This is a genomic window from Microbacterium sulfonylureivorans, from assembly GCF_003999995.1.
GTDB lineage: Bacteria > Actinomycetota > Actinomycetes > Actinomycetales > Microbacteriaceae > Microbacterium > Microbacterium sulfonylureivorans.
In genome coordinates this window covers 337,621-565,355 of sequence record NZ_RJAD01000002.1, presented here as the reverse complement: position 1 = coordinate 565,355, position 227,735 = coordinate 337,621, and the positions used below count along the sequence as shown (strand labels likewise).

Genomic DNA, 227,735 nt, shown 5'->3' with positions numbered 1-227,735 from the left:
GCGAAGTCGTCGTGGATGTGGAAGAGCGCGATCTTCATGATGTCAGCCGCGCTCCCCTGGATCGGGGCGTTGAGAGCCGCGCGCTCCGCGTTCTCGCGCAGCACGCGGTTGGGGCTGGCGAGATCGGGGAACGGGCGTCGCCGGCCGAAGATCGTCTCGGTGTACCCGTCGATGCGGGCCTGCTCCACCGAAGATCGCAGGTAGTCCCGGACCGCGCCGAATCGGGCGAAGTACTCCATCATGAGCTGCTTCGCCTCGGTCTGCTCGATGCGCAGCTGCTTCGACAGCCCGAACGCCGACAGGCCGTAGACCAGGCCGTACGACATCGCCTTCACCTTCGTCCGCATGGCGGGCGTGACGTCGGCGGGATCGACGGCGAACACGCGGGCTCCGACGAATCGGTGGAGGTCTTCGCCGGAGTTGAACGCCTCGACGAGGCCCGGGTCTTCCGAGAGATGCGCCATGATGCGCATCTCGATCTGCGAGTAGTCGGCGGTGAGCAGCGTCTCGTAGCCTTCACCGACCTCGAAGGCCGAGCGGATTCGCCGGCTCTCCTCCGTGCGGACAGGGATGTTCTGGAGGTTCGGGTCTGTGCTCGACAGGCGCCCGGTCTGGCTCCCGGTCTGCACGTAGGTGGTGCGGATCCGGCCGTCCGCCGCGATCGCGGTGTCGAGCGACTCGATGATCTGGCGGAGCTTCGTCGCCTCGCGATGCTGGAGCAGCAGGTCGAGGAAGGGGTGGGGGTGGGATTCCTGCAGGTCGGCGAGGACCGCGGCATCCGTCGAGTAGCCCGTCTTGGTCTTGCGTGTCTTGGGAAGCTGCAGCTCGTCGAACAGCACCTCCTGCAGCTGCTTCGGCGACCCGAGGTTGACCTCTCGACCGATGGCAAGGAACGCCTGCTGCGCGATCGCGTCGGCGCGCTCGGCGAGCTCGGCCGAGAACGACGAGAGCTTGTCGTGCGAGACCGCCACGCCCGCGAGCTCCATGTCGGCGAGCGTCAGCAGCGTGGGGAGCTCGATGTCGGTGAGCACGGTCGTCACGCTCTCGGCCAGCTCGCCGCGCAGAGCCGCGGTCACGCGCATCGCGAACCATGACAGCTGGCCGGGCGTGGCGCCCTCCGTCTCGGGAACGAGCTGCGTCGGATCGGCCTCGGGAAGCTTCTCGTCGAGGTAGCGGTCGACGAGGTCGGCGAGCGTCTTGTCGGGGAAGCTCGGGCGCAGGAGCCAGCCGGCCACGATCGCGTCGAATGCGAGTCCGCCGACGCGCTGCCCGGCGCGTCGAAGTGCCTTGACCTGCGGCTTCGCGTCGCTGAACACCTTCGGCGCGTCGGAGGCGAGCCACTCCTCGAGGGCGTCCGCCACGTCGGGCGTCCAGGATGCCTCGGCCGCGGCATCCGCCGTCGCGAAGCCGATCCGCGCGGGAGTGCCGCCCTCGATGACGACCGTGACCCCGACCTCGCCGGGAGCGCCATCGAGCCAGGCGCGCAGGTCGGCGGGCGTCGGCTCGACCGGAACGGGCATCGGGACGGCCGCGGCGGACGTCACCGCTGCCATCTGCTGCTCGATGCCGGCCAGCTCGGCGACGCGCGGGATGAGCGTCTTGAACTCGAGACGGGCGAAGATATCGCGCACGGCCTGGGCGTCCATCGGCTGGACCTCGAGGTCCGCGATCGTCGCGGGCAGCTCGACGTCGGTCATCAGACGGTTGAGCGTGCGGTTGCGCCGCACGTCGTCGAGGTGCTCGCGCAGGTTGCCGCCGACGACACCGGACACCTTGTCGGCGTTCTCGAGCAGCTCGTCGAGGGACCCGAACTGGGTGAGCCACTTGACGGCGGTCTTCTCCCCCACCTTCGGCACGCCGGGCAGGTTGTCGCTCGTCTCGCCGACGAGCGCGGCGATGTCGGGGTACTGCTCGGGCGGGACTCCGTAGCGGTCGATGACCGCCTGCCGGTCGTACCGCTTGAGCTGCGAGACACCCTGCACATTGGGGTACAGCAGCGTGACGTCTTCGGTGACGAGCTGGATGGTGTCGCGGTCGCCCGAGCACACGAGGACGTCGTAGCCCTGCTCGGCGCCCTGCGTCGCGAGGGTCGCCAGGATGTCGTCGGCCTCGATGTCCTCCTTCTGGAGCACGGTGATGCTCATCGCGGCGAGGCAGTCCTGGAGGATGGGGATCTGACCCTTGAACTCGGACGGCGTCTCGGACCGGTTCGCCTTGTACTCCGGGTATTCCCGGGTGCGGAAGGACTGCCGCGAGGTGTCGAAGGCGACCGCCATATGCGTCGGCTTCTCAGCCTTGATCAGGTTGATGAGCATCGCCAGGAAGCCGTAGATCCCGTTGGTGTGCTGCCCGTCCTTCGTCGAGAAATTGTCGACGGGGAGCGCGTAGAACGCCCGATATGCCAGCGAATGGCCGTCCACGACGAGAAGGGTAGGCTTTGCGGAGTCCGTCACCCTGCAAGCCTAGTCAGGGCCGAGGACACCTCCCGGCGCACCCGATCCGAAGGCGAGCGATGATCGAACCGTCCCCTGCAGACGTCACCGGACTCGAGTGGGCGGCGACCCGCGGCATGGGGGCCCTCGCCGAGAAGATGGGGATCGAGTTCACCGAATTCTCGGTGGAGCGCTGCGTCGCGACGATGCCCGTCGAGGGCAACACCCAGCCGGTGGGGCTGCTCCACGGCGGCGCCTACGTCGTGCTCGGCGAGTCGCTCGGGTCCATGGCGGCGAACCTGCACGCCGGCCCCGGCCGCCTCGCCGTGGGCGTCGACATCAACGCGACCCACACCCGCTCGGCCACGTCGGGGACGGTCACCGGCGTCTGCACGCCCGTTCACCTCGGACGCAGCATCACGGTGCACGAGATCGTCGTCACCGACGATCAGGGGCGGCGCTGCTCGACGATCCGCATCACGAACCACGTCAAGGACCTGCCGCAGACATGACGAGAGCGGATGCCTCTTCCGAGGCATCCGCTCCGTCGTGAAGTCTTCAGCCCTTCTTGGGCGCGAGCTGCTCGATGATCGCCTTCGCGACGTCCTGCATGGTGAGGCGACGATCCATCGACGCCTTCTGGATCCAGCGGAAGGCCTCGGGCTCGGACAGGCCCATCTTCTCGTTGAGGAGGCCCTTCGCTCGGTCGACGAGCTTGCGGGTCTCGAAGCGCTCGACCATGTCGGCAACCTCCGCCTCGAGCGTGATGATCTGCTCGTAGCGAGCCAGGGCGATCTCGATCGCCGGCAGGAGGTCGTTGGGGGTGAACGGCTTCACCACGTAGGCCAGCGCACCGGCCTCGCTCGCGCGCTCGACGAGCTCCTTCTGGCTGAACGCCGTCAGGAGGACCACGGGCGCGATGTGGTTCTTGCTGAGCTTCTCGGCGGCGGAGATGCCGTCGAGGATCGGCATCTTCACGTCCATGATCACCAGGTCGGGACGAAGATCGGTGGCGAGCTGCACGGCTGTCTCACCGTCACCCGCCTCGCCGACGACGTCGAAGCCGTTGTCGCGGAGGATCTCGACGATGTCGAGTCGGATCAGCGACTCATCCTCCGCCACCACGACACGACGGGGGGTGGAGGCCTGTGCTCCGGGGGTCAGCTCCTGCTCAGTCACCTTTGAATCCTACGGTATGGTCAATCGCGGACGCGCGGCATGGCCGCGCGGGCCGGTGTGGCGGAATGGCAGACGCGACCGACTCAAACTCGGTTGCCCGCGAGGGCGTGTGGGTTCGACTCCCACCACCGGCACCGTGGACGGCGCCGGCGGCGGCCCTCCCGTGCCTCCTGCGGCGGATGCCTCCGCCTCAGAGGCGGTCGGCGACGGTCGCGGCGACCGTCAGCCAGGCGTCACGAGTCTCCGGCGACAGCGCGTCGAAGTCGATGGGCCCGCCGTCGACGAGCGACGGGTCGAACGGGGCGATGACCACCCCCGACGTCACCTGCTGGAAGTGCCGCGACAGCCGGGCCTCGAGGCGCCGGTCCGGGCGCGACGACGGCGCCGTCAGCACCGTGACGGCCGTGTCGACCTTGTCGCCGAAGCCCTTCTCGCGCAGCCCGTCCAGCAGCCAGGCGGCGCTGGCGGCGGTGTCCTCCCTCACGGTGGAGACGATGACGAGCTGATCGGCGGCGGCGACGGCAGCAACCCAGTTGGAGGCGCGCATGTTGTTGCCGGTGTCGACGATCATCAGGCGGTAGTAACGGCGCAGCAGGGAGTGGAGGCGATCGAACGCCGCGGCGTCGATCGTGGAGGAGGCGGCGGCGTCCTCATCCGACGCGAGCACGTCGAACCGGGCATCGACCTGCGTGCGCACGTAGGTGTCGAGTGCGGCCAGACCCGACCCGTCGGCGTTCGAAAAGCGGTCGAGGTCTTCGAGGAGGTCGACGGCCGTCCGGTGATGGGGAGCGTTCTGCGCACGCCAGCCGAGCGTTCCGCGTGTCTCGTTGTTGTCCCACGCCAGGGTGGCGCCGCCACGCAGGGTGCCGAATGTCGCCGCGAGCAGGAGCGTGCTCGTGGTCTTGTGCGCTCCGCCCTTCGGATTCAGCACGACGATCGTGCGGGGCGCGTCCAGCCGCCGCTGGACCCGCTTCTCGCGATCGAGACGCGACCGCTCGGCGCGTCCGGGAGCCGGTGAGATCGCGCCGCCGGTCGCGCGGCGCACGGCGCTCTGCCAGCCCGACATCGCCCGAGGACGGTCGCCGTCGCTGCGCGAGTCGAGCAGATCCTGCACGGTCGGCTTCCCGGTCCCCCGCGCGGCGGGTGCCGCGCTCCGGGTCGGTGCGGAAGCGGCGGGCACGGGCTTCGTCGTCGGGACGGATGCCGCGGCCACCGGCGCGGCAGCGGATACCGCCGGCGCGACGGGTGGTGCGGGCTCGAGCGATTCGGCGTAGGTCCCGTCGGGGTTCACGACCAGCGGCCACCGCGAGGAGCCCTCGACCAGCATCGCGTGGGCCGGCTCCCCCGCAGACGCCGCCAGCAGGCGGATCTCCTCGACGACCCTGTCGCGCAGCGCCCTGCTGTCGGCCGCCACGACCTCTTCCACCTCGGTGCCGACATGGAGTTCCGCGACCGTGCTCGACAGGATGTGCACGGTGGCTTCAGGCATGCGAGCGGTCATCGGGTTCTCCTCCAGAGGGCGAGGTGCAGTGGCCGGCGCCGGCGCATCCGTCGTGGACGCTCCTCGCGAGCGCCGCATCTACGTTAACCGACGGCACCGGCCCGCCAGCCCAGCCATGCCGCGGCGGGTGCGTCCGAGCGCGACTGCGCGGTACGCGCAGAAGAGCGGATGCCTCGGCTGTGGGCCCACGCGCCCCGAGGCTCCGCGCAGCGCGAAGCGGTTCGTGGAGAGGGCGTGGGGAGCATCCGCTCTTCTGCCGCCCTGTCGGCTAGGCGCCGAAGTACTGGTTGCCGAGAGCCTTGCTCTTGAGCGCATCGAACTCGCCCTGCGAGATCGTCCCCGCGTCGAGCAGCGCCTTGGCCTTCGCGATGTCTTCGGCGGGGCTGGCGGACGCGGACGGCTTGTAGTCGTCGGCCTCCGGCACGCCTGCGTACCGGGCACGCGCGCGCTCGGCCATCCCGGAGCCGCGCGCGATGACGTACACCAGCGCAGTGAGGAACGGTACGAAGACGAGCGCGATGATCCAGATGGCCTTGAGCCAGCCGTTCAGCTTCTCGTCACGGAACAGGTCGGTGATGATCAGGATGACCACGTAGATGTAGGCCGTGAAATAGAAGATCCACAGCAGCCACCAGAAGAAGTCCATGCGAGGTACCCCCGAGTCGGAGAAAAGAGAACGGTCGCGCTCAGCATAGTGAGCGCGACCGTTCTCTCGGTCGAGTACGGCTTACAACTCGCCGGACTTGTAGATGGGCGCCTTGCCGTGGACGGCGTCGCCGATCTTGTGGATGCGGATGTCGTTGGTCGAGCCGATGATTCCGGGAGGGGAACCCGAGATCACGACGACCTTGTCGCCGACCTTCGCGAGGTCGTTGGCGAGGAAGTAGTCGTCGACCTGGATGAACATGCGGTCGGTGTGCGCGACGTGCTCGACGAGGTGCGACTGAACGCCCCACGTGAGGGCCATGCGGCGACGGATCGCCGGCTCGGGAGTGAAGCCGATCATGGGGATGCGCGGACGCAGGCGCGACATGCGACGGGCGGTGTCGCCGGACTCGGTGAAGATGCAGAGGAACTTCGCGTCGACGAACTCCGCGACCTCGAGCGCTGCGAGGGTGATCGCGCCACCCTGGGTGCGGGGCTTCGTGTTGAGCGGCTGGATGCGCTCCAGTCCGTGCTCCTCGGTCGAGTCGACGATGCGCGCCATCGTCTCGACCACGCCGACCGGGTACTTGCCCACGCTGGTCTCGCCCGAGAGCATGACCGCGTCGGCGCCGTCGAGGACGGCGTTGGCGACGTCGCTCGTCTCGGCGCGCGTGGGGACCGGGTTCTCGATCATCGACTCGAGCATCTGCGTCGCGACGATGACGGGCTTGGCCATGCGGCGGCACAGCTCGACCGCGCGCTTCTGCACGATCGGCACGGCCTCGAGCGGAAGCTCGACGCCGAGGTCGCCACGGGCGACCATGATGCCGTCGAAGGCGTCGATGATCTCCTCGAGGTTGTCGACGGCCTGAGGCTTCTCGATCTTCGCGATGACGGGGATGTGACGCCCCTCCTCGGCCATGATCACGTGGACGCGCTGGACATCCTTCGCGCTGCGGACGAACGAGAGGGCGATGATGTCGGCGCCGGCGCGGAGGCCCCAGCGGAGGTCGGCCTCGTCCTTGTCGGACAGCGCGGGCACGTTGACCGCGACGCCGGGCAGGTTGATGCCCTTGTTGTTCGACACCGGCCCGCCGACGATGACCTTCGTGGTGACGACGGTGCCGTCGGTCTCGACGACCTCGACGCGCACCTTGCCGTCGTCGATCAGGAGGAAGTCGCCCGGCTTGACGTCCTGCGGAAGGCCCTTGAAGGTCGTCGAGACGATCTCCTTCGTGCCGAGGATGTCGTCGACGGTGATCTTGAAGATGTCGCCGACAGCGAGATCATGGGGTCCGTTCTCGAACTTTCCGAGTCGGATCTTCGGCCCCTGGAGGTCGACGAGGACGGCGACGGGCTTGCCCGCGTCGTCGGCTGCCTTGCGCACGTTGGCGAAGTTGTTGTCGTGGACCGAGTAGTCGCCGTGGCTCAGATTGAACCGGGCGACGTCCACGCCGGCCTCGATGATCGCGCGGACGCTCTCATAGGTCGACGTGGCGGGGCCAAGGGTTGCGACGATTTTGGCGCGTCTCATCCGTGTGTGTTCTCCGGGTGGTTTTCGAGGGCGAAATGCCGTGGCCAGCCTACGCGGGCTGCAGGCCGATCGCGACATCGGTGGGGCGGACGGGGGCGGGCAGTTGCGTCTCCCCCATGAGGTAGGCATCGACGCTCGCGGCGGCCGCACGGCCCTCCGCGATCGCCCACACGATCAGGGACTGCCCGCGACCGGCGTCGCCGGCGACGAACACGCCGGGGGCGGTGGTCTGGTAGTCGTCCTCGCGGCGAACGTTGCCGCGGTCGGTGAACTGGGCGCCGAGCTGCTCCTCGAGCGACGCGCGCTCGGGGCCGGTGAAGCCCATCGCGATGAGGACGAGGTCGGCGGGGATCTCGCGCTCGGTACCGCTCTTGGGCACGCGGCGGCCGTCCACGAACTCCGTCTCGGCCACGCGAAGGGCTCGCACCTCGCCCGCGTCATTCGCGAGGAACTCGACCGTCGAGGCGAGGTAGGAGCGTTCGCCGCCCTCCTCGTGCGCCGAGGAGACCTCGAACACGGTCGGCGACATCGGCCACGGCTGGTGTTCGGGGCGCTCGCCCGGAGGACGGCGACCGATCGCGAGGTTCGTGACGCTCAGCGCACCGTGACGGTGGGCGGTGCCGATGCAGTCCGCGCCGGTGTCGCCACCGCCGATCACCACGACGTGCTTGCCCTCCGCCGTGATCTGGTTGGGCACGGCGTCGCCGGCCGTCGCCTTGTTCGACTCGATCAGGTACTCCATGGCGAAGTGCACGCCGGCCAGGTCGCGCCCGGGGATCGCGAGCTCGCGCGGCAGGGTCGCTCCCGTCGCGATGACCACCGCGTCGTAGCGCGCGCGAAGGTCGCTCCACGAGATGTCCTTGCCGATCTCGACCCCGGCGCGGAAGCGGGTGCCCTCATCGCGCATCTGGCGAAGACGCGACTCGAGGTGCTTCTTCTCCATCTTGAAGTCCGGGATGCCGTAGCGGAGGAGGCCGCCGATGCGGTCGTCGCGCTCGAAGACCGCCACGGTGTGGCCGGCGCGGGTCAGCTGCTGCGCGGCGGCCAGGCCCGCAGGGCCTGAGCCGACCACGGCGACCGTCTTGCCGGTCAGGCGTCCTGGCGGCTCGGCTTCGACCCAGCCGTTCGCGAACGCCTCGTCGATGATCGAGACCTCGATCTGCTTGATCGTGACTGCCGGCTGGTTGATCCCCAGCACGCACGAGCTCTCGCACGGTGCCGGGCACAGGCGTCCGGTGAACTCGGGGAAGTTGTTCGTCGAGTGAAGCCGCTCGATCGCGGAGCGACCCTCGCCGCGCCATGTCAGGTCGTTCCACTCGGGGATCAGGTTGCCCAGCGGGCACCCCTTGTGACAGAACGGGACGCCGCAGTCCATGCAGCGCCCGGCCTGCCGGCGCAGCACGGCGGTGTCGCCCGGCTCATAGACCTCTTTCCAGTCCATGATGCGCACCGGCACGGGCCGCCGCGGCGGCAGCTCGCGCTCGGTGACCTTCAGAAAGCCTTTCGGGTCAGCCACCCGTCACCTCCAGGATGCGGTTCCAGACGACGTCGCCGTCGGGGTCGAGCCCCTCGGCCACGGCGTTCTGACGTGTCTGCAGCACCGCGGCGTAGTCGCGGGGCAGGACGCGGACGAAGTTCTCGAGCTCTGCCTCGAAGTCGGCGAGCATCGCCGCGGCCAGAGTCGAGTCGGTCTCTGCGACGTGCTGCTCGAGCAGGTCGCGCAGGATCTCGGCGTCGCCGGACCCCAGTTCGCCGAGCTCGAGCTCTCCGGCGGCCAGGGCCTCGCGGTTGACGAGCTTGCGGTCGAGGCGGTACACGTAGGCGGTGCCACCGGACATGCCGGCACCGAGGTTGCGGCCGGTCGAGCCGAGGATGACCGCCAGGCCGCCCGTCATGTATTCGAGCGCGTGGTCGCCCACGCCTTCGACGACGGCGGTCGCACCGGAGTTGCGCACGAAGAACCGCTCCCCCACGACGCCGCGCAGGAACAGCGTCCCCTGCGTCGCGCCGTACCCGATCACGTTGCCGGCGATGACGTTCTGCGAGGCGTCGAAGGTCGCGTCGCGGGGCGGGCGCACCACGATCTGTCCTCCGGACAGGCCCTTGCCGACGTAGTCGTTCGAGTCGCCCTCGAGGCGGAGGGTGATGCCGGCCGGCATGAACGCCCCGAACGACTGGCCCGCCGAGCCGGTGAGGTTGACCACGATGCTTCCCGACGGAAGGCCGTTCTCGCCCCGCGCGCGGGTGACGTGGTGGCCCAGGAGCGTGCCGACGGCGCGCTCGGTGTTGCGGATGGGGAGATCGACGGTCAGGGCGCCGCCGTTCACGATCACGTCCTGTGCGAGCTCGATGAGCGGCACATCGAAGTGCTGCTCGAGCTCGTGGTTCTGGCCGGTGAAGTTGCGGCGCGGCTCGTCGTCGGCGAACGAAGGGCCTTCGAGCACGGGCGCGAGGTTCAGCCCGCTCGCCTTCCAGTGCTCGACGGCGCCATCGACATCGAGGAGCTCGCTGTGGCCGATCGCCTCGTCGAGCGAGCGGAAGCCGAGCTCGGAGAGGTACTCGCGCACCTCTTGGGCGATGAACTCCATGAAGTTGACGACGAACTCGGGCTTGCCGTTGAAGCGCTGACGCAGCACGGGGTTCTGGGTTGCCACGCCCACCGGGCACGTGTCGAGGTGGCAGACCCGCATCATGATGCAGCCCGAGACGACGAGCGGCGCCGTGGCGAAGCCGAACTCCTCTGCGCCGAGCAGCGCGCCGATGATGACGTCGCGGCCGGTCTTGAGCTGGCCGTCCACCTGCACCACGACGCGGTCGCGCATGCCGTTGAGCATCAGCGTCTGCTGCGTCTCGGCGAGGCCGAGCTCCCACGGCGTGCCCGCGTGCTTGAGGGAGTTGAGCGGGCTCGCGCCGGTGCCGCCGTCGTGACCCGACACCAGGATGACGTCGGCCAGGGCCTTGGCCGTGCCGGCCGCGACCGCGCCGATGCCGGACTGGCTCACGAGCTTGACGTGCACTCGGGCGGACGGATTGGCGCGCTTGAGGTCGAAGATCAGCTGCTTGAGGTCCTCGATCGAGTAGATGTCGTGGTGCGGCGGCGGCGAGATGAGGCCGACGCCCGCGGTCGCGTGGCGCGTCCGCGCGACCCACGGATACACCTTCGTGGGAGGCAGCTGACCCCCCTCGCCCGGCTTGGCGCCCTGGGCGAGCTTGATCTGGATGTCCTCGGCCTCGGTGAGGTAGAGGCTCGTCACGCCGAACCGGCCGGAGGCGACCTGCTTGATCGCGCTGCGCCGCTCCGGGTCGAGCAGGCGGTCGACGTCTTCACCGCCTTCGCCGGTGTTGGACTTGCCCCCGAGACGGTTCATCGCGATCGCGAGAGTCTCGTGGGCTTCCTTGGAGATCGAGCCGTAGCTCATCGCGCCGGTGGAGAACCGCTTGACGATCGACGACACCGACTCGACCTCGTCGATCGGCACGGGGTGACGGCCCTCGGTCTTGAGCTTGAACAGACCGCGGAGCGTCTTCAGCTCGTTCGCCTGGTCGTCGACGAGCTTCGTGTACTCGCGGAAGATGTCGTACCGGCGCGTGCGTGTCGCGTGCTGGAGACGGAACACGGTGTCGGGGTTGAACAGGTGCGGCGATCCGTCGCGGCGCCACTGGTACTCGCCGCCGGTCCACAGCCGCTCGTGCGCGCGCACCGCGGCGTCCTCCGGATAGGCGTAGGCGTGACGCGCGGAGTTCTCGGCGGCGATCACGTCGATCCCGATGCCGCCGAGCTTGGACTCGGTGCCGGTGAAGTACTTCGCGACGAGGTCCTCCGACAGCCCGACGGCCTCGAAGACCTGGGCGCCCGCGTAGGACGACACCGTGGAGATTCCCATCTTCGACATGATCTTAAGGACGCCCTTGCCGAGCGCGTAGATCAGGTTCCTGACGGCCTTCTCCGGGGTGATGCCCGTGATGTACCCCGCACGGACGAGATACTCGACCGTCTCCATCGCGAGATACGGGTTGACCGCGGATGCCCCGTACCCGATGAGCGTCGCGACGTGGTGCACCTCGCGCACGTCGCCGGCCTCGACCACGAGACCGCACTTCATGCGGGTCTCCTTGCGGATGAGGTGGTGGTGCACGGCGGCGAGCATCAGCAGCGACGGGATGGGCGCGAGATCCTTGTTGGAGTCGCGGTCGGACAGCACGATGAACTCGGCGCCGTCCTCGATCGCCTGGTCGACCTCGTCGCACATCTGGGCGAGACGCTTCTGCATGCCCTTGTGGCCGGCCTCGACGCGGTAGAGGCCGCGGATCGTGACCGACGTGCGACCCGGGAGCGCCGTGTCGATGTGCTGGATCTTCGCCAGTTCGTCGTTGTCGATCACGGGGAAGTCGAGCGTCACGACGCGCGTGTGGTCGGCACCCCACTCGAGGAGGTTGCGCTCCGGGCCGAGGCCCAGCGACAGCGACGTGACGACCTCTTCTCGGATCGAGTCCAGCGGCGGGTTCGTCACCTGCGCGAACTGCTGCGTGAAGTAGTCGAAGAGCAGGCGCGGGCGCTCGCTGAGCACGGCGACGGGAGTGTCGCTGCCCATGGCGCCGAGCGGCTCCGCGCCGTTCTGGCCCATCGGGGTGAGGAGGATCCGCACCTCTTCCTCGGTGTAGCCGAACGTGCGCTGGCGACGGGTGATCGAGGCGATCGGGTGCACGATGTGCTCGCGTTCGGGGAGGTCGGCGAGGCGCACGCGGCCCGCGTCCAGCCAGTCCTGCCAGGGCTCGAGATCGGCGAGCTGGCTCTTGATCTCATCGTCCTCGACGATGCGGCCCTGAGCCGTGTCGACCAGGAACATGCGTCCGGGGCGCAGCCGACCGCGGCGCTTGATGCGCTCGGGCTCGAAGTCGAGCACACCGGTCTCGCTGCCGATCACGACGAGGCCGTCGGTCGTCTCGGTCCAGCGCCCGGGGCGCAGCCCGTTGCGGTCGAGGGTGGCGCCGACGAGCGTGCCGTCCGTGAAGATGAGGGCGGCCGGGCCGTCCCAGGGCTCCATCTGCATGGAGTGGAACTCGTAGAACGACCGCAGCTTCGGGTCGATGTCCGCCTGCTTCTCGTAGGCCTCGGGGACCATCATCATGATGGCGTGCGGCAGGCTCCGGCCGGTGAGGGTCAGGAGCTCGAGGACCTCGTCGAACGACGCGGAGTCGCTCGCGCCCTCGGTGCAGATCGGCAGCAGCGGGCGGATGTCGCCGAGCAGCTCGGACTCCAGCTGCGACTGACGGGCGCGCATCCAGTTGCGGTTGCCGTTGACCGTGTTGATCTCGCCGTTGTGCGCGAGCATCCGCAGCGGCTGTGCGAGCGGCCACGACGGGAAGGTGTTGGTCGAGTACCGCGAGTGCACGACGGCGAGCTCGGAGGCGAAGCGCTCGTCCTGGAGGTCGGGATAGAACGGCTCGAGCTGGAGCGTGGTGACCATGCCCTTATAGCCGAGGGTGCGCGCGGACAGCGAGACGAAGTAGGCGTCGAGCTCCGTGCGCGCCCGCTTGCGCAGACGGAAGGTGCGGCGGTCGAGCGCGATACCCGAGAGCGCGGGCGTCCCGCCGGTGCCGGGGTGCGACACGAAGATCTGCTCGAACACGGGGCGGGCGGCGAAGGCCAGCTTGCCCAGGTTGTCGTCGGCGGTGGGGACCTCGCGCCATCCGAGCACCTTGAGGTTCTCGGATGCCGCGATCCGCTCGATCCCCGCCTTCTGGGCCGCTCGTGCCTCGTCGTCGCGCGGAAGGAAGACCATTCCCGCTGCGTACTCCCCCACGACCGGGAGCGTGAAGTCGACCACGGCGCGCAGGAACGCGTCGGGCATCTGCGTGAGGATGCCCGCGCCGTCGCCCGTGCCGGCGTCCGAGCCGATCGCACCGCGGTGCTCGAGGTTCCGCAGCGCCGTCAGCGCCAGGTCGATGATGTCGTGGCCGGCCTCGCCGCGGAGCGTGGCGACCATGGCCAGACCGCAGGCGTCCTTCTCGAAGGCAGGGTTGTACATGCCCTGCTTCGCCGGGAAGCCGTTCAGGTCGTTCTTCGGGGTGCGCGTCTGCGGGGAGACGTCGCGACGGGGGCTCGAAGCCATACCTACCGTCCTCACGTTGATGCTCAAGATGGGACGACGTCGGCCCTGTGCTAGTCGAACTGCATGTGCTAGCTGATCTGCATGCGTTACTTCGTGGCGGGAGTGCTTGTGGCGGTGCCCTCGACGGACTCGGACGTCGGGGGTTCGCTGACGTCGACGAAGTCGTCGGTGTTCTGCGATTGTACAGCCCCTTCGGGCTTCCACTCGCGGCCCGGCACGTACGGCGAGGGCTCGTAGCCGGGATGACGCCGCTTCTGCACGAAGAAGATGACGAGACCGAGGACCACGCCGAAGATCGCCGCCCACACGTTGGTGCGCACGCCGAGGAAGATGTCGCTCGGATCGATGCGGATCGACTCCCAGACGATGCGCCCGCCGCTGTACCAGACGAGGTACAGGCCGAACAGGCGCCCCCACTGCAGACGGAACTTCCGGCCGGCCCACAGCAGCACGAGCACGCCCAGGGTGTTCCAGACGACCTCGTACAGGAACGTGGGGTGGAACAGCGTTCCCTCGGGGAGGCCCACCGGCCAGGCCGGGTTCGGGTAGGCGATCTCCAGGCCCCACGGCAGGTCGGTGGGCAGGCCGAACAGCTCCTGGTTGAACCAGTTGCCGAAGCGCCCCATCGCCTGCGCGAGCAGGAGGCCGGGCGCGAGCGCGTCCGCGAACGTCCAGAAGCGGATGCCGGTCCACCGGCAGCCGAGCCACGCACCCACTGCGCCGCCGATGAGAGCGCCGTAGATCGCGATGCCGCCCTCCCAGATGTAGAGGGCCGAGAGCGGGTTCGCGCCCTCGCCGAAGTAGAAGCTCCAGTGGGTGACCACGTGATAGATCCGCGCGGCGATGATCGCCAGCGGAACCGCCAGGAGCGCGATGTCGATGACGACCCAGGGCTCGGCACCGCGCTTGGTCAGCCGGTGGTTCGTCAGGAGCACGGCGGCGATGATCCCCGCGATGATGCACAGCGCGTAGAAGTGGATCGTGAGCGGCCCGAGCGGGAAGGAGCTCACCGAGGGGCTCGGGATGCTGGCGACGACGCCCTGGGCGAGGCTCTGTGCGGCGTTGATCATGGGAGACGAGAATCCTTGCTGGTGGGGACGACGGCGGCGGGCCGACGTCAGAAGTCTAATTCCCGACGCGTGCGGTGCCGTCGGCGAGGGCGCGGGTCGCCCGAGCGAGGCCGTCGAGCCCGCCGTCGCGCAGCGCGCGGACGAGTGCGGTGCCCACGATCGCGCCGTCGGCATAGTCCAGCACCCCCGACACCTGGTCGGCGTTCGAGATCCCGATGCCGACGCAGGCGTGCGCGGCGCCGTGGGCGCGAAGCCGCGCGACGAGGGTGCGGGCCGCGGCATCCAGCTGCGCCCTCTCCCCCGTGATGCCCATCGTCGAGACGGTGTACACGAAGCCCGTCGAGTTCTGCACGATCAGGTCGAGGCGGTCGTCGGTGGAGGTCGGGGCCGCGAGGAAGACCCGATCCAGCCCGGTGCGCTCGCTGGCCGCGATCCATTCCGCGGCGGCGTCGGGCGTGATGTCGGGTGTGATGAGCCCGGCTCCCCCCGCGGCGAGGAGGTCGTCGGCGTAGCGGTCGACTCCGTACTGCAGCACGGGGTTCCAGTAGGTCATGACCAGCACCGGCACGTCCACGCGGCGCGTGATCTCGGCGACGGCGGTGAACGTGTCACGCAGCCGGAATCCGCCGGCGAGCGCTGCCTGGGTGGCCTCCTGGATGACGGTGCCGTCCATGACCGGGTCGGAGTAGGGAGGACCGAGCTCGAGGATGTCGGCGCCGTTCTCTGCGAGCGTGACGGCGGCGTCGATGCTGGTCTGCAGGTCCGGGAAGCCCAGCGGCAGGTAACCGATCAGGGCGCCGCGCCCGTCGGCGTGTGCGGCGTCGATCGCGGCGGCGACGCGAGAGGTCACAGCTTCTCCCCCTCGCCCTTGGCGGACTCGTCGTGCGGAGCGGTCGCGGCGGCCGCGGCATTCGCTCCCTCGTCGTACAGGTCGAAATACCTCGCCGCGGTGTCCATGTCCTTGTCGCCGCGGCCGGAGAGGCACACGGCGAGGATCGCGTCGGGGCCGAGCTCGCGACCGATGCGCAGTGCGCCGGCGAGGGCGTGCGCGGATTCGATCGCCGGGATGATGCCCTCGGTCTCGGACAGCAGCCGGAGCGCCTGCATCGCCTCGTCGTCGGTGGCGGGGATGTACTCCGCGCGTCCGATGGAGGCGAGCCACGCGTGCTCCGGCCCGACACCCGGGTAGTCCAGGCCTGCCGAGATGGAGTGCGACTCGATGGTCTGGCCGTCCTCGTCCTGGAGGACGAACGTCTTGGCGCCGTGCAGCACGCCGGGGCGGCCGCGCTCGATGGATGCGGCGTGCCGGGGCGTGTCGACGCCGTCGCCGGCCGCCTCGACCCCGTAGAGCCTGACGCCCTCGTCGTCGAGGAACGCGTCGAACATGCCGATCGCGTTGGAACCGCCGCCGACGCACGCGATGACGGCATCCGGGAGCCGGCCCGCCTCGTCGAGCAGCTGAGCGCGCGCCTCCTCGCTGATGACCTTCTGGAAGTCGCGCACCATCGCCGGGAACGGGTGGGGTCCCGCGGCCGTGCCGAAGATGTAGTTCGTCGTCTCGACGGTCGCGACCCAGTCGCGGTAGGCGTCGTTGATGGCGTCTTTTAGGGTGCGCGAGCCGGTCTTCACCGGCACGACCTCGGCCCCCAGGAGCCGCATGCGGGCGACGTTGAGCGCCTGGCGCTCCGTGTCGACCTCGCCCATGTAGATCGTGCACTCGAGTCCGAAGAGGGCCGCCGCGGTCGCGGTGGCGACGCCGTGCTGCCCTGCCCCGGTCTCGGCGATCACGCGGGTCTTGCCGAGACGCTGGGTGAGCAGCGCCTGGCCGAGCACGTTGTTGATCTTGTGCGAGCCGGTGTGGTTGAGATCCTCGCGCTTGAGGAACACCCGCGCCCCGCCGGCGTGCGCCGCGAAGCGCTGCACCTCGGTGATGGGCGACGGGCGTCCCGCGTACGTGTGGAGCAGGCGCACGAACTCCGCTTGGAATGCGGGGTCGACCTTCGCCGCCTCGTACTCGGCGGTCAGCTCGTCGATCGCGGCGATGAGCGACTCGGGCATGTAGCGCCCGCCGAACTCGCCGAAGAAGGGACCGGATGCCTCGCGAAGACTCATGAGCCGGCCTCCAGGAACGCGTGCAGGGTCGTGACCGGGTCGTTCGTGACGAGTGCCTCGCCCACGAGCACCACGTCGGCGCCCGCGGCGCGGTAGTGCGCGACGTCCGCCGGGGCGAGCACCGCGGATTCGGCGATCTTGACGGCATCGGCCGGAATGCGGTCGACGAGGCGGCCGAACAGGTCGCGATCGAGCTCGAACGTGGAGAGATTGCGCGCGTTCACGCCGATGAGGCGTGCGCCGATCTCTGCGGCACGCGCGACCTCATCGGCGGAGTGCGTCTCGACGAGGGGGGTCATGCCGAGCTCCTTCGTGAAGGCGTGGAGTCGGGCGAGGTCGTCCTGCTCGAGGGCGGCGACGATTAGCAGCACGAGGTCGGCGCCGGAAGCGCGTGCCTCGAGCACCTGGTACTCGTTCGCGATGAAGTCCTTGCGCAGCACCGGGAGCCGGACGGCGCCCTTGACCGCTTCGAGGTCGGCGAGGCTGCCCTTGAAGCGGCGTCCCTCGGTCAGCACGGAGATCGCCGAGGCTCCTCCCCGCTCGTAGAGGAGCGCCTGGTGAGCGGGGTCGGGGATCGAGGCAAGGTCACCGCGCGAAGGACTCGCACGCTTCACCTCGGCGATGATCTTGACGCGTGCGGCGGGCGACAGTGCGGCGAGGGCGTCGATCGCGGACGGCTGAGCCAGCGCCGCTGCCTCGACGACTGCGAGGGGGCGCTCCGAGGCGCGGGCCTCGGCATCCTGAACCGCGCCGGCCGTGAGGTCGGCGAGCACGTCAGTGCTCTTTCGTGCTGTACTTCGCGCCGTTGACGCCGTACCCGGCCTTGGCCATGATCCAGCCGACGATGAGGCCGACGACGAGCAGCGCAGCGGACGCCCACACCAGCACGGGCAGGTCGAACCAGTAGAACACCGTGCCGAGCGTGACCGCCACGAGCATGATCACCACCGCCGTCCAGGCGGCGGGCGAGTGTCCGTGGCCGGGGTCGCCGATGTGGTTGCTCATGGATCTTCCTCCAGTTAGGCGCGGGATGCCGTCAGTCTAGCGGGCGGTCGGTCGGATCATCGCCACGCGACAGGTCGTCCCACGAGTCGATCGCGTCGTGCGGGCGGGAGCCCGCGGCGGCGGTGGTGCGAGGCGTGTCGTCGGTCCGGTAGCGGCGACCGCTGCCCCTCCAGCGGTGCGCGGTCGCCAGCGTGACGACTCCCGCCGCGAGCAGGACGATCCAGCCGGCGAGCGTCACAACCGGCCACGGGGTCGCCGAGATGGAGGCCACCATGGCTTCCACCGCGGTCTCGCCGGTGATGCCCGTCGCCTCGGTCACCGTCGAGGAGACCGAGGACGTCGGATGCGTGAAGGCGACCTGGGTGGTCAGCCAGGCCAGCAGAGCGGCGATGAGGAGCGTCAGGCCCCCGAAGAGGTACCGCAGAACCACGCCAACGATCGACAGCGCCCCTCCGAGGGCGAGGACGGCCAGGCTGAGCGGGGCGAGGACCGGGATCGCCGACGCGCCCGGCACGTCGAGCGTGCGCCCCGCACCGTCGTCCAGCACCACGGTGAGCCACGTCTGGGTCGACGAGAGGACTCCGAGCGCTCCGCACGCGAGGATCGCGGCGACGCAGAGCAGACGGGCGCGGCGGGTCACTCCGGGCGCTCCGGCCCCGCGACGGGATCGAGATCGTCGGCGTCGAAGCAGGTCCTCGTGCCGGTGTGGCACGCGGGGCCGACCTGGTCGACCTCGAGGAGGATCGCGTCGCCGTCGCAGTCGAGCCGCGCCCCCCGCACGAGCTGGATGTTGCCGGAGGTGTCGCCCTTGCGCCAGTACTCCTGGCGCGAACGCGACCAGAATGTGACGCGGCCCTCGGTGAGCGTGCGACGGAGGGCCTCGGCATCCATCCACCCCAACATGAGGACCTCGCGCGTGTCCCACTGCTGGACGATGGCGGCGACCAGGCCGTCGGGGGTGAACGCGACGCGGTCGATCCGGTCCTGCACGGTCTCGGTCATGCCGCCACCTCTCTCACGGCGATGCCGTCCGCGGTCATCGCCGCCTTCACGTCGCCGACGGTGAGCTGTCCGGAGTGGAAGACGGATGCCGCGAGCACCGCGTCGGCTCCCGCCTCGACGGCCGGGCCGAAGTCCTCGGCGCGCCCGGCGCCCCCCGATGCGATGACCGGCACGCTCGAGACTTCGCGCATGAGGGCGACGAGCTCGAGGTCGAACCCCTGCTTCGTGCCGTCGGCGTCGATCGAGTTGACCAGGAGCTCGCCCGCACCGCGCTCGATCGCCTCGCGCGCCCAGAGGAGGGCGTCGAGCGTCGTCTCGGTGCGTCCGCCGTGGGTCGTGACGACGAAGCCCGATTCGGTGCCGGGCGATCGCTTGACGTCGAGCGACAGGACGAGCACCTGCGCACCGAAGCGGTCCGCGATCTCGTCGAGGAGGCCGGGGCGGGCGATCGCTGCGGAGTTCACGCCGATCTTGTCGGCGCCGACCGAGAGCAGGCGCGCGACATCGTCGGTCGAGCGCACTCCCCCGCCGACGGTGAGCGGGATGAAGACCTCCTCGGCCGTCCGCCGGACGACGTCGTAGGTCGTCGAGCGCTCATCGACGGTCGCCGTCACATCGAGGAAGGTGAGCTCGTCGGCGCCTTGGCGGAAGTACTCCCGCGCGAGTTCGACCGGATCGCCCATGTCGCGCAGGTTCTCGAAGTTGACACCCTTCACGACGCGGCCGGCGGCGACGTCGAGACACGGGATGACGCGGCAGACCAGGGCCATCAGAGCCTCGCGTTGTGAATCGCCGTGACGAGGATCGCGCGCGCGCCGAGGGCGTAGAGCGCGTCCATGACCTGATTCGCGCTCTGGCGGGGGGTCATCACGCGCACCGCGACCCACGCGGGGTCGCGAAGCGGTGAGATCGTGGGCGACTCGATCCCGGGGGCGAGTGCGACCGCCTCATCGATGAGAGCCGCAGGCAGGTCGTAGTCGATGAGCACGTAGCGGCGGGCCACCATGACCCCGCGGAGACGGCGCAGCAGCGTCTGGGTGCCGTCTGCCTCGTCGGGCGCGCCGATCAGCACGGCCTCCGACTCGAGGATCACCGGGCCGAAGATCTCCAGCCCCGCCTGGCGGAGGGTGGTGCCGGTCGACACGACGTCGGCCACCGCATCCGCCACTCCCAGGCGCACCGCCGACTCGACCGCGCCGTCCAGCGGCACCAGGTCGACCGCCACGCCGTGGTCGTCGAGGAAGCCGTCGACAAGGCCCGGGTAGGCGGTGGCTACCCGGACGCCCTCCAGGTCGGCCACGGACGAGAAGCGGCCGGGGGGCCCGGCGAAGCGGAACGTCGAGTCGCCGAAGCCGAGCGCCTCGATCTCGCGTGCGCCCGGCATGCGGGCGTCCAGGAGCAGGTCGCGGCCGGTGATGCCGACGTCGAGCGCGCCGGATCCGACGTAGGTCGCGATGTCCTTGGGGCGCAGGTAGAAGAACTCGACCTCGTTCTGAGGGTCGATGACGTGCAGGTCCTTCGGGTCGCGTCGGCCGGTGTAGCCCGCCTCGGAGAGCATCTCGGAGGCGGTCTCGGCGAGCGAGCCCTTGTTCGGCACGGCGATTCGCAGCATGGCAGCGGGGCTTTCGGTTCGAGGGCGGAGGAGAGGCGCGCGCTCAGAGATGTCGGTACACGTCCTCGAGGGAGATGCCCTTCGCGAGCATCATCACCTGGAGGTGGTACAGCAGCTGCGAGATCTCCTCGGCCGCGGCATCCGTCGACTCGTACTCGGAGGCCATCCACACCTCGGCGGCCTCTTCGACGATCTTCTTGCCGATCGCATGGACGCCCGCGTCGAGCTGCGCCACGGTGCCCGATCCGTCGGGGCGCTCGGCCGCTTTCGCGGCGAGCTCGGCGTACAGCGCATCGAACGTCTTCACCATGCCAGGTTAGCGAACGACCGGGATGCCGCGGCCCCGCGTGACGCGACGGACCGCGTCAGTGCGCATGGCGGGCGGCGGACGCGCGCAGACCGGCGATCGCCGCTTCCGGGTCTGCCGCTCCGAACACGGCCGACCCGGCCACGAAGGTGTCGGCGCCGGCCTCTGCCGCCTGGGCGATCGTTGCCTCCCCGATCCCGCCGTCGACCTGAAGCCACACCGACGACCCGCGCCGCTTCGCCTCATCGGCGAGTCGGCGCAGCTTCGGCATGGTCTCGGGCATGAACGACTGGCCGCCGAAGCCGGGCTCGACGGTCATGACGAGGATCTGATCGAAGTCGTCGAGCAGGTCGAAGAGACCCTCGATCGGGGTCGCGGGCTTCACGGCGACGCCGGCACGGGCGCCGATCGCGCGCAGCCGGCGTGCGAGCGCCAGAGGCTCGGTCGCGGCCTCGAGATGGAACGTGACCGACGCCGCACCGATCTCGGCGTACTCGGGCGCCCACCGATCGGGGTCGGAGATCATGAGGTGAACGTCGAGGGGCACCGGACTTGTCGCCTGGACGCGCTCCACCATCTGCGGCCCGAACGTGAGATTCGGCACGAAGTGGTTGTCCATCACGTCGACATGGACGAAGTCCGCCGTCGCGATGCGGGCGAGCTCGGCCTGCATGTTGACGAAGTCCGCCGCCAGGATGCTCGGGTTGATGCGGATGCCGCCGTCGCGGCCGATCTCGTCACGGAGGGGCACGGGGTCCATTATGGTCGAGCCGTGGACTCCATCACGGCGCTGCTCAGCGGCGCGCTCGAAGAGGTCAGGCCTCTCGCAGAGGGCGCTCCGGCGTCCTACATCCCCGAACTCGCCGGCGTCGATCCCGAGGCACTCGCCCTCGCCGTGGTCGGGCCACGGGGACGCGTGTGGTCGGCGGGCGACGCGGACCACGAGTTCACGATCCAGTCGATGTCGAAGCCGTTCGTGCTCGCGCTGGCCCTCGTCGAGCACGGCCGCGAGGCGGTCATGGCCAGGGTCGGCGCCGAGCCCAGCGGCGAGCCGTTCAACGCGATCAGCCTCGAGGCGGGCACCGGCCGCCCGGCCAACCCGATGATCAACGCCGGGGCGATCGCCACGACCGCGCTCGTCCCGGGCGGCTCGATCGCGGAGCGGACGGAACGCATCGTCGACCTGTTCTCCCGCTTCGCCGGCCGTGAGCTCCGCGTGGACGAGTCCGTGTACGCCTCGGAGTCCGCGACCGGCGACCGCAACCGCGCGCTCGCGCACCTGCTGCGGTCGTACGACGTGATCGAGGCACCGGTCGATCTCGCCGTGGAGTCCTACTTCCGGCAGTGCTCGGTGCTCGTCACGGTGAGAGACCTGGCCGAGATGGCCGCGACGCTCGCCTTCGGCGGCTTCAACCCGACCACCCGGGAGCGTGTGGTCGACGAGCACATCGCCCGCGACGTGCTCTCGCTGATGGCGAGCTGCGGGATGTACGACTTCTCCGGCGAGTGGCTGCTGCGCGTCGGACTCCCGGCGAAGAGCGGCGTCAGCGGCGGCCTGCTCGCCGTCGCGCCGTCGCAGTTCGGCGTCGCGGCGTTCAGCCCTCGCCTCGATGGTCACGGCAACAGCGTGCGCGCCGTCGCGGTGGTCGAGAAGCTCGCCGAGAGGCTCGGGATGCATCTGCTCGAGCCGCACGAGAGCGTCGCCGTGCCCGCGGTCTCGGTGCACTCCGGCGAGACGGGTCCTGTCGTCCGGCTCAGCGGCGAACTGGGCTTCGCCGGCACGGAGCGCGTGTTCGCCGTGCTGCGCGAGCTCGCCACCGGGCTTCCCGAGGGTTCGACGGTCACGCTCGATGCGCGCGAGATCGGACGGATGCACCCTGCTGCCCTCGTCGCGCTGCAGACGGAGTTCGAAGGGCTGCCGCTCGGGTTCCGCCTGGAGCAGTGAACGCCGGTCAGACCCGCCGCAGGAGCGTGATCGACATCGCGTCGGTGTTGTGCCGGTGCGGCCAGAGCTGAGCGCGCCCTGAGCCGTCGGCCTGCGGTGACAGGCCGGGATCGGCATCCGAGATCGCGGTCACCACATCGCGCGCGGACAGCTCCTCGAGAGCCGCGCCCCACTCTCGGCGCACGTCGGCGACCACACCTGAGGTCTCTGCGAGATGCGGCGAGCAGGTGACGTACGCGACCACGCCACCGGGCTTGAGCGCGACGACGGCCGCGTGGAGAAGCTCGCGCTGGAGTTCGGTCAGCTCGGGCACGTCGCCGGGCGCCTTCCGCCAGCGGGCCTCCGGACGACGGCGGAGCGCACCGAGCCCGGTGCACGGCGCGTCCACGAGGATCCGGTCGTAGGTGCCGGGCGCCTCGGCGGCCCGCGTGCGTCCGTCCTGCTCCGAGACCGGGACGTCGAGCGGCACGCCTTCGAGTGCGCGGCGCACCAGGCCCGCGCGCGACGGCGAGATCTCGTTCGCCTCGAGGGCGGCCCCGTGGGCGAGCGCCTCGGCCGCGAGCAGGGCGGTCTTGCCGCCCGGCCCGGCGCACAGGTCGAGCCAGCGCTCCCCCGGGCGCACCGGAAGCGCGCGGGTGAGCGCGAGGGCGGCGAGCTGCGAGCCCTCGTCCTGCACCCGCACGCGCCCGTCGGACTCGCGGATGACCGATTCGGGATCGCCCCCGCCCAGGCGGAATCCGACCGGCGAGAACGGCGTCGCACGCGAGTCCTCGGGCACATCGGCGAGGCCGGGAAGCGCGACCATCGTCACGCGAGGGGCGGCGTTGTCGGCGGTGAGGAGCGCTTCCAGCTCGTCGGCGCGTCCTTCGGCGGCCAGAGCGCGACGGAACGCGCGGACGATCCAGACCGGGTGGGAGAACAGGAGGCCGAGCTTCTCGTCGTCGGAGCGTGCATTCTCCGCGATGCGCGTCATCCAGTCGCCGGGCGTGTCGCGCGACACGCGCCGGAGGACGGCGTTCGAGAAGCCCGCGGCTCCTCTCCCGCCCGCGGAGCGCGCCAGCTCGACGGATTCGTTCACCGCGGCGTGGGACGCGACGCGGGTCGACAGCAGCTGGTGGACGCCGAGGCGGAGCGCGTCGAGCACGGCGGGATCGATCTCGGGGATGCCGCGATCCGCCGCGATCGAGATGACGGCGTCGTACGTGCCCTGGCGACGCAGGGTGCCGTACGTGAGCTCGGTCGCCAGCGCTGCGTCGGAGGTCGACAGCCCGGCCCGGCCGATCGAGGTGGGCAGCAGGAGGTTGGCGTACGCGTCGGACTCGTGGACGGCTCGGATCGTGTCGTACGCGACCTGACGGGCTCCGGCGACGGTGCTCACGAACCCGCCTTCGGGTCGGTGGTGCGCAGTCCGCGCCACCAGTCGGAGGCGCGCATCGCGCCCTTGCCGGCCGGCTGCACCGTCTCGACGACGACGGGGTCGGTGGCCGTGCCGACGAGGACGTCACGCCCATGAAGGGACATCGCGCCCGGAGCGAGGGCGGGCATGCCGGGTTCGGCGCGGCGCACCGCGAGGACCTTGAGGCGGGCGCCGTCGATCGTGGTGTGGGCGCCGGGCTCGGGTGTCACGCCCCGGATCCGTCCGAGCACGGCGTCGGCCGATTCGCTCCATCGCACGGCGCCGTCGGCGTCTCCGAGCTTCGGCGCGTACGTTCCCTCCCCTGACTGCGGGCGGGCGACGGCGGTGCCCGCGGCGATCGCGTCGATCACGTCGAGCAGCAGGTCGGCTCCGGTCTCCGCAAGCTCCGCGAGGAGCTCTCCGGCCGTCGCACCGTCGGGGATCGGGTGAGGACGTTCGGCGAACACCGCTCCGGCGTCGAGTTCGGGGACGAGCTGGAAGACGCTCGCTCCCGTCTCGGCATCCCCCGCGATGAGTGCGTGCTGCACGGGCGCCGCGCCCCGCCAGCGTGGGAGCAGCGAGAAGTGCAGGTTGATCCAGCCGTGCGCGGGTGTCGACAGCAGGGGCTCGCGAACCAGTCCGCCGTAGGCGACGATCACCCCCAGGTCGGGTCGCAGGGCCGCGATCCGCTCGGTGGCGTCCGCGTCTAGGCGATCCGCGCGGAGGGCATGGAGCCCGAGCTCGTCGGCCGCCGCAGCAACGGGAGACGGCGTGAGCACGCGCTTGCGCCCGAGAGGCGCGTCGTGGCGCGTGACGACTGCCGCGATGTCGTGATCGGATGCCGCGAGCCGCCGCAGCGATGGCACCGCCGGTTCGGGGGTTCCGGCGAAGACGAGACGCATGGGGTTCCTCACAGGTCGAGATCGGGCACATCGACCCGAACTCTGAGTGTATTGCGGGCGGTGGGTGCGCGCCCCTTCGCGGGCCGCCGCGAGGTGATCGCCCGGCTCACGACCGATGCCCGCAGACTCTCGGCGACGCGGGCGCCGAGGGCGTAGTCGAACCGGACGAGTGCGCGCACGGACTCGTCGTGCGGAAGCGGGCCGAGGACGGATTCGGCGTCGAGCTCGGGAACGGCGGCACGCAGAGCCGCGAGAGCGGAGTCGACGGCCGGACGGGCGCCGTCGATGGAGGCGACGCGCACGGTCGGCGGCATGCGCAGCGGTGCACGGTCGGCGAGCTCCGCGCGGGCGTAGGCGGCCTGCGTCCACGTCGCAAGAGCACGGGCGACCGGTCCGGCGACCCCGACGAGGTGGACGGGCGCCCCGGGAGCGGCCAGGGCGGCGGCGTTCGACCACCATCGCAGGCAGGACTCGCCGATTCGCAGATCGTCGGCCAGCAGCATCCGATCTCCGTCCAGGAGGACGACCGCCCGGTACCCGCCCGCGGCGAGCGGCTCGGCGCCGCGCGTGGCGACGACCAGGGCGGGACGGGCGTCGACGTGCGTCACGGGGTGGTCGCCGTCGGCGACGATGACCCGCACGCCCGGGAACGCGCGGCCCAGCTCGTCGGCGGTGCGCTCGCTGCCCGACGACGCCATGCGCACCCGGGTGGACGAGCAGTCCGGGCAGGTCCATCCTGTCGCGGTCCGGCCGCACCAGCTGCACGACGGCACCGCGCCCTGCCGCGCCGCGTGCAGTGGGCCGCCGCAGTGGGCGCAGCGGGCCGGATGCCGGCACTCCGCGCAGACGAGCACCGGGGCGTACCCCGGCCGGGACACCTGCACCAGCACGGGTCCGTGCGCGAGGGCCTCGCGGGCCGCGGCGAACGCTGCCGACGGCACGCGCGACCCGCGAGACTCTCCCTCGCGCGTCGCGCTGAGCACCACGCGGGGGCTCGTACGGCGGCTCGCCGGCAGATCGCGCACCCAGCCGACGGCGACGAGACGCTCCACATCGGTGGTGCGGGTGTGCCCTGCGAACACGAGCGCTCCGCCGTCGAGCTCCTGCCGGAGCAGGGCGGCGTCGCGCGCGTGCACCCCCGGACTCAACGGCTCCGAGAGCAACGGGTCGCCGTCGTCCCACAGCGCGACCAGCCCGAGCCGGTGCACAGGCGAGTACACGGCCGAGCGGTTGCCGATCACGATGCAAGGAGCGTCGGCGAGGGTGCGGAGGAAGGCGGAGTATCGCAGCGGCGAGCTCTGCTTGGCGTCGTCGCGCACGACGGCTTCGGCGACGACGTACTGCGCGAGCACGGCTTCGAGCTGTGCGCGGTCGCGATGGTCGGGGACGACCAGGATCGCGCTCCGCCCGAGAGACAGCGTGCGTACCGCCGCCGCCGCGAGGAGCATCGCCCACGACCCGACCGCTGAACCGTCGTTGAGCAGACCGGGCGCAGGCGGGGCATCGAGGGCGAGACGCTCCGCGCCGTCCAGCGCCTGCCCGAGGCCCGGGAACGCGCCCAGCACGGACTCGGCCCATTCACGCGCTTCGTCGACGACGAGCGGCGTACGAGGAGCGTCGGCCGCGAGCCAGGCCTTCTCGGCGCGCACCATCCGCTTGGGGATCGCGAGGCGCAGGATGTCGCTGGCCGACCCCGCCGCGCGGTCGGCGCAGCGCCGGGCCAGCGCATACAGGCCCGTCGTCAGGACGGGAATGGGCGAGACGACGGACTCGAGCTCCGAGAGCGGGCGGTCGGAGGCATCCGGCTCGCCGACGGCGACGAGGTAGCCGTCGACCATGCGGCCCGCGGTGCGCAGCGGCACACGGACGCGCACGCCGGGAGCGGCGGCGTCGGACAGGTGCTCGGGGATCGCGTAGTCGAACAGGCGGTCCAGCTGCGGAAGCGGAGAGTCGATCAGCACACGGGCGACCCGCCGCTCGGTCATGCCGCGCCTCTGCCGCGTCCGGCGCACTCGTCTCCTGGGACGTGCGGGGCGCCTGCCCGGGAGGCGCGGCTCCGGGTCACAGGCCTGCGGCGGTGCGCAGGTCGTCTGCGCGGTCGGTGCGCTCCCACGTGAACTCGGGCAGCTCTCGGCCGAAGTGGCCGTAGGCGGCGGTCTTCGCGTAGATGGGGCGCAGCAGGTCGAGGTGGTCGATGATCGCCTTGGGGCGGAGGTCGAACACGTCGAGGATCGCCCGGGTGATCCTCTCGTCGGAGACGCGGCCGGTGCCGAACGTCTCGACGTAGAGACCGACGGGCTTGGCCTTGCCGATCGCGTAGGCCACCTGCACCTCGAGCCGGTCGGCGAGACCGGCTGCGACCGCGTTCTTCGCCACCCAGCGCATCGCGTAGGCGGCGGAGCGGTCGACCTTCGACGGGTCCTTGCCGCTGAACGCGCCGCCGCCGTGACGGGATGCGCCGCCGTAGGTGTCGATGATGATCTTTCGGCCGGTCAGACCGGCGTCGCCCTTCGGGCCGCCCGTCACGAACGGTCCTGCCGGGTTGATGTAGAACTTCACGTCGGGCAGCTCGAGTCCGGTCTCCTCGAGCACGGGGTCGATGACTTCGGCGCGCACGGCCGCGCGGAGCGCCTTCTGCGAGATGTCGGGCTGGTGCTGCGTGGAGAGGACGACCGATTCGACTGTTCGCGGGACCTGTCCGTCGTAGCCGAGGGTGACCTGGGTCTTGCCGTCGGGACGCAGGAACGGCAGCTCGCCGGAGCGGCGCACCTCGGCGAGGCGCTCGGCCATGCGGTGAGCCGTCCATGCCGCCATGGGCATGAGCTGGGGAGTCTCGGTCGTGGCGTACCCGAACATGATGCCCTGGTCGCCCGCGCCCTGAAGGTCCTTCGGGTCTTCGGAGCCGTCCTCGCGGCGCTCGAACGCCTTGTCGACGCCGGCCGCGATGTCGGACGACTGCGCGCCGATCGACACGCTCACGCCGCACGAATCCCCGTCGAAGCCGGTGTCGCTGGACGTGTAGCCGATGCGGTTCACCACCGAACGCACGATCGCGGGGATCTCGACGTACGCGGAGGTCGAGACCTCGCCCGCGACGTGGACGAGCCCTGTCGTCACCAGCGTCTCGACGGCGACGCGGCCGTGCGGGTCGGCGGTGAGGATCGCGTCGAGGATGCTGTCGGAGATCTGGTCGCAGATCTTGTCGGGATGCCCCTCGGTGACGGACTCGGACGTGAACAGGCGAAGGTCGCTCATCGATGCTCCAGTTCGAAAGAGTGCAGGCACCAGTATGCCCCCGAAGGCGGACGGAGCCGCCCCGGGGGCATCAGGACGTAACGGTCTTACTCGATGGGACGAAGGCGGAGCTTGTCCTCGTGGATCTCGTGCATCGCGATCGTCAGCGGCTTGTCCTCGACCGTCGAGTCGACGAGCGGACCGACGTTGTCGAAGAGGTTGCCCTCGTGCAGGTCGGAGTAGTAGTCGTTGATCTGCCGCGCGCGCTTGGAGGCGAAGATCACCAGCTGGTACTTCGAGTCGACCTTCTCGAGAAGGCTGTCGATGGGGGGCTCGATGATGCCCTGGTTCGTTCCGGCCATGGGAATCCTCCTGGATCGGATGACGGGTGGAGAGGTCTGCGGGCCTCGGACGTACCGAGGCATCCCACCATTCTACGCCAGCGGCCGCGGATCAGCGCGCAAGGCGTGCCACCTCGCCCGCGGCGCGGGCGACGTCGTCGTTCACGACCCGGAAGTCGAACTCGCCCTGCGAGGCGAGTTCGGTCTTCGCCGTGCGCAGGCGCCGGGCGCGCTCCTCATCGCCCTCGGTGCCGCGGCCGACGAGCCGCTGGACGAGTTCGTCCCAGCTCGGCGGGAGGAGGAACACCAGAGTCGCCGCGGGATCGGCCGCCCGTACCTGCCGGGCGCCCTGCAGATCGATCTCGAGCAGCGCGGTGCGCCCGTCGGCCAGCACGCGCTCGATCGGCGCGCGCGGCGTGCCGTAGCGGTGCGCGTTGTGCACGGTCGCATGCTCGAGGAGTTCGCCCGCGGCGATGAGGCGGTCGAACTCGGCGTCGTCGACGAAGTAGTAGTGCTCACCGTCGATCTCGCCCGGTCGAGGCGCCCGCGTGGTCGCGGACACCGACAGGTGGATCTCGGGGTGGTGCTCCTTGATGTGGGCCGCCACCGTACCCTTGCCGACCGCCGTCGGACCGGCGAGCACGACGAGCCGGCTGCGCCCGCCGCGAGGTGCCATCTCGGGCCAGCGTTCGTCGAGGAATCGACGGAGCGCCTCGCGCTGGCGCGTCCCGAGTCCGCCCAGGCGCTTCACCGGAGAGATCTCGAGGTCCTTGAGGATGCGGTCGCGCTTTCCCTCGCCGATCGCCGGGATGGCGGTGAGGAACTCGGTCACGCGCATCGCCCCGGCCGGCGCCTCCGGCTGGGCGAGGGCCCGCCGGAGGAGCTCCTGCGGCGTGATGACGCGCATCGCGACGTCCTTCTTGAGCGCGGCGCGCTCACGGCGTGCCGCGACCGCGCGACGCGACGCCGCTGCTCGGTCGACGTCGGGCGGTCGCATCACCGGGGCGGAGGTCGATTCCGGCGAACCGGCGGGCGTGGCGGCCGCCGCGTCGTCGTCGATCGTGCGTGAGTCAGCCACGTGCGGCCTCCCGGTACAGCGCGGAGCGCTCCTCGATGCGGGCCGCGATGCGGTCGGGGCCGGCGGAGAGGATGCTGCGGCTCTCGGACGCGATGACGTTCGGCGCGATGGCGCCGAACAGCGCGCCGAGGTCGGCGGGCTCGGCGCCCTGGGCGCCGAAGCCGGGGGCGAGGATCGGTGCGCCGCGAAGCGCCTCGTCGGTGAGTCCGAAGGCGGCGCGGTCGACGGTGGCGCCGACGACGAGGCCGACGGGACCGAGCTCTCCCCCGAATGCGGAGGATCCGTTGATCCACCCGATGTCGCGCGCGACGCGGGCGGCGACGGTCTGTCCGTCGGCGGCCTCGACGTCGACGACCTGCGCGGTCTGGACGGAGAATGCCTCGGGGTTGCTGGTCGCGGCGAGCACGAAGGCGCCCTTGCCGTGCCGGATCGCCGTCGTGAGCGTCGCCCGCAGGGAATCTGCGCCGAGGTACGGGCTGAGGGTGACGGCGTCGGCCTCGAGCGGAGACCCGGGCGTGAGCCACGCCCCCGCATAGCCGTCCATGGTCGAGCCGATGTCGCCCCGCTTGGCATCGGCGATGACGAGCAGGCCCGCGTCGCGTGCGGCGGCGAGTACGACCTCGAGGGCGGCGAAGCCGGCCGAGCCGAAGCGTTCGAAGAACGCCACCTGCGGCTTGACGACGCCGACGCGCCCGGCAGCGGCCTCGACGACGCGCAGTCCGAACTCGCGGACGCCGGCGGCCGAGGCATCCAGCTCCCACTCTGTCAGGAGATGCTCGTGCGGATCGATCCCGACGCAGAGCGAGCCGTGGGCGTCCAGCGCGGCGCGCACGCGCGCCCCGAACGAGTTCACGAGCGCACCGCCCTGTCTGCGGCGTACTCCTGCAGGCTCTTGACCTTGAAGCCCTCGCGCAGCACCGGCAGCGCGCTCACGGCGGCGCCCAGGACAGCCATCGTCGTGAAGAGCGCCTTGTCGCCGGCCACGGCCGCGGCGCGGATCTCGTAGCCGTCGGCGCGGGCGCTGCCGCCGCTCGGCGTGTTCACGATGATGTCGATCTCGCCCGCATTGATGAGGTCGACGATGTTGGTCGCCCCCGAGCCCTGCGTCTCGGAGTACTTGCTCACCACGCGCACCGCGATGCCGTTGCGCGCGAGGATCTCGGCGGTGCCCTCGGTCGCGACGAGGTCGAAGCCGAGCTCCTGCAGGCGGTGGGCCGGGAGGATCACCGCGCGCTTGTCGCTGTCGGCGACCGAGATGAACACGGTGCCCGACAGCGGCATGCCGCCGTAGGCGGCCTCCTGCGACTTCGCGAACGCGGTCGGGAAGTCGCGGTCGATGCCCATGACCTCGCCGGTGGAGCGCATCTCCGGACCGAGCACCGAGTCGACCGTCTGGCCGTCGGCCGTCCGGAAGCGCTTGAAGGGCAGCACGGCCTCCTTGACCGCGACGGGAGCGTCGAGCGGCACGCGCGACCCGTCCTGCGCGGGCAGCAGGCCCTCGTCCTTCAGCTCGGCGATGGTGGAGCCGGCCATGATCCGCGAGGCGGCCTTCGCGAGCGGGATGCCGAGCGCCTTCGACACGAACGGCACGGTGCGGCTCGCGCGGGGATTGGCCTCGATGACGTAGAGCACGCCGGCCGAGATGGCGAACTGCACGTTGAGGAGTCCCCGCACGCCGACGCCCTCGGCGATGGCGCGGGTCGCGACGCGGACGCGGTCGATGTCGGTGCGCCCGAGGCTCACCGGCGGCAGTGTGCAGCTGGAGTCGCCCGAGTGGATGCCGGCCTCTTCGAGGTGCTCCATGACGCCCCCGATGTACAGCTCGTGGCCGTCGAACAGCGCGTCGACGTCGATCTCGATCGCATCGTCGAGGAAGCGGTCGACCAGCAGCGGCTTGCCCTGCTCGACGATCACCTCGCCGGCCGTGCGGACGAAGTACTCGCGGAGCGCCTCGGTGGAGTACACGATCTCCATCCCTCGGCCGCCGAGCACGAAGCTCGGGCGGACGAGCACCGGGTAGCCGATCTCCTCCGCGATCACCACGGCGCCGTCGGCGTCGATCGCCGTGCCGTGACGCGGGGCGACGAGGCCGGCGTCGTCGAGCAGGCGCGAGAACAGCTCGCGCTCCTCGGCGAGGTCGATCGCGGCGGGCTTGGTGCCGAGGATGTTGTATCCGGCCTCCTCGATCCCCTTGGCGAGCCCCAGCGGGGTCTGTCCGCCGAGCTGGCAGATGACGCCGAGGATCTCGCCCGAGCGCGACTCGGCGTGCAGCACCTCCAGCACGTCCTCGAGCGTCAGCGGCTCGAAGTAGAGGCGGTCGGAGGTGTCGTAGTCGGTCGAGACCGTCTCCGGGTTGCAGTTGACCATGACGGTCTCGTAGCCGGCCGCCGACAGGGCGAACGACGCGTGCACGCACGAGTAGTCGAACTCGACGCCCTGGCCGATGCGGTTGGGGCCCGAGCCGATGATGACGATCTTGGTGCGCTCGGACGGCGTGACCTCGGTCTCGAAGTCGTAGCTCGAGTAGTGGTACGGCGTGAGCGCGGGGAACTCCCCCGCGCAGGTGTCGACGGTCTTGTAGACGGGGCGCAGGCCCAGACCGTGACGGATGCCGCGCACCGCCGCCTCGTCGTCGCCGCGAAGCTGGGCGATCTGGGCGTCGCTGAAACCGTGCTCCTTCGCCAGGCGCAGGGTCGCGGCATCCAGTTCCGTCGCCTGCCGGACGTGCTCGGCGACCTCGTTGATCAGAACGATCTGGTCGAGGAACCAGGGATCGATCTTGGTGGCCTCGAAAGCCTGCTCGAGCGTCGCGCCCTTGCGCAGCGCCTGCTGCAGCACCACGATGCGCCCGTCGGTCGGGGTCTTCGCGATCTCGAGCAGCTCGTCCGCCGACCGCGCCTCGTCGCCCCAGTGGAAGCTGGAGCCGCGCTTCTCGAGCGACCGCAGCGCCTTCTGGAGGGCCGTCGCGTAGTTGCGGCCGATCGCCATCGCCTCGCCCACGGACTTCATGGTGGTGGTGAGCGTGGTGTCGGCGGCCGGGAACTTCTCGAAGTTGAAGCGCGGAACCTTCACGACGACGTAGTCGAGCGTCGGCTCGAAGCTCGCCGGCGTGACCTTGGTGATGTCGTTGGGGATCTCGTCGAGCCGGTAGCCGATCGCGAGCTTCGCGGCGATCTTGGCGATCGGGAAGCCGGTGGCCTTCGACGCCAGCGCAGAGGAGCGCGAGACGCGCGGATTCATCTCGATCACGATGATGCGCCCGTTGGACGGATCGACGGCGAACTGGATGTTGCAGCCGCCCGTGTCGACGCCGACCGCGCGGATGATGTCGATGCCGATGTCGCGCAGCTTCTGGTACTCGCGGTCGGTGAGCGTGAGAGCCGGAGCGACCGTGATCGAGTCGCCGGTGTGCACGCCGACCGGGTCGACGTTCTCGATGGAGCAGACGACGACCGTGTTGTCGGCGGTGTCGCGCATGAGTTCGAGCTCGTACTCCTTCCAGCCGAGGATCGACTCCTCGAGCAGAACCTCGGTCGTCGGCGAGTCACGCAGGCCGGCGCCGGCGATCCGCCGGAGGTCCTTCTCGTCGTACGCGAAGCCGGATCCGAGGCCGCCCATCGTGAACGACGGGCGCACGACGAGCGGGTAGCCGAGCTCGCCGGCGGCGGCGAGCACCTCGTCCATGGTGTGCGCGATGCGGGATGCCGCGACATCCGCTCCGGCGTCCAGCACGAGCTGCTTGAAGATCTGACGGTCCTCGCCCTTGTTGATCGCCTCGAAATTGGCGCCGATGAGCTCGACGTCGTACTTCTCGAGGATCCCGTTGTTGTGCAGGTCGATCGCGGCGTTGAGGGCCGTCTGGCCGCCGAGCGTCGGCAGGATCGCGTCGGGCTTCTCCTTGGCGATGATCGTCTCGATCACCTGCCATGTGATCGGCTCGATGTAGGTCGCATCGGCGAAGTCGGGGTCGGTCATGATCGTGGCCGGGTTGGAGTTGACGAGGATGACGCGCACGCCCTCCTCGCGCAGCACGCGGCAGGCCTGCGTGCCCGAGTAGTCGAACTCGCACGCCTGACCGATCACGATCGGGCCGGACCCGATCACGAGGACCGAGTTGATGTCGTCGCGCTTAGGCATCAGTTGCTTTCTCCGTGTCCCGAATTGCCTGCGTCGTGTCCCGCTTCGCCCCGCTCTGGGGCCCCGATTCCGGGTGAATGTGGGACATGGGCGGCCCGGGTCGCGACGACGAGGTCGCGGAAGCGGTCGAAGAGGTAGTTGGCGTCGTGCGGGCCGGCGGCCGCCTCGGGGTGGTACTGCACCGAGAACGCCGGGATGTCGAGAGCCCGCAGCCCTTCCACGACGTTGTCGTTCAGGCCGACGTGGCTGACTTCGACACGGCCGTAGCCGTTCGGACTGTCGAACTCGCCGTCGACGGGTGCGTCGACCGCGAAGCCGTGGTTGTGCGCCGTGATCTCGACGCGCCCGGTCGACTTGTCGAGCACGGGCTGGTTGATCCCGCGGTGGCCGAAGGGCAGCTTGTAGGTGCCGAGGCCGAGTGCGCGCCCGAGCAGCTGATTGCCGAAGCAGATGCCGAAGAACGGCAGGCCGTCGTCGAGGACACCCCGCAGCAGCTCGACGTGGTCGCCCGACGCGGCAGGGTCGCCGGGCCCGTTCGAGTAGAAGACCGCGACCGGGTCGATGGCGCGGATGCCGTCGAGGGTGACGTCCTGCGGAAGGACGTGCACGTCGAAGCCGCGCGCGGCGAGGTTGTCGATCGTCGCCTGCTTGACGCCGAGGTCGAGCACGGCCAGGTTGCCGATCCGCTCCCCCGTCGCGGGTGTCACCTCGGCAGCGGCCACCGAGACAGCGGCGGACAGGTTGAGGCCCGCCATCTGGGGTGCCTCCTGCACCAGTCGCACCTGCTCTGCGGCGGACAGCGATGCCGCCTCCCCCGAGAAGATCCCGCCGCGCATGCTGCCCGCGGACCGGATGTGGCGCGTCACGGCGCGCGTGTCGATCCCGCTGATGCCGATCACGCCGTCGTTCACGAGCGCGTCGTCGAGCGACTCGTCTGCGCGCCAGTTCGACACCACGCGGGAGGGATCGCGCACGATGTAGCCCGAGACCCAGATGCGCCGGGACTCGGGGTCCTCGTCGTTCATTCCGGTGTTGCCGATGTGGGGTGCGGTCTGCAGCACGATCTGGCCGGCGTACGACGGGTCGGTGAGCGTCTCCTGGTAGCCGGTCATGCCGGTGGAGAAGACGACTTCGCCGAGCGTCGTGCCGAGTGCGCCGTAGGCGCGGCCGACGTGCCGGGTGCCGTCCTCGAGGACGAGCACGGCCGGATCGGACTGGAACAGGGAGGTCATGCGTCGGTTCCCGTCTGGGTGGAGGTGAGGATGCCCGACACCGCGTCGGTGAGAGCGCGTGCCGAGGCATCCTGCGGGCGGAGATAGGAGTCGACGACGGTGCCGTCGTCGAGGCGCCAGGCGAGGCGCACGAGGCCGTCGCGCTCGACCACGCGATCGATCGCGACGGTCGCCTGCCTGACTTCGGAGATGCGGTCGGCGGCCAGGAACACGCGGGGCTGTCCGGTCAGATCGAGCGCGACGCCCGCATCCGTCACGGTCACGTCGGCGCGCGATCGGAATGAGAGGCCCTTCATCGCGAGACGCTCGAGGGGCTCGTCGTGTCGCGTGGTCGCGACGTACAGCGTCGGGTACTCCCCGATCGTCGTGGCGCCGATCGGAACCTCGGCGACGGGCGCGGCGAGGCCGCTGTCGCGGCGGGCGCGGCGCCGCCAGGCCCACACGCCGAGGACGATCAGCACGATCGCGAACAGGACGATGACGAGCAGCGCGAGCTCGCGGGTCATGCGCGCACCCCCGGGGCGTCGAGCAGAGCGCCGTCGACGACGGTCGCGGTGCCGGCGTGGAGGGTCCAGCGCACCTCTCCGGGCAGCTCGCGGCCGAGGTAGGGCGAGTTTCGGCTCCGCCCGCGCAGGTCGTCGGTCGAGAAGGTGCGCACCGGCGCGGCGTCGTAGAACATGAGCGACGCGGGCTGGCCCTCCGTGAGCGGCGTGCCGTGGCCGGCCAGACGTCCGATGCGCGCCGGCTCGCGCGACATGACCCGCGCCACGTCGCCCCAGGTCAGCAGACCGGTGTCGACCATGGACTGCTGCACCACCCGCAGCGCGCTCTCGAGCCCGACCATCCCGTTCGCGGCGGCGTGCCACTCGCATGCCTTCGCCTCGGCCGGATGCGGGGCGTGGTCGGTGGCGACGATGTCGATCGTGCCGTCGGCGAGCCCTTCACGGACCGCGAGGACGTCCTCCTCGCGGCGCAGCGGCGGGTTCACCTTGAACCGCGCGTCGTAGTCCCGCACGAGCTCGTCGGTGAGGAGCAGGTGGTGGGGAGTGACCTCGGCCGTGACATTCACGCCGCGGCGCTTCGCCCAGCGGATGATGTCGACCGAGCCCGCGGTCGAGAGGTGGCAGACGTGGAGCCGCGAGCCGACGTGCTCCGCGAGGAGCACATCGCGGGCGATGATCGACTCCTCTGCGACGGCCGGCCAGCCTGCGAGGCCGAGCTCGGCCGAGACGGCGCCCTCGTTCATCTGGGCGCCCTCGGTCAGGCGCGGATCCTGCGCGTGCTGGGCGATCACCCCGTCGAACGCCTTCACGTATTCGAGCGCGCGGCGCATGATGAGCGGATCCCACACGCAGAACCCGTCGTCGCTGAAGACACGGACGCGGGCGCGCGAGTCTGCCATCGCGCCGAGCTCGGCAAGCCGCTCGCCCTTCTGCCCGACGGTCACCGCGCCGATCGGCTGCACCGTCACGAAGCCGGCGGCCTCGCCGAGCGCAAGCTCCTGCTCGACCACTCCGGCGGTGTCGGCGACGGGCGACGTGTTCGGCATGGCGAAGACTGCCGTGTAGCCGCCGGCGGCCGCGGCCCGCGAGCCGGTGAGGATCGTCTCGGATGCCTCGTACCCGGGCTCGCGGAGGTGCGTGTGGAGGTCGACCAGTCCGGGCAGGAGGACGAGACCGTCGACGTCGACGACGGTCGCGCCCGCGCGGCTGACACCGGTGCCGATCTCGGCGATCACGCCGCCCGCGACGAGGATGTCGGCGGCACCGGAGCCTTCGAGCAGTGCACCGCGGAAGAGAAGGACCTCGGTCATCGTGCGTTCTCCTTCTCTGTGCCCGCTCGGGGATCGTCGCCGTGCTCCGCACCCGCGAGGAGCAGGTACAGCGCGGCCATGCGCACCGAGACGCCGTTCGCGACCTGCTCGAGCACGGTCGAACGGGGCGAGTCTGCGGCTTCCGCGGAGATCTCGAGACCCCGGTTCATCGGTCCGGGGTGCATCACAATGCTATCGGCACCGAGCGCCCCCAGACGTCGCGCGTCGAGGCCCCAACGGCGGGAATACTCCCGTTCAGTGGGGAAATATGCGGCATTCATACGCTCCAGCTGGATGCGGAGCATCATGAGTGCGTCGGGTCCGCCGGCGATCGCCTCGTCGAGGTCGTAGACGATCCGCGCCGGCCAGGCGGAGACATCCTGCGGGATCAGGGTCGGCGGCGCGACGAGGGTCACCTGGGCGCCGAGGGTGGCGAGCAGCCACACGTTCGAACGGGCGACCCGCGAGTGCAGGATGTCGCCCACGATGGTCACCTTCACGCCGGCGAGGTCTCGGCCGCGGCTGTCGTCGCCGAAGCGGCGCTTGCGGATCGTGTAGGCGTCGAGGAGCGCCTGGGTGGGGTGCTCGTGCGTGCCGTCGCCGGCGTTGACGACACCGGCGGTGATCCACCCGCTCGTGGCGAGGGTGCGCGGGGCGCCCGAGGCGCCGTGGCGGATCACGACCGCGTCGGCCCCCATCGCCTGGAGCGTCTGTGCGGTGTCCTGCAGGGACTCCCCCTTGGAGACGCTGGAGCCCTTCGCGGAGAAGTTGATGACGTCCGCCGACAGTCGCTTCGCGGCCGCCTCGAAGGAGATTCGGGTGCGCGTCGAGTCCTCGAAGAACAGGTTCACGACCGTCTTGCCCCGGAGCGTCGGGAGCTTCTTCACCTCGCGCCGCTGCGTGTCGGCCATGTCCTCGGCGACATCGAGGATGCGCAGCGCGTCCTCGCGCGACAGGGTCTTGGTATCGAGCAGGTGCCTCATGACTCGATCGTCACCTCCTCGCGGCCGTCGGTCTCGTCGAGCCGCACGTTGACCCGCTCGTCGCGCGAGCTGGGCAGGTTCTTGCCGACGAAGTCGGGGCGGATCGGCAGTTCGCGGTGGCCGCGGTCGACGAGCGTCGCCAGTCTCACGGCGGTCGGACGGCCGATGTCCTGGAGGGCGTCGAGGGCCGCGCGGATGCTGCGCCCGGAGAAGAGCACGTCGTCGACGAGGACGACGACTCGACCGTCGATGCCCCCCGGCGGGATCTGCGTCGGCTGAGGCGCCCGGGTGGGATTGCGGTGGAGGTCGTCACGGTACATCGTCACGTCGAGCGCCCCCACGGGCACCGGCGCTCCGCCGAACTCCTCGACGAGCGCCGCGATGCGGTGGGCGAGCGTGACGCCTCGAGTGGGGATGCCCAGGAGGACGAGATTCTCGGGGCCCCTGTTGGACTCGAGGATCTCATGGGAGATCCGAGTCAGGGCCCGGGCGATGTCGGCCTGGTGAAGCACGGTGCGCGTGCTCATCCGCCGCTCCCTTCTCCGCCTCACGGGACGGTGTTAAAGGTTGCTGTGGTTCCGCGACAGTCTAACAGCGACCTCGGCCCGCATCGGTGACGGACGCGTGGGGCGAGAGTCCTTCGTCGAGCTGGGCGAACCGGGCCCGATGCCGGTGTGACCGGGCTCAGGCCGCCGGTGCCGCGGCCGCCGTGTGCAGATCGTCCTCGACCTGGCTCGCGCGGATGGGGTGGCCCTGTGTCGTCAGGCATTTGCCCGACGTGAGGTCCCACTTCCAGTCGTGGAGGCTGCAGGTGAGCACGCCGTCCTCGATCTTTCCCGTCTTCGACAGGTCTGCGCGCAGGTGCGGGCAGCGGCGCTGCACGACCCAGTCCTGCAGCTGGATGTCCTCCGAGACGTCCGACTGCTCGGCGTACCAGTTCTCGACGTACTCGATCCGGTCGCGAGAGAGGCACTTCATGAAGGTGTAGATGAACTCGTTGAATTTGCCGACGCGACCGGCGGCGAACTGCATCGACAGGAAGATCGAGTTCGACCAGTCGATCTCATGGTCGCGGATGTTCGTCGACACGAGCTCCGGCGGGATCGTGAACCAGTAGCTGGTCTCCTCTCCCGCGTACTCGCGCACCTTGGCCCTCGGGAAGTCGACGACCATGTCGAGGTCGCCGATCGTGTAGCGCACCGGCCCGCCGACGCCTTCGCGGAAGATGCGGCCTCGCCGCAGCAGCGGCTCCCACCACTCCTTGATCGCCGCGAGCATCTCGTCGGGCGGGAGGACCGGAGCCCGGCTCGCCTCCTCCTCGCGCAGCTCGCTCTGGCGGTTCGCGCGCTGCTCTTCGAGGTAGCCCCATTTGTCGGTGAACATCCGCTCGATCTCGGCGTCGCTGTAGAGCGTCTGCTCGACGGTCTGCTTCCCGTGCTCGATCGTCACGACCGTGCCCGGGATGAACATGTGACCGGCGTACTGCGGCGCCTCCTTCTCCAGCCGCGCGAGGAACTGTGCCTGGTCGGTGAAGATCGAGTCGTTCTCGGCGCCGAGCCCGTTGTATCGGAAGAGCTCGTCGCGCAGGAACATCGGAGGACCCGCCATCGGGAAGACGTGCGGGGCGTCCACCTTCTCGATGTAGTACATCGCGCGCTTGTGCTGTGCCTCGCGCTTCAGGTGCGCGAAGTTCTGCTTCGCGTCGTGCGGGAGGTCGTAGACCATCGGCCACCAGATGGCGCCGGAGAACTGGGTGAAGTACGCCTCGGGCTTGCCGAAGGAGAGCAGCTTCTCGAGGTCGAGCGGGTGGGAGTCGTTCTGATTGAGGATCGACGCGGTGCCGTCGTCGACCGACAGACTGGAGTCGCCGATCGGGCCGTCGGAGGGGGCCCGCAGCGGGGTGATCATGAGTCGCAGCGAGCCTCGCTCGATGACCTCACCGGCGTGCGTGTAGGTGATGTTGTGGTAGCCGAGCTTGCGCAGATCGGTCTCGAGATCGTCCGTCGGATACTCCGGCAGCAGCACCTCGATGTCTTTGCGGACGTAGGTCTCGAGCAGCCACGGGTCGAAGTGATCGCGGTGGCGGTGCGAGATGTAGAGGAAGTCGGCGGCGCCGATCCGCTCCCAGTCGAGCGCCCGGTTGTCGGGGAAGACGAACCACGATCCGTAGAACGAAGGCTTGACGACGGGATCGCAGAGGATGCTTCCTCCCGTCGTCTCGATGAACATTCCGGCGTGGCCGAGGCCCGTGATGCGCATGCTCGCTCCTTCCTCCGCAAGTCTACGAGAGGCCCTCGCCGGCACACGGCCACCTCCGCCGTGTCAAACACGCCGGGAGGCCGTTCAGCCGTCGAACAGTCCGCGGATGTCCTCTGCCGTGAGCGCCTGACCGAACAGCGCGTCATCGTCCATGACGGCGCGGAACAGCTTCGCCTTGCGCTCCTGGAGCGCCATCACCTTCTCCTCGATGGTGCCGTTCGCGATCAGCCGGTAGACCATCACGCTCCGGGTCTGGCCGATGCGATGCGCGCGGTCGACCGCCTGCGCCTCGGCGGCGGGGTTCCACCACGGATCGAGCAGGAACACGTAGTCGGCCTCGGTGAGCGTCAGGCCGAACCCGCCGGCCTTCAGGCTGATGAGGAAGACGGGAGCCTCTCCCCCACGGAACGCGGCGATCGCGGCGTCCCGATCCCGCGTCGATCCGTCGAGGTACGCATACGGGATGCCGCGCTCCTCGAGTCGAGCGGAGACCAGGCCGAGGAACGACGTGAACTGGCTGAACACGAGGGTGCGGTGCCCTTCGGCGAGGATCTCGTCCAGCTGCTCGAAGAGCGCTGTGAGCTTGCTCGGGGCGATGTGCGCGTGCGCGGGGTCGACGAGCTCCGGGGCGAGGCTCAGCATGCGCAGCAGCGTGAGCGAGCGGAACACGATGAACCGGTTGCGGTCGAGGTCGTCGAGAAGACCGAGCACCTTCTGCCGCTCGCGCTGCAGCACCGTGTCGTAGAGCGCGCGGTGGGCGGCCGACAGCTCGATGCGGACGTGCTGCTCCTGCTTCGCAGGGAGGTCGGCGGCGACGAGCTCCTTCGTGCGCCGCAGGACGAGGGGCCGGATGCGGCGGCGCAGGCGGGCGAGGCGCCGAGCGCGGTACTCGCCGCCGACCTGGTTCTCGGGGACCTTGCCCTGCTCGATCGGGCCGAGGTACTCGTCGCGGAAGCGGCGGGCGGACGGGAACAGCCCGGGTGCGGCGAGCGAGAGCAGCGACCACAGCTCGGTGAGGCTGTTCTCCAGCGGAGTGCCGGTGATCGCGAAGGTCACCTCTGCGGTCAGGTCGCGCGCCGCCCGGTGCGCCTTGGTCTGGCTGTTCTTGACGAACTGGGCTTCGTCGAGCACGAGTCCCGCCCAGGCCACCGCCGAGAACTCGCGCTCGTCGAGCCGGAGCAGGGTGTACGACGTGATGACGACGTCGACGGAGGCCGCGGCATCCGCCACCGCCGCCTCGCGCTTCGCGCGTGTCGCGTCGACCACCGCCACGCGAAGGTCGGGGGTGAATCGCGCGGCCTCTTCGCGCCACGTCGACAGGACGGACGTGGGCGCGACGACGAGGAACGGCCGCGTCTCGCCGGCGGCCCGCGTGTGGGCGATGAGGGCGAGCATCTGCAGCGTCTTGCCGAGACCCATGTCGTCCGCGAGGATCCCGCCCAGCCGGTGCTGCCACAGGAACGCGAGCCATTCGAAGCCCTCGCGCTGGTACGGACGGAGCTGCGCCCTCAGGCCGACGGGCGGCGAGAGGGACGGGATGCCGGATGCACCGCGGAGCCCCTCGGCCGTCGCGCGCCAGCTCACGGCCGGCTCCGCCTCGTCTGCGACGTCCTCGAAGTCGGCCCAGAGATCGGTCTGGTAGCGGCTGATGCGCGGGCCGGTCTCCCACTCGGCGAGATCGCCTGCCTCTTCGATGAGGTCGCGCAGCCGTTGCAGCGATGGATGGGCGAGCGAGAAGTACTGGCCGTCGCTCAGCAGCAGCTTGCGCCGACCGCGGGTGAGCGCGGTGAACAGCGGCGCGAACGGGATGGTCCGGCCGTCGATCGTGACGATGATCCCGAGATCGAACCAATCCGGATCGCTGCTCTCCACGGTCGAGATCGAGACGTGCGGATCGCCGGTGAGCTCGCGGTAGCGCGGACGCTCGCCGATGAGCTCGACCTCGACGTCGTCGAGCCCCTCGAGGGCGGGGAGCACCCGGGCGGCGAACTCGGCGGCCTCCAGGCCCGACAGCGCGCCTTCGGCGGCGAAGGCGCCGGGCGCCGTCTCGGCCCAGACCGTTTCGACCCGGCGCCGTACGGCGTCCTCGGCAGCGGCGTCACGGTCGGCGGAGCCGCTGGCCGGGTACGGCAGCGGCGCTGCACGGCCGTACCGCCACGCGAAGACGTACTCGAGCCGATGGGAGGGTGAGAACCGCACGGCGAGCACGAGCCGCGGCCGTTCGGCCGGCGGGATGTCGATTCCCACGGCCTCGACCGCGACGCGCCGGACGAGGCGCGGCAGATGATCGCGCACGAACTCCGTCTCGTCGGCGTGGGGCACCGTCACCGGCTCGCGCGCCGAAAGGAGGGCCGGAACGGGGTCGGGGAGCGCAACCGGTGCCAGCGTGATCTCGAGCCGCTCGCGCCGTACCTCGAACCGGTATACGCCGGAGTGGCCGATCGGCCGGAGCGTCGCGGCGTCGGCGGCCGAGCCGTCGATGGTCACCCGCGGCTCGAGCCGCAGTCCGGCGGTGCCTCGCTCGGCTCGCACGACGAGCTCGGCCGAGTCCGCCAGAGCGACCGTCATCTGCCGCTTCGTCGGCACGAGAGGCACGCCGAGCGGGTGGCCGCCACGCAGGTGCGGCCACAGCAGGCTCGACTCGATGTCATCGAGGGTCAGCCATTCGGAGGCGTCCGAGAAGGTGCCGAACAGCCGCAGGTCGCGGCCGATGCTGTGCAGCTCGGCGAACCACCGTGCGTGAGCGGGGTCGTAGCCGTGTCCGGGCCGGCGCAGCGCGTCCCACGTCACCGCGCCCTTGATCCACGCGTCGGTGCGCGCGCTGCGTTCCAGCGGACGCAGTCCCAGGAGCACGTCGGCGCCGAATCTGTGGAGTCCACGCGGCGTCGCGGTCTCGACGCGCACGGCCGCCCACGCAGATGCTCCGCGCCGCACCCGCTGACGCAGCTCGACCCCGAGGGCGAGGGCGGTCGGCGGATGCCGCGACGACGGGTCACCCGGTGGATCGAGCAGCGCGCGCCACGCGGGCGGCGTGGCCGGGACGGGCGCGGCTTCGCGGGCGACCCGGTTGCTCTCGAGGAGCGTGGCCACCACGTGCTTGCAGTCGGCGTGGACGGGACAGGTGCACGTCGTCGACAGGATGGGGTCTTCGGTGCGCGACGACGCCAGGTGGATCCGGCACCGATACGTCGCTCCCCCACTGCCGTCGACGGTGGCGTCGATCGACTCGGTGCGAGGATCCCACGTGACGGTGCGGACCGCGCCATCGCGGAAGTACGCCTCTCCGCGGCGATAGCCGCCCTCGTCGGAGCGCCGCCTGATGTGCTCGGCGTCGACGAAGGGAGGTGTCACGGCATCCATCCTCGCAAGGCCCGCCGACGACGCGGCGACTCCCGGGTCAGGACGAGCGCGCGATGCGCCCGAGCACGCCGTGGACGAACGAGCCCGAGTCGTCGGTCGAGAACTCCTTTGCGAGCTCCACCGCCTCGTCGATCGCGACCGCCGCCGGAACCTCCTCGTTGTAGAGGATCTCCCAGACGCCGATCCGCAGCACCGCGCGGTCGACCGCGGGCATTCGCGCCAGCGACCAGTCCTTCGCGAACGTGGTGATCTGCTCGTCGATCGCGTCGCGGTTGTCGATCACCCCGTCGACGATCTCGCGGGCGTACAGCCACGAGGCCTCGCGGGCGGGCTCGTTGGCTGCTCGCTTGGCCTCTGCCGCGAGGATCGACGGAAGGTCGTCACCGCGAACGTCGGCCTGGAAGAGGATGTCGAGGGCGCGCTTGCGCGCCTTGCTGCGGGCGCTCAAGGTCAGGAGATGCGGCCGAGGTAGTCGCCCGTGCGGGTGTCGACCTTGACCTTCGTGCCGGCCTCGACGAACAGCGGCACCTGCATCTCGTAACCGGTCTCGACGGTCGCGGGCTTGGTGCCGGCCGACGAGCGGTCGCCCTGGAGACCCGGCTCGGTGTACGTGATCTCGAGCACGACCGACGCGGGAAGGTCGACGTACAGCGGGTTGCCGTTGTTGGTCGCGATCGTCACCTGCTGGTTCTCGAGCAGGAAGTTCGCCGCGTCGCCGACGGTGGCCGCGGGGACGTTGATCTGGTCGTAGTCGGCCATGTCCATGAAGACGAAGTTGTCGCCGTCGTTGTACAGGTACGTGAAGTCGCGGCGGTCGACGTTCTCGATGTCGATCTTCGTGCCGGCGTTGTACGTCTTGTCGACGACCTTGCCCGTGAGGACGTTCTTGAGCTTGGTGCGGACGAACGCGCCGCCCTTGCCGGGCTTCACGTGCTGGAACTCCACGACGCTCCAGAGCTGCCCGTCGATGTTCAGGACGACGCCGTTCTTGATGTCTGCGGTGGATGCCATGGGGATGGAGATTCCGTTCGTGAGGAGAGTTGGCCGATGACGGCCCGACAGTGCATTCTACGGGATGCCGCGGCCGAGACCCTCGGCGCGGCATCCGGTCATCCCTCGGCTTGCCCGGCGATCACCGCGATCAGCCGGTCCACGGCGGTCGCATAGCCGGCGACGCCTTCGCCGACGACGTGGACCACGGCGACGTCGGCGACGTACGAGTGGTGTCGGAACGGCTCGCGCTGGAGGATGTCCGTGATGTGGACCTCGGCGACGGGGAGCGCCACGCCCGAGAGCGCATCGCGCAGCACCACGGAGGTGTGCGACAGTCCGCCCGGGTTGATCACGATGCCTGCGCAGTCGTTCCGCGCATCGTGGATCGCGTCGAGCAGCACACCCTCGTGGTTGCTCTGGACGGCGCGGATCTCGAAGCCGCGTGCGGCGGCGGCCGCCGCTGCGATGGACTCGACGTCGCTCAGCGTGGCGGTGCCGTACATCTCCGGCTCGCGCGTGCCGAGGAGGTTCAGGTTCGGCCCGTTGACGAGCAGGAGTCGGCGGGGTGCGGTCACCCGGCCACGCTACCAGCGGGCGGATCCGCCGGCTTCGCGGCGACGGGCTCGGTCTGCACCGCGGGCGGGACGATCTGGAACGCCGGCATGCGCGACACGAGGAGCCACGCGGGGAGGACGATGATGCACAGCATCGGCAGCAGGCTGATGTCGTTCGGGATGGCGACGCCGAGGAAGATCGCGAGCCAGCCGTCGCGTGCGATGACCACGATCACGCCCACGATTCCGCAGGCGACCGCGAGCCCCAGTGGCAATCCGGGGATCAGCACATGTCCGAGCATGCCGAGCGCGACTCCGATGAACGTTGCCGGGAAGATGCGGCCACCGCGGAACAGCGCACTCGCAGCCACGAGGAGCGCGAGGATCTTGATCCCCGCGATCCCCGCCAGCTGGGCCGCGTCGTAGGCGCCGGGGTCCTGCAGCAGATCGCCGATCTGCGTGAGGCCCTTGAACATCGTGATCGGGCCGCCGATGAAACCGAGGATCCCGAGCAGGAAGCCGCCGACGAGCGGAATGAGGATCGGATGCCGGAGTGCGTGGAGCGTTCGCCAGAAGATCGGGAACAGGAAGAGAGCGATGAGGGCGATTCCCACGGCGGCGCACGCGACCACGGCGCCGGTGAGCAGATCGATCGCCTGCGGGCTGCCGTAGGCCGGGATGTCGAACGACAGCGGCGGCGCACCGAGGAGGTGCATCGTGACCGCGCCCGCGCCCGCAGCCGCCACAGGCAGGAAGAGCTTGTCCCAGAGCGAGCCGCCCTTCGCGGTCGCCACGATCCCGGTGAACAGCAGCGCTGCCGCCACGGGTGTGCCGAAAAGTGCTCCGACGGTCGCCGCGCTCGCGATCAGGACAGCGATCTGGGTCGGGATCTTCGGGATGAATCGAGCGAACACGGCAACGACGATCGCGACGTTGATCGCGATGATGGGGTTCTCGGGGCCGAGGCTGACGCCGCCGGCGAGGCTCAGCACCGTGACCACCGCGAGCCCGGGGAGCACGCGCAGCTTCAGCGGCGGCGAGATCAGCTCGGTCGTGGCGGAGTCGGGACCACCGTGCCCGGGGAGGTACCGCAGTCCGATGCCGACGGCGAGGCCCGTCAGCGTCAGGATCAGGATGATCCACCACCCGCTCGGGTCGACGCCGAGCGCCCCGGGCAGCGTCGTCCACAGCACGCCGCTGAGCAGGTCGGCCAGCTGCTCCAGCGCCCACAGCAGGAGCGCGGCGAACGCACCGAGGAGGATCGCGGGGATCGCGAGCACCAGCAGCTGCTGCGGCGACGCGCCGCCTTCGTCCGGAGTTCTCGCAAGGCTCATCCGAGGCACTCCTCTCGCTGCCGTGAACCCGGGTGCGGCGCGACCCGGTGCCCCTCATCCTGCCGGATGGCCCCTCCCACTGGAGGGGTGATTTTCGGGATGCCTCAGCCGGCGACCTCTTGGTACGCGGCGAACAGGAGCGATTCGTCGGGTGCCTGCAGGACGGTGGGCCTGGCGATGTCATCCAGCACGATGAAGCGGAGCATGCCGCCGCGGCTCTTCTTGTCGCGCTGCATCGACGCCTGCAGCGTCGGCCAGGCGCCGGCACGGTACGTGGTCGGCAGGCCGAGGGACGTCAGGATGTCGCGATGGCGCTGGGCCGCGGCATCCGGCAGCCGTCCCGCGAGACGGGACAGCTCTGCCGCGAACATCATGCCCACCGATATCGCCGCACCGTGGCGCCAGCGGTAGCGCTCGGCATGCTCGATCGCGTGACCGAGCGTGTGGCCGTAGTTGAGGATCTCGCGGAGCCCCGCCTCGCGGAGATCCTGTCCGACGACGCGCGCCTTCATGTCGATGGAGAGCTCGATCGCGCGGCGGAACGCATCGCTGCGCGGGTCGGTCGCGACCTCGGGGTCGGCCTCGACGAGATCGAGGATCTCGGGCGCCCAGATGAACCCTGCCTTGACCACTTCGGCGTAGCCGGCGACGAGCTCGTTGCGTGAGAGCGAGTCGAGCAGGTCGAGGTCGCACAGCACGGCACGCGGCGCCCAGAACGCGCCGACCAGGTTCTTCCCCTCGGCGGTGTTGACCCCCGTCTTGCCACCCACCGCGGCGTCGACCATGCCGAGCACGGTCGTGGGCACCTGGACGATCTCGACTCCCCGCAGCCACGTCGCGGCGACGAATCCGGCGAGGTCGGTCACGGCGCCGCCTCCGAAGCCGACGACGGCGTCGGTACGGGTGAAGTCGGCCTTGCCCATGACCTGCCAGCAGAAGGCGGCGACCTCGATGCGCTTGCCCTGCTCTGCATCGGGGATCTCCGCGAGGAGCACCTCGCGATCGCCGCGGAGTGCGTCGCGAAGCCCCTCGGCCTGCGCCGCGAGCGTCGGCGGGTGGATCACCAGCACCTTCCGGGCGGCCGGCGGCAGCGCGTCGCCGAGAGTGGACAGGATGCCGCGCCCCACCGTGATCGGGTAGCTCGCGTCGCCGCTCACCGTGATCGTCGTCACGTCGCTCATGCTTCTCCTCCATCGTCGTCGCTGTTCGCCCACGCCACGATGCCGTCGACGACGTTCTGCAGCGGTCCGTTCGACGTGTCGAACGTCACGTCGGCGAGCTCTTCGTAGATCGGCCGGCGCTCCTCGTAGATCGCCGACCATCGGGCCATGGCGTCGTCGCCCGCCAGCAGGGGCCGGCTCGATCCGCGCACGCGAAGCGCGACGACTCGCGGGGCCACCGTGAGGAGCACGACGCGGTGCCGGGCGAGGTCGGCACGGGTGTCGGGGTCGACCACGGCTCCGCCACCGAGCGACACGACTCCGCCGGTGGCGAGCCCCTCGATCACCGCCGCCCGCTCGAGTGCGCGGAAGTGCGCCTCGCCGTGCTCGGCGAACAGCTGCTCGATCGGTCCGTGCACCCGGGACACCGCGGCATCCGTGTCGAAGAAGGCGAGGTCGAGGGCTCGCGCGACGCGCTTGCCGACGCTCGTCTTGCCCGCCCCCATCGGGCCGATCAGGACGAGGGCGTCAGAGGGCGACGTCATGCTCGGCGAGGCCCGCGTCGCTGGCCGCCGCGGTGCGAAGCCCGGCGGGGATCGCCGCAAGGTATCCCTCGAGGTTGCGCCGGGTCTCGGCGACGCTGTCGCCGCCGAACTTCTCGAGCACGACCTCGGCGAGGACGATGGCGACCATCGCCTCGGCCACGACCCCGGCAGCGGGAACCGCGCACACGTCGGACCGCTGATGGTGCGCCGAGGCGGTGTCGCCCGTCGCGACGTCGATCGTCCGCAGGGCCTTGGGCACGGTCGCGATGGGCTTCATGCCCGCACGGACGCGGAGCACGGTGCCCGTGGACATGCCGCCCTCGGTGCCGCCGGCCTTGTCGCTCGCTCGCGTGATGCCGCTGTCGGTCGCATACAGCTCGTCGTGCGCCTGCGATCCGCGGCGCGTCGTCGTGAGGAAGCCGTCTCCGACCTCGACGCCCTTGATGGCCTGGATGCTCATGAGCGCCTGGGCGAGCTTGCCGTCGAGGCGGCGATCCCAGTGCACGTGCGATCCGAGCCCCGGCGGCAGTCCGTAGGCGAGGACCTCGACGATGCCGCCGAGCGTGTCGCCGTCCTTGCGGGCGTCGTCCACCTCGGCCACCATGCGGGCGCTGGTCGCGGGGTCGAAGCACCGCAGCGGATCGGCGTCGAGCGCGTCGACGTCGTCGGGGGCGGGCAGCGCGGCGTCGTCGGGAACCCGCACGGGTCCGATCGACAGGGTGTGGCTCACGAGACGGATGCCGAGCTCGGAGAGGAACGCGCGGGCCACAGCGCCGAGCGCCACGCGCGCCGCCGTCTCGCGCGCGCTCGCGCGCTCGAGGATCGGGCGGGCCTCGTCGAAGTCGTACTTCTGCATGCCGACCAGATCGGCGTGTCCCGGACGGGGCCGCGTCAGCGCGGCGCCGCGCCCGCGCGACTTGTCGGTGAGCTCGACGGGGTCGGGACTCATGACCTCGACCCACTTCGGCCACTCCGTGTTGCCGATGCGCAGCGCGATCGGGCTGCCGAGCGAGCGGCCGTGGACGACGCCGGAGGAGATCGTGAGCTCGTCCTCCTCGAACTTCATCCGTGAGCCGCGGCCATAGCCGAGCTTCCGGCGGGCGAGATCGGCCTGGATCGCGTCACGCGTGACGGCGACGCCCGAGGGCAGACCTTCCATGACGGCGATGAGTTCGGGGCCGTGGGATTCGCCGGCCGTGAGCACGCGGAGCATTGGTCCAGTCTCCCACGTGCGCGTCGTCGGTTACGTCAGCCTGCGGCGACGAGCGCGCGCCGCATCGCTGCGACCACACGCGGCTCGTCGTCGAGCGGTGCGTCGGCATCGCCGGTCGTGAAGACCCTCACCTGCCGGACGGCCTGGTGCAGCAGCATCCCGAGCCCCGACACCGCCGGATGGCCCGCGCGCTCCCACGCTGCCGACAGCCGGGTCGGCCAGTGCCCGTAGACGACGTCGAGGAGGAGCCCCCCGGAGGCCGCCAGTGCCGAGGCCGCGGCATCGGAGACCGGCGCGTCGCCGGGAAGCGCGGCGATCGTGACGGCCACACCGTGAGCGGATGCCTCGAACGGCGTCGTCGTCACGTCCATGCCGAGGCGCCCACCCAGCACGGCCAGCGGCTCGACCGCCGCCGGTCGGCGTGCCACGACGTCGACGTGCCGTGCGCCGAGCTCGGCCAGCGCCGCCAGCGCGGAGGTGGCCGTCGCTCCGGCCCCGACGATCCTCGCGGACCCGATCGACGTGAGGCCCTCGTCCGCCAGCGCGTCGACGATGCCGCCGACGTCGGTGTTGAACCCGCGGGGTCCGTCCGGGCCGAGCAGGAGGGTGTTGACGGCGCCGGTCAGCTCGGCCCGGCGATCGCGCGTGCGAGCAGCAGCGAACGCGACCCCCTTGAGCGGCATGGTCAGCGACAGGCCGCGCCACGTGTCGTCGAGGCCTGCGAGCTCGCGCGCGAACGAGGCCTCATCGACGCGCCGGCGGCCGTAGCTCCAGTCGAGGCCGAGCAGCTCGTACGCCGCCGCATGGAGGTGCGGCGACCGGCTGTGTGCGATCGGGTCGCCCCATACCTCGAGGCGATGGGCGTCGTTCGTCAGCACCCGGAGTCCGGATGTGCCGAGCACCATTCCTGCCATTGCGCGACGGCCCGGTTGTGGTCGCTCAGGTTGGTCGTGAACACCGTCTCGCCGGTGTCGAGGTTCACGGTGACGAAGTACATCCAATCGCCGCCGGACGGGTTCATCACCGCCTTGATTGCCGCGTCGCCCGGGTTGGAGATCGGACCGACGGGGAGTCCCGCGTGGACGTAGGTGTTCCACGGATTGGGGTCGTTCAGCGCCTCCTCGGAGGAGCTCACCGTGCCGTCGTGCATCTCGCCGTAGCCGTACTGCGCGGTCGAGTCCATCTGCAGGAGACCGAACGTCTCCTGGTTGTCCGGGTCGAGCCGGTTCTCGATCACCGTGGCGACCTTCTGCATGTCGGCCTCGTAGCGAGCCTCGCGCTGGATGATCGACGCCACCGTCAGGACGCGCTGGCGATTATCGGCGGGGACGGCGGCCTCGTCGAGCGACTGCACCGTGCGGTCCACCAGTGTCTGGATCACCTGGGGGGCGGTCACACCGGGATTGAAGGTGTACGTCGCAGGGAAGAGCCAGCCTTCGAGCGAGTCGGCCTCCACACCGTAGTCGGACGGATCCGCCACAGCCGCCTGGAGATCCTCGAGCGGGATGCCGGTCGCCTCGGCGAGCAGCGGGAGCGACTGCTCCACGGTCAGCCCCTCGCGCAGCTGAGCTGTGTCCTCCATCTTGTTCGCCGGGTCGAGCAGCGCGGCCAGCGCGGCCTCCGACGTCATCTGCTTCTGCAGCTTGAACACGCCCGGCACGAACGGCGGGTTCTCCCCCGCCTCGATGAGGTAGTCGTAGAACGCGTCGGGGGTCTTGGTGACGCCGGCCTCGTGGAGGCTCTGGGAGATCGGCGATCCGGTGTCGCCCGGGGCGATCGTGATGTACGTCTCGCCATTCGCGAGACCCGCTTCGTAGTCCTTCGGCTCTTCCCAGCCCATGACCTCGCGGATCTGCTCCTCGTAGGTCGTCCAGACGTACCAGCCGCCGGCGGCGATCCCGCCGATGATCGCGAGCACCACGCCGAGCGCGATCCAGCCCCCGATGCGGCGCTTGCGCTTGTTCTTCGGCGGCGGCGGGGCGCCCAGGTCGTCGGTCGAGCTGGCGCCGGTGAAGAGGTCTTCGAGGGTCGCGGTCGCGGCGGGGCGTGCGCCGCCTTCTGCGCCGGCCGTCGCCGCCGGCGCGACCTGCGGGGTCGAGCCGGTCCGGCTGTACGGCAGGGCGGGTGCGGCGCCGTCGGTGAAGATCCAGGCTTCCTCGGCGTCAGGCTCGCCGGGCGCCGGGCGCGAGGCGGAGACCCGCGGCTGAGCGAGCAGCCCGGAGTCGTCGAGCGCGGGCAGAGCGACGGTCGGCGTCGGGCGCGGCGGCTCTCCGTCGGCAGCGGGGGCCGCGGCGGGCGTCGCCGGGGCGGCGGGGGTGCTTCCGGTGGCCACGCGCGCGGCCGCTTCGCGCGCCGCGCGACGCGACAGGGGTGCCCCGTCGGCGCTCACAGGGCCGGTGCCCGGAGCGGCGTCCTTCGGCGGGCCGTACGCGGCATCTTCACCGGTCGACCTCAGCTGGCGCTCCCGCGGGTCGGGTAGCTTGCCGAACAGATCCGCGAACGGATCGTCAGACGGTGATTCGGGCATGTCAGGCGGGCTCCTGGGAGACGGGGGTTCCGGGCGGGCGGCCGGTGCTCTTCTCGACGTCGAGTGCTTGCTGGAGCAGAACGACCGCGGCGACCTGGTCCACAATGCTACGAGATGATCGCTGTGATCTGCCCGAATTGCGCAGTGCGGCATGCGCGGACACGGTCGAGAGGCGCTCGTCGACGAGCCTGACGGGCACAGCGGATGCCTCGGCCACCGCCGCGGCGAACTCCCGTGCATCGGTGGTCGAGGGGGTGTCCTCGCCGCGCATGTTCAGAGGCAGCCCGACGAGGATCTCCACCGCGTCGTGCTCGTCGGCCAGTGCGACGACGCGCGCGACGGATCCGTCGTCGCGGGTCACCGTCTCGACCGGGGTCGCGAGCAGGCCGTCCGGGTCGCACCGCGCGACGCCGACGCGAGCCCGGCCCACGTCGATGCCGAGTCGCACTCCGCGACGGAAGCCGCTCACGCTCCGAGCGCGTCCTTCACGGCCGACAGCGCCGCCGGCAGGGCCGAGGCATCCGTCCCGCCCCCCTGCGCGACATCGTCGCGGCCGCCTCCGCCGCCGCCGAGCGCCGCGGCAGCGGCCTTGGCGAGGACGCCTGCCTTCGCGCCGGCCGCGCGGGCGGCGTCGTTCGTGGCGACGATCACCACCGGCCGGCCGCCGACCTCCGCGCCGAGAGCGACGACGGATGCCTGCGAGCCGAGACGTTCGCGCACCTGCAGGGCGAGCGAGCGCACGTCGTCGGCCGAGGCGGCTGCGCCGAGCGATTCGGCAACCACGAGGTGACCGCCCACCGCCGTCGCCGTGGCGGCGAGGGCCGGGAGCCGGTCGCCGAGAGCCTTCGCCTCGAACGAGGCGATCTTCTTCTCAGCGGCCTTGAGGCTCGCGGTGAGCTCGGCGATGCGCGCGGGCAGCTGGTCGCGCGGCGTCTTGAGGGTCGACGTCAGCTGCGACACGATCGCGCGCTCGGCCGCGAGCGAGCGGAACGCGTCGAGCCCGACGAGCGCTTCGACGCGACGGTTCGACGCGCCGACGGAGGATTCGCCGACGAGGCTGACGAGACCGACCTCGGCGCTCGTCGAGACGTGCGTGCCCGCGCAGAGCTCGCGGGACCAGGGGCCGCCGATGTCGACCATGCGCACGGTCTCGCCGTACTTCTCGCCGAACAGCGCCATCGCCCCGAGGGCCTTCGCCTCGTCGAGCTTGAGGACGCGGGTGGTCACCACGAGATTGTCGCGGACCGCGTTGTTCGCGATCTCCTCGATCTCGGACTTGGTCGCGTCGGACAGCGACTGGCCCCAGGTGAAGTCGAAGCGCATGTAGCCTGCGCGGTTCAGGGAGCCGGCCTGCGTCGCCGTCTTGCCGAGCGTGTCGCGGAGCGCGGCGTGCACGAGATGGGTGGCGGAATGGGCTTGGCGTGCGGCGCGCCGGTTGACGGCATCCACCACCGTTGTCGCCGGCTGATCGACCGCGACCTCGCCGGTCGTGACCTCGACCGTGTGACTGATCAGCCCCGCGACGGGCTTCTGGACGTCGATGACCTCGAGCTCGTAGCCCGGGCCGACGATGACGCCCTTGTCGGCGACCTGTCCGCCGGACTCGGCGTAGAGGGCTGTCTCGGCGACGATGACCTCGGCGATCTGCCCGGCCGCGGCGCGGTTCACCGACACGCCGTCGACGAGGATGCCGAGCACGCGGGACTCGGTCTCGAGATCGGTGTAGCCCGTGAAGACGGTCTCGCCCTGGGCGCGGAAGTCGCGGTACACGCTGGTGTCGGCGAGCTGGCGCTTGCGCGACTTGGCGTCGGCCTTGGCACGCGCGCGCTGCTCCTGCATGAGTGTGTCGAACGCGGCACGGTCGACGGTGAGGCCGGCTTCCTCCGCGATCTCGAGAGTGAGGTCGATCGGGAAGCCGTAGGTGTCGTGGAGGAGGAACGCCTCAGCGCCCGCCAGCGCGGTTCCGCCGGACATCTTGGTCGCCGCGACGGAGTCGTCGAGGATGTTCGAGCCCGCGGCGAGGGTGCGCAGGAAGGTCTCCTCCTCGGCCAGCGCGTACTGCGAGATGCGCGCCCAGTCGGCCTCCACCTCGGGATAGGCGTCCTTCATCGCGTCGCGCGACGCGGCGAACAGATCGGCGAACGTCGGACCGTCGACGCCCAGCAGGCGCATCGAGCGGATGGCGCGACGCATCAGGCGCCGCAGGATGTAGCCGCGCCCGTCGTTGGCGGGCGTGACGCCGTCGGAGAGCAGCATGAGGGACGAGCGGATGTGGTCGGCGACGACGCGGAAGCGCACGTCGTCCTCGTGGACGGCGCCGTACGTCTTGCCCGAGAGGGCGACGGCGCGATCGAGGACCGGGCGCACCTGGTCGGTCTCGTACATGTTGTCGACGCCCTGCTTGATGAACGCGATGCGCTCCAGGCCCATGCCGGTGTCGATGTTCTTCGCGGGGAGCTCTCCCACGATGTCGAAGTCGTACTTCGACTGCACGTTCGTGATCTCGTACTGCATGAACACGAGGTTCCAGATCTCGACATAGCGGTCGTCGTCGGTCGCGGGACCGCCGTCGATGCCGTACTCCGGACCGCGGTCGAAGAAGATCTCGGAGCACGGGCCGGCGGGGCCGGGAAGCCCGGTGCTCCAGTAGTTCGTGTCCTTGCCGAGGCGCTGGATGCGCTCCTCCGGGAACCCGGCGATCTGCTGCCAGAGCCCGAACGCCTCGTCGTCCTCCTCGTAGACCGTGACCCACAGGTCCTTCGGGTCGAAGCCCAGTCCGCCGACGTCCTCCGACGAGGTCAAGAGCTCCCATGCGAAGCGGATCGCGCCCTCTTTGAAGTAGTCGCCGAACGACCAGTTGCCCAGCATCTGGAAGAAGGTGCCGTGGCGCGGCGTCTTGCCGACCTCTTCGATGTCGTTCGTGCGCAGGCACTTCTGCACGTCGGCCGCGCGCTGGTACGGCGCCGGGACGTCGCCGCTCAGGTACGGGATGAACGGGACCATGCCGGCGACGGTGAACAGCAGGGCGGGGTCATCGGTCACCAGCGATGCCGAGGGGACGATGACGTGGTCGTTCTTCTCGAAGTAGTCGAGGTAGCGCTGAGCGATCTCGGCGGTCTTCATTCGGGTCCTCGCAAAATGCGCGCGGTCCACTCCCCCGGAATCGGGGCAGAGGGGCCGCTGGTCAGTCGGTGAGCTTCTTGGCCGCGTCTGCCGCCGTGTCGACGGCGTCCGATGCGGCGGACCGTGCCGCGTCGGCGGCACCGGCGGCGGCATCCTTCACGTCGTCGACCAGGCCCGAGATGAGGGCCTCCTGCTCGCGGTAGGCGTCGCCGATGCGGTCGGTGAACTCGGAGATGCGGGCGTCGACCTCGGCGAGGATCTCGTGACCCCGCGGGTCCTTGTTCATGAGGTGTGCGACGACGAACCCGCCGGCGATGCCGAACAGGAACCACAGCACGTTCTTCATGTCACCACTTCCTCGCGGGGCCGCCGGGCGCGGCATCCCCCCATCGTAGGCGGAAACGACGAAGGGCGTCGGGTCTCCCCGACGCCCTTCGTGCGAAACGCGTTCGCGAGCCGTTAGCGGGCTGCGTAGTACTCGACGACGAGCTGGACGTCGCAGACCACGGGGACCTCGGCGCGCTTGGGGCGACGCACGAGGCGGGCCTGGAGCTTGTCGAGCTCGACCTCGACGTAGGCCGGGACCGGGGGCAGGACGTCGGCGTGACCGCCGGCGGCTGCGACCTGGAAGGGCTCGGTGCCCTCGCTCTTGGCCTTGACGTGGATGAGCTGACCCGGCTTCACGCGGAAGGACGGGCGGTCGACGAGCTGGCCGTCGACGAGGATGTGGCGGTGCACGACGAGCTGGCGCGCCTGTGCGGTGGTGCGGGCGAAGCCGGCACGGAGCACGAGGGCGTCGAGACGCATCTCGAGGAGCTCGACGAGGTTCTCACCCGTCAGGCCCTGGGTGCGGCGCGCCTCGTTGAACGTGTTGCGCATCTGCTTCTCGCGGATGCCGTACTGCTCGCGCAGACGCTGCTTCTCGCGGAGACGGACGGCGTAGTCGCTGTCCTGCTTGCGCTTGGTGCGGCCGTGCTCGCCCGGAGCGTAGGGACGCTTCTCGAGGTAGCGGGCGGCCTTGGGGGTCAGCGCGACGCCGAGGGCGCGCGAGAGGCGGACCTTGCGGCGGTCCTGGGACTTCGTAGCCACGAAGTGTTCCTTCCGATGACGCGGCCGTGTCTTTCACGGCTCGCGGACGTATCTCGATCTCTTCGCCCTGTCCGGACTGCACGCCGGGGCATGCCGGAAGGTTGGTGAAAGAAGAGAGGGGATGCCCGAAAACTGCGTTTCGAGCCGGTCAAGTCTACCAGACGCGCCGTCGCGCCCGCGTCGAGCGGATGCCGTGCGTCAGCGCTCCCCCGCGAGGATCCGCCGGATCTTCTCCAGGCGCGCCTGGACATCGCGCTCCTGACCGTGGTTGGTGGGCTCGTAGTAGCGACGGCCATGGAGCTCGTCGGGCAGATACTGCTGCGCCGAGACGCCGATCTCGGAGTCGTGGGGGTAGACGTAGCCCTTGCCGTGGCCGAGGCGCTTCGCGCCCGGGTAGTGGGCGTCGCGAAGATGGAGGGGAACGCGCCCGAAACCGCCGGATCGGACGTCCGCGATGGCGGCGTCGATGGCGAGGTACGCGGCGTTCGACTTGGCCGTCGTGGCGAGGTAGGCGGTCGCCTCGGCCAGCGGGATGCGCCCTTCCGGCATGCCGATCAGCTGGACCGCATCGGCCGCCGCGACCGCGAGCGGCAGCGCCTGAGGGTCGGCCAGTCCGATGTCTTCGGCGGCCGAGATGATGAGGCGCCGGGCGATGAACCGCGGGTCTTCTCCGGCTTCGATCATGCGTGCCAGGTAGTGCATCGCCGCGTCGACGTCGGACCCGCGGATCGACTTGATGAATGCGCTGATCACGTCGTAGTGCTCGTCGCCCTGGCGGTCGTAGCGCAGCAGTGCGCGGTCGACGGCCTGCGCGACGTGCTCGGCGGTGATCTCGGGCGGGTCGCCATCGGTCTCGGGTGGCTCCGAGAAGGATGCCGCGGCCTCGAGTGCCGTCAGCGCGCGTCGGGCATCTCCCGACGACAGACGCACCAGTGCGTCGCGGGCCTCGTCGCCGAGCGTGACGGCGCCGGCAAGACCGCGCGCATCGCCGACGGCGCGATCGATGAGCAGACGCAGGTCGTCGTCGGTGAGGGCCTTGAGCGTCAGGAGGAGAGATCGCGAGAGGAGCGGCGAGATGACCGAGAAGGACGGGTTCTCGGTGGTCGCGGCGATCAGCACGACCCAGCCGTTCTCGACTCCGGGGAGGAGTGCGTCCTGCTGCGCCTTGGTGAAGCGGTGGATCTCGTCGAGGAACAGGATCGTCGACTGCCCGTAGAGGTCGCGCTGGGTGAGCGCCTCCTGCATGACCTCACGTACGTCCTTCACGCCGGCGGTGACGGCGGAGAGCTCGACGAAGCGGCGGCCGGACGAGCGCGCGATCGCCTGGGCGAGCGTGGTCTTGCCGGTGCCCGGCGGCCCCCACAGGATCACCGAGGTCGCCGCGCGGGCCGCGGCCTCCGGATTGGCGAGCGTGACCAGTGGTGAGCCCGGCCGCAGCAGGTGGCCCTGACCGGCGACCTCGTCGAGCGAGGTGGGTCGCATCCGCACGGCGAGGGGCGTCTGCCCCTGGAAGAGCGCGGTCGGACTGGTCACCGTTCCAGGCTAGTCCGCGTGCCCGACGCCCGGCGCGACGCGTTTTGCCGCCGGTGATCACGGCCCGTAGGATCAACCCGGCCCGGGCAGCGACCCGGAGCGGAGGAGGATCCGTGGCGAACGGTGGCAAGGATCGCGGAGCACGCGAGTCGCGAGAGCGAGCTCGGGTCTATCAGGCGCGTCAGGAGTTCCACCGCGGGCAGGCGAAGCGACGCACCCGGGACAACCTCATCGCGGGGATCGCCGGTGGCCTGCTCGTCGTCGGCGTGCTGGCCGCGCAGACCGCGTACTTCGTCACCGGTCCCGGTGCGCCGGTGCCGACCCCGACGGTGACATCGACGCCCACGCCCACGACCTCGACGACGCCGACTCCCACCACGAGCGCGACGCCGACCCCCACGCCCTGAGCGCCGTCATCTTCGGCATCTGAGCGGACCGCTCCGCCGTACTAGGCTTGGGAGCCGTCCATCCCCCACAGGCGGCGTGAGCCGCGATGAGGTGCATCCCGTGACTGCCGCAGCAGAGTCCACTCCCGAATCCACCGGTCCCGACAGCGAATCCGTCGAGCCCGACACCGAAACCACCGAGGCCGTGACCGAGGCGTCCGAGTCCGCTTCGGAGTCCCCGGCCGCCGATCCTGCTGCGGACGACGTCGTCGCGCCAGCGGTCGAGCCGGAGCCCGAGGCGGTCGTCGAAGCTGTCGAGGCGGATGAAGAGCCCGTCGCCGACGCAACCGAGCGCCAGGCTGAAGCTGCCGAGCCCGTCGCCGAAGCCGCCGGGCCTGAGACTGCTGCGCTCGAGGCTGCTGAGCCCGAGACTGCTGAGCCCGAGACTGCTGAGCCCGAGGTTGCCGAGCCCGAGGCTGCCGAGCCCGAGGTCGCTGAGCCCGAAGCCGCTGAGCCCGAAGGTTCACAGGCGCCGGCACCGTCGCCGGTCGCAGCACCGCGCCCCGCACCCCGCCCGCGTCCCGGCGCCACCGCTGCCCCGCGCGACGCGTCGCCGACCGAGCCGTGGGGCCGCGTCGAGGAAGACGGCACCGTCTCGGTGCGAGAGGCGTCCGGATGGCGCGTCGTCGGCCAGTATCCCGACGGCTCGCCCGAGGAGGCCCTCGCGTACTTCGAGCGCAAGTACGCCGATCTGGCGAGCGAGGTCACGCTCCTCGAAGTCCGTCACCGTCGGGCCGGGGCTTCCGCATCCGATCTGCGGGGCGCCGCACGCACCGTCTCGGCGAAGCTCGAGGGCGCGGCCGCCGTCGGCGACCTCGCGAGTCTCGAGGCCCGCGTGGCCGCGCTCACGCAGACGCTGGCTGCAGCATCCGCCACCGAGGCCGCCGCGGCGCGAGAGGCCGTCGACGAGGCCGTCCGCGACCGCACCGCACTCGTCGAGAAGGCCGAGGCTCTCGCGGCGCGCGACCCGCGCTCCGTGCAGTGGAAGCAGGCCACCACCGAGCTGAACGAGCTCTTCGAGCAGTGGCAGTCGCAGCAGCAGAACGGACCGCGTCTCCCGAAGGCCGCCGCGCAGCAGCTGTGGAAGAGGTTCCGCGACGCGCGTTCGACGGTCGACAAGCACCGCCGCGAGTTCTACGCCGAGCTCGACGAGGCCCACAAGGGCGTCCGCGAGCGCAAGACGAAGCTGGTCGAGAAGGCAGAGGCCCTCGCGCCCAAGGGCGAGGACGGCATCCCCGCGTACCGCGACCTCCTCGATGAGTGGAAGATGGCGGGCCGCGCGGGCAAGAAGGTCGACGACGCACTCTGGGCGCGGTTCAAGGCCGCGGGCGATGCGCTCTACTCCGCGCGGATCGAGCGTGAGACCGCTGACGCCGAGGCATCGCGAGAGAAGATCGAGCAGAAGCGGGCCCTCCTCGACGAGGCGAAGGCGGTCGCGGACGAGCGGGAGATCGCCAAGGCACGGTCGCTCCTGACCGGCATCCAGCGGCGCTGGGACGAGATCGGCCGCATCTTCCCCCGCGACGCCGAGCGTGCCCTCGACGACGACCTGCGCAAGATCGAGCAGGCCCTCCGCACGCGCGAGGACTCCGACTGGAAGCGCAACAACCCCGAGACCAAGGCGCGCGCGAACGACATGACGCGTCAGCTGACGGATGCGATCGAGAAGCTCGAGGACGAACTCGCGGCGGCGAAGAAGTCGGGTGACAAGAAGGCGATCGCGAACGCCAGCGACGCCCTCGAGGCGCGCAAGTCCTGGCTCAAGGCGCTGGGCGGCTGACCCGCCCTCCGCGGCAAGAGGCTGGTCGCGCGGGTTGTCCACAGGGCGGCGGATGAGGCGTCCGCCGCCCTGTGACCGTGCGGCACACTCCCCCTATGGCGTCTCCGTTCCTGTACTTCGTCGATGACCGGCTGTCACTCGCGGAGCTCTCTGCAGCGCGACTCGACGGCGATGTGGTGGAGCTCGGTGAGGCGTACATCCCCGCGGATGCCGTCGAGACGCGCGCGCTGCGCGCCGGATCGCTGACCGGTCTGCTCGGCGACACCCTCGCCGCCACCCATCTCACGGCGGCCTGGGTGCACGGCGCGCTCCCCGATCCGCCTGCTCTCCACACCGTGCAGCGAGCGGTGCCACGACGGCTGCATCGGGTTCCGGTCCGCCACCTCGTCTATCGCGACCTCGCCGTGGCAGACGCCGACCTCGAGGTCGTGGGCGGCGTGCGGGTGACGACGCCGGTGCGAACACTGGTCGACCTGTGCCGGGTGGCCGACGACGCCCACACCCGAGCGGCGAGGCTGATGGCGGCAGAGCGCGCAGAGCTCGTGGATGAGGCGATCGCCCGACTGCACGGCGGTGCACTCCCCCACAAGCGCGCCGCGCTCGCGCCGCTGCGCCGACTCGCCGCGGCCGAGGCGGCGACTACGACGACGTGACGCGGTAGACGTCGTAGACGGCGTCGATGCGCCGCACGGCATTCAGCACCCGGTCGAGGTGGACGATGTCGCCCATCTCGAAGACGAAGCGGCTCAGAGCGAGGCGATCGCTGGATGTCGAGACCGACGCCGAGAGGATGTTGACGTGATGCTCGCTGAGCACCCGGGTGACGTCGCTGAGCAGGCCCGACCGATCGAGTGCCTCGACCTGGATCTGCACGAGGAAGACGCTCTTGGTGGTGGGGGCCCACTCGACGTCGATGAGCCGTTCGGGATCGTCCATCAGGCTCTTGACGTTCGTGCAGTCGGCGCGGTGCACGGACACCCCGCTGCCGCGCGTGACGAAGCCCATGATCTGGTCGCCCGGGACCGGCGTGCAGCACTTGGCGAGCTTCACCAGGATGTCGGGGGCCCCGCGCACGAGGATGCCCGAGTCGCCGTTGCGGGACTGCCGTGCGCGACCGACGCTCGGCAGGTCGATCGGACCCGTCGCGGTGTCGTTGGCGCTCACGATCGCCGTGACCTTCTCGATCACCGACTGGGTCGACACGTGACCTTCGCCGACCGCGGCATAGAGGGCGGACACGTCTTCGTAGCGAAGCTGGTGCGCGACCTCGGTGAAGGAATCCTGGCTCATCAGGCGCTGGAGGGGAAGGTTCTGCCGGCGCATGGCGCGGGCGATCGCCTCCTTGCCCTGCTCGATGGCCTCCTCGCGTCGCTCCTTCGTGAACCAGCCGCGGATCTTGTTCCTCGCGCGGGTGCTCTTGACGAAGCCGAGCCAGTCCTGGCTGGGGCCGGCATCCGGGTTCTTCGACGTGAAGACCTCGACGACGTCGCCGCTCTTGAGCTCGGACTCGAGCGGAACGAGGCGGCCGTTGACCTTGGCGCCCATCGTGCGGTGCCCGACCTCGGTGTGAACGGCATACCCGAAGTCGACCGGCGTTGCTCCTGCGGGGAGACCGATCACGCGGCCCTTCGGCGTGAAGACGTAGACCTCTTTCGCGCCGATCTCGAAGCGCAGCGAGTCGAGGAACTCGCCGGGGTCGGCCGTCTCGGCCTGCCAGTCCGAGATGTGCGCGAGCCACGCCATGTCGGTGTCGAGCGACTTGGAGTCGGTCTTGCCCCCGTTCATGCGCTCTTTGTACTTCCAGTGCGCGGCGACGCCGTACTCCGCCTGCTGGTGCATCTCGTTCGTGCGGATCTGAATCTCGACCGTGCGCCCGCCGGGGCCGATCACCGTCGTGTGCAGCGACTGGTAGAGATTGAATTTCGGGGTGGCGATGTAGTCCTTGAAGCGGCCGGGAAGCGGCGTCCACCGGGCATGGATCGCACCGAGCACCGCATAGCAGTCGCGCACGCTCCCGACGAGGATTCGGATGCCGATCAGGTCGTAGATGTCGTCGAACTCGCGACCGCGGACGACCATCTTCTGGTACACCGAGTACAGCTGCTTCGGGCGACCCATGACACGCCCGCGGATGCGCAGCTCACGCAGATCGGTGTCGACCGCGTCGATCACGTTCTGCACGTACTGCTCGCGCTGCGGGGTGCGCTGCTTGACCAGGCTCTCGATCTCGGCGTAGAGCTTCGGATGGAGGACGGCGAACGACAGGTCCTCGAGCTCTGACTTGATCGCCTGGATACCGAGTCGGTGCGCGAGCGGCGAGTAGATCTCGAGAGTCTCGGTGGCCTTCTTGCGCGCCTTCTCGGGCGGGACGAAGCCCCACGTGCGGGCGTTGTGGAGGCGGTCGGCGAGCTTGATGAGGAGGACACGGATGTCGCGCGACATCGCGACGATCATCTTGCGGACCGTCTCGGCCTGCGCGCTCTCGCCGTACTTGACCTTGTCGAGCTTCGTGACGCCGTCGACGAGCATCGCGACCTCGTCGCCGAACTCGGCCGTCAGCGTGTCGAGTGCGTACCCGGTGTCTTCGACGGTGTCGTGGAGCAGCGCCGCCGCGATCGCCTTCGGACCGAGGCCGAGGTCGGCGAGGATCTGCGCGACCGCGAGCGGATGCGTGATGTACGGCTCGCCGCTCTGCCGCGTCTGCCCGGAGTGTGCCTGGTCGGCGACCGCATACGCGCGCTCGATGATCGACAGGTCGCCCTTGGGGTGGTGCGTGCGCACCGTTCGGAGAAGCTGCTCGACGTCGTCGCGTCGAGCCGACCGCGAGAAGATCCGCGGGACGAGGCGCCGGAGGGACGAGGTCTGGGCGGGGGGGACGGTCTCGGTCATCCGATACCCTCCCCTCCGCTGGACCTCACAATCCTACGCCCGCGTCGGACGGCCTCAGGCCGGGGTGCCCGCGAGCTCACGGGCTGTCAGCACCCGCTCGTCGCGCGCCTTGATCGCCGGCTCGTTCTCACGCAGCAGTGAGTACAGCGGTGCCGCGACGAAGATCGTGGAGTACGCCGCGACGATCGTGCCGACGAAGATCGACAGCGACAGGTCGGTCAGCGTCTGAGCACCGGTCCACAGCAGTCCGATGAACAGGATGGCGCCGGTGGGCAGGATGGCCACCACGGTGGTGTTGATCGACCGCACGAGCGTCTGGTTCACCGCGAGGTTCACCGACTCGCCGAACGTCCTGCCCGACACCTCGCCGTCCTCGCTCGTATTCTCTCTGATCTTGTCGAACACGACCGTCGTGTCGTACAAGGCGTACGACAGGATCGTGAGGAATCCGATCACGGCTGCGGGCGAGATCTCGAAGCCGAACAGCGCGTACACGCCGACCGTGATGACGAGCACGTCGACGAGGCCGATGATGGCCGAGACGGACATCTTCCACGTGCGGAAGTACAGCCCGAGGATCAGGAACGTCAGCGCGAGGAAGATCGCGAGACCCCAGAGGGACTGACGCGTGACGTCGGCTCCCCAGCTGGGGCCGATGAACGAATAGCTCACCTCGGAGATCGGCACGTCGTAGGCGGTCGCGAGGGCCTCGGATACCTCGCGGCTCTCGGCATCCGTCATCTGACCGGTCTGAACCCGGACCGAGTCCTCGCCGACGGTCACGACCTTCGTCGTCGCGTCGGGGACGACCGACTGCACGGCTTCGGTCGCGAGGGCCTGGTCGGCCTCGGCGACGTTGCTCACGGTGAACTGCGACCCGCCGGTGAACTCGATGGAGAACTGGATGGGGCGGAACACCGGCACCAGTGCGGAGCCGATCACGAGGATGGCGGCGATGAGGAACCACAGTCGACGCCGCCCGATGAACGGGAAGGACGTCTTGCCGGTGTAGAGGTCGTTGCCGAACTGACTCATGGAGCGCATCAGTCGTCTCCCTCCTTGGCGGTCGTGCCGGGTTTCGACTTGTCGCCGGCCGCGGACGCGGCGAGCTCGGCCTGCTTGCGCTCGGCGATGGTCTGGCGTCGTGCGGCTTCGCCGCGGGACTTGACGGCGCGGCGACCGGCGGCCGTGGTGGACGTGGCAGGAACGGGCTCACGGAACTGCGCACGACCGCGGTACACGGCGCCGAGTGCAGTGGGGTCGAGCCCCGACAGCGGGTGTCCGCCGCCGAAGAACCTCGTGCGTGCCAGGAGCTGCATCACCGGGTGGGTGAAGAGGATGAAGATCAGCACGTCGATCGCGGTCGTGAGACCGAGGGTGAACGCGAAGCCCTTCACCGTGGCGTCGGCCAGGATGTACAGCACGACGGCGGCCACGATGTTGATCGACTTCGAGATGTAGATCGTGCGCTTCGCGCGGTCCCAGCCGTCCTCGACGGCGCTGGTGATCGACTTGCCGTCGCGCAGCTCGTCTCGGATCCGCTCGAAGTACACGATGAACGAGTCCGCCGTGAAGCCGATCGTGACGATCAGGCCCGCGACTCCGGCGAGCGACAGGCGGAAGCCCATGCGCCATGCCAGGATGCACAGCGTCAGGTACGTGAGCACCGCCATGACCGCGAGCGACGCGATGATCACGAACCCGAGGGCTCGGTAGACGATCAGCGAGTAGATCGCGACGAGTGCGAGACCGATCAGACCGGCGATGAGGCCGATCTGCAGCTGCTGCGAGCCGAGGGTGGCGGAGATCGAGTTCGAGCTCTCGACGGTGAAGCTCAGCGGCAGCGCGCCGTACTTGAGCTGGTCGGCCAGGACCTTCGACGACTCCTGCGTGAAGTTGCCTGTGATGCTCGGGTCTCCGCCGAGGATGACCGCGTTCATCGAGGGCGCGGACAGCACGTAGCCGTCGAGCACGAAGGCGAACTGGTTCAGCGGAGGCTCGGCGCCGTAGAGACGCTGGCTGATCTCGCCGAAGGTCTTCGTGCCCTCGTCGTCGAACTTCAGGTTGACGGCCCAGAGTCCGTTGTTCTGCTGGAGGCCGAAGGTGGCGTCGTCGATGGACGAGCCGTCCATCTCCACCGGTCCGAGGATGTACTTGTACGTCCCGTCGGGGTCGCATGTGATGAGCGGCTGATCCGCAGGTGCGTCGGCGGGGTCGTTCGTCGGGTTCGCGCAGTCGTAGGCGAGGAACTCGGCCTGCAGCTTGGGCGTGATCCACGCGACGTCGCTGCCGTCGGTCGGCTCGGCGGTCGGCGTCGCCTGCAGCGTCGGGTCGGGCGTCGGGAACGGCGTCTCCTTGCCGTCGTCGCCCACGAACGACGTCACCGGCGAGCCCGTGTAGAGCACGGCGCGCAGCTGCAGCTGCGCGGACGCCTCGATGCGGTTGCGCGTCTCCTCGTCGGCCTGGCCGGGGATCTGCACGACGATCTGGTTGCCGGCCTGCGTCGTCACATCGGCCTCGCCGACGCCCGAGGCGTCGACGCGCTGGCGGATGATCGTGACGGCCTGGTTCATCTGCTCGTCCGAGGGGGCCGCGCCGTCCTCGGTCTGCGCCTCGAGGACGATCTGCGTGCCGCCCTGCAGGTCGAGTGCGAGCGAGGGAGCCCAGGAGCTCTGCTGGAAGACGTAGACGCCGAGCGCGTTGATCCCGGCCAGAAGTGCCGTGATCACGAGGAGACCGGTCAGCGCGCGCCACGCATGCCGGACGGGAGTGGAAGTCGCCACTGATTCCGCTTTCTGGAAGGCCCCCGAGGGAGCCGGTGGGTCAGGCCTGGGGCTTGGTGCCGGGCTCGGCGTCCGGGTCGACGACGTCGGTCGTCGCGGCGGCATCGGTCTTGTCGTCGATCACAGGCGCCGCGGCGTCCACCGCAGAGTCCTCGACCCGGGCGGAAGCCTCCGGGAGGAAGTCGTCCTCGGTCTGCTGCGGCGCGGTCGGCTCGACGATGCGCAGGATGGCCTGGCTGTGGACCTTGATGTCGACGCCGGGGGCGATCTCTACGACTGCCGGCTGGTCGAGGTTCTCGGGGTCGTACGAGACGATCGTGCCGTAGAGCCCACCCTGAAGGAGCACCTCCGCGCCGGGCACGGTCTGACGCGCGCGCGCCTCCTGCTCCAGCTTCTGCTTCGCCATCCGACGACGCGAGCTCCAGAACATGAAGACCAGGAGCACGACCAGCAGGATGATGAGGCCGTAGTTGGTGAAGAACTCGTTCATGAAGGTGAGGTGACCTTTCGGGTCAGGCGCGCACCATGGCGGCGCTGCCTGTGAGAAGGGGGGTAGGCGAGAGCCTCCAGTGATTATAGGTCATCGAACCCGAGCACCGATTCGACGGGTCGGGCGCCCAGGTGCGCATAAGCCTCGGGTGTCGCCACGCGTCCGCGGGGGGTTCTCCCCATGAATCCGATTCGCACGAGGTAGGGCTCCACGACCGACTCGACGGTCTCGGCCTCCTCGCCGACGGCCACGGAGAGCGTGCCGAGGCCGACGGGACCGCCGCGGAATCGGCGGACCAGGGCGTCGAGCACCGCGCGGTCGAGCCGGTCGAGCCCGATCGCGTCGACGTCGTAGAGATCGAGCGCGGCATCGACGATCGCACCGTCCGCTGCCTGGCCGTCGCCGTAGACGATCAGATAGTCGCGCACGCGCCGCAGCAGCCGGTTCGCGATGCGCGGCGTCCCGCGCGACCGGCGGGCGATCTCGGCTCGGGGCTCGAGCGGTACGGACACGCCGAGCATGAGCGCCGAGCGCTCGATGACCCGCTCGAGCTCCTCCGGCTCGTAGTACTCGAGGTGGGCGGTGAATCCGAAGCGGTCGCGCAGCGGGTTGGGGAGCAGTCCCGACCGTGTCGTCGCGCCGACCAGGGTGAACGGCGCGAGATCGAGCGGGATGCTGGTGGCCCCGGCGCCCTTCCCGACCATGATGTCGATGCGGAAATCCTCCATCGCGAGGTAGAGCATCTCCTCCGCGGAGCGTGCCATGCGATGGATCTCGTCGATGAACAGCACCTCGCCCGGTGTGAGGCTCGAGAGCAGCGCCGCGAGGTCGCCCGCGTGCTGGATGGCCGGTCCGCTCGACATGCGGAGCGGGCGGCCGCTCTCGTGGGCGACGATCATCGCCAGCGTCGTCTTGCCGAGGCCGGGTGGGCCCGACAGCAGGATGTGGTCCGGCGGCCGCTGCTGGATCCGCGCGGCGTCGAGCAGGAGCTGGAGCTGACCGCGGACCTTCTGCTGACCGACGAACTCGGCCAGCGACGTAGGCCGGAGGGCCCCCTCGATCGCGAGCTCCGTCTCGTCTTCGGGCTCGGTGGCATCGCGGAACTCATCCACCGACCGGCTCCTTCCTCGTGGGGCCGAGCACCGAGAGCGTCAGGCGCAGAAGCGACGACACGGAGGCGAGCTCGGCGTCCGTCGCGTCCGCGCCGACGGACTCGACGGCCTCGGCCGCGACGCGCTCCGACCAGCCCAGTCCGATGAGAGCCTGCACGACCTGCGCCGGTACGGCGGGCGAGGCATCCGCCCGCCGGCCGGCCGAGGGGGCCGTGGCGATGATCTTTCCCGCGAGCTGGACCACGATCAGCTTGGCGGTCTTGGGCCCGATGCCGGAGACGCGGCGGAACGGCGCGTCGTCGTCGGCGGACACCGCGTCGGCGATCTGCGAGACGGTGAGGGTCGCGAGCACGCCCAGCGCGGACTTCGGCCCCACCCCCGTGACGCCGAGGAGCTGTGTGAACACGACCAGCTCGTCGCGGTCCTCGAATCCGAACAGCGACAGCGCGTCTTCGCGCACGATGAGGTTCGTGTGGAGCAGGAGCGTCTCGCCCAGGTGGGCCGCGTGCGCCACCTGCGGGGTCACGGCGACCGAGAGCCCGACTCCCCCGACCTCGACCACGACGGAATCCTGCTCGACGTGCACGACAGTGCCCCGGACTGAGGAGATCATGCTTCGAGCCTACGGGCGCGTTCGGACGTTTGTTCGAGCGACACGCTCAGCGTCGGGCGAGTCGCTCGGCGTCGGCCCAGGCCCGCTGCGCAGGAGTCGGTGGAGCGGATGCGGCGACCGCCGCTCCCCCGCGCCATGCGTGGCACAGTGCGATCGCGAGGGCGTCGGCGGCATCCGCGGGCTGCGGCAGCGCGTCGAGCCGCAGCACGCGCGCGACCATGGCCTGCACCTGCCGCTTGTCGGCCGCGCCGTACCCGGTGATCGCGGCCTTCACCTCGGAGGGAGTGTGCGTGGCCGCGGGCAGCCCGCGCTCCCCCGCGACGAGCAGCGCGATGCCGCTCGCCTGGGCGGTGCCCATCACGGTGTGACGGTTGTGCTGGGCGAAGACGCGCTCCACAGCGACGACGTGCGGACCGTGCTCGTCGATGACCGCGCGGAGCCCTGCGGCGATGATCGCGAGACGCTGCTCGATCGGCACGCCGGGATCGGACCGGACCACACCGACGTGCACGAGCCGCGCAGACCGGTCGGACGCGACATCCACCACGCCCACGCCGCATCGCGTCAGACCCGGGTCGATGCCCAGGACTCGGAGCGCGCCGCGCGCGGAACGGGATGCCACACCCCCACGCTAGGCGAGCGGACCATCCGCCCGTCCCAGGCGCGCCCGTGTCGGCGGCGGGGGCTACTCGTCGCTCTCGAGCTCGGCCTGGACGTCGGCGCTGAGGTCGAAGTTGCTGAAGACGTTCTGCACGTCGTCGCTGTCTTCGAGCGCGTCGATGAGACGGAAGATCTTGCGAGCGGTGTCGGCGTCGATCTCGACCTTGAGGTTCGGCACGAACTCCACGTCGGCCGACTCGTAGTCGATTCCGGCGTCCTGGAGCGCGGTGCGGACGGTCACCAGGTCGTGCGCCTCGGTGATGACCTCGAAGCCCTCGGCGTGCGGCTCGACCTCCTCGGCGCCCGCCTCGAGCACGGCCATCATGACGTCGTCCTCGGTCGTGCCCTCGCCCGAGACGACGATGACGCCCTTGCGCGTGAAGTTGTAGGCCACGCTGCCGGGGTCGGCGAGGCTGCCCCCGTTGCGGCTCAGTGCGGTGCGCACTTCCGCAGCGGCGCGGTTCTTGTTGTCGGTGAGGCACTCGATCATGAGCGCGACGCCGTTCGGGCCGTAGCCCTCGTACATGATCGAGGTGTACTCGACCGCTTCGCCGCCGATGCCCGCGCCGCGCTTGATCGCGCGGTCGATGTTGTCGTTGGGGACTGACGTCTTCTTCGCCTTCTGCACGGCGTCGTACAGAGTCGGATTGCCGGCGAGGTCGGCGCCGCCGATCTTCGCGGCCACCTCGATGTTCTTGATCAGCTTCGCGAACGACTTCGCGCGGCGCGAATCGATGATGGCCTTCTTGTGCTTCGTGGTGGCCCACTTGGAATGCCCGGACATACTTCTCCTGATCAGCTCGTCGGCGGGTCGCCCGCCCGACGGCGGTGGAGCGCGTCGGGGTGTGACCACCGGCTGACCATTCTAAACCTGCCCCGCCCGCGTGACACGGCGTCGAGATCGAGAGGGTCAGCCGATCACCTTCCGCAGTGTGCGCAGGTTGCGGTTCGTCGTGCGCGGCTTGTACGCCGCCCTGCCGAGAAGCTTCCCGAACGGGGTGTCGACGGTCGTGCCCTTGACGGGATTCCAGTAGACGACGCCCGGCCCCGCCGCGATGGGGTCGGCGGAGGCATCCATCGTCCTGGCCGCGGTCACGAGTTCATCGCGGGTCTCGTCGTCGACGCAGAAGACGACCCACGGCTGGCGCGACGCGTCGCTCTCGTCGAACGGGAAGCCGTCGGCCGCGGCTAGGAGCTCGCTCGCCGTCACGAGCACGATCCACGCGTCGTAGCCGAATCGGCTCCGCAGCGCCTTCTCGATCGAGGTCTTGAGCTGCGCTCGAGCGGATGCCGCGGCATCCGTGTCGAACGCCACATTGCCGCTGGCCAGCACGGTGCGCACCTCGGCGAAGCCCAGATCGACGAAGACGGCGGCGAGGTCGGCATTGCGGATCGTGATCCCGCCGACGTTCACCCCGCGCAGGAGTGCGATCCAGGCGGTCATGCTCAGAGCGCGAACTCGAAGCCGAACCGCGAAGACAGCAGTGCCACGAGATCGCGCGGGACCTTCGTGAGGTACGCCGGCGCCGGGGCGAGCGTCTCGGGCGAGCCGATGAACGGGAAGTACACGGGGCCATCCGTGAGGGCCTCGATCTCGTTGCGCACGGCGACGATCTCGCCGCCGATGCGACGGAGGGCCGTGAGCGTGATCGGGCTCGCGAGTCGAAGGGTGTCGCTGACGGGCATGCGCCAGTGAGGGAGCTCGTCGCCGCGCCGTGTGCGCGTCTCCTCACCGAGCGGACCGAGGACGCGCCCCCAGGCGGCGATTCCCGGCACGGAGAGCGTGCGATCCCACACGAACAGCGTGTCACCCGGTTCGGTGAAGCCGACGAGCTCGTGGGACCACTCGAACCGGCGATCGTCCGACGACTTCGGGGCGGAGAGCGCGTCCGCGACGATCCCCTTCGACGGCGCGATCATCCAGTAGCGCTCCTCGGGATGCTCGCGCCACCAGTCGTTGATCGTCATGCCACAGAATCTAACCGGTGCGCGAGACCGGACGTCAGATCGAACGCACGGTATCGAGGAACAGGCGGTGGAATCGATGCTCGCCCGTGACCTCGGGGTGGAATGCGGTCGCCAGCAGCGCCCCCTGCCGCACGGCGACGATCCTTCCGTCGTCGAGCTGGGCGAGGCGCTCGACCTCATCGCCCGCCTGCTCGACGAGCGGCGCACGGATGAAGACGGCGTGCACGCTGTCGCCACCGAGGACCGGCACGTCCAGATCGGTCTCGAACGAGTCGACCTGACTGCCGAACGCGTTGCGTCGGACGGTCACGTCGAGTCCGCCGAAGGTCTGCTGGCCCTCGATCCCATCGATGATGCGGTCGGCGAGCAGGATCATGCCCGCACAGGTGCCGTAGACCGGCATCCCGGCGGCGATCGCGTCGCGGACGGGCTCGCGCATCCCGAAGGCGCGCGAGAGCTTGTCGATCACGCTGGACTCGCCGCCGGGGATGACGAGACCGTCGACGGACGCGAGCTCGGCGGGGCGGCGGACCAGTTCCACGTCGGCGCCCAGCTCGGTCAGGACGCGCGCGTGCTCGCGCACGTCGCCCTGGAGAGCGAGGACGCCGACGCGGGGACGGGATGTCGTCATGCGGCGGCGCCGGTCACCAGCCGCGCTCGGACAGGCGATGCGGCGCGGGGAGGTCGGAGACGTTGATGCCGACCATGGCCTCGCCGAGGCCGCGCGACACGTCGGCGATGACCTTGGCGTCGTCGTAGAACGTCGTCGCCTTGACGATCGCCGCCGCGCGCTGCGCGGGGTTGCCCGACTTGAAGATGCCCGAGCCGACGAAGACGCCGTCGGCGCCCATCTGCATCATCATCGCGGCGTCGGCGGGCGTCGCGACCCCGCCGGCCACGAAGAGCACGACCGGGAGCTGGCCCGTCTCGGCGATCTCGGCCACGAGGTCGTACGGCGCCTGGAGCTCCTTGGCGGCCACGTAGAGCTCGTCCTTCGTCATCGACGTGAGGACGTTGATCTCGCTGGTGATCTTGCGGATGTGCTTGGTCGCCTCGGAGACGTCGCCGGTGCCTGCCTCGCCCTTGGACCGGATCATCGCCGCGCCCTCGTTGATGCGGCGGAGGGCCTCGCCGAGGTTGGTCGCACCGCAGACGAAGGGAACCGTGAAGCCCCACTTGTCGATGTGGTTGACGTAGTCCGCCGGCGAGAGCACCTCGGACTCGTCGATGTAGTCGACGCCGAGCTCCTGCAGCACCTGGGCCTCGACGAAGTGACCGATGCGGGCCTTCGCCATCACCGGGATCGAGACGGCCTCGATGATGCCGTCGATCATGTCGGGGTCGCTCATCCGCGACACGCCGCCTTGGGCGCGAATGTCGGCGGGGACGCGCTCGAGCGCCATGACGGCGACGGCGCCGGCATCCTCCGCGATCTTCGCCTGCTCTACCGTGACGACGTCCATGATGACGCCGCCCTTGAGCATCTCGGCGAGGCCGCGCTTGACCCGGCCGGTGCCGGTGTCGACTGTGCTCACGAGGGTTCCCTTCGACGGGTCGCGCAGCGGAGCGCGACGAAGAATACAGGTCGGGTATTGACCTAGGCCAAAAGATAGCATGTACCGCGCCCTACACTCGGGACAGCGAAGGACGGTGACATGGACCTCGAGATCAGCGGCAGCTCCGCGTCGGAGATCGCCGACAGTCTGCGGGCGCTGCTCGAGCGCGGGACGCTTCGTCCGGGAGACGCCCTGCCCCCGGTGCGCGTCCTCGCCGAGTCGCTCGGAGTGAATCGGAACACCGCGGTCGCCGCCTACCGACAGCTCACGCAGGCCGGCGTGGTCGTGACCCGCGGTCGTGGCGGCACCCATGTCGCGGATCGCTCCCCCGTCGCGCAGGAGGGCTTCGCCGCAGACAGCGTGCTGCGTGACGTCGGCACCGGCAATCCCGACCCGGAGCTCATCCCCGACCTGTCGCGCGCGCTCACGAGCATGGCGGGGCGCCCGGTGCTCTACGGCGAGCCCGTGATCGATCCCGACCTGGAACGGTGGGCGAAGGAGTGGATGAAGGAGGATCTCGCTCCCGGTGCCGCGCTGCGCCTCACGATCACCAGCGGGGCCGCCGACGCGGTCGAGCGACTGCTCACCGGCGTGCTCACCCGCGACGACGCCGTCGCCCTCGAGGATCCGTGCTTCCTGACGAGCATCCACACGGTGCGCATCGGCGGCTACCGCCCTGTTCCCGTTCCCGTCGACGACGAGGGGATGACCGTCGAGGGCCTGCGGGCCGCACTCGAGCAGGGCGTCCGCGCGGTCGTCTGCACCCCTCGCGCGCAGAACCCCACCGGAGCCAGCCTGTCCGAGCGGCGGGCGGCAGACCTGCGAGCGCTCCTCCGGGAGCACCCCTACGTCCTCGTCATCGAGGACGACCACTTCTCGCTGCTGTCGCAGCAGCCGTTCCACTCGCTGATCGGAGCCGAGCATCGACGCTGGGCGTTGATCAGGTCGGTCTCGAAGTTCCTCGGACCCGACATGTGCCTCGCCGTCACCGCGTCCGACGCCGAGACGGCGGAGCGGCTCGCCATGCGGCTCACCCCCGGGACGACCTGGGTCAGCCACCTGCTGCAGCGGCTGACCCACACGCTGATGTCCGACTCCGCCGTGACGGCGGCCGTCCAGCGCGCGGGCGTGCACTATGCCGCACGCAACGCGGCGTTCGCGCAGCGGCTCACCGGCCATGGCATCCCGACGGTCGCCGGCGACGGACTGAACCTCTGGGTGCACCTGCCCGTACCGGCCCGAGCCGTCACGGAGCGACTCATGCGGCGGGGGTGGCTGGCCCGCAGCGGCGACGACTTCGTCCTGAGCGGCCCACGTCCGTCGCATCGTCTGCGCCTGACCGTGCACGACCTCGACGACGCCGACTCCGCGCAGCTGGCGTCGGACATCGCGGGTGCGGTCGAAGCCCTGCACGGCCGGTCGGCACCGGCGGAAGTGGCATGATCGAGCGGTGAAGATCCTCTCGATCCAGTCCGCCGTCGCCTATGGGCACGTGGGCAACTCGGCGGCCGTTTTCCCGCTTCAGCGCATCGGCGTCGAGGTGCTCCCGGTCTACACGGTCAACTTCTCGAATCACACCGGGTACGGAGCCTGGCGCGGGCCGCTCATCAGCCCGGACGACGTCCGCGAGGTCATCCTCGGGATAGAAGAGCGCGGAGTGTTCCCGCAGATCGACGTCGTGCTCTCGGGGTACCAGGGCGGCGAGGGCATCGGCGACGTGATCCTCGAGACGGTCGAGCGGATCAAGGCCGTCAACCCGGGGGCGGTGTATTCGTGCGACCCGGTGATGGGAAACGCGAAATCCGGCTGCTTCGTCGCGCCCGCGATTCCGATCCTGCTCCGCGAGCGCGTCGTTCCCGCGGCCGACATCATCACGCCCAATCAGTTCGAGCTCGGGTTCCTGACCGGCACCGAGCCCGGCACCCTCGCGTCCACGCTCGCCTCGGTCGATCTGGTCCGGGCGACCGGACCGCGAACGGTGCTCGTCACGAGCGTCGAGCGTCCCGACGCCGAGGACGGCACGATCGAGATGCTCGCCGTCGACGACACCGGCGCGTGGATCGTCCAGACGCCGCGCATCCCGATGAAGGCCAACGGATCGGGCGACGTGACGGCGGCGCTCTTCACCGCGCACTATCGCCGCACGGGCGACCTCGCAGACGCGCTCGCGCGAACCACCTCGAGCGTCTACGACCTGCTCGAGCGCACCCACGAGTCGGGCGAGCGCGAGCTGCAGCTCGTCGAGTCGCAGGAGTCCTACGCGCGGCCGCGCATGCAGTTCGAGGCGCGCCAGGTCGCCTGAGGCGAGCGGATGCTCCCCACGCCCTCCGCGCTGCGCGGAGCCTCAGGGCGCGTGGGCCAACGGCCGAGGCATCCGGTGCCGGCGATCAGGCCGTCCAGACCGCCGCGACTGCGCGACGCACATCGCCGAGCAGCTGCGGCAGCGCCTTCGTCTTCGCGATGATCGGGAAGAAGTTGGCGTCCGAAGACCACCGCGGCACGACGTGCTGGTGGAGGTGCTCGTCGACGCCGGCACCTGCCACCGCACCCTGATTCATGCCGATGTTGAAGCCGTCGCAGCGCGAGACGGACCGCAGCACGCGCATCGCCTGCTGGGTGAGGGAGCCGATCTCCGCCACCTCCTCGTCCGTCGCCTGGTCGTACGTCGCGATGTGGCGATACGGGCAGATGAGCAGGTGACCCGAGTTGTACGGGAACAGGTTCAGCAGCGCGTAGGCGGTGCGGCCTCGCGCGACGATCAGTCCGTCCTCGTCCGACTTGTGGGGCGCCTCGCAGAACGGGCACGCCGCGCGCAGCGGATCGGGTCCGGCCTGGATGTACGCCATGCGATGCGGCGTCCACAGCCGCTGGAACTCATCGGGAATCCCCGGCAGGGTCGCGGCATCCACCAGTCCCGCGACGTCGGCAGGTGATGCATCGGAGTGAGAGGCGTCACCCACCGGCGTCGCCTCGCTCACGCGAAGTCCTCCGCTGTGTTGACCAGAGTGTGCGCCGCGATCGACTCGTGGATCCGGCGGACGGCGTCGGCGATCGGCACGCCGTTCTCCTGCGTGCCGTCGCGGAAGCGGAACGACACGGTCCCGCCCGTGCGATCCTGCTCCCCCGCGATCAGCATCAGCGGCACCTTCTGGGTGGTGTGCGTGCGGATCTTCTTCTGCATGCGGTCGTCGCTGTGGTCGAGCTCGGCGCGCACGCCGTCGACCTTGAGCTGAGCCACGACGTCGGAGAGATAGTCGGCATACTCCTCGGCGACCGGGATGCCGACGACCTGCACGGGCGACAGCCACACCGGGAATGCGCCGGCGTAGTGCTCCAGGAGGATCGCGAAGAACCGCTCGATCGAGCCGAACAGCGCGCGGTGGATCATGATCGGCCGCTTCTTCTGGCCGTCCCGGTCGGTGTACTCCAGCTCGAAGCGCTCCGGCAGGTTGGGGTCGACCTGCACTGTGGACAGCTGCCACGTGCGGCCGATCGCGTCCTTGGTCTTCAGGTCGATCTTCGGCCCGTAGAACGCGGCCTCGCCGGGCACCTCGGTGAGCTTCAGGCCGCTCGCGACCGCGACGTTGCGCAGGGCGTTCGTGGAGTACTCCCAGAACTCGTCCGAGCCGATCCACTTGTCCTTCTCGTCGTCGCGCATCGACAGCTCGAGCTCGAAGTCGCTCAGGCCGAAGTCGCGCAGCATCGAGATGACGAACTCGAGGACGCGGGTGGTCTCCTCCTCGAGCTGGTCCGGCGTGACGAACAGGTGCGAGTCATCCTGAGTGAAGCCGCGCACGCGGGTGAGACCGTGCAGGGCGCCCGAGAGCTCGTTGCGGTACACCGTGCCGTTCTCGGCCAGTCGCATCGGCAGATCGCGATAGCTGCGCGCCCGCTCCTTGAAGATCAGGATGTGCATCGGGCAGTTCATCGGCTTGAGGTAGTAGTCGATGCCGGCCTTGGTGACCTCGCCGTGCTCGTCGCGCTCCTCATCGAGGTGGATGGGCGGGAACATCCCCTCCTTGTAGGTGACGAGGTGATTCGACTGAAGGAACAGATCCTGCTTCGAGATGTGCGGCGTGTAGACGTAGGTGTATCCGGCGGCGCGGTGACGGCGCAGCGCGTGCTGCTCCATCTCCTGTCGCACGATGCCGCCCCGCGGGTGCCACACCGACAGACCGGAGCCGATCTCGTCGGGGAACGAGAAGAGATCGAGCTCTTTCCCGAGCTTGCGATGATCGCGCTTGGCGGCCTCTTCAAGACGCTGCTGGTAGGCGCGCAGCTCGTCCTTCGTGGGCCACGCGGTGCCGTAGATGCGCTGCAGCTGCGGGTTCTTCTCACTCCCGCGCCAGTACGCGCCGGCGACACGCTGGAGCGCCCAGCCGTTGCCGATCATGCGGGTGCTCGGCAGGTGAGGGCCGCGGCACAGGTCCTTCCAGACCGTCTGGCCGTCGCGGTCGACGTTGTCGTAGATGGTGAGCTCGCCTGCTCCGACCTCGACGGAGGCGCCGTCGGCGGCCTCCTTCGAGCCGCCCTTGAGCCCGATCAGCTCGAGCTTGAACGGCTCGTCGACGAGCTCGACGCGGGCCTCGTCATCGGTCACGACGCGGCGTACGAAGCGCTGACCCTCGCGCACGATGCGCTGCATCTCCTTGTCGATGGCCTTGACGTCTTCGGGGGTGAAGGGATGCTCCACCCCGAAGTCGTAGTAGAAGCCGTCGGTGATCGGCGGGCCGATGCCGAGGTTCGCCTGCGGGTTGATGCGCTGCACCGCCTGCGCGAGCACGTGCGCAGCCGAGTGGCGGAGGATGTTCAACCCGTCGGGGCTGTCGATGGCGACCGGCTCGACGGCATCCGTCTCCTCGACGACCGTGGCGAGGTCCTTCAGCTCGCCGTTGACACGCAGGGCGACCACGGAGCGGTCGGGGAACAGGGCGAAGCCGTCTGCGGGGTAGGGCGCGGCAGGCGGAAAAGCGGCGTCAGTCAATGGAAACTCTCCTGGAGGTGGCTCGGATCAAGGCTACTCAGCTTCGGGCGCACCACGCGCCCCGCCCGCTCAGGCGCCGAGCGTTCGCGTGCCGGTCGGCGCGACCATGGGCGCGCGCTCCGACACGATGAGTTCCATGCCGTCGAGTCTAGCCAGACAGGCGGGTGCGAGCGCTGCTCCCGTCGGACGGATCAGCCGTTCGTCGTCAGCATGTATTCGCCGTCGGCGCATCCGGTGACGAGCCATCCACCGGGTACCTCCTCCGTCGCGAGCTCCGTGACTCCCGTCGCGGAGACGTCCGGCTCGGCATCCCCCGGGATCCACACCTCGAGACCGCAGCCTGGCACGTCGGTCGTCGCGGTGACGTCGATGCTCGCGCCGTCCGCCTCGAGCGATGTGAGCACGCCGGGCGCCGAACGCGGGTACGCCCGGCTGAGGATCTCGAGGAGATCGCCGCGCGGGGCAGCGGGTTCGCCGGTCGCGCAGTCCTCGCGCATGAGGGCGTCCGTGATCTCGACGATGCCGCCCTGAGGGTCGCCGCAGGCCTGCTTCCACACCCAGTAGGCGCTGCCGAGCAGGTGCTCGTCCTCGAGCTCGGCGTAGCGCTCCAGCCGTGCCACACGATCGGCGTCCTCGCCCCAGTAGCCGTACTCCCCCGACCAGAGCGGCACGCCGTACAGGTCGGCGGCCCGCAACGCCAGCGTGAACTGGCGCTCCATGGAGACGATCGGCGGCAGACCGAGCGAACGGTCCATCGTGATCGACTCCGCATACAGGTGCGGGGAGAAGACGATGTTCCTATCCGTCGTGAACGCCGGCGGAGGGCCGCTGTCGAAGCCGAGTCCAGACCAGAGGATGCTCGGCTCGATGAAGACGATGTGCCGAGCTCCCTCGGCCCGGATCGCATCGATCGCCCTGTCGTAGAACCGGCCGAGCAGGTGCGAGGTGGTCACTGGCGCCGTCTCGCCGAAGCCCGGCTCGTTCATGAGGTCGAAGCCTGCGACGGAGGGATCGTCGCGGAACTCGGCGGCGAGCTTCGCCCACGTGGCGACGAGTGCGCTCTGGACGCCGTCGGTGTCGAAGTAGAAGTTCTGGAATGCGCGGTCGCTCGCCGGCGAGATGTCACGGCCCTGGAACTGGCATCGCGGCGCCCCGTCGGTGATCGTCGCCCATTCCGGTGCGCCGTCGTAGCCCCACATCGTGTCGGTGCCAAGCCGGCACTGCTCGCCTTCTGCAGTGCCGACGTTCCACCATGAGTCCTGGTGCATGTCGAGGACCGTGTAGAGCCCGTGCGCGTCTGCCTGGTCGACGGCGTCGCGGATCGCGTCGAGGTAGGCCTCGTCGATCGAGCCGCGCTCCGGCTCGAGCGCGGACCACGATATGTTCAGGCGCACGACGTTGAAGCCCTGCTCTGCGATCCCCGCGAAGTCCGCTTCGGTCAACGGCGACGTGTCGTCGACGTCCGGCCGGGGGCGGTAGAAGTCGACGAGCTGGTTGACGTTGACACCCCGGAGGAGAACCTCGTTGCCTTCGCCGTCGGCGATCACCCCGGCATCCGCTCGCAGGAAGCCGGCAGGCATGGCGTCCTCGCGGTCGGCAGCCGAGGCACCGGGCGCGGGGGTCACGAGGGTCACGACGACGGCGATGACGGCGACCACGGCGACGGCTCCCGTGGCGAGCATCATCGCCCGCGCACCGCGCCCGGAGCGCACACGGTCCGTCACGACGGCGGCGACACCCGCGATCCATCCCACGCACGCTCCGAACGACAGGCCATCCGCGACCGCGACGTAGGCGGACATGAGCGGCCAGAGGTCGCCGCGGAACCCGTCGATGAGCAGGGCGAGCAGTGCCTGGACGACGCCGAGCAGGCCGCCGGCGACCAAGGCCGCGAGCCAGCCGCCGAGGACGCCGGGCACACGTCGACGCATCCAGGGCAGGACCAATGCCGTCGCACCGGCGATCAGCGCCATCGCGAGGACGACCGATACGAGGCCGCGGTCAGGCCGCGCCGCGGGGACCCCCGGCGCGTACACCGTGCTCGTCCACCAGAGACCCGACAGCAGCGGAGCGACCGCGGCGAAGAGAGCCGCGGGCAGCCAGACCGCGCCGGCTTCGCCCCGGGATCGATCGGACGGGCCACCGAACCACCGCGCGAACGCCGCGACGACGAGCGCGGCGGGGACGGCCTTCGCGGTGACGTACGCCGCGGCCCACGTCGCGATCGCGGGGTCCCACGTCATGACGAAGCACGCCGCGGCGTGCGCGAGCATCACGGCGAGAACGATGCCGGGCACGAGCGTCCAATACCGATCTCCGGCGCGCACTGTCACCCACCAGAGGAGGCCCAGCAGCACCGGGACAGAGATCGCGTACGGCGCGATGGACCACAGCCCGTCGAACCGGGGCGCAGCGCCCGACCAGCCGACGAGGGCCAGCAGGCCGGTGGGGTCGGCGATCGCCTGGATGCCGAGGAGGGCGACCATGGTGGCGAGCGCGACGAGGGGACGTCGGATGGACCGCATGGCACTCCGTCGTGACAAGGGGCGAGGGAACAGCCTGCACAGCATCCGTCATGGCCCGCGCCATGTCAAACCGAACAGCGCTCGGTCGCGGTATCCCGCGGTATCGCACCGCTGCCGCAGTCGGACGATCATCCCTCCCGCGGTGCGGATGAGCCCGAAGATCGACCTTCTCGTCGGGATCCCTAGTCCGCCTGACCGGCGCCGCTGCCGACCTCACTGCGCATCTGCGCGACCGTGTACGAGGTCTCCGGCCCGGGTTGGCCGTCGATCAGGTACCGGAGGGTGACCGGAGTGTCCTCGGTCACTTCGTCGAGGTACATCACGTGCCAGAACGAGACGCGGCCGGTCTCATCCACGACCTTCGTCAGCTGCACGACCCCGCCCACGACGAACTCGACGGTCGTGCCCGACTGCGCGAACGCATCCGCGAAGAGCTCGATATCGGCTCGCGGCTCGAGCAGATCGTTCCACTCGTTGTCCTCGACGATGCCGTAGGTCCACTCCGGGCCGACGACCGGCAGCACCGGGGGCACGGGATCGGGCGTCTCGGGTTCGACGGGCGGGTCGACCGGCGTCTCGGGTTCGACCGGGGGAACCTCGGGCGTCTCGGGCTCGGCCGGCGGAACCGCTGGTGTCTTCGGCGTGCTGGGTGAGCCCGTCGGCGGGTCGTACGGCGCCTGCTCGAGCGGTACCTCGCCGGGAGTCTGCGGCGTCGCCACGGGGACATGCACCGTGGGCGGCGACGCCACTCGCTCGGGCGTCACCAGCTGCTCGACGGGCTCGAGGAGGTCGTCCTGCGGGAGGACTTCGCCCTCCGACTCGAGCGCCATTCCACCGGCAGTGGGGGGTGCGGGGCTCGCGGTCGCGTTCGCGCCGATCGCCAGGGTGACCGCTGTCACGCCGCCGCCGGCGACGAGCACCGCTGCTGCCGCCGTTCCGGCGACCTTGAGACCGAGCGCGGTCGCACCGGCGACTCCGGAGTGCGACCCGAGCGCTGCCGTGCGTCCGACCGCGCCCGCAGCCTCCCAGGTGGCGACGCCGCCCGGGTCGGGGGCGGAGCCGTCGATGCGGCGAGGTCGACGGACGCGAGGCAGGCGAGGGGGCGCCGGCGCGGGTGGGATCGTCGATGCGGGCATGCCGCCGACGGCCATCGCGACGGCGGACGACGTGGTGGTCTGGAGAGAGGCGAGGTATCCCCCGGCGCCCGCGACGCCGAGTGCGAGCGGGAGCAGGACGAGCGCGATGCGGCTCGATACGTTTCCGGCCTCCTCGGCCACGATGACGCATCGCGCGCAGCCGTCGAGGTGCGCGCGCACGCGCTCGACGTCGCGCCGCGATGCGTTCTCGCGGGCGTACGCGCCGAGATGCGCGACCGTCCATTCGCATTCCGGCTTGTCGTCGAGCGATCGGAGATGGCCTTGGATCCACGCCTCTCGGAGACCCTCGCGGGCCCGGAAGGCCAGTTGCGAGACGGCGGCGGCCCTGAGTCCGAGCAGGGGGGCCACCTCGGCGGGCTTCATCTGCTCCACCTCGGTGTACCAGAGCACCTCCTGCCAGCGCGTCGGCAGGCTGCGGAACGCGCCCACGGTGAGCGTGCGGTCGAAGGCGTCGTCTGCGGACCGGTCGCTCGACGACGGATCCGCGACGAGATCGAGCTGGTCGTCGGCGGACTCGCGCTTCGCGCGGCCCCAGCCTGCCGCGGTGTTGCGGACCGATGCGAGCAGGTAGGGCCGGAATCCGGATGTCGGTCCCTTGCCCTTCCGGATGGCCTGGTAGATCGCCGTGAACGACTCCTGCACCAGGTCGTCCGCGTCGAAGGTGCCCGTCACCGCGCGGGCGGCGGCGACGCCGGCGCGATAGTGCCGGCGCCAGAGCTCGGCGTAGGCGTTCGAGTCGCCCGCACGCACCGCATCGACGAGTTCGCTGTCCGATCGGACGGTCTCGTCGACGAGGTCGTCGTCGTGCTCGGTCTGCATTCCCTCTCCCACCTCGACGCATCCCCGGATGGAGACCCGCCCGCAAGACGCTGTCAGCCACAGAACGTTACGCGATTCGCCTGAAAAAGCTTCGGGCCGCGGTCGGGGTCTACCCCCATTTCGCGAATCGCGTCATGAAATCGGTCCGTCTGCATCGAAGTGGCAGGGAGTTCTCTGCGGCGCCTCCCCGCCGCGCGGACCGGAGAGGAAGCACGTGACGCAGGACGCCATCGTCGACCGGCCGCTGCTCCGGCGCGACATCCCCCGGCCGCCGTGTCCTCGCGCGTGCCGTCGACGGCTCGCCCGGTTCGCCCTCGTCCTGCTGCTCGTCGGGGTCGCGGCATCCGCGGTCACGAACGCATTCCTTGTCCGCAGCTTCTCGATCGCGAGCGCGTCGATGGGTCCGGCGCTGGCCGTCGACGATCGAGTGCTCGTCGACCAGGTCACGCCCCGCCTCACCGGATTCCACCGAGGCGACATCGTCGTCTTCCATGACCCCGGCTCGTGGCTGGACGCCGGCGAGGCGCCCGCATCGCGGAGCTGGGCCGACGTGCTCTACGCCGAGAACGGCTACGTCGTGAAACGCGTCGTCGGCGGGCCGGGCGACCGAATCGTGGGACTGGCCGACGGATCGGTCGAGGTGAACGGCGTCCTCCTCGACGAGCCCTATGCACGCCTCGCGCCGCAGGAGCCGTTCGATGTGGTGGTACCCAGCCAGCACCTCTGGGTGCTCGGCGACAATCGAGGGCTGAGCGCGGACAGCAGGGTCAACGGCTCGGTGCCGCTGGCGGATGTCGTGGGTCGAGCGTTCTGGACCTTCTGACGGCATCGGGCCGGCCGGCGGTCGGTTCTCGGCATTCTCCCAGCAGGGATCGCGTGATGTTCTGCGGCTCAGGGGATCTCTCCTCCATGGCTCGATCACCCGTGGAGCCGGACCCGAACACACAGGACCACCATGTCTCACCCACATCCCGCACGTCTTCCTCGCCTGATCGGCGGGGCCGCCGTGCTCGCCCTCATCGGCGGCTCGCTCGTCGTCACCGCCGCTCCGGCGTCGGCCGCTGAGCCGCTCTCCGTCACGTACGTCGCACGCATCTGCGACGACTACACCGACGTCATGGCCAACAAAGCACGCAACGACATCATGGAGTCGCTCCGAGACCTCGGGGCCGATTCGACCTATGCGGCGAACGGCGTCGTGGAGCCGGATGCCGAGGCCGCCGGTTCGCCGGGCTGCCGGCCGCTGACCGACTGGTCGCTGTCGCTCGGACGCGGCATCGTGGGCAAGTCCGAGGCCGCGAACTACCTCAGTCGAGCCTCGGGGCCCTACACCGGCGGCCCGGTCACGACGACGAGCTCGACCGCTCGGCTGGATTCAGCCGGCGCCCCGACCGGTGAGGTCATCGAGGGAGCCGTGACAGTTCCGCTGACCGCCGACCAGATCGCGGCCGTGCAGTCGGGCGGCCGGCTCGTCGTCCAGGGCGGCGTCGGGACGGACACGCTCAACGGCCGGCAGGACGACGTCGCGTTCGCCGCGCTTCGCTGCGCGCAGGATGCTCGGAACGCCGACAACGTCGACTACGTCTGGTTCCCCAACGGCGCCTCACACGTGTTCTGCTATTACTACGCCGTCACTCCCCCGCCGGGGACGGGCACGATCACGGTCCGCAAGGAGGTCCCCGCTGAGACGAACGGCGTCGGCACCTTCGACTTCGAGGGCTCGCTCTCGTTCGACAAGCAGGACGGCGAGGTCGGCCGATTCTCGCTGCGTGCCGGCGCCGGAGCTCCCGGGACGCAGACCTTCGTCCGCGCCGCCGTGGGTTCCGGGGACGAGCCGTGGACGGTGCGCGAGCTGGACGAAGCCGGATGGGACTTCGACGGTCTGGAGTGCGTTTCGCAGACCGGCGACACCGAGATCGCGATCGACGGGCCCGGGGCGGAGATTCGCCTGGCCGCCGGCGACGATGTCGTCTGCACCTACACGAACCACCGCCGGCCCACCGGGGCTGCGGCCCTGTACAAGGCCACGCTCGGTCGCGTCGGCACCTTCCCGTTCACGGTCACCAGTCAGCGTCGAACCGTCGAGGCCACGGTCACCACCACGCAGGAGGGCGCTCCCGTGCTCGTGACCGCCACCGACTCGACCGAGCCCGGCCCGATCACGGCGCGTGAAGTGATGCCTCCGGCGACCGGAGCCGGATTCTGGCGCATGGCGACCGCGCAGTGCAACGGCGAGGCGATGCCCATCTCGGAGATCAGTCCCGGCGTCTGGGAGAGCTCCAAGGTCCTCGCCACCGGCGAGGGCGCCGACTGTCTCATCGTGAACGAATACGTGCCGACAGCCTCGCTCGCACTCGCGAAGATCACGACGGGCGGCACGGGGACGTTCGCCTATGACGTGTTCCCGCTCAACGAGCTCGGCGAGCCCGACACCGGCGGCGGCGTCTTCACGACTCGTGCCACCACGACGCGGGAGGGCGAGATCGCATCGGCAGAGGCCGTGTACGAGGGCATCGATGTGGCGGAGCACTCGGAGTTCGGTATCCAGGAGGTCATGCCGGCAGCGAGCGACGCGGGCGTGTGGCGGCTTCAGAGCGTGGACTGCGGGGGCGCGGAGACCTCCGTCCACCTCGAATCGGCCTACGTCACCGTGGCCGTGACCGAGGGCGCCCCGGCGCCCGTCTGCACCTTCACCAATCAGTTCGTCGCGGCCGGGACTCTGACGGTCACGAAGAAGGCGCCGTCGGACCCCGCAGTGCGGCCCGACGACGTCCGGATCGTGGTGGACTGCGGTGGTCAGCGCACCGAGATCGTCCTCGAGGCAGGCAGCGCCGACGTGACGCGCGTGATCTCCGGCATCCAGTCTCCCCAGACGTGCACGCTGGTCGAAGCGGCGACGGGTGCCGCAGACGGATGGGATGTCGCGATCCGCGCGTCGCTCTCGAGGAACGGCGTCTTGGCAGAGACCCGGGACCGGCTCGGTGCCGTCACGGTCGAGCCGGGAGTGGACACGGTGATCGAGATCGAGAACGTCTACGCGCGCAATGCAGGTCCGAGTGGCGAAGAACCGAGCGGCGAGCAGCCGAGCGACGCCGGAATCACCGGAACCGAGTCTCCTGCAGACAGCGCTCACGGGCTCGCAGCGACCGGACTCGACAGCACGTGGGCCTGGCCGGCGGCCGGCGGCGCCGTCCTGCTCGCCGCCGGGCTGATGCTCGTGGCCCGCAGGCGTCGGCGCGCATGACGGGCCGGCCCCGCCCGGGCTCGTGCGGCTCGCCCGGGCTGGGCCGCTCTGCATCGATGGACGGTCGGTCCCGGGTGGCGTCATTGCGACGGTCGACGCTGCGCCGGGACCCTGGCGCCCCTGAAGCGATCCACGACGGACGACATACCATGATTCACGACGCACCCTATAGGATATGCGCATGATTCCCGACGGATCAGACCGGTGCTCGCCGGGCGTCCCGGTCTCGCTCGCACCGCTCTCGGTGCCCGCGGCGACGGCGATCACGGCCGGCACTGCAAGCGTCGACCTTCGACTTCACTCCGGCACGTGCTGCCGCGAAGACGCCGTGCGGGCCTACCAGGCGGGGGCCGACGCCGCCAGGAAGGACTCCAGTGCGTGCGTGGGTGAGCTGCAGAACGCCTACTTCCGCCTGCAGCCGGATCTTCCCGCGGTCGTGTGGGGCGCGTTCCGGGACGGGTTCGACTCCGTGGTCATGGACGGGCTGAGCAGCCACAGCGCGGGTCGGCCTGCCGACGACCCCCGGCTCTCCTGAGCGGTGCCGGACTCGCTCCGCGCTCAGGTTCGACCCGGAGCCCGGCGACGCACCATCTCCGTGTCCCGACGGGCGCGATCGCCGGGTGTCTGCGTTGCGGCGGACGTCGCTCGCTCGGATCAGCGCGGGCATCGCTCGACCCGTTGCACACCGGTCCCACGCGAAGCGCCCGTGAACGCGGTGGATACGCGAAAACCCCCGTCAAGCGGGGGTTTTCTTCGGTGGGCGATACTGGGATCGAAACTGTATTTGCGTCACTGGGCCACTCCCCCGGAATCCCGGGCAAATGCCGCAGTTTCGCCTGCGTTCTAGCGCATCCTTGATCGTCCGTGTTAAGGTCACTGAAACCCGCAAGTGGACACGTCGAGACACGAGATATTGCCCGGTATTGCCCAAAGGAGACCCAGTGGTCGGTACGAAGCGCAAGCGCCGTGAGAGCTTCGGGGCGATCCGCAAGCGCGAATCGGGCCGCCATCAGGCGTCGTACGTCGGACCGGACGGAGAGCGGCACAACGCCCCGCAGACGTTCGACACGATGACGGATGCCCGCGGCTGGTTGGCGATCCAGCAGGGACGCATCCTTCAGGGCACTTGGTCCGAGATGGACACAGCCAAGGCCGAGAGCGCGCAGCGCGGCCGCGGGATGCTATTCGCTGAGTACGCAGAGCAGTGGATCGCAACCCGGACCAATCGTCACGGCGACCACCTGCGACCTCGCACGGCTTCGGAGTACCGTCGTCTGGTCGCGGGCCCGCTGAAGCCCTTCGCTGAGTCTCGCCTCACTGCGATCACCACGGAAGGCGTGCGCGGCTGGTACTCCGCTTTGTTGGCCGCTGGCACGAAGACGCAAGCGGCACGAGCATACGAACTCCTCAAGTCGATCCTGACCACGGCCGTGGCCGATGGCCGGCTGAAGGTGAACCCGTGCCAGATACGCGGAGCCGCGTCCGCGTCCACTGGCAAGAAAGTTGTTCCGCCCACGGCATCCGAGCTACAGGCGATCCTGGACAACATCACGCCCCGGTATCGGGCGGCTGTCATCCTGGCGGCATGGGCTGGGGTTCGCTACGGCGAGCTCACCGAGCTGCGGGTGAAGGATCTCGAGCGAGCGGGCGACGTCTACATGGTCAACGTGGCGCGGGCAGTGACGCACGTGACCGGGCAGGGCTTTGTTCTCGGGGAGACGAAGAGTGAGGCGGGTGTGCGCACGATCGTCCTTCCCCCGCACGTGACTGACATCGTGGCGACGCACCTCACTGAGTACGTCAGTAGATTCCCCGATTCTCTGCTGTTCCCCGCTGCGGACGGTGTCACTCACCTTTCGCAGACGTCCTTCTATAAGCACTGGGATCGCGCTAGGAAGGCTGCTAAGCGCCCGGACATGCCGTGGCACGCCCTACGCCATTACGGGGCGACGCGTGCGGCTTTGGCGGGTGCCACGTTGAAGGAGTTGCAGACCCGCCTTGGTCACTCGACCGTGGCGGCTGCGATGCGATACCAGCACACCGCTGGGCGGGATGAAGAGCTTGCGAGGCGCATGAGCGACCTCGCATGAGGCGTACGGATTTCGTACACCTAATCAGTGCCCCCGCCGTGCGTGAACACGACGAGGGCCAGACACCGAAGGGCCAAGCAACGATGTCCAAGCCACAAGATACCCAGCGACCTGAACTTGATACGTCCCGCCGAGTCAAAGTCTCAGCAGCCGGCAACCTCGCGCTCTCCGACGAGGTGCGGGTTCTGATGGCCGACCGGGGATGGACGGTTCGCGAAACCGCCGCTCGCCTTGGCATGTCCACGGCCGCTATGTCGTCGCGGCTCAACCTGTGGTCAGCGTGGACCGTGTACGACCTCGCCAACCTCGAGAACGTCTTCCTGGTCACGCATCTGCCCGGAGTGTTTTACGCCGCGTGGAAGCCCGAGGACGTGACCGTCTGACCCCGCCGCCCCTGCGCGCATGAGCCCTTCAACCCGTTCCTGACGGGGTGGAGGGCTCATGCAATTCAGCCGACGACACCGTCCGACACGCCCGGGGTGCAAAGTTTCCCCAGATTAGTCCCAAACTCGTCTAAGTCAAGCACACGTAGACGTCTATAGGGTTCCTCCGGGTCGCTCCGGGATGCTCCGTGATCTCCCCTTATGGGTAGCGAGTTAGACAGTGCACCCATCAGCGCGGCGACCTAAAAGCCCTGATCAGCGAGATAAACACTGCGAGTAACTACTAGCCATATCTACCCCTAGTTGGACATCCGTTTGGGCCCATACACCATACTGATCAGGAAGGCAATAGCGACTTTCCAAAAAGGGGGTAAGCGATGGAGGCGACTGCCAAAAACGCGTGGGGCACGATCCAGCAAGCAGCGGACACTGCACAGGTCAGTGACAAGACGATCCGGAGGTGGGTGGCCGCGGGATTGATCGAGGCTCAGCGATTTGGGCCGCGCCTGATTCGGGTCGACATGACCAGCCTGGAAGCGCTCGGTCGACCGCTGACTTCGGGCCGCTGATATTGGCCGGCCGCGCAGTACGAAAACTGAACACAGGAGGCCCGAGTTTGAGCAGAAATAACGAAACCCCGGCTGGCGGGCCGGGGCTCGAGAACATTGCTGGTGAGCGTGTTCCCCTCCAGGCTACCGGACTTCTGACCGCGTGTGTGGCGCTGCTCAACGGTGATCTTCAGCCTCACCAACTGCCGTGGCCTTGGCCGCTCGTCTGGAACGACGGGTTCCGGCAGGGACAGGTCCGGATGCAGTCGACGGTGGACCGCCTCGAGCGTGAAGCCGATCACTGGTATTTCGTCGCGAACAACCCTGCCGAGGTTGTTGCGGAGCGCGACCGTTGGCTGAAGCACTTCTCCGTGGTGCAGGCACGGAAGGCGGATGCAGCATGAGCGACGCCCTTACTGCTGAGTGGCTGATGGCACAGGCATTCCCCCCGATCCGCTACGTCGTGCCAGGGGTGATCCCTGAGGGGATGACTCTGCTGGTCGCCGCGCCGAAAATAGGCAAGTCGTGGATGGTGCTCGGGCTGGGCGTCGCGCTGTCGTGCGGTGGCGACGCTTTCGGCGCGCTCCCTGTCGGGGCACCTCGTCCGGTGCTGTACCTTGCCCTAGAAGACGGCCCGCGTCGGTTGCAGGACCGTCTTGTGCGACTCAACCCGGCCGAGGTGTCGCCGCTGCTCGAGTTCCGCGTCGAGATCCCCGCAGGTGTTGTCATCGAGACGATCACCGATTTCATGACGAAGCACTCGAGCTCTGATCCTGTCGTGATTCTCGACACGCTCGGCAAGGTCATGCCGCCGGCTGGGAACGCCTCCCAGTACGGGCATGACTACCGGGTGCTGTCTGCCCTGAAAGCAACGTGTGACGCCGTCCCCGGATCCAGCCTCATCATCGTGCACCACACCCGCAAGGGCGGCGGAGAGGACTTCCTGGACGCCGTGAGCGGCACACAGGGCATCGCGGGTGCCGCGGATACCGTCCTCGTCCTGAGGCGTGAACGGAACGACGACCGCGCAACGCTGTTCGTCACATCACGTGACGCCGCAGAGGGTGAATACAGCCTCCTGATGACAGAGACGGGCGCATGGCACCTCGACGGGCAGGATCTCGAGGACGCCGCTCAGGCCGCCCAGAACGCTCGGAGCACGGCCGGCGTTGGCGATCGCATGGCAGATGTCATCGCGACTGTGGGTAGGTTCCCCGAGGGCATCAAACCCAGCGATGTGAAGACGCTCATGCAGGGCGTCCCCGGCATCGATGAGTACCTGCGGCGTGCTCTCGAATCCGGGAGGATCACGAAGCTCGCCCGTGGCCTCTATGCCCCCGTTAGAAGTGTGAGAAGTGTGAGTTTCCCCGAGTTCGACGACTCCGAAACTCACAAACTCACACAACTCACACCCCCTGAACTTGCGGGGGTGGACGCATGAGCATCGCACGCGTGTGGACGGCAACCTGCCGAGGCTGCGACCCGTGGATTCGTGTCGTCCGCCGGCCGGGAACGGACGTGCCGGTCGAACAGGTTCTCCACGAGACCCACTGCGACGTCTTCCCGACGCTCACTCCCGCAGACCGGGAGGCACTCAGTGGCGACTAACAGCGGCATCGAAGAATACGCGGCGCTCCTCGCCGCGATGGACAAGACCGAGCCTGTCTGTATGGGCGACGACCTGTTCATCCGGGATCGGGAAGACGTCACACCCGAGGAACAGGAGGACATGCGGCAAACCTGCGCGCAATGCCCCCTCTACGACCTCTGCAGGGCCTATGGCGAGGCCGCACACCCAACAGGCGGGTACTGGGCAGGCCGCTACTACGGAAGCGCCACACGGCGCAGGACAGGAGACTGACCATGACGGCGAGCTCAAACAACCCAACGACCGGTGCCCCGATCTACCTCGCTGCGGCACCCCCCGACACGGCTGTCGACATGACCGAAGTGGCCGCGTACGCCGGGAAGGTCGGTACACGACTGATCGGGTCGACGGCGGAACGTACCGCGTACGACTATGCCCGTGAAGGGCTCGGCTGGTTCGACACCGCCGTCGACACCGAGTACCTGCATGACGGCACGAACTGGGACGCGATCTTCCATGACTGGAAGTCGTGGACCCCGACCCTCACCGGCCTGTCGTTGGGTAACGGCACCCGTTCGGGGAAGTACCAGCAGAACGGCCGGCACGTGCACTACGCCCTCCGGTTCACAGCAGGTTCCACCACAAGCGCCTCAGCAGCGTTCGGGTTCTCTACCCCTGTCACGCCCGCGGACTCGGCGTACAAGCATGTCGGCACCGGCGTGTGGACGCGGGCCGCGGGAATCATCTACCCGGTACAGGCCCGTATCCCAGGCGGGTCGATCATCTACGCGACCCTCGGCAACTCGGCGGGGCCGATCATGACAGCCACGAACCTGTCAAACACGTACCCCGGGGCACTCGCAAACGGCGACGCCCTGTACATGCAGGGCTCCTACGAGGTCGACTGACCATGACCAAGGAGACGGCAATGAACCACCCGAGTCCCACCCGAGCACTCAGAGAGCAGGGCATCGCCTGCGCATTCGGCCACACCGAGTCGCTCGTCAGCAACGACGACGACACGCTCGAGTACCGCTACCGCATCGCATTCGCCGGCCCCGCAGCAATGGTCGCACTCGCACACCTCGTCGCTGACGGCTGGGACGTGACCATCCGACCTAGAGACGACGCGCTCTCCATCCGACTCCACCGTGGACTGAAGAAATGACCACATCGAACTGCACACCGAAAGGCACAACCATGCTCCGCACCAAGAACCCCAACCCCACCGACGGTGGCGCATTCGGCCCCTCCGCCCGCCCGCCGCTCGAAGCGCTCACCAAAGACTTCGCAAGACTCTTCGCAGAGCTCGACGAACTGAACGGCAAGATCGGCCACACCTCAAGCGACCTCACCAACCTCATCACCAACTGGGGGACGCACGTCCAAGCAGCCCGCGTCGCTGACGGACGAGCCACCGCAGAGTCAGGCCGAACCGGAACCGGCGTCGTAGTCACCGACGCAGCCCAAGCGCTAACCGCGAAGAAGAAGCTGCTCGAAGACCAGATCGGCGCCTACCGAGAAGCGCTCCCCCTCGTCCTCAACGACCTCGCCGCGGAACGCACAAAGATGCAGGCCAACCTCACCCCCTTCCGCAAGACCGAAGACAAGGCCCGTACCCGGATGCACAAAGCACTCGAAGAGATCGACGCCGCAGCACGCGAACTGACATCAGCGGTCGCGGTCCGCGAATGGATCACCGACCACCTGCCCTGGGAAGGCGAAGCCCTCCTCGATGTCGCGACCATATGGACACCCGCACACCGCATCGCCTCCTCCGCTGAGCAGGCCATCCCCGTCCACGTCAAGACCGTCATCAACGCACTCAAAGGACTCTGACCATGACCCTCCGCGACCTGAACCTGACCCCAACCAAGAGCATCGCGCAACGCATCGCAGAGAAATCCGCGGCAGCCCGCCACGACAACCCGAGTGACAACAACGGCAACCCGCACACCGACCCACTGCCCGAGTACGAGTACGACGACAAGGGACAGCTCACGCGGTACAACCCGAGACCGTCAGCAACACCATGACCCCCCGTGCGCGGGGCCTCCCGATCACTCCCCGCATCCATACCGTCGGGGAGGTCTGGAAAACATCCATGGTCGAGGGTCCCGTTTTTTCGGATGCAGATTGGAGACAGATTCGATGAGTGAGACCGAGGAAGAGGCCCCGGATGGACTCGGCGTGCGCGGCGCGAAGTTTTGGTTGTCGCTGACGGCGGATATGGAGTTCGACGCGAAGGAGTCGGAGGTGCTTCTCGAGGTGTGCCGCACTCTCGATCGCATCGACGCGCTGGCGGCGGCGGTCGACGCGGACGGGACGATGATTACCGGCTCGATGGGTCAGCGTGTGTTGCATCCGGCCGTGGGTGAGTTGCGTCAGCAGCAGGCCGCGTTCGTTCGCCTCGTCGCTGACTTGCACTTGCCTGAAGACGTTGCGGCTCAGGACCGGTTCAATACGGCCCGTGGCAAGGCTGGTGCTGCGGCCCGGTGGGATCGGCCGTTGCGGGCGGTGCGCTGATGGCTAGGTGGAAGACACGAACCGTTGAACCGTTGGCTGAGGCTGTCATTCCTGCGCATCGTCGTTCGGTGTTGATGACCGAGCGCAACCGTGGACTTGACGGGCTCCCGCCGAGCGATCATGACGCATTCCTGAGGGACTTCTACGACCGTTACCCGACGTACCCGTTCCCGCAGCGTGTGTGTCGCTGTCTGCGCTGTCTGGTGGCGTCCTGATGGCCCGGTGGAAGCACCCACCGCCTGTGGTGCCGCGAGAGCGCGCGCGGGATGACTGGCTCAAGTACGTGACCGTCGTGGACGAGAACGGCAACCCAATCGATGAAACCGAGGAGAACCAGAATGCCCATTGATCAGCTAATTGAGAAGATGCGCGCGGGTAACGCGCCCGCAGATGAGGCGTCTGAGGCAGGTTCTCGGATCGGGGAACTGATCGCGCTTGCGCGTGAGGCTGCCCCGGATCGGGATGGTTTCGAGATCGCGGTGGGTGATGTGGTGGCGCGGATTGAGTTCGTGCAGCTCGCGGGAGCCCGGTGGTGTGATCTGACGGCCGTGAGTCCGCCGCGGAAGGGTTCAACGCATGACTTCGCGGTTGGTTACGACAGTCACGCCGTGGTCCGTAACTATCCGGTGGAGTCGGCGTGGGTGAACGGTGAGACGGTGCCCACGGTTCTGGTGGATGGTGAGCCGGTTGCGGCTGAGGTGTGGGCGGAGTTCGCGGGCCTGCTGGATGGGCCGGCGCTGGAGGATGCGGCGACGGTGCTTTGGGTCATCCATGAGTCGAAACCGCGGGCACGTCGCGCGGAGGTCGTGAAGGCGAAGGGGGCCGGGCAATGACTGATCGGCAGGTAAAGACGACCCTTTCGGTGCAGATGCAGCAGTACATCGACGGGATGCAGAAGGCTGCGAAAGCGACCCGTGAGACGGGCACTGAGGCGGAGAAGCTGACTCAGAAGCGCGAGGCGTTTCAGTCGCTCGGTCGGACGTCGATGCTCACTGGTGCGGCGCTGGTCGCGGCTGCGGCACTGGCGACGAAGGCGGCGATTGACTGGGAGTCCGCGTGGACTGGGGTCACGAAGACCGTTGACGGGTCCACGGAGCAGATGCAGGTTCTTGAGGATCAGTTGCGGTCTCTGGCGACGACTCTTCCGGCGACGCATCAGGAGATTGCTGCGGTGGCTGAGGCTGCGGGGCAGTTGGGTGTTGCCCGTGAGGATGTGGCGGCGTTCACGAAGACGATGATCGACCTGTCGGAGACGACGAATCTGACCGCGGATGAGGCGGCAACGTCGATCGCGCAACTGATGAATGTGATGCAGACCGCCCCGGAAGAGGTTGACAATCTGGGTGCGGCTCTGGTCGCTCTCGGTAACGATGGTGCGTCGACTGAGCGTGACATCGTGCAGATGGCTCAGCGGATCGCGGGCGCGGGCAAGATCGTGGGGCTGACTGAGGCTCAGGTTCTGGGGTTCGCTAACGCTCTCGCGTCGGTGGGTATCGAGGCTGAGGCCGGTGGTACGGCTATCTCCCGGATCATGACGGACATTGCCATGAGCGTGTCCGCGGGTGGGGAAGAGCTTGAGCAGTTCGCGCAGGTGGCTGGGATGTCGTCGGCGGAGTTCTCGAAGGCGTTCCAGACCGCGCCGGCTGAGGCAATCGCCACGTTCGTCGAAGGCCTGGGGCGGATCAACGCCGAGGGCGGCGACGTCTTCAAGACTCTCTCGGACCTCGGGCAGTCGGATATCCGCGTGTCGCAAGCGCTCCTCGGTATGGCGAACAGTGGTGACCTCCTCCGCGAATCCCTTGAACTCGGGTCCGGGGCGTGGGAAGACAACCTTGCACTGATCGAGGAGGCCCGCAAACGGTACGACACGACCGAGGCCCGGTTGCAGATCATGACCAACTCCGTCAACGATGCCGCGATCTCGGTGGGTGAACAGCTACTGCCAGCGGTGAAGGCCGGCGCGGATGGTGTGGCAGGGCTCGCGCAGGCGTTCTCCGCGATGCCGGAACCGGCGCAGGGTCTGATCGGGATCTTCACCGCCGTGGCCGGGACAGTCGCCCTCACTGGGGGTGCGTCGGTCCTTGCGGTGACGAAGCTGGCCGAACTGAAACGGTCCCTGTCGGAACTGTCGACCACCGGCACCCGGTTCGCGCTCATCGGGGGTGGGGTGACCCTCGCCATTACCGCTCTGGTGGCCACTGTCGGCGCTCTGGCGGCGGCACAGGCCGAGGCGCAGCAGCGGGCCGAGTCGTACGCGCAGGCGCTTCAGCAGGGCGGTGACGCCGCCCGCGACCTCGCGGTGGACAACCTGGCCGCGGAGCAGTCGTGGGCGTGGATGTCGAAAGGTTCCGCGTTCGACGCGGCGGAGAAGCTGGGTGCCAGCCTCACCACCCTGAAGGATGCGGCCACGGGCAACGCGGACGCGATGAAGGAACTATCCGTGTACCTGAAAGCCGCGGACGGTGACGAGACGGCTCTGAATGAGGTGATGAAGGAATCGGGCCTCACCCGCCTGGACGCGATCGGCGCGCTGAACACGATGGTCACGACGCTGCGGGAACAGAACGACGCCCTCGAGCGTGGCACGGAGATCAACCGGCAGTCGAAGACCGCGACCGATGACAACGCCGAATCAACCCAGACCGCGGCGGAGGCGTACAAGGATGCTGCGGCTGAGTCCAAGGCGTTCAACGACGAACTGTCCACCCTCATCGACATGATCACTGAAGCGAACGGGGTGGGGCAGGACGCCGTATCAGCGAACATCGCCTATCAGGACGCACTTGCCGGGGTGGAGGAAGCGATCGGGAAGGTTCGGGAGGGTGCGGAGGGGTACGCGCTCGGATTGGACACCACCACTGAGGCGGGCCGCAACAACCTCGGGATGCTGACCGACATGGCCGCGAAGTCGCAGGCCGCCGCAGAGAAACAGTTCGACCTGGACCAGAACACCGACGCATATAAGCAGTCGCTTATTGATGGTCGGCAGGCGCTGATCGACCGAGCGACGGATCTGGGCGCGTCGGCTGATGAAGCGGAGAATCTTGCGGACAAGATCTACGCCATTCCCGACGAAGCAAAGTTCAAGGTGCTGCACGACACGGCCGGCGCGGAGGCGGCACTGGCCAGGCTGAAGGCTGCTCTGAACTATGTGGACACCGCAGACCCGGTGCTGGTGGTGTCCCAGGTCGGTGGTGGCATCATGCGTCGTGCCAGTGGTGGCCGGATCAACGGGCCGGGTACGTCGACTTCGGATTCGATCCCGATCATGGCGTCCGACGAGGAACACATGCTGTCCGCGACGGAGGTCCGTGGTTTCGGCGGGCACGCCGCTGTAGAAGCGATGCGCGCTGCCGCTCGCGCCGGCCAATGGAGTGACGCGCAGCAGCATACAGTCTGGATGCCGGCATACGGCGGCGCGCAGGCTGGTGGAACCAGTGCAGGCAGTGGTGTGAGCTTCCCTGACACCGTCACGCTGGTCGACGCGGACGGGTCGATCCTCACTCATGCACGGGTGATCGCGGGGAACGCGGTCGCGTCTGCGGCTCGGACCAGTGACAGGGCCGACCGTCGCGGAAAGATGAACAGCTAGCGGAGACTGACGTGCCATTTGAACGGGCTGTTGCCGCTCACAGCGTCCACGTACCCACCGAGTTCGGGGTCCGTAACGTTCACGCCGCCGTTTGCGAATAGGCGCTGGATCGGCTCGCGGATCTCGTCAGCCGGCTTGCCGCCAAACTGGGCGCGGGCCGAGCGGTCAAGCTTCTCGATCGCCTCCTCCGCGATCCGCTTCGTACCCGCAGCGATGTCGCGCTCGAGCTGTCGCAGGCCCTGCTGGTTCCACTTCATTGTGACCTTCATGGCGTTCCTTCTTTCACCTCGGGTGGGTGTGCCTTGGAGGCTACGACTACCTACCGACACCTCTTGGTCGCGTCGCCGCGATGTCAGCATCCTCACAGCCGCCGGTATGGAACCTCCCAGTCCGCGAATCGTTTGGCTGACGCCTACACAGGTCAGCAATTGCAGTCTTAGCCGCGCGCATCGCAGCACTAGACGCGCTCCGAGCGGCAGCCAAACGAGCCGGACCTACCGAGCATCCAGGGGGCTGAATGCTAAGCCACTACAGGTATTTCATGAGCCACTCTGAGCCAGACTCCCCGAACCCACGCCAAGCCCCTGGCGTCGTAACCTGGCACACGAGCAGCTTGTCGCTGTTGTCGAGGAATCGACCGGCCCCGTTTCGAAGCTGTTCGGCAGACTCCGAAGTGACCACCAGCCACGTGCTGTCAAGGTTGTGCCAGTAGGTGCGGAAGGACTTCAAATACTCGTGCAGGCCGTCGTAGTCCCGCCCCGGCTTGCCCAGGTCGTAGCCCACCATGTACGTCGTCATTGACCTGCCCCAAATCTCCGTCCGTGCGACGGGTCTGGCGCGAACGTATCGCGACCAGTCGGTCAGAGCTAGACATCGTCCCGGGCGTTATTGCCCAGATATTGCCCTAGGTCACCGTGTCACGCAAAAACCCCCGGATTTCCGGGGGCTTTTTGGTGGGCGATACTGGGATCGAACCAGTGACCTCTTCCGTGTCAGGGAAGCGCGCTACCGCTGCGCCAATCGCCCGAGTCGTGCTCCGGTCGGGACCGGGAGTGGAGGTGGCGACGGGATTCGAACCCGTGTAAACGGCTTTGCAGGCCGGTGCCTAGCCGCTCGGCCACGCCACCGTGTGGTTTGACCCCACGTGCCGTGACTCCTCCGGGGAGAAGTCCCTGCACTCGAGCGGATGACGAGACTCGAACTCGCGACCCCAACCTTGGCAAGGTTGTGCGCTACCAACTGCGCTACATCCGCATTTCGTTCCCGCGTTTCTCACCCGGGCACTTGAAAGACTTTATCCCACGAATCGCATGACGCAAAACCGAGCGCGGCCCGCGCGTGTCTCCCCGTCCCGGTTCGAGACAGGCCTCGGCATCGGGTAGGATCGAGTCTCGGCCCCACGGGGCCACGGGCGATTGGCGCAGTTGGTAGCGCGCTTCCTTCACACGGAAGAGGTCATCAGTTCGAGTCTGGTATCGCCCACCACGACCCCCCGCCCCGGCGGGGTTTCGTCGTTCGCGGGGGCGGGATTCAGGCCCCGACCGCCCAGCCGTAGCGTCGATGGAGCGCGTCGGCGACCCGAGCGAACCTGTCGAGATCGAGGACGGATGCCTCGCGCCGCATGCCGTCCCGATGCACGCGGTAGATCTGCTCGACGTCGACCCATGAAGGTCGGCCCTGCGAGTCCCAGGCGCCCGCGCCGATCGCCAGAAAGTCGCGTTCGCCGTCGTGCGACTTACTGGTGAGTCGAACGACGTACACCCAGTCGGCGTTCTCGTGCGCGATGACCAGCACGGGCCGGTCCTTTCCCCGCCCGTCGCGCTCGTCGTACGGCACCCACGTCCACACGATCTCGCCGGCGTCCGGGTCGCCGTCGGCGTCGGGGGCGTAGGAGATCCTGAGGGCGTCCCGTGCCGGGGGGACGATCTCGACGGTCGCCGTCGCCCCGCTCCGCCCCGGTTCATCGTCTCCGGGCGTTACGCGCGAGGTCGAGCTGCTCTTCCTTGTCGTGGGGTGGAACAGCTGCGCGATGCGGCTCAGGATGCCGGGGCTTTGCGTCACGTCGTCACCCTAACGCGAACGAGGAGGGGCGCCGCGGAAGATCCGCGACGCCCCTCCTGTGCTGTGGATGAGGATCAGGCGCGAGCGCCCTCGAGCACGTAGCCCTCCTCGCCGTGCACGACCGTGTCGATCCCGGCGACCTCGTCCTCGTTCTTCACGCGGAAGCCGACCGTCTTCTCGATCGCGAAGCCGATGACCCAGGCGAGGACGAACGAGTACACGAGCACCGAGACGGCGGCGATGGCCTGAACGAGGAGCTGCGTGCCGTCGCCACCGGTGAACAGACCGGTGTTGGTGGCGAAGAAGCCCAGGTACAGCGTTCCGATCAGACCGCCCACGAGGTGGATGCCCACCACGTCGAGCGAGTCGTCGAAGCCCCACTTGAACTTCAGCTCGATCGCGAGCGCGCAGACGGCACCGGCGATGAGGCCGAGCACGACGGCCCAGATCGGCGTCAGCGACGCGCACGCAGGCGTGATGGCGACGAGGCCCGCGACGGCGCCCGAAGCGGCACCGACCGACGTCGGCTTGCCGTCCTTGATCTTCTCGACGATCAGCCAGGCCAGGAGCGCTGCTGCGGGAGCGGCGATCGTGTTGACGAACGCGAGCGCTGCGGTGCCGTCGGCGGCGAGCTCGGAGCCCGCGTTGAAGCCGAACCAGCCGAACCACAGCAGACCGGCGCCGAGCAGGACGAACGGCGGGTTGTGCGGGACGTGGACGCCCTTCTGGAAGCCGACCCGCTTGCCCAGGACGAGCGCGAGGGCGAGTGCTGCGGCACCGGCGTTGATGTGGACCGCAGTACCACCGGCGAAGTCGATCGCACCGAGGCCGAACCACTCCTGCAGGCCGTAGGTGATCCAGCCGCCGTAGGCGAAGCTGCCGTCCTCGGCGAGGCCGAAGTTGAACACCCAGCTGGCGACCGGGAAGTACACGATCGTTGCCCAGAGCGCGGCGAAGATCAGCCACGAGCCGAACTTCGCCCGGTCGGCGATGGCGCCGGAGACGAGCGCGACGGTGATGATGGCGAAGGTCGCCTGGAAGGCGACGAATGCGAGCGGCGGGAACGCTGCGCCCTCCGGAACCTCGATGAGCGCCGAAAGGCCGATGTTGTTCCAGTCGATCGCCCAGGGGGCGACGAGGCCCTCAGAGCCGGGGAACGCGATCGCGTAGCCGTAGACGACCCACAGGACGCCGATCAGGCCCATGGCGCCGAAGCTGAGCATCATCATGCTGATGACGCTCTTGGCCTTGACGAGTCCGCCGTAGAAGAACGCGAGTCCGGGCGTCATCAGAAGGACGAGTGCCGCGCATATCAGGATGAATGCGGTGTTGCCTTGATCCATCTCGGGGTGAACCTCTCTGCAGGGACGCAGGTGTAGCGTCGGGTCCCCCCAGTGTCGCGACGGCCCGTTTCGGCCGCGGTTCACCCTGTGTTTCCCGCCGGTTACGTGAAGCGCGTGTGCGTAAACATCGTGTTTCGCGGGGGCGGACGGGTGCCGTGAATCAGGCGAGAGTCGACGCCACCAGGCGCGAGATCGCGCGCAGGTACTTCTTCCGATAGCCGCCCGAGAGCATCTCGTCGGGGAAGACCAGGTCGAGCGAGACGCCCGTCGCCCGGATGGGCAGCTCGGCGTCGTACACCCGGTCGATGAAGGCGACGAATCGCAGCGCGGCGGACTGATCGGTGAACGGCTCCACCTCGCGCAGTCCCACGGCAGTGATGCCCTCGATGAGCCGGATGTAACGCGAGGGATGCACCTTGGCGAGGTGGGCGATGAGCTGGGCGAACGTGTCGTCCGACGCAGTGCCGGCGGCCGCGGCATCCGCGATCGCAGCCTCGTACTGCGGCGCGGACAGCACCGCGGCGTGCCCGTCGACCGCGCGGTGGCGGTAGTCCGTGCCGTCGATGCGGATCGTCTGGAAGCTGGACGCCATCGCGTGGATCTCGCGCAGGAAGTCCTGCGCGGCGAACCGGCCCTCGCCGAGGGCGTTGGGTGGGGTGTTGGATGTCGCGGCCAGCCGCGTGCCGGATGAGACGAGCTCCGCGAGCAGCCGCGTCATCACCATCGTGTCGCCCGGATCGTCGAGCTCGAACTCGTCGATGCAGAGCAGGTCGGCTCCGCGGAACAGCTCGACCGTGTTCTGATAGCCCATCGCCCCGACGAGCGCGGTGTACTCGATGAACGAGCCGAAGTACTTCCGCCGTGCCGGCATCGCGTGATAGATCGACGCGAGCAGATGCGTCTTGCCGACGCCGAACCCTCCGTCGAGGTAGACGCCGGGCTTCACCTCCGGCCTCTTCGCCTTGCGGAAGAAGCCGCCCTTCGCCAGCTGGCCCGCGCCGCAGAAAGCTCGGAGCAGGTCCTTCGCCTCCTGCTGTGAAGGGAATTCCGGGTCCGCGCGGTACGTGTCGAACGTCGCGTCGGCGAACTGCGGGGGCGGTACGAGCGCGGCGACCATCTCTGCGCCCGCGAGCTGCGGGGTGCGCTCCGCGAGGTGGACGATGCCGGTGCGGGCGGCGGAGGCGGTCATACGGATCCTGTGTCGGAGTCTTACAGAAGGAGGATGGGGCCTCGCCCGGGAATCTAGGGTCGGAGAGGACGGTTCAACCCTAGTCGTCTTCCCCTTTCGCCCTGACCGAGGAGCATCGCCATGACCGTCGAGACCGACACGTCGTCCGCCAAGTTCGCCGAGTACGCCGAACCCCGGCGCCTCGTCACAGGCGACTGGCTCCAGGCGCGACTGCGTGAGCCCGGTCTCGTCGTCGTCGAATCCGACGAAGACGTCCTCCTCTATGAGACGGGCCATATCCCCGGTGCGGTCAAAGTCGACTGGCACACCGAGCTCAACGACCCGGTGGTGCGCGACTACGTCGACGGCGCCGGCTTCGCGGAACTCCTCGGCAGAAAGGGGATCTCGCGTGACGACACCGTCGTGATCTACGGCGACAAGAACAACTGGTGGGCTGCGTATGCGCTGTGGGTGTTCTCGCTCTTCGGCCACGAGGACGTGCGGCTGCTCGACGGCGGTCGCGACAAGTGGATCGCGGAGGGCCGCCCGATCACGACGGAACCCGCCGGCCGCGCACCGACCGAGTATCCCGTCGTCGAGCGCGACGACACCGCGCTGCGCGCGTACAAGGACGATGTGCTCGAGCACCTGGGCAGCCCGCTCATCGACGTCCGCTCCCCCGAGGAGTACGACGGCTCGCGCACCTCGGCGCCCGCCTATCCCGAAGAGGGCGCGCTTCGCGCCGGGCACATCCCGACCGCGAAGAGCGTTCCGTGGGCGCGAGCGGTGGCCGCGGACGGCGGCTTCAAGCCGCGCGCGGAGCTCGACGCGATCTACCGTGACGAGGTCGGCCTGCAGGACGACGATGCGGTCGTGGCATACTGCCGCATCGGCGAGCGATCCAGCCACACGTGGTTCGTCCTCAAGCACCTGCTCGGATTCGAGCACGTACGCAACTACGACGGCTCGTGGACCGAGTGGGGCAGCGCCGTGCGCGTGCCGATCGTGTCGGGCTCAGAGCCCGGTGAGCTTCCTGCTCGCTGAGGACGAGGCATCCGCCCCACCCTCTCCCGTGAAATGATGGCGGGGATGTCCGACCCCGTGCTTCCCGCGAGTCTTGCCGAGATCCGCGACGAGTTCCTCGAGCTCCCCGAGTCCGATCGGCTGCAGCTGCTGCTGGAGTTCTCGCAGGAGCTGCCGCCGGTGCCCGCCGAGTTCGAAGGGCACCCGGAACTCTACGAGCGGGTGGCCGAGTGCCAGTCCCCCGTGTTCATCGTCATCGACGTCGATGACGCCGGCGTGGTGGCCATGCACGCCACGGCACCGCCCGAGGCGCCGACCACGCGAGGATTCGCGAGCATCCTCGCGCAGGGCATCACGGGGCTGACGGCCGACGAGGTCCTCGCGATCCCCGCGGACTTCCCGCAGAGCATCGGGCTCACACGCGTCGTCTCCCCGCTGCGCATCTCCGGAATGACCGGCATGCTCATGCGTGCGAAGCGCCAGGTGCAGGCGAAGCGCCGCCCCTGAGGCCGCTCGTCAGTCCTCGGCGGAGGGCGGCGTCGGAGTCAGGTCGTGCTCGGCCAGCCACCCGCCGATGCGCTCGCTCCAGCGCTCCTGATCGTAGTTCCAGAGCTTGGTGTGCCGAGCCACCTCGAACACCTCGAGCTGGACGATGTCCGGTCGCGCCGCGACGAGGTCGTGGGAGGCGTCCGAGGGGACGAATCCGTCGTCGTCGCTGTGAAGGATGAGCATCGGATGCCGCAGCTCCTGCGCGCGCGCGACGACGTCGAGGCGGTCGAACGGGATCGCGCCCCCAGCGCGGGTGACGGGCGTCGCCCAATCGCTCTGCAGCGCTCCGATCGCCAGCCGGCTGACGGTGGGCGGAACCCTCATGAGCCGGGCCTGATACTCGAGGACGAGTCGCCAGTCGACGACGGGCGACTCGAGGATCAGCCCGGTGATCGCGGCCCGGTGCGCCGAGTTCAGCGAGATCTGGAGGGCGATCGCTCCGCCCATCGACCATCCCATGAGGATGATCCGCTCGGCTCCGCGACGACGCGCGAACCCGACGGCGGCGTCCACATCGCGCCACTCCGTGGCACCGAGCGTGTAGGTGCCCGCTCGGCTGCGCGGCGCTTCGCCGTCGTTGCGGTACGAGACGACGAGCGACGTGATTCCGTTCCGGTGGAACAGCGGCACCGCCCGCAGACACTCCGCTCGGGTCGTCCCCCGGCCGTGGATCTGGATGACCCAGACGCCACCGGCGCCTGCAGGGAACAGCCACGCGGGGCACGGGCCGACCGCAGAGCCGATGAGCTCGGGGGTGAACGGGAGCTGCAGCTGCTCGGGACGGTCGTAATACCAGCCGCTGAAGGCCGCATCCGGCGACAGGCGGGCATCGGAGGCGACATGAGTGAGCAGCTTGCGCTTCACGCTCGTCTCGTCCTCGGAGAGCACGGAGCCGAGCTTGACGTAGTCCGACGTGCCGCTCGTGAACAGGCCGTAGCGTCCGGGAAGCTCGGTGTCGGGCGTGCGCGACAGCGTGATCGTCTGCGCCGCGGTGTCGAGCGACAGGATCCGCGTGTCGGGGAGACGCACGGCCGGTGTCACGACGCGGCGCGCCATGTGGATGGACGCGACCGCCATCGCGGAGAGCACACCGGCGAGGGCCACGCTGATCACAGTGAGCGCGGGCCGGATCCCGGCAAGGAGAGTGGGTGATGCGCCGCCCATCGCGGCGCGCCTGGAGGCGACCATCGAGGCCTCACTCTAGTCTGTCCGCGTGGCTGAGCATCGTCCCCCGGCGGCTATGACGCCGTTCGCGAACGTGGCCGAACAGGTGCGGGCGATCGAATTCCGCGGAGACCTGTCCGTCCGCGAGATCCCCGCGCCGACCGGGCTGGCGACGAACGCGCTCGCGCTGGCGGGCGACGTCCGGCCGGAGGATGAGGGCGTCGAGTCGGCGTACGGGACGGGGCGGTTCATCCTGCTGCACGATCCCGACGAGCCGGCGCAGTGGAATGGGCCGTGGCGCATCGTCTGCTTCGCGCAGGCGCCGCTCGAGCCCGACATCGGCGTCGATCCGATGCTGGCGGATGTCGCGTGGGCGTGGCTCACGGATGCCTTGGAATCGCGGCGTGCGGCGTTCCATTCGGCCTCCGGCACCGCGACCAAGACGCTGTCGAAGGGGTTCGGCTCTCTCGCATCCGAAGGCGACGGCGCGCAGATCGAACTGCGGGCCTCCTGGTCGCCGGAAGGCGCGATCGCGCCGCACGTGGAAGCATGGGCAGAGCTTGTGTGCATGCTCGCGGGTCTTCCGCCGGGCTCGGAAGGGATTGCAATGCTGGGTTCGCGTAGGGCGACGCGTGACTGATTACGTCGTCATCGATCGGCTCGAGGACCTGGTCGACGCGTCGCGGCGACTGGCGAACGGGTACGGTCCTGTCGCGGTCGACGTGGAGCGCGCGTCGGGGTTCCGCTACTCGCAGCGTGCCTACCTGATCCAGGTCTTCCGTCGCGGAGCGGGTGTGTTCCTGTTCGATCCCCCGCCCATCGGCGAGTTCGGCTCGCTGCAGGACGCGATCGGCGACGCCGAATGGATCCTCCACGCCGCGAGTCAGGATCTTCCGTCGCTGCGCGAGCTCGGCCTCGAGCCGGCGTCGATGTTCGACACCGAACTGGCCGCGCGGCTGCTCGGCCACGAGCGCGTCGGACTCGGCGCGGTGGTCGAGGACACCCTCGGCATCACGCTGGCCAAGGCGCATTCCGCGTCGGACTGGTCGACGCGGCCGCTCCCCCAGTCGTGGCTCGAGTACGCGGCACTGGATGTCGAGCACCTCGTCGACGTTCGCGACGCCCTCGCCGCGGAGCTCGAGGAGCAGCAGAAGACCGAATTCGCCGCCGAGGAGTTCCGTGCGGTGCTTGAGCGTGAACCGAAGCCGCCGCGCGAGGAGCCCTGGCGCCGGCTCAGCGGACTCCACACCGTGCGCGGCCGCAAGGCGCTCGCGGTCGCGCGTGCGCTCTGGACGGCGCGGGAGGACTTCGCCGTCGCGGAGGACGTCGCACCGGGGCGCCTGGTGCCCGACCGTGCCCTCGTGGCGGCAGTCCTCGCCGACCCGAAGTCGAAGCAGGACCTCGCGGCCGTGAAGGAGTTCACGGGGAGGGCGAGCCGGTCTCAGCTCGACCGCTGGTGGGCGGCGATCGAAGACGGACGCGCGTCGAAGGATCTCCCGCTGGAACGTGCGACCGGGGGCGACTCGCTCCCTCCGCCCCGTGCGTGGCCCGACCGCAACCCCGAGGCCGACGCACGGCTCAAGGCCGCGCGACCCGCCGTGGAGAAGCGGGCCGAAGAGCTGAACATGCCGACCGAGAACCTCCTCACCCCCGAACTTCTGCGGCGCGTCGCGTGGGCTCCTCCGGAGCCGGTGACCGCGGCGTCGGTCGGCGAAGCCCTCCTCGGACTCGGAGCCAGAGCCTGGCAGATTGCGCAGACCTCACAGGTGATCGCCGATGCCTTTGTGGATTCCGTGCAAGCGGTCGAGACGGCGCCGGAAACCGCTTCGTAGGAATCCCCCACCCGTTTTCCGGGCGTTCCGGCGCGTACCTAGGCTGGCGGCATCCCTATTTTTGGAGGCAGAGTGGCCGAGATTTCGGACGTCTTCTTCGTCGATGGAATGCGCACCCCCTTCGGGCGCGCCGGCGAGAAAGGCATGTACTGGAACACCCGATCGGACGATCTCGCCGTGAAGGCGACGATCGGACTGATGGAGCGCAACCCCGGCGTTCCGAAGGACCGCATCGACGACGTGGCCATCGCCGCGACGTCGCAGACGGGCGACCAGGGTCTCACCCTGGGGCGCAGCGTGGCGATCCTCGCCGGGCTGCCCCAGAGCGTCCCCGGGTTCGCGATCGACCGAATGTGCGCGGGCGCCATGACGAGCGTCACCACCATGGCGGGCTCGATCGGCGTAGGCATGTACGACGTCGCCCTCGCCGGTGGCGTGGAGCACATGGGCCACCACCCCATCGGCGGCAACGCCGACCCCAATCCGCGGTTCGTCTCCGAGCGCATGGTCGACCCCGGCGCACTGAACATGGGCGTCACCGCCGAGCGCATCTTCGACCGGTTCCCGCACCTCACCAAGGAGCGCTCCGACCGCTACGGCATGCTCAGCCAGCACAAGGCGCAGGCCGCCTACGACGCCGGCAAGATCCAGCCCGACCTCGTGTCGGTGGCGATCAAGGATGCCGAGGGCACATGGGGGCTCGCCACCGACGACGAGGGTCGCCGCCCCCAGACCACGATGGCGGACCTCGCCGCGCTCAAGACGCCGTTCCGCCCGCACGGTCGCGTCACCGCAGGCACGTCGTCGCCGCTGACCGATGGCGCGACGATGTCGCTGCTCGCCGGCGGCGGAGCGGTCAAAGAGCTCGGCCTCGCTCCGAAGATGAAGCTGGTCTCGTTCGCCTTTGCGGGTGTGCAGCCCGAGATCATGGGCATCGGTCCGATCCCGTCGACCGAGAAGGCGCTCAAGAAGGCCGGGCTCTCGATCACCGACATCGGACTGTTCGAGCTGAACGAGGCGTTCGCCATCCAGGTGATCTCACTGCTCGACCACTTCGGCATCGCCGACGACGACCCGCGCGTGAACCAGTGGGGCGGCGCGATCGCACTCGGGCACCCGCTGGCGGCTTCCGGCGTGCGCCTGATGATCCAGCTCGCGGCCCAGTTCGCCGAGCGTCCCGACGTCCGCTACGGGCTCACCGCGATGTGCGTCGGCCTCGGGCAGGGCGGCTCGGTCATCTGGGAGAACCCCCACTACAACGGCAAGAAGAAGTAGGACATCTCGATGACGAACTACGAAGACGTCGACTTCTCCCCGCTGAACGCGCTCGCCGAGGGAGAGGTCGTCACCCACTCGCGGGTCCGCGACATCCGTCTCGCCTCCGGCAGGGTGCTCGCCCTCATCACGCTCGACAACGGGCGCGACCACACCCGGCCCAACACGCTCGGGCCCACGACGCTCACCGAGCTCGGCGCCACCCTCGATGCGCTGAAGGCCCGCGCCGCCGCCGGCGAGATCCAGGCCGTGGCGGTGACCGGCAAGCAGTACATCCTGGCCGCCGGTGCCGACCTGTCCGACATCTCCAAGGTCGGGTCGAAGGACAACGCGCGACTCATCGCCCAGCTCGGGCACCACGTGTTCGGCAAGCTCGGCACGCTGGGCGTGCCGTCGTTCGCCTTCGTCAACGGCCTCGCGCTCGGCGGCGGACTCGAGATCGCACTCAACTCGTCGTATCGAACGGTGGATGCCTCAGCGGCCGCCGTCGCGCTGCCCGAGGTGTTCCTCGGCATCATCCCCGGCTGGGGCGGCGCCTACCTGCTGCCGAACCTCATCGGAATCGAGAACGCGCTCGAGGTCGTCATCTCGAACCCGCTCAAGCAGAACCGGATGCTGAAGCCCCAGCAGGCGTTCGACTACGGGATCTTCGACGCGATCTTCCCCGCAGCGAACTACCTCGAGGACTCGCTGAAGTGGGCGGACGCCGTGCTCGCCGGCGGCGTCAAGGTCGACCGCCGGAACGAGCCGGGCAAGATCGAGCGTCTGACGAAGTGGCCCATCGCGATCAAGATGGCCCGCGGCATGCTCGAGTCGAAGATCGGCACCGTGCCGAAGTCTCCCTACGCGGCGCTCGAGCTGCTCGAGAAGGCGAAGGGCGGCACGAAGGCCGAGGGCTTCGCCCGTGAGGACGAGGCGCTTGCCGACCTCGTCACGGGCGATCAGTTCGCCGCGTCCATGTACGCGTTCGATCTCGTGCAGAAGCGGGCGAAGCGCCCCGTCGGTGCACCCGACAAGGGCCTCGCCAAGAAGGTGACCAAGGTCGGCATCATCGGCGCCGGTCTCATGGCGAGCCAGTTCGCGCTGCTCTTCGTGCGCAAGCTCCAGGTTCCGGTGCTCATCACCGACCTCGACCAGGCCCGAGTCGACAAGGGTGTGGCGTACATCCACGACGAGATCGGCAAGCTCGAGGCCAAGGGCCGGCTCGACGCCGATGCCGCCAACCGCCTGCGCGCGCTCGTGACGGGCACGACCGACAAGAGCCTCTACGCGGACTGCGACTTCGTGATCGAGGCCGTGTTCGAGGAAGTCGGCGTCAAGCAGACCGTGTTCGGCGAGATCGAGCAGATCATCGCCGAGGATGCGATCCTCGCCACCAACACCTCCTCGCTCTCGGTCGAGGAGATCGGCGCGAAGCTCGCGAACCCGGAGCGGCTCGTCGGCTTCCACTTCTTCAACCCGGTGGCGGTGATGCCGCTCATCGAGATCGTGAAGACCCCGAACACCTCGGACGCCGCGCTCTCGACCGCTTTCGTCGTCGCGAAGGGTCTCGGCAAGAACGCGGTCCTCACCGCCGACGCACCGGGCTTCGTCGTGAACCGCCTTCTCGCGAAGGTCATGGGCGAGGCCGCGCGCGCCGTGTACGAGGGAACGCCGCTCCTCACGGTCGAGAAGGCGTTCCAGCCGCTCGGCCTGCCGATGACGCCGTTCCAGCTCATCGATCTCGTGGGATGGAAGGTCGCTGCCCACGTGCAGGACACGATGGTCACGGCATTCCCCGAGCGCTTCTACGCCTCGGAGAACTTCCACCGGCTCGCGGAGCTGCCGGAGGTCGTCGAGAAGGACAAGAGCGGGCGCGTGACCGGCTGGACGAAGGCCGCGGAGAAGGTGCTCAAGGGCGCCGTCGGCTCGTCGCCGTCGAGCGAGGCGGAGATCCTCCGGCGCGTCCAGGACGGGCTCGCGAAGGAGATCAGGATCATGCTCGACGAGGGCGTCGTGCCCGAGGTCGAAGACATCGACCTCTGCCTCATCCTCGGTGCGGGCTGGCCCTTCATCGACGGCGGCGCGTCGCCGTACCTCGACCGCGAGGGGGCCTCCGAGCGCGTCTTCGGCGACACGTTCCACCACCCCGTGATCACGGGCATCGGCGACTAGTCGGCTGCGAACGTCGAAGGGCGGTCCTCCTGCGGGAGAGCCGCCCTTCGACGTACGGGCGCGAGGAAGACCTCGTCCGATCGCGTGCCGCGCCGCCGAACGTCGGCGGGGTACACGATCTAGCGCTGGCTCTCCTGGCTGCGCGAGAACGACCCGATCGTCGGAATCTCGGCGGTCGACGCCCCACGGGCGACCGGGATGCGCGTCCCGAGCACCTGGGACACGACATCCTGGGCGATCTTGGCCGGCGTGAGTCCGGCATCCTCGAGGATCTGCTCGCGAGTCGCGTGATCGATGAACTCGTCGGGCACGCCGAGCTCGTCGACGGCCGTGTCGACTCCCGCTTCACGCAGCACCTGGCGTACGCGGGTCCCGATGCCTCCGACGCGGATACCGTCCTCGATCGTGATGACGAGGCGGTGGGATGCCGCGAGCTCGACGATCGACGGCTGGACGGGCACCACCCATCGCGGGTCGACGACGGTGGCGCCGATCCCCTGCGCGCGCAGGCGGTTCGCGACATCGACCGCGATGTGCGCCATCGGTCCGATGCCGACGATGAGCACGTCCTGCGCCTCGGAGCGCACGAGGACGTCGACCCCGTCGTCGAGACGTTCGATCGCTGTCAGCTCGGGGCTGACGCCTCCCTTGGGGAAGCGGATCACGGTGGGCGCATCGCCGACGGCCACTGCCTCCTGCAGTTCTTCGCGCAGCCGCTCGGCGTCGCGAGGGACGGCGATGCGGATGTGCGGCACGAGCTGCAGCATCGCGAGATCCCAGATGCCGTGATGGCTGGGACCATCCGGCCCGGTGACGCCGGCGCGATCCAGCACGAACGTCACCCCGGCGCGGTGGAGCGCGACATCCATCAGCACCTGATCGAAGGCGCGATTGATGAACGTGGCGTAGATCGCGACGACCGGGTGGAGGCCCCCGAAGGCGAGGCCCGCGGCTGACGCGACCGCGTGCTGCTCGGCGATCCCGACATCGTAGACGCGATCCGGGAAGCGCTGGGCGAACGGCAGCAATCCGGTGGGCCGGAGCATGGCCGCCGTCATCGCGATGATGTCGTCGCGCTTCTCCCCCACCGAGACGAGCTCGTCGGCGAACACGTCGGTCCACGCAGGGGCACCGCCCGAACTGCCGACGGTCTTCCCCGTTGCAGGGTCGATCTTGCCGACCGCGTGGAACTGGTCGGCCTCGTCGTCGAGGGCGGGCTGGTAGCCGCGGCCCTTCTCGGTGATCGCGTGCACGATGACGGGCGCACCGTACGACTTCGCCAGCCTGAGGGTCTCGATGAGGGTCGGCAGGTCGTGTCCGTCGACGGGACCCAGGTACTTGATGTCGAGGTTCGAGTACAGCGCCGCGTTGTTGGTGAAGCGGGAGAGGAACCCGTGGGTGCCGCCGCGGACGCCGCGGTAGACCGCGCGGGCGGCAGGGCCGAGCTTGCGGAAGAGCGTGTCCGACCCGCGGTGAAGGGTGCGGTAGGTGTCGGCGGTTCGCACTCGGTTCAGATACCGGGCCATTCCGCCGATCGTGGGCGCGTAGGAGCGGCCGTTGTCATTCACGACGATCACGAGGTTGCGGTCGTTGTCGTCGGAGATGTTGTTGAGGGCCTCCCACGTCATCCCGCCGGTCAGCGACCCGTCTCCGACGACGGCGACCACGTGACGGTCCTTGCGGCCGGTGCGGGTGAGGGCTCGCGAGACCCCGTCTGCCCAGCTCAGCGAGCTCGACGCGTGCGACGACTCGACGACGTCGTGCGGGCTCTCCGACCGCTGCGGGTAGCCGGCGAGTCCACCGCGTGAACGCAGGTTGGTGAAGTCCTGACGACCTGTGAGGAGCTTGTGCACATACGACTGGTGCCCGGTGTCGAAGATGAACGGGTCGGCGGGCGAGTCGAACACCGTGTGAAGGGCGATGGTGAGTTCGACGACGCCGAGGTTCGGGCCGAGGTGACCACCCGTTCGGGCGACGTTCTCGATGAGGAACGCGCGGATCTCGCCGGCGAGCTCCTGCAGCTGCGACGTGCTGAGCCCGTCGAGATCCCGGGGCCCGGTGATGGAGGACAACAGCGCCATGTGACTCCCTCCATCGGTGGTGCAGACAGGTCGGCGCCCGCCTCGGACGCCGAGAACAGTCTACCCGGCGGCCCCACTGTGCCCGCCTGGATCGGCGCATCGCAGAACACTCGCAGGGCGTCCTCACCGTTCTCGGAGGCCACGGATCCCGGCCTGTCCTGAGGTGGGTGCGCGAAGGGGCCGGGGTCGAACGACCCCGGCCCCTTCGCGACGCGCGTCAGACGAGCGAGCGCAGCACGTACTGCAGGATTCCGCCGTTGCGGTAGTAGTCGGCCTCTCCGGGCGTGTCGATGCGGACGACCGCGTCGAACTCCACGGTCTCCTTGCCGGCCGCCGAGAACTCGCTCGGCGACGCCGTCACGTGCACCGTCTTGGGCGTGATGCCCTCGTTCAGCTGCTCGAGCCCGGAGATCGAGACGATCTCGGTGCCGTCGAGTCCGAGCGAGGCCCAGCTCTCGCCTGCGGGGAACTGCAGCGGGACGACACCCATGCCGATGAGGTTCGAGCGGTGGATGCGCTCGAAGCTCTCCGTGATGACCGCCTTGACGCCCAGGAGGCTCGTGCCCTTGGCCGCCCAGTCGCGGGACGAGCCGGAGCCGTACTCCTTCCCGCCGAAGATGACGAGCGGGGTGCCCGCGGCCTGGTAGTTCTGGCTGGCGTCGTAGATGAACGACTGCGGGCCGCCCTCCTGGGTGAAGTCGCGGGTGAAGCCGCCCTCGACCTCGGCGCCGTCGTTCACCGCACGGACCAGCTGGTTCTTCAGGCGGATGTTCGCGAACGTGCCCCGGATCATCACCTCGTGGTTGCCGCGGCGCGAGCCGTAGGAGTTGAAGTCCTTGCGGTCGACGCCGTGCTCGGCGAGGTACCGGCCGGCCGGGCTGTCGACCTTGATGTTGCCGGCAGGGCTGATGTGGTCGGTGGTGACCGAGTCGAGCAGCGTGGCCATCACGCGGGCGCCCGTGATGTCGGTGACCGGGGTCAGCTCCATCGTCATGCCGTCGAAGTACGGGGGCTTGCGGACGTAGGTGGACGCGTCGTCCCACTCGAAGACGTCGCCGGTCGGCGTCGGGAGGGTGCGCCACCGCTCGTCGCCCTCGAAGACGCTCGCGTACTGATGGGTGAACATCTCCTTGTTGATCGACGAGTCGATCGTGGCCTGCACCTCGGCCGAGTCCGGCCAGATGTCGCGCAGGAACACGTCGTTGCCGTCCTGATCGGTGCCGAGGGGGTCGACCTCGAAGTCGAAGTTCATCGAGCCGGCGAGCGAGTAGGCGATCACGAGAGGCGGGCTCGCGAGGTAGTTCATCTTCACGTCGGGGTTGATGCGGCCCTCGAAGTTGCGGTTGCCCGACAGCACCGCCGTGACGGCGAGGTCGTTCTCGTTGATCGCGGCGGAGACCTCCTCGATGAGGGGACCCGAGTTGCCGATGCACGTGGTGCAGCCGTAGCCGACGGTGAAGAAGCCGAGGTCCTCGAGGTCCTTGGTGAGGCCGGCCTTCTCGTAGTAGTCGGTGACGACCTTCGAGCCCGGAGCCAGGGTGGTCTTGACCCACGGCTTGGCCTTGAGCCCCTTCCTCACGGCGTTGCGTGCGAGCAGGCCCGCAGCGAGCATGACCGACGGGTTCGACGTGTTGGTGCACGACGTGATCGCCGCGATGGTCACCGCGCCGTGGTCGAGGACGAACCTCTCCCCGCCCTCGAGCGTGACCGGGGTGGGCTTCGACGCCGTCGCGGGCGCGTGGCTGTGGTGGTGGTGCTCGTGGCGGCTGTACTCGTCTTCGGGCGAGTTTCCGGGCGGGTCGGATGCCGGGAACGACTCAGAGCCCTCGAGGTCGACCAGATCGTGATCGATCTCCGCGTAGTTGGTGAGGTCGCTTTCGAACTGCTGCTTCGCCTGCGAGAGGACGATGCGGTCCTGCGGGCGCTTGGGACCGGCGATCGACGGGACGACCGTCGAGAGGTCGAGCTCCATGTACTCGCTGAACACCGGCTCGCGCGAGGCATCGTGCCACAGCGACTGCTCCTTGGCATACGCCTCGACCAGCGCGAGCTGCTGCTCGTCACGGCCCGTGAGGCGCAGGTAGTCGATGGTCACGCTGTCGATCGGGAACATCGCGGCGGTCGAGCCGAACTCGGGGCTCATGTTGCCGATGGTGGCGCGGTTGGCGAGCGGGACGGATGCCACGCCTTCGCCGTAGAACTCGACGAACTTGCCGACGACGCCGTGCTTGCGCAGCATGTCGGTGATCGTCAGAACGACGTCGGTCGCGGTGACGCCGGTGGGGATCGCGCCCGAGAGCTTGAAGCCCACGACCTTGGGGATGAGCATCGAGACCGGCTGGCCGAGCATGGCAGCCTCGGCCTCGATGCCGCCGACGCCCCAGCCCAGCACGCCGAGGCCGTTGACCATCGTCGTGTGCGAGTCGGTGCCGACGCAGGTGTCGGGGTAGGCGCGGAGCACGCCGCCGACGGAACGGTCGTAGATGACCTTCGCCAGGTGCTCGATGTTGACCTGGTGGACGATGCCCGTGCCCGGCGGGACGACCTTGAAGTCGTTGAAGGCGGTCTGGCCCCAGCGGAGGAACTGGTACCGCTCGCCGTTGCGCTCGTACTCGATCTCGACATTGCGCTCGAGGGCGTTCTCGGTGCCGAAGAGGTCGGCGATGACGGAGTGGTCGATGACCATCTCGGCCGGTGAGAGCGGGTTGATCTTGGTGGCGTCACCACCGAGCGTCACGACCGCTTCGCGCATCGTGGCGAGGTCGACGATGCAGGGAACGCCCGTGAAGTCCTGCATCACGACGCGGGCAGGCGTGAACTGGATCTCGGTGTTCGGCTCTGCCGCGGCATCCCACGATCCGAGTGCTTCGATCTGCTCTTTCGTGACGTTCGCGCCGTCCTCGGTGCGAAGCAGATTCTCGAGCAGCACCTTGAGGCTGAACGGGAGCTTCTCGTAGCCGTCGACGGTGTCGATGCGGAAGATCTCGTAGTCGGTGCTGCCGACCGTCAGGGTGCTCTTGGCACCGAAGCTGTCAACCGTGGACACGTCTGTCTCCTTCGTCGGCGGCGGGAGCGGGGCAAGGTCCGGCACTCCCCATCTTCCCCCGCTCCGGAGCCCTCGGCTAGTGAGGGTGACCTAAGCCTCGGCGGGGTCAATTTATCTTGATATCAAGATAAATGTATCACTTCCGCTCCGGCGGATAGAGCGCCCGGACGGCGAGCCACGTGACCGCCAGGAGCGGTGCGAACAGCGGCAGGCCCATGACGAGCTTCAGCATGCCGAGAGCCGTGACGTTGTCGGCGAAGTAGAGCGGGAGCTGCACGAGGAGGCGCGCGGCGAAGAGCGACGCCCAGGCGATCGCGAGCCAGAAGAAGGCCCGCCGCTTGCGCTTGTCCTTGCGCCACGCCGTCCCCTCGCCCATCAGGAAGCCGACGGCCAGGCCGATCAGCGACCATCCGATGAGCGCGGAGACGAGGAACGCGGTGCCGTACAGCGCATTGGTGATGAACCCCGGGATGAAGTTGTTGCTCGCCTCACCGGTGAACGCCGCGAAGGCAGCGGCGACCCCCGCCGCGACGAGGCCGCCGACGGCAGCGGTGATGGGCTGCCGGGCGATGAGCCGCGCGACGGTGAAGATCGCCGCGATGCCCACGGACAGTCCCAGCGAGAGCCACAGGTCGCCCTCGCCGGAGGCGGGATCGATCGTGAGCGTGTAGGCGAGGATGAAGACCAGCCCGGGGACCACGGATTCGAGCACACCGCGCCAGCCGCCCATGGCTGCCCAGACGACGTGACCGGTCGACTTGCCCTCGTTGGGGTCGAGTCCGGCCCGACGGGCGGCGTCGCCGAGGGCGGCGCCGAGGATGTCGGATGCGGACGCCTGAGCCGCTGCGCCCTCTCCGGCATCGTCGCCGGATTCGGTGTCGCCCGACGGCGCGGGCGGGCGGGTGTCCTCGGTCACGCGACGCCCGGCGTCGCCGGCATCCGCAGCGGGATGAGGTCGCGAGGAGGCATCGGCGACCCCCCGCGCACCACGACGATGGAACGGAAGAGGTCTTCGACGGCCGCGGCCGCATCGACGTCCGAGGTCGCCGCGCCGCCGATCACGCCGCGGAGGAACCACCTCGGGCCGTCGACGCCGATGAAGCGGGCCAAGCGCTTGCCGGCGGTGCCTTCGGGGCCCGCCACGACCGGCACCTCGGCCAGGAGCTCGGGACCCAGCGGGCCCTCGCGCTCCTCGACGCGTCCTCCCTGCTGGCGGATCTGGGCGCGGATCTGCTCACGGGTCTCGGCCCAGAGGCCGACCGTGCGCGGGGCGGCGAACGGCTGCACCTGGAGCGTCGAACCCGCGTAGTCCAGGCCGACGGCCACGATTCGCTTTGTCTGCTCCTCCACCTCGAGACGGAGGTTCAGGCCCTCGCGCGGGAGTATCTTGATCCCGCCGAGGTCGATGTACGGACGGACCGGGTTCGCCTCGGACTCGTCGAACGGTCCGGCGCTGGCACGGTCCTCGGGAGCGTCCTTGCGGGGGCCGTCGGCGGATGTGGGGTCGGTCATGCGAGGACTCCGTCCTTCTTGAAGCCCGTGGAGCCGAAGCCGCCCTCGCCGCGGACGCTGTCGGGAAGGGACTCCACGGGGATGAAATGCGCGCGGGGCACGGGCATCACGATGATCTGGGCGATGCGGTCGCCGACGGCGATGTCATGGGCGACCGCGACGTCGGTGTTGAGCAGGATCACCTTGATCTCGCCTCGGTATCCGGCGTCGATCGTTCCCGGAGCGTTCACCACGGTGATGCCGTGCTTGGCGGCGAGGCCGCTGCGCGGCACGACGAACGCCACGTAGCCCTCCGGGAGCGCGATCCGCACCCCGGTCCCCACCATCGCCCGGTGGCCGGGCTCGAGGCGAACCGCCTCCGCAGCCACGAGGTCGGCTCCGGCGTCGCCCGGGTGCGCGTACACCGGGACGTCGGAGGCGATAATGGGGACGTCCACCGTTTCAGTCACCCAATGAGGGTAATGCAGAAGACAGCGCACGATGTCGGGACCGAAGGCTATCGAGAGAGGCTCGGGCCCTCGCTCTGGGTTCTCGTGAGCGCGGCCGTCGCCGGCCCCATGGCCGCCCTCGTGTTCGCGCCGATCGACACGACCCTCGCGCTCGTGATCGGCGCCGCAGTGGGGGTGGCCGTCGTCGGGCTGCTGATCGCCGGATCTCCCGTCGTCAGTGTTCGCGGCGACGTGCTGCAGGCGGGTCGGGCGCACATGACGGTCGAGATGCTCGGCGAGCCGGAGGTGTTCACGGCGGAAGACGCCCGCCATCAGCGGGGCGTCGGCCTCGACCCGCGGTCGTGGCACGTCATCCGAGGCGGCATCGACGGTGTCGTCGTGATTCGCGTCACCGACCCCGACGACCCGACGCCGGCGTGGGTGATCTCCTCACGCACGCCGGATCGGCTCGCCGCGGCGGTGCGCCGCGCTCAGGCTAGGCGGAGCACTCCGAGCAGATAGGTCCGCTCTTCGTGTCGTGGTCGAGCTGCGAGCGGTGCTTGACGAGGAAGCAGTTCACACAGGTGAACTCATCTTCCTGGGGCGGAAGAACGACGACATCGAGCTCGAGATCGGAGAGGTCCGCCCCCGGCAGCTCGAAGCCCGACGGGTTGTCGGCGTCCTCCACATCGACCGCGCCCGAGAGCTTGTCGGGCACGCGCTCCTTCAGAGCCTCGATCGACTCGCTGTCGTCCTCGGTCTTGCGGGGGGCGTCGTAATCGGTGGCCATTCGTGAACGTCTCAACTTCCGGAATATCGCGGGTGCGCTCGCCCTTTCGGGCGGCGATAGTTTGCATGACCGAATCCTTTTTCGCAAATGCGGAAGTTCGGATGCTCGACCGTGCGCTCCCCTGAAACTCGCGCCACGCGCTGGATATTCCCGGCCGGGGACATCCCCTGTGTCAGCATGGGCGGGACACGCAGGATCGGAGGGGCGTTCGCATGGAACAGCTCAAGGTCATCGGAACCGAGGACGACAAGCTCGTCCTGGCGACCGAGTCTGGCGAGAGGTTCGCCCTCGCCGTCGACGATGTGCTGCGGATCGAACTGCGCAAAGCGCGGCGCGATCGCGACGGCGACACGCAGGCAGCACGCCCGAGTCCGCGCGAGATCCAGTCGCACATCCGCGCGGGGCTGTCCGCCGACGAGGTCGCGAGCCTGCTCGGTGCCCGCGTCGAGGACGTGGTGCGATTCGAGGGTCCGGTGTTGGCAGAACGCGAGCACATCGTGGGTCAGGCGCTGGCCGTGCCGGTGCTGCTGGGCGGGGACTTCGAGACCGACGGCCACCCCACGTTCGGATCCGCCGTGCGCGGCAAGCTGCACGAGGCAGGCTCGTCGAGCGAGCGCTGGACGAGCTGGAAGGAGCCCACCGGCTGGGTCGTCAAGCTCGAGTTCACCGCGAACGAGGTCGACCACGATGCGCGTTGGAGCTTCGATCCGCGCCGCAGCACGCTGTCGCCGCTCAACGCGGACGCGATTCAGCTGTCACGTCAGGGTTCCCTCCCGGACGGACTCATCCCCCGGCTGCGCGCGCTGGAGACCGTCCCGCCGAAGGACGACTCGCGGTTCGACAGCGGCGCCTTCGGTCCGCGCAAGCTTCCCGATGCCGACTTCGAGTCGCCGGATCTGCCGGCTCCCGCCGCTCCCGCCGTCCAGGACGCGGCGATCAAGCGCGCGGACGAGCCCGCGGTGACCTCTGCCGAGACCGCCGATCTCCTCGAGGCGCTCCGCCGCCGCCGTGGTCAGCGCGAGCCGCTGCCCGGAGCAGAAGAGCCCTCGCCCGCCCGCTCGCACTCGCCGGTGGCTCTGTTCGACGCGCTCGAGCCGGGATATGACGAGTCGCCTGCGGAAGCCGAGCCCGATGTCGTCGAGTACGACGTGGTGCCCTCTGCCGTCGCCGAAGCGGGCCGCCGCAAGGGCCGCACCTCGATGCCGTCGTGGGACGAGATCGTCTTCGGGGCACGCACCGACGACTGATCGTCGAGGCGCGGGGCGTCAGGCGAACGCGCCGAGACGAATGAGCGGCACGATCCGCTCTTCCGGTGTGAAGGATCCGTGCTGGCCGATCATCCTCTGCGGACCCTTGTCTGCGATGCGATCGTCGTAGTACGCCACGCCGGAGCGTGCGGCGATCACGACGTCGCCGATGCGGTCCCTCACTTCTGCGTCGACCGCACCGAACAGGCCGGAGTCGAGGAGATCGTCGCGGGAGAGCACCCACGAGCGCGAGGACTCGGCAGCGGTCCAGGCGGCGAGCACCACGTCGGCCTCCCCCGGTTCGGCGTAGAGGTGCAGCATCCGCGGCTCGCCGCCGATGAGGCGCACCCCGTCGACCAGTCCGTCACCCTCGCCGAGCAGGATGTGCCGGTGACGGGGGATGTCGACCATGCCATGGTCGGCGGTCACCACGGCTCCCGTGCCGGGAGCGAGCGCGCCGGCGAGTGTGCGGGATGCGGCATCCACCTTCTCGAGGCCGACGACCCACTCGTCCGACTGCCACCCGCGCCGGTGGCCGATGCCGTCGAGTTCGGGGGCGTACAGATAGACGAGCGAGCCGGGATGCTGCGCCGCGAGCTCGGCGGCCGTCTGCACGCGCTCGATGAGATCGTCGACACCGTGGAAGTCCGCGCCCGCCTGCGTGGCGGCGGTGAAACCGGTGCCCATGTACTCGCGCTTCGAGACGACGAAGAACGGGCGACCCAGCGATGCGCTGAGCGGGACGGAGCGCTGCCACTCGAGCGGCAGCCCGTCGGTGTTCCACCCGCGCAGCTGATTGACGACGTCGTCCGTGCCCGGAATGCGTGCGCGATAGCCGACGATGCCGTGCTCCCCCGGCAGCGTGCCGGTCAGCAGGCTCGTGAGCGCGGACGCGGTCGTCGACGGGAACACCGTTCGCGCGACATCGCGCTTGGTCCCGGCCTGAGCGAGGAACCTCGCATGACCGGCGCGCGCGGCGAGATTGTGGGCGCCCAGGCCGTCGACGACGAAGACCACGGCGCTCCTGGCGGGCGCGAACCACTCCGATCGACCCTCGAGCGCCGCGGCCATCTGCGGCACGACACCGGTGAGGCTCCGGGCTCGCGGCGGGTCCGCGGGTAGGCTGAGGGACATCGGGGCCAGTCTCGCACACCGGCGGACGGCCCCCGCCGCTCCGCCGTCACCCGAGGCCACATCGTCATGCCTGCATCCCGCACCGACTCCACCCCCGTAGACCACGGTCGCATCGAAGAGGTCGATGTGTCGACCGAGATGCAGGGGTCCTTCCTCGAGTACGCCTACTCGGTGATCTACTCGCGCGCCCTGCCCGACGCACGCGACGGGCTCAAGCCCGTGCAGCGCCGCATCCTGTACCAGATGGCCGACATGGGCCTCCGCCCTGATCGCGGCCATGTCAAGAGCGCCCGTGTCGTCGGCGAAGTGATGGGAAAGCTCCACCCCCACGGCGACGCGCCGATCTACGACGCGCTGGTGCGTCTGGCGCAGCCGTTCTCGCTGCGCGTGCCCCTAGTCGACGGACACGGCAACTTCGGGTCTCTCGACGACGGCCCGGCGGCACCTCGGTACACCGAGGCGCGCCTCGCTGCGCCGGCGCTCGCCCTCACCGAGAACCTCGACGAGGATGTCGTCGACTTCATCCCCAACTACGACGGGCAGTTCCAGCAGCCCGAGGTGCTTCCGGCCGCCTACCCGAACCTGCTCGTCAACGGGGCGACCGGCATCGCCGTCGGCATGGCGACGAACATGGCACCCCACAACCTCATCGAGGTCGTCGGCGCCGCCATCCACCTCCTCGACAACCCCGAGGCGTCGGTGGAGGAGCTCATGGAGTTCGTCCCCGGACCGGACCTGCCGTCGGGCGGGATCATCGTGGGGCTCGACGGCATCAAGGATGCCTACGCCAAGGGGCGAGGGAGCTTCCGCACGCGCGCCAAGGTGTCGATCGAGTCGCTCGGTCCTCGCCGCACCGGCATCATCGTCACAGAGCTGCCGTATCTCGTCGGTCCCGAGCGGATCATCGAGAAGATCAAAGACGCCGTCACCGCGAAGAAGCTCCAGGGCATCGCCGACGTCACCGACCTGACGGACCGGCACAACGGTCTGCGCCTGGTGATCGGCATCAAGACCGGCTTCGACCCGCAGGCGGTGCTCGAGCACCTGTATCGCCTGACGCCCCTCGAGGACTCGTTCAGCATCAACAATGTGGCCCTCGTCGAGGGCCAGCCGCAGACGCTCGGGCTGAAGGAGCTCCTGCGCGTCTACCTCGACCACCGGATCAGCGTGGTCACTCGCCGCAGCCGGTTCCGCCTCGCCCGACGCAAGGAGCGCCTGCACCTGGTCGAAGGCCTGCTCATCGCGATCCTCGACATCGACGAGGTCATCCAGGTCATCCGGGCGTCGGACGACGGCGATCAGGCGCGGACGCGCCTCATGGACGTGTTCGACCTGTCGGATGCGCAGGCCGAGTACATCCTCGAGCTCCGCCTGCGCCGGTTGACCCGCTTCTCTCGGATCGAGCTGGAAGCCGAGCGCGACAAGCTCAAGGCCGAGATCGCCGAGCTCGAAGAGCTCCTCGCGAGCGAGATCCTCTTGCGCTCTCAGGTCGCACGGGAGCTGGATGCCGCGGCCGAGACGTTCGGCACTCCCCGGCGCACGCTGCTGCTCAACGGCGGTCCCGTCGCCCCACGGTCACGGGCCGCCGCGGCCGCCGCCGATCTGCAGATCGCCGATGCACCCTGCCGGGTCTTCCTGTCGGCGACCGGGCGCATGGTGCGCGCCGAGGTCGACGCGGATGCCGCCAACGGCGGGATCGTGCCTCCGGCGCGACGCGCGAAGCACGACGCGATCCGCTCGTGGGTCGACGCCACCACACGCGGCGACGTCGGCGCGGTCACGAGCGCGGGCCGGCTCGTGCGCTTCTCTCCAGTCGACCTCCCCTCGGTGCCGGGGAACTCGGTGCAGCTCGCCGCAGGAACACGTGCCGACCAGTACCTCGGGCTGGACACGGGTGAGCATGTCGTCGCCATCGTCCCGCTCCAGGACGGCCCGCCCATCGCGCTCGGCACGCGCCACGGAATCGTCAAGCGGGTCGCGGCCTCCGAGCTCGGCACGAAGCACGACATCGAGATCATCGCGCTGCGCGACGGCGACCGTGTCGTGGGAGCGGCACCCGCGTCGGACGGCGCCGAGCTTGTATTCGTCGCCAACGACGCCCAGCTGCTGCGCTTCGACGCCGCCTCGGTGCGTCCTCAGGGGCGCGCGGCGGGCGGCATGGCGGGCATCCGGCTCGGCGACGGCGCGGAGGTCATCGCGTTCACCGTCGTCGGCGCCTCGGCCTTCGACGCGGTCGTGGTCACCGTGGCGGGCTCGACGTCGGCGCTTGCCGGAACCGACGCCGGCAGCGCCAAGGTCTCGGTGTTCTCCGAGTTCCCGGCGAAGGGGCGCGCAACGGGCGGCGTCCGTGCTCAGCGTCTGCTGAAGGGCGAGGATGCGATCACGCTGGCGTGGGTCGGATCCGATCCACGCGCTGTCGGTCCGGACGGCGCAGCGCGCACGCTCCCGGAGTCCGGCGCGAAGCGGGATGCCTCCGGCACGCCGCTCGACGGCGTGATCGGCGCGATCGGCACCGGGGTCCGCTGATCCGGGCGTCCGGCCGCGCTACCGTGGCCGGACGGCGCTGCAGGGCGACGTCAGGCGTCGATGCGCTCGCGCGCGAGGCGGTCGCTCGAGTCGATGATGAACTCCTTGCGCGGAGCGACGTCGTTGCCCATGAGCAGCTCGAACACCGATGCCGCCGCCTCGGCATCCGTCATCCGCACCCGGCGAAGGGTGCGACCCGCGCGATCCATCGTCGTCGTCGCGAGCTGGTCGGCGTCCATCTCGCCGAGGCCCTTGTAGCGCTGCACAGGCTCCTGCCAGCGCTTGCCGGACTTCGTGAGCTTGGTGAGGAGCGTATGGAGCTCCTGTTCGGAGTACGTGTAGATCGTCTCGTTGGGCTTGGTTCCCGGATTCATGACGACGACGCGGTGAAGCGGCGGCACGGCCGCGTACACGCGACCGTCGTCGATGAGCGGGCGCATGTATCGGAAGAAGAGCGTCAGCAGCAGGGTGCGGATGTGCGCACCGTCGACGTCGGCGTCGCTCATCAGGATGATCTTGCCGTAGCGCGCAGCATCCAGATCGAACGATCGCCCCGAGCCGGCGCCGATCACCTGGATGATCGCGGCGCACTCTGCGTTCGACAGCATGTCGCTGATCGACGCCTTCTGGACGTTGAGGATCTTGCCGCGGATCGGGAGGAGCGCCTGGTACTCGCTGTTGCGCGCGAGCTTGGCCGTGCCGAGTGCCGAGTCGCCCTCGACGATGAACAGTTCGGATGCCTCGACCTCGTTGGTTCGGCAGTCGGCGAGCTTCGCGGGGAGAGAGGAGGACTCGAGCGCGTTCTTGCGGCGCTGGGTCTCCTTGTGCGCACGCGCGGAGACACGCGCCTTCATCTCCGACACGACCTTGTCGAGCAGCAGTGAGGTCTGCGCCTTGTCGTCGCGCTTGGGTGACGTGAAGCGGGCAGTGAGCTCGCGGGTGACGACGTTCGCGACGATCTGTCGGACGGCCGGGGTGCCGAGCACCTCCTTCGTCTGCCCCTCGAACTGCGGCTCGGGCAGGCGCACCGTGAGCACCGCCGAGAGGCCGGCGAGGATGTCGTCCTTCTCGAGCTTGTCACTGCTGCCGAACTTGAGACGGCGCGCGTTCTGCTCGACCTGGGTGCGGAGCACCTTCATGAGGCCGGCCTCGAAACCCTGCTGGTGCGTGCCGCCCTTCGGCGTCGAGATGATGTTGACGAACGACCGGGAAGTGGTCTCGTACCCCGTGCCCCAGCGCACAGCCACGTCGACCTCGCACACGCGCTCGAGTTCGGTCGGCACCATCGCGCCCGTCGGCTGAAGCACCGGCACGGTCTCGGTGAACGTCCCCGTCCCGGTGAGCCGCCACGTGTCGGTGATCGGTGCGTCGGGCGCGAGGAAGTCGGCGAACTCCGAGATCCCGCCGTCGAAGCGGAAGCTCGTCTCGACGTGCTCCTCGGTGCGCTCGTCGCGGATGACGATCTCGAGGCCCGGCACGAGGAACGCGGTCTGGCGCGCGCGCTGCTCGAGCTCCTGCAGGTTGAACGCGGCATCCTTCGTGAAGATCTGCTGGTCCGCCCAGTAGCGGATGCGGGTTCCGGTGACGCCCTTGGCGGCCCGGCCGGCGACGCGCAGCTCGGAGCTCTTCTCGAAGGGCGTGAAGGTCGACGACGGAGATCCGTTCGCGAACACGCCCGGCTCTCCGCGATGGAACGACATCGCCCAGGTCTTGCCGCCGCGGTCGACTTCGACGTCGAGGCGCTCCGAGAGGGCGTTCACGACGGAGGCGCCGACACCGTGGAGACCACCGGACGCGGCATACGAGCCCCCTCCGAACTTGCCGCCGGCGTGGAGCTTCGTGAAGACGACCTCGACCCCCGACAGGCCGGTGCGCGGCTCGATGTCGACGGGGATGCCGCGTGCACGATCTCTGACCTCGACGCTGCCGTCGGCGTGGAGCAGGATGTCGATGCGCGAGCCGTGACCCGCGAGGGCCTCGTCGACGGAGTTGTCGATGATCTCCCACAGGCAGTGCATGAGTCCACGGGAGTCGGTCGAGCCGATGTACATGCCCGGGCGCTTGCGAACCGCTTCGAGGCCCTCGAGGACCTGGAGATGATGGGCGGAGTACTCGGCGGTCACAATCCTCAAGCGTATCCGGGGCGGCCTCGAGCACGGCCCCGACACGCTCCGCCCGGCCCCGGCGTACGCGCTCAGCGAAATGTGACCTGTTCGCGGCATTCTCGAAACAAAGGCGTGGTTGTATTTCATGACCCGCACCGGAGTTCTATCTATTCGAGGAGGCACCGAGATGACCACTCTTTCGACACCCACCGAGATGGGCGCCGTCCTCGACTACCGCCTCACCGCGGCCGACCGCTGCGACTCGTGTGGAGCGCAGGCCTACATCGCCGCCGAGGTGAACGGCAGCGAGCTGCTCTTCTGCGCGCACCACGGTCGCAAGTACGAGGAGAAGCTGCGCACCATCGCGACCTCGTGGCACGACGAGACGGCCCGACTGGCCGAAACCAACTGACGCCGAGGCGTCACTCCCCCGCGTAGATCCGGGGCACGAGCGGAGACACGCGTACGGCGATCTCCTCGCCGATCGTCCCGATCGCCTCGGCGAGATCCGTGGCCGAGGATTCGCCCGCTCCCCCGGGGCCGTACACGGTGACGACGTCGCCGACCGCGGCGCCGTCCCAGCCCTGCACCCGGGATTCGGCGCCCACGGCCAGCAGCCGCCGTGGGCCGGCCGGAGTGCCGACCATCGCGCGGCCACCGAGGGTCGAGGGCAGGCCGTCGAGCGATCCGAGCGAGATGGTGACCTCGGTGCCCGCTACGTGGGCGACCTCCGCCTCGAGGGTGGCGACCGGCCGTACCCCCAGGGCGTCCTCGCCAGGGCCGCCCGCGGGCCGGATCCCGTAGCAGAACGCGCCCACCCGGACCATGTCGTACCGGAACTCCGACCGCGCGAAGGACGCAGCGCTGGCCGAGAGATGAAGGGTGCTCGGCGACAGTCCGGCGGCGCGGGCATCTGCCACCGCGCTGTCGAACACCGCCCGCGCCTCGTCATCGTCCTGATCCGATGCCTCGGCGATGTGACTCCAGACGCCGACGACGTCGAGGCATCCCTCCGCCGCCAGCTCGGCCGCCCTCATGATGAAGGCGCCCCAGTCCTCAGGCCGGACGCCGTTGCGGTGCAGACCCGTGTCGATCTTCAGGTGGACGCGCGCGCGAGCCCCGGCCGATCGCGCCTCGGCGGCGACGTCCTCGAGCAGGGCGGGATCTCCCACCCCGAGATCGAGGTCGGCCGAGACCGCCGCGGCGACCTCGGCACGGGACGCCGCGATCCACGAGAAGATCCGCACGTCGGCGCCGAGCAGCTCGCGTACGCGGCACCCGGTCGCGACATCGAAGGCGCCGATCCAGCGCACGCCCTCTCGATGCGCGCGGCGGACGACCGGTCCGAGACCGTGCCCGTACGCGTCGTCCTTCACGACCAGCATCAGCTCGGACGGGGCCACCGTGCGGCGGACGTGGGCCACGTTCGCCGCGAACCGGTCGAGGTCGACCCGCATGACGCCGGTCATGCCGCGTGCTCCCGTGTCGCGCGGAGCCCCACGGCCGTGACGAGCTCGGCGGCCTCGAGCCCCGTTGCGGCGACCCATTCCGCGAGCGAAGGCTCGTCGTGCCGTGGATCGCCGAAGAAGACCGCCTCATCGCCCCGTTCGACCGGCTCCGCGCCGATGTCGACCACGCAGACGTCCATCGCCACGCGCCCCACGATCGGGTGCGGGACGCCGTCGATCGTCACCCGGGCGCGGCCACCGAGCGCCCGGACGACTCCCTGGGCGTAGCCGCCGGAAACGAGCGCCACGCGCGTGTCCGTCGCGGCGCGGAACGCGTAGCCGTACGAGACGCCCTCGCCCAGGCGGAGGGACTTCACACTCAGAACGGTGCCGCTCAGGCGCATCGCGGGCGTCGCGTCGCGCGCACCGCCGGGAAGGCCGAACAGGGTGAGCGAGTCCAGGCCGGGCGGATCGACGGTGGTGGCGCCGGACACGCCCGCGTCCGTGAGCAGGTGTGCAGCGGGGGCATCGTCGACGCGCAGCGTGTCGACGCCCGCGGCGAGGAGTTCGGCGGCGACCGCGAGGGCCCCGTGGCCCCACGCATCGGCGCGCAGGTCGGCGACGACCCGGGTTCCCGCAGGAACCCGCGAGATCGCGATGTACGCGTTGCGGGCGACGGCGGATGCCGAGATGCGGGCGACCGGAGCGCTGGACGGCTCAGGGGCCGACGCGGCGACGCCGCGCCCAGGGTTCGCCGAACTCACGCCTCTAGACTATCCGGGACCCCCCGAACCCCCATCCCGGAGTACGCATGTCTTCTCAGGGCCTCGGCCTCGCGCCCCGCCTTCGCTACCTCGCCGCCCGCGCCCGTCGCATCGACGTCGGATCGGTGGTCGACCGCGCCAAGGAGACTTCGGAGCAGCACGGCAAATGGACCCCGGCCGTGCTCGTCGACATGCTGTGGTCCGCCGGCTTCCGTCAGGTGGGATTCCAGGACTACGTGGACTACGATTTCGCGATCCTCACCAGGGCCGAGCGCGCGACGTACATGACCCACCCGGTCTCGAACCAGCTGTCGCAGCGTTACGACCACCCCGACTTCCGCCACATGTTCCACGACAAGGTCGAGTTCGACCGCGTCTTCAGCGAGCACCTCCACCGAGACTGGATGGTCGTGGACGAGGGCAACGCCGAAGCCGTCCGCGCGTTCACCGAGGAGCACGGCACGATCGTCACGAAGGAGCCGATCGGTCAGGCCGGCACCGGCGTGCACCGCTACCACGCGGCGGACGTCGAGGACTGGGATGCATTCCACCGCGGCCTGCTCGAACGCGGAGAGGTCCTGATCGAAGAGGTCATCCGCCAGCACGCGGACCTGGCCGCGGTCTGTCCCGGCACCGTCAACACCACTCGCGTCACGGCGTTCTTCGACGGCGAGCAGACGCACATCCTCGCGATGGCGCAGAAGTTCGGCCGCGGGGAGGTCAGCGACCAGATGACCTTCGGCGGCTTCTACACGATGCTCGACGAGAACGGCCACGCGGTAGGACCCGGGTACGACTCTCACGCACACGTCCACGAGCGCCACCCGGACAGCGGCTTCGTCATCGGCGACTTCCAGCTGCCGATGGTCGACGAGGTGAAGGCGTTCGTCGATCGGGTCGCGCGCGTCGTGCCGCAGGTTCAGTACGTCGGCTGGGACATCGTGGTCACGCCCGACGGTCCGGTCCTCGTCGAAGGGAACTGGGGCGCCGGGGTCTATGAGAACAAGCCCAGCGTCACCGGCATCCGTACCGGACACAAGCCCCGGTACCGCGCCGCGATCGGCTTCTGAATCGCCTCAGCGGAACGCGAAAGGGGCGGGTTCTCGAACGAGAACCCGCCCCTTTCGCGGACTGGATGCGCGCTAGACCGCGCGGACGACTCCGAGCGGTGTCGACTGGTGTCCCTGACCGAGCGGGTTGTCCTTGAGGATCGCGACGAGGCGCTTCTCCCCCGCCTTGTCGAGCGTCGACCCGAGGATGTTGCCGCCGAGGTCGTTGATGTCGACCACCGCGACCTCCGGAACGCCCCCGAGGAGCGCCTTGAGGTGCTCGGCGACCTCGCGCGGTCGCTCGGGCCCGAGTACGACGGCCTTGTTGTACGGGGGGATGGTCCCGCTCGTCGGCCCGTCGATCGCGCGCGCCTTGTCGCCCGCGATGCGGTAGAAGTCGCCCTTGCGGCCGAACGCCTTGGTGACGGCGGCGACGGCCGACGCGAACAGGATGCGGATCGTTCCGCACTCGCGCAGCGCCATCTCCATCGTCTCGGGCATGCCGAGGCCGATGCCGTAGGGAGTGCGCGTGACGTACTTGGACAGGAAGAGCGCGAGCCTGCGGGGCTTGATGTCTTCGACGAGGTAGGACCGACCCTGGGTGATGGCGACGATCTTCTCGGTCACGAAGAGCAGGTCGCCGTTCCGGACGATCTCCTCGGCGTACTCGCGTACGAACGCGTCGAGGTCGTCACCGGGCATCACGACACGCGTGCGGATCGGAATGCGTGCGAACGACGAGCCCTCGACGGATACGGTGAGCGCCTTGCCGGCGTTCGCCTCACTCACTCGAGGTAGTCCCGCAGCGACTGCGATCGGCTCGGGTGACGGAGCTTCGCCATCGTCTTCGACTCGATCTGGCGGATGCGCTCGCGCGTGACGCCGAACGTGTCGCCGATCTGGTCGAGTGTCTTGGGCTGGCCGTCGCCGAGGCCGAAGCGCATGCGGATGACACCCGCCTCACGCTCCGAAAGGGAGTCGAGCAGCGACTCGAGCTGACGCTGGAGCATCGTGAAACCGACGGCGTCTGCGGGAACCACGGCTTCGGTGTCCTCGATGAGGTCGCCGAACTCGCTGTCGCCGTCCTCGCCGAGGGGCGTGTGCAGGGAGATCGGCTCGCGGCCGTACTTCTGCACCTCGATGACCTTCTCGGGGGTCATGTCGAGTTCGCGGCTCAGCTCTTCGGGCGTGGGCTCGCGACCCAGGTCCTGGAGCATCTGACGCTGCACGCGCGCGAGTTTGTTGATGACCTCGACCATGTGCACCGGGATGCGGATGGTGCGGGCCTGGTCGGCCATGGCGCGGGTGATCGCCTGGCGGATCCACCACGTCGCGTAGGTCGAGAACTTGAAGCCCTTGGTGTAGTCGAACTTCTCGACAGCGCGGATCAGACCGAGGTTGCCCTCCTGGATGAGATCCAGGAACTGCATGCCGCGGCCGGTGTAGCGCTTGGCGAGCGAGACGACGAGGCGGAGGTTCGCGCCGAGCAGGTGCGACTTGGCGCGCTGGCCGTCGCGGGCGACCCACTGCAGGTCGAGGCCCATCTGCGACGACTTCTCGGCCGCCGACATGTGCGACAGCTTCTCCTCGGCGAACAGGCCCGCCTCGATCCGCATCGCGAGCTCGACCTCTTCGGCCGCGTTCAGCAGGGGGACCTTGCCGATCTGCTTCAGGTAGTCCTTGACGGGGTCGGCGGTCGCGCCGGTGATCTGCGTCGAGTAGACGGGGACGTCGTCCTCGTCGCTCGAGGAGATGACGATCGCGCCGGTCGGAAGCGGCTCGGTGAACGCCGGCTTGGTGCTCTCTTCGTCCTCTTCGTCGTCGTCAGCGGGCGCGGCCGCGTCCGATTCCTCGGCGGGGGCCTTCGCCCCGCGACGCGCCGCGGGGCGCGCGGGCGTCTCGGCGTCGTCGTCAGAGTCCTCGAGGTCGACATCCGCCTCGAGCTCGACGTCGTCGTCGAGCTCCTCGACGTCGTCCTCGATGTCCTCGTCCGACTTGGCGCGCTTCTTCGCCGCCGTCTTGGGCGCGGCCTTGGCGCCCTTCGGCGCCGCCTTCGCCGCGGTCCGCGGCTTCGCGGCCGGCTTCGCCGCGGACTTCGCGGGAGCCTTCGCCGCGGCCGAGGCCGCCGTGGTGGTCGTGTCGTCCGACTCGGTGTCCTTCGCGGCCGAGCGGGACTTGGTGTTCGTGCCTGAGGTCACGTTTCGCCTTTCACCAGGAACGCGTGCCCCACGCCCCCGGTCGATTTCGGACACTAGTAAGACCCTTGTCAAGTCCTCGCTCCGCCGAGAAGACCTCACGGAACCAGTTGACAACGGGTCAGAGCGTCTAGTATCTCACACTTGAGAAGTCCTGCAGGCATTGGCGCCAACAGCTCTCATCGCTCCCCTGTGGAAACGTCGGGGAGCGTGCGTGCATTCCGTTCAGGCTCCGCGTTTGTCCTCGTCGCCCGTCGGCCTGCTGGCCAGGAAACGCTCGAGTTCAGCGGCGAGTTCGTCCGCGCTCGGCAGATCGCCGGTGTGGATCATCGGGGTCGCCAGCGTCGACCCCGCCATGTACGCGTCGTAGCGCTCCTCCAGGCCCTGGACCATCCGGGAGAGCTCGTCGCTGTTGGCGACCTGGTCGTCGACCTTGGCCAGGTAGTCGCGGTTCTCCTCGCGGAGGTCTTCGCCGGTGAAGACGAGTCCCGTCGCGACCGTCAGGCTGTCGAGGGCCGCGAGGGCCGCGGCCGGGTATTCGGTGTCGCCGAGGTAGTGCGGGATCAGCAGCACGAACCCCGCGACGCTCACGCCCGCCTCGGCGAGGCGATACTCGAGGAGGTGTCCTGCCGTGGAGGGCACCTCGGTGTGCGGCTGCCAGACCGAGTGGGCCTCGGTGAGCTCGCTGCGCGTGCCGCTGACCGTCGTTCCGATGGGTCGCGTGTGCGGGACGGGCATCGGGATCGCGTGGACCCAGGTCACCGTCGACACCGCGTAGTCGGCGACGAACGCGAGGACCGAGGCTGCGAAGGCGTCCCACCCGAAGTCGGGCTCGTAGCCGGCCAGCAGCAGGAACGGCTGGCCGAGGGCATCGTGGGCGAACGAGAGCTCCAGGCGCGGCGGGCGGTAGTCGGTGAGGTGATCCTGGTCGAACGAGATCACCGGTCGCCGCGCCCGGTAGTCGAGCATGACGTCGTTCGAGTAGACCGCCACCGGCGTCGGTGACAGGTCCTCGCGGAAGTAGTCGACGACGCGGCTGACGGCGCTGCCGGCGTCGGTGAATCCGGTCAGCGCGATCACGAGCGGCAGACCTCGGGGCACAGGGGGCGCGGAGGCCGAGCGCTCGAACAGCGGACCGGGCAGGGGCATAGGTCCATGCTACGAGCCGCCGCCGACCACCGGGGCGAGCCGGTCCCGCTCAGAGCGAACACGCGACCTCCCTAGGATGGAGACCATGTCGTTTCCCGACCTCGCATACAGCGATGCACCGATCCGAGAGTCCGACGCAGACGCCCTTCTGATCGCACTCCCCCCTCTCGACACCCAGGACTCCCCCGATCTGTCCGACTGGCCGGGGCTTCGCGAAGCCCTCCTGGCCACCGGCTTCACGGGCTCCGCCGCAGCGTTGCAGCGCGTCTACGCACCGGAGTCGACCACCCTTCCGCTCGCGGTCGTCGGCACCGGCGCCGCCCCGGACGCCGCTGCGCTCCGCGACGCGGTCGGTGCGGCGGTCCGCACGCTGACGGGGTTCGCCGCCGTCGCCGTCGCCGCGCCGTACGCCGAGCCGGCCCTGTGGACTGCAGTGGCCGAGGGCGCGGCTCTCGGCGGATACCGGTTCGACGGCTACAAGTCGGAGGCGCCCAAGGCGCGCGCGTCACGGGTCGTCGTCCACGGGTCCGCGCCGGCCGATGCCGTTGCTCTCGCGCGGATCGTCGCGATCGCCGACGCCGTCGCCCTCGTGAAGGACCTCGTGTCGATCCCGGCCGAATGGCTCGGACCCGCCGACTTCGCCGACCGGGCAACGGCCTCGGTCGACGGTCTCCCGGTCACCGTCGAGGTGCTCGACGAGGCCGCACTCCGTGCGGGCGGCTACGGCGGCATCCTCGGGGTCGGTCAAGGATCGGACCGCCCGCCCCGCCTCATCCGACTCGAGTACGCGCCGGAGGGCGCGACGCGCCACGTCGCGCTCGTCGGCAAGGGCATCACCTTCGACACGGGCGGACTCTCGCTGAAGCCGGCCGCATCGATGGTGGGGATGAAGTACGACATGTGCGGCGCCGCGACGTCGCTGGCCGTGCTTCGCGCCGTTGCGACGATCGGTGCGCCGGTGAAGGTGACAGCCTGGCTGTGCGTCGCAGACAACATGCCGTCAGGGCGCGCAACGCGCCCGGGCGACGTCCTGTGCATGCTCGACGGAACGACCGTCGAGGTGCTCAACACAGATGCCGAGGGCCGTCTCGTGCTGGCCGACGGCCTGGTCGCGGCGAGTCGCGAGCACCCGGATCTGCTGATCGACGTGGCGACCCTGACCGGTGCGATCACGATCGCACTCGGGAGCCGCCACGCCGGAGTCATGGGCGACGACGCGGCTGTCGCCCGTTATCTCGAGGCGGCGGCCGCCGAAGCTGAGCTCGCGTGGCAGCTGCCCCTTCCCGCCCATATGGTCGACGAGCTCGACTCCCCCATCGCCGACCTGCAGAACGCCAAGATCGGCGACCCCGCGGGGGGATCGCTGTTCGCCGGGCTGTTCCTGCGCCACTTCGTCGGGCGCACCGGTGACGGGGCCGACGCGCCTCGCATCCCCTGGGTGCACCTCGACATCGCCGGCGTCGGCATGAACAAGGGCGGCGGGTTCGGATTCACCGACAAGGGCCCGACCGCCGCGACCGTCCGCAGCCTGATCCGCTTCGTCACGACAGAGGAGTCCTGATGACCGACCACACCTTCGATCTCGTCGTCCTCGGCGGCGGCAGCGGCGGCTACGCCGCTGCGCTGCGCGCCGCCGAGCTCGGCAAGTCGGTCGCCCTCGTCGAGAAGGACAAGGTGGGCGGCACATGCCTCCACCGAGGGTGCATCCCCACCAAGGCGCTGCTCCACGCCGCCGAGGTCGCCGAGACGGCTCGGGATGCCTCGGCCATCGGCATCCGCGCCACCTTCGACGGCATCGACCCGGCCGGCGTCCGCGCCTACCGTGAGGGCATCGTCGCGAAGAAGTTCAAGGGACTCGAAGGTCTCGTCAAAGCCCGCGGCATCACCGTCGTGTCCGGCGAAGGCCGCCTGGAGGCGGGGCCTTCCGTCCGCGTCGGGGACGACCTGTACCGCGGTACGGATGTGGTGCTGGCGACCGGCTCATACAGCCGCAGCCTCCCGGGCCTCGAGATCGGCGGCCGGGTCCTCACCAGCGAGCACGCGCTCGAGCTCGACGAGGTCCCGTCGCGCGTGGTGATCCTCGGCGGCGGTGTGATCGGCGTGGAGTTCGCCAGCGTGTGGCGCTCGTTCGGCGTCGAGGTCACGATCGTCGAGGCGCTGGACCACCTCGTGCCCAACGAGGACATCGCGCTCAGCAAAGCGCTCGAGCGCGCGTTCCGGCGCCGCGGCATCGCCTCGTCGCTGGGCGTCCGGTTCCAGGGCGTCACCCAGACATCCGACAGCGTCACCGTGACCCTGGAGGACGGCAAGACCTTCGAGGCCGACTACCTGCTGGTCGCCGTCGGCCGTGGTCCTGCCACCGCCGGTCTCGGCTTCGAAGAGGCGGGCCTCACGATCGATCGCGGGTTCGTCGTCACCGACGACCGTCTGCGGACAGGGGTGGAGCACGTCTGGGCCGTGGGCGACATCGTGCCCGGCCTTCAGCTCGCGCACCGCGGCTTCCAGCAGGGGATCTTCGTGGCCGAGGAGATCGCCGGACTCTCGCCCGTCGTGATCCCCGACTCGCAGATCCCGAAGGTCACTTACAGCCACCCGGAGGTCGCCTCTGTGGGACTCACCGAGGCACAGGCCGCCGATGCGCACGGTGCCGACGGCATCGTCGCCTACGAGTACAACCTCGCCGGCAACGGCAAGAGCGAGATCCTCGGAACCGCCGGGATCGTGAAGGTCGTCCGCGTCAAGGACGGCCCCGTCATCGGTGTGCACCTCGTCGGCGATCGCGTCGGCGAACTCATCACCGAAGGCCAGCTCGCGGTCGGCTGGGAAGCCCACCCCGAAGACATCGCACCCTTCATCCACGCCCACCCCACCCAGAGCGAAGCGCTCGGAGAGGCATTCCTGGCGCTCGCCGGCAAGCCGCTCCACGCGCTCTGACGCTGGGGCTCCGCGGCATCACTAAGCTAGATCCGATATCCATTCCGAAGGAGACATCGTCATGAGCACTTCCGTGGTCCTCCCCGCTCTCGGAGAGAGCGTCACAGAGGGTACGGTCACCCGCTGGCTCAAGCAGGTCGGCGACACGGTCCAGGCGGATGAGGGCCTGCTCGAGATCTCCACGGACAAGGTCGACACGGAGATCCCGTCGCCCGTCAGCGGTGTGATCGAGGAGATCCTCGTCCAGGAGGACGAGACCGTCGAGGTCGGTGCCGTCCTGGCCAAGATCGGTGACGGCGCGGGCTCCTCCGACGCCGCGCCGCAGCCGGAAGCCGCCGCGGCCACCCCCGAGGCTGCGCCCGCCGAGGCCGCGCCCGCCGCCGAGGCCGCGCCTGCCCCCGCGCCCGAGGAGTCCGCTCCCGCAGCCGAGGCCCCCGCCACCACCGGCGGCGGCAAGGATGTCGTGCTCCCCGAGCTCGGCGAGAGCGTGACCGAAGGAACCGTGACCCGCTGGCTCAAGCAGGTCGGTGACGACGTCGCCGTCGACGAGCCGCTGCTCGAGATCTCCACCGACAAGGTCGACACCGAGATCCCCTCGCCGTTCGCGGGCAAACTCTTGGAGATCCTCGTCCAGGAGGACGAGACGGTCGCGGTGGGCTCGCCGCTCGCGCGCATCGGCGACGAAGCCTCCGCCCCGTCGCCCGCCGCGGCTCCGGCTCCCGCCGCGGCTCCGGCTCCCGCCGCGGCTCCGGCTCCCGCCGCAGAGGCCCCGGCTCCCGCCGCAGCAGCCCCGTCTCCCGCCGCAGCTGCCCCGGCCGCCCCGGCTCCCGCCGCAGCAGCCCCGGCCGCTCCCGCTCCCGCTGCCGCTCCGGCCGCTCCCGCGGCAGCGGACGATTCCGACGTGGTCTCCTACGTCACCCCGCTCGTGCGCCGACTCGCGCAGCAGCAGGGCGTCGACCTCGCCTCGGTCAAGGGCACCGGCGTCGGCGGTCGCATCCGCAAGGAGGACGTGCTCAAGGCCGCCGAGGCGGCGTCCGCACCCGCTGCGCCCGCCGCGACGCCTGCTCCCGTGCCTCTGGAGGTGTCGCCGCTCCGAGGCACGACGCAGCCGATGTCGCGCCTGCGCAAGGTGCTCGCCGAGCGTGCAGTGGCATCGATGCAGTCGACAGCGCAGCTCACGACCGTGATCGAGGTGGACGTCACCAAGCTCGCGAACTTCCGCGACAAGGTGAAGGGCGACTTCCAGGCCAAGACGGGCGACAAGCTGTCGTTCCTGCCGTTCTTCGCCCTCGCGGCCGCCGAGGCGCTGCAGGCCTACCCCGTGATCAACGCGACCGTGGACGGCACCGACATCGTCTACCCCGCGACCGAGAACCTCTCGATCGCGGTCGACACGGAGCGCGGGCTGCTGACGCCCGTCCTGCGGGACGCCGCGACCAAGAACCTCGCCGAGATCGCTCACGAGATCGCAGACCTCGCTGCGCGCACCCGCGAGAACAAGCTGAAGCCCGACGAGCTGGGCGGCGGCACGTTCACGCTGACCAACACGGGGTCGCGTGGCGCTCTGTTCGACACTCCCGTCGTCTTCCTGCCCCAGTCGGCGATCCTCGGAACCGGTGTGGTCGTCAAGCGACCGGGTGTCGTGACGGTCGACGGCAAGGACGCGATCTCGGTCCGCTCGTACGTGTACCTCGCGCTCTCGTACGACCATCGCGTGATCGACGGCGCCGACGCCGCGCGTTTCCTGAGCGCGGTCAAGGCCCGCCTCGAAGCAGCGGCCTTCGAAAGCCAGCTCGGCATCTGATCGGCGATCTATGGCTGCTGCGCGACGTCGTGAACGTCGCGCAGCAGCCATTCGTCGTCTGAGAGGGCGATGACGACGAGCTGCGATCTCTGATCCCCGGCGACGGCATCGACGCGCAGGACCGCGACCCCGCCGAAGTCGTCGAGAAGCACGATCGCGCGCTCGTCGGGCAACAGGTCGACGGGCCCGGGACCGAAGGAGACGGAAGGGTCCTGGACGACGGCGGCGAGGCATCCGTCGTCCTCCGCGCACGTCCGGCGCCGGTCCAGCAGGTCGCCGGTCACCGCCTCGAGATCGGCCGGCGGCGATCCGGCCGCGGCTGTCGGGGACGGCGCGGGCGTGCTGGCCGGCGTCGGGGCGCCCGCCGTCGGCGTGGCGGATCCCTCGGTGCCCGCACCGCTCGCCGAGGCGACCTCGGTCTCGCCCGACGGCCAGAGGAGCCCGATGCAGAGCACCGCTGCCGCCGCGGCTGCGCCGACGAGCCAGGGCGTGCGGGACGCCGTCCGCTGCGCGCGTGCGCGACGCCACAGCGCCGTAGTCGTCCGCGACACCAGATCGGCGATGTCGGCGTCGACATGGCGAGCGATCGCCTCCCAGATCGCCGGACGCGGACGCGCAGGAGAGGTTTCGTCGCCCCCGCGCCCGACGGCAACCGCATCGCGCGCCGGGCGCGCGCCTGGGAGGACCGTGAGGAGCGGCACGGGGTCGGCCAGCTCGAAGAGCCGGTGCTCGGCGCGCTCGATGTCGGCGGCGCTCGGACGCTCGGCCGTGATCGCCGCCATCGCATCCGCCCAGGCGTGCGGATCGGCCGAGGCCCGCGCGAGCTCGGCGAGCAGCTCGCCGGCGCTGTCGAGGAGCGATCGGTCCGAGGCATCCGTCGCCGCCAGCGGCCGGCCGTCCTCGGTGAGCCACCACTCTCCCGTCGCATCGGCGCTCCCGATCAGCTGAGCGCTTCCGCGGAGGACGCTGACACCGAGCGTCACCGCCTCGCCCGCCGCCAGCGGCGCCGTTCGGGCCCGGCGCGCAAGGAGGTCGCCGACCCGCTCGGCGCACACCGGCAGCGCCGCGTCATGTCCGTCCGCGCGCCGGACGAGGTCGAGCGGGGCCAGAACGTGGCCGTCGGGGGCGGCCTCCCACCCCTTCCAGTCCGGACCGAGAGCCGCCGTGTCGACGAGCACGTGCATCTCCCCCGTGGGCAGGCAGGCCAGCATCCCGGACCACGGGCCGTCCTGCGGCGCGCTCACGGGGCGGACCGGTCGATAGGGCGAACGGAGGCGGTCGTCGCGGGTCACTCGCCCAGGCTCCCCCTCCGACGGCGGCGCAGTCCGTGCGAGCGGCGCCGTCGTGGATGATCGCCCGGCGCGAACACCTGGGGAGGAGCCGGAGGAGGGCGGCTCGGAAAGGTAGGCTGGAGCCCATGGCCGCCCGCAGTTCCGCACCCGAGAAGCGCCCCGGGTTCTTCTCCCAGCTCCGCACCCTCTACACATTCACGCAGCAGGCATTCCCCTGGCTCCCGTGGATGCTCGTGGGGGTGCTCGTCCTCGGCATCGCCGCCGGTGTCGGCGTCGGCCTGCTGATCCCGCCGGTCGCCGTCTGGAGCGTCATCCTGTGGGGCGTCACCGGCCTCATGCTCGGCGTGCTCGGCGGCCTCATGACGATGACGCGGCTGTCAACGCACGCGATGTACAAGAAGATCGACGGGATGCCCGGAGCCGCCGGCCACGTGCTGTCGACGTCGCTCGGTCGCAAGTGGCAGGCGGCGGACATGCCGGTGGGCGTCAACCCCAAGACCCAGGAGGCCGTCTACCGAGCCGTTGGTCGCGGCGGCGTCGTCATCGTCGGCGAAGGCGCTCGCGGGCGTCTCACACGGCTCGTCAACGACGAACGCTCGAAGGTCCAGCGCGTCGCGTCCGGCGTGCCCGTCACGGTCCTCTACGTCGGCCACGGCGAAGGCGAGGTCCCGATCTCCAAGCTCGCGCCGACCATCAAGGCCCTGCCGAAGAAGGTGGACCGCGCCACCATGGCCGCCGTGATCAAGCGCATCGAGTCGGTCTCGCAGTCACTGTCGTCGATGCCGATCCCCAAGGGCATCGACCCGACGAAGGTCCGCGCTCCCCGCCCGCGCTGACGTTGTGCGCGGGCATCGCCCGCCGCACTCGCGCTAGGCCCGGAGGAGCACGGTTCCTGCCGCCTTGTCGTGCAGGCCGCGCTGGTCGGCGTCCCAGATCACGGCGGGGACGACGACGATCAGCAGCAGTGTGCGCACGACCGGGCGCCACAGGCCCGACCACGCGCCGTCGACGCGCACCAGGCGAAGGCCGAAGACGCGGTGCCCCGGGCTGCCCTGGAGCGTCGGGATGAAGACGATCTGGATCGCCGCGAAGATGGCCAGGATCGCGAGCGGGTCCCAGCCGAAGAATCCCGAGATCAGGTACGCCGCTCCGTAGTCCAGGAACAGTGCGCCGACGCGGCGTCCGAGCCGCCCGATCGATCCGCTGCCCTCTCGGGGAAGCCCGAGTCGTTCTCCGGGGTAGCTCTGCGCGCTCTGGGTCACCGTTCCAGCGTATCCAGGCGCTCGTAACATGCCGGAAACAATGGTGTCACTGCCGAGCAATCCCCTCCGGGTACCGTGCGAGACAAGCGCGTACGCGTGCGGCAGTTCCCGATGCCCTATCTCTGGAGCCTTCATGTTCAAAGATTCATCCGAGGTGCTCAAGTTCATCAAGGACGAGGACGTCAAGTTCCTCGACATCCGTTTCACGGACCTCCCTGGTGTGCAGCAGCACTTCAACATCCCGGCGTCGACCGTTGACGAGGAGTTCTTCACGGTCGGCCAGCTGTTCGACGGCTCCTCGATCCGCGGCTTCGCGAACATCCACGAGTCCGACATGCAGCTGATTCCGGATGTGTCGACGGCGTACCTCGACCCGTTCCGCGAGGCGAAGACGCTGATCATGGTCTTCGACATCTACAACCCGCGCAACGGCGAGATCTACTCGAAGGATCCCCGTCAGGTCGCCAAGAAGGCCGAGAAGTACCTCGTGTCGACCGGCATCGCCGACACGGCGTTCTTCGCCCCCGAGGCGGAGTTCTACATCTTCGATGACGTCCGCTACGAGGTGAAGCAGAACTCGAGCTTCTACTCGGTCGATTCGGAAGAGGGCGCCTGGAACACGGGTCGCGAAGAAGAGGGCGGCAACCTCGGAAACAAGACGCCGTACAAGGGTGGCTACTTCCCGGTCTCCCCCGTCGACAAGCAGGCCGACCTGCGCGATGACATCAGCCTCAAGCTGATCGACGCCGGTCTCATCCTCGAGCGCGCGCACCACGAGGTGGGCACGGGCGGTCAGGCCGAGATCAACTACCGCTTCGACACGATGGTCCACGCGGCGGACGACATCCTGAAGTTCAAGTACATCGTCAAGAACACCGCGGAGCAGTGGGGCAAGACGGCGACCTTCATGCCGAAGCCGCTGTTCGGTGACAACGGCTCGGGCATGCACACCCACCAGTCGCTGTGGAACGGCAGCGAGCCGCTCTTCTACGACGAGAAGGGCTACGGCGGACTGTCCGACCTCGCGCGCTGGTACATCGGCGGCATCCTGGCGCACGCCCCCTCGGTGCTGGCGTTCACGAACCCGACGCTGAACAGCTACCACCGCCTGGTCAAGGGCTACGAGGCGCCGGTGAACCTGGTGTACTCGGCCGGCAACCGCTCGGCGGCCATCCGCATCCCGATCACGGGCTCCAACCCCAAGGCGAAGCGCATCGAGTTCCGTGCGCCGGATGCCTCGGGCAACCCGTATCTCGCTTTCGCCGCCCAGCTCATGGCCGGCCTCGACGGCATCAAGAACCGCATCGAGCCGCACGAGCCGGTGGACAAGGACCTCTACGAGCTTCCGCCCGAGGAAGCGAAGAACATCCCGCAGGTGCCGAACTCGCTGCAGGACTCGCTCGACGCCCTCGCGGCCGACCACGAGTTCCTTCTGGCGGGCGGCGTGTTCACGCCCGAACTGATCGAGACGTGGATCGAATACAAGGTCGAGAACGAGATCAAGCCGCTCGCGGCCCGTCCGCACCCGTTCGAGTACGAGCTGTACTACGGCGTCTGAGCACGTTCCAGCACGGAGAAGGGCCCCGGGAGACCGGGGCCCTTCCTCGTTGCCGGTCGGGCGAGCGGATGCCGCGCCTGCCGCCGCTCACCCGTAGAAGAGCTTCTCGAACACCCGGCGGGCCCGTCGCGTCGTGCCGAGGTAGTCCTCCTCGACCTGCGTCGCCGAGCGCGGCGGATACTCGAGGAGCCGGCCGATGCCGTCGAGGCGTTTGCGGTCTGCGGGCAGCACGTCGCTCGTCTGTCCGGACAGCAGCGTGTTCGCCGACCGCAGGCGGCTCGCCAGACGCCACGCCTCGGTCAGGCGCTCTGCGGCGACGGCCGGCACGAGTCCGGCCTCGCGCGCGGCGCTCAGCGCACCGAGCGTCGAGGTCGTGCGCATGGCCGGAACGGCGTGCGCGTGCTCGAGCTGCAGGAGCTGGACCAGCCACTCGACGTCGCTCAGCGATCCCGGCCCGAGCTTGAGGTGCCGTGCGGGATCCACCCCCTGTGGCAGGCGTTCGCTCTCCACTCTGGCCTTGATGCGCCGGATCTCCCGAAGCCCCTGCTGATCGGCCGACTCGGGATACCGGACCTGGTCGGCGAGGTCCATGAACGCCCGGATGAGCTTGACGCTCCCGGCGACGCCGCGGGCGCGCAGCAGCGCTTGGGCCTCCCATGACAGCGACCACCGTCGGTAGTACTCGGCGTAGGCGTCGAGCGACCGGGCGATCGGTCCGTTGCGGCCCTCCGGGCGGAGATCGGCATCGAGATCGAGGGGCACCCGATGGTCTTCGGAGTGCGTGCGCAGCGCGGTGACGAGCTTCACCGCGAGTTCGTGCGCACGCTGCGGGTCGACGCCGTTGGGCCGGTACACGTACATGACGTCGGCGTCGGAGCCGAAGCCGAGCTCTCGTCCGCCGAAGCGTCCCATCGCGATGACCGAGAAGTCGAGGGCGTCGTCCTCCGGCGGCACGATGGTCGGCCGCACGGCACGAAGCGTCGCCTGGATCGTGACGTCGGTGATCGTGGTGAGGGCCGCGGCGACCTCCTCGATCGTGACCGTGCCGATGATCGCGGACATGGCCGTCCGCAGCAGCTCGCGGCGCCGGAGAGCCCGCACCGATCTCATCGCGTCCTCGACCGAGCCGTGTCTCGCCTGGATCGCGCGCGCCTCCTGCTGGAGCGCATGCCCCGATCGCGGGCGCAGAAGGTCGTCGTCGTCGAGCCACGCAGCCGACTCCGGGATCCACTCCATCAGCTCGCCGATGTAGCGAGAGCCCGACAGTACGCGGGTGAGGCTCTCCGCGGCCGCGGAGGAGTCGCGCAGCATCCGCAGGAACCAGGGTGTGTCCCCCAGGCGCTCGCTCAGGCGGCGGAAAGCGAGGAGACCGTAATCCGGATCGACGCCGTCCGCGAACCACCGGATCATCACAGGCATCAGGTGCCGTTGGATCGTCGCCTTCCGGCTCAGACCACTGGTGAGGGCAGCGATGTGGCGAAGGGCTCCGGCAGGATCGGCGAATCCGATCGCGGCGAGACGGTCGTGGGCCTGCGCGGTGGAGAGGACTCGCTCCTCCGCGGGCAGCGCCGCCACCGCCGAAAGGAGAGGGCGGTAGAAGAGGCGGACGTGGATGTCGCGCACTTCGCGCTTGACCGACTCCCAGAGCCCCCAGACGGCCTCCCCGGTCTCTGCGAGGCCGGTGGCACGGGCGAGCACCCGGAGATCCTCGGGGCGCGAGGGCATCAGATGGGTTCGGCGCAGATGACGCAGCTGCACGCGATGCTCGAGCAGGCGGAGCACCCGGTAGTCCCGGGAGAAGGCGGATGCCTCGGTGCGGCCGATGTACCCTTCCGAGACCAGCGCGTCCAGTGCCTCGAGGGTGCCGCGCTGCCGGATCTGATCGTCGGACAGCCCGTGGACCAGCTGCAGGAGCTGGACGGTGAACTCGATGTCGCGGATGCCACCGGGCCCGAGCTTGATCTGGAAGGGCACGTCCGCGGCGGGGATGTGCTCGGTCACCCGCTCCCGCATTCGCTGCACGCTGTCGACGAAGTTCTCGCGGGCGGCGCTGGTCCACACCTTGGGCTGCACGGCCGCGACATACGCCTCGCCCAGTCCCGGATCGCCCGCGACGGGGCGAGCCTTCAGCAGCGCCTGGAACTCCCAGCTCTTCGCCCAGCGGTCGTAGTACGCAAGGTGCGAGTCGAGCGTACGGACGAGCGCGCCCTGCTTGCCCTCCGGGCGCAGGTTGGCGTCCACCTCCCACAGCGGCGGTTCGACCTCGATGCTCGAGATCCCCCGCATCGTCTGCACGGCGAGCCGCGTGGCGATGTCGACGACGCGGCTCTCCCCCAGCTGCTCCGACACGCCGTCGTCGGCGCCCGCGACGAAGATCACGTCGACGTCGCTGACGTAATTGAGCTCGCGCGCTCCCGTCTTCCCCATTCCGATGATCGCCAGTTTCGCCTGCGCGACCTGCTCCCGGGGGAACAGGCCCGCTCCTGCCGCGCCGCCCGAGACCCGGGTGCGCGCGACGGCGAGGGATGCCTCGAGCGCGGCGCCCGCAGCATCCGCCAGCCGTGCGGCCACCGCGGGAACATGGTCGACGGGCGAAGCGCTCAGCAGGTCGAAAGCGGCGATGCGCGCCATCATCCGCCGGTAGCGGACGCGCAGCGCGACCCAGGCCGACTCTCCGCCGGCGTCGGCGAACCCGTCCACCGCGCCCACGGCATCGAGCAGCGAGGAGCGGAGCTCGTCGGATGCAGGCAGGGCGACCCCGGCGCCCGCGAGATGGGCCAGCTCGCCGGGATGTCTGAGGTAGAAGTCGGCGAAACCCGTCGACGCGCCGAGCAGCGCCCACAGCGCGCGCCATCCCTGTGCGTCGCCGTGGAGGGCACGAACCGCGTCGGCATCGCGGCGCACCACTCGTGCGAGTGCGCCGATGGCCTCGTCGGGATCGGCGGCGACCGCCGCGCCGGCCATCGCCGACTCCCGCGAGACGCCCGTGGCCTCCGCGAGTTCGTCGAGGAGCGCCTCAGCGTCGCTCAGGCGGCTGAAGCCGAGGCGCGCAAGATGCGTGAGGGAGCTGGACCGTTCGCTCGCGGACATGCGTCGCCAGTCGGCTCAGAGCATCTCGAGGTTGCTCTTGAGCTCGAACTGGGTGACCTGAGAGCGGTACTCCTGCCACTCGCGGCGCTTGTTGAGCAGCACGTAGTTGAAGACCTGCTCGCCGAGGGTCTCGGCGACCAGTTCGGACTCCTCCATGTACTCCAGCGCGTGGTCGAGGCTCGCGGGGAGCGGCGCGTAGCCGAGCGCACGCCGTTCGGCGTCCGTCAGCGACCACACGTTGTCTTCGGCCTCGGGGGGCAGCTCGTAGCCCTCTTCGATGCCCTTGAGGCCGGCGGCGAGCATCAGCGCGTAGGCGAGATACGGGTTCGCCGCCGAGTCGAGAGCGCGGTACTCCACGCGTGAGGACTGCCCCTTGCTCGGCTTGTAGAGCGGCACGCGCACGAGTGCCGAACGGTTGTTGTGACCCCAGCAGATGAAGCTCGGAGCCTCGTCGCCGCCCCACAGACGCTTGTAGGAGTTCACGAACTGGTTGGTCACGGCGGCGATCTCGTTCGCGTGACGAAGCAGTCCGGCGATGAACTGCCGGCCGACCTGGGAGAGCTGGTACTGCGCACCCTCCTCGTAGAACGCGTTCACGTCGCCCTCGAAGAGGGACATGTGCGTATGCATCCCGCTGCCCGGCTTGCCGCTGAGGGGCTTGGGCATGAACGTCGCGTAGACGCCCTGCTCGATCGCCACTTCCTTGATCACGGTGCGGAACGTCATGATGTTGTCGGCCGTCGCGAGGGCGTCGGCGTAACGCAGGTCGATCTCGTTCTGGCCCGGACCACCCTCGTGGTGGCTGAACTCGACCGAGATCCCGAGGTCTTCGAGCATGCGCACCGAACGACGACGGAAGTCGTGCGCCGTGCCACCGGGAACGTTGTCGAAGTACCCGGCGGAGTCCACCGGCTCGGGTCCGTCCGCCCCGAAGGAGGACGACTTGAGGAGGTAGAACTCGATCTCGGGGTGCGTGTAGAACGTGAAGCCGGCATCGGCGGCCTTTGCGAGCGTGCGCTTGAGGACGTGTCGGGGGTCGGCCACCGCGGGCTGTCCGTCGGGCGTCGTGATGTCGCAGAACATGCGCGCGGTCGGATCGATCTCTCCGCGCCACGGAAGGATCTGGAACGTCGTGGGGTCGGGGTGTGCGAGCAGGTCGGACTCGTATGACCTGGTGAGGCCCTCGATCGCCGAGCCGTCGAAGCCCAGGCCTTCACTGAACGCCCCTTCGACCTCGGCTGGGGCGATCGCCACCGACTTGAGCGTGCCGATGACGTCGGTGAACCACAACCGGACGAACTTCACGCCCCGTTCCTCGATCGTCCTCAGAACGAAGTCACGCTGCTTGTCCATCGCATCCTCTCCGGGTGCCCGATGCGGCCGTAGCCAGACTACTGGTCGTCGCCGGACTCACCGGACGTTGCGCCACCGCCCCACGAGTCGTCGCGGGCTTCGTCCTCGGCCCAGGCACGCGATCGCTGGCGCATGATCTCAGGCGCCTTGGCGGCTTCCTCCGGTGTCTCGAAGGGCCCGGCGCGATCGACCGAGGGCGACTCGAAGCCCTTCTCGACCTCGCCCGTCTTGAGGTTGTACCAGTACTTCTCGCTGTCGCTCGTCACGGTGCGCTCCTCGGAGTCCGATCGGCCGGCGGTGGCCCTGGCTCGATCCTACTGACCGCCGACTCCCGCTTGCGCTCGCGTGGCTGGATAGGCTGAGCGCATGGCATCTCAGGCGACACGCGCCGTCGGCGTGGACATCGGCGGCACCGGGATCAAGGCGGGACTCGTCGATCTCGAACATGGCCGGCTCCTGAGCGATCGCATCAAGGTCGCCACCCCGGCCGGCGCCGAGCCGAAGGATGTGCTGACGGCTGTCACGGAGGTCCTCCAGACCCTGGGCGTCACCGGTGAGGCGATTCCCCTCGGCGTCGCCTTCCCCGCGATCGTCAAGAACGGGCGGACGCTCTCGGCGGCGAACGTGTCCGACGAGTGGATCGGGTTCGAGGCCGAGAAGTTCTTCGAGGACGGGCTGGGACGCGACATCCACTTCGCCAACGACGCGGACGTCGCCGGCATCGCGGAGGTGCGCTACGGCGCGGCGAAGGGCCAGGCCGGCCTCACGATCCTCACGACTCTCGGCACGGGCATCGGCTCCGCGCTGCTCTACAACGGCGTGCTCGTCCCGAACTCGGAGCTGGGTCACGTCCAGCGGGCGAACCACGCGAGGGACGCCGAGGCGTACGCGGCCTACTCGGCGATGGAGCGCGAACAGCTCAGCTGGGAGCAGTGGGCCGAGCGCCTCCAGTGGTACTACAGCCACATCGAGTTCCTCTTCAGCCCCGACCTGTTCGTGGTGGGAGGCGGCGTCTCGAAGCACTCGGACCAGTTCCTGCATCTGCTCGAGATCAACACCCCCATCGTGCCGGCGGTGCACCGCAACAACGCAGGGATCATCGGGGCCGCAGCGCTGTCGCTCAGCTGAGAGCGCGCTCGACTGACGAGAGGGCGAATGGGCCGGCCTGTACGCCGGGTTCTGTCCGGGGGCCGAAGCCCCGTGGACGGTCATCTCTCTCGGCGACACGTTGCCGTGCCGCTCCAGCGGCCTACCCGAGGACTCGGCGAGCCGCGTCAGCATCCTCTGTCTGGCCTTGCTCCGGGCGAGGTTTACCGTGCGGGTCGTGTCACCACGACCCCGGTGGTCTCTTACACCACCCTTTCACCCTTACCGGGACCGGGGTCCCGGCGGTCTGCTCTCTGTGGCACTGTCTCGCGGATCACTCCGGGTGGGTGTTACCCACCGCCCTGCCCTGTGGAGCCCGGACGTTCCTCGGCGCGCCACGGCGAACCGTGCGCGACGCGACCGCCCAGCCGACCCATTCGCATGTCCGATTCTACGCTTCGTGTCGGGCCACGCCCGCCGAGGAAGAACCTCAATCTGTCGACTGACGGCGGAATCGATGTATCATGAGCACGTCTGGAGACTCCACTGGGGAGAGGCTCCAACGAAAAGCCCTCTGGGGAGGCTGATCGGTATGCGCAAGATCGTGCTGTCCGCGTTCGCGATTGCAGCGGCGCTCATTCTTCTGCCGACGGCGGCGAACGCCGTCACGCCGGGAGTCCAAGGAGGTGTGCTGACGAGTGAAGACGACGACGGCTACACCCCGACGCAGCACCAGGCGCCGACCCTCGGTGGGTCGACGGCCGTCGGTGAATGCGATCGAGACGTCCCGTGGATCCTCTACGCCGTGACTCTCACCGACCCCGACAATCAGGCGACCAGCCACACGGCGCGACTGGTCTTGACCGACGGCGTCAACTCGACGACCCTCGAGCTCGGCGAACTCGTCGACGGCGAACTCAGCGGGCGCGTTCTCTGGCCCGGTGCTTCGGTCGACGATGAGGGCAACGCGACCGGCTGGCCCGGATGGGCGTACGTGGACGGACAGTGGGTCGAGATCGACGGCAACTTCGGTTGGACCCGCGGCGACATCACCGCGACGATCGAAGTCAACCCCGAGGTCGGCGTGCCGCTGTCCTACCCGCCCGCGACCCCCCAGTGCGACACTTCGCCGGAGAACTCGGTCGTCGCGGGTCTTCTGCCCGCGACCGGTCTCGGGCAGTCTCTCCTTCCGATCGGCATCGTCGGCGGTGCTCTCGCCTTCGGTGGAATCATCCTGCTCGCCGTGCGTCGGCGCCATCGCGCGAAGGGATAGTGGTGTCGAGCAGCCCTGACGCCGAACGGAGCGGACTCTCAAGGCGCAAGGTGCTGCTCGTCGTCGGGGCGATCGTGCTCCTGCTGGTCGCCGCGGCAGCATGGGTCGGCGTGCGCGCCCTTCTGGTCAAGGACCAGTTGGAAGCCATCGTGCCGATCGCAGCCGAGCTGCAGGCGGCTGCCGACGCACGTGACATCGACAGAATCACGGCAGCCCTCACCGACCTCGATGCCCACGCGGAGCAGGCGGACTCGTTGTCCGGGGATCCGCTCTGGCGGGTTGCCGAGTTCACACCGTGGCTGGGATCGAACCTCGCCGCCGCGAGAGTGGTGTCCTCCGGGGTGCACGGCGTCAGCGACGCCGCCCTCCCGCTGATGGCAGCGATCAGGACGGCGATCGAGCAGCCTCATGAATCGGCGGGGCTGGATGTCGACGCACTCAACGGAATCGCGGAGCCGCTCCAGCAGACGTCCCTCGCTCTCAATGAGGCGCAGACGGAGTTGGCGCGAATCGATCCTGGAGTTCTGGTCGGACCCCTTGCCTCGGGTGTGGAGCGCCTCGCCGACGTCACGGCGCAGGGAGCACCGGTGCTCTCTTCGCTGGCGTCTGCGTCGCAGCTGCTTCCGTCGATGCTCGGCCGCGAGGGCGAGCGGCACGTGCTGGTCATGCTCCAGAACAGCGCCGAACTTCGCACCGGCGGTGGCATCACGGGATCCTTCGTGCTGCTCCGCGCAGACAACGGTGCCGTCGAGATCGTCGACCAGGCCGACGGCGGATCGTTCCCCGCCCAGGTGGAGCCGATTGCTCCCGTGCCGGCGTCGACGGTCGAACTGTACGGTGAGCGTGTCGGTCGCTTCGTGCAGAACACTTCGATGCCGACGGAGTTCGGAGCGACCGCAGAACTGGCGAACGCGTGGTGGGCCACCCGGTCGGACATCGTCCCCGATGCCGTCCTGTCCGTCGACATACCGGCAGTCCGCGCGATGCTCTCGGCGTCCGAGCCGGTCATGTTGAGCGACGGCAGCGAGCTCACAGCCGACAATGTCATCCAGCGGGTGCTGATCGACCCTTACCTGTCGCTCGACGTCGAAGAGCAGACGGCGTATCAGCGCGAGCTGACCGGCTCGCTGATATCCGGTCTGTTCTCGCAGAGGATCGACTTCTTCAGTTGGGCCGGGGCGCTGGCAGAACCGATCGAGCAGGGCCGCATCTCGCTCTGGAGCTCTCACCCCGATGAACAGGAACTCATCGACGCCGGCCCCCTCGCCGGTCCCGCGGCGCGCCACGTCGCTGCAGGATCAGATTCCTTTGCGGTGTATCTCAACGATGCCACGTCGGGCAAGATGAGCAGCTTCCTCGGTGTGACGCTGGCAGCGGGGAGTGTGGAGTGCCGCCCCGATGGCAGGAGCGACGTGGTCGTCGGCGTGGCCCTGACCAACAACGCGCCGGCGAATGCCGGGGAAGTGTTCCCCTGGTGGCTCACCGGCGGCGGACTCGAGGGGGTGACTCCCGGCAACATCGCCATGAATGTGACGGTTGCGGCGCCCCCCGGCTCGTTCTACGGCGGCGCGCTGGTCGACGGTGTGCGGACGACCACCACGGATGTCGAGGACGAAGGGTTCCCCTCCAGCGCGGCGGTCACGACCGTCGCGCCCGGGCAGACCAGCGTCCTCGAGTTCAGATTCGTGATGGACACCGACCGCGAGGTCGTCCCGCGTCTCCTGCACACCCCCCTCATCGGCGTCCCGGAGACTGCCACCCTCGATGCTTCCTGCGACTGAGCCTCACTCCTTCAGGGCGGTGTCGGCGATGTGGACGTCGAGCGCGAAGTCGAGCGGGAAGTCGCCGAACAGCAGGCGCCCCGCGGTGGCCGCGGCATCCGTCACCGCGCGCGCCGCGATCTCGGCCTGTTCGGCCGGAGCATGCACGATGACCTCGTCGTGCAGGAAGAAGGCGAGATGCGCCCGGCGTCCGAATACCGGCCCCGATCGCCGTGCGGCGCCGGTATCGGGCACTGGGGGCAGCGCCTGCAGCCGGGCGCGAAGGTCGGCCATCCACACCAGCGCCCACTCTGCAGCGGTTCCCTGCACCACGAAGTTGCGGGTGAAGCGACCGCGGTCGCGGGCCCAGCGGCGGGCGCGGGTCTCCTCGGCTCCGGATGCCTCGGCCTCGGTCGCCCGCGACTGCGCGACCGTCCACGCCTCCGAAGGCGGGGGTGACGTGCGTCCGAGCCAGGTCGAGACGACGCCGCCGTCCTCGCCCGTGCGCGCAGCCTCGTCGACGAGACCCATCGCGCGGGGGTAGATCCGCCGCAGTCGCGGAACCAGACGACCGGACTCGCCCGTCGTCGCGCCGTACATCGCGCCGAGGAGTGCGATCTTCGCCTCCTGTCTCGTGGCCACCGCGCCGCTGTCGACGATCCCGGCGTAGAGGTCGCGTCCCCGCGCGGCATCCGCGAGGGCGGCGTCGCTGGACATCGCGGCCAGCACTCGAGGCTCGAGCTGGGCGACGTCGGCGACCACGAGCTTCCAGCCCGGGTCCGCCCTCACGGCTTCACGGAGCTGCCGCGGGAGCTGCAGGGCTCCCCCGCCGGACGATGCCCAGCGCCCCGTCACGACCCCGCCGGGAACGAACACGGGGCGGAACCGCCCGTCGTCCACCCACTCGTCCAGCCAGGCCCATCCGTTCGCCGACAGCAGCCGGGCCAGCTTCTTGTATTCGAGGAGCGGCTCGATCGCCGGATGCTTCTGCTCCGCGAGCTCCCAGCGACTGGTCGACTCGACCAGCACGCCGACGCGGTGCAGCGAACGCAGCAGCTTGGGCTGCGAATCGAGGCTCGCGGCCGGATCTCCCAGGGCATCACGTACGCGTGAAGCGGCTGCGGCGAGCTTCGCCGGCTGTCCGCCGCCGGGCGGACGCTCCCCCAGCGTCTCGACGAGGATCCGGTCGTGCTCCGACGCGTCCCACGGCAGACCGGCCGCTCGGAGCTCTTCGGCGATGAGGGCGCCCGCCGACTCCGCGGCGGTGAGCAGACGGAGCCGGGACGGGTCGGACGAACCCGCCACGGCGGCGCGCTGTCGAGAGAACTCGGCGAGAACCTCTTCGATGTCGTGAGGCGGGCCCGTGGGTGTGTCCGGACCGTCGAAGTCGAAGAGCGTCGGCGCGACCGCGGGAGCCTCGACATGAGGGGCGGCATCCCATCCGCGCGATTCCCGCACCGCTGCGCCGGAGTCGACCAGCTCGGACGCGCGGAGGATCGCATGGCAGAGCCGCAGATCGTGACAGCGCGCGATGCGGACGCCGGCCGCGAGGAGCGGTGGGTACCACTGCGGCGCGTCGTTCCACACCCAGCGCGGAGCGGCGGATGCCTCGTGCCCTGCCGCCCAGTCCGGCAGCGCGGGACGCGCCATCTCGTGCCGATCGACCTCCGACCCGGCATCGTCCAGGAGGACGGCGACGACCCCGTCGTCCGTCCGGCCGAGGACGATCCAGGCCGGCGGGTCAGGCAGGTCCGCTGTCGAGGTCACGGCGGAAGCTCTCTCTGCGGTCCATCGACTCGTTGGCTGCGGCATCCGCTCTGCTGTTGGACAGCCGCGGGACCCACTCGAACGCGACATCGCGTCCGCCGATCAGCGTCCTCGCCCGACGCGCGAGCGCCTGCATGTCGGGATGCGAGACCTTCCACCGCCCGGACATCTGCTCGACGACGAGCTTCGAGTCCATCCGGACCAGCACCGCCGCGTCGGGGTGGCGCTCGAACGCGACCTCGAGTCCGGCGATCATGCCGGCGTACTCGGCGACGTTGTTCGTGGCGATTCCCATGTAGACGCCGACTTCGCTCAGCACGGTGTCGGACTCGGGGTCGATGACCACCGCTCCGCCCGCGGCGACTCCCGGATTCCCGCGCGAGCCTCCGTCGGCCTCGACGACGAGGCGTCGGGTCATAGCCCGGATTCGTCGGTGCGCACCAGGATCGCTCCGCATTCGGGGCAGGTCACCACGGCATCCTCGGCTGCCTGGCGCAGCGCGTTCAGGTCCGTCCCCGACAGGACCATCCGGCAGCCCTCGCACGTGCGGGCGCGAAGCAGCGCCGCCCCCGCGCTCCGCGCCGCGAGCTTGTCGTAGAGGGCGAGCAGATCGGCCGGCACCGTGCCGGCGACGGCGGCGCGGTCACGGGATGCCGCATCGAACGCCGCCGTCTGCTCGGCGACGACCCGCTTGGCCTCGGCGCTCAGCTCGGCGCCCTGCGCGTTGGTCTCGGCGATCAGCGCCTCCTGCTCGGCGACGGCGGCATCGGCCTGCTCGAGGCGCTCCATGACCTCGAGCTCGGCATCCTCCAGGTCGCTCTTGCGGCGGTTGAGCGAGGCGATCTCGCTCTCGAGGCCTTGGGCCTCCTTGGAGTTGCTCGACGACGCGAGTCGCTCGGCGTCGCGCGCGCTGCGGGCATCAACCACCGCCACGTCGGACTCGATGCGCGACAGCTCGATGCGCAGGTCGTCGCGGGCGCCCAGGCGTGTCGTCAGCTCCTGCGACAGCGCCTGGCGGTGGGTGAGCAGCTCCTGCACCCTCGCCGCCTGCGGCGGATTCTTGCGGGCATGGTCGGCCTTGCGGATACGGGCATCGAGCTCGGCGACCTCGACGAGGCGGCGCTGGTCGGCGGGGCTGGCGTTCACGCCTCCAACCTACCCCGGCCGTCGACGCCGGAACGGGCAGCCATTAGCATTCAACGACCGATCAACGACGAAAGGGCGAGTTCAATGAGCCTTCTCCGCACGAAGTCCGTCGAGCAGTCGATCGCCGACACCGACGAACCGGAGTTCCGCCTCAAGAAATCCCTCAGCGCCCTCGACCTCACGGTCTTCGGCATCGGCGTCGTCATCGGCGCGGGCATCTTCACCCTCACCGGCAAGGCCGCGCACGATGTCGCCGGTCCGGCGATCGTCATCAGCTTCGCCGTCGCGGCTATCGCCTGCGCGCTCGCGGCGCTGTGCTACGCCGAGTTCGCCTCGACCGTCCCCGTCGCGGGCTCGGCCTACACGTTCTCGTACTCGTCGCTGGGCGAGCTCTTCGCCTGGATCATCGGCTGGGACCTCATCCTCGAGATGTTCCTCGGTGCCAGCGTGGTCGCGCAGGGGTGGAGCGCCTACCTCGGCACGCTCATGTCGCAGCTCGGGATGCCCATTCCCGAGGCCATCGGCTACGGCGGCACCGTCGACCTGATGGCGATCCTGCTGGTCGTCGTGCTCGGGGCGCTCCTGACCTTCGGGATCAAGGAATCGCTGCGCGTCAATATGGTGCTCGTCGGAGTGAAGCTCTTCATCGTCCTGTTCGTGATCGTCGCCGGGATCATGTTCATCAACCCGGCGAACTGGTCGCCGTTCATCCCGGAGGCGGCACCGCGCGAAACGGCCTCGGGCCTCACCCAGCCGCTGCTGCAGTTCCTCTCCGGAATCGAGCCGACCGCGTTCGGCGTAGGGGGGATCTTCGCGGGCGCCGCCCTCGTGTTCTTCGCGTACATCGGCTTCGACGTCGTCGCGACGACTGCCGAGGAGACCAAGAACCCGCAGCGCGACCTGCCCATCGGCATCATCGCGTCGCTCGTGATCTGCACCCTCCTCTACTGCGCGGTGGCGCTCGTCGTGACCGGCATGGTCCCCTATCAGGACCTCGACCCGGCCGCCGCGCTCGCCAACGCCTTCGTCTATCACGGCGCGGACTGGATGGCGACGCTCATCTCGGCCGGCGCGGTGGCCGGTCTCACCACCGTCGTTCTGACGCTGATGATCGGCGCGACCCGCATCATCTTCGCGATGTCGCGCGATGCGCTGCTGCCCGTCGGTCTCGCGAAGGTGCACCCCCGGTTCCGCACGCCCTGGGTGATCTCGATCATCGTGACCGCGATCATCGCGGTGGTGGCCGGGTTCACGCCGATCGGTCTCCTCGAGGAGATGGTCAACATCGGCACGCTGTCGGCGTTCGTGCTCGTGGCCGTCGGCGTGATCGTCCTCCGCCGCAAGCGGCCGGATCTGCCCCGCTCGTTCCGCGTGCCGTTCAGCCCCTGGCTGCCCGCCCTGTCGGCTCTGATCTGCATCTACCTGATGCTGAACCTCACGGTCGAGACCTGGCTGCGGTTCCTCATCTGGCTGGCGGTCGGCTTCATCATCTACTTCGCGTACTCGCGCCAGCGATCGAAGATCGGGCAGCCGGACTACATCGAGTTCGAGCTGCCGAGGGTCGTTTCGCATCCGCACGAGGAGGACGACGACCAGCGGTCCTGAGAAGAGTGGGCCCTGCCGGGATCGAACCGACGACATCCACGGTGTAAACGTGGCGCTCTACCAGCTGAGCTAAAGGCCCTCGCCGACAAGTCTAGAAGGTCGTTGCGACCGGATGCCGGGCGTAACGTCCGCGCGGCATCCGCGCGCTCCGCGAATCGGTAGGCTGAGAGACGGTGCGTTGTGCACGGCCGACAAAGCCTGCCCGCTCCCGTAGCGACTACCTGGCACGATCTGCCAGACGACGAAAGGTCATCTGTGACTGTCAACGATCAGGATCCGTACTCGCAGGACCCCCTCGACAGCGATCCCGATGAGACCTCCGAGTGGCAGGAATCCCTCCAGCAGCTCGTGCAGGCGAAGGGCCACGGCCGTGGCCGGGAGATCATGCTCAGCCTTCTGCAGACCTCGCACGAGCTGCAGCTGAACGTGCCTCAGATCCCCACCACGGACTACATCAACACCATCGCGCCCGACAACGAGCCCGACTTCCCCGGCGACGAGGAGCTCGAACGCCGTTACCGCCGCTGGCTGCGGTGGAACGCGGCCATCACCGTGCACCGCGCGCAGCGACCGGGCATCGGCGTCGGCGGGCACATCTCGACCTACGCCTCGTCGGCCTCGCTGTACGAAGTCGGCTTCAACCACTTCTTCCGCGGCCTCGACGACCCGAACGGCGGCGACCAGGTCTTCATCCAGGGTCACGCGTCCCCGGGCATCTACGCGCGCTCGTTCCTCGAGGGCCGCCTGACCGAGGCGCAGCTGGACGGGTTCCGCCAGGAGAAGTCGAAGGCGCCCGAGGGAATCCCCTCGTACCCGCACCCCCGTCTGATGCCGGAGTACTGGCAGTTCCCGACGGTCTCGATGGGTCTGGGCCCGATCAACGCCATCTACCAGGCGATGACGAACAAGTACCTCACCAACCGCGGGGTCAAGGACCTCTCGAACTCGCGCGTGTGGGCCTTCCTGGGCGACGGCGAGATGGACGAGGTCGAGAGCCGCGGTCAGCTGCAGGTCGCGGCGAACGAGGGCCTCGACAACCTCACGTTCGTCGTCAACTGCAACCTCCAGCGGCTGGACGGCCCGGTACGAGGCAACGGCAAGATCATCCAGGAGCTCGAGAGCTTCTTCCGCGGAGCCGGCTGGAACGTCATCAAGGTCGTCTGGGGCAGCGGCTGGGACGAACTCCTCGCCAAGGACACCGACGGCGCGCTCGTGCACCTCATGAACACGACGCCCGACGGCGACTTCCAGACTTACCGCGCGGAGGACGGCGCCTTCATCCGCGAGCACTTCTTCGGGCGCGACGAGCGCACCGCGGCGCTCGTGAAGGACTGGTCCGACGAGGACATCTGGGGCAAGCTCCGCCGCGGCGGCCTGGACTACCGCAAGGTCTACGCCGCGTACAAGGCGGCGAGCGAGCACAAGGGCCAGCCCACCGTCATCCTCGCGAAGACGATCAAGGGGTACGGCCTCGGTCACCACTTCGAGGGCCGCAACGCGACCCACCAGATGAAGAAGATGACCCTGCAGGACCTCAAGTACTTCCGCGACTCTATGCGCATCCCGATCTCGGATGCCCAGCTCGACGAGAACCCGTATCTCCCGCCGTACTACAACCCCGGGGGCAACGACGAGACGATCCAGTACATGCTCGAGCGCCGCCGCGCGCTGGGCGGGTTCCTGCCCGAGCGGCGCACCCACCACGTCGGCCTGCAGCTGCCGGGCGACGAGGCGTACGCGCTGCCGAAGAAGGGCTCGGGCACGCAGGAGATCGCCACGACGATGGCGTTCGTCCGACTGCTGAAGGATCTGCTGCGGGCGAAGGACTTCGGTCACCGCATCGTGCCGATCATCCCCGACGAGGCGCGCACCTTCGGCATGGATGCGTACTTCCCGACGGCGAAGATCTACAACCCGCACGGCCAGAACTACACGTCGGTCGACCGTGAGCTGCTCCTCGCCTACAAGGAGAGCCCGCAGGGCCAGATCATCCACGTCGGCATCAACGAGGCCGGAGCCCTCGCGGCGTTCACGGCGACGGGCACCTCGTACTCGACGCACGGCGAGCCGCTCATCCCGGTCTACGTCTTCTACTCGATGTTCGGGTTCCAGCGCACCGGCGACGCCCAGTGGGCCGCCGGCGATCAGATGGCGCGAGGCTTCATCATCGGCGCCACCGCAGGACGCACCACGCTCACCGGTGAGGGCCTGCAGCACGCCGACGGCCACTCGCACCTGCTCGCGTCGACGAACCCCGCGACGATCGCATACGACCCGGCCTACGGCTACGAGATCGCCCACATCGTCCGTTCCGGCATCGAGCGGATGTACGGCGGCAACCATCCCGACCCGAACGTCATGTACTACATGACGGTCTACAACGAGCCGCTCGTGCAGCCGGCGGAGCCGGAGGGCGTGGACGTCGACGGCATCGTGCGCGGCATCCACCGCATCTCGTCGCCGGAGGGTGAAGGCGCTCGCGCGCAGATCCTCGCGTCGGGTGTCGGAGTGCCGTGGGCGCTCGAGGCGCAGCAGCTGCTCCGCGACGACTGGGGCGTGCAGGCCGACGTCTGGTCGGTGACCTCGTGGAACGAGCTCCGTCGCGACGGCCTGGCCGCCGACGAGCACAACTTCCTCCACCCCGACGAGCACCCCCACACCGCCTACGTCACCGAGAAGCTGAAGGACGCCGCCGGTCCGGTCGTCGCCGTGAGCGACTTCATGCACGCCGTGCAGGACCAGATCCGTCCCTGGGTGCCGAACCGCTTCGTCACCCTCGGCGCCGACGGCTTCGGGTTCTCCGACACGCGTGCCGCCGCCCGTCGCTACTTCAAGATCGACGGCCCGTCGATCGTCGTCCGCACGCTCCAGGCGCTCGCCGCCGACGGAGTGGTCGACCGCGGTCTCGCGGCGCAGGCGATCGACAAGTACCGTCTGCACGATGTGACGGCCGGGACGAGCGGGAACGCCGGCGGCGAGAGCTGACCGACGCGATGCCCGCCCCCGCCTCGATGGACAAGACCGAGACGCTCGCCTGGCTGCGACGCATCTCGGGCGACCTCGCGACGGCGACCATCAAGCGACTGGAGGACACGCTCCCCTGGTACGCCGAGATGCCGCCGGCGCGGCGGTCGGCCGTCGGACTGGTGGCGCAGGCGGGCATCACGTCGTTCATCTCCTGGTACGAGGATCCGACCTCGACCCCCTGGATCGCCGCGGACATCTTCGCGGTGGCTCCCCGCGAGCTCCTTCGCAGCGTGAGTCTGCAGCAGACCCTGCAGCTCATCCGCGTCACGGTGGAGATCACGGAGGAACGCGTCGCGGGCAAGGGAGAGCATCTTCGCGAGGCGATCCTGCTCTACTCCCGCGAAGTCGCCTTCGCGGCCGCAGACGTCTACGCGCGTGCCGCCGAGGCCCGCGGACTGTGGGATGCCCGGCTCGAAGCCCTCGTCGTGGATTCGATCCTCACAGGCGAAGCCGACGAGGAGCTCCCGAGTCGCATTGCGGCGCTGGGCTGGCACGGGCACGGCGAGGTCGCGGTGCTCGTGGGCACCACGCCCCCGCAGTTCGACATCGACCAGCTCCGCCGCACGGCGCGAAAGCTCGGCGTCGACGTGCTGATCGGCGTGCAGGGTTCGCGCCTCGTGCTGGTCCTCGGCCGGGCGGAGCCGCCGTCACGCGCGGACGACGCGCCGGGCGACCTGCCGTTCACCGACATCGCCAAGCGGCTCGAGCCCGGATTCGGTCCGGGATTCCTCGTGCTCGGCCCGACCGTGCCGGCGCTCGTCGACGCGGGCCAGAGCGCCAGAGCGTCGCTGGCGGGGTTCGCCGTCGCCCGTGCCTGGCGCAGCGCCCCGCGGCCCGTCGAGGCCGACGACCTGCTGCCGGAGCGCGCACTGGCAGGCGATCCGCTCGCGAAGCAGACGCTCGTCGAGCGCATCTACCGTCCACTGCAGGCGCACAGCGCCGATCTCGTGGCGACGCTGTGGAGCTACCTCGACAACGGCCGGTCCCTCGAGGCGACCGCGCGCGAGCTGTTCGTCCATCCGAACACGGTGCGCTACCGGCTCAAGCGCGTCTCCGAGGTGATCGGGTGGGACGCCACCGGCCCGCGCGAGGCGCTGATCCTCCAGACCGCGCTCATCCTGGGTTCCATCGGCACCGACGCGACACGTCGACGTCCCCCTGCGACGCGCCGTCCCGCGCACTGATCTGTACAGGTCTCACAAAGCCTTCCGGCATTCTTGTGCCGGGATCGCCAGAGGGACGCGCCGGATCCTTGGCAGGATGGACAGGTGAGAATCGCCGTCTTCCCCGGGCAGGGCTCCCAGTCCCCCGGCTTCCTTGCCCCCTGGCTCGCCCTCGACGGCGCAGCCGACCGACTTGCGGCGTACTCCGAATGGTCGGAGGTCGACCTCGTCGCTGCCGGAACAGAGTGGGACGCCGATCGGATCCGCGACACGCAGGTGGCTCAGCCGCTCATCGTCGCGGCCAGCCTGCTCTCCTGGAACGCGCTGCCCGACCGTGACGCCGTCTCCGGCGTCGCCGGCCACTCCGTCGGCGAGTTCGCCGCCGCGGCCGCGGCGGGCATCCTGACCGAGGAAGACGCCCTGCGCCTTGTCGGCATCCGCGGACGCGCCATGGCCGAGGCCGCCGCGGTCGAGAAGACCGGCATGAGCGCCGTCATCGGCGGGGACGAGGCATCCGTCGTCGCCCGGCTCGAGGATCTCGGCCTCACCCCCGCGAACTACAACGGCGGCGGTCAGCTCGTGGCAGCCGGCGCCCTCGCTGCCCTCGCGGCCCTCACCGCCGATCCTCCGGCATCCACGCGCGTCATCCCGCTGCAGGTCGCCGGTGCGTTCCACACGCGCTACATGGCCCCGGCCGTGGAGACCCTCCGCACCGCGGCCGCCTCGGTCGAGGCATCGGATCCACGCGTGACCGTGTGGAGCAACCGCGACGGCGGCTCCGTCGCCTCCGGCGAGTCGGTCGTCGGCCTGCTCGTCGATCAGGTCGCCTCGCCCGTGCGGTGGGATCTCTGCATGGCGTCTTTCGCAACCGCGGGTGTGTCGGGCATCGTGGAGCTGTCGCCCGCGGGTACGCTCACGGGGCTCGCGAAGCGGGCTCTGCGCGGCGTTCCCGCCGTCGCCGTCAAGACTCCCGACGACCTCGAAGCGGCCGGCGCTCTGCTGAGCGGCACGACCCACGCATGACCGGAGAATCCGCATGACCCGCACACTCGTCCAGCCCACCGGGCCGGCCCACACCCGCATCTACTCGTACGGGGCGGCACGCGGCGAGATCGCGGTGCCCAACGACGACCTGATCGGTCCGATCGACTCGAGCGACGAGTGGATCCGCCAGCGCACCGGCATCATCACGCGCACGCGAGCCGTAGCCGAGACCGATGCGATCGATCTGGCGACGGATGCCGCGCGCGAGGCGATCGAGCGCTCCGGCGTCGAGGCGTCCCGCATCGACGCCGTCATCGTCGCGACCATCAGCAACCCGAAGCAGACGCCCTCGGTGTCGGCGATCGTGGCCGACCGCGTCGGGTCGAACCCCGCCGCGGCCTATGACGTCAACGCGGCCTGCGCCGGTTTCGCGTACGGCGTCGCGCAGGCCGACGCCCTCATCCGCGGCGGCGCAGCCACGTACGCCCTCGTGATCGGCACCGAGAAGCTCAGCGACGTCGTCGACCCCGCCGACCGCAGCATCTCGTTCCTCCTCGGCGACGGCGCCGGCGCCGTCGTGATCGGCCCGAGCGACACGCCCGGCATCGGCCCCACGATCTGGGGCTCGGACGGATCGAGGGCCGAGGCCGTCGGCATGAATCACACGCTCACCGACTTCCGCGACGGTCTCGCGCCGTGGCCGACGCTCCGCCAGGAGGGGCCGACGGTGTTCCGCTGGGCGGTCTGGGAGATGGTCAAGGTCGCACGTCAGGCTCTCGAGGCCGCCGGGGTCGAGGCATCCGATCTCGCCGCCTTCGTCCCCCACCAGGCGAACATGCGGATCATCGACGAGTTCGCCAAGCAGCTCGGCCTGCCGGACACCGTCATCGTCGGTCGCGACATCGAGACGACCGGCAACACGTCGGCGGCTTCGATCCCACTCGCCACGCACCGACTGCTCGAGGAGCACCCCGAGCTCAGCGGCGGCCTCGCGCTCCAGATCGGCTTCGGCGCCGGGCTGGTGTTCGGCGCGCAGGTCGTCGTCCTCCCCTGAGTCCCGCCCGCCCCGACCCTAGACTTGTCCCCGGACCACCCGGTCCGGGAACCCCGAAGAAAACAGGAGACACCCATGGCATTCACCAGCGACGAGGTCCTCGCCGGACTGGCCGAGCTCATCACCGACGAGACGGGAATCTCGGCCGACGAGGTCGCGCTCGAGAAGTCGTTCACCGATGACCTCGACATCGACTCCATCTCGATGATGACGATCGTCGTGAACGCCGAGGAGAAGTTCGGCGTCACCATCCCCGACGACGAGGTCAAGAACCTCAAGACCGTCGGCGACGCCGTCAGCTACATCACGTCGAACCAGGCGTAGGACCATTCCCCATGGGGCTCGGCCCCACACCCCCGGCCTGCTGACGCGGCCCCCGGTGGGGGCTGCGGCCCCCACCGGCCATCAACGAGGACTCCGATCTCCATGAGCACACCCCGAATCGTCGTCACCGGCATCGGCGCATCCACCCCGCTCGGGGGCACGGCGCCCGAGAGCTGGTCGGCCCTCCTCGGCGGGGCGTCCGGCGCCCACACGCTCGAGTACGACTGGGTGGAGGAATACCAGATCCCGGTGACGTTCGCCGCCGAAGCGAAGGTTCGGCCCAACACCGTCCTCGAACGCCCCGTCGCCAACCGCCTCGACCCGTCGGCGCAGTTCGCGCTGGTCGCGGCGCAGGAGGCCTGGGAAGACGCGGGCAAGCCCGAAGTCGAGCCGGAGCGCTTCGGCGTCGACTTCGCGACCGGCATCGGCGGCCTGCAGACCACCCTCGCCGCGTGGGACACGCTGAAGGAGAAGGGCCCCCGGCGCGTCATGCCGATGAGCGTCCCGATGCTGATGCCCAACGCGCCGGCCGCCGCCGTCTCGATGCATCTCGGCGCCCGTGCCTACGCGCGGACCGTGGCCTCGGCGTGCGCGTCGAGCACCGAGTCGCTCGTGAACGCGTACGACGCGCTCCGCTCCGGTCAGGCCGATGTCATCATCGCAGGCGGCTCCGAGGCTGTGATCCACGGCCTCACCCTCGCGGCCTTCGCGTCGATGCAGGCGCTCTCCAAGCGCAACGACTCCCCCGAGACCGCCTCACGCCCCTACAGCGTCGACCGCGACGGCTTCGTCATGGGCGAGGGAGCCGCCTGCCTCGTTCTCGAGACGCTGGAGCACGCCCAGGCACGCGGCGCGAAGATCTACGCCGAGGTCGTCGGCGGCGGCGTCACGGCCGATTCGTACCACATCACCGCTCCCGAGCCCGAGGGGCTTGGCGCGTCGCGCGCGGTCCGTCTGGCACTCGAGGCAGCCGGGGCGACGCCCGACGAGGTCACGCACATCAACGCGCACGCCACGTCGACGCCCACCGGAGACATCGCCGAGTACAAGGCGCTCCTGAGCGTCTTCGGCGACCGCCTGCACGACATCCCGGTCTCCGCCACCAAGGCGTCGACGGGTCACCTGCTCGGCGGCACGGGCGCCCTTGAGGCGATCTTCACCATCCTCGCCCTCCGCGACCGGGTCGCTCCCCCGACGATCAACATCTCGACGCAGGATCCCGAGATCCCGCTGAAGGTGTCGGGCGAGGCCCAGCCTCTGGGCGACGGTCCGCAGCTGGCGATCAGCAATTCGTTCGGCTTCGGCGGTCACAACGCCGTCGTCGCGTTCCGCTCCGTCTGACGCACAGACACGAAGACGCCCCCGGGAAGCCTCCGGGGGCGTCTTCGTGTCAGGCGGCGATTCGTCTTCCCGCGACCCGGGAAGTGTCTCTCCGAGCATCGGTATTGGCGCCTCTGCCGCCTGAGTCTGTGGAGTTGTGCCGGGCGGCCCCGTCAGCCGACCTTGTGCAGCCACACGACGGGTGCGTCGTCGCTCGCGTGACGGAAGGCCTCCAGCTCGTCATCCCAGGCAGCACCCAGGGCGACCTGCAGCTCGCGCTGCAGGTCGAGCGCGTTCCCGCCGGAGACCTCCATGGCGTAGCGGACGCGATCTTCGCCGATCACCACGTTGCCTGCGGTGTCGGTCTGCGCATAGTGGATGCCGAGACCCGGCGTGTGCAGCCAGCGGCCCCCGTCACTGCGAGGCGTGGGATCCTCGGTCACTTCGAATCGCAGGTGCTCCCACCCGCGGATCGCGGTGGCCAGCGCCGCACCGGTGCCGGCCGATCCCTCCCAGTAGAATTCCGCGCGCCGGGCGCCATGCAGCACCGGCTGGTCGGCCCACTCGAAGCTGACCGCTCGGTCGAGCGCTCGACCGACCGCCCACTCGAGGTGGGGGCACAACGCCCGTGGCGCAGAGTGAATGTAGATCACTCCACGCGCCTGTGGTGTAGCCATGATCTCTCCGTTTCATCAGGTGCGTCTTCCCCAACGACCTGATCACGGATGTCCGGCTGGCTCTTCGATTGTGCTTGCCGCCATTATCGCCCACCCGACCCCGGAATGACAAGCATGTGATTACGCCGTGTCGGAGGGACGAAGAAGGCCCCGGTCGCGAGGACCGGGGCCTTCGTGCAGGCGGATGCCGAGGCTCAGGCCTCGCTCATCGCCAGCTTCGCGGCCTGGCCCTTGGCGGCGTAGTACGCGGCGCGCGCGGCGTCACGTCGCGCCTGCTCGACCTGCCCGGCGTCGAGCACGTCCTGGGCGACCTCGAACTGCGCGGTCGTGGGCTTGCCGTTGTACTTCTCGATGTACGCGTCGAGTTCGGGGCCCGAGGTCCACGACGTGATGAGGCAGTATCGAGGCTCGTCGCCGTAGTGTGCGGCGGCGTGCCACAGACGCTGGGTGTCGATGATGAGCTGGGCCCCGGCCGGCAGCGCGATGCGGTACTCCACGCTCGGGTCGGTGCGGTTCTCGCGGAGGACGAAGAAGCTGTCCTTGTCGTCCGTGAGGTTGAAGAAGCCGCGCACCACCCAGCCGGTGCCGTCGGGGTTCAGGCGGTTGTTGTCGTCCTGGTGCAGGTTGTAGAGGCAGTCGGCGTAGGTGTTCGGCTGCAGCTCGATGACACGGCAGCGGCCGACGTTCGCGCCCGGCTCCTGCGCGCGACGCGCGAGGTTCGGGGCCTTCTCGACCTGAGAGTCGATCCAGACGCCGTCCTTGTCGGTGCGCGGCGGCTTGTGGTTCCAGAAGCCGTTGCACTCGATGTCGCCGAAGGCGCTGGCGAGCGGCGCGAAGCGCGTGTCGCCCGAGGACTTCCAGTCGTTGTACTCGATGTCGAGCCACTCCTGGGGGTCGAGCTCCTGGTTGTAGCTGTCGAGGACGACGAAGCCGGTCTCTTCGAGAGCGGCGGATTTGATGTAACCCATGAGGTGGATCACCCTTCCGTAGGGGGCCAGCACGTTTTAACAGGCCCAACTTAGGCAAGCCTACATCGGGGCCTGTGGGCGTCGAAGTGCGGCGGCCGTGAATATCCAGACGGCGAGATCCGCCGAATAGACTTGATGCGCCGGGCGTCAGCCGGGCGGTGCGACTCGCGTGCGGGATGCCGTCGTTCCGGCCCGACGTGGTTCGATCGCGTCGCTCGCGACGCTGCCCGCCCCGTCCAGACCTCCGAGGAGCCCAGCGAGACGATGGTCACCGCCACGAACGTCGACGCGACCGCCGTCAACACCATCGGCTGGCTGTCCTCCGCCGACTGGACGATCGTCGTGCCGGTCTACCAGCGGCAGTACCGCTGGGACATCGGGGGATGCGAGCAGCTGCTCGCCGACATCCGCGCCGTCGGCGACCTCGACGACCGCCACATGCACTTCATCGGCTCGGTCCTGTCATCGTTCAGCGCCGATGGCGACGCCGCCGAACTCGTGCTGATCGACGGGCAGCAGCGCATCACGACGCTGATGCTCCTCGTCGCCGCGCTGCACCACACCGTCACAGGACACGATGATGTGCTCGCCGGGGAACTCGAGCGCGTCCTGGTGCTCTCGGCGGATCGCACCCGCACGAAGCTGCGGCCTCATCGCGCCTGGGCGGACGTCTTCGAGAGCGTCGTCCTCGATCGCCGCAGCGACGAGGAGCACCACCGCGAGTCCCGGTTCGACGACAACTACGCGTTCTTCCGCAGCCAGATCAGTCTCGACGAGGCCCCGCGCATCTGGCGGGGTCTGCAGAAGCTCGAGCATGTCGCGATCACCCTGGGCGCGGGAGCCAACGCTCAGCAGATCTTCGAGAGCCTCAACTCCACGGGCGAGCCCCTGCGAGACCACGAGCTGATCCACAATTACGTCCTGATGGGTCTGTCGCACGCCGAGCAGCAGGAGATCGAGAGGGACTACTGGCTGCCGATCGAGCAGAACACCGGCGAATCGATCGCGGCGTTCTGGCGGCAGTACCTCGTCCTGACCACGGGGCGCGAGGTCACGCTCTCCGGCGGCCGCGGAGTGTACGACGCCTTCCGTCACGAGTTCCCACGCCTCGACATCGACGATCTGCGCCTTCACGCGGTGCAATGGCGGGAGTACTCGGAGGTGTACCGCGTCCTGCTCGACCCGTCACAGGCACCGGATGCCGAGCTCGGCCGGCAGCTCGGATACCTCAACACCTTCGGCACCGAGATGTACCCGCTGGTCATGCAGGCGTACAGCGATCACTCGCAGGGCGCGATCGACCGCGCAGAGCTGGTCCACACGCTTGAGATGGTCCAGTCGCTCCTCCTTCGCCGGACAGTCGTCGGGATCGGGACGGGTCGTCTCGTCGCGCGCCTGTGCCGCGCTCGGGCTTCGGGCGCTGACGGCCTCGTGCAGGCGATCGCACGGATCACCCCCTCCGACAAGCGGGTCCGTGTCGCTCTGAAGTACTCCGAGCTCCCCCACGCCGCCTATGTGCTGGGGCGCCTCGCCGGGCTGGACGGCGTCGCCGATCTGGAGGTGGACCACGTCTTCCCTCTCACACCGGCCGACAGCTGGACGGGGGACGGACATCGGGAATGGGCCGAATACAGCGAGGACGAGCAGAACAGCCACCGCGCGCTCGCCAGGACGCTCGGGAATCTCGCGATGCTCGAGACCGCGCTCGCCGAACGCGCCTTCGATCGGTCCTTCCCCGAGAAGCAGGCGGTGTACGCCCGCAGCGGGGTCTCGTCGACGCGCGTGCTCGCCGACCTTCCCGGCTGGAACACCGCTGCGATCACGGCGCGCTCCGCTCGACTCACCGAGCGGTTCCTCGAGGTCTGGACACGCCCAGGCACGGCCCCCATCGACGACGACGGACTGACCCCCATCCTCGACGCCGTGCGTCACCGCGGCTGGCCGCGGGGGTGGGAGCGCGAGTGGGACTACGTCGAGTATCGCGGCGAGCACTGGGAGGTTCCCGACGTCAAGTACCTCTTCAACCGCGTCTTCAAGCGACTCTGGGCCGACTCGCGCGCGGCCGTCGTCGCCTACAGCGAGCGTCGCGGCGGGCCCGTCTACGGCGCGCAGTCATGGAACGGGCAGTGGGACCGGCTGGACGACGAGAACTCGCTCTACATGGGCTGGGACTCCAGCTACATGCTCAACGCCGTACAGGGTGTGCTCGAGGAGGCAGGTTTCGCCCCCGAGGTCTTCGTCAAATACTCCTACATCGGCGCCGTGATGTAGCAGCCGTCGAGCATTAGGCTCGATGCGCAGGGGGCGGTGGCCAAGCTGGTCAAGGCAGCGGGCTCATAACCCGACGATCGTGGGTTCAAGTCCCACCCGCCCTACCATCCGATCCCTCAGATTCCGCGAGATCGCGCGGAATCTGAGGGGTCGAAGACGCCGTCGGCGCTCATGCCCCGCTCGCGAGGCGATCGCGAAGTGCAGCCCCGCCCGAGCCTGGAGCTCGAGGCTCCGATCTGCTGGACTCACCGGACGGGGCTGCGATCTGCCCGGTCTCCCGAAGACAGATCTGCCGCGCACGAAGGAGGGCGCGGCCCAGAGGAACCACCTCCTCCGGCAAGAGGAGAGGGGTGGGCCAAAACCACACCTCTCCTCGTAGTCACATATCCTATAGCACCCAGTCGATCCTACGTTCACCTCACACCCCCTCCATTCCGCAGGAGCGTGCCGTGCGACAATCTCTCCGTGGACGCGTTCGGATGGGTGGTGGTCGCGTCAGTCACGGCGACGACCGTCGTGCTGATCGTTCTCGCACCGCGGATCAAGCGCGATCAGCTGCGCAAGCAGCTCGACGGGACCGCGGGCGGATCGCTCGCCGGCGTCGGTTCCGGGTTCGATTCCGTCTGGCGCCCTTCGGCCGAGGAAGCTCACGCGGCCTGGGAGGCTCAGGTGGAGATGCCCGCCCCGGCCCCGAGCCCCGGTGACAAGGGGCGGATCGAAGACGGTCGCCTCGTCATCCGCATCGACGAGCGGGGCTGATCAGCGACCTGAGCCGTCGCCCTTGTCCTTCACCGGCGGGTCTGGCCACACCTTCGCAACGGCTTCGGTCACGCGCAGCGAGCCCGTCGTGGGATGCGCGACCTCACCGTCTCCGGAGCTTCCTCGTTCGATCGGGAGACCCTTGCTGTCGCTCAGCACCTGCGGATGGTAGCGCGCCAGCTGGAACACTCCCCAGACAGCGATCGCGCCGACGATGCTGAACGCGATGTAGACCCACAGCGGCGCGCCGGCGGCCTCGTTGAGGACGATGAGTCCGATCAGGATCGCGACGATCGGGTCGATCACGGTGAGCCCGGCGATCACCAGATCAGGGGGGCCTGAAGAGTACGCGGTCTGGACGAAGTACGCTCCGACGATCGCGCTGGCGATGAGGGCGGCGAGGCACGTGAGGGTCAGCCCGTTGAAGAAGTCGTCATTCTGCCAGCGCGTGATGACGACCTTCGCGAGGGTCGCCACGAAGCCGTAGATCACCCCGGCGGCCGTGATGTAGAACAGCGCGCCCATCTTGTGGCGCCTCCAGAGCCACAGCCCGCCGAAGACGATGGTGACCACGCCGAGGAGGATCAGGATCGTGATCAGCTGCTGGTTCGACACCGGCGCGTCGGTCGCGTACAGCGCCGCGATGGTGACGAAGACGAAGATGCCGCCGACGCAGGCCGCGATCGCGATCAGCGAGCGCCGCGTCGGCTTGTGACCGCTGATCTGGGCGTTGAGCAGGGTCGTGATGACGAGGGCGATCGCGCCGAGCGGCTGGACGACGATGAGGGGCGCGAACGACAGGGCGGCGAGCTGGCAGACGATGGCAAGGCCCAGCATGACGGTGCCGACGACCCAGGACGGCCGGCGAAGCAGGCGCCACAGCTGGCCGCCGCTCAGGCCGCCTGTCGCCGTCGAGCCGCTCAGCTTCTCGACCTTGGTCACGCCGCGGTGCTGGTACTGCGCGCCGAATGACATGAACACGGCGCCGAGCAGAGCCAGCGGGATGCCGATGAGGATGCGTGGATCTTGGAACACGCCGACGAGGGTGTCGCCCACATCCTGAAGCTCGTTCGCCGTCCACACCACATGACGACACTAGCCGCCGCCGTCGCTCGGTAGGCTCAAGGCGTGGCCGTTCTGCCGATTCGCATCATGGGTGACCCTGTCCTCCACGCCCCCGCCGGCGTCGTCGAAGAGATCACGGACGAGATCCGCACGCTGGTGGCGGACATGTTCGAGACGATGGATGCCGCGCCGGGCGTCGGTCTCGCCGGCCCGCAGGTCGGCGTCCCGCTCCGGATCTACACCTACTCCTACAGCGACGACGACGGCGTCCCGTGGCGCGGCGTCATCATCAACCCGGAGCTCTGGATGCGCCCGCTCGAGCCCGGCGATCCCGACCCCGACGAAGAGGCGGAGGGCTGCCTGTCATTCCCCGGCGAGCGGTTCCCCCTTCGACGGTCGGAAGAGGTCCTGGTGACGGGGATCGACCTCGACGGGGCCCCGGTGCGCATCGAGGTCGACGGATGGCGTGCGCGCATCATGCAGCACGAGTTCGACCACCTCGACGGCATCCTCTACGTCGACCGTCTCTCCGACACCGACTGGAAGACGGCGCAGAAGATCGCGCGAAAGCGGGGCTGGGGCCGGCCGGGCCACGCCTGGACGCCCGGCGTCGACGACATCGACGCCTGACCACACCCCTGGCTCTGCCCGGAAGAACGAAGAACGGCCCCGGGGTGGAGCCCGGGGCCGTTCGCTCCCCCACTTGGACTCGAACCAAGAACCTATCGGTTAACAGCCGATTGCTCTGCCAATTGAGCTATGGAGGAATGCTGTCCCGCTCGCGCAGGCAACCACACCATATTAGCAAACGCTGAGGTGTGCTCGTGACGTCAGGACGCCACCAGCCGACGGTCCGCTTCCCCGCTCGGCGTCCACAGCAGGTCGTTCGTGCCGTGACCGTACGCGATCGCGTGTCCGCCGCGGAGCACCAGCACGTCGGCGTCGAGCTCGCGCACGACGTCCGCCTGGTTGGTCACCACGAGAGCCGACATCCCGTACTCCCGGCGACGGCGGATGATCGCGTCGCGGGCGGCCTTGCGGACTTCGATGTCCATGTTCGAGAACGGCTCGTCGGCGATGAGCACCTTCGGCTCGAGGACGAGCGCGCGGGCGAACGCCACGCGCTGGCGCATGCCGGCGCTCAGTTCGTACGGATACTTCGCCGCGGTGCCCAGCGGCAGCATCATCTCGTCGAGGAGCGTTGCGACGCGGATCTGCAGAGCACGCTGATTCACCCGCCGGTCGCGGCTCGTGATCGGCTCGGCGATCACGTCGGCCACGGTGAGACGGGCCGGGAGGTTCGCGCCCGCCGACTGCGGGAGGTAGCCGGTCAGATAGGTGAGGAGGCGGTGTGCGCGTCCGGGATGCCGCACTCCGATGCCCTCGACGATCGCGTCGCCCCCGACCACGGCGAGTCCACTCTCGTCGGCGCCCGCGAGCACGGCGGCGAGGCTCGACTTTCCCGAGCCGGTCGGCCCCATCACCGCGAGCGTCGCGCCGTGGGGCAACGTGAACGAGACGCCGTCGACGACGCGCTGTGCGGGGCCGCCTCGGCCGGCACGCGCGACCGAGAGATCTACGGAGCGTATGGCGACATCGGCGGCTCTTCGTCGAGGCATGCCCTCATCCTGCCGTGCCGGGGGCGCACGCGCCAGCAGCGATCCGGGTCATGTGTCGGCCGTGAGCCGTTGCCGCTCGGCGTCGAGTTCCCTCAGGCGCAGCCGTATCGCGCGTCCCTCCTCCGAAGCCGGGGGAACGCGCTGGATCGCGCCGAGCAGCTCGTTCTTCCGCGCGTCGAGCTCGCGGATCACGAGGCGCCGAGCCAGGTCCGACGCGGACGAGACCGCGGCCGCGTCGCCGAGGGCGGGGAAGTCCGACGCGAGCAGCTCGGCGGCGAGGGACCGATACGGCTCGCGCACGGCGCCGATGGCGTCGACGGCCCAGCCCGGCCGCTGCATGTCCTTGCCCTGCACCGCGACCCGGACCGCTTCGAGGGCGGGAAGCCGGAACGGCACGTCGAGCGCGCGCGCGACGAGCGCGGCATCCATCCGGTGACCGAATTGGAGCAGACCCATCACGGCGTCCCGCTCGAGCGCCGTATCGGCCGTGCGCGGGAGCGACGCGACGCTCACCCGCATGAGCGGCTCGCCGGGACCTTCCTCCACGGCGGGCGCGGTCGGAGTGCTCTCGCGCTTGCCTCCGGCGGCGCGGCCGGCGCGCTCCACCTCACGTCGCACGTCCTCGGTGTCCATGCCGAGCCGGCGGGCGAGCACCCGGATGTACTCGGGCTGCAGCAGGGCGTCGCGGAGGTCGGCGACGACCGGCGCGGAGGCCCGCAGCGCCCCCACGCGGCCCTCCACGCTGGCGAGATCGAATCCGGCGATCCGCTGATCGAGGACGAACTCGACCATGGGCACCTTCGCGTCCATCAGACCGCGTACGGCACCGTCGCCGCGCTGGAGGCGCAGGTCGCAGGGATCCAGTCCCTCCGGCCCGGTCGCGACGTACGTCTGGGCATTGAACCTCTTGGCGTCGGCGAAGGCGCGCAGCGCCGCCTTCTGGCCCGCGGCATCCGGATCGAACGTGAACACTACCTCGCCGGCCGTCGAGTCGTCGCCCATCACCCGACGCAGCACCGTGATGTGGTCGGAGCCGAAGGCGGTGCCGCAGGTCGCGATCGCGGTCGTGATCCCGGCGAGGTGGCACGCCATCACGTCGGTGTACCCCTCGACGACCACCACGCGGTGCTCGCGGGAGATGTCGCGCTTGGCGAGGTCCAGCCCGTAGAGCACCTGGGCCTTCTTGTAGATCGTGGTCTCGGGCGTATTGAGGTACTTGGGGCCTTTGTCGTCGTCGTACAGGCGTCGCGCGCCGAAGCCGATGACCTGGCCGGTGACGTCGCGTATCGGCCACACCACGCGACCTCGGAACCGGTCGTAGACGCCGCGCTGGCCCTGCGAGACGAGCCCGGAGGTGGTGAGCTCCTCGTCGGTGAACCCCTGCGCCTTGAGCGCCGCGTGCATGCCCGACCACCCCTTGGGCGCGTAGCCGACCCCGAAGTGTGCGGCGGCGCCGGCGTCGAACCCTCGCTCACCGAGGAACCTGCGGGCGGTGTCGGCCTCGCCCGTCTGCAGCTGTCCGCGGAAGAATTCCGCAGCAGCGGCGTTCGCAGCGAACAGTCGCGTCCGTCCGGTGTGTTCGGGCGCCGCTCCCCCGTCTTCGTAGTGCAGGGTGAAGCCGATCCGTCCGGCCAGCTTCTCGACGGCCTCGCTGAACGAGACGTGGTCCATCTTCGTGAGGAACGAGTAGACGTCCCCCGACTCGCCGCACCCGAAGCAGTGGTAGAAGCCGGCCTGAGGGCGAACGTTGAAGCTGGGGCTGCGCTCGTCATGGAACGGGCAGAGGCCCTTCATGGCCCCGACGCCGGCGTTCTTGAGGGCGACGCGCTCGCCGATGATGTCGGCGATGTTCGTGCGGGCCTTGACCTCTTCGACGTCGGCCTGGCGGATGCGACCCGCCATCAGCGGCCCTCGGGCGAGCGCGCGCCCGGCGACCACACACCGAGGGATGCCGGATCCAGATCTCCGACGAGGCGACGGTGCCACGAGATCGCGGCCTGGTCGGTGAGACTAGCGACCTGGTCGACGATGACCCGTCGCTGCGCGGCGGACGCGCCTGCGGCGGCGAAGTCCTCGGCGTGGAGCGCGTCCAGCTCGTGGGGGCTCTCCCACAGCGCCGTCGCGAGCCGCTTCAGCACGCGTCGCTGCTCCTTGTAGAGGTCTTTGCGGCCTTCGATCGACACCACGACCGCGCCGATGATCCCCTTCAGCACCGCCATCTCGGCTTCGACGACTCGCGGAACGACCACGTGCGCACGATACCGGGTGAGCGCCGACATCCCGTACGCCTCTCGGGTGGCCGTGGTCGCGGCGCGCGCGAACCGGCCGATGAGGTCGGAGGTGAGGTTCTTCAGCCGGGCGAGCGACGCGCGGGTTCCGTCGAACGAGGCGATCCATTCCGGCATCCGCATGAGGCGGTAGAGGGCATCCTCGAGCTCGTCGCGCGCGAAGTCGAAGCCGACCCACGACTGGATGGCGGTCAGCAGCGCGGCATGCTCGGAGACGTCGGCGAGGCGCGCCGGATCGAGGTAGCCGTTGACGACGGCGTCCTCGAAGTCGTGCACCGAATAGGCGATGTCGTCGGAGAGGTCCATGACCTCCGCCTCGATGCAGCGGACGCGTCCGGGGGCGCCCTCGCGCATCCAGCGGAACACCGCTTCGTCGTCCGGATAGACGCCGTACTTCAGGCGGCCGCCCGGGTCGGGAAGCGGATGATCCGCCGTCCAGGGGTACTTGCAGGTCGCGTCAAGACTGGCGCGGGTGAGGTTCAGCCCGTAGCTGCGGCCGTCGTCGTCGACGACTTTGGGCTCGAGGCGGCTGATGATGCGAAGGGTCTGCGCGTTGCCCTCGAACCCGCCGATGTCTTCGGCCCATTCGTTCATCGCCCGCTCGCCGTTGTGCCCGAACGGCGGGTGTCCGAGGTCGTGGCTGAGGCACGCCGTGTCGACCACGTCGGGCGCGAGGCGCAGCGCGGTGGCGAGTTCACGGCCCACCTGTGCGACTTCGAGCGAGTGCGTGAGCCTGTTGCGGGCGAAGTCCGCCGGACTCGCAGGGCTCAGCACCTGCGTCTTGGCCGCCAGGCGACGCAGCGCTGCGGAGTGCAGGACCCGGGCGCGATCGCGGGCGAAGTCGTCGCGCTGCGAGCGGTGCCGCTCCGCGTGGAAGCGCGCGGCATCCGCGTCGTCATAGCCCGACGGCCGCTCCGACGCGAATCCCACCGCGACGGCGCCGTCAGCCGCCACTGTGGTCGAGTTCCGCTTCGGCGAGGGCGCAGGATGCCTCGGCTCCGAGATCGCGTGAATCGAGCCAGCCGTCAGGCAGGGCGGGGCGCTTCGGGGTTCCCGCGCGCCCCCGCTGACCCTCGGCTGCGGCGCCGGGGTACGGCGCATCGAGCTCGAGCGTGGCGAGGAGCTCGTCGATCTCGGCGATGCTCGACACGGTGGCCAGCTTCGCACGGGTGTCGCCGCCGACCGGGTAGCCCTTGAAGTACCAGGCGACGTGCTTGCGGATGTCGCGGCAGCCGCGGCCCTCGTCTTCGAAGAACTCCACGAGCAGCTCGGCGTGGCGGCGGAACGCCTGGGCGACGAACGCGAGGGTCGCGTCGACGGGTGCACCCGATGCCGCGCCCGGCCCGCCGAGTGCACGGGCGAGGTCGCCGAACAGCCACGGGCGGCCAAGGCATCCGCGGCCTACCACCACACCGTCGCAGCCCGTCTCCGTCATCATCCGAAGCGCGTCCTCCGCGGACCAGATGTCGCCGTTGCCGAGGACGGGAACGCTCGTGACGACCTCCTTGAGCTTCGCGATCGCGGACCAATCGGCCTGGCCGGAGTAGAACTCCGCCGCCGTACGCGCGTGAAGGGCGACCGCGGCGACGCCGGCGTCCTCGGCGATGCGACCGGCGTCGAGGTACGTGAGGTGGTCGGTGTCGATGCCCTTGCGCATCTTGATGGTGAGCGGGATGTCTCCGGCGGCCCCGGCGGCGCGTGTGACGATCTCGCGGAAGAGCTCGATCTTCCAGGGCAGTGCGGCACCGCCGCCCTTGCGCGTGACCTTGGGGACGGGGCATCCGAAGTTCAGATCGATGTGATCGGCGCGGTCCTCCTCGACGAGGACGCGGACGGCCCCCTCCACGGTCGCAGGGTCGACGCCGTACAGCTGGATCGAACGGGGCTTCTCGGACTCGTGGTGCGTGATGAGGCGCATCGTCGTCGCGTTGCGCTCGACGAGGGCGCGAGACGTGATCATCTCGCTCACGTAGAGACCGGCGCCGTACTCGCGGCAGAGGCGACGGAAGGCCGTGTTGGTGATCCCCGCCATGGGCGCGAGGACAACGGGCGCATCGAGTTCGATGGGCCCGATGCGCAGCGCGCGCGAGGGTGCGAGGGCAGTGGTCACGTCGTCCATTCTCCCAGAGGAATCCGACCCTTCGCTGAACCCGAGGGCTTAGCCTGGGTGAATGACCGAGGCTACCGCGACCGACCTTCGCAGCATCCCCTTCCAGACAGCCGACGGCGGTACCGCGACGCTCGCCGACTACAGCGATCAAGTGGTCCTCGTCGTCAACGTCGCATCCAAGTGCGGCCTCACTCCGCAGTACGAACAGCTCGAGCAGCTTCAGCGCGCGTACGCCGACCGGGGCTTCACGGTTCTCGGGTTCCCGTGCAACCAGTTCATGGGCCAGGAGCCCGGATCCATCGACGAGATCCTCGAGTACTGCTCGATGACGTGGGGCGTCTCGTTCCCCGTGTTCGACAAGGTGAAGGTCAACGGCGGCAAGGCGGCTCCCCTCTACAAGGCGCTCAAGGAGGCGGACGACGTCGAGGGCAAGGGCGGCCGCATCCAGTGGAACTTCGAGAAGTTCGTGCTCACGCCCACCGGCGAGGTGCACCGCTTCCGCCCGAACACCAAGCCCGACGACCCGGCGATCGTCGAGGTCATCGAGGAGAATCTCCCCCGCTGATCCATCGCACGCACGAGAGACCCGCCGCAGTCCGCGACGGGTCTCTTCGTCTGTGTGGGGTCAGGCGCCCACCGGGGCGTCCTCGCGGTGCTCGGCCCACACCTGCCGGACGATGTCGGCGAACGCCTCCGCGGGCTGGGCGCCGGAGACGCCGTACTTGCCGTCGATCACGAAGAACGGGACGCCGTTGATGCCGTAGGCGGAGGCCTGCGCCTGATCGGCGCGCACCGCGTCGAGGTAGCGGCCGGTCCGAAGGGCTTCGCGGGCGGCGTCGGCGTCGAGGCCGGCGTCGGCGGCGAGGGAGACGAGCTCGTCCTCCTGACCCAGGTGGCGCCCCTCGGTGAAGTACGCCGACATGAGCCGCTCGGCGAGCTCGTGCTGGCGACCCTGCTCCTTCGCGTAATGGAGGAGCTCGTGCGCCTTGACGGTGTTGGTGTGCTTGAGCAGGTCGAATCGGTACTCCAGCCCCGCATCGGCGGCGACGCCGGTCACGCGCTCGAGCATCTGCTGCGCCTGTGCGGACGAGACTCCCTTGTGGGTCGCCAGATAGTCCGCCTCGCCGCCGTCGAAGTCGACGGGCGTATCGGGCGAGAGCTCGAACGAGTGGAACACGACCTCTACGGCAGGGGCGTCGTCGTCAGCGGATGCCGCAGCCAGCCCCTTCTCGAGATTCCGCTTGCCGATGTAGCACCACGGGCAGGCGATGTCGCTCCATACGTCGATCTTGATGGCGTCCGTCATGCTGAGGTCAACCGCCCCGGGCCGCGGATCTATTCCGGCGGATGCGTCATCCGTCGGTCGGCGGGTTCTCGTCGGGGACGAACCGGAACCTCACCCGGACGTCGTCGTACGGCACGACCAGGGTCGAGGCATCCGGCGACCACTGATCCGGCACCAGGTACAGCCGCCCTCCGCCCTGCGCCAGCAGTCGCAACCCGAAGTATCGGTAGCCGTACGTCGGCGAAGGAGGTGCTTCTCCCTCGGCGGGATCGGATGCCGCGTCCCCGAGCCGGCGGAAGGTGATGTCGTCGTTGCCCGGGTACAGCCGTTCCTGCGTGTCGAGGACGACGGCGGGGAGAGTGGTCAGGTCGGAGGCGAGCGCGCGGGCCTGGCCCAGCCCCCACCACTGGGCGATCGTCGCCGTCGACCAGAAGGTGCCCGCGACCATCACGAGCACGAGCAGTACGACAACGCTGCGCCCGATCCCGGTGCCGCCGAGGGCGCGCACCGTGGACGCAGCATACGCGGCGAGGCCGGCGCCGATCGCCAGCGACAGCGGGGCGAGCAGCTGTGCGTAGGCCCAGCCCCCCAGCACAGGGATCAGAAACGCGAGCAGGAGCCCCGCGAGCAGGAAGCCGATGCCGACCCATGCGACCACGCCGATCACACGGCGCTGCGTTCGGACCGGCTGCGTCGCGAGCCAGCGGCGCAGGACCCGGTGCCCCACGATGAACCCCGCCGCGAGGAGCAGGAGCACCATGACCGGGATGAACAGCGCACCCGGGCTGCGCATCACGAACTCCTGCGAGCTCAGTCCGATGATGTCGACGTCGATGCCGAAGTACCGGAAGAACTCGCGCGTCGAGACGTAGCCGAAGTAGAAGAGGAGCGCCGTCACGAGGGTGAGGGGCGCGACGAAGGACGAGAGGAAACCCATCCACTTCTCGAACCCGAGGCCGGGCTCCGGCGCGGCAGGTGCGGCGGCGGAGGTATCGGGAGGCGGCTCGACGGGCTTCTCGCGGATGCGGGGACCGAGACGCGCCATCACGCGCCCTCGGGCGTGTTCACGACCAGAGGCGGCCCCGGCTCGACGTCACGGGCGACGACGGAGTCGCAGATCTCCACGGTGGGGCACTCCAGGGTGCCGGTGAAGGAGATGGTGGTCCCGTCGGCGAACTCCGGTCCGGGGATCACGACGACGCTGCAGAAGATCCCGGACTCGTTGGCCTCGACGGTCATCCCGAGACAGGACCGGTCGGCGCTGCGCGTGCCGCACACCCCGCCTTCGACGTCCAGACCGGCACGGTCGGGCACCGCCTCGTCGAAGGTGAAGCGCACCCCCTCCGGCACCGCTTCGCTGCCGCCCCAGAACACGGCGATCGTCTTGCACCAGGTTCCGTCGTCGTTGATCTCCGCTTCGCCCTGATCGCCGTATGCCGGGCCGCCGTACTCCGCGACGGGCCCGGTGCGGACGAGATCCTGTTCGGGGTCCTCACCGCCGTCGGTATCGCCCCCGTCGTCGCCCTGGTCAGCGTCGTCGTCGCTCTGGCCGCCGTCATCGTCATCGGCTTCGTCGGCCGGCGCGGTGCTCGACTCGCCCTGGCCTTCCTGCGCGACGGGTGCCGCGCAGCCGGCGAAGAGCAGGACGACCGAGAGGATCGCGCCCGCGGCGACGGCCGCGTGCGTTCGCAGTGGATTCGACATGGCACACCTCCGGACCGGCCGCGGAGTTGCGGCGCTCATCAGAGAAGAGCACGGTGACGCTCGCAGGATACGCCTGGCGGAGCATCCGTGACAGTGCCTACGGTGCGAGCGCGTCGGGGGTGTCCACCGCGCCGCCGAAGCGGCGGTCACGGTCGAGGTAGAGCCCGATGGCCCGCCACAGGTCTGTGCGTGAGAAGTCGGGCCACAGCGTGTCGAGGAAGACGAACTCCGCGTATGCGGACTCCCACAGGAGGAAGTTCGACGTGCGCTGCTCGCCGCTCGAGCGGACGAACAGGTCGACGTCGGGCATGTCCGGCTGGTAGAGCCGCTTCTGGATGAGCTTCTCGGTCACCGCCGAAGGCCGCAGTCGTCCTGCGGCGATGTCGTCGCCGATCGATCGCATCGCGTCGACCAGCTCCACCCGTCCGCCGTAGTTGACGCACATCGTGAGGGTGAGCGTGTCGTTGCCGGCCGTCAGACGCTCGGCGTACTGGAGCTCCTTGATGACGCTCCCCCACAGTCTCGGCTTGCGGCCCGCCCAGCGAACACGCACGCCCCACTCGTTGAGCTGGTCGCGACGCCGGTGCAGCACGTCGCGGTTGAACCCCATGAGGAAGCGCACCTCGTCGGGAGAGCGCGACCAGTTCTCGGTGGAGAACGCATAGACCGACAGGTGCTTCACGCCGGCCTGGATCGCCCCGGCGACCACGTCGAGCAGCGCGGCCTCGCCGGCTTTGTGCCCCTCGACGCGGGTGAGCCCCTGCCGATTGGCCCAGCGGCCGTTGCCGTCCATGACGATCGCGACGTGCGCAGGCACCGACCCTGCAGGAAACGCCGGCGGATGGATCCCGGTCCAGTCGACCGGGCGATAGGGCACGGCGTCGCGATGGGTGAACGGCTTCGGCGTCATCGGTCGGATCCCGGGCCGCTCGCGACGTGCGACAGCGAGCGGATGCCCCGCTCCAGGTGCCACTGCGCGTACGCAGCGATGAGGCCTGACGCCGCCGCACAGGAGGCGGCGGACGCGGCATCCACTCGGTCCCACTCGCCGGACATGAGCGACTCGAGCAGTGCAGCCGTCTCGGAATGGACGCGAGCGGCGCCGGTGGGTGCGCAGTCGCGGCAGACCATGCCGCCCAGCTGTGCCACGAAGGTGTCGTGGGGGCCGGATGCCCCGCACCGGGCGCACTCGGCCAGCCCGGGCGCCCACCCGGACAGCGCCATGGCGCGAAGGAGGTAGGAGTCGAGCACGCTGCGGGACGCATGCTCTCCCCGCGAAAGGGCGCGCAGGCCACCGACGAGGAGAAGGTACTGCTGCGGTGTCGCTTCGGCCTCGTTGAGGCGGTCGGCCGTCTCGACCATGGCGTGCGCCGACGTGTACCGGTCGTAGTGTGCGGCGATGTCGGCGCCGTATGAGCCGAGCGACTCGGCCTGCTGCACGATGTCGAGGGAGCGGCCCTGGTAGAGCTGCACGTCGGCGACCATGAAGGGTTCGAGTCTGGCGCCGAAGCGCGACGACGTACGGCGGACGCCCTTCGCGACCGCGCGCAGCTTGCCATGGCGGCGGCTGAGCATGGTCACGATCCTGTCGGCTTCACCCAGCTTGTGGGTGCGCAGGACCACGACTTCATCGCGGTAGGTGGGCACTCGTCAATTATGGATGCCCCCTCCCCCGCGTGGGCTCGCGCCTCGCGCGCGAATCGGCCGAGTTTCAACGGTCCGGAACCGATCACACGCTTCCTCGCCGTGGGGCTTGCGGTTACTGTGTTGCGCTATGTAGTGTACGCGGCATGGTAAATAGCCCGACACAGCTCGGTCGGCTCGAGCAGGACCTCCGCAAGGGTGCCCTCGTGCTAGCCGTGCTCTCCCAGCTGCGTGCCCCGCAGTACGGCTACTCCCTGCGACAGGCACTCGCCCAGCGCGGGATGCCCATCGAGGAAGGAACCCTCTATCCGCTGCTGCGCCGGCTGGAGAGCCAGGGACTGCTCGCTTCGCAATGGCAGGCGGATGACGGGCCGCCCCGCCGCTACTACCAGCTCAGCGCGCTCGGCACCGGCGTGTACCAAGACCTGACCTCCGCATGGGGGTCGTTGGCGTCGGTGATGAACCGGCTCCTGACCGAGGAGGACTGAAGTGGATCCCAACGCCATCATCGACAGCTACGTTGCCGACGTCGTGCGGCACCTGCCCAGGCGTCAGCGCGCCGACGTCGCCTCTGAGCTGCGCTCGCTGCTCGACGACGAGCTCGGCGGTCGAGCAGCGGATGCCGGTCGCCCCGCCGATTCCGCGCTCGCCATGGAACTGCTCACAGCTTTCGGCGCACCCCAGGACGTGGCCGACCGCTACCGACCGGCCGGCTTCACGATCATCCGCCCGTCCGACGCCCCCCGATTCACCTGGATCGCACTCGGTGGCGTCGGCCTGATCTGGGCGATCACTCTGCCGGCCATCATGCTGGGTGTCATCCCGGTCACCGGCTGGGACTACGGAGCCGACACCTGGTGGGGTCGCCTCACCGTCTGGTGGCTCGGCCCGGGAATCGGGGCCCTCTGGTGGCCCGGCGTGGTGATCACCTACACCCTCATCGGAGCGCTGGTCGATCACCGCCGCGAATCCAGGCAGACGGCCTGGGCGCCTGCCCCGCCGCGCACGATCGACCGCGACTTGATCAGTCGCCCCGGCACGATCGCCGCAATCGCGGCCGCGACGGTCGGCGCCACCATTGTCATCGCCCTCCCCTGGCTCGCGTCGTGGGCACACTGGCTCCCCGAACCCGCGATCCAAGCCCTCGCGCTCGACCCCGAGTTCCTGCAATGGCGCGCGCCGTGGATAATCCCGTACTGGGCGGCGGAACTCGTCCTGTATGTGCTCGTACTCATCGCAGGACGATGGACCGTGTCCACGCTGCGTGCTCGAGCAGTGCTGTCCCTGGCAGGGGCCACCCTCCTGCTGTGGTGGTCGCTCGCCGGGCCGGTGTTCGTCTCACCAGCTACGGACACCACGGCCAGACTCATCCTCGCCACACTCGCCGCATGCATAGCGACCGACGCGGTCATCGCCTATCGCCGCAGCCGATCGACGTCCCGAAGAACACCCAGCCTCGTTTGACATCGACCGCGCTGGGCACTGGACGGACCCTCCGGAACATTGCCGGCGGGGCCCATCGGGCCAGTCGCTTCGGGATGCAGCGAATTCGCACGAGCACGATGTCCAGATCGGCGCCGAGATGGTGCGCGCCTGGCGTCAGGATGCTGACGAGTCTTAGCACCATCGCCACATGTGTCGCCGCACACGCCCCGGTCGACGACCGGCGTGTGCGCGGTCCGAGCAGAGACGGCTGAGGTCCGCGGCAGGCCTAGATTCGAGGGCCGCTGACTGCCGCTTACGATCAACCCGCGACATCGAACCCGCGCCGTGAATCGCGCAGCTCGGCTGGACCGCGGCGGCCTCTACACGTAAGCACCGACTCTGGGAACCGGTGCGGGCACGGCAAAGGTTCCAACCGCGTAGGCTCCTCGGATGACCTTCGATGCGAACGACGCGGGCACCGGCGTCGACGGAATCACCCGCGAGATCCTCACTTGGGACCAGTCCGGCGAGGCGGCACAATCGCGTGCCGTCGCAGCTGGGGAAGATGTCGCATGAGCGTGCACCTCATCGGCGGCGGCGCGACCACTAGTGCGGATGCCCCGCTCTACGCGCCGTTCGTCGCCGAAGCGGCCCTGCGAGCGGGCCATGCCGGCCGCGCGCGGCCACGGGTCGCCGTGATCTCACTGCACCCCGAGGCCGAGGAGAAGGCGGCGGCGCTTGGCGAGCTTCTGGCCGAGGCCGCAACCGGACCCGCGATCGAGCTGCACCTGACTGCGGGGCGGCGCGGCGAGCCGATCGAGCTCGGCGCGCTCGGCGACGTGGACGGCATCGCGGTGGGAGGAGGCGTCGTCGAGGACGTGCGCGCCGGGCTCGAGCCAGTGTTCGGCGAGTTGCGCCGGCTGGTCGCCGGCGGAGTGCCCTACCTCGGCGTCTCGGCCGGCGCGATGATCGCGGCGGAGGGCTCGCTCGGAGGCGGCTCGCGCATCGGCGGCGTGGTCGTCTCACCTGAGGATCCCGACGAAGCGGGCGACGAACTGGAGATCGAGCCCGGCATTGGCCTCGTCGACGTTGCCATCGAGGTGCACGTTGCCGAGCGCGGCATGCTGTCCCGACTGGTCGCCGCCGTCGAGTCCGGGCTGGTCGCGGGCGGGCTCGGCATCGACGAGCGAACAGCCCTGATCGTGAGCGATGGCGGGCTCCGGGTCGAAGGCAAGGGCAGCGTCTGGCGGGTGCTGCCGGCCGAGGGAGGCGTGCTGGTCTCCACCATCGGCACGTGAGGGCGCCCCGAAGTCCCTGACGCCAACGCGGTCTCCGTCGACCCACGAACTGCACCGCCCGACCGGTGAGAAGTGGAGGCGCAGCTCGGGTGGTGTGTTGCGTTCGAACGCCGGCGGGCGACGACAGCGAGTGCGGCCCAGGTCGAGGAACGCGGCACATCCACCTCAGGAGGGAGGCGGACCAGATCTCGCCCACATACCATCGCCGTATGACGGACATCTTCTTCAGGCCCGGTGACGACGTCTTCACCCCACAGGCTCGCGGCACGGTCATCGATGTCAGCGCGACCCCGTCCGGCAAGTGGGTCTTCGGCGTCGAAGACGCCGAAGGAGCGGTCGCGTACTTCACCAGCCGGGCCCTTCGACTCGCGCAGAACTGACGACGGCCCTCGCCCGCAGTCACACTCGCCCACATCGCGGATCCCGCCGTTGCCCCCTGCGTAACCGGATTCCGGCCGGCACCAATCGGTGTCAAGGTGGCCTCGTGGAGATCATCGAGTGGTGGCCGAAGCTGGACCCGGATGCGCGAGCATGGCTCATTGCTCACAATGGGGAGGCCGTAGTCCCCGACGTGCTGAACAAGATCGCGGCGGTCGCAGGCTCAGCGCACGAGGTCGGTGAGTCGGGACCCGATGGCCTCGTGCTCTCGGACGAGGACGTCGACTGGATCGAGGCGAGAGCGAACGACGAATCGGACTGAACCGCGTTCGCCCGAGGGCCGGCTGGCATCGCGGCGCTGATGAAGCCGTCGTAGTCGTCCACCCGGATGACACGCGACCAGCCGCCCGGATCCGACCGATGTCGTGTGCCGCCGGTAGCCCTATGCAAGCACCCAGCTGCGCTGTACGTTTCCACCAACGCGAGTGAGACCTTCAATGTTGTGGGGAATCGGAGGTACTGATGTCGAATCCGCCTGCTGGGGAGGGCACGAAACCCGGTGATCGCAAGCGGGGCTCTGACGGCAAGTGGTGGATCTGGTCGGGGTCGATGTGGATTCCCGCTGGAGTGAAGCTGCCTAAGTCCTACAAAGCGCTCGGCTCTCGGACTGGCACATACCAGTGACTCTCCGTTCGGACCAGACGCCTCCTCCTCCTCCTCCGCCACCCCCGCCCCCTGTTCCCAACCCACAGCCGCCGGCACCTAACCCAACGCCTCCTCCACCCCCGACGCCTGATCCGGACCGGGCGACCAGATGGGTGACCGCGACGAAGGACTCGCGCGACACGATCAAGTGGCTTGCCACTGCAATCGGCGCTGCGGCTGCGGTGGCCTTCGGTGCGGGACCGGTGCTGGCATCCACCACACTCGACATTGCGCAGTGGCAACCAGCGCGGGTCTTCATCTACATCGTCTCGGCAGTCGCGGGGGCTGCGGGCGTGGCCTACATCATCTGGACCCTGCTGAAGGCCCTTGTACCGCGTCCGATGAGCCTCGACGATGTACCGGCAGATGTGATTGCGCAACTCGACGCCACCGCGGAAGTCTCGTATCCCGGCGACATCAATACCTATGAGGAGTTCCTCCTCCGATTCGCTGCCTATCGAAACGCGGCCATCGGCTTCCGCTACGACGCGGCGCTGTCGGCATCGACGGCAGAACGTGCCGAACTGATCACCTGCGCCGAACAGGCCGAGGACAACCTGAAGACGCTGCGGCGCGCAGAGGACGTGATCCTTGAAAAGGCAGGATTCAGCGTCACGAGACAGGCGATCTACGACATCAAATGGCCGGTGCTGGCAGGAGTCTGCTTCACCGTCCTCGCTGTCGCCGTATTCCAGCTCACGATCAGCGGTCCTGCTGAGGAGGCTGAGCCGACCGCATCCCCCACGCAGGCGGTGATGGTGAAGATCGACACCAGCGAGTCGAAGACGCTCTGGAAAGCGCTGCGCCTCGAGGCATGCGAGATGTCGGACGGGCGGGTGCCGGTGTTGGTCGATTCGGGCTCAGGCACGACATCCGACCCCTACCTGGTGCAGACGGTCACTGTCCTCGATGGATGCCCTGCGATGAGTTTCGCTGTCACATCCCAAGCGGCAATCGTCGTCATGCCCGAGGTCGCCGATCAAGGCGAGGACGGCTGACAGCGCCCCGGTGCCGGGCACACATCGTCAGACGGCTCGACCTCGAACAGCGAACCGGTCGTCCTGGAGCCACCGGCGCGCCACGGTCGGCCTGGCGACGCGACGGTCGCGATCGACTCGCACATCGGCCGTCGGCATCGCAACCGTACCTCCGGGAGGAATCCTTCCCGGTCAGACAACGACGCAGCGGAGCCGTGTGTTGCGGATGCCGGCAGCAGCCCGCGTGAGGAAGGATGCTCTCATGCCTCGAACACGTCCCCTCCACGCGGTCACATCGGCGGCCTGGAGCGCCGTCGTCGTCCTCGCCGCCGTGTCTCTCGGTGGATGCGCATCGGTGGCCGCCGGCACGGATGCCGCAGATTCGGACTCGATCGCCGAGCTCGCAAACGCCGTGGGGATCGCGCCAGAACTCGTGTACACGACCGAGGTTGACGGCTACGATCTGGCACCGCAGTCTGTTGGGCGCAGTGGCACTGACGGGATGTCGGCCACCTGGTTCAACGGCAGCACCGGCGCCATGCTGACCATCCGCACGGTCCGTGACGTACTGACGGCAGCGTCCTGCGTCGAGACCCCGCTGTGGGAGGCACCCGACGACGTGGTCAAGTGCAGCCAGGAGGATGGAGTCTGGCACCGATCAGGGAGCAGCATCCACGAGTATGTCGCAGTTCGGGACGGTGCATCGATCCGGGTGACCGGGATGAACGCTGCCCCGCCCGCGGATCTTCTGGCTGCCGCGACAACGGTGCACGTTCCGACCCACGCTGAACTCGAACTGCTCTTCTCCGACCTTCCTGAGACTCCTGCCGAACCGGTCGAGCGCGGGGACCTACCCGAGAACGGAGACGGTGCACCGATCGACCCGGTCGGGCCCGGTGGCTGATTAGACCGCACGACGTGCGGTCGGTCACGACCGGGGTCGCTTCAACGCTCGACGCTGGCTGAGAGCTCGGCCGACCAGGTGCTCTCCGCCGACACAGGAGCCGGTGGCTCGCTCACCGTCGCGTCCAACAGCCGGCACCCGAAGTCCTGAACTATCGACGACGCCATTGAGACGCACCGAGCTCGGCCGTGCCTACTCGCCGATGGTCGTCGGGCTGAGCGCTACGCTCGCTGTATGTCTGGCCCAGTCGTCGTCGACTATGACCCGGCGTGGCCGGCGGCCGCGGAACTCTGGCTCGAACGCATCGCCTGCGCCGTCGGCAACCTTCGCGGCAGCGCCGCCTTCGAGCTCGACCACATCGGTTCGACGGCCGTTCCCGGCCTCGCGGCCAAGCCGATCATCGACCTGCAGCTCCTCGCGCCGGAACTCCCAGACCAGAACAGCTTCGTCGACGCGCTGGCCCCGCTCGGCTTCGAACTCGCGCGAGGTTCACGGCCCGATTCTCCCGGAGTGCACTCCGACATCCCGCGGCCGTCGGATTCCGCCCCCGACCCCGCAAAGCACGTCAAGCAGCTCTTCCACCGCCCGCCGGATTCCGTCGATCTCGAGATGATCCTCCACGTGCGGGTCGCCGAGTCGCCCTTCGCCGACTTCGTGCTGGCCTTTCGAGACTGGCTCCGCGACAGCAGCGAGAATGCACGCCAGTACGAGGCAATCAAACGCAGCCTGGCCGCCGAGCACGCCGACGCCGACGACTACGACGACTACACCCGCGCCAAGACAGTGTTCATGAATCACGCACAAACACAGATGGGCTGGCCGTAGCTGCGCCGGCTCGCGGACCCTTGAAGGACCGGGCTGGCGGGGCAGGCCGACCCCACCCGCGCGCACGCGAGACAAAGGAATCGCTGAGCGGTTCAACCTCGCAATATAATGTACTCTGTTCACTATGTCCGGTACGCAGATCCTTGACACGCTCCTGGCGATCACGCACGTGCTGCAGGCCGACCAGGAGCGCGAGCTCGACCGTCGCGGCTTGACGACACCCCGCACTCACCTGCTCTGGATCGTGTTCCACGGCGGGCCCGCCACACAGGTCCAGCTCGCCGAACAGCTCGACGTGACTCCGCGCAACGTCACGACCCTCGTCGACGCACTCGAAGCGACCGGGTTCGCGAGACGGGAGCCGCACCCGACCGATCGCCGCGCCGTCCTCGTGCACCTGACCGAGCGGGGACTCTCGATCATGGAGACGATGAACGCCGAGCACACGGCGCTCGGCGCCGACCTCGTCGAGGGCCTCGACGAGGAGACGGTCCGCATCGCACTGCGGGCACTCGAACACGTCCGCGGGCGCCTCGAGCAGCTCGTCGCGGAGCACGAGGAGCGACTGCACGAGGGGGCCGCCCGATGACCGCCACGGTCGAACGCACGACGATCGGCTCGCGCACCGCCAAGATCGCGCGCATGGCGTGGCGCGCCGAGATCGGCATCTGGCGCAGCCTCTACCGCTGGCTGTTCCGGCGGCCTCGCGTGCCCGCGGGCGCGTCCGGGTTTCACTACCACGCCCCGGTCCACACGATCCTGGTGATCTTCATCGTGCTGTCCGCGGTCGAGATCCCCATCGTCGACCTCATCGTCCACGACTGGCCGTGGGTGCGCATCCCCCTCCTCGCGCTCGGCATCTGGGGCGTCACCTGGATGATCGGGCTCCTGCTGAGCTACCTGACCCGTCCGCACGCCGTCGGGCCTGCAGGCATCCGCGCCCGGGTCGGCGCCGATATCGATGTCGATCTCCCGTGGGAGGCGATCGCCACGGTCGAGAAGTCACGCGACGTGCTCGAGAAGGCGCCGAAGGTCCGCGACGAGCCGCACGGACGCACCCTCGCGCTGCGCATGCAGAACGAGACCAACGTCCTCATCGACCTCGAGTCGCCGGTCACGACCCGGCTCGGCGACGACACCGTCGAGATCGACGCCGTGCGCCTCTGGGTCGACGATCTGGACGGCTTCATGACGGCGGTGCGCACCCACATCCCCTGACTCGCCCCGACAATGGAGGGGTGAACGAGCCGATCTTCGTGATCCCCCTGTGGGCGGACCTCATCGCCGTCGGACTCGGCGGCATCCAGGGCGCCCTCTTCGCTTCCGGCTTCCGGGGCGAGCGAAGACTGGATCTTCTCGGCGTCGCCATCATCGGCATCGTCGTCGGCATGGGCGGCGGCCTCATTCGCGACCTGCTGCTCAACGTCATGCCCGTCACCCTGCAGAGCAACTGGTACCTGCTCACCGCCACCGGCGCGGCACTGATCGGGATGCTGCTCGCCGGCCTCTTCCAGCGCCTCAACGCCGTCATCGTCGGGCTCGACGCCCTCGTCATGGGGCTGTTCGGGGCGTTCGGCACGAGCAAGGCGCTCGCACTCGGCCTCCCCCTCATCCCCGCCGTCTTCGTCGGCGTCTGCGCGGCTGTCGGCGGAGGGATCCTCCGCGACATGATCATGGGACTGCCGGTCGCCATCATGCACGTCGGCTCGCTCTACGCGGTTGCCGCGGGCGCGGGATGCCTCGTCCTCGCCGTCGCCCACGCGCTCGGCGCAGATCTCGTCATCGCTGCCGTCGTCGGCCTGGTGGTGACGACGGTCATCCGGCTGCTGGCGGTGATCTTCGACATCTCGCTGCCGGAACAGCGGGCCCTGTATCGCCGGAAGGTCGCGGTCGAGACATCCGCCATCCCGATCGTGAAGTCCTGACAGCGGGCCGCGCTCTGGCCCGCCGTCAGGACTGGATCACACGCCGGCCAGTGCGCTCGAGCGCTCGCGGGTGCGGATCGCCCGGTTCACCCCGGAGACGATCGCCTTGAGCGACGCGGTCGAGATGTCTCCGTCGATGCCGACCCCCCACAGACGCTCACCGTCGACCTGCAGCTCGACGTACGCCGCCGCCTGCGCGTCTCCGCCCGCGCTGAGCGCGTGCTCCACGTAGTCGTAGAGGGTGACGTCGAAGCCCTGCGCCCGTACGACCTCGAGGAAGGCGGCCACTGGGCCGTTGCCGTGTCCGGATGCCTCGTACGGCGCATCTCCGTCGCGCAGGGTGACGTCGAGCGAGACGTCGCCCGACATGTCGCTGCGCGTACTCGTCGCGAGGAGCTCGAAACGTCCCCAGCGCTCGTCGGCGACCTCGGACGGAAGGTACTCGTCGCGGAAGACCGCCCAGATCTGGTCGCTCGTGACCTCGCCGCCGTCGGCGTCGGTCTTCGCCTGCACCACGCCCGAGAACTCGATCTGAAGCTTCCGGGGCAGGTCGATGGCGTGGTCGGTCTTCAGCAGGTAGGCGACGCCGCCCTTGCCGGACTGCGAGTTCACGCGGATGACCGCCTCGTACGAACGCCCGAGGTCCTTCGGGTCGATCGGCAGGTACGGCACGGCCCAGTCGATCTCGTCGACCGAGACGCCCTCGGCCGCTGCGCGGGCCTCCATCGCCTCGAAGCCCTTCTTGATGGCGTCCTGGTGCGAGCCGCTGAACGCGGTGAAGACCAGGTCGCCCGCCCACGGGCTGCGCTCGTGCACCGGCAGCTGGTTGCAGTACTCCGCGGTGCGCTTGACCTGATCGACGTCGCTGAAGTCGATCTGCGGGTCGATCCCCTGCGTCAGCAGGTTGATGCCCAGCGCGACCAGGTCGACGTTCCCGGTGCGCTCGCCGTTGCCGAAGAGGCATCCCTCGATCCGGTCCGCTCCGGCCATATAGCCCAGCTCGGCGGCGGCGATCGCGGTGCCGCGGTCGTTGTGGGGATGCAGCGACAGGATGACGTTCTCGCGGTGCGCGAGGTGACGGCTCATCCACTCGATCGAGTCGGCATACACGTTCGGCGTCGCCATCTCGACGGTCGCGGGCAGGTTGATGATGACCTTGCGGTCAGGGGTCGGCTCGAACACCTCGAGCACCTGATTGCAGACGTCGACGGCGAACTCGAGCTCGGTGCCGGTGTAGCTCTCTGGCGAGTACTCGTAGAACACCTTGGTCTCGGGCACGCGCTTCTCGAATTCGCGGCAGAGGCGGGCCCCCTCCAGGGCGATGTCGATGATCCCCTGGCGGTCCGTACGGAACACGACCTCGCGCTGCAGGACACTGGTCGAGTTGTACAGGTGGACGATCGCCTGCTTCGCGCCGGCGATCGACTCGTAGGTGCGCTCGATGAGATGCGCGCGCGCCTGCGTCAGGACCTGGATCGTGACATCGTCGGGGATCAGGTCCTCTTCGATCAGCTGGCGCACGAAGTCGAAGTCGGTCTGGCTCGCGCTCGGGAACCCGACTTCGATCTCCTTGTAGCCCATGCTCACGAGGAGGTCGAACATGATGCGCTTGCGCTCGGGGCTCATCGGATCGATGAGCGCCTGATTCCCGTCGCGCAGGTCGACGGCGCACCAGCGGGGTGCCACCGTGATGCGGTTGCCGGGCCAGGTGCGATCGGGCAGATCGACCGCGATCTGCTCGTGGTAGGGCCGGTATTTGTGGACCGGCATGCCTGAGGGCTTCTGCGTGTTCTCCATGATGTCGCTCTGATTCTCTCGTCGAAATGACGGGCCGACGACAAGCTCCGCGACGAGGAGGGCCCTAGATCGAGGCCTCGTCGCGGCAGCTAAGGAGAAGCAGCGAGCCTGCACGCATGGCCCCAGGTTACACCTGTCCGTTGAGCAGGGCGAAACTCCCGTCACATTACGGTGAGACGATCGCTCCGCCCAGGACACTGATCGGGTATGACACGTCATCGTCGACACCTCCTGGTCGCGCTGGGCGCGGCATCCGTCCTCGCTCTCGCGGGCTGCGCCACCCCCGCTGGGTCCGGCACGCCGTCGAACCCGGCCGACGCGCCCCCGGGCGCCTCGCTCGGGTCGCTCTGGCCCGCGCCGCCGGAGGGCGATGTGCTCGCGCAGGGCACCGTGATGGACGTCGGCGGCGACGTCGAGCTGTGCCTCGGCGCGGTCGCGGAGTCCTATCCCCCGCAGTGCAGCGGCATCCCGATCACGAACTGGACGTGGGAGGGCATCCAGGGCTCCGAGACGTCGGGCGACGTCATCTGGGGCAGCTACGCCGTGCAGGGGACATACGACGGCGAGGAGTTCACGGTCACCCAGCCGCCCATCATGCTCGCGCTCTACGACCCGATGCCGTTCGAAGACCCCACCGGAGGCGAGGCGGGCGCGGGCGACGAGGACGCGCTGCTCGAGATCCAGGAGGAGCTCCCCGACATCCTCGGTGAGGCGTACCTGGGCTCGTATCCCGACAACGGATGGCTGTGGGTCGATGTCGTGTGGGATGACGGCACCTGGCAGGATGCCGCGGACGACGACTACGGGGACGACACAGTGATCATCCGCTCGGCTCTGCACCCCGTGGACGGCTGAGCGCCCGGGCCGGCGGACTGCTCAGGGCAGCAGCGCGATCTTCCCCCCAGGATGCCCGCCCGCGAGGAGGCGAAGGGCTTCTCGCGCCTCAGCGAGCGGGTACGCGCGAGCGACAGGCACCTCGAGCAGTCCGCTCCCGGCCAGGGCGACGACCTCGCCGCGGACGCGGTCGCGGTAGGCCGCGCTCTCCGGACGTGAACCCGCGATGGCGTGGAAGCCTTCGTTCGCGGCGCGCTGAGACGCAACGATCGTCACGATGCGCGTCGGCTCGCCCACCAGCTGCAGCGAGGCGTCGACGGCCTCGTCCGTGCCGACGGTGTCGAGCGCGGCGACGATCGGGGCCGACGAGACATCCCGGATCCGGCCCACGAGTCCCGGCCCGTAAGCGACCGGCAGGCCGCCGTACCGACGGACACGGTCGAAGCTCGACGGGCTCGCCGTGCCGATCACCCGGGCACCGGCGGCCGCGGCCTGCTGCAGCAGGCTGACGCCCACCGCACCCGATGCGCCGTGGACGAGGATCGTGTCTCCTGCCGTCACACCGGTGACGTGCAGCATCTCGGACGCCGTCGTGCCGGCGAGCAGAAGGTTGGCCGCGGCCTCGTGCGATAGCGACGCGGGCTTCGCGAACACCTTGTCGGCAGCCACCGTCAACGCGGTGGCATACCCGCCCTGCACGCGGAAGGCAACGACCTCGTCGCCGACGGCGACCTCGCCCGAGCCGATGCGCGTGCCCGGTCCGATCGCGGCGATCACGCCCGACACCTCGTACCCGATCGGCACCGGCAGCGACGTACCCGCCCGCTCGACCGCCACGTGCTTGTAGTCGGCGGGGTTCACCCCGGCCGCGCGCACGCGGATCGTCACCTCGCCGGACCGCGGCTTCGGCACCTCGACCTCGACGAGCTCCCAGCCCTCGGGACTCCCCCACGACCGAGCCTCCCACCGCCGGGCCATGTCAGAACCCGAGGCGCCCGAGCTGCTTCGGATCCCGCTGCCACTCCTTGGCGACGCGCACGTGGAGCGACAGGAAGACCCGCGTGCCCACGAGCGGCTCGATGCCGGCGCGGGCGCGCTTTCCGACATCCGCGAGTCGAGAGCCCTTCCGGCCGATGATGATCGCCTTCTGGCTGTCGCGCTCGACGACGATGTTCGCGAAGATGTCGGTCAGGTCGGAATCCTCGCGGGGCCTCATGTCCTCGATCGTCACCGCGATCGAGTGCGGCAGCTCATCGCGCACGCCCTCGAGCGCGGCCTCGCGGATGATCTCCGCGACGCGGTCCTCGATCGACTCGTCCGTGACCACGTCGGCGTCGTAGAGCGCGGGGCCGAGCGGCAGGAGGACCAGCAGCTCGTCCGTCAGCACATCCAGCTGCTCGCGTGTGAGGGCCGACAGAGGGATGACCGCCGCCCAGTCCTCGCGCAGCGAGTCGACCTCCATGAGGCGTTCGGTGATCTGGTCTCGGGAGGCGGCATCCGTCTTGGTGACGATCGCGACCTTCTTCGCCCGGGGATAGTTCGCCAGCGACTCGGCGATGCGGCGGTCGCCGGGGCCGACCTTCTCGGTCGCCGGCACGCAGAACCCGATGACGTCGACATCGCCCAGCACCTGCTCCACGAGGGAGTTGAGGCGCTCGCCGAGGAGCGTCCTCGGCTTGTGGATGCCGGGGGTGTCGACGATCACGAGCTGCCCGGCCGGGCGGTTCAGGATGCCGCGGATCGCGCGACGCGTGGTCTGCGGCTTGTCGCTCGTGATGGCGACCTTCTCACCGACCAGCGCGTTGGTGAGCGTCGACTTGCCCACGTTGGGACGGCCGACGAAGGTGACGAAGCCGGAACGGGTCGTCTCGGTCATGGGCGATCCCCTTTCTTGGAGACGCGCACCTCGCCGGTGCGCGGCGACACGATGCGGATCTCGCCCGTGCGCGGGGAGCGGCCGAACGCCGCTTCGGCGGCGTCGAGCGCTTCGCCGCGCTCGACGAAGACCGTCGAGATGCCGCGGCCCCTGCCCCGTGAGGCGCCGCCGGTCATGACGAGTCCCTCATACTCTGCCGTGGCGCCCGGCTGCGGGACGCGGCCGAGTGCCTTGCCGAGGAGACCCCCGATGGAGTCGACGTCCTCATCCTCGAGCTCGATCCCGAACAGATCGCCGACCTCGTCGAGACCGAGTCTCGCGCTGACCCGGAAGTGCCCGGGCTCGAGCTCGGTCACTTCGTCGCTGCGGGGGTCGTACTCGTCGGCGATCTCGCCGACGAGCTCCTCGATGAGGTCTTCGAGCGTGACGAGACCCGAGACGCCGCCGTACTCGTCGATGACGAGGCACACATGCACGGCGTCGCGCTTCATCTGCTGAAGCAGCGTCTCGGCCTTCATCGACTCGGGAACGAACACCGCAGGGCGCGCGATGCGGCTGATCGGGGCATCCCGCCACCCCGACTCGTCGCGGAAGCCGAACTGCACGAGGTCCTTGAGATAGAGCACGCCCACCACGTCGTCGGCGTCGTCGTCGACGATGGGCACACGGGAGATGCCCTTGTCGAGGAAGATCGCCATGGCCTCGCGCGTGGAGGCCGAGGCATCCACGGTCACCATGTCGGTGCGCGGCACCATCACCGCGCGAACGAACGTGTCGGTGAAATCGAAGACGGAGTGGATCAGCTCGCGGTCGTCCTGCTCGATGAGCTCGTTTTCGGCGGCCTCGTCGATGATGCTGAGGAGCTGCTCCTCCGAGGCGAACGACGCACCTCGCGACGCACCCGGCGTGATGCGCGTGCCAAGGGCGACGAGGCCGTGCGCCAGCGGCCCGAGGAAGATGCGCACTCCGCGCACCACCGGTGCCGCGCCGCGCAGCAGGCCCTTGGCGTGCTGGCGACCGATGTTGCGCGGGCTCGCGCCGACGACGACGTACGACACGCCGGTCATGAGCACGGCGGCCGCGAGCATGGCCCACCAGATGCTGTCGAAGAGCAGCGTGAACGCGACCGTCACCAGCACGGCCGCCGTGGTCTCGGCGAGCACCCGGATGAACACCACGGCGTTGGCGTGGGCCTCGGGATCGGCGGCGATCCTCCGCAGTGACGCCGCATTGCGCCCGCCGGCGCCGAGTTCGGCCAGATCGGCGCGCGAAGTGACGCCCAGCGCGGCGTCGATCGCCACCATCAGAGCACCGAACCCCAGCAGCAGGACTGCGGCGACGAGCAGGAGTGCAGCGGTCATGCGCGATTTCGGCGTCGCTCCACGGCCTGGAAGGCCGTGATGAGCTCACGCTGCAGCCCGAACATCTCGCGCTCCTCGTCGGGCTCGGCGTGATCGAAGCCGAGGAGGTGTAGGAGGCCGTGGGTGGTGAGCATGACGAGCTCGTCCATCGTCGAGTGCTTCGCTGCCACAGCCTGCGTCTCGGCCACCTGGGGGCACAGCACGATGTCGCCGAGGAGACCCGCCGGCGTCGGCATGTCCTCGGTGCCGGGACGGAGCTCGTCCATGGGGAAGCTGAGGACGTCGGTGGGGCCGGGCTCGTCCATCCACTGGACGTGGAGAGCCTCCATGGCGCCTTCGTCGACCAGAAGGATCGCGACGTCCGCGTCGGCGCTCACGTGCAGCTCGGTGAGGTTGTTCTCCATCAGGCGCAGGAGGACCGTCTCGTCGACCTGGATGCCCGACTCGTTGCTGATCTCGATGGTCATGAGCGTCCTCGCTTGGGGAGATGGTCGCGGGGGTTCTGAGGGCGCATCCCCGAGCGCCGTTCGGCACGGTTGGCGAATTCGGACGCCTCGTCTCGCTCGCGGCGGCCGGCGAGGCGACGCTCGTCGTACTCGGTGTACGCGTCGACGATTCGACCGACCAGCGTATGGCGGACGACGTCGTCGCTCGTGAGATACGAGAAGTGGATGTCGTCGATCTCGCCGAGCACCCGGGTCACCAGACGCAGCCCCGAGGCGCCCTGAGGCAGGTCGACCTGCGTGATGTCGCCGGTGACGACCATGCGGGTGCCGAAGCCGAGCCGGGTGAGGAACATCTTCATCTGCTCGGGTGTGGTGTTCTGCGCCTCGTCGAGCACGACGAAGGAGTCGTTGAGGGTCCGGCCGCGCATGTACGCGAGCGGAGCCACCTCGATGGTGCCGGTCGCCATGAGCTTGGGCACGAGCTCGGGGTCCATCATCTCGTTGAGCGCGTCGTAGAGCGGGCGCAGGTACGGGTCGATCTTGTCCGTGAGCGTGCCGGGCAGGAATCCGAGCCGCTCTCCCGCCTCGACGGCCGGCCGCGTCAGGATGATGCGGTTGACCTCCTTGCGCTGCAGCGCCTGCACGGCCTTCGCCATCGCGAGGTAGGTCTTGCCCGTGCCGGCCGGCCCGATGCCGAACACGATCGTGTTCTCCTCGATCGCGTCGACGTAGGCCTTCTGGCCGAGCGTCTTCGGACGGATGATCTTGCCGCGCGACGACAGGATCGCCTCGCCGAGCACCTCGGAGGGCCGCGGGCCCCCCTCGGTGCGCAGAATGCGGCTGGAGGACGACACATCCGACTCGCCCAGCGCGTGCCCTGCCTTCGTCATGGCGAGCAGCTCGTCGACGAGCGAGCGCGCGGCGGCCACGGCATCCGCCTCACCGGTGAGGGTGATCTCGTTGCCGCGCACGTGGACGTCGACACCGGGGTGCTCCTTCTCGACGACGCGCAGGAGCCGATCCTGCGGGCCGAGCAGCTGCACCATGGCGACGCCGTCGGCGTACACCCGGTCGACCACGGGGTCAGGGGCGGATTCGTCAGGCACCAAGGCTCTCTTCCTCGAGTCCTCCGGCGAGCACATGGGCATGCACATGGAAGACGGTCTGGCCCGCGTTCGGACCGGTGTTGAATACCAGGCGGAAGTCGCCGTCGGCGTGCTCCGCGGCCAGGCTGTTGGCGAGACCGACGACCTCCGCGAGAAGGCCGGGATCGCCTGCCGCCAGCTCGACGACATTGCGGTAGTCCTCGGTCTTGGGGATCACCAGGAGGTGCACCGGCGCCTTGGGGGCGATGTCGCGGATGGCGAACACGTTCTCGGTCTCGGCGATGATCTCCGAGGGGATCTCTCCGTTGTGGATCCGCGTGAAGATCGATGGCTCGCTCATACGTCGAGTCTACCGACGGGGGTCGGCGCGGGGCGGGACGCGATCCGTCGGACGACGCTCACCAGCGCCCGAGCGCGGCACTGACCACGGCGAGGGCCGCGGGGCCTGCGGTCGAGGTTCGCAGCACGCTGTCGCCGAGCCGCACCAGCTCGGCGCCGGCCTGCTCGAGCGCGTCGAGCTCGTCGGCGGCGATGCCCCCCTCGGGGCCGACCACAAGCATGACGTCGCGGTCCTCTCCCGCCAGTGCGGTGCCGGTGAGCCGCAGCGCGCCCGTCGGCTCGAGCACGAGGGTGCGGGATGCCGCGGCCCGCGCCACGAGCTGCTTCGTCGTCGTCAGCGGCGAGACCTCGGGGATCCAGGCGCGGTGCGCCTGCTTCGCCGCCTCTCGCACGATCGTCGCCCAGCGGGCACGGCCCTTGTCCGCCTTGGCCGCGTCCCAGCGCGAGACGCTGCGCGTCGCCTGCCAGGGCACGATCTCGTCGATGCCGAGCTCCGTGGCCGCCTGGACGGCGAGCTCGTCGCGGTCGCCCTTGGCGAGCGCCTGGACCAGCACCACGCGCGGGCGCGGGGGCGCGGAATCCGTCCGCGAACCCACGCGGATGACGACCTCGCGCGGCGCGACCGACTCGCACGTCCCGGTGAGCCACGCTCCACGGCCGTCGCCGACGGTGACCTCTTCGCCCACACGGACGCGCCGCACGGCCGCGGCGTGGTGCGCCTCGGACCCGGTGAGCACGACCATGTCGCCGGGACCGGCGGTCGTCGGCTCGTCCAGGACGAAGTGCAGCGCCACGGATCAGCCCCGGAAGCGGTCGCGCAGCTTTGCGAAGAGCCCCTGGTGGAACTCGGCCAGACGCGGCGCGGGGGCCTTGGTGCGCTTCGCGAAGTCCTCGATGAGCGCGCGCTCCTTCGCGTCGAGACGCGTCGGGGTGACCACATGCACGCCGACACGGAGGTCTCCGCGCTGCGAGCCGCGCAGCGGGGTGATGCCGCGGGCCTTGATCGTGAGCACGTCACCGGCCTGCACGCCCGGCCGGATCTCGAGGTCGACGGGACCGTCGAGCGACTGGATCGTCGTCGTCGTGCCGAGGATCGCGTCGGGCATCGACACTTCGAGCGTTGCGAGGAGGTCGTCGCCGTCGCGGCTGAACACCTCATGCGGCGTGACGGTCACCTCGATGTACAGATCGCCGTTCGGGCCGCCGGCGGGACCGACCTCGCCCGAGCCCGGAAGCTGCAGCCGCAGGCCGGTCTCGACGCCGGCCGGGATGTCGAGCGACACGGTCCGACGGGCGCGTACACGCCCCTGGCCCTGGCAGGTCGCGCACGGGTAAGGGATCGTGGTGCCGTAGCCCTGGCAGATGTTGCAGGGCTGGTTGGTGAGCACATTGCCGAGGAGGCTGCGCACCTGGCGCTGCACGTGTCCGGTGCCGTGGCAGATGTCGCACGTGACGGGCGTCGTTCCCGGCTGGCAGCACGATCCCTGGCAGGTCTCGCACAGCACGGCCGTGTCGACCTCGATGTCGCGGTGCACGCCGAAGACGACGTCGCCGAGTTCGAGCGTCACCCGGACGAGAGCGTCCTGGCCGCGCTCGCGCCGCGATCGCGGGCGACCCCCGCGCTGCCCGCCGCCTCCCGCCGCTCCGAAGAACGTCTCGAAGATGTCGTTGAACCCGGAGAAGCCTCCGGCGCCGCCGAACGCGCTGTCGCCGCCGCCCATGTCGTAGCGGGCGCGCTGCTCGGCGTCGCTGAGGACGTCGTAGGCATGGGTCACGAGCTTGAACCGCTCGGATGCCTCTTCGCCGGGATTCACGTCGGGGTGAAGCTCCCGGGCCAGGCGTCGGTACGCCTTCTTGATCTCGTCGAGGGACGCGTCTCTCGAGACGCCGAGGACCTCGTAGTGGTCAGCCACATTCGCCTTCCTGCCCGCGGGAAGCCACGGGGATCGTGTGTGTTGCGCGTCCGCGTCAGCGGCTGCTCTCGTCTTCCTCGAGCATCCGCGTGAGGTAGCGCGCGACGGCTCGGACCGCCGCGAGGTTCGTGGGGTAGTCCATGCGGGTCGGACCCATCACGCCCACGCGTGCGCGCGAGCCGGTCGCGTCGTAGTCGCTGGCGACGACGGATGCCTCGGCCAGGCCGAACTGCTCGTTCTCGCGGCCGATGCTGGCGGCGAGACCCTGCTCGTCGGCGACCATCTCGCCCATGAGCCGGAGGATCGTGACCTGCTCCTCGATCGCTTCGAGGAGAGGGTAGATGCTTCCGCGGAAGTCAGCCTCGCGGCGGGCGAGCGTGGCCGTGCCGGCCATCACCAATCGGTCCTGGCGGAACTCGTCGAGCTCCTCGGCGACGACGCGCACGATCTCGGCCGTCGCCGCCTGGTGCGGCGCCGTCATGATGGCGGCGTTGTCGAGCCGTTCGCCGATGCGCGTCAGCCCGTCGCGCACCGAGCGCCCGACCAGCAGCGTGCCGAGCTCGGCGCGGATGCGGGCGAGGTCGGACTCGTCGAACTCGTCACGGACGAACGCCATGCGCTGCGAGACGCGCCCGGTGTCGGTGACGACGATCACGAGCATCCGTCCGCCGCCGAGCTGCACCAGCTCGACGTGCGTGACGTTGGCACGCGCGAACGAGGGGTACTGCACGATCGCCACTTGGCCGGTGAGCTGGGTGAGCGCGCGCACCGTACGCACGAGCGCGTCGTCGAGGTCGCCAGGCCCCTCGAGGAACGAGGAGATTGCGGCGCGCTGAGCAGTGCTGAGCGGCCGGACGTCGGCCAGATGGTCGACGAAGACGCGGTATCCCTTGTCGGTGGGCACGCGCCCGGACGACGTGTGCGGGGCCGCGATGAGCTCTTCGTCTTCGAGGAGGGCCATGTCGTTGCGGATGGTCGCCGCGGACACGCCGAACGCGTGCCGTTCGACGATCGCCTTGCTGCCGACGGGCTCGCGCGTGTCGACGTAGTCCTCGACGATCGCGCGCAGCACCTGGAGCCCACGCTCGCTGACCATCCCGCCTCCTCACGCCGCTGCTGGCACTCGCATGACTGGAGTGCCAATTCTACCGGATGCCCCGGACCGAGGCGGGGAGCACGGCATGCCGTGCCGCGGCGCACCCTACTCGGTGAGTGCGCGGACGACGGCATCGGCGAGGAGCCGGCCGCGGCGAGTGAGCACGATGGTGCCGTGCAGCGCCGACGGACCGTCGACGAGCCCGTCCGCGATCAGCGCCGCGACGGCGTGGCGCCCTTCGCCGAGAAGCTCCGACACCGGCAGACCCTCGCGGATCCTTGTGCGCAGCAGGACGTTCTCGAGGGTGCGGGCCTCGGCGTCGGGGACCTCGCGTCCCGCTCCCGGGGACTCCCCCGCCGTCAGGCGCTGGGCATAGGCCGCGGGGTGCTTCACGTTCCAGAACCGCACTCCGCCGATGTGGCTGTGAGCGCCGGGGCCGAAGCCCCACCAGTCCGTTCCCAGCCAGTACGCGAGGTTGTGTCGCGACCGCTGGCCCGCGCTGCGCGCCCAGTTCGATACCTCGTACCACTCGAAGCCGGCCGCCGTCAGACGATCGTCGGCAAGCTCATACATGTCAGCCTGCAGGTCGTCGTCGGGCGCGGGTACCTCGCCGCGGCGTATCTGGCGCGCGAGCTTCGTGCCGTCCTCGATGATGAGGGCGTATGCCGAGACGTGGTCGGGTGCGAGGTCGATGGCCGTCTCGACCGAAGCGCGCCAATCGTCGAGCGACTCCCCCGGTGCGCCGTAGATGAGGTCGACGCTCACATCGAGTCCGGCGCCGCGAGCGGCGGCGACGGCCGTCCGCACGTTCGCCGGGTCGTGGGTGCGGTCGAGGGCGGCCAGGACGTGCGGGACGGCCGACTGCATGCCGATGGACAGTCGCGTGACCCCGGATGCCGCGAGCTCGGCCACGACGGCGTCCGTCACGGTGTCGGGGTTGGCCTCGACGGTCACCTCGGCGCCGTCCACGATGCCGAACGCCTCGCGGACGCCGCCGAGCATGCGCGCGAGGTCGCCCGGCGGCAGCAGGGTCGGCGTGCCACCGCCGAAGAACACCGTCGATGCGGGACGCAGCGGCCCCATGTCGGCCAGGATCCCGCGGGCGAGCGCGATCTCTCGGAGGAGCGTGTCGGCGTACTGGTCCTGACGCGCGCCGCGCAGTTCGTCGGACGTGTAGGTGTTGAAGTCGCAGTATCCGCACCGCACGCGGCAGAACGGCACGTGGAGGTACACCCCGAACGCCGTGTCGGGGTCGATCTCGGTCCCCGGCGGGAACGAGCCGTCGGCGGGAACCGGATCGCCGAGAGGTAGGGCGGCGCCCATCAGCGGCTCACGCAGGCGTCGCGTAGAGGGGCGAGATCGCCCGCAGGTAGCGCGTGAACAGCTCGCGACGGCGCCGGCGGATGAGCCCGGGGAGCATCTTGTAGACGAGCGCCGACGGCGCATCGAACGCGCGCACCGTGAACCACACCTCGTCGTTGTCGTACCACTCGAGCATGAACGACTCCTCGCCGCTGACGACCGAGTCGCCGACGGTGCCCAGCGCGAAGCCGACGCGCCGCGGCTCCTCGACCGCGAAGATCACCCGGAGCTCGGCATCCGCCCGAAGTGCCCGCACCCGCCCGTCGACGCGGATCGTGGTGCCCGCGCCGACATACGGCGTGCCGTCGGCGTCGTAACGGAGGTCGGACTCGGAACGGCTCGGCGCGACAGGGTTGCCCTCGGCGTCGAAGCTCACGCCGGAGTACATCGGCCCTGCGGCCGGGCGGACGTCCTTCACCGTGAGGCCGGCACCGCGCTGCGCCGTCCACGAGAGCAGCGCCTCGCTCGCTGCCTGGAATCGCGCCTCTCCGCTGCCGATGCGCCACGACTCCTCGGCCGGGATGCTCCGCTCCGGCGGATAGTGCATGAGGTCGGGCGCCTGGGTGGCCCCGACCGCGGCGTAGTCGACCGTGTCGTCCCGGAAGTTCCCTCGACGCATACGACCAGCCTACTTGGCGTCCTTTTTCTCGGTGTCTCCCGAGAGCGCGGCGATGAACGCCTCCTGGGGGACCTCCACGCGACCGACCATCTTCATGCGCTTCTTTCCCTCCTTCTGCTTCTCGAGGAGCTTTCGCTTGCGGCTGATGTCGCCGCCGTAGCACTTGGCGAGGACGTCCTTGCGCATCGCCCGGATGGACTCGCGCGCGATGATGCGCGCACCGATGGCGGCCTGGATCGGCACCTCGAACTGCTGGCGCGGGATGAGCTTCTTGAGGCGCTCCGTCATGAGCACGCCGTACGCGTAGGCCTTGTCGCGGTGCACGATCGCGCTGAACGCATCGACCGGCTCGCCCTGCAGCAGGATGTCGACCTTGACGAGGTCGGCCTCCTGGTCGCCGCTGGGCTCGTAGTCGAGCGAGGCGTAGCCCGCGGTCTTGGACTTCAGGTGGTCGAAGAAGTCGAACACGATCTCGCCGAGCGGCATGCTGTAGCGGATCTCGACGCGGTCCTCGCCGAGGTACTCCATGCCGAGCAAGGTGCCGCGACGCGACTGGCAGAGCTCCATGATCGTGCCGACGTAGTCCTTCGGCGCGAGGATCGCGGCCTTGACCATCGGCTCGGTCACGCTGGCGATCTTGGTGCCCGACGGGAACTCGCTGGGGTTGGTCACCGTGAACGACTTCTTGTCGTCGGTCACGACCTCGTACGTCACCGACGGCGCGGTGGAGATGAGGTCGAGGCCGAACTCTCGCTCGAGACGCTCGGTGACGATCTCGAGATGAAGGAGGCCGAGGAAGCCGCAGCGGAAGCCGAAGCCGAGCGCGACCGAGGTCTCGGGCTCGTAGTTGAGCGAAGCATCCGACAGCTTCAGCTTGTCGAGCGCCTCGCGGAGCACCGGGTAGTCGCTGCCGTCGATCGGGTAGAGACCGGAGAAGACCATCGGCTTCGGGTCGGTGTAACCGGGGAGCGCGTCCTTCGACGGCTTGGCCGCGTTCGTGACGGTGTCGCCGACCTTGGACTGGCGCACATCCTTCACGCCGGTGATCAAGTAGCCGACCTCGCCGACGCCGAGCCCGCGCGTGGGGGTGGGCTCGGGCGACGAGACGCCGATCTCGAGGAGCTCGTGGATCGCGCGCGTCGACATCATCTGGATGCGCTCACGGGGGTTCAGCGTGCCGTCGACCATGCGGACGTAGGTGATGACGCCGCGGTAGGAGTCGTAGACCGAGTCGAAGATCATCGCGCGCGACGGTGCGTCGGGATCGCCCTTCGGGGCCGGGATCTGCGCGACGACGTGGTCGAGGAGGTCCTCGACGCCCATGCCGGTCTTGCCGCTGACGCGCAGCACGTCCTCAGGACGGCCGCCGATGAGGCTCGCGAGCTCCTTGGCGTACTTCTCCGGGTCGGCCGCGGGCAGGTCGATCTTGTTCAGGACCGGGATGATCTGCAGATCGTTCTCCAGTGCCAGATAGAGGTTGGCGAGGGTCTGCGCCTCGATGCCCTGCGCGGCGTCCACCAGCAGGATCGCACCCTCGCAGGCGGCGAGCGACCGGCTCACCTCGTACGTGAAGTCGACGTGTCCGGGGGTGTCGATCATGTTGAGCGCGAAGGTGCCCTCGGCCGTCTGCCAGGGCATGCGGACGGCCTGCGACTTGATCGTGATGCCGCGCTCGCGCTCGATGTCCATGCGATCGAGGTACTGCGCCCGCATGTCGCGGTCGGAGACCACACCGGTGATCTGCAGCATCCGATCGGCCAGCGTGGACTTGCCATGGTCGATGTGGGCGATGATGCAGAAGTTGCGGATCAGCTCGGGAGGGGTCGCAGACGGCTCGAGAGGCTTCAGGGCGCGCGGTGACATATCCCGACGATTCTACGGGTGAGGCGGGCCCCCACCCTGCGCAGGTGCTGTCAGGCAGGCGCAGGGAGCCGCCGCAGCCCCTCGAGCAGCTCGGCCCGGTCGCTCGCGACGCACACGCGGACCCATCCTTCGCCCGACGCTCCGAACGCCGTGCCGGGTGCGACCGCGACACCGGCCTCGTCGAGGAACCGCTCGCACCACGCCGCGACATCGCCGCCCGACGCGTGCGACACGTCGATCCAGAGGTAGAACGCGCCGGTGGGCGGGAGGTAGCGGATGCCACGTCCGTCGAGCGCCGCCATGGCCGCCGAGAGGCTGTCGCGGTAGTGGACGGCCGCTCGCTCGACGTCTCGCTGATCGCCGTCGAGCGCCGCAGCCGCCGCGCGCTGTGACGGCGCGTCGACGCAGCTCACGATCGACTCCTGCACGCGCAGCATCGTCGGTCTCCATCCGGGTGGCGTCACGAGCCATCCCACTCGGGCTCCCGTCATGGCGTGGGTCTTCGACATCGAGAAGACCGACAGCACACGGCCGTCGGCGTCGAGCGACTGCAGGCTCACGTGCCGCCCGCCCCAGGTGAACCGCTCGTAGACCTCGTCGCTGATCACCCAGAGGTCGTGCCGTCGCGCGAGGGCGAGGAGCGCCTCGAGCGTGTCGAGGTCGAAGGTCGAGCCCAGCGGGTTCGACGGGGTGTTGACGATGATGGCCCGCGTGCGCGGGGTCACCAGTGCCTCGATCTCCTCGAGGGCGGGCTGGAACGCCCGCTCGGGGCGGAGCGGATAGGGCACCGGAGTCGCCTGCAGCAGGTGCGCGTTCATCGTGAAGGTGGTGTATCCGGGGTCGGGCACCAGCACCTCGTCGCCGCGGGCGAGCGCCAGCGACATCGCCATGTGCAGTGCCTGGGTCGCTCCGACCGTGACCCACACCTGTTCGACATCGACGTGGACATCGTTGTCGCGGGCGAGCTTGCGGACGATCGCGTCCCGAAGGGCGGGGATCCCGCCGTTCGGCGTGTAGCGGATGTCGCCGTCGCGCCAGGCGCCGGCAGCGACGTCGCGGACCGCCGGCCCGACCAGCTCGCCGGGCTCCCCCACCGCCAGGATGATCGTGCCCGGCCGGAGGAGCGCCTTCTCGAGGATGTGACGGACGCCGGATCCCGGCATCCCGGCGACGTGCGCTGCGATTTCGGGCATGGTCGCCATGCTAGAGCCGGTTCGCGGCGAGTTGGCTAGCCTGGGGCGATGGTCGTGCAAGTGGTCCTCGTGCACGGCATCCGGACGTCCGCGACCATGTGGCGCTCCCAGGTCGAGTATCTGACGGAGCGGGGCAACCCCGTCGTCGCGGTCGATCTGCCGGGGCACGGGTCGCGAATGACCGAGGAGTTCACGCTCGAGGGCGCCTTCGCCACCATCGACGATGCGGTGCGGGATGCCGCGACCCGCGGTCCTGTGCTGCTCTCCGGACACTCGATGGGCGGCCTCCTGTGCATCGAGTACGTCGGACAGGAGGATCCTCCGCCCGTCGCCGGCTTCATCGCCGCCTCATGCACTTCGATCCCGCGCGGCGTCGGACTCGCGTCCTACCGATTCCTCACCCGGCGGTTCGACGCGCTCCCCGACCGGGGGATGTGGCTGACGGACAGGATGCTCGACCGGATCCTGCCGGACGAGACGCGGCAGGACTTCGGCGCCGGCGGCTACGCCTTGGATGCGCAGCACGTCGCGCTGCGCAGCCTGTCGGTGCTCGATCTGCTCTCCGCCCTCGGTCGGATCGAGGTGCCGCTGTGGTTCATCAACGGCCAATACGACCAGCTCCGCGTGAACGAGCGGCTGTTCACGCAGATCGCGCCGCACGCCGAGCTCGTCGTCGTCCCGCGCACGACCCACCACGTCACCGTGATGCGACCCGAGGTCTTCAACGCGCTCCTGCACCTGGCGATCACGACGCTCGATCAGACCTGGTAGACTCGGTGATTGGCTTGCGTGTGGGTGACCCCCTCACGACCGCCGAGACGCAGCCCTCTTCTGCCGACCGGCACTCTCCATTTCACTCCGAACGAAAGACGTCGACACGTGGCGAACATCAAGTCGCAGATCAAGCGCAACAAGACCAACGAGAAGGCGCACGAGCGCAACAAGGCCGTCAAGAGCGAGCTGAAGACCGAGGTGCGTCGCACCCGCGAGGCCATCGCCGCCGGCGACAAGGCCGCCGCCGAGAAGGCTCTGCAGAAGGCGACCAAGAAGCTCGACAAGGCCGTGAGCAAGGGCGTCATCCACGAGAACCAGGCCGCGAACCGCAAGTCGTCGATCGCGAAGCAGGTTGCTGCACTCTGATCCGAACCTCGGATTACGTCCGAAGGCCCGCCCCTCACGGGGCGGGCCTTCGGCGTTGAGGGACGCGTTGCGGATCAGTCCCCGTAGGGGGCACGGGTGGCGATGACGGTGATGAGGCGCTCGAGCGCGAACACCGCATCGCGCGAGCCGCCCTTGACCTCGGCATCCGCCCGCGCGGCCGCCTGGATCGCCATGCCCAGCGACGTCTCGTTCCACCCGGTGAGGTCGCGACGGGCCCGGTCGACCTGCCAGTCCTTCAGACCGAGGCGCCCGGCGAGAGCGGCTGCGGGCTCGCGACTGCCCGCTACCCGGGCCATCGTGCGCAGCTTGAGGGCGATCGCGGCGACGAGGGGCACGGGGTCGGCCCCGGACGCCAGCGCGTGCCGCAGCGAGATGAGCGCATCGCCGTAGCGCCCGGCGATGGCCGTGTCGGCGACGGCGAAGGCGGAGGTCTCGACGCGACCTCCGTAGTAGCGCTCGACGACCTGCTCGGTGACGTCGCCCGGAACATCGGCGATCAGCTGCTGGCATGCCGCCGCCAGCTCGGTGAGATCGTCGGCGAAGGCAGACACCAGCGCGCGCAGCGCGGGCGGTGCGATGCGCTTCTTGGCGGACTGGAACTCGCCCGCGGCGAAGTCGTAGCGATCGGAGTCGCGCTTGATCGCCGGGCAGGGGATCTCGACGCCCTTGCCCTCCCCCGCGCGGACGGCGTCGAGGAGCTTCTTGCCGCGGACGGTCGCCCCGGTGTGCCGGAGGACCACAGTCGCGCCGTCCTGCGGCGCGACGAGGTAGGAGACCGCCTCGGACAGGAACGCGTCGGAGCACTTCTCGACCCCGGTCACGCGCACCAGCCGTGGCTCTCCGAAGAGCGAGGGCGAGGTGAGAGCCAGGAGCGACCCGGGCGCGTAGTCGTCGGCCCGGAGGTCGGAGACCTCGAGGCTGGCGTCCTCAGCGCGGAGATAGTCGCGGACACCGGCGATCGCCCGCTCTGCGCACACGTCTTCGGGGCCTGACACCAGGACGATCGGCGCCGGCTGCGGGGCCCGCCACGACAGCTGCGGGATCGCGCTGCGCGCAGCCTTCGAGGGGGCGCGTCGCGCGGTCGTTGCCATGTGTCCAGCCTAGCGAGGCCCCCCGACTCACCCGCCCCGCTCCCGCCAGATCGCGACGCTGTCGCCCGTCCCCCACAGCGCGACGATTCCCCCGGTGTCCGTCCGTGCCACGCGCGCGCCGAGCCCGGTCAGCACCTCGAGGATCTCGCGCCTCGGATGTCCGTAGTCATTGCCGGCGCCGACGGTGACGAGCGCCACCGCGGGCCGGACGAGCCGGTACAGCCCGGCGTCCTGGTCCGCACTGCCGTGGTGCGCGACCTTGACGACCGCGTACGGCGGATCGAGCGCACCGGACGCCCCGAGCGCGGACTGCGGCGACGCGGACAGGTCGCCCAGGAGGAGGGTCGGCGGAATGCCGCCGCCGCGGACGTCGAGTACGACGCTTGCGTCGTTGCCTTCCTCGAACGCGAGCGAGGTCGGCGGGGGCCACACGACGCGCCACCGCGCCGGCCCCAGGTCACCCGACAGCCCCGCGTGCACGTCGACGAGCTCCGCGCCGCCAGACCGCAGCGCGTCGAGGATCCGCGCGCCGTCGGCGTCGGCGGGGCCGTGGAGGACCGTACCCACACGTCCGACCACGGTCGACACTCCGCCGATGTGGTCGAGATCGAAGTGGGTCAGGACGAGCAGATCGATCCGTCCGACGCCGACGCGATCGAGGCAGTCCGCCAACGGCTCGGGCTCCGGTCCGGTGTCGACGAGGGCCACCGCGTCGCCCGCCCGCAGCAGTACGGCGTCCCCTTGGCCCACGTCGCACGCGAGCACGCTCCACTGCGACGGGAGCGCCCACCGCCCGGCGACCGACCCGAGCAGCCCGCCGCCGGCGATCACACCGACGACGATCGCGACGAGCGCGGCCGACACCACCACAGCCAGACGTGCGCGACGCGTCCTCCGTCGGAGCGCGATGAGGACGCCCAGTGCGCCGCCGAGAACGCCGAGGCTGACCGCGCCCGGCCATCCTTCGAGCCAGCGAACGAGATCGCCGGGAAGTGCGCTGATCGTGGTCGCCGTCGCGGCGATCCACGCGGCCGGTGCCCACGCCAGCGCGGTCAGGCCGCTCTGCAGCCACGGGATCGGCGCAGCGAGGCAGGCCGCCAGGCCGACGACGGTCGCGATCGGTGCCGCGGGCGCGGCGAGCAGGTTCGCCAGCACGCCGTAGACCGGCACCTGCGGGGCGATCAGGACGAGCAGCGGACCACAGGCGAGCTGCGCCGCCAAGGGCACGGCGAGCGCCAGCGCGAGCGTCCTCGGAAGGAACCGCTCGAGCCCGCGCGCGAGTGGGCGCGCGAAGAGCAGGAGCGACGCGGTCGCGGCGGCCGAGAGCGCGAAGCCGAGCGAGCCGGCGAGCCACGGGTCTGCGACGAGCAGCACCGCCACGGCCAGCGAAAGGATGGAGACACCGGCGCCGGGGCGTCCCAGCAGAACGCCCAGCATCGCGATCGCCGCCATCACGCCGGCGCGGACGACGCTCGGTTCCGGCGTCACCAGCAGCACGAAGCCGCCGAGCGCCGCGACGCCCACAAGGACGCGCACGCCGCGAGGTGCGCCGGCCGCCGCGGCGGCGAGGAACGCGATCCCCACGACCAGAGCGCAATTCGCTCCCGACACCGCGGTGAGGTGCGAGAGCGAGGACTCCTTCATCGCGGCGTCGAGTTCAGGCGACACGGCGGACGTGTCGCCCACGGCGAGCCCCGGGACGAGCCCGGCGCCGTCGCCAGGGAGTCCTTCGGCGGACGCGACGAGCCCCCGCCGAAGAGCCGCCGTCGACTCCGCGAAGCCGGCGGCCGGACGGAGGACGTCCACTCCGCGGGAGCCGCGGACGAGCAGCAGCGCACGCTCGCCCGGTCGCGACGGTGCGGCCGTTCCCCGAACCTCCACCACGGCGCCGACATCGAGCGCCCCGAGCGGATGCACATCGGCGGGTTGGGTGCGCACCACGATCTCGACCCGCACACGGTGCGACGCCTCGCCCACGTCTATGCGCGTCGCGATCGCGTCGAACGCCAGCGCTCCGTCCGCTCGTCGCTCCACCTTCCCGACGACCGTCGCCTCGACGGTGACGGCGCGTCCGCCCGACAGGCCGAGACGCCCGACGGCATCGCGCGCAGGCTGCGCGAGGGCCGCGTGGGACGCCGCAGCCGCCGCCACCGCGAGCGCGAATGCCGCGATGCCGAGGACGAATCGGCGTCCGCGTCGCGCGGATCTCCGCGCGCCCGCACCCCACAGCAGGGCTCCGACCGCGCCTGCCCAGCACACCAGGGCGACCGGGGCCGCGGCCTCCGGCATGAAGATCGCCACGATCGCCGCTGCCCACGCGAGCGCCGCGACAGGCGCGAGGCGCAGCGTCTGCGCGAGCGGCACGGCTCACACCTTCACGAGGTCGCGAAGCGCATCGAGCATCTTGTCGCCGATGCCCGGCACCGCGAGCAGATCCTCGACGGCGGTGAACCGGCCGTTCTCATCACGCCAGTCGATGATGCGCTGGGCCATCGCCGGGCCGATCCGGGGAAGCGTGTCGAGCGCCGCCAGATCAGCGGTGTTGAGGTCGACGCGGCCATCGGTCGCCTGCGCCGCAGCCGTGGCGGCACCGGCTTCGCCCGCCACGGCCACATACAGCTGCTCGCCGTCGCCGAGCGGCCGGGCGAGGTTCACCGCGGCCTCGTCGGCGTCCGTTGCGAAGCCGCCCGCGGCAGCAACGGCGTCGACGACCCGGGCGCCGTCATCGAGCACATACAGCCCGGGCGCCGCCACCGCCCCTGACACGTGCACGAACAGCACGGCCGGGGTCGCGGCATCCGTCTCGTCGGCTCCGTCGATCCCCACCTGCTCGATCGGCGTCGAAGCGCCGCGGAGGATGCCGATGCCGACGGTCACGGCGAGGGCGACGATCACCAGCACGACCGCGGCGCCCAGCCCGAGGCGGCGGCGAGGCGCGACGCGCTCGGGGTCGCCGTCGTCTGTCACGCACCCACGTTAGGAGCGCCCGAACGGACCGATCCGGTCCACGGATGCCCCTGTGGAGCGTGGGCCGCGGCCGGCTCCCGTGGAGGAGCCGGCGCGCGCTCAGTGGGTGCTGAAGCTGACGACCTTCGGCGGACGCACCACCGCTCGCGTGATCTCACGTCCGGCCAGCGACCGCACGACCCGCTCGTCGGCGCGAGCGAGCCGCTCGAGCTCGGCGGCGTCGATCCGCGATGGCACGGTGAGCGTCGCACGCACCTTGCCGTCGATCTGCACGACCGAGGTGACGGTCTCCTCGACGAGGAGGGTCGGGTCGGCGCTGCGCCACGGAACGAGGCCGACGAAGCCCTCGTATCCGAGGATCTCCCACATCTCCTCGGCCGTGTGCGGCGCGAAGAGGTCGAGGACCATCGCGGTGACCTCGGATGCCTCGCGGACGGCGGGATCGGCAGGACCCGCCCCCGTGTCGATCGTCTTGCGGCTCGCGTTGACGAGCTCCATCAGGCGTGCGACGACGACATTGAACTTGTTCTGCTCGATGAGCCCGGGCGCATCCGCCAGCAGGCGATGGGTCACGCGCCGTAGCGCGGGATCGCCCTCGGCCCAGATGACGTCGGGGTCGCTCGCGACGTCCTTCGCGACGCGCCAGGCGCGCGCGAGGAACTTCTGGGCGCCCGTCGTCGAGACATCCTCCCAGTTGATGTCGTCCTCCACCGGGCCGGCGAACGCGATGGCCGTGCGGACCGCGTCGGCGCCGGGGTCGACCATGCTCGAGGCGAACTCGACCAGATTGCCCTTGCTCTTGGACATCTTCGAGCCGCCGAGCAGCACCATGCCCTGGTTGATGAGGCTGGTGAACGGCTCGGTGAACTCGATCAGGCCCATGTCGAAGAGGACCTTCGTGATGAAGCGCGCGTACAGCAGGTGCAGGATCGCGTGTTCGACGCCGCCGATGTACGAGTCGACCGGCGCCCACTTGTCGGCCTCGCGCGTGGGGAACGCCTGCGTCGGATCGGAGGACGCCAGGAAGCGCAGGAAGTACCACGAGCTGTCGACGAATGTGTCCATCGTGTCGGGGTCGCGGTGCGCGGGCGCGCCCGTCTCGGGATCGACGGTCGCCATCCACTCGGCCGCGCCGCCCAGAGGCGACGTTCCCTTCGGCGTGAGGTCGAGGCCGTGCACGTCGGGCAGCCGCAGCGGGAGCTGGTCGTCGGGCACGGGAACGATCCGCCCGTCGTCGGTGTGGATCATCGGGATCGGCGTGCCCCAGAAGCGCTGGCGCGAGATCAGCCAGTCGCGCAGGCGGTAGGACTTCGCGGCTCGGCCGACGCCGGCTGCTTCGAGCTGCTCGATGATCCGCGCGATGGCGTTGCGCTTGGACAGCCCGTCGAGGGCGCCCGAGTTGATCATGCGGCCCTCTCCGGTGAGCGCGACGCCGGTCGTGGCCGGGTCGAGGTCGGCGAGGGATGCCTCGTCCGCGCCCGGATCGATCGGCACGCCGTCGTCGTCGAGTTCGATCACGGGGATCGCGCCGGTGATGGGCGCGGTCGTGTCGACGACCACCTTGACCGGCAGATCGAAGGCGCGTGCGAAGTCGAGGTCGCGCTGGTCGTGGGCCGGAACGGCCATGACCGCGCCGTGGCCGTAGTCGGCCAGCACGTAGTCTGCGGCCCAGATCGGGAGGCGCTCGCCGTTGATCGGGTTGATCGCCCAGCGGTCGAGGAACACGCCCGTCTTGGGGCGATCGGTGCTCTGACGCTCGATGTCGGTCTCGCGCTGCACGCGCTCCAGGTAGTCCTGGAAGCGGGTGCGCACCTCCGCCGACGAGCCGGCGGCGAGCTCGGCCGCCAGATCGCTGTCGGGCGCGACGACGAAGAACGTGGCGCCGTGGAGCGTGTCGGGACGTGTCGAGAACACCGTCACGCGATCCTCGCGGCCTTCGATCTCGAACTCGATGTCGGCTCCGACCGAGCGTCCGATCCAGTTCCGCTGCATGCGGATGACCTTCTGCGGCCAGAAGCCCTCGAGCTGGTTCAGGTCGTCCAGCAGCCGGTCGGCGTAGTCCGTGATCTTGAAGTACCACTGCGTGAGCTTCTTCTTGACCACTTCGGCGCCGCAGCGCTCGCAGTGCCCGTCGACGACCTGCTCGTTCGCGAGAACGGTCTGGTCGTTGGGGCACCAGTTGACCGGGCTCTCCTTGCGATAGGCGAGGCCGCGCTCGAACAGCCGCTGGAACAGCCACTGATTCCAGCGGTAGTACTCCGGATCGCTGGTGTGGAGGATGCGAGACCAGTCGTAGGACGAGCCGTACTCGCGGAAGCTCTTCTTGTGCTGCTCGATGTTCGCGTACGTCCACTCGCGCGGATCGGCGCCTCGCTGGATGGCGGCGTTCTCCGCCGGCAGCCCGAACGAGTCCCAGCCGATGGGGTTCAGCACGTTGTAGCCGCGATGACGCCAGAAGCGCGCCACGACGTCGACGTACGCGTAGTTCTCGGCATGACCCATGTGCAGATCGCCGGACGGGTACGGGAACATGCCGAGCACGTACTTGCGCGGTCGCGTGTCGTCGTCGCCGCCCGCGCGGAACGGGTCGGCCTCGTCCCAGCGCGCCTGCCACTTCCTCTGGATCGAATAGGCGTCGTAGCCCCCGCCTTCGGCGGGCACAGCGGTGTCGGGCGGGAGGGTCTGTGACACGGAGAGAACCAATCGGAGGATGCCTGAGGGCGCGCGCAGCGCGAAACTCCAGGTTACCGGACCCGCGCCCTCACCAGCCGGGCGGAAGCGATGCGCCGAGCGCCGCGAGAGGCCCGCGCGCCTTGATCCCCACCTCGGCGACCTCGGCGGCGGCATCCGATCGCCACGTGATCCCCCCGCCGGCGCCGACGTACGCACCGCCGGGGTGCACGACGATCGAGCGGATCACCATCGCCAGGTCGAGCGCGCCGTCGTCGCCGATCCACCCGAAGCACCCTGCGAAGACGCCTCGTGGCCCGTTCTCCAGCTCGTGCAGGATGGTCATCGCGGACAGTTTCGGCGCCCCCGTCATGCTGCCGGCGGGGAACGCGGCGTCGAGGAGGTCGCCGACCGTGACTCCGTCCGAGAGCGTGCCGGAGACGGTGCTCACCAGCTGGTGCACGGCCGGATAGGACTCGACCTCCAGCAGGCCGTCCACCCCGACGGAGCCGGCGTCGCACACGCGCGAGAGGTCGTTGCGCATGAGGTCGACGATCATGACGTTCTCCGCGCGCTCCTTCTCGTTCGTCCGCAGCTCCTCTGCCAGTGCGGCGTCGGTCGCCGCATCGGAGCCGCGCGGGCGCGTGCCCTTGATCGGCCGGGTGCGCACGATCCCCCGATCCACCTCGAGGAACCGCTCGGGGCTGGCGCTCGCGAGCGCCACGTCGCCCGAGCGGAGGAAGCCGCCGTGGTGTGCGGGCGTCGCCCCACGGAGGCGCCGGTAGGTCACGAGCGGGTCGACGGATGCCTCGACCTCGAACCGCGTCGTGAGGCACAGCTGGTAGGCGTCGCCCTCGCGGATCGAACCGCGGCAGCGCTCGATGAGTTCGGCGTACTCCTCGGCGGTGTGCCGCGGATGCGCCACGGTCGGCGATGCGGGATCCGGCACCGGCACGGAGTCGGCGGTGAGCGCGGTCGCAGCGCGGGCGAGCTTCTCGGCGGCGGACGCCGGACCGATCGCCCACGCGCGGCGCGCGGCATGGTCGAACGCCAGGAAGGTCTCGACACGGAGCCACTGCTCCGACGGCAGCCGGGCGTCGAGGCGTGCCGGCGCCCCTGCGCGCTGCGCGGCTTCGTCGTAGCCGAGCCATCCGACCCACCCGCCGCGGAACCGACCGGCCTCCCACGCGGTCCTGCTCTCGGCGGCGCAGATGAGGGCGCGCACCGAACCGGCGTCGGGCTCGGGGGTCCCGGCACCCACCCAGCTCCAGCCGCGGTCGGCGTCGGGGCCGGCGTCCAGCCAGAAGGCGTGTGCGTCGTCCGCGTGCAGTCCTGAGAAGGCGGATGCCGGATCCACCCATCCCGTCAGCTCGACGGCGATGGGCGGCTCCGACATGTTCCCAGGCTAGACGGCGGGCGCGCGTTCTAGGCTCGGGGCGTGAACGAGTTCCTGACGTGGCTGCTCGACGCCGTCCAGAGCGTCGATCCGATCGTCCGGACGCTGCTCGCCGGCTTCGCGATCATGCTCGAGACGAGCGTGCTCATCGGGCTCGTCGTGCCGGGCGACACCGTCGTGATCGTCGCGGCCACCGCGGTCGCCTCACCGCTCGAAGGCGTGCTGCTCGGCGTCGCAGTCGTCGTCGGCGCCGTGATCGGCGAGAGCATCGGGTTCTGGCTCGGACGCTTCCTCGGCCCGAAGATCCAGCACTCCTGGCTCGGGCGCAAGATCGGCGACGAGAACTGGGCGCGGTCGGAGCGCTACCTCCTGCGGCGAGGCGGGCCGGCCATCTTCATCTCGCGCTTCCTGCCCGTGCTCCATTCGCTGGTCCCGCTCACAGTCGGCATGAGCGGCTACCCGTACCGGCGATTCCTCGCCTGGACGATCCCCGCCTGCGTCATCTGGGCGACTCTCTACATCTCGGTCGCCGCCGTGGCCGCCGGCACCTACCGGCAGCTCGCCGACCAGCTGCACTACGCCGGCTACATCTTCGTCGGCATCATCGCGGTGTTCCTCGCGCTGGTGTTCGTGACGAAGAAGATCATCGAGCGCGCCGAGCGCAAGCACCTCGACCACGGGCACGAGCAGGACCCCTCCCGTGCAGGTCTCATCGAGGAGGACGTGGAAGACTGAGGGGATGCCCGCGACAGCGACGACCCCCCGCACCAAGGTGCTGTGGTTCGCCCGACTCGAGTACCGCTTCCACTCCTGGCGCGAGCGCCGTGCCCGCGGGCGCGGGCAGACTCCGACGGTGACGCCGTTCCCGGGCTACGCCGGACCGGAATGGGTGCGCGTGCTCGGCCGTGTCATGATCGTGCCCCCGGTGAAGCAGACCGAGTCGGGCGAGTACGCGAGCGTGCGCGGCTGGCGCAGCTTCGTGGCCGTGCCCATCGGCTACGCGCAGGTCACCGTCACGATCGCGGGCGTCGACCACGACGTCGTCGCCGATCGGGGCGGGGTGATCGACGTGAAGCTGCCGGCGACCCTCGAGCCCGGCTGGCAGACGTTCACGATGTCGGTGGAGGGCGGCGAGCCCGTCGAGACCCGCGCCTTCGTGGTCGCCCCGGACGTCGCCTTCGGCGTGGTGTCGGACGTCGACGACACGGTGATGGTCACCGCACTCCCCCGTCCGCTGCTCGCGGCGTGGAACTCGTTCGTCGTGGACGAGCACGCGCGCCAGCCCGTGCCGGGCATGGCCGTCCTCATGGAGCGTGTCGTGCGCGACAACCCCGGCGCACCCGTCGTCTATCTCTCCACCGGCGCCTGGAACATCGCCCCGACGCTCATGCGTTTCCTCCGCCGCCATCTGTTCCCGCCCGGGGCGCTCCTCCTCACGGACTGGGGCCCGACGCACGACCGCTGGTTCCGCAGCGGGAAGGCGCACAAGCTCTCCAATCTCCGCCGCCTCGCCCAGGAGTTCCCCCATGTCCGCTGGCTGCTGATCGGCGATGACGGCCAGCACGACGACGAGCTCTACACCACCTTCACGGCGGAGCATCCGCATAGTGTCGTGGGGGTCGCCATCCGGCGTCTGTCGCCCGCGGAGGCGGTGCTCGCCGGCGGGCGCACGGCGGTCAACGACCACTCGGCCGCGTCGGTCCCCTGGGTCTCCGAGTCGGACGGGGCGGGCCTCCTCGAGCGCCTGGAGCAGGTCGGCGTCGTCGCGAACTGACGTCGGGGGCCGCGCGTAGGCTGGCCGTATGTGCGGACGCTTCGTGGTGGCCAGTGCCGGATCCGAGCTCGTCGGCGTGCTCCGGGTCGACGTCGAGGGAGACGATCTTCCAGAGCCCTCGTACAACGTCGCGCCGACCGCGCAGGTGGCGATCGTGCTCGACTCGCTCAAGGAGGAGCTGCCGACTCGGCGGCTCGAGAGCGCCCGCTGGGGACTCGTGCCGGGCTGGGCGAAAGACCCGAAGATCGGGGCACGCGCGTTCAACGCCCGCTCGGAGGAGCTCGAAGAGAAGCCGATGTTCCGCACGGCGCTCGAGAAGCGAAGGGCCGTGGTCCCGACCTCGGGATACTACGAGTGGAAGACCGTCGACGGCGTGAAGACGCCGCACTACATCCATCCGGCCGACGACTCCCCGCTTCTGATGGCGGGACTGTACGAGTGGTGGCGCGACAAGTCCAAGGCAGACGACGATCCCGCGCGCTGGCTGCTGAGCTTCACGATCCTCACGCGCGACGCGGTCGGCCACCTGGGCTCGATCCACGATCGGATGCCGCTGTTCCTCGACGCCGATCACGCCGACGCGTGGCTCGATCCCACCACCGACAACGTCCGCGATGTCCTCGACGCGGCGATCGATGCCGCCCCGGCGCTGGCCGAGACGCTCGACGACCACGTCGTGTCGAAGGCAGTCGGCAACGTCCGCAACAACTCCCCCGAACTCATCGAGCCGATCGACGCGTGAGGTCCCGGCTCCCGGCGTGCGTCGAGGAGCCCCGCGTATCCTCGAACGGTGACGATCGCCCCACCCTGCTCCGCCGTGCTCGGCGCCGCGGAGTGGCATGCCCTCGAAGACGCGCACGCCTCGCGCGCGGATGCCCTCACCGCCGGTCATCGTGCACGCGCGGCGCGCGGGGAGCGGCATCCGGTCGAGGACTTCCTCTTCACGTACTACTCGTACAAGCCGTCCGTCCTGCGCCGGTGGCACCCCGGTTCGGGCGTCGAGCTGGCCGACGCCTCCGGCACCGCACGCGCCGAGTGGCGCTGGTACGGACCCGGCGACGCGCCGTCGTCGCTGGCGGTCGACGGCGCCGCGCTGCGTGCGGAGCGCGGTGCGCTCATCGTCAACATCGGCCGCATCCTGCGTGCGACGGCCGGGCGAGCAGGCAGCTTCGGATGCTTCGGCCTCCACGAGTGGGCGATGGTCTACCGTGAACGCGGCCACCGTCACGCAGCCCCACTGCGACTCGGACAGGAGGCCACCGACGCGGTCGTCGAGGCCCACGACCTGCGCTGCACCCACTTCGACGCCTTCCGGTTCTTCACTCCCGAGGCAGTGCCGTTGAATCGAGACGCGCCCTCGCGGGAGCGACAGGCCGAGCTCGAGCAGCCCGGCTGCCTCCACGCCGGCATGGACCTCTACAAGTGGGCGGTCAAGCTCGGTCCGCTCGTGCCGGGTGACCTGCTGCTCGACACGTTCGAACTCGCGCGCGACATCCGCACCCTCGACATGAGGGCGTCGCCGTACGACCTCCTCGAGTGGGGCTACGAGCCCGTCGCCATCGAGACAGCCGACGGCAAGGCCGATTACGTCCGCGCTCAGCGCGGTTTCGCCGAGCGGGGGCAGGCACTCCGCTCGCGACTGCTCGATGCCGTCGACCGGGGCTGAGTCACTCCACGGGTACGCAGTCGCCGCATGGGACGAGCCCTCGGCCCGCGGCCGCCTGCCCGAGCCTCAGAGCCATCACCCGCGTCGCCGCCTCGCGAAGCCTCTCCTCGGGCAGCACCCCGGACTCGACCGCGGCCGCGATCCCGTCGACGATGCGCGGGGCGCTGTCGGCCGTGGTGTACATCACCGCCAGTACCAGATCGTTCCCCGCGACGATCGCCTCGACGGCGTTCGCCACCGGATCGGCGTAGGCGGGCACTCCGGATGCCTCGAGCATTCCGAGGTCGTCGGTGACCGCGACGCCCTCGAACCCCATCTCCTGGCGCGCGATGCGGTGCCATTCGGGCGAGAGACTCGCCGGTTTCGCGTCTACCGCGGTGTACGCGAGGTGCCCGAACATGAGCAGCGGCGCTCCGGCGTCGATCCCCGACTGGAACGGAATCCCGTCGGCGGCACTCCACTGCTCCTTGGTCATCGCCGTGGACGGGATGCTCGCGTGCGAGTCGCCTGGGGCGGCGCCGTGGCCGGGGAAGTGCTTCAGCGTCGACAGCGCCGCCGTGTGCTCCCCCGCCACCGCGGCGGCGACCCGCTCGGCGGCGCCGGTCGGTGACGTCCCGAGCGCACGCCGGTAGATGAACGACGAGGGATCGGCGGTCTCGTCCGCGACGATCCCGAAGTTCACCCCGATACCGGCTCGCTGCACCAGCCCCGCCCTGCCGGCGAAGGCGTCCTGCGCTTCGGCAGGCGGGGCGGACTTCAACTCGATCGCGGACGGAAAAGCATCCCACGTCAGCCGAGACACGTCGCCGCCCTCCTGATCGACGGCGATGACGGGCGGCAGGTCCGGGTCGGTCGTGAGCGCAGCGGTGACCGCACGGAGTCCTCTCTCGTCGGCGGGGATGTTGGCGCCCATGAGGATGAACCCGCCGATTCCGGTGGACTCCATGTAGGACTCGAGCGCCGCGGGCTCGGTGGTCGGGATGTGCCCCATCACCACGGACGCGGCGGCCTCCCTCGTCGACATCGCCTCGACGCGGCGGACAGCGGACTGCTCGAGGTCGGATGCGGTGGCGGGCACGATCCGCACGGATCCCGTCACGTTCGGCGAGGGCGCGGCATCCGCCCACGATCCGTTCGGAAGCCCGAACGCCAGCGTCCCGGCGACCATGACCCCCACAGCGGTCACTCGCACTCCGGCTCTCACACCATCAGCCTAGGTGCGGCGGCTCGAACCGGGCCGGGTATCACCGCACCCCGCAGCGCTCTCCTGTGTGGCAGAACCGTCGAGGAGGCCTCCCATGGGCACCAACTACTCCGGAATCAAGCGTCTGGCCGGCGAAGACCCTGTCGCCGGCCGGCGCTGCGCCGAACGGCTCCTGGCCATGCGGCAGACGCTCCGCCCTCTTCGCGAGCGACGGGACGACGCGCGTCTGCTGCTCGCGACCTGGAACATCCGCGACTTCGACTCCGGGAAGTTCGGCATGGGGCCACGCCTTCCGGAGAGCTTCTACTACATCGCCGAGATGCTCGCGAGCTTCGACCTCGTCGCCGTGCAGGAGGTGAGCCGCGACCTGTCGCCGCTGCACAGGGTGCTCGACATCCTGGGGCCGGACTGGGACTTCATCGCCACGGACATCACCGAGGGGCGCAGCGGCAACGGCGAGCGAATGGCGTTCCTGTTCAATCGGGACCGCGTGCGGTTCCGCAACATCGCCGGAGAGATCGTCCTCCCGGAAGGACAGCTCGTGGTCGGCAACGCCGGTGCCGGCGCGGGCGGCGCACCCGGCGGGCTGCAGTTCGCCCGCAGTCCCTTCCTGGTCTCCTTCGCCTCCGGATGGTTCAAGTTCTCGCTGTGCACCGTGCACATCTACTTCGGCGAGGACAGCGGGGAGCTGCTGGCGCGACGCATCGCCGAGATCGACCGGCTCGCGGCCTTCCTTGCGAAGCGCCAGGATGACGCGCCGAAGCCGGCCGGAGGCGGAGTCGGCAACGTCGAGAACGTGATCGCGCTCGGGGACTTCAACGTGGTCAGCCCCGAGCACGGCACCATGCAGGCGCTGCTCCGGCACGGGTTCGAGGTGCCCGCCGCCATCGACGGGTCGCGCATCGCGGATCGCGACCACTACTACGACCAGATCGCGACGCGCGTCAGGGACGATCGGTTCGAGGTCACGGCCGGCGGAATCGAGAAGCCGTTCGCCGACGTCTTCCGCGAAGAGGACTTGGAGGCCTACCGCCCGCACTTCGCGCACACGATCCCGGATGGAGCGGATGAAGCGGGGGTGCGCACGGCCTACCGGAAGTGGCGCACATGGCAGATGAGCGACCACTCACCGCTGTGGGTGGAGATCCGCACCGACTTCTCCGACGAGTACCTCCGGCCGATAGCCGGGCAGTGAGCCTCAGTGCCGGGCGACGATGGCCGCGGCATCCGTCCCCTTCGGGAGCGCGCCGTATTGTGCGCTGCGATCGTCACCCAGTCGTGCGGCGATGAACGCCTCGGCGTCGACAGACGGCGCGTGGCGGAGCATGAGTGACGCCTGGAACGCGAGCGCGAGCGATTCGGTCAGCCGCCGCGCCTGCGTCTGCGCCTCCTCCGGTTCGGCGCCGTGGAGTCCGCGCAGCAGGCTCAGCGCGCGCTCGACGTGCGCATCCAATGCGGACGAGGCCCCGGTCGTGGTCGCGAGCTCGTCGGCGAAGGCGGTACCGGAGCCGGGGTCGCGCGTGAGCGCGCGGAGCACGTCCAGTGCGATCACGTTGCCCGAGCCCTCCCAGATCGCCATGACGGGCTGCTCGCGGTAGCGCCGCGCGAGCGGGAACGCCTCGGTGTATCCATTGCCGCCGAGGCACTCGACGGCCTCGTAGGCGTGATGGGGACCGCGCTTGCACACCCAGTACTTCGCGACCGGCGTCGCGAGCCGGCGGAGGGCCACGTCGCGGTCGGATGCCTCCGCCTCGAACAGCTGCGCGAGACGCAGTCCGGTGAGCATCGCCGCCTCGGACTCCAGCGCGAGATCGGCGAGGACCGCCGTCATCGCCGGCTGATCGACCAGAGGCGCGCCGAACGCCCGCCGATCCCGCGCATGCCACACCGCCTCGGCCACGGACTGCCGCATGCCTGCCGCCGTGCCGAGGACGCAGTCCAGACGTGTGCGCTGGACCATCTCGATGATCGTCCGCACGCCTCGCCCGGGCTCGCCGAGCACGAAGCCGATCGTCCCGTCGAACTCGACCTCGGCGGAGGCGTTGGCTCGGTTGCCGAGCTTGTCCTTGAGCCGCTGAAGGCGGAAGACGTTCCGCATGCCGTGCGGCAGCATCCGCGGCACGAAGAGGCAGGACAGGCCTTCCTCCGTCGAGCCGCGGCGAGTGTGCGCGAGGACCAGGAACCCGTCCGACATCGGCGCCGAGCAGAACCACTTGTGACCGGTGAGCTGATAGGCGTGTCCGCCCATCGACGTGCCGACCGTGGTTCCTGCCCGGACGTCGGAGCCGCCCTGCTTCTCGGTCATCGCCATGCCGATCAGTGCGCTCGGCTTCGCCTCCGGGGTCAGGCGCGGTTCGTACACGCGCGAATAGAGCCGGGGCAGCCAGTCCTGGGCGACCCAGGGAGAGTCGAGGATCGACGCCACCGCCGCGTGCGTCATCGACACCGGGCACGCATGCCCGGGCTCGACCTGGGCGAACAGCATGAAGGTGGCGGCGCGCGCGACGTGCGCACCCGGACGTGGATCAGCCCACGCCGACGTGTGCGCGCCGTGCGCCAACGCCGCGGAGATCACCCGATGATAGGACGGGTCGTACTCGACCTCGTCGAGCCGGAACCCCCAGCGGTCATGCGTGTGCAGCACCGGCGTGTGCACGTTCGCCAGCTCGGCGTCGCGCTGGAAGCCGGCCGAGCCCACCAGCGCACCGGCATCGCGAAGAGCGACGTCGGCCCAGCCTGCGCCGAAGGCGTCCACCGCGGACACCAGCGGCGCGTTGGAGCCGTACTCGTCGACGTCGACCCGCCACGGCGGCTGGTTCTCGACGTAGTGCGTGGCCGCGCCGATCACCCGCTGGCCACGCGAGAACGAGGTCATGTGCATTCCGTGTCCGTCGCGAACGCGAGCGCCCACTGCTCCTCGAACGTCAGAGGCGCCCTGGTGATGATGTCGTGGACGAACTCGAGCTTGTGGCGCACCGGACCGACGATCGTGAAGGGATACAGATCGCCGAAGCCCATCGCGCGATTGATGCGGTTGAACCCCTGGGACATCCACTCCCAGTCGCTCAGCAGCCGCTGGATGGGCTCCTCGCGGTAGGACTCGAGCGGGACCACGTCGGTGTCGCGGAGGTTCGTCACCGACGAATCGAGATGGATGCCGAGCACCGCCGCCGTTTGCAGGGTTCCCGTGATGTGGAGGTAGTGGGCGAAGGTCTCGGCGAAGTCCTCCCAGGGGTGCATGGTCGCGTACTCGGAGATGAAGCCCTCATGCCAGTCCGCGGGCGCTCCGAGCTTGTAGTGGCGCGAGAGCGCGTCGCGGTAGCTCGTCCGCTCGTCTCCGAAGAGCGCCCGGCAGCGCGCCCACAAGGCATCGTCTGTCAGGAGGACGTTCTGGTAGTAGTGGCCGACCTCGTGGCGGAGGTGGCCGAGCATCGTGCGGTACGGCTCGCCCAGGCGGACGCGCAGAGCTTCGCGGCGGTCGTCGAGGCTCTCGGCGAGATCGATCGTGATGATGCCGTTGGCGTGGCCGATCGTGACCGGCTTCCCGTCCGACAGGCTCGAGATGAGGTCGAAGCCGAGCCCGCCCGCTTTGACGTCCCACGGGACGATCGGCACGCCGAGGTCGCCGAGCTGGAGCAGGAGCCGTCGCTTTGCCTCCTCGGTCTTGGCGAGCTTCTCGAGGGCGACCGTGTCGTCGGCGTCCGGCCGACGTCGTGTGAGACGGCAGGAGAAGCACCGTCCCGCAGGGGCGTCCTCGCGCACGAGCCAGTTGCACGCCCACTCGCGGTTCGAGCACGTGTACCAGGTCTTGTCGTCGATCACGACGCTACCGTGACGCACGCCGTGGAACTCGCGCGTGACGATGTGGAACGCCAGCTCGGCCTCGCAGTTCGGACACGTCAGCGTGTCGAGGTAGACGAAGTGGCGGCAGTGCGGGCAGCGGGGCTGAGAGCTCACGGTCTCACCGTAGCGCCCGCGCACCGCGCACGGAGGCCCCCGCGATCATGTCGCCGGAGCGAGTTCGATCCTCAGGAGCAGGTCGTCCTCTGCGCGTGGTTCGCCGCGGCCGTCAGTGTTGTTGGTGAGCACCCAGAGCGCGTCTGCGGGGACGGCCACGACGTCGCGGAGGCGCCCTTGCTCCCCTGTCAGGAGTGCGACGGGTTCGCCACGGAGCGCCCCGTGGGCGGTGTCGACCGCCCACAGCCGTTCGCCGCGGAGGCCCGCGACGAAGACCGTGTCACCGTGCGCGGCGATCCCGCTCGGGCTTGCCGCGTCGGTCGTCCACGACACGACCGGGTCGAGCATCCCGTCCCTCCCCGCCTCGCCCTCGACGAGCGGCCAGCCGTAGTTGCCCCCCGCCTCGATCCGGTTCAGCTCGTCCCAGGTGTTCTGGCCGAACTCGCTCGCCCACATCGTTCCGTCCGCCGTCCACGCGATCCCCTGCACGTTGCGATGGCCCATCGACCAGACCGGGCTCCGCCACGGATTGCCCGGGGCAGCGGTCCCGTCGGCGGTCAGGCGCAGGATCTTGCCGCCGAGCGACTCCCGGTCCTGCGCGCCGTCGCCCTGCTGCGCATCGCCCGTCGTGACGTAGAGGAAGCCGTCGGGGCCGAACGCGATCCGCCCTCCGTTGTGCGTGCTCGCGCGGGGAATGCCGTCGAAGACGACCTCGGCCTCGCCCAGTGCGAGCGACCCCGGGTCGCCGAGCAGCGGCATCCGCACCACTCGGTTGTCGTCCTGCGCGCCGTGATAGGCGTAGAGCCACGGCCCGTCAGGGGCATCGTAGAGGGCGAGACCGTGCAGCCCCGACTCTCCGCCCGACACGACTCCGGGTACAGTTCCGGCGTCGCGGAGGGTACCGGCCGGGGTGAGTTCGACGACGACGCCGTCATCGCGCTGTGAGATGAGCGCGCCCCCGTCGGCCAGCGGCACGACCGACCACGGGGCGGCGAGACCTGCCGCGAGTGTCTGCGGCTCTCCGTCCATGCGCCACCACCCGGACGCAGGCGCCGGTTGGGTGGACGGAGCCGGCGTCGGGGTGGTCATCGACGGCATCGACCCCGACGGCTCCGCCGCCGCGCACGCCGAGCACACGACCATCGCGGCGGCGAGGCATCCCGCCGCCGCCCAGCGCCGCACTCGTGTCATGCCGATGCTGCAGCCGCCTCGATCGCGGCGATGTCGATCCGGTGCATCGTCAGCATGGCCTGCACGGACCGGTGCGCGGTCTCCGGGTCGGGGTGGCGGATGAGCTCGATGAGGCGGTCGGGGATGATCTGCCACGACAGCCCCCAGCGGTCCTTGAGCCAGCCGCACGGCTGCTCCTGGCCGCCATCGGCGATCAGGGCGTCCCAGTAGCGGTCCACCTCGTCTTGGCCGTCGCACGAGACGTAGATCGAGACCGCTTCGGTGAAGGGGAACTGCGGTCCGGCATCCATCGCGTAGTAATCGCGACCCGACAGACGGAAGTGCGCGTGCATGACCTTGCCGCCCATGCCGGGCACCTCGTCCGGGTATCGCCCCATCGAGACGATGGACGAGTCGGGGATGAGCTCGGTGTAGAACGTGATCGCGGACTCGGCGTCGTCGTCGAACCACAGGAACGGGGTCACATCGGTCATCGGACCGCCTCCTCGGGTGTGAATCCCAGGTTCGCCCCTCACGGGGCCGGGGTCAACGCCTTGACGCGGCCGATGCCGAAATGCAGGAAGCCCCCGAGACTTCGGGGGCTTTCCTTGCGATGGTGGACCTGAGGGGACTCGAACCCCTGACCCCCTGCATGCCATGCAGGTGCGCTACCAGCTGCGCCACAGGCCCTTGTTTCGCTGCCCCGTCGGGGCAACTCGACAAGCTTACAACACCGTGCGGGGTGGTTCGAACCACCGCCGCTATTCGGCGGACGCCGCCGCGGGGAGCTCGACGGGGACCACCGGGCAGTCCTTCCAGAGGCGCTCGAGGCCGTAGTACATGCGCTCCTCCTCGTGGAACACGTGGACGACGAGATCGCCGAAGTCGAGCAGCACCCAGCGGGACTCCTGACGCCCCTCGCGACGCAGTCGCTTGTGGCCGTGCTCGAGGAGCCGGTCCTCGATCTCGTCGGCGATCGCGGCGACGTTGCGCTCGCTGCGACCCGTGACGAGGAGGAAGATGTCGACCAGCGGGAGCGGCTCCGACACGTCCAGGGCGACGAGGTCTTCGCCGCCCTTCGAGTCGGCGGCGGCCGCCGCGATCTGCAGCATGTCGCGCGATTGAGCGGATGCGGTCATCAGAACACTCCGTTCACGAAGGCGAGGATCAGCACGCCGACCAGCGCGAGCGCGAGCGCCCCCGCGGTGATGGCGAGCGAGAGCATGAGCTTGCTGCCCTTTTCGGGCACGGGAGGCCGAATGACCTCGCCGGCGGTCTTGACCGTGCTGATCGCTGCGCTGGCCGCGATCGGCGTGGGCGACGAGTGCGCGGGCAGTTCGCCGTCGACGAGGGTGGCGTCGACCTCCTTGCCATCGGCAGTGCCGTAGGCGTGACCCGTCGAGCCGAGGCCCTCGGGAAGGTTCAGGGTGCCCGTGATGAGCACCTCGCCGGTCGCGCTGAGCGGTGCGACGATCGGGGCGGCGTCCGGTGCCTGCGACAGGATCAGCGCGTTCGGCATGGAGACGGAGCCCGTGGTGCGCGAGAGGAGCTGGTCGAACGAGGCGGGCAGGTCGGCCTGCTCCGGCTCGCCCATGAGGAGCCCGGCGCCCAGGAGCGGGCTGACGACGCGGTCCTTCTGCGTGTCGTCTGCCTCGACGTCCGCCTCGGCCTCGTCCTCCTCGGGGAGGATCTCCGACCATGGTGAGAACGGCGTCTCGAGCTCGGCGGCCGGCGCGGCAGGCGCGGGGGCGGCGACGACCGGCGCCGGCGCAGTGGCCAGCCCGAAGAGATCGTGCATGCCGCTGTTCAGGCTCACCGGCTCGGTGCGGGTCAATGCAGGTGCCTCAGTGACGAGCGTGGGCATCGGCGCCGACACCGAAGCGGCATGGGCGGCAGCGACCTCGGGCGTGATGACGGGGACGGATGCCGTGCGGATGCGCTCCTGCTGACGCGCCTGGCGTCGTGTGAGAGGCGACGCCCCCAGGTCGACCGACGAGTCGGCGACCGGAGCCGGCGGCACGATGACCGGGTTCGCCGGACGCGGAAGGGGTGCGACACCCACGGGCGCGGCCTGCACCGGCGCGTGCGCGGGCGGCGGAGTCGGCGTGACGATGGGCGCCATGACGGTCGCCGGCGGCGCCGCGGGCGCGGGGGCCGGTGCGGCGTCTTCGGGCGTGATGACGGGGTTCGACCCGGTGTTTCGGATCTCGCGCATCTGCTTGCGCGTCAGCGGTTGGTTCGCCGGCTGCTCGGGTGTGCTCATTCCTTGCTCCGGTAGAGATGGTGCTTCGCAATGTATTGGACGACCCCGTCCGGGACGAGGTACCACACGGGGTGTCCTTGTCCGACGCGATCACGGCAGTCCGTGGACGAGATGGCGAGAGCGGGTATCTCGAGCTGACTCACGTCTTCACTGGGCAGACCGTCCGTGCTCAGCACGTGTCCGGGGCGGGAGACCGCGACGAAATGCGCGAGGTCCCATAACTCATCATGGTCCCTCCAACTGAGAATTTGCGCTATGGCGTCCGCGCCGGTGATGAAATACAGCTCGGCGTCGGGGCGCTGCGCCTTCAGATCGCGCAGCGTGTCGATGGTGTACGTCGGTCCGGAGCGGTCGATGTCGACCCGGCTGACGGTGAATCGGGGATTGGACGCCGTGGCGATGACGGTCATCAGATACCGATGCTCGCTCGGCGAGACGCCCGCCTTCTGCCAGGGCTCCCCCGTGGGAACGAAGACGACCTCGTCGAGATCGAACCACTGGGCGACCTCGCTCGCGGCTACCAGGTGACCGTGATGGATGGGATCGAACGTCCCACCCATGACCCCGATCCTCGGGGCGGCCGTCACCGACATGCAGTCGGCCTAGTGGCCGTGCCCCGTGTGGTGGACGTCGTTGGCGTGCGCGCGCGCATAGGCCTCCGCCTTCTGCGAGTGGCGGTTCGCGACGTTGCGGTACGAGAGTGTGACGATCGCGAGGGCGGCGAACACGCAGATCGCGACGATCCCGTAGCCGACGGTCTCGAGTGCGACGTTGCCGTGATGCTCGGATTCTGCCGCAGCGAGGGCGACGATCGTGGCGATGGTCATTCGGGCTCCGTTCGGGTTCGCCTGGGTCAGGCTTTCTCTCAGTTTAGGCGGTCACGCGCGGACTTGTCCGCCGCCCCGCGCCAGCCACTTCGTGCTGGTCAGCTCGGTGAGGCCCATCGGGCCGCGGGCGTGCAGCTTCTGGGTCGAGATGCCGACCTCTGCACCGAAGCCGAACTCGCCGCCGTCGGTGAAGCGCGTCGAGGCGTTCGCCATGACGACGGCCGAGTCCACCTCGGCGAGGAAGCGCTCGGCGTTCGCGTCGTCCTGCGTGATGATCGACTCGGTGTGGTGCGTCGAGTAGCGACGGATGTGCTCGAGCGCACCGTCGAGGTCGTCGACGACCCGCATCGAGATGTCGAGGCTCAGGTATTCGGTCGCCCAGTCCGCCTCGGTCGCCGGCACGACGTCCGAGGCGAGCGACGCGACGGCGTCGTCGCCGTGCACGGCGACCCCGGCTTCGCGGAGTGCGGCGACCACGGGCGGAACCAGACGGGGAGCGGCACCCTTCAGGACGAGCACCGTCTCGACCGAGTTGCACACGCTCGGCCGCTGGGTCTTCGCGTTGACGACGATGTCGCGGGCCCACTCGAGCGGAGCGGACTCGTCGAGAACGATGTGCACGACGCCGGCACCGGTCTCGATCACGGGGACGGAGGATTCGGTGACGACGGTCTCGATGAGCTGGGCGCTCCCCCGCGGCACGAGCACGTCGACGACGCCCCGGGCGTGCATGAGCTCACGGGCGCCCTCGCGACCGAACTCGTCGACCGTCTGGATGGCCTCGGGGTCGATGCCGCGCGCCTCCAGCGCGTCGCGCATCGCGCCGACGAGTGCGGCATTCGTCCGCTCGGCCGCCGATCCGCCCCGAAGCACGACGGCGTTCCCCGAGCGCAGCGCCAGCGAGGCGATGTCGACGGTCACGTTGGGTCGGGCCTCGTAGATCGAGCCGACCACGCCGAACGGGACGGAGACCTTCGTGAGCGCGACGCCGTTCGCGAGGATGCGCTCGTCGAGCACGCGCCCGACGGGATCGGGGAGTTCTGCGATGTCGCGCACGGCCGAGGCGAGCGCGGCCACGCGCGGCTCGTCGAGGCGGAGTCGGTCCTGCAGCGCCACCGACAGCCCCGTGGCGCGTCCGCGCTCGAGATCCTGCGCGTTCGCCGCGACGATGTCGGCCGCGGACGCCACGATGGCCTCGGCGATGCCCCGGAGCGCGTCGCTCTTGGCGGCATCGGAGAGCAGTGCGATGCTGCGCGACGCCTCCTTGGCGAGCAGCATCCGATCGCGGGCGGTCGTGGCCGTGATGGTCATCAGCCCAGCTTATCGACGGCCGTCCGCACCGGACCCGTCGCAGCGGGCGCGGTCGGCTCGGGATTCGGCTGGAACCACGTCCCGATGTCGGCTCCCGAGAGGGCTTCGCCCACGAGGTCGGCGCTCGTGACGAGCACCCCGATCCCGGATGCCGCGGCCAGCCGCGCCGCCGAGACCTTGGTCGCCGCACCGCCCGTGCCGACGCTGTTGACGACGACCGAGCCGAACTCGAAGCCGTGAAGGTCGTCGCCGTACGCGACGCGCGGTATCGGCAGAGCCCCCGGCTCGTCCGGCGGGCGGGTGTAGAGGCATTCGATGTCGCTCAGCAGGACGAGCGCGTCTGCACCGATGAGCTGAGCAACGAGTGCGGCGAGCCGGTCGTTGTCGCCGAAGCGGATCTCGTGCGTGGCCACGGTGTCGTTCTCGTTCACGATCGGGAGGATCCGAAGACCGAGAAGCCGCTCCATGGCCCGCCTGGCGTTGGAACGGTGCGTCGGGTTCTCGAGGTCGCCGGCGGTGAGCAGCACCTGCCCGGCGACGATGCGGAACGGGCGCAGCGCCGCCTGGTAGCGATAGATGAGCACGTTCTGCCCCACGGCTGCCGCGGCCTGCTGTGTCGCGAGGTCGCTCGGGCGCTCGTCGAGCAGCAGGAAGGGCATCCCCGTCGCGATCGCTCCCGACGACACGAGGACGACTTCGGTGCCGCGCGCGTGCGCGGCAGCCAGCGCGTCGACGATCGGAGCGATCTTCTCGGCGTTGTCTCCGCTGATCGACGACGAGCCGACCTTGACGACCACCCGACGCGCCGAGGAGAGGCCGTCGCGCTCGAGCGTCACTCGTCGCCCTCCGCGCTCCAGTCCGCCTTCGCGAGCCGTTCTGCTTCGAGTTCGGCGCGGGCCGCGGCCTTGGCGTCCATCATGTCGTGGTACCGCTCGCGACGTTCGGACGTCGTGCGACGGCTGCTCTGCAGCAGTCGCGGGTCGGTGCCGCGCGGTGCCGTCGCGAGCTCCGCCGCGGACTTCAGCGACGGCTCCCAGTCGAAGACGATGCCGTCGCCCTCGCCGATGACGACCGTCGCGCCGGGCGTGGCGCCCGCGCGGAACAGCTCGTCCTCGACGCCGAGCTTCTCGAGACGGTCCGCGAGGTATCCCACGGCCTCCTCGTTCTGGAAGTCCGTCTGCTGGACCCAGCGCACGGGCTTCTCGCCGAGAATGCGGTAGAGGTTGCCGTAGGTGCCGCCTTCGACGCGGACCCAGAACTCCTTCTGGGATCCTCGGGGTCGGATGACGATCTTCTCGGCCGCCGGAGTCTTGGCGAGCTCGACGCGATGCGCTGCGACGATATCGCCGAGCGCGAAGCTCAGCTGGCGCAGCCCCTCGTGGCTGACGGTCGAGATCTCGAACACGCGGAGGCCGCGGGCCTCGAGCTCAGGGCGCACGAGTTCGGCGAGCTCCTTCGCCTCGGGGACGTCGACCTTGTTCAGGGCGACGAGTTGCGGGCGCTCGAGAAGGGGGATCTGGCCGTCCGGCACCGGGTAGGCGGCGAGCTCGGCCAGGATCACGTCGAGATCGGTGAGCGGGTCGCGGCCGGGGTCGAGCGTCGCGCAGTCGAGGACGTGGACGAGCGCGGTGCAGCGCTCGACGTGGCGGAGGAACTCGAGTCCGAGCCCCTTGCCTTCGCTGGCGCCCTCGATGAGTCCGGGGACGTCGGCCACGGTGAAGCGTGTCTCACCCGCCTGGACGACGCCGAGGTTCGGGTGCAGTGTCGTGAACGGGTAGTCCGCGATCTTGGGTCGCGCGGCGGAGACGGCCGCGATCAGGCTCGACTTGCCGGCTGACGGGAAGCCGACGAGCGCGACGTCGGCGACCGTCTTGAGCTCCAGGAGCACGTCTCCGGTCCAGCCGGGAGTGCCGAGCAGCGCGAAGCCGGGCGCCTTGCGCTTGGGGTTCGACAGGGCTGCGTTGCCGAGACCGCCGATGCCGCCGGGGGCCACGACGAAGCGCATGCCGGGCTCGATCATGTCGACGAGGAGCTCGCCCGAGGCATCCTTCACCACGGTGCCCACGGGCACGGGGAGCTCGAGGGACTCCCCCGCATAGCCGGCGCGGTGATCGCCCATGCCGAACCCGCCGTTACCACCCGAGCGGTGCGGCGAGTGGTGGTACGACAGGAGTGTGGTGACCTGCGGGTCCGCGATGAGCACGATGTCGCCGCCGTGTCCGCCGTTGCCGCCGTCGGGGCCGGCGAGCGGCTTGAACTTCTCGCGGCGCACCGAGACGCAGCCGTTGCCGCCCTTGCCGGCACTCAGATGCAGCGTGACACGATCGACGAATGTGACCATGCGGTCCCCCTCACGGAGCTGTCTGGGTCAGACCCAGAGTAAAGGGAAAGGGGCGAGCCGAAGCCCGCCCCTTTCTCGAGAATGTGTGTGCTCCGGGGATTACTCCGCGGCCGCCACGATGTTGACGACCTTGCGGCCGCCCTTCTGGCCGAACTCGACCGCGCCGGGGGCGAGGGCGAACAGCGTGTCGTCGCCACCGCGGCCGACGTTCGCACCGGGGTGGAAGTGCGTGCCGCGCTGGCGGACGATGATCTCGCCGGCGAGGACCTTCTGGCCGCCGAAGCGCTTCACGCCCAGTCGCTGAGCGTTGGAGTCACGACCGTTACGGGTGGAGCTTGCGCCCTTTTTGTGTGCCATCTCTGCGTCTCTTCCTGGACTTACTTGATGCCGGTGACCTTGACGCGCGTGAGGTCCTGACGGTGCCCCTGGCGCTTCTTGTAACCGGTCTTGTTCTTGAACTTCTGGATCACGATCTTCGGGCCGCGCTCCTCGCCGAGCACCTCGGCCGTGACGGTCACCTTCGCGAGCTTGTCGGCGTCGGTCGTGACAGCGTCGCCGTCCACGAGCAGGACGGCCGGCAGCTGAATCTTGTCGCCGATCTTCGCGGCCTGACGGTCGAGGACGACGATCGTGCCGACCTCCACCTTCTCCTGCCGGCCACCGGCGCGCACTACTGCGTAAACCACTTCACACCTGTTTCTACTGGATGGGAGCGCACGGCTCCGGTTGTCTTTGCGAGACTCTGCTCTTGCGAGAAGAGGAAGTCCTGGTGCGGGAGCGACGGCTCCAGCCGGCTGCTGAGCCTGTCGAGCATCGCCATCATCCTGCGAAACGGGACGCACCAAAGGACTACTTTACCGGATGCCGCGACCAACGGCAAAAGCGCGGAGCGCCGTGTCACGCCAATCGGCTGTGAATATGATCACGGGGTGGCGATCCTCATCGACGATCCGCGCTGGCCGGCGCACGGGCGACTCTGGGCGCACCTCGTGAGCGACCGGGATCTCGACGAGCTCCACGCCTTCGCCGCCGCCAACGGAATCCCCCGCCGCGGCTTCGACCGCGACCATTACGACGTGCCCGACGAGGCTCACGGCCGGCTCGTCGCGGCCGGCGCGGAGCACGTGAACGGCCACGAGCTGGTCCGCCGGCTCATCGCATCGGGCCTGCGGGTGACCGCACGCGAGCGTCGCGCCGACCGCTGACCGGACGGTCGGACGGTCGGCGCGACGCCGTGCGTTCAGTCCTCGGAGGGCGCGTGCGACACCGGGGTGCCGGTCAGGGCTGCCGTGGTCACGCGACGGCGCGAACGGCCCTGTCCCGGCGCCTTCGGCTCCGGCAGGGCGCTCAGCACCGAGTCGAGGAGGAGATCCTTCTCGGTTCGGGGCGCCTTGGCCTTGGTCGAAGCCTCGCGCTTCTTGCGCGGCTTCTTCGCGCGCTCGACGGGCGCCTCTGCGACGACGGGCTCCTCGACGGGGGCTTCGTCGTGCTGGTGGATGGTGGATGCCGCGATCTGCGCGAGCGCGGACTTCACGCCCTCCGTGATGACGTGGGTGCCGTTGGACGCGCCGCCCGCACTCTGCTGCGGTGCACCGCCGCCTCCGCGGGGTCGGCGCCCCGACGGGGCTCCGCCCGATGTCTGCGGACCGCGGTGCTTCACCACGGGGTCGTGGTGGACGACCACGCCCCGACCGGCGCAGACCTCGCACGGCTCGCTGAAGGTCTCGAGGAGGCCGAGGCCGAGCTTCTTGCGCGTCATCTGCACGAGGCCGAGCGAGGTGACCTCGGCGACCTGGTGTTTGGTGCGGTCGCGGCTCAGGCACTCGACCAGCCGGCGCAGCACGAGGTCTCGGTTCGACTCGAGCACCATGTCGATGAAGTCGACGACGATGATCCCGCCGATGTCGCGGAGCCGGAGCTGACGGACGATCTCCTCGGCGGCCTCGAGGTTGTTCTTGGTGACGGTCTCCTCGAGGTTTCCGCCCGAGCCGACGAACTTGCCCGTGTTGACGTCGACGACGGTCATGGCCTCGGTGCGGTCGATGACGAGCGAGCCGCCGGACGGGAGCCAGACCTTGCGGTCGAGCGCCTTCTCGATCTGCTCGGTCACCCGGAACTCGTCGAACGGATCGCGGTCGCCTTCGTACGCGATGACGCGCTCCAGGAGGTCGGGCGCGACGCTCTCGACGTACTTGGTGATCGTCTGGTGCGCGTCCTCGCCCTGGATGAGCATGCGCGTGAAGTCCTCGTTGAAGACGTCGCGGACGATCTTCACGAGCAGATCCGGCTCGGAGTGCAGGAGCGCGGGGGCCTGGATCGTCTGGACCTGCTGGCTGACGTGCTCCCACTGGGTGGTGAGGCGCTGGACGTCACGCGTGAGCTGGTCTTCGGTGGCGCCCTCGGCGGCGGTGCGCACGATCACGCCCGACGACTCCGGGAGCACC

General features: G+C 69.5%; 210 protein-coding genes, 9 tRNA genes and 1 other RNA gene (2 of these 220 only partly in view). 77 read left to right on the top strand and 143 right to left on the bottom strand.

The window, feature by feature from the left end; all coding sequences use genetic code 11:
- A protein-coding gene (gene polA, locus EER34_RS12200) for a DNA polymerase I (protein WP_127475178.1) crosses the window boundary here: on the bottom strand, positions 1-2,453 show its 5' portion. The gene continues 187 nt to the left of window position 1, outside the view; only the first 2,453 of its 2,640 coding nucleotides appear in the window; the start codon lies at positions 2,451-2,453; its stop codon lies off the left edge, out of view.
- Positions 2,454-2,512: 59 nt separating this feature from the next.
- Between polA and EER34_RS12195 the strand changes: the two genes are divergently transcribed.
- On the top strand, positions 2,513-2,944 hold the full coding sequence (locus EER34_RS12195; RefSeq protein WP_127475176.1) for a hotdog fold thioesterase: 432 nt from the start codon (positions 2,513-2,515) through the stop codon (positions 2,942-2,944).
- 46 nt (positions 2,945-2,990) lie between these two features.
- On the opposite strand, the gene EER34_RS12190 is transcribed toward EER34_RS12195, so the two are convergent.
- Entirely contained in the window at positions 2,991-3,611 is a 621-nt protein-coding gene (locus EER34_RS12190; RefSeq protein ID WP_127475174.1) for an ANTAR domain-containing response regulator, read from the bottom strand.
- Positions 3,612-3,662: 51 nt separating this feature from the next.
- Between EER34_RS12190 and EER34_RS12185 the strand changes: the two genes are divergently transcribed.
- A tRNA-Leu gene (locus EER34_RS12185) sits at positions 3,663-3,745 on the top strand.
- A gap of 56 nt (positions 3,746-3,801) precedes the next feature.
- Here EER34_RS12185 and EER34_RS12180 read toward each other — a convergent pair.
- The 16 genes from EER34_RS12180 to rpe form a co-directional block, all read right to left on the bottom strand.
- Positions 3,802-5,112: a chromosome partitioning protein gene (locus EER34_RS12180; RefSeq protein WP_127475172.1), complete on the bottom strand. Its 1,311-nt coding sequence runs from the start codon at positions 5,110-5,112 to the stop codon at positions 3,802-3,804.
- A 268-nt stretch (positions 5,113-5,380) separates the two neighbouring features.
- Complete coding sequence (locus EER34_RS12175) at positions 5,381-5,758, bottom strand: SHOCT domain-containing protein (protein ID WP_127475170.1); 378 nt, start codon at positions 5,756-5,758, stop codon at positions 5,381-5,383.
- 81 nt (positions 5,759-5,839) lie between these two features.
- Positions 5,840-7,291, bottom strand: a complete 1,452-nt coding sequence (gene pyk, locus EER34_RS12170) for a pyruvate kinase (RefSeq protein WP_127475169.1) — start codon at positions 7,289-7,291, stop codon at positions 5,840-5,842.
- 49 nt (positions 7,292-7,340) lie between these two features.
- On the bottom strand, positions 7,341-8,807 hold the full coding sequence (locus EER34_RS12165; protein WP_127475167.1) for a glutamate synthase subunit beta: 1,467 nt from the start codon (positions 8,805-8,807) through the stop codon (positions 7,341-7,343).
- The gene (gene gltB, locus EER34_RS12160) at positions 8,800-13,404 is read right to left on the bottom strand and encodes a glutamate synthase large subunit (protein WP_127475166.1); all 4,605 of its coding nucleotides are present in this window, start codon (positions 13,402-13,404) and stop codon (positions 8,800-8,802) included. Before gltB ends, EER34_RS12165 begins: the two co-directional genes overlap by 8 nt.
- Positions 13,405-13,490: 86 nt before the next feature.
- Complete coding sequence (gene lgt / locus EER34_RS12155) at positions 13,491-14,474, bottom strand: prolipoprotein diacylglyceryl transferase (RefSeq protein WP_127475164.1); 984 nt, start codon at positions 14,472-14,474, stop codon at positions 13,491-13,493.
- A gap of 55 nt (positions 14,475-14,529) precedes the next feature.
- Entirely contained in the window at positions 14,530-15,324 is a 795-nt protein-coding gene (gene trpA / locus EER34_RS12150) for a tryptophan synthase subunit alpha (RefSeq protein ID WP_127475163.1), read from the bottom strand.
- Complete coding sequence (trpB, locus tag EER34_RS12145) at positions 15,321-16,586, bottom strand: tryptophan synthase subunit beta (protein ID WP_127475161.1); 1,266 nt, start codon at positions 16,584-16,586, stop codon at positions 15,321-15,323. The genes trpA and trpB overlap by 4 nt, the downstream gene beginning before the upstream one ends.
- Positions 16,583-17,359, bottom strand: coding sequence for an indole-3-glycerol phosphate synthase TrpC (gene trpC, locus EER34_RS12140; protein WP_127475159.1), 777 nt, complete (start codon positions 17,357-17,359; stop codon positions 16,583-16,585). The genes trpB and trpC overlap by 4 nt, the downstream gene beginning before the upstream one ends.
- 1 nt (position 17,360) lies before the next feature.
- Positions 17,361-17,591, bottom strand: a complete 231-nt coding sequence (locus EER34_RS12135; protein ID WP_127475158.1) for a DUF6704 family protein — start codon at positions 17,589-17,591, stop codon at positions 17,361-17,363.
- Positions 17,592-17,622: 31 nt separating this feature from the next.
- A complete protein-coding gene (locus EER34_RS12130) occupies positions 17,623-18,231 on the bottom strand; it encodes a Trp biosynthesis-associated membrane protein (RefSeq protein WP_127475156.1) in 609 nt (202 codons plus the stop codon).
- Positions 18,228-18,593, bottom strand: a complete 366-nt coding sequence (hisI, locus tag EER34_RS12125) for a phosphoribosyl-AMP cyclohydrolase (protein ID WP_127475154.1) — start codon at positions 18,591-18,593, stop codon at positions 18,228-18,230. Before hisI ends, EER34_RS12130 begins: the two co-directional genes overlap by 4 nt.
- Positions 18,590-19,363 (bottom strand): imidazole glycerol phosphate synthase subunit HisF, encoded by a 774-nt coding sequence (gene hisF / locus EER34_RS12120; RefSeq protein WP_127475152.1) that lies wholly within the window; start codon positions 19,361-19,363, stop codon positions 18,590-18,592. Before hisF ends, hisI begins: the two co-directional genes overlap by 4 nt.
- Positions 19,363-20,205 carry an ATP phosphoribosyltransferase gene (gene hisG, locus EER34_RS12115; RefSeq protein WP_127475150.1) on the bottom strand — a complete coding sequence of 281 codons (843 nt, stop codon included), beginning with the start codon at positions 20,203-20,205 and terminating at the stop codon, positions 19,363-19,365. Before hisG ends, hisF begins: the two co-directional genes overlap by 1 nt.
- Positions 20,206-20,248: 43 nt before the next feature.
- Positions 20,249-20,512 carry a phosphoribosyl-ATP diphosphatase gene (locus EER34_RS12110; protein WP_127475148.1) on the bottom strand — a complete coding sequence of 88 codons (264 nt, stop codon included), beginning with the start codon at positions 20,510-20,512 and terminating at the stop codon, positions 20,249-20,251.
- 58 nt (positions 20,513-20,570) lie between these two features.
- A complete protein-coding gene (rpe, locus tag EER34_RS12105) occupies positions 20,571-21,263 on the bottom strand; it encodes a ribulose-phosphate 3-epimerase (RefSeq protein WP_276317250.1) in 693 nt (230 codons plus the stop codon).
- Positions 21,264-21,284: 21 nt separating this feature from the next.
- Between rpe and glsA the strand changes: the two genes are divergently transcribed.
- On the top strand, positions 21,285-22,457 hold the full coding sequence (gene glsA / locus EER34_RS12100) for a glutaminase A (RefSeq protein WP_205791580.1): 1,173 nt from the start codon (positions 21,285-21,287) through the stop codon (positions 22,455-22,457).
- A 7-nt stretch (positions 22,458-22,464) separates the two neighbouring features.
- Here glsA and EER34_RS12095 read toward each other — a convergent pair whose 3' ends face one another.
- From EER34_RS12095 to EER34_RS11955, 29 genes are all read right to left on the bottom strand, one after another.
- Positions 22,465-23,835 carry an RsmB/NOP family class I SAM-dependent RNA methyltransferase gene (locus EER34_RS12095; protein WP_127475142.1) on the bottom strand — a complete coding sequence of 457 codons (1,371 nt, stop codon included), beginning with the start codon at positions 23,833-23,835 and terminating at the stop codon, positions 22,465-22,467.
- A complete protein-coding gene (gene fmt / locus EER34_RS12090; protein ID WP_127475140.1) occupies positions 23,832-24,755 on the bottom strand; it encodes a methionyl-tRNA formyltransferase in 924 nt (307 codons plus the stop codon). The genes EER34_RS12095 and fmt overlap by 4 nt, the downstream gene beginning before the upstream one ends.
- Positions 24,756-24,763: 8 nt before the next feature.
- Positions 24,764-26,740, bottom strand: a complete 1,977-nt coding sequence (locus EER34_RS12085) for a primosomal protein N' family DNA-binding protein (RefSeq protein ID WP_127475138.1) — start codon at positions 26,738-26,740, stop codon at positions 24,764-24,766.
- A gap of 76 nt (positions 26,741-26,816) precedes the next feature.
- On the bottom strand, positions 26,817-28,010 hold the full coding sequence (gene metK / locus EER34_RS12080) for a methionine adenosyltransferase (protein ID WP_127475137.1): 1,194 nt from the start codon (positions 28,008-28,010) through the stop codon (positions 26,817-26,819).
- A gap of 86 nt (positions 28,011-28,096) precedes the next feature.
- Positions 28,097-28,351 carry a DNA-directed RNA polymerase subunit omega gene (rpoZ, locus tag EER34_RS12075; protein WP_055964963.1) on the bottom strand — a complete coding sequence of 85 codons (255 nt, stop codon included), beginning with the start codon at positions 28,349-28,351 and terminating at the stop codon, positions 28,097-28,099.
- Positions 28,352-28,442: 91 nt separating this feature from the next.
- Positions 28,443-29,327, bottom strand: coding sequence for a guanylate kinase (gene gmk / locus EER34_RS12070; RefSeq protein WP_127475657.1), 885 nt, complete (start codon positions 29,325-29,327; stop codon positions 28,443-28,445).
- Positions 29,328-29,400: 73 nt separating this feature from the next.
- Entirely contained in the window at positions 29,401-30,261 is an 861-nt protein-coding gene (gene pyrF / locus EER34_RS12065) for an orotidine-5'-phosphate decarboxylase (protein ID WP_127475135.1), read from the bottom strand.
- The gene (carB, locus tag EER34_RS12060) at positions 30,258-33,545 is read right to left on the bottom strand and encodes a carbamoyl-phosphate synthase large subunit (protein ID WP_127475133.1); all 3,288 of its coding nucleotides are present in this window, start codon (positions 33,543-33,545) and stop codon (positions 30,258-30,260) included. Before carB ends, pyrF begins: the two co-directional genes overlap by 4 nt.
- A complete protein-coding gene (carA, locus tag EER34_RS12055; RefSeq protein ID WP_240642305.1) occupies positions 33,545-34,777 on the bottom strand; it encodes a glutamine-hydrolyzing carbamoyl-phosphate synthase small subunit in 1,233 nt (410 codons plus the stop codon). Before carA ends, carB begins: the two co-directional genes overlap by 1 nt.
- Positions 34,774-35,283: a PH-like domain-containing protein gene (locus EER34_RS12050; RefSeq protein WP_127475132.1), complete on the bottom strand. Its 510-nt coding sequence runs from the start codon at positions 35,281-35,283 to the stop codon at positions 34,774-34,776. Before EER34_RS12050 ends, carA begins: the two co-directional genes overlap by 4 nt.
- On the bottom strand, positions 35,280-36,590 hold the full coding sequence (locus EER34_RS12045; protein WP_127475130.1) for a dihydroorotase: 1,311 nt from the start codon (positions 36,588-36,590) through the stop codon (positions 35,280-35,282). The genes EER34_RS12050 and EER34_RS12045 overlap by 4 nt, the downstream gene beginning before the upstream one ends.
- On the bottom strand, positions 36,587-37,573 hold the full coding sequence (locus tag EER34_RS12040) for an aspartate carbamoyltransferase catalytic subunit (protein ID WP_127475128.1): 987 nt from the start codon (positions 37,571-37,573) through the stop codon (positions 36,587-36,589). Before EER34_RS12040 ends, EER34_RS12045 begins: the two co-directional genes overlap by 4 nt.
- Positions 37,570-38,100: a bifunctional pyr operon transcriptional regulator/uracil phosphoribosyltransferase PyrR gene (gene pyrR / locus EER34_RS12035; RefSeq protein ID WP_127475127.1), complete on the bottom strand. Its 531-nt coding sequence runs from the start codon at positions 38,098-38,100 to the stop codon at positions 37,570-37,572. The genes EER34_RS12040 and pyrR overlap by 4 nt, the downstream gene beginning before the upstream one ends.
- A 157-nt stretch (positions 38,101-38,257) precedes the next feature.
- Positions 38,258-39,832, bottom strand: a complete 1,575-nt coding sequence (locus tag EER34_RS12030) for a Rieske 2Fe-2S domain-containing protein (protein ID WP_127475125.1) — start codon at positions 39,830-39,832, stop codon at positions 38,258-38,260.
- 84 nt (positions 39,833-39,916) lie between these two features.
- Positions 39,917-43,183 (bottom strand): DEAD/DEAH box helicase, encoded by a 3,267-nt coding sequence (locus EER34_RS12025; RefSeq protein WP_240642300.1) that lies wholly within the window; start codon positions 43,181-43,183, stop codon positions 39,917-39,919.
- Between the two features lie 46 nt (positions 43,184-43,229).
- Entirely contained in the window at positions 43,230-43,640 is a 411-nt protein-coding gene (gene nusB, locus EER34_RS12020; RefSeq protein ID WP_127475121.1) for a transcription antitermination factor NusB, read from the bottom strand.
- 2 nt (positions 43,641-43,642) lie between these two features.
- Positions 43,643-44,203: an elongation factor P gene (efp, locus tag EER34_RS12015; protein ID WP_127475119.1), complete on the bottom strand. Its 561-nt coding sequence runs from the start codon at positions 44,201-44,203 to the stop codon at positions 43,643-43,645.
- 98 nt (positions 44,204-44,301) lie between these two features.
- The gene (locus tag EER34_RS12010; protein ID WP_127475118.1) at positions 44,302-44,760 is read right to left on the bottom strand and encodes a type II 3-dehydroquinate dehydratase; all 459 of its coding nucleotides are present in this window, start codon (positions 44,758-44,760) and stop codon (positions 44,302-44,304) included.
- Positions 44,757-46,073, bottom strand: coding sequence for an ion channel protein (locus tag EER34_RS12005; protein WP_127475116.1), 1,317 nt, complete (start codon positions 46,071-46,073; stop codon positions 44,757-44,759). Before EER34_RS12005 ends, EER34_RS12010 begins: the two co-directional genes overlap by 4 nt.
- 104 nt (positions 46,074-46,177) lie before the next feature.
- A complete protein-coding gene (aroB, locus tag EER34_RS12000) occupies positions 46,178-47,254 on the bottom strand; it encodes a 3-dehydroquinate synthase (protein WP_127475115.1) in 1,077 nt (358 codons plus the stop codon).
- The gene (locus EER34_RS11995; RefSeq protein ID WP_127475113.1) at positions 47,251-47,778 is read right to left on the bottom strand and encodes a shikimate kinase; all 528 of its coding nucleotides are present in this window, start codon (positions 47,776-47,778) and stop codon (positions 47,251-47,253) included. Before EER34_RS11995 ends, aroB begins: the two co-directional genes overlap by 4 nt.
- Positions 47,762-48,991: a chorismate synthase gene (gene aroC / locus EER34_RS11990; RefSeq protein ID WP_127475111.1), complete on the bottom strand. Its 1,230-nt coding sequence runs from the start codon at positions 48,989-48,991 to the stop codon at positions 47,762-47,764. Before aroC ends, EER34_RS11995 begins: the two co-directional genes overlap by 17 nt.
- A 35-nt stretch (positions 48,992-49,026) precedes the next feature.
- Positions 49,027-49,896 (bottom strand): shikimate dehydrogenase, encoded by an 870-nt coding sequence (locus EER34_RS11985; RefSeq protein WP_127475109.1) that lies wholly within the window; start codon positions 49,894-49,896, stop codon positions 49,027-49,029.
- A complete protein-coding gene (gene mltG / locus EER34_RS11980; RefSeq protein ID WP_127475107.1) occupies positions 49,863-51,518 on the bottom strand; it encodes an endolytic transglycosylase MltG in 1,656 nt (551 codons plus the stop codon). The genes EER34_RS11985 and mltG overlap by 34 nt, the downstream gene beginning before the upstream one ends.
- Position 51,519: 1 nt before the next feature.
- Positions 51,520-51,987: a Holliday junction resolvase RuvX gene (ruvX, locus tag EER34_RS11975; protein ID WP_127475106.1), complete on the bottom strand. Its 468-nt coding sequence runs from the start codon at positions 51,985-51,987 to the stop codon at positions 51,520-51,522.
- Positions 51,984-54,641: an alanine--tRNA ligase gene (gene alaS / locus EER34_RS11970; RefSeq protein WP_127475104.1), complete on the bottom strand. Its 2,658-nt coding sequence runs from the start codon at positions 54,639-54,641 to the stop codon at positions 51,984-51,986. Before alaS ends, ruvX begins: the two co-directional genes overlap by 4 nt.
- A gap of 61 nt (positions 54,642-54,702) precedes the next feature.
- The gene (locus tag EER34_RS11965; protein ID WP_127475102.1) at positions 54,703-54,987 is read right to left on the bottom strand and encodes an ATPase; all 285 of its coding nucleotides are present in this window, start codon (positions 54,985-54,987) and stop codon (positions 54,703-54,705) included.
- A 113-nt stretch (positions 54,988-55,100) separates the two neighbouring features.
- The gene (rpsD, locus tag EER34_RS11960; RefSeq protein WP_127475101.1) at positions 55,101-55,730 is read right to left on the bottom strand and encodes a 30S ribosomal protein S4; all 630 of its coding nucleotides are present in this window, start codon (positions 55,728-55,730) and stop codon (positions 55,101-55,103) included.
- A 198-nt stretch (positions 55,731-55,928) separates the two neighbouring features.
- Positions 55,929-57,212 (bottom strand): replication-associated recombination protein A, encoded by a 1,284-nt coding sequence (locus EER34_RS11955; RefSeq protein ID WP_420845978.1) that lies wholly within the window; start codon positions 57,210-57,212, stop codon positions 55,929-55,931.
- Between the two features lie 164 nt (positions 57,213-57,376).
- Between EER34_RS11955 and EER34_RS11950 the strand changes: the two genes are divergently transcribed.
- The 3 genes from EER34_RS11950 to EER34_RS11940 all read left to right on the top strand — a co-directional run bounded on the left by EER34_RS11950 (position 57,377) and on the right by EER34_RS11940 (position 60,142).
- A complete protein-coding gene (locus EER34_RS11950) occupies positions 57,377-57,670 on the top strand; it encodes a dioxygenase (protein WP_127475097.1) in 294 nt (97 codons plus the stop codon).
- A 637-nt stretch (positions 57,671-58,307) separates the two neighbouring features.
- The gene (locus tag EER34_RS11945) at positions 58,308-59,489 is read left to right on the top strand and encodes a DUF349 domain-containing protein (RefSeq protein ID WP_240642357.1); all 1,182 of its coding nucleotides are present in this window, start codon (positions 58,308-58,310) and stop codon (positions 59,487-59,489) included.
- 95 nt (positions 59,490-59,584) lie between these two features.
- Positions 59,585-60,142: a type IV toxin-antitoxin system AbiEi family antitoxin gene (locus tag EER34_RS11940; RefSeq protein ID WP_127475095.1), complete on the top strand. Its 558-nt coding sequence runs from the start codon at positions 59,585-59,587 to the stop codon at positions 60,140-60,142.
- Here the strand turns inward: EER34_RS11940 and EER34_RS11935 are convergent.
- From EER34_RS11935 to pdxS, 12 genes are all read right to left on the bottom strand, one after another.
- Complete coding sequence (locus EER34_RS11935) at positions 60,129-62,378, bottom strand: RelA/SpoT family protein (RefSeq protein ID WP_127475094.1); 2,250 nt, start codon at positions 62,376-62,378, stop codon at positions 60,129-60,131. The two genes, EER34_RS11940 and EER34_RS11935, sit on opposite strands and share 14 nt — an antisense overlap.
- 54 nt (positions 62,379-62,432) lie before the next feature.
- A complete protein-coding gene (gene secF / locus EER34_RS11930) occupies positions 62,433-63,422 on the bottom strand; it encodes a protein translocase subunit SecF (protein WP_127475092.1) in 990 nt (329 codons plus the stop codon).
- Positions 63,422-65,161: a protein translocase subunit SecD gene (secD, locus tag EER34_RS11925; protein WP_127475090.1), complete on the bottom strand. Its 1,740-nt coding sequence runs from the start codon at positions 65,159-65,161 to the stop codon at positions 63,422-63,424. Before secD ends, secF begins: the two co-directional genes overlap by 1 nt.
- A gap of 40 nt (positions 65,162-65,201) precedes the next feature.
- Positions 65,202-65,651: a preprotein translocase subunit YajC gene (locus EER34_RS11920; protein ID WP_127475089.1), complete on the bottom strand. Its 450-nt coding sequence runs from the start codon at positions 65,649-65,651 to the stop codon at positions 65,202-65,204.
- A gap of 83 nt (positions 65,652-65,734) precedes the next feature.
- The gene (gene ruvB / locus EER34_RS11915) at positions 65,735-66,763 is read right to left on the bottom strand and encodes a Holliday junction branch migration DNA helicase RuvB (protein WP_127475087.1); all 1,029 of its coding nucleotides are present in this window, start codon (positions 66,761-66,763) and stop codon (positions 65,735-65,737) included.
- On the bottom strand, positions 66,756-67,376 hold the full coding sequence (gene ruvA / locus EER34_RS11910) for a Holliday junction branch migration protein RuvA (protein ID WP_127475085.1): 621 nt from the start codon (positions 67,374-67,376) through the stop codon (positions 66,756-66,758). The genes ruvB and ruvA overlap by 8 nt, the downstream gene beginning before the upstream one ends.
- Positions 67,377-67,422: 46 nt before the next feature.
- A complete protein-coding gene (ruvC, locus tag EER34_RS11905; protein ID WP_127475083.1) occupies positions 67,423-67,998 on the bottom strand; it encodes a crossover junction endodeoxyribonuclease RuvC in 576 nt (191 codons plus the stop codon).
- Between the two features lie 63 nt (positions 67,999-68,061).
- Positions 68,062-68,820: a YebC/PmpR family DNA-binding transcriptional regulator gene (locus EER34_RS11900; protein WP_127475081.1), complete on the bottom strand. Its 759-nt coding sequence runs from the start codon at positions 68,818-68,820 to the stop codon at positions 68,062-68,064.
- Positions 68,821-68,946: 126 nt separating this feature from the next.
- Positions 68,947-69,480 (bottom strand): DUF1697 domain-containing protein, encoded by a 534-nt coding sequence (locus EER34_RS11895; protein ID WP_127475080.1) that lies wholly within the window; start codon positions 69,478-69,480, stop codon positions 68,947-68,949.
- A 2-nt stretch (positions 69,481-69,482) separates the two neighbouring features.
- Positions 69,483-70,004, bottom strand: a complete 522-nt coding sequence (locus EER34_RS11890) for a hypothetical protein (RefSeq protein WP_127475078.1) — start codon at positions 70,002-70,004, stop codon at positions 69,483-69,485.
- 34 nt (positions 70,005-70,038) lie between these two features.
- Positions 70,039-70,635 (bottom strand): pyridoxal 5'-phosphate synthase glutaminase subunit PdxT, encoded by a 597-nt coding sequence (pdxT, locus tag EER34_RS11885; RefSeq protein ID WP_127475076.1) that lies wholly within the window; start codon positions 70,633-70,635, stop codon positions 70,039-70,041.
- A gap of 13 nt (positions 70,636-70,648) precedes the next feature.
- Positions 70,649-71,539, bottom strand: a complete 891-nt coding sequence (gene pdxS, locus EER34_RS11880) for a pyridoxal 5'-phosphate synthase lyase subunit PdxS (RefSeq protein ID WP_127475075.1) — start codon at positions 71,537-71,539, stop codon at positions 70,649-70,651.
- Positions 71,540-71,659: 120 nt separating this feature from the next.
- Between pdxS and EER34_RS11875 the strand changes: the two genes are divergently transcribed.
- Both EER34_RS11875 and pdxY read left to right on the top strand, forming a co-directional pair.
- Positions 71,660-73,003: an aminotransferase class I/II-fold pyridoxal phosphate-dependent enzyme gene (locus tag EER34_RS11875; RefSeq protein ID WP_127475073.1), complete on the top strand. Its 1,344-nt coding sequence runs from the start codon at positions 71,660-71,662 to the stop codon at positions 73,001-73,003.
- 7 nt (positions 73,004-73,010) lie between these two features.
- Positions 73,011-73,862 carry a pyridoxal kinase PdxY gene (gene pdxY / locus EER34_RS11870; protein ID WP_127475072.1) on the top strand — a complete coding sequence of 284 codons (852 nt, stop codon included), beginning with the start codon at positions 73,011-73,013 and terminating at the stop codon, positions 73,860-73,862.
- A gap of 85 nt (positions 73,863-73,947) precedes the next feature.
- On the opposite strand, the gene EER34_RS11865 is transcribed toward pdxY, so the two are convergent.
- The 4 genes from EER34_RS11865 to EER34_RS11850 form a co-directional block, all read right to left on the bottom strand.
- Positions 73,948-74,472, bottom strand: a complete 525-nt coding sequence (locus EER34_RS11865; RefSeq protein ID WP_240642350.1) for an HIT family protein — start codon at positions 74,470-74,472, stop codon at positions 73,948-73,950.
- Positions 74,473-74,534: 62 nt separating this feature from the next.
- On the bottom strand, positions 74,535-76,544 hold the full coding sequence (gene thrS / locus EER34_RS11860; protein ID WP_127475070.1) for a threonine--tRNA ligase: 2,010 nt from the start codon (positions 76,542-76,544) through the stop codon (positions 74,535-74,537).
- Between the two features lie 191 nt (positions 76,545-76,735).
- Positions 76,736-79,069 (bottom strand): glycoside hydrolase family 5 protein, encoded by a 2,334-nt coding sequence (locus EER34_RS11855; RefSeq protein ID WP_164743547.1) that lies wholly within the window; start codon positions 79,067-79,069, stop codon positions 76,736-76,738.
- Between the two features lie 182 nt (positions 79,070-79,251).
- Positions 79,252-81,045, bottom strand: coding sequence for a sigma-70 family RNA polymerase sigma factor (locus tag EER34_RS11850; protein ID WP_127475067.1), 1,794 nt, complete (start codon positions 81,043-81,045; stop codon positions 79,252-79,254).
- A 214-nt stretch (positions 81,046-81,259) separates the two neighbouring features.
- Between EER34_RS11850 and lepB the strand changes: the two genes are divergently transcribed.
- From lepB to EER34_RS11770, 16 genes are all read left to right on the top strand, one after another.
- Positions 81,260-81,868 carry a signal peptidase I gene (gene lepB / locus EER34_RS11845; protein ID WP_164743546.1) on the top strand — a complete coding sequence of 203 codons (609 nt, stop codon included), beginning with the start codon at positions 81,260-81,262 and terminating at the stop codon, positions 81,866-81,868.
- A 132-nt stretch (positions 81,869-82,000) separates the two neighbouring features.
- Positions 82,001-84,289: a prealbumin-like fold domain-containing protein gene (locus EER34_RS11840; protein ID WP_127475063.1), complete on the top strand. Its 2,289-nt coding sequence runs from the start codon at positions 82,001-82,003 to the stop codon at positions 84,287-84,289.
- 181 nt (positions 84,290-84,470) lie between these two features.
- Complete coding sequence (locus EER34_RS11835; RefSeq protein WP_127475061.1) at positions 84,471-84,824, top strand: hypothetical protein; 354 nt, start codon at positions 84,471-84,473, stop codon at positions 84,822-84,824.
- 406 nt (positions 84,825-85,230) lie between these two features.
- Entirely contained in the window at positions 85,231-86,379 is a 1,149-nt protein-coding gene (locus EER34_RS11830) for a tyrosine-type recombinase/integrase (protein WP_164743545.1), read from the top strand.
- A gap of 38 nt (positions 86,380-86,417) precedes the next feature.
- Positions 86,418-86,762: a hypothetical protein gene (locus EER34_RS11825; protein ID WP_127475057.1), complete on the top strand. Its 345-nt coding sequence runs from the start codon at positions 86,418-86,420 to the stop codon at positions 86,760-86,762.
- A 377-nt stretch (positions 86,763-87,139) separates the two neighbouring features.
- The gene (locus EER34_RS11820) at positions 87,140-87,331 is read left to right on the top strand and encodes a helix-turn-helix domain-containing protein (protein WP_127475055.1); all 192 of its coding nucleotides are present in this window, start codon (positions 87,140-87,142) and stop codon (positions 87,329-87,331) included.
- Between the two features lie 47 nt (positions 87,332-87,378).
- The gene (locus EER34_RS11815; RefSeq protein ID WP_127475054.1) at positions 87,379-87,714 is read left to right on the top strand and encodes a hypothetical protein; all 336 of its coding nucleotides are present in this window, start codon (positions 87,379-87,381) and stop codon (positions 87,712-87,714) included.
- On the top strand, positions 87,711-88,751 hold the full coding sequence (locus EER34_RS11810; protein WP_127475052.1) for an AAA family ATPase: 1,041 nt from the start codon (positions 87,711-87,713) through the stop codon (positions 88,749-88,751). Before EER34_RS11815 ends, EER34_RS11810 begins: the two co-directional genes overlap by 4 nt.
- Before the next feature lie 156 nt (positions 88,752-88,907).
- Positions 88,908-89,171 carry a WhiB family transcriptional regulator gene (locus EER34_RS11805; protein ID WP_127475050.1) on the top strand — a complete coding sequence of 88 codons (264 nt, stop codon included), beginning with the start codon at positions 88,908-88,910 and terminating at the stop codon, positions 89,169-89,171.
- Positions 89,172-89,173: 2 nt separating this feature from the next.
- Positions 89,174-89,806, top strand: a complete 633-nt coding sequence (locus EER34_RS11800) for a hypothetical protein (RefSeq protein WP_127475048.1) — start codon at positions 89,174-89,176, stop codon at positions 89,804-89,806.
- 20 nt (positions 89,807-89,826) lie between these two features.
- Positions 89,827-90,066, top strand: a complete 240-nt coding sequence (locus EER34_RS11795) for a hypothetical protein (protein WP_127475046.1) — start codon at positions 89,827-89,829, stop codon at positions 90,064-90,066.
- A complete protein-coding gene (locus EER34_RS11790; protein ID WP_127475045.1) occupies positions 90,063-90,737 on the top strand; it encodes a hypothetical protein in 675 nt (224 codons plus the stop codon). Before EER34_RS11795 ends, EER34_RS11790 begins: the two co-directional genes overlap by 4 nt.
- Positions 90,738-90,739: 2 nt before the next feature.
- Entirely contained in the window at positions 90,740-90,934 is a 195-nt protein-coding gene (locus EER34_RS11785; protein WP_127475043.1) for a hypothetical protein, read from the top strand.
- A 115-nt stretch (positions 90,935-91,049) separates the two neighbouring features.
- Positions 91,050-91,424: a terminase gene (locus EER34_RS11780; RefSeq protein WP_127475042.1), complete on the top strand. Its 375-nt coding sequence runs from the start codon at positions 91,050-91,052 to the stop codon at positions 91,422-91,424.
- Positions 91,425-91,762: 338 nt separating this feature from the next.
- Entirely contained in the window at positions 91,763-92,257 is a 495-nt protein-coding gene (locus tag EER34_RS11775; protein ID WP_127475040.1) for a hypothetical protein, read from the top strand.
- Complete coding sequence (locus EER34_RS11770; RefSeq protein WP_127475039.1) at positions 92,254-95,016, top strand: phage tail tape measure protein; 2,763 nt, start codon at positions 92,254-92,256, stop codon at positions 95,014-95,016. Before EER34_RS11775 ends, EER34_RS11770 begins: the two co-directional genes overlap by 4 nt.
- On the opposite strand, the gene EER34_RS11765 is transcribed toward EER34_RS11770, so the two are convergent.
- The 5 genes from EER34_RS11765 to EER34_RS11745 all read right to left on the bottom strand — a co-directional run bounded on the left by EER34_RS11765 (position 95,013) and on the right by EER34_RS11745 (position 96,270).
- A complete protein-coding gene (locus tag EER34_RS11765; protein WP_127475037.1) occupies positions 95,013-95,285 on the bottom strand; it encodes a hypothetical protein in 273 nt (90 codons plus the stop codon). The genes EER34_RS11770 and EER34_RS11765 overlap by 4 nt on opposite strands.
- A gap of 259 nt (positions 95,286-95,544) precedes the next feature.
- Entirely contained in the window at positions 95,545-95,814 is a 270-nt protein-coding gene (locus EER34_RS11760; RefSeq protein WP_127475035.1) for a SinR family protein, read from the bottom strand.
- Between the two features lie 153 nt (positions 95,815-95,967).
- Positions 95,968-96,042 (bottom strand) — tRNA-Val (locus EER34_RS11755).
- A 27-nt stretch (positions 96,043-96,069) separates the two neighbouring features.
- A tRNA-Cys gene (locus EER34_RS11750) sits at positions 96,070-96,143 on the bottom strand.
- A gap of 54 nt (positions 96,144-96,197) precedes the next feature.
- A tRNA-Gly gene (locus EER34_RS11745) sits at positions 96,198-96,270 on the bottom strand.
- Positions 96,271-96,425: 155 nt separating this feature from the next.
- Between EER34_RS11745 and EER34_RS11740 the strand changes: the two genes are divergently transcribed.
- Positions 96,426-96,501 (top strand) — tRNA-Val (locus EER34_RS11740).
- 45 nt (positions 96,502-96,546) lie between these two features.
- On the opposite strand, the gene EER34_RS11735 is transcribed toward EER34_RS11740, so the two are convergent.
- The 3 genes from EER34_RS11735 to zapE all read right to left on the bottom strand — a co-directional run bounded on the left by EER34_RS11735 (position 96,547) and on the right by zapE (position 99,609).
- Positions 96,547-97,077 (bottom strand): type II toxin-antitoxin system PemK/MazF family toxin, encoded by a 531-nt coding sequence (locus EER34_RS11735; protein ID WP_127475033.1) that lies wholly within the window; start codon positions 97,075-97,077, stop codon positions 96,547-96,549.
- A gap of 74 nt (positions 97,078-97,151) precedes the next feature.
- The gene (locus tag EER34_RS11730) at positions 97,152-98,420 is read right to left on the bottom strand and encodes an ammonium transporter (protein WP_127475031.1); all 1,269 of its coding nucleotides are present in this window, start codon (positions 98,418-98,420) and stop codon (positions 97,152-97,154) included.
- 160 nt (positions 98,421-98,580) lie between these two features.
- Positions 98,581-99,609: a cell division protein ZapE gene (zapE, locus tag EER34_RS11725; protein ID WP_127475029.1), complete on the bottom strand. Its 1,029-nt coding sequence runs from the start codon at positions 99,607-99,609 to the stop codon at positions 98,581-98,583.
- A 120-nt stretch (positions 99,610-99,729) separates the two neighbouring features.
- Here zapE and EER34_RS11720 point away from each other — a divergent pair, with 120 nt between their 5' ends.
- Both EER34_RS11720 and EER34_RS11715 read left to right on the top strand, forming a co-directional pair.
- Positions 99,730-100,632 carry a sulfurtransferase gene (locus EER34_RS11720; RefSeq protein WP_127475027.1) on the top strand — a complete coding sequence of 301 codons (903 nt, stop codon included), beginning with the start codon at positions 99,730-99,732 and terminating at the stop codon, positions 100,630-100,632.
- 45 nt (positions 100,633-100,677) lie between these two features.
- Entirely contained in the window at positions 100,678-101,118 is a 441-nt protein-coding gene (locus EER34_RS11715) for a SufE family protein (RefSeq protein ID WP_127475025.1), read from the top strand.
- A 9-nt stretch (positions 101,119-101,127) separates the two neighbouring features.
- On the opposite strand, the gene EER34_RS11710 is transcribed toward EER34_RS11715, so the two are convergent.
- Positions 101,128-102,348, bottom strand: a complete 1,221-nt coding sequence (locus EER34_RS11710; protein ID WP_127475023.1) for an alpha/beta hydrolase family protein — start codon at positions 102,346-102,348, stop codon at positions 101,128-101,130.
- Between the two features lie 52 nt (positions 102,349-102,400).
- Here EER34_RS11710 and EER34_RS11705 point away from each other — a divergent pair, with 52 nt between their 5' ends.
- From EER34_RS11705 to EER34_RS11690, 4 genes are all read left to right on the top strand, one after another.
- Positions 102,401-102,964 (top strand): DUF3000 domain-containing protein, encoded by a 564-nt coding sequence (locus EER34_RS11705; RefSeq protein WP_127475652.1) that lies wholly within the window; start codon positions 102,401-102,403, stop codon positions 102,962-102,964.
- On the top strand, positions 102,957-104,156 hold the full coding sequence (locus EER34_RS11700) for a ribonuclease D (protein WP_127475021.1): 1,200 nt from the start codon (positions 102,957-102,959) through the stop codon (positions 104,154-104,156). The genes EER34_RS11705 and EER34_RS11700 overlap by 8 nt, the downstream gene beginning before the upstream one ends.
- A gap of 72 nt (positions 104,157-104,228) precedes the next feature.
- A complete protein-coding gene (locus EER34_RS11695; protein WP_127475019.1) occupies positions 104,229-105,431 on the top strand; it encodes a thiolase family protein in 1,203 nt (400 codons plus the stop codon).
- Positions 105,432-105,440: 9 nt separating this feature from the next.
- Entirely contained in the window at positions 105,441-107,585 is a 2,145-nt protein-coding gene (locus EER34_RS11690; RefSeq protein ID WP_127475018.1) for a 3-hydroxyacyl-CoA dehydrogenase NAD-binding domain-containing protein, read from the top strand.
- Positions 107,586-107,704: 119 nt separating this feature from the next.
- On the opposite strand, the gene dxs is transcribed toward EER34_RS11690, so the two are convergent.
- The 5 genes from dxs to dut all read right to left on the bottom strand — a co-directional run bounded on the left by dxs (position 107,705) and on the right by dut (position 114,673).
- Positions 107,705-109,666, bottom strand: a complete 1,962-nt coding sequence (gene dxs, locus EER34_RS11685) for a 1-deoxy-D-xylulose-5-phosphate synthase (RefSeq protein WP_127475016.1) — start codon at positions 109,664-109,666, stop codon at positions 107,705-107,707.
- Positions 109,667-109,883: 217 nt separating this feature from the next.
- Positions 109,884-112,712: an aconitate hydratase AcnA gene (gene acnA, locus EER34_RS11680; RefSeq protein ID WP_127475014.1), complete on the bottom strand. Its 2,829-nt coding sequence runs from the start codon at positions 112,710-112,712 to the stop codon at positions 109,884-109,886.
- 136 nt (positions 112,713-112,848) lie between these two features.
- Positions 112,849-113,628, bottom strand: coding sequence for a DUF3159 domain-containing protein (locus tag EER34_RS11675; RefSeq protein ID WP_127475012.1), 780 nt, complete (start codon positions 113,626-113,628; stop codon positions 112,849-112,851).
- Positions 113,625-114,224, bottom strand: a complete 600-nt coding sequence (locus EER34_RS11670) for a DUF3710 domain-containing protein (protein ID WP_127475011.1) — start codon at positions 114,222-114,224, stop codon at positions 113,625-113,627. The genes EER34_RS11675 and EER34_RS11670 overlap by 4 nt, the downstream gene beginning before the upstream one ends.
- On the bottom strand, positions 114,221-114,673 hold the full coding sequence (gene dut / locus EER34_RS11665; protein ID WP_205791571.1) for a dUTP diphosphatase: 453 nt from the start codon (positions 114,671-114,673) through the stop codon (positions 114,221-114,223). The genes EER34_RS11670 and dut overlap by 4 nt, the downstream gene beginning before the upstream one ends.
- Positions 114,674-114,685: 12 nt before the next feature.
- Between dut and EER34_RS11660 the strand changes: the two genes are divergently transcribed.
- Positions 114,686-115,174 (top strand): DUF3093 domain-containing protein, encoded by a 489-nt coding sequence (locus EER34_RS11660; protein WP_127475009.1) that lies wholly within the window; start codon positions 114,686-114,688, stop codon positions 115,172-115,174.
- On the opposite strand, the gene EER34_RS11655 is transcribed toward EER34_RS11660, so the two are convergent.
- Positions 115,149-115,442 carry a DUF4193 domain-containing protein gene (locus tag EER34_RS11655; protein ID WP_127475007.1) on the bottom strand — a complete coding sequence of 98 codons (294 nt, stop codon included), beginning with the start codon at positions 115,440-115,442 and terminating at the stop codon, positions 115,149-115,151. The two genes, EER34_RS11660 and EER34_RS11655, sit on opposite strands and share 26 nt — an antisense overlap.
- Positions 115,443-115,654: 212 nt before the next feature.
- On the opposite strand from EER34_RS11655, the gene sepH reads away from it, so the two are divergent.
- The gene (sepH, locus tag EER34_RS11650; protein ID WP_127475005.1) at positions 115,655-116,689 is read left to right on the top strand and encodes a septation protein SepH; all 1,035 of its coding nucleotides are present in this window, start codon (positions 115,655-115,657) and stop codon (positions 116,687-116,689) included.
- A gap of 18 nt (positions 116,690-116,707) precedes the next feature.
- On the opposite strand, the gene EER34_RS11645 is transcribed toward sepH, so the two are convergent.
- Positions 116,708-117,823, bottom strand: a complete 1,116-nt coding sequence (locus EER34_RS11645) for an alkaline phosphatase family protein (protein ID WP_127475004.1) — start codon at positions 117,821-117,823, stop codon at positions 116,708-116,710.
- A 66-nt stretch (positions 117,824-117,889) separates the two neighbouring features.
- On the opposite strand from EER34_RS11645, the gene EER34_RS11640 reads away from it, so the two are divergent.
- The gene (locus EER34_RS11640) at positions 117,890-120,349 is read left to right on the top strand and encodes a DNA gyrase/topoisomerase IV subunit A (protein WP_127475002.1); all 2,460 of its coding nucleotides are present in this window, start codon (positions 117,890-117,892) and stop codon (positions 120,347-120,349) included.
- A gap of 50 nt (positions 120,350-120,399) precedes the next feature.
- On the opposite strand, the gene EER34_RS11635 is transcribed toward EER34_RS11640, so the two are convergent.
- On the bottom strand, positions 120,400-122,472 hold the full coding sequence (locus EER34_RS11635; protein ID WP_420845976.1) for a DNA gyrase/topoisomerase IV subunit B: 2,073 nt from the start codon (positions 122,470-122,472) through the stop codon (positions 120,400-120,402).
- A 169-nt stretch (positions 122,473-122,641) separates the two neighbouring features.
- Between EER34_RS11635 and EER34_RS11630 the strand changes: the two genes are divergently transcribed.
- The gene (locus EER34_RS11630; RefSeq protein ID WP_127475000.1) at positions 122,642-122,866 is read left to right on the top strand and encodes a DUF7455 domain-containing protein; all 225 of its coding nucleotides are present in this window, start codon (positions 122,642-122,644) and stop codon (positions 122,864-122,866) included.
- A gap of 10 nt (positions 122,867-122,876) precedes the next feature.
- Here the strand turns inward: EER34_RS11630 and EER34_RS11625 are convergent, their stop codons facing one another.
- Entirely contained in the window at positions 122,877-123,923 is a 1,047-nt protein-coding gene (locus EER34_RS11625) for an alanine racemase (RefSeq protein WP_127474998.1), read from the bottom strand.
- The gene (locus tag EER34_RS11620) at positions 123,920-124,666 is read right to left on the bottom strand and encodes an alanine racemase C-terminal domain-containing protein (protein WP_127474996.1); all 747 of its coding nucleotides are present in this window, start codon (positions 124,664-124,666) and stop codon (positions 123,920-123,922) included. Before EER34_RS11620 ends, EER34_RS11625 begins: the two co-directional genes overlap by 4 nt.
- 47 nt (positions 124,667-124,713) lie before the next feature.
- On the opposite strand from EER34_RS11620, the gene EER34_RS11615 reads away from it, so the two are divergent.
- Positions 124,714-125,736 (top strand): sugar-transfer associated ATP-grasp domain-containing protein, encoded by a 1,023-nt coding sequence (locus tag EER34_RS11615; RefSeq protein WP_127474994.1) that lies wholly within the window; start codon positions 124,714-124,716, stop codon positions 125,734-125,736.
- Positions 125,737-125,808: 72 nt separating this feature from the next.
- Here EER34_RS11615 and EER34_RS11610 read toward each other — a convergent pair whose 3' ends face one another.
- From EER34_RS11610 to EER34_RS11600, 3 genes are all read right to left on the bottom strand, one after another.
- On the bottom strand, positions 125,809-126,504 hold the full coding sequence (locus EER34_RS11610) for a coenzyme F420-0:L-glutamate ligase (RefSeq protein ID WP_127474992.1): 696 nt from the start codon (positions 126,502-126,504) through the stop codon (positions 125,809-125,811).
- Complete coding sequence (locus EER34_RS11605; protein ID WP_127474990.1) at positions 126,501-127,913, bottom strand: RNA polymerase sigma factor; 1,413 nt, start codon at positions 127,911-127,913, stop codon at positions 126,501-126,503. Before EER34_RS11605 ends, EER34_RS11610 begins: the two co-directional genes overlap by 4 nt.
- Before the next feature lie 222 nt (positions 127,914-128,135).
- Complete coding sequence (locus EER34_RS11600; RefSeq protein WP_127474988.1) at positions 128,136-129,059, bottom strand: proteasome assembly chaperone family protein; 924 nt, start codon at positions 129,057-129,059, stop codon at positions 128,136-128,138.
- Between the two features lie 85 nt (positions 129,060-129,144).
- Here EER34_RS11600 and EER34_RS11595 point away from each other — a divergent pair, with 85 nt between their 5' ends.
- From EER34_RS11595 to sucB, 3 genes are all read left to right on the top strand, one after another.
- Complete coding sequence (locus tag EER34_RS11595; protein ID WP_127474986.1) at positions 129,145-130,620, top strand: leucyl aminopeptidase; 1,476 nt, start codon at positions 129,145-129,147, stop codon at positions 130,618-130,620.
- Positions 130,620-131,993 (top strand): dihydrolipoyl dehydrogenase, encoded by a 1,374-nt coding sequence (gene lpdA, locus EER34_RS11590; RefSeq protein WP_127474984.1) that lies wholly within the window; start codon positions 130,620-130,622, stop codon positions 131,991-131,993. The genes EER34_RS11595 and lpdA overlap by 1 nt, the downstream gene beginning before the upstream one ends.
- 61 nt (positions 131,994-132,054) lie before the next feature.
- On the top strand, positions 132,055-133,797 hold the full coding sequence (gene sucB, locus EER34_RS11585) for a 2-oxoglutarate dehydrogenase, E2 component, dihydrolipoamide succinyltransferase (RefSeq protein WP_127474982.1): 1,743 nt from the start codon (positions 132,055-132,057) through the stop codon (positions 133,795-133,797).
- 8 nt (positions 133,798-133,805) lie between these two features.
- On the opposite strand, the gene EER34_RS11580 is transcribed toward sucB, so the two are convergent.
- The gene (locus EER34_RS11580) at positions 133,806-135,089 is read right to left on the bottom strand and encodes a serine/threonine-protein kinase (RefSeq protein ID WP_127474980.1); all 1,284 of its coding nucleotides are present in this window, start codon (positions 135,087-135,089) and stop codon (positions 133,806-133,808) included.
- 125 nt (positions 135,090-135,214) lie between these two features.
- Between EER34_RS11580 and EER34_RS11575 the strand changes: the two genes are divergently transcribed.
- Positions 135,215-135,925 carry a DUF4191 family protein gene (locus EER34_RS11575; protein WP_127474978.1) on the top strand — a complete coding sequence of 237 codons (711 nt, stop codon included), beginning with the start codon at positions 135,215-135,217 and terminating at the stop codon, positions 135,923-135,925.
- Between the two features lie 33 nt (positions 135,926-135,958).
- Here the strand turns inward: EER34_RS11575 and EER34_RS11570 are convergent, their stop codons facing one another.
- A complete protein-coding gene (locus tag EER34_RS11570) occupies positions 135,959-136,351 on the bottom strand; it encodes an RDD family protein (protein WP_240642299.1) in 393 nt (130 codons plus the stop codon).
- Between the two features lie 133 nt (positions 136,352-136,484).
- Between EER34_RS11570 and glnA (EER34_RS11565) the strand changes: the two genes are divergently transcribed.
- Complete coding sequence (glnA, locus tag EER34_RS11565; protein ID WP_127474974.1) at positions 136,485-137,909, top strand: type I glutamate--ammonia ligase; 1,425 nt, start codon at positions 136,485-136,487, stop codon at positions 137,907-137,909.
- Between the two features lie 87 nt (positions 137,910-137,996).
- Here glnA (EER34_RS11565) and EER34_RS11560 read toward each other — a convergent pair whose 3' ends face one another.
- From EER34_RS11560 to EER34_RS11550, 3 genes are read right to left on the bottom strand one after another with little or no spacing between them, the layout of a single operon-like run.
- Positions 137,997-140,999, bottom strand: a complete 3,003-nt coding sequence (locus tag EER34_RS11560; protein ID WP_127474972.1) for a bifunctional [glutamine synthetase] adenylyltransferase/[glutamine synthetase]-adenylyl-L-tyrosine phosphorylase — start codon at positions 140,997-140,999, stop codon at positions 137,997-137,999.
- Positions 141,000-141,014: 15 nt separating this feature from the next.
- On the bottom strand, positions 141,015-142,352 hold the full coding sequence (gene glnA, locus EER34_RS11555; protein WP_055964711.1) for a type I glutamate--ammonia ligase: 1,338 nt from the start codon (positions 142,350-142,352) through the stop codon (positions 141,015-141,017).
- 38 nt (positions 142,353-142,390) lie between these two features.
- Complete coding sequence (locus tag EER34_RS11550) at positions 142,391-142,618, bottom strand: SPOR domain-containing protein (RefSeq protein ID WP_127474970.1); 228 nt, start codon at positions 142,616-142,618, stop codon at positions 142,391-142,393.
- 100 nt (positions 142,619-142,718) lie between these two features.
- Here EER34_RS11550 and ppgK point away from each other — a divergent pair, with 100 nt between their 5' ends.
- Positions 142,719-143,480: a polyphosphate--glucose phosphotransferase gene (ppgK, locus tag EER34_RS11545; RefSeq protein ID WP_127474968.1), complete on the top strand. Its 762-nt coding sequence runs from the start codon at positions 142,719-142,721 to the stop codon at positions 143,478-143,480.
- A gap of 24 nt (positions 143,481-143,504) precedes the next feature.
- Here the strand turns inward: ppgK and rnpB are convergent.
- An RNA gene (rnpB, locus tag EER34_RS11540) (RNase P RNA component class A) lies at positions 143,505-143,874 on the bottom strand.
- Between the two features lie 156 nt (positions 143,875-144,030).
- Here rnpB and EER34_RS11535 point away from each other — a divergent pair.
- Complete coding sequence (locus EER34_RS11535) at positions 144,031-144,711, top strand: LPXTG cell wall anchor domain-containing protein (RefSeq protein ID WP_164743544.1); 681 nt, start codon at positions 144,031-144,033, stop codon at positions 144,709-144,711.
- 2 nt (positions 144,712-144,713) lie between these two features.
- A complete protein-coding gene (locus EER34_RS11530) occupies positions 144,714-146,492 on the top strand; it encodes a DUF4012 domain-containing protein (RefSeq protein WP_127474964.1) in 1,779 nt (592 codons plus the stop codon).
- A gap of 3 nt (positions 146,493-146,495) precedes the next feature.
- Here the strand turns inward: EER34_RS11530 and EER34_RS11525 are convergent, their stop codons facing one another.
- Genes EER34_RS11525 through EER34_RS11515 form a run of 3 tightly spaced genes read right to left on the bottom strand, consistent with a single transcriptional unit; the run spans position 146,496 to position 149,384 of the window.
- Positions 146,496-148,238, bottom strand: coding sequence for a bifunctional 3'-5' exonuclease/DNA polymerase (locus tag EER34_RS11525; protein WP_240642298.1), 1,743 nt, complete (start codon positions 148,236-148,238; stop codon positions 146,496-146,498).
- A complete protein-coding gene (locus tag EER34_RS11520) occupies positions 148,213-148,656 on the bottom strand; it encodes a reverse transcriptase-like protein (RefSeq protein ID WP_127474959.1) in 444 nt (147 codons plus the stop codon). Before EER34_RS11520 ends, EER34_RS11525 begins: the two co-directional genes overlap by 26 nt.
- Complete coding sequence (locus tag EER34_RS11515) at positions 148,653-149,384, bottom strand: zinc ribbon domain-containing protein (protein WP_127474957.1); 732 nt, start codon at positions 149,382-149,384, stop codon at positions 148,653-148,655. Before EER34_RS11515 ends, EER34_RS11520 begins: the two co-directional genes overlap by 4 nt.
- 84 nt (positions 149,385-149,468) lie before the next feature.
- Here EER34_RS11515 and EER34_RS11510 point away from each other — a divergent pair, with 84 nt between their 5' ends.
- Positions 149,469-150,989: an amino acid permease gene (locus EER34_RS11510; RefSeq protein WP_127474954.1), complete on the top strand. Its 1,521-nt coding sequence runs from the start codon at positions 149,469-149,471 to the stop codon at positions 150,987-150,989.
- A gap of 6 nt (positions 150,990-150,995) precedes the next feature.
- Here EER34_RS11510 and EER34_RS11505 read toward each other — a convergent pair.
- Positions 150,996-151,068, bottom strand: a tRNA-Val gene (locus EER34_RS11505).
- A gap of 176 nt (positions 151,069-151,244) precedes the next feature.
- Here EER34_RS11505 and aceE point away from each other — a divergent pair.
- From aceE to EER34_RS11475, 6 genes are all read left to right on the top strand, one after another.
- Positions 151,245-153,974 carry a pyruvate dehydrogenase (acetyl-transferring), homodimeric type gene (aceE, locus tag EER34_RS11500; protein ID WP_127474951.1) on the top strand — a complete coding sequence of 910 codons (2,730 nt, stop codon included), beginning with the start codon at positions 151,245-151,247 and terminating at the stop codon, positions 153,972-153,974.
- Positions 153,975-153,982: 8 nt separating this feature from the next.
- Positions 153,983-155,200 (top strand): PucR family transcriptional regulator, encoded by a 1,218-nt coding sequence (locus tag EER34_RS11495; RefSeq protein WP_127474948.1) that lies wholly within the window; start codon positions 153,983-153,985, stop codon positions 155,198-155,200.
- Between the two features lie 84 nt (positions 155,201-155,284).
- Positions 155,285-156,202, top strand: coding sequence for an ACP S-malonyltransferase (locus tag EER34_RS11490; protein ID WP_127474945.1), 918 nt, complete (start codon positions 155,285-155,287; stop codon positions 156,200-156,202).
- Positions 156,203-156,215: 13 nt separating this feature from the next.
- Positions 156,216-157,217 carry a beta-ketoacyl-ACP synthase III gene (locus tag EER34_RS11485; protein WP_127474943.1) on the top strand — a complete coding sequence of 334 codons (1,002 nt, stop codon included), beginning with the start codon at positions 156,216-156,218 and terminating at the stop codon, positions 157,215-157,217.
- A gap of 75 nt (positions 157,218-157,292) precedes the next feature.
- Entirely contained in the window at positions 157,293-157,541 is a 249-nt protein-coding gene (locus tag EER34_RS11480) for an acyl carrier protein (protein ID WP_055964675.1), read from the top strand.
- A gap of 102 nt (positions 157,542-157,643) precedes the next feature.
- The gene (locus EER34_RS11475) at positions 157,644-158,882 is read left to right on the top strand and encodes a beta-ketoacyl-[acyl-carrier-protein] synthase family protein (RefSeq protein WP_127474940.1); all 1,239 of its coding nucleotides are present in this window, start codon (positions 157,644-157,646) and stop codon (positions 158,880-158,882) included.
- 152 nt (positions 158,883-159,034) lie between these two features.
- On the opposite strand, the gene EER34_RS11470 is transcribed toward EER34_RS11475, so the two are convergent.
- Together EER34_RS11470 and EER34_RS11465 are read right to left on the bottom strand one after the other, a co-directional pair.
- A complete protein-coding gene (locus EER34_RS11470) occupies positions 159,035-159,538 on the bottom strand; it encodes a DUF3145 domain-containing protein (protein ID WP_127474938.1) in 504 nt (167 codons plus the stop codon).
- A 194-nt stretch (positions 159,539-159,732) separates the two neighbouring features.
- Complete coding sequence (locus EER34_RS11465; RefSeq protein WP_127474935.1) at positions 159,733-160,506, bottom strand: hypothetical protein; 774 nt, start codon at positions 160,504-160,506, stop codon at positions 159,733-159,735.
- Positions 160,507-160,770: 264 nt separating this feature from the next.
- On the opposite strand from EER34_RS11465, the gene EER34_RS11460 reads away from it, so the two are divergent.
- The 3 genes from EER34_RS11460 (at position 160,771) to EER34_RS11450 (ending at position 163,536) form a co-directional block, all read left to right on the top strand.
- A complete protein-coding gene (locus EER34_RS11460; RefSeq protein ID WP_127474932.1) occupies positions 160,771-162,777 on the top strand; it encodes a DUF262 domain-containing protein in 2,007 nt (668 codons plus the stop codon).
- A 30-nt stretch (positions 162,778-162,807) separates the two neighbouring features.
- Positions 162,808-162,884: transfer RNA gene (locus tag EER34_RS11455), tRNA-Ile, on the top strand.
- A gap of 358 nt (positions 162,885-163,242) precedes the next feature.
- Positions 163,243-163,536 (top strand): hypothetical protein, encoded by a 294-nt coding sequence (locus EER34_RS11450; protein WP_127474931.1) that lies wholly within the window; start codon positions 163,243-163,245, stop codon positions 163,534-163,536.
- On the opposite strand, the gene EER34_RS11445 is transcribed toward EER34_RS11450, so the two are convergent.
- Positions 163,537-164,622 carry a DMT family transporter gene (locus tag EER34_RS11445; protein ID WP_127474928.1) on the bottom strand — a complete coding sequence of 362 codons (1,086 nt, stop codon included), beginning with the start codon at positions 164,620-164,622 and terminating at the stop codon, positions 163,537-163,539. It abuts the gene before it with no gap.
- A gap of 42 nt (positions 164,623-164,664) precedes the next feature.
- Between EER34_RS11445 and def the strand changes: the two genes are divergently transcribed.
- Positions 164,665-165,231: a peptide deformylase gene (gene def, locus EER34_RS11440; protein ID WP_127474926.1), complete on the top strand. Its 567-nt coding sequence runs from the start codon at positions 164,665-164,667 to the stop codon at positions 165,229-165,231.
- 64 nt (positions 165,232-165,295) lie between these two features.
- Here def and EER34_RS11435 read toward each other — a convergent pair.
- From EER34_RS11435 to dusB, 5 genes are all read right to left on the bottom strand, one after another.
- Positions 165,296-165,368: transfer RNA gene (locus EER34_RS11435), tRNA-Asn, on the bottom strand.
- Positions 165,369-165,431: 63 nt separating this feature from the next.
- A complete protein-coding gene (locus tag EER34_RS11430; protein WP_127474924.1) occupies positions 165,432-166,220 on the bottom strand; it encodes an ATP-binding cassette domain-containing protein in 789 nt (262 codons plus the stop codon).
- 48 nt (positions 166,221-166,268) lie between these two features.
- Positions 166,269-168,122 (bottom strand): DNA primase, encoded by a 1,854-nt coding sequence (dnaG, locus tag EER34_RS11425; RefSeq protein ID WP_127474922.1) that lies wholly within the window; start codon positions 168,120-168,122, stop codon positions 166,269-166,271.
- Positions 168,122-169,462, bottom strand: a complete 1,341-nt coding sequence (locus EER34_RS11420; protein ID WP_127474920.1) for a deoxyguanosinetriphosphate triphosphohydrolase — start codon at positions 169,460-169,462, stop codon at positions 168,122-168,124. The genes dnaG and EER34_RS11420 overlap by 1 nt, the downstream gene beginning before the upstream one ends.
- On the bottom strand, positions 169,452-170,627 hold the full coding sequence (dusB, locus tag EER34_RS11415) for a tRNA dihydrouridine synthase DusB (protein WP_240642296.1): 1,176 nt from the start codon (positions 170,625-170,627) through the stop codon (positions 169,452-169,454). Before dusB ends, EER34_RS11420 begins: the two co-directional genes overlap by 11 nt.
- A gap of 52 nt (positions 170,628-170,679) precedes the next feature.
- Here dusB and EER34_RS11410 point away from each other — a divergent pair, with 52 nt between their 5' ends.
- Positions 170,680-171,183 carry a glutathione peroxidase gene (locus tag EER34_RS11410; protein WP_127474916.1) on the top strand — a complete coding sequence of 168 codons (504 nt, stop codon included), beginning with the start codon at positions 170,680-170,682 and terminating at the stop codon, positions 171,181-171,183.
- Between the two features lie 60 nt (positions 171,184-171,243).
- Here the strand turns inward: EER34_RS11410 and EER34_RS11405 are convergent, their stop codons facing one another.
- The 5 genes from EER34_RS11405 to recO all read right to left on the bottom strand — a co-directional run bounded on the left by EER34_RS11405 (position 171,244) and on the right by recO (position 175,254).
- The gene (locus EER34_RS11405) at positions 171,244-171,924 is read right to left on the bottom strand and encodes a DsbA family oxidoreductase (RefSeq protein WP_127474914.1); all 681 of its coding nucleotides are present in this window, start codon (positions 171,922-171,924) and stop codon (positions 171,244-171,246) included.
- A gap of 46 nt (positions 171,925-171,970) precedes the next feature.
- Positions 171,971-172,948, bottom strand: a complete 978-nt coding sequence (locus EER34_RS11400) for a hypothetical protein (protein WP_127474912.1) — start codon at positions 172,946-172,948, stop codon at positions 171,971-171,973.
- Positions 172,948-173,607, bottom strand: coding sequence for a hypothetical protein (locus EER34_RS17510; RefSeq protein WP_164743543.1), 660 nt, complete (start codon positions 173,605-173,607; stop codon positions 172,948-172,950). The genes EER34_RS11400 and EER34_RS17510 overlap by 1 nt, the downstream gene beginning before the upstream one ends.
- Positions 173,608-173,704: 97 nt before the next feature.
- Positions 173,705-174,517, bottom strand: coding sequence for an isoprenyl transferase (locus tag EER34_RS11390; RefSeq protein ID WP_127474910.1), 813 nt, complete (start codon positions 174,515-174,517; stop codon positions 173,705-173,707).
- Positions 174,514-175,254 (bottom strand): DNA repair protein RecO, encoded by a 741-nt coding sequence (gene recO / locus EER34_RS11385; protein ID WP_127474908.1) that lies wholly within the window; start codon positions 175,252-175,254, stop codon positions 174,514-174,516. The genes EER34_RS11390 and recO overlap by 4 nt, the downstream gene beginning before the upstream one ends.
- A gap of 143 nt (positions 175,255-175,397) precedes the next feature.
- Between recO and EER34_RS11380 the strand changes: the two genes are divergently transcribed.
- The 12 genes from EER34_RS11380 to EER34_RS11330 all read left to right on the top strand — a co-directional run bounded on the left by EER34_RS11380 (position 175,398) and on the right by EER34_RS11330 (position 183,688).
- Entirely contained in the window at positions 175,398-175,739 is a 342-nt protein-coding gene (locus EER34_RS11380) for a PadR family transcriptional regulator (RefSeq protein WP_127474906.1), read from the top strand.
- Between the two features lies 1 nt (position 175,740).
- A complete protein-coding gene (locus EER34_RS11375; protein ID WP_127474904.1) occupies positions 175,741-176,715 on the top strand; it encodes a hypothetical protein in 975 nt (324 codons plus the stop codon).
- A gap of 411 nt (positions 176,716-177,126) precedes the next feature.
- Positions 177,127-177,252: a hypothetical protein gene (locus tag EER34_RS17850; RefSeq protein ID WP_276317249.1), complete on the top strand. Its 126-nt coding sequence runs from the start codon at positions 177,127-177,129 to the stop codon at positions 177,250-177,252.
- A complete protein-coding gene (locus EER34_RS11370) occupies positions 177,249-177,974 on the top strand; it encodes a Type 1 glutamine amidotransferase-like domain-containing protein (protein WP_127474902.1) in 726 nt (241 codons plus the stop codon). The genes EER34_RS17850 and EER34_RS11370 overlap by 4 nt, the downstream gene beginning before the upstream one ends.
- A 209-nt stretch (positions 177,975-178,183) precedes the next feature.
- Complete coding sequence (locus EER34_RS17505) at positions 178,184-178,354, top strand: hypothetical protein (protein ID WP_164743542.1); 171 nt, start codon at positions 178,184-178,186, stop codon at positions 178,352-178,354.
- A gap of 104 nt (positions 178,355-178,458) precedes the next feature.
- Positions 178,459-178,674 (top strand): hypothetical protein, encoded by a 216-nt coding sequence (locus EER34_RS11365; protein ID WP_127474900.1) that lies wholly within the window; start codon positions 178,459-178,461, stop codon positions 178,672-178,674.
- A 496-nt stretch (positions 178,675-179,170) separates the two neighbouring features.
- Positions 179,171-180,055 carry a hypothetical protein gene (locus tag EER34_RS11355; protein WP_127474896.1) on the top strand — a complete coding sequence of 295 codons (885 nt, stop codon included), beginning with the start codon at positions 179,171-179,173 and terminating at the stop codon, positions 180,053-180,055.
- A gap of 334 nt (positions 180,056-180,389) precedes the next feature.
- A complete protein-coding gene (locus EER34_RS11350; RefSeq protein WP_240642291.1) occupies positions 180,390-180,938 on the top strand; it encodes a hypothetical protein in 549 nt (182 codons plus the stop codon).
- Positions 180,939-181,172: 234 nt separating this feature from the next.
- Positions 181,173-181,763 carry a GrpB family protein gene (locus tag EER34_RS11345; protein WP_127474892.1) on the top strand — a complete coding sequence of 197 codons (591 nt, stop codon included), beginning with the start codon at positions 181,173-181,175 and terminating at the stop codon, positions 181,761-181,763.
- A 124-nt stretch (positions 181,764-181,887) separates the two neighbouring features.
- Entirely contained in the window at positions 181,888-182,352 is a 465-nt protein-coding gene (locus tag EER34_RS11340) for a MarR family winged helix-turn-helix transcriptional regulator (RefSeq protein ID WP_127474890.1), read from the top strand.
- Entirely contained in the window at positions 182,349-182,981 is a 633-nt protein-coding gene (locus tag EER34_RS11335; RefSeq protein ID WP_127474888.1) for a hypothetical protein, read from the top strand. The genes EER34_RS11340 and EER34_RS11335 overlap by 4 nt, the downstream gene beginning before the upstream one ends.
- Before the next feature lie 20 nt (positions 182,982-183,001).
- Complete coding sequence (locus tag EER34_RS11330) at positions 183,002-183,688, top strand: trimeric intracellular cation channel family protein (RefSeq protein WP_127474886.1); 687 nt, start codon at positions 183,002-183,004, stop codon at positions 183,686-183,688.
- A gap of 36 nt (positions 183,689-183,724) precedes the next feature.
- Here EER34_RS11330 and leuA read toward each other — a convergent pair whose 3' ends face one another.
- Positions 183,725-185,485, bottom strand: coding sequence for a 2-isopropylmalate synthase (gene leuA / locus EER34_RS11325; RefSeq protein ID WP_127474884.1), 1,761 nt, complete (start codon positions 185,483-185,485; stop codon positions 183,725-183,727).
- Between the two features lie 207 nt (positions 185,486-185,692).
- On the opposite strand from leuA, the gene EER34_RS11320 reads away from it, so the two are divergent.
- On the top strand, positions 185,693-186,340 hold the full coding sequence (locus EER34_RS11320; RefSeq protein ID WP_127474882.1) for a hypothetical protein: 648 nt from the start codon (positions 185,693-185,695) through the stop codon (positions 186,338-186,340).
- Positions 186,341-186,361: 21 nt separating this feature from the next.
- Here EER34_RS11320 and EER34_RS11315 read toward each other — a convergent pair whose 3' ends face one another.
- From EER34_RS11315 to EER34_RS11255, 13 genes are all read right to left on the bottom strand, one after another.
- The gene (locus EER34_RS11315) at positions 186,362-187,297 is read right to left on the bottom strand and encodes an NADP-dependent oxidoreductase (RefSeq protein ID WP_127474880.1); all 936 of its coding nucleotides are present in this window, start codon (positions 187,295-187,297) and stop codon (positions 186,362-186,364) included.
- 1 nt (position 187,298) lies between these two features.
- Complete coding sequence (gene era, locus EER34_RS11310) at positions 187,299-188,195, bottom strand: GTPase Era (RefSeq protein WP_127474878.1); 897 nt, start codon at positions 188,193-188,195, stop codon at positions 187,299-187,301.
- Complete coding sequence (locus EER34_RS11305; protein ID WP_127474876.1) at positions 188,192-189,556, bottom strand: hemolysin family protein; 1,365 nt, start codon at positions 189,554-189,556, stop codon at positions 188,192-188,194. Before EER34_RS11305 ends, era begins: the two co-directional genes overlap by 4 nt.
- Positions 189,553-190,023 carry an rRNA maturation RNase YbeY gene (ybeY, locus tag EER34_RS11300; protein WP_127474874.1) on the bottom strand — a complete coding sequence of 157 codons (471 nt, stop codon included), beginning with the start codon at positions 190,021-190,023 and terminating at the stop codon, positions 189,553-189,555. Before ybeY ends, EER34_RS11305 begins: the two co-directional genes overlap by 4 nt.
- Positions 190,020-191,048, bottom strand: coding sequence for a PhoH family protein (locus EER34_RS11295; RefSeq protein WP_240642348.1), 1,029 nt, complete (start codon positions 191,046-191,048; stop codon positions 190,020-190,022). Before EER34_RS11295 ends, ybeY begins: the two co-directional genes overlap by 4 nt.
- Positions 191,049-191,100: 52 nt before the next feature.
- Positions 191,101-191,448, bottom strand: coding sequence for an HIT domain-containing protein (locus EER34_RS11290; protein WP_127474870.1), 348 nt, complete (start codon positions 191,446-191,448; stop codon positions 191,101-191,103).
- A 58-nt stretch (positions 191,449-191,506) separates the two neighbouring features.
- The gene (locus EER34_RS11285) at positions 191,507-192,241 is read right to left on the bottom strand and encodes a 16S rRNA (uracil(1498)-N(3))-methyltransferase (protein ID WP_127474868.1); all 735 of its coding nucleotides are present in this window, start codon (positions 192,239-192,241) and stop codon (positions 191,507-191,509) included.
- A 3-nt stretch (positions 192,242-192,244) separates the two neighbouring features.
- Positions 192,245-193,360, bottom strand: a complete 1,116-nt coding sequence (gene dnaJ / locus EER34_RS11280) for a molecular chaperone DnaJ (RefSeq protein ID WP_127474866.1) — start codon at positions 193,358-193,360, stop codon at positions 192,245-192,247.
- 55 nt (positions 193,361-193,415) lie between these two features.
- Entirely contained in the window at positions 193,416-194,456 is a 1,041-nt protein-coding gene (gene hrcA / locus EER34_RS11275; RefSeq protein WP_127474864.1) for a heat-inducible transcriptional repressor HrcA, read from the bottom strand.
- 105 nt (positions 194,457-194,561) lie between these two features.
- Positions 194,562-195,779, bottom strand: coding sequence for a radical SAM family heme chaperone HemW (gene hemW, locus EER34_RS11270; RefSeq protein ID WP_127474862.1), 1,218 nt, complete (start codon positions 195,777-195,779; stop codon positions 194,562-194,564).
- A 7-nt stretch (positions 195,780-195,786) separates the two neighbouring features.
- Entirely contained in the window at positions 195,787-196,437 is a 651-nt protein-coding gene (locus EER34_RS11265) for a DUF1990 family protein (protein ID WP_127474860.1), read from the bottom strand.
- Between the two features lie 9 nt (positions 196,438-196,446).
- The gene (lepA, locus tag EER34_RS11260; RefSeq protein WP_127474858.1) at positions 196,447-198,300 is read right to left on the bottom strand and encodes a translation elongation factor 4; all 1,854 of its coding nucleotides are present in this window, start codon (positions 198,298-198,300) and stop codon (positions 196,447-196,449) included.
- Between the two features lie 50 nt (positions 198,301-198,350).
- Positions 198,351-199,493 carry a pyridoxal phosphate-dependent aminotransferase gene (locus tag EER34_RS11255; RefSeq protein WP_127474856.1) on the bottom strand — a complete coding sequence of 381 codons (1,143 nt, stop codon included), beginning with the start codon at positions 199,491-199,493 and terminating at the stop codon, positions 198,351-198,353.
- A gap of 48 nt (positions 199,494-199,541) precedes the next feature.
- Here EER34_RS11255 and EER34_RS11250 point away from each other — a divergent pair, with 48 nt between their 5' ends.
- Both EER34_RS11250 and rpsT read left to right on the top strand, forming a co-directional pair.
- Positions 199,542-200,264 (top strand): alpha/beta fold hydrolase, encoded by a 723-nt coding sequence (locus EER34_RS11250; RefSeq protein WP_127474854.1) that lies wholly within the window; start codon positions 199,542-199,544, stop codon positions 200,262-200,264.
- Positions 200,265-200,372: 108 nt separating this feature from the next.
- On the top strand, positions 200,373-200,633 hold the full coding sequence (gene rpsT, locus EER34_RS11245) for a 30S ribosomal protein S20 (protein WP_127474852.1): 261 nt from the start codon (positions 200,373-200,375) through the stop codon (positions 200,631-200,633).
- Positions 200,634-200,707: 74 nt separating this feature from the next.
- Here rpsT and holA read toward each other — a convergent pair whose 3' ends face one another.
- The 5 genes from holA to pabB all read right to left on the bottom strand — a co-directional run bounded on the left by holA (position 200,708) and on the right by pabB (position 208,778).
- Entirely contained in the window at positions 200,708-201,745 is a 1,038-nt protein-coding gene (gene holA, locus EER34_RS11240) for a DNA polymerase III subunit delta (RefSeq protein ID WP_127474851.1), read from the bottom strand.
- Positions 201,746-201,772: 27 nt separating this feature from the next.
- Positions 201,773-204,109: a ComEC/Rec2 family competence protein gene (locus tag EER34_RS11235; protein ID WP_240642290.1), complete on the bottom strand. Its 2,337-nt coding sequence runs from the start codon at positions 204,107-204,109 to the stop codon at positions 201,773-201,775.
- A gap of 3 nt (positions 204,110-204,112) precedes the next feature.
- Positions 204,113-204,712, bottom strand: a complete 600-nt coding sequence (locus tag EER34_RS11230) for a ComEA family DNA-binding protein (RefSeq protein WP_240642289.1) — start codon at positions 204,710-204,712, stop codon at positions 204,113-204,115.
- 99 nt (positions 204,713-204,811) lie between these two features.
- Positions 204,812-207,403, bottom strand: a complete 2,592-nt coding sequence (gene leuS / locus EER34_RS11225) for a leucine--tRNA ligase (protein ID WP_127474849.1) — start codon at positions 207,401-207,403, stop codon at positions 204,812-204,814.
- Positions 207,404-207,473: 70 nt separating this feature from the next.
- Positions 207,474-208,778 carry an aminodeoxychorismate synthase component I gene (pabB, locus tag EER34_RS11220; protein ID WP_127474847.1) on the bottom strand — a complete coding sequence of 435 codons (1,305 nt, stop codon included), beginning with the start codon at positions 208,776-208,778 and terminating at the stop codon, positions 207,474-207,476.
- 42 nt (positions 208,779-208,820) lie between these two features.
- Between pabB and EER34_RS11215 the strand changes: the two genes are divergently transcribed.
- Genes EER34_RS11215 through EER34_RS11200 form a run of 4 tightly spaced genes read left to right on the top strand, consistent with a single transcriptional unit; the run spans position 208,821 to position 212,218 of the window.
- A complete protein-coding gene (locus EER34_RS11215) occupies positions 208,821-209,513 on the top strand; it encodes a DedA family protein (RefSeq protein ID WP_127474845.1) in 693 nt (230 codons plus the stop codon).
- A 4-nt stretch (positions 209,514-209,517) separates the two neighbouring features.
- A complete protein-coding gene (locus EER34_RS11210; RefSeq protein WP_127474843.1) occupies positions 209,518-210,552 on the top strand; it encodes an App1 family protein in 1,035 nt (344 codons plus the stop codon).
- 28 nt (positions 210,553-210,580) lie between these two features.
- Positions 210,581-211,294, top strand: coding sequence for an SOS response-associated peptidase (locus EER34_RS11205; RefSeq protein ID WP_127474841.1), 714 nt, complete (start codon positions 210,581-210,583; stop codon positions 211,292-211,294).
- A 48-nt stretch (positions 211,295-211,342) separates the two neighbouring features.
- Positions 211,343-212,218 carry a 3-methyladenine DNA glycosylase gene (locus EER34_RS11200; protein ID WP_420845975.1) on the top strand — a complete coding sequence of 292 codons (876 nt, stop codon included), beginning with the start codon at positions 211,343-211,345 and terminating at the stop codon, positions 212,216-212,218.
- Position 212,219: 1 nt separating this feature from the next.
- On the opposite strand, the gene EER34_RS11195 is transcribed toward EER34_RS11200, so the two are convergent.
- A complete protein-coding gene (locus EER34_RS11195) occupies positions 212,220-213,422 on the bottom strand; it encodes a glycoside hydrolase family 3 N-terminal domain-containing protein (RefSeq protein WP_240642288.1) in 1,203 nt (400 codons plus the stop codon).
- Between the two features lie 94 nt (positions 213,423-213,516).
- Here EER34_RS11195 and EER34_RS11190 point away from each other — a divergent pair, with 94 nt between their 5' ends.
- Positions 213,517-214,617 (top strand): endonuclease/exonuclease/phosphatase family protein, encoded by a 1,101-nt coding sequence (locus EER34_RS11190; protein ID WP_127474839.1) that lies wholly within the window; start codon positions 213,517-213,519, stop codon positions 214,615-214,617.
- A gap of 3 nt (positions 214,618-214,620) precedes the next feature.
- Here EER34_RS11190 and EER34_RS11185 read toward each other — a convergent pair whose 3' ends face one another.
- From EER34_RS11185 to rplU, 14 genes are all read right to left on the bottom strand, one after another.
- Positions 214,621-216,297 carry an acyl-CoA dehydrogenase family protein gene (locus EER34_RS11185; protein WP_127474837.1) on the bottom strand — a complete coding sequence of 559 codons (1,677 nt, stop codon included), beginning with the start codon at positions 216,295-216,297 and terminating at the stop codon, positions 214,621-214,623.
- On the bottom strand, positions 216,294-217,379 hold the full coding sequence (locus EER34_RS11180; protein WP_127474835.1) for a zinc-binding metallopeptidase family protein: 1,086 nt from the start codon (positions 217,377-217,379) through the stop codon (positions 216,294-216,296). Before EER34_RS11180 ends, EER34_RS11185 begins: the two co-directional genes overlap by 4 nt.
- Positions 217,380-217,424: 45 nt before the next feature.
- A complete protein-coding gene (locus EER34_RS11175; protein WP_127474833.1) occupies positions 217,425-218,570 on the bottom strand; it encodes a PQQ-dependent sugar dehydrogenase in 1,146 nt (381 codons plus the stop codon).
- A complete protein-coding gene (locus EER34_RS11170) occupies positions 218,567-219,043 on the bottom strand; it encodes a VOC family protein (RefSeq protein WP_127474831.1) in 477 nt (158 codons plus the stop codon). Before EER34_RS11170 ends, EER34_RS11175 begins: the two co-directional genes overlap by 4 nt.
- Positions 219,044-219,163: 120 nt before the next feature.
- A tRNA-Ala gene (locus tag EER34_RS11165) sits at positions 219,164-219,239 on the bottom strand.
- 71 nt (positions 219,240-219,310) lie between these two features.
- On the bottom strand, positions 219,311-219,688 hold the full coding sequence (gene rsfS / locus EER34_RS11160) for a ribosome silencing factor (RefSeq protein ID WP_127474829.1): 378 nt from the start codon (positions 219,686-219,688) through the stop codon (positions 219,311-219,313).
- Positions 219,688-220,812 carry a hypothetical protein gene (locus tag EER34_RS11155; protein WP_127474827.1) on the bottom strand — a complete coding sequence of 375 codons (1,125 nt, stop codon included), beginning with the start codon at positions 220,810-220,812 and terminating at the stop codon, positions 219,688-219,690. The genes rsfS and EER34_RS11155 overlap by 1 nt, the downstream gene beginning before the upstream one ends.
- Complete coding sequence (gene nadD / locus EER34_RS11150) at positions 220,809-221,405, bottom strand: nicotinate-nucleotide adenylyltransferase (RefSeq protein ID WP_127474825.1); 597 nt, start codon at positions 221,403-221,405, stop codon at positions 220,809-220,811. Before nadD ends, EER34_RS11155 begins: the two co-directional genes overlap by 4 nt.
- A 9-nt stretch (positions 221,406-221,414) precedes the next feature.
- Positions 221,415-221,639, bottom strand: coding sequence for a hypothetical protein (locus EER34_RS11145; protein WP_127474823.1), 225 nt, complete (start codon positions 221,637-221,639; stop codon positions 221,415-221,417).
- Between the two features lie 51 nt (positions 221,640-221,690).
- Positions 221,691-222,950 (bottom strand): glutamate-5-semialdehyde dehydrogenase, encoded by a 1,260-nt coding sequence (locus tag EER34_RS11140; RefSeq protein WP_127474821.1) that lies wholly within the window; start codon positions 222,948-222,950, stop codon positions 221,691-221,693.
- Positions 222,950-223,786 carry a glutamate 5-kinase gene (gene proB, locus EER34_RS11135; RefSeq protein WP_127474819.1) on the bottom strand — a complete coding sequence of 279 codons (837 nt, stop codon included), beginning with the start codon at positions 223,784-223,786 and terminating at the stop codon, positions 222,950-222,952. Before proB ends, EER34_RS11140 begins: the two co-directional genes overlap by 1 nt.
- Positions 223,783-225,291 (bottom strand): GTPase ObgE, encoded by a 1,509-nt coding sequence (gene obgE / locus EER34_RS11130; protein ID WP_127474817.1) that lies wholly within the window; start codon positions 225,289-225,291, stop codon positions 223,783-223,785. The genes proB and obgE overlap by 4 nt, the downstream gene beginning before the upstream one ends.
- Positions 225,292-225,390: 99 nt before the next feature.
- Positions 225,391-225,648, bottom strand: a complete 258-nt coding sequence (gene rpmA, locus EER34_RS11125) for a 50S ribosomal protein L27 (protein WP_026059455.1) — start codon at positions 225,646-225,648, stop codon at positions 225,391-225,393.
- A 20-nt stretch (positions 225,649-225,668) separates the two neighbouring features.
- On the bottom strand, positions 225,669-225,977 hold the full coding sequence (gene rplU / locus EER34_RS11120; RefSeq protein WP_164743541.1) for a 50S ribosomal protein L21: 309 nt from the start codon (positions 225,975-225,977) through the stop codon (positions 225,669-225,671).
- A gap of 243 nt (positions 225,978-226,220) precedes the next feature.
- Here rplU and EER34_RS11115 point away from each other — a divergent pair, with 243 nt between their 5' ends.
- A complete protein-coding gene (locus EER34_RS11115) occupies positions 226,221-226,496 on the top strand; it encodes a DUF4031 domain-containing protein (protein ID WP_127474815.1) in 276 nt (91 codons plus the stop codon).
- 35 nt (positions 226,497-226,531) lie between these two features.
- Here the strand turns inward: EER34_RS11115 and EER34_RS11110 are convergent, their stop codons facing one another.
- A protein-coding gene (locus EER34_RS11110; protein WP_127474813.1) for an Rne/Rng family ribonuclease crosses the window boundary here: on the bottom strand, positions 226,532-227,735 show its 3' portion. It continues 1,187 nt past the right edge of the window; only the last 1,204 of its 2,391 coding nucleotides appear in the window; the start codon falls outside the window, past its right edge — the gene reads right to left on this strand; it ends in the stop codon at positions 226,532-226,534.

What these genes read in the sequence shown, in the direction of transcription:
- EER34_RS11615 (WP_127474994.1), top strand. Translation starts at nt 124,714, where the DNA reads ATGTCTTCTCAGGGCCTCGGCCTCGCGCCCCGCCTTCGCTACCTCGCC.
- EER34_RS11520 (WP_127474959.1), bottom strand. Translation starts at nt 148,656, where the DNA reads ATGACCCGACGCCTCGTCGTCGAGGCCGACGGAGGCTCGCGCGGGAAT.
- dxs (WP_127475016.1), bottom strand. Translation starts at nt 109,666, where the DNA reads ATGGCGCTGTTGTCCTCCATCACCGGGCCCCGGGATCTCGACGGGCTC.
- EER34_RS11720 (WP_127475027.1), top strand. Translation starts at nt 99,730, where the DNA reads ATGACCGTCGAGACCGACACGTCGTCCGCCAAGTTCGCCGAGTACGCC.
- EER34_RS11495 (WP_127474948.1), top strand. Translation starts at nt 153,983, where the DNA reads ATGCCCGCCCCCGCCTCGATGGACAAGACCGAGACGCTCGCCTGGCTG.
- EER34_RS11995 (WP_127475113.1), bottom strand. Translation starts at nt 47,778, where the DNA reads ATGACGTCGCCCTCTGACGCCCTCGTCCTGATCGGCCCGATGGGGGCG.
- obgE (WP_127474817.1), bottom strand. Translation starts at nt 225,291, where the DNA reads ATGGTCACATTCGTCGATCGTGTCACGCTGCATCTGAGTGCCGGCAAG.
- EER34_RS11645 (WP_127475004.1), bottom strand. Translation starts at nt 117,823, where the DNA reads ATGTCCCTCAGCCTACCCGCGGACCCGCCGCGAGCCCGGAGCCTCACC.
- EER34_RS11690 (WP_127475018.1), top strand. Translation starts at nt 105,441, where the DNA reads ATGACGAACTACGAAGACGTCGACTTCTCCCCGCTGAACGCGCTCGCC.
- glnA (WP_055964711.1), bottom strand. Translation starts at nt 142,352, where the DNA reads ATGGACAAGCAGCGTGACTTCGTTCTGAGGACGATCGAGGAACGGGGC.
- EER34_RS11625 (WP_127474998.1), bottom strand. Translation starts at nt 123,923, where the DNA reads ATGACCGGCGTCATGCGGGTCGACCTCGACCGGTTCGCGGCGAACGTG.
- EER34_RS11705 (WP_127475652.1), top strand. Translation starts at nt 102,401, where the DNA reads ATGACGCCGTTCGCGAACGTGGCCGAACAGGTGCGGGCGATCGAATTC.
- hisG (WP_127475150.1), bottom strand. Translation starts at nt 20,205, where the DNA reads ATGCTGCGAATCGCCGTGCCGAACAAGGGCTCGCTCGCCGAGACCGCC.
- EER34_RS11535 (WP_164743544.1), top strand. Translation starts at nt 144,031, where the DNA reads ATGCGCAAGATCGTGCTGTCCGCGTTCGCGATTGCAGCGGCGCTCATT.
- EER34_RS11810 (WP_127475052.1), top strand. Translation starts at nt 87,711, where the DNA reads ATGAGCGACGCCCTTACTGCTGAGTGGCTGATGGCACAGGCATTCCCC.
- hisF (WP_127475152.1), bottom strand. Translation starts at nt 19,363, where the DNA reads ATGGCCCTGGTCTGCCGCGTCATCCCGTGTCTCGACGTCGCCGCCGGC.
- EER34_RS11340 (WP_127474890.1), top strand. Translation starts at nt 181,888, where the DNA reads ATGTCCGGTACGCAGATCCTTGACACGCTCCTGGCGATCACGCACGTG.
- zapE (WP_127475029.1), bottom strand. Translation starts at nt 99,609, where the DNA reads ATGACCGCCTCCGCCGCCCGCACCGGCATCGTCCACCTCGCGGAGCGC.
- rpoZ (WP_055964963.1), bottom strand. Translation starts at nt 28,351, where the DNA reads ATGGCCGGAACGAACCAGGGCATCATCGAGCCCCCCATCGACAGCCTT.
- aroC (WP_127475111.1), bottom strand. Translation starts at nt 48,991, where the DNA reads ATGCTCCGCGTGCTCACGGCCGGCGAATCCCACGGCCCCGAACTCATC.
- EER34_RS11835 (WP_127475061.1), top strand. Translation starts at nt 84,471, where the DNA reads ATGATTCCCGACGGATCAGACCGGTGCTCGCCGGGCGTCCCGGTCTCG.
- rsfS (WP_127474829.1), bottom strand. Translation starts at nt 219,688, where the DNA reads ATGACCGCATCCGCTCAATCGCGCGACATGCTGCAGATCGCGGCGGCC.
- EER34_RS11250 (WP_127474854.1), top strand. Translation starts at nt 199,542, where the DNA reads ATGGTCGTGCAAGTGGTCCTCGTGCACGGCATCCGGACGTCCGCGACC.
- glnA (WP_127474974.1), top strand. Translation starts at nt 136,485, where the DNA reads ATGTTCAAAGATTCATCCGAGGTGCTCAAGTTCATCAAGGACGAGGAC.
- EER34_RS11560 (WP_127474972.1), bottom strand. Translation starts at nt 140,999, where the DNA reads ATGTCCGCGAGCGAACGGTCCAGCTCCCTCACGCATCTTGCGCGCCTC.
- gmk (WP_127475657.1), bottom strand. Translation starts at nt 29,327, where the DNA reads ATGCGACCGCCCGACGTCGACCGAGCAGCGGCGTCGCGTCGCGCGGTC.
- EER34_RS11765 (WP_127475037.1), bottom strand. Translation starts at nt 95,285, where the DNA reads ATGAAGGTCACAATGAAGTGGAACCAGCAGGGCCTGCGACAGCTCGAG.
- EER34_RS11850 (WP_127475067.1), bottom strand. Translation starts at nt 81,045, where the DNA reads ATGCAGACCGAGCACGACGACGACCTCGTCGACGAGACCGTCCGATCG.
- efp (WP_127475119.1), bottom strand. Translation starts at nt 44,203, where the DNA reads ATGGCATCCACCGCAGACATCAAGAACGGCGTCGTCCTGAACATCGAC.
- ybeY (WP_127474874.1), bottom strand. Translation starts at nt 190,023, where the DNA reads ATGACCATCGAGATCAGCAACGAGTCGGGCATCCAGGTCGACGAGACG.
- EER34_RS11315 (WP_127474880.1), bottom strand. Translation starts at nt 187,297, where the DNA reads ATGGCCCGGCGGTGGGAGGCTCGGTCGTGGGGGAGTCCCGAGGGCTGG.
- leuA (WP_127474884.1), bottom strand. Translation starts at nt 185,485, where the DNA reads ATGGAGAACACGCAGAAGCCCTCAGGCATGCCGGTCCACAAATACCGG.
- EER34_RS11510 (WP_127474954.1), top strand. Translation starts at nt 149,469, where the DNA reads ATGAGCCTTCTCCGCACGAAGTCCGTCGAGCAGTCGATCGCCGACACC.
- lgt (WP_127475164.1), bottom strand. Translation starts at nt 14,474, where the DNA reads ATGATCAACGCCGCACAGAGCCTCGCCCAGGGCGTCGTCGCCAGCATC.
- EER34_RS11640 (WP_127475002.1), top strand. Translation starts at nt 117,890, where the DNA reads ATGCCTGCATCCCGCACCGACTCCACCCCCGTAGACCACGGTCGCATC.
- alaS (WP_127475104.1), bottom strand. Translation starts at nt 54,641, where the DNA reads ATGAAGACCGCCGAGATCGCTCAGCGCTACCTCGACTACTTCGAGAAG.
- EER34_RS11955 (WP_420845978.1), bottom strand. Translation starts at nt 57,212, where the DNA reads ATGCGACCCACCTCGCTCGACGAGGTCGCCGGTCAGGGCCACCTGCTG.
- secF (WP_127475092.1), bottom strand. Translation starts at nt 63,422, where the DNA reads ATGCGCTCCATGAGTCAGTTCGGCAACGACCTCTACACCGGCAAGACG.
- EER34_RS11465 (WP_127474935.1), bottom strand. Translation starts at nt 160,506, where the DNA reads ATGGGTTACATCAAATCCGCCGCTCTCGAAGAGACCGGCTTCGTCGTC.
- sucB (WP_127474982.1), top strand. Translation starts at nt 132,055, where the DNA reads ATGAGCACTTCCGTGGTCCTCCCCGCTCTCGGAGAGAGCGTCACAGAG.
- EER34_RS12180 (WP_127475172.1), bottom strand. Translation starts at nt 5,112, where the DNA reads ATGACCGCTCGCATGCCTGAAGCCACCGTGCACATCCTGTCGAGCACG.
- EER34_RS11670 (WP_127475011.1), bottom strand. Translation starts at nt 114,224, where the DNA reads ATGACCGACCCCACATCCGCCGACGGCCCCCGCAAGGACGCTCCCGAG.
- fmt (WP_127475140.1), bottom strand. Translation starts at nt 24,755, where the DNA reads ATGCGTCTCGTCTTCGCCGGAACCCCCGAACCGGCGGTGCCATCGCTG.
- EER34_RS11170 (WP_127474831.1), bottom strand. Translation starts at nt 219,043, where the DNA reads ATGACCGATGTGACCCCGTTCCTGTGGTTCGACGACGACGCCGAGTCC.
- holA (WP_127474851.1), bottom strand. Translation starts at nt 201,745, where the DNA reads ATGGCAACGACCGCGCGACGCGCCCCCTCGAAGGCTGCGCGCAGCGCG.
- EER34_RS11780 (WP_127475042.1), top strand. Translation starts at nt 91,050, where the DNA reads ATGAGTGAGACCGAGGAAGAGGCCCCGGATGGACTCGGCGTGCGCGGC.
- EER34_RS11595 (WP_127474986.1), top strand. Translation starts at nt 129,145, where the DNA reads ATGTCGTTTCCCGACCTCGCATACAGCGATGCACCGATCCGAGAGTCC.
- EER34_RS12045 (WP_127475130.1), bottom strand. Translation starts at nt 36,590, where the DNA reads ATGACCGAGGTCCTTCTCTTCCGCGGTGCACTGCTCGAAGGCTCCGGT.
- dnaG (WP_127474922.1), bottom strand. Translation starts at nt 168,122, where the DNA reads ATGGCGGGTCGCATCCGCCAGGCCGACGTCGAAGAGGTCAAGGCCCGC.
- hrcA (WP_127474864.1), bottom strand. Translation starts at nt 194,456, where the DNA reads ATGGTCAGCGAGCGTGGGCTCCAGGTGCTGCGCGCGATCGTCGAGGAC.
- EER34_RS11405 (WP_127474914.1), bottom strand. Translation starts at nt 171,924, where the DNA reads ATGACGGACGCCATCAAGATCGACGTATGGAGCGACATCGCCTGCCCG.
- EER34_RS11655 (WP_127475007.1), bottom strand. Translation starts at nt 115,442, where the DNA reads ATGGCCACCGATTACGACGCCCCCCGCAAGACCGAGGACGACAGCGAG.
- EER34_RS11985 (WP_127475109.1), bottom strand. Translation starts at nt 49,896, where the DNA reads ATGGTGCTCGGCACATCCGGACTCCGGGTGCTGACGAACGACGCCCAT.
- era (WP_127474878.1), bottom strand. Translation starts at nt 188,195, where the DNA reads ATGACCGAGACGACCCGTTCCGGCTTCGTCACCTTCGTCGGCCGTCCC.
- EER34_RS11935 (WP_127475094.1), bottom strand. Translation starts at nt 62,378, where the DNA reads ATGACCGAGACCGTCCCCCCCGCCCAGACCTCGTCCCTCCGGCGCCTC.
- pyrR (WP_127475127.1), bottom strand. Translation starts at nt 38,100, where the DNA reads ATGAGCACGCGCACCGTGCTTCACCAGGCCGACATCGCCCGGGCCCTG.
- EER34_RS11800 (WP_127475048.1), top strand. Translation starts at nt 89,174, where the DNA reads ATGACGGCGAGCTCAAACAACCCAACGACCGGTGCCCCGATCTACCTC.
- EER34_RS11770 (WP_127475039.1), top strand. Translation starts at nt 92,254, where the DNA reads ATGACTGATCGGCAGGTAAAGACGACCCTTTCGGTGCAGATGCAGCAG.
- EER34_RS11430 (WP_127474924.1), bottom strand. Translation starts at nt 166,220, where the DNA reads ATGCCTCGACGAAGAGCCGCCGATGTCGCCATACGCTCCGTAGATCTC.
- EER34_RS12040 (WP_127475128.1), bottom strand. Translation starts at nt 37,573, where the DNA reads ATGAGGCACCTGCTCGATACCAAGACCCTGTCGCGCGAGGACGCGCTG.
- EER34_RS11760 (WP_127475035.1), bottom strand. Translation starts at nt 95,814, where the DNA reads ATGACGACGTACATGGTGGGCTACGACCTGGGCAAGCCGGGGCGGGAC.
- mltG (WP_127475107.1), bottom strand. Translation starts at nt 51,518, where the DNA reads ATGCCCGAATCACCGTCTGACGATCCGTTCGCGGATCTGTTCGGCAAG.
- EER34_RS11175 (WP_127474833.1), bottom strand. Translation starts at nt 218,570, where the DNA reads ATGACACGAGTGCGGCGCTGGGCGGCGGCGGGATGCCTCGCCGCCGCG.
- EER34_RS17505 (WP_164743542.1), top strand. Translation starts at nt 178,184, where the DNA reads ATGACGGACATCTTCTTCAGGCCCGGTGACGACGTCTTCACCCCACAG.
- pabB (WP_127474847.1), bottom strand. Translation starts at nt 208,778, where the DNA reads ATGTCGGAGCCGCCCATCGCCGTCGAGCTGACGGGATGGGTGGATCCG.
- EER34_RS11890 (WP_127475078.1), bottom strand. Translation starts at nt 70,004, where the DNA reads ATGACGATCAACGACTGGTGGCGCGAGCATCCCGAGGAGCGCTACTGG.
- EER34_RS11400 (WP_127474912.1), bottom strand. Translation starts at nt 172,948, where the DNA reads ATGGCGCGTCTCGGTCCCCGCATCCGCGAGAAGCCCGTCGAGCCGCCT.
- metK (WP_127475137.1), bottom strand. Translation starts at nt 28,010, where the DNA reads ATGAGCGACCTTCGCCTGTTCACGTCCGAGTCCGTCACCGAGGGGCAT.
- aroB (WP_127475115.1), bottom strand. Translation starts at nt 47,254, where the DNA reads ATGAGCGACGTGACGACGATCACGGTGAGCGGCGACGCGAGCTACCCG.
- sepH (WP_127475005.1), top strand. Translation starts at nt 115,655, where the DNA reads ATGGAACAGCTCAAGGTCATCGGAACCGAGGACGACAAGCTCGTCCTG.
- EER34_RS17510 (WP_164743543.1), bottom strand. Translation starts at nt 173,607, where the DNA reads ATGTCGAATCCACTGCGAACGCACGCGGCCGTCGCCGCGGGCGCGATC.
- EER34_RS11920 (WP_127475089.1), bottom strand. Translation starts at nt 65,651, where the DNA reads ATGAACGAGTTCTTCACCAACTACGGCCTCATCATCCTGCTGGTCGTG.
- trpB (WP_127475161.1), bottom strand. Translation starts at nt 16,586, where the DNA reads ATGAGTCTTCGCGAGGCATCCGGTCCCTTCTTCGGCGAGTTCGGCGGG.
- EER34_RS11855 (WP_164743547.1), bottom strand. Translation starts at nt 79,069, where the DNA reads ATGCGGTCCATCCGACGTCCCCTCGTCGCGCTCGCCACCATGGTCGCC.
- ppgK (WP_127474968.1), top strand. Translation starts at nt 142,719, where the DNA reads ATGGCATCTCAGGCGACACGCGCCGTCGGCGTGGACATCGGCGGCACC.
- EER34_RS11730 (WP_127475031.1), bottom strand. Translation starts at nt 98,420, where the DNA reads ATGGATCAAGGCAACACCGCATTCATCCTGATATGCGCGGCACTCGTC.
- EER34_RS12195 (WP_127475176.1), top strand. Translation starts at nt 2,513, where the DNA reads ATGATCGAACCGTCCCCTGCAGACGTCACCGGACTCGAGTGGGCGGCG.
- EER34_RS11210 (WP_127474843.1), top strand. Translation starts at nt 209,518, where the DNA reads ATGCCCGCGACAGCGACGACCCCCCGCACCAAGGTGCTGTGGTTCGCC.
- gltB (WP_127475166.1), bottom strand. Translation starts at nt 13,404, where the DNA reads ATGGCTTCGAGCCCCCGTCGCGACGTCTCCCCGCAGACGCGCACCCCG.
- EER34_RS11575 (WP_127474978.1), top strand. Translation starts at nt 135,215, where the DNA reads ATGGCCGCCCGCAGTTCCGCACCCGAGAAGCGCCCCGGGTTCTTCTCC.
- carB (WP_127475133.1), bottom strand. Translation starts at nt 33,545, where the DNA reads ATGCCTAAGCGCGACGACATCAACTCGGTCCTCGTGATCGGGTCCGGC.
- EER34_RS11205 (WP_127474841.1), top strand. Translation starts at nt 210,581, where the DNA reads ATGTGCGGACGCTTCGTGGTGGCCAGTGCCGGATCCGAGCTCGTCGGC.
- EER34_RS11290 (WP_127474870.1), bottom strand. Translation starts at nt 191,448, where the DNA reads ATGAGCGAGCCATCGATCTTCACGCGGATCCACAACGGAGAGATCCCC.
- EER34_RS12175 (WP_127475170.1), bottom strand. Translation starts at nt 5,758, where the DNA reads ATGGACTTCTTCTGGTGGCTGCTGTGGATCTTCTATTTCACGGCCTAC.
- EER34_RS11940 (WP_127475095.1), top strand. Translation starts at nt 59,585, where the DNA reads ATGGCGTCTCCGTTCCTGTACTTCGTCGATGACCGGCTGTCACTCGCG.
- carA (WP_240642305.1), bottom strand. Translation starts at nt 34,777, where the DNA reads ATGACCTCCCTGTTCCAGTCCGATCCGGCCGTGCTCGTCCTCGAGGAC.
- ruvA (WP_127475085.1), bottom strand. Translation starts at nt 67,376, where the DNA reads ATGATCTCCTCAGTCCGGGGCACTGTCGTGCACGTCGAGCAGGATTCC.
- EER34_RS11410 (WP_127474916.1), top strand. Translation starts at nt 170,680, where the DNA reads ATGACCGAGGCTACCGCGACCGACCTTCGCAGCATCCCCTTCCAGACA.
- EER34_RS11795 (WP_127475046.1), top strand. Translation starts at nt 89,827, where the DNA reads ATGAACCACCCGAGTCCCACCCGAGCACTCAGAGAGCAGGGCATCGCC.
- EER34_RS11470 (WP_127474938.1), bottom strand. Translation starts at nt 159,538, where the DNA reads ATGGCTACACCACAGGCGCGTGGAGTGATCTACATTCACTCTGCGCCA.
- EER34_RS11305 (WP_127474876.1), bottom strand. Translation starts at nt 189,556, where the DNA reads ATGACCGCTGCACTCCTGCTCGTCGCCGCAGTCCTGCTGCTGGGGTTC.
- EER34_RS11895 (WP_127475080.1), bottom strand. Translation starts at nt 69,480, where the DNA reads ATGACCGCCTGGATCGCACTCCTGCGCGGGGTGAACGTCGGCGGGATC.
- EER34_RS11185 (WP_127474837.1), bottom strand. Translation starts at nt 216,297, where the DNA reads ATGACCTCGTTCTCGCGTGGCCAGCGGGTGATCGGCGCGGCCACGCAC.
- EER34_RS11775 (WP_127475040.1), top strand. Translation starts at nt 91,763, where the DNA reads ATGCCCATTGATCAGCTAATTGAGAAGATGCGCGCGGGTAACGCGCCC.
- EER34_RS12135 (WP_127475158.1), bottom strand. Translation starts at nt 17,591, where the DNA reads ATGAGCAACCACATCGGCGACCCCGGCCACGGACACTCGCCCGCCGCC.
- EER34_RS11370 (WP_127474902.1), top strand. Translation starts at nt 177,249, where the DNA reads ATGAGCGTGCACCTCATCGGCGGCGGCGCGACCACTAGTGCGGATGCC.
- EER34_RS11390 (WP_127474910.1), bottom strand. Translation starts at nt 174,517, where the DNA reads ATGACGCCGAAGCCGTTCACCCATCGCGACGCCGTGCCCTATCGCCCG.
- EER34_RS11190 (WP_127474839.1), top strand. Translation starts at nt 213,517, where the DNA reads ATGGGCACCAACTACTCCGGAATCAAGCGTCTGGCCGGCGAAGACCCT.
- EER34_RS11320 (WP_127474882.1), top strand. Translation starts at nt 185,693, where the DNA reads ATGACACGTCATCGTCGACACCTCCTGGTCGCGCTGGGCGCGGCATCC.
- hemW (WP_127474862.1), bottom strand. Translation starts at nt 195,779, where the DNA reads ATGGGCGCCGCCCTACCTCTCGGCGATCCGGTTCCCGCCGACGGCTCG.
- pyk (WP_127475169.1), bottom strand. Translation starts at nt 7,291, where the DNA reads ATGAGACGCGCCAAAATCGTCGCAACCCTTGGCCCCGCCACGTCGACC.
- EER34_RS11480 (WP_055964675.1), top strand. Translation starts at nt 157,293, where the DNA reads ATGGCATTCACCAGCGACGAGGTCCTCGCCGGACTGGCCGAGCTCATC.
- rpmA (WP_026059455.1), bottom strand. Translation starts at nt 225,648, where the DNA reads ATGGCACACAAAAAGGGCGCAAGCTCCACCCGTAACGGTCGTGACTCC.
- hisI (WP_127475154.1), bottom strand. Translation starts at nt 18,593, where the DNA reads ATGACCGAGACCGTGCAGGACCGGATCGACCGCGTCGCGTTCACCCCC.
- lpdA (WP_127474984.1), top strand. Translation starts at nt 130,620, where the DNA reads ATGACCGACCACACCTTCGATCTCGTCGTCCTCGGCGGCGGCAGCGGC.
- EER34_RS11900 (WP_127475081.1), bottom strand. Translation starts at nt 68,820, where the DNA reads ATGTCCGGGCATTCCAAGTGGGCCACCACGAAGCACAAGAAGGCCATC.
- EER34_RS11380 (WP_127474906.1), top strand. Translation starts at nt 175,398, where the DNA reads ATGGTAAATAGCCCGACACAGCTCGGTCGGCTCGAGCAGGACCTCCGC.
- EER34_RS11460 (WP_127474932.1), top strand. Translation starts at nt 160,771, where the DNA reads ATGGTCACCGCCACGAACGTCGACGCGACCGCCGTCAACACCATCGGC.
- EER34_RS11710 (WP_127475023.1), bottom strand. Translation starts at nt 102,348, where the DNA reads ATGGTCGCCTCCAGGCGCGCCGCGATGGGCGGCGCATCACCCACTCTC.
- EER34_RS17850 (WP_276317249.1), top strand. Translation starts at nt 177,127, where the DNA reads ATGACCTTCGATGCGAACGACGCGGGCACCGGCGTCGACGGAATCACC.
- EER34_RS11875 (WP_127475073.1), top strand. Translation starts at nt 71,660, where the DNA reads ATGGACCTCGAGATCAGCGGCAGCTCCGCGTCGGAGATCGCCGACAGT.
- EER34_RS11295 (WP_240642348.1), bottom strand. Translation starts at nt 191,048, where the DNA reads ATGGTGCAGCTGCTCGGCCCGCAGGATCGGCTCCTGCGCGTCGTCGAG.
- dusB (WP_240642296.1), bottom strand. Translation starts at nt 170,627, where the DNA reads ATGGACGACGTGACCACTGCCCTCGCACCCTCGCGCGCGCTGCGCATC.
- EER34_RS11265 (WP_127474860.1), bottom strand. Translation starts at nt 196,437, where the DNA reads ATGCGTCGAGGGAACTTCCGGGACGACACGGTCGACTACGCCGCGGTC.
- EER34_RS11840 (WP_127475063.1), top strand. Translation starts at nt 82,001, where the DNA reads ATGTCTCACCCACATCCCGCACGTCTTCCTCGCCTGATCGGCGGGGCC.
- EER34_RS11790 (WP_127475045.1), top strand. Translation starts at nt 90,063, where the DNA reads ATGACCACATCGAACTGCACACCGAAAGGCACAACCATGCTCCGCACC.
- EER34_RS11630 (WP_127475000.1), top strand. Translation starts at nt 122,642, where the DNA reads ATGACCACTCTTTCGACACCCACCGAGATGGGCGCCGTCCTCGACTAC.
- pdxT (WP_127475076.1), bottom strand. Translation starts at nt 70,635, where the DNA reads ATGACGACATCCCGTCCCCGCGTCGGCGTCCTCGCTCTCCAGGGCGAC.
- EER34_RS11335 (WP_127474888.1), top strand. Translation starts at nt 182,349, where the DNA reads ATGACCGCCACGGTCGAACGCACGACGATCGGCTCGCGCACCGCCAAG.
- EER34_RS11660 (WP_127475009.1), top strand. Translation starts at nt 114,686, where the DNA reads ATGCAGAAGACAGCGCACGATGTCGGGACCGAAGGCTATCGAGAGAGG.
- EER34_RS11785 (WP_127475043.1), top strand. Translation starts at nt 90,740, where the DNA reads ATGACCCTCCGCGACCTGAACCTGACCCCAACCAAGAGCATCGCGCAA.
- EER34_RS11145 (WP_127474823.1), bottom strand. Translation starts at nt 221,639, where the DNA reads ATGACCATCGCCACGATCGTCGCCCTCGCTGCGGCAGAATCCGAGCAT.
- EER34_RS11140 (WP_127474821.1), bottom strand. Translation starts at nt 222,950, where the DNA reads ATGACCATCACGGCCACGACCGCCCGCGATCGGATGCTGCTCGCCAAG.
- EER34_RS11485 (WP_127474943.1), top strand. Translation starts at nt 156,216, where the DNA reads ATGACCCGCACACTCGTCCAGCCCACCGGGCCGGCCCACACCCGCATC.
- EER34_RS11715 (WP_127475025.1), top strand. Translation starts at nt 100,678, where the DNA reads ATGTCCGACCCCGTGCTTCCCGCGAGTCTTGCCGAGATCCGCGACGAG.
- EER34_RS12050 (WP_127475132.1), bottom strand. Translation starts at nt 35,283, where the DNA reads ATGACCCGCGAGCTCGCGCTGCTCGTCATCGTCCTGTTCGCGATCGTG.
- EER34_RS11475 (WP_127474940.1), top strand. Translation starts at nt 157,644, where the DNA reads ATGAGCACACCCCGAATCGTCGTCACCGGCATCGGCGCATCCACCCCG.
- EER34_RS11345 (WP_127474892.1), top strand. Translation starts at nt 181,173, where the DNA reads ATGTCTGGCCCAGTCGTCGTCGACTATGACCCGGCGTGGCCGGCGGCC.
- EER34_RS11600 (WP_127474988.1), bottom strand. Translation starts at nt 129,059, where the DNA reads ATGCCCCTGCCCGGTCCGCTGTTCGAGCGCTCGGCCTCCGCGCCCCCT.
- EER34_RS12085 (WP_127475138.1), bottom strand. Translation starts at nt 26,740, where the DNA reads ATGACCGAGCGGCGGGTCGCCCGTGTGCTGATCGACTCTCCGCTTCCG.
- EER34_RS11255 (WP_127474856.1), bottom strand. Translation starts at nt 199,493, where the DNA reads ATGCCCGAAATCGCAGCGCACGTCGCCGGGATGCCGGGATCCGGCGTC.
- EER34_RS12030 (WP_127475125.1), bottom strand. Translation starts at nt 39,832, where the DNA reads ATGCGCATCACGGGCCTCGGCCACGCCGGAATGTTCATCGAGACGACG.
- EER34_RS11820 (WP_127475055.1), top strand. Translation starts at nt 87,140, where the DNA reads ATGGAGGCGACTGCCAAAAACGCGTGGGGCACGATCCAGCAAGCAGCG.
- EER34_RS11155 (WP_127474827.1), bottom strand. Translation starts at nt 220,812, where the DNA reads ATGAGCACACCCGAGCAGCCGGCGAACCAACCGCTGACGCGCAAGCAG.
- nadD (WP_127474825.1), bottom strand. Translation starts at nt 221,405, where the DNA reads ATGTCGGTGACGGCCGCCCCGAGGATCGGGGTCATGGGTGGGACGTTC.
- lepA (WP_127474858.1), bottom strand. Translation starts at nt 198,300, where the DNA reads ATGTCACCGCGCGCCCTGAAGCCTCTCGAGCCGTCTGCGACCCCTCCC.
- EER34_RS12005 (WP_127475116.1), bottom strand. Translation starts at nt 46,073, where the DNA reads ATGAGCCTTGCGAGAACTCCGGACGAAGGCGGCGCGTCGCCGCAGCAG.
- EER34_RS11965 (WP_127475102.1), bottom strand. Translation starts at nt 54,987, where the DNA reads ATGAAGAACGTGCTGTGGTTCCTGTTCGGCATCGCCGGCGGGTTCGTC.